Consider the following 230,686-nt stretch of genomic DNA (forward strand, 5'->3'; position numbering starts at 1 on the left):
GCATCAGCGGCAGTTTCCAGCGCCCGCTGGCTGACAAACTGTGGCTGCTGAGCAGCATTTACGGCCAGTGGTCGCCCGATCGGCTGTACGGCAGCGAACGCCTGACGCTGGGTGGCGAAAGCTCGGTTCGCGGTTTTAAGGAGCAGTATCTCTCCGGTGATGCCGGTGGCTATCTGCGCAACGAGCTGAGCTACAGCCTGTTCACGCTGCCGGTTCTGGGCGACGTCAGCGCGCTGGCCGCCATCGACGGCGGCTGGTTAAAGCGCGACGCACAGAACCACGAGTCCACCGGCACCTTGTGGGGCAGCGCGCTGGGTCTCAGCACGCGCGGGCGCCACTTTTACACCCAATACACCGTCGGCATTCCCCTCAGTTATCCCGGCCACCTTCAGCCGGATCACCTCAGCATTTACGCCCGCGTCGGGCTGGTTTTCTAAGAGGCAAAGATTATGGACGATCGTCAACCCGTTTCCCTCGCCCGTCGCGCGCTGAGTTACCTGATTTGCTATCTGGTGGCGGTACAGCCGATGCTGCCTGCTGTCGCCGCGCAAATCACGCCGGTAACGCCGGACACGAAAATGGATGCCGCCGGTAACGGCGTGCCGGTGGTGAATATCGCCACGCCCAACGGCGCCGGGATTTCGCATAACCAGTACCAGCAGTACAACGTTGGTCAGGAAGGGCTAATCCTCAATAACGCCACGGGGCAGCTTACCCAGACGCAGCTTGGCGGCCTGATCCAGAACAACCCCAACCTGAAAGCCGGACACGAAGCGCAGGCGATCATCAACGAAGTGGTTGGCGCCAATCGCTCACAATTGCAGGGCTACACCGAAGTGGCGGGTAAAGCCGCTAACGTGATGGTCTCCAACCCGTACGGCATTACCTGTAACGGCTGCGGCTTTATCAACACGCCAAACGTCACGCTGACCACCGGTAAGCCGCAACTGGATGCCAACGGTAATCTGGCTGCGCTGGAGGTGACGAAGGGATCGGTGATCGTCGAAGGTCAGGGACTGGACGGCAGCAGCGCCGATGCGGTATCGATCGTCGCGCGCGCAACGGAGATCAACGCCGGAATCCATGCGAAAGATTTGTCGGTGACGGTCGGGGCAAACCGCGTGGGTGCGAATGGTTCCGTCACGCCGATTGCCGGTGAAGGTGCGGCGCCGTCGGTGGCGGTGGATACCGGCGCGCTTGGCGGCATGTATGCCAATCGCATTCATCTGGTGTCGAGCGAAAAGGGCGTTGGGGTTAACCTCGGTAACCTGGTGGCGAAGCAGGGTGATATTCAGCTGGATGCCAGCGGTAAACTGACGCTGAATAACAGCCTGAGCAGCGGGGCGCTGACGGCGAATGCTGAATCAGTGACGCTCGGTGGGGAAAACAAAGCGTCCGGACAGGTCGCGTTCAGTGCACAGCAGGATGCAACGCTCAATAAAGGTACTCTGGTCAGCGACGCCGGAGTCAGCGTTACGGCGAAAGGAAATCTCACCACCAATGGCACCAGCATTACGGCAGGACGTGATATTCAGCTGAGTGGCACAACCGTTGTCACGGACAGCAATGCCGTCGCGAAAGCCGGTAACGATATAAGACTGCAGGCGCAGGATCGGCTCAGCAACAGCGGCCAGCTGACGGCCGGAAAAAGCCTCAACATCACGGCCAAACAACTTGATAATCACGGCATGCTGGTCGGTAACACCACCGGCATCACCACAAGTAGCCTGCAGAATGGTAAGGGCGCGGCCATCTCCGGCGCAGAGAGTCTAAGCCTCAGCAGCGACAGCTTGCTCAATCAGGGCGTATTGTCCGCGCCGGTGCTCTCACTTAGCAGCGTGCAAACCGACAACAGCGGGCTGATTCAGGGCAGCAAAGCGCTGACCTACAGCGGCAACCGCCTGAGCAATCTGGCGGGCGGCACCCTGAGTTCGGACAACAGCTTTGTACTCAATCTGCCGCAGCTGAGTAACAGCGGGCTCATCACCAGCAAGGCAGGGCTGACGCTGAGTGGCGACGCGCTGACCAACAGCGGCGAAATCAACGGCGCCAGTCTGTTTTCCTCAAACGCGCAGCTGAACAATCAGCAGGGCGGCCTGCTGCTCGCGGATAACAGCCTCAGTCTTCAAAACGCCGCGCTGACCAATGACGGTCAAATCGCCGCAGCGACAATTCATGTTGATGCCAGTACGCTGAACAACAGCGGCACGTTGCAGGGCAAACAATCTCTGCAGGCCAGCGGCAAGACGATAACCAGCAGCGGCACGTTACTGAGTGACGGCAAATTAACCATTGCAGCAGACACGCTCACTAACCGGGGCCAGCTGCAGGGACAGCAGCTGGCGGTAACGGCTGGCAACTGGCATAACAGCGGCAACGCGTTGAGTGCGGGTGATGGCGTACTTAACGCTGCAACGCTTGATAACAGCGGCAAAATCCTCGGTCAGCAGAGCTTACAGCTCATAGCAGATTCGGTTGATAACAGCGGCTGGCTGCTGGCGCAGGCGCTCACGCTTCAGGGAGACTTAGTTAGCAGCGGGCTGATTCAGGGCAGTGATGCACTGACCGTGACGGGCGATAAGCTCAGTAATAAAACCGGCGGCCAGTTACTGAGTGCCGGCACGCTGACTGCTCAGGCTGGAAGCCTGGATAATCACGGCAGCATTCAGGCCGACACGCTCGATATGCGGCTGCAAAGCTGGCAGAACGCCGGCAGCGCCCAGGCGACCACACAGTTTCTTGGCACCCTGAGCGGCGCGCTGGATAACAGCGGCACGCTGCTGAGCCAGAACGATTTTGTCCTCATCAGCAATGACATCACCAACAGCGGTACGCTGGCTGCCAACCGACTCAGCATCACAGCCCCTCAGCTGACCAACGCCGGACTGCTGCAGGGTAACCGCTCGCTCTTACTGAACAGCGCGGATATCTCCAACGCCGCCAGCGGTCAGCTTATCAGCGGCGGTTCGCTTACGCTTTCACCTGAGCAACTGACCAATGCGGGCCTGTTACAGGTGGCGGATGACTTCAGCATCAACGGTCGTGACCTCACCAACAGCGGACGCATCACCGCTACTAACCTAAAAGCAGACCTGAGCGGCACGCTGAACAACAGCGGGCAGGGCGTTCTGCTTGCGCAGCGCCAGGCAGATATTCAGGCGAGCACGTTGAACAACAGTGGTTCGATTGCGGCACAGCAGTTGAACGCTTCAGGTGATGTGCTGAAGAATCAAAGCCTGCTACAGGGTGACAGCGGACTCAGCGCGGATTTCAGGCAGTTCAGCAACCTGAGCGCGGGGCAGTTACTGAGCAACGGTCTTCTTGCAGTTAAGGGCGCAATCGCTGACAACGCCGGTGTGATGCAGGGCAACAACATTGACTATCAGTTTGGCTCGCTGACCAACAGTGGCACCGTCTACGGAATTGACTCACTGAAAGGTCAGTCTGACGGGCTGCTGGATAATCGTGGCAGCCTGACTGCGGGCGGCAACGCCAGCCTGACGGCGGGCAACCTGCAAAACAGCGGTAAAGTGCTGTCCGATAATCTGATGCTGCGCGGAAATAGCCTCAGCAACAGTGGCTTATGGCAGGGAACATCCTCGCTGGATGCGCAGTCGAGCGGCGCTTTAATTCAGCTCGCTGGAGGAAAAACGCTGACCGGCGGTGGCCTGCAGCTGAACGCAACTGAGCTCAACACGGCGGGCACAATCCAGGGTGACAACGCGCAAATCATCGCAGGCCGCTGGCAGAATCAGGGCTCGCTGCTGGGCACCGCAGGCGTGTCAGCTGACGTTGCGGGTGAGCTGCGCAACAGCGGCGAAATACTGTCGCAGGGCACGGCACAGGTCAGCGCGCAGAACCTGAACAACAGCGGCTCGCTGCTGGCGAATAAAGCGATGACGCTGAGTGGCGGCACGCTGAATAACAGCGGCAGCGTGCAGGGCGAAACGCTCGCAATTACCCCGGCCAGCGTGACTAATCAGGGCAGTCTGATTGGCCTGCAATCGCTGACTATCGGTCCGACGCAGGCCCGTGGTTTCCGCATGCTGGCGGTACAGTCGCAGCCCGCACGTGAAGTAAACAACAATGCTGGCGGTCAGCTGCTGACGCAGGGCATGCTGAACATTGCCGGTGATGTCATCACCAATAACGGCAGCTGGCAGGGACAACAAATCCTGCTGAACGCCACCCGCCTTGCCAACAACGGCGCTATTCAGAGCGCGGGCGATCTGACGCTCAACCTCAGCGATGCGCTTACGTCCGCCACGGGCAGCAAAATCACCGCCAACGGCAACGCCGCGCTCAACGCCCTCAGCCTCACTAATCAGGGACAATGGATTGCCGGAAACCTGACGCTGAAAGGCACGACGCTAAGCAACGGCGGAGAAATCTCCGGCGTTAACGGACTGACGGCAGTGCTCGGCGGCACGCTGACGCAGCAGCAAAATGGCGCGCTGTTATCAGGTGGCAAACTGGATGTTCAGGCGGCGACGGCTAGCAATGATGGCCGCATTCAGGGTGGTGATCTGACGATCACCACTGGAACACTGACTAACAACGGGCGGTTGCAGGGTGATAAGAGCCTGTTGCTGACCACCCGTGGCCGCATCACCAACAACAATAGCGGGACGCTGATAAGCCAGAGCGGTCTGACGCTGACCACGCCTGAGTTGTATAACTACGGCCTGATTCAGGGGACAACTAACCGCATCACCGCCAGCAGCAGCGCGATCAACAGTGGCAAAATGCTGTCTGCGGGTGAGCTCACGTTCACCACGCCTCAACTAATCAATAGCGGCTGGTTGCAGGCAGCGCTACTGACGCTGAATGCTGCCAACGCCAGCAACAGCGGCACATTGCTGGCCGATCAGCAGGGAACCTTAACCGGCTCGCAACTGCTGAATCAGGGAACTGCGCAGGGTGGCTCACTTGCGGTTAATTATGGCCAGCTCAATAACAGCGGCACGCTGCTGGGCGCTAATCAGCTTAACGTGAAGGCCAGCCAGGTCACGCAGCAGGCAGCAGGAAAGCTGTTCAGCGGTGGCAATCTGCTGCTGGAGAGCACCGGTTTTGATCAGCTGGGACAGGTGGTGGCGCTTGGCGACGCCACGCTGAAACTGATTAACGGCTTTACTGCACGCAACACGCTGGCCGCAGGCAATCGCCTGACTATCAGCAGTAACGGTGCGATTGAGAACCAGGGCACGTTACAGGGGCAGGCGCTGACGTTGAGCGCAGGCGGCGATCTGACGAACAACGGCCAGCTCACCACCGGAACCGGCGACAGCAGCCTGAGCGGTCAGCGCATCAATATGAACAGCGCAGGCTCGCTGCAGGGTGGCGGCAACATTACGCTGGCCAGCCGCAGCGACGTAGCACTCAATGGCTTCACCGGCACGCGCGGCAGCCTCACCATTTCCTCGCCAGGCAGCATTGTGAACACGGCACTGCTTTACGCCGGCCAGAATCTCTACCTGTACGCTAACAGCATTAAAAACCAGCGTGGCGATATGCTGGCAGGCAACAGCCTGTGGATGCAACGCGACGCGGCGGGGAATGCCAATGGCGAGGTGATCAATACTTCGGGAACCATTGAGTCGCAGAATGGCGATATTACGATTAAAACCGGGCATCTGCTGAATCAGAGAGACGGGTACAGTGCTGTTGAGGAAGATCATCAGTATTACAACGGCAATGCCGCCTCTATCGATCTGCCGTTTTCGTATTTTAATGAATCCCAATATACCTACTTGATCGACAAAATCTGCGCAGGTGAAAATGACAACTGCTATCCAACATATGAATTGACGCTTAATAAAGATCAATGGCAGCAGAAAGTGCTGGTTGGTGAAAAGGTTATTAGTGCAATTGCTAATGGCAGCGCCGCAAGAATTTCTGCAAGTCAAGATATAAACTTATTAGCCGGCACCCTAGAAAATAATGCCAGCAACATTCTTGCTGGGCGTGATGCACATCTATCTGGCAGTACGCTCAACAATAACTCTGCAACTTCAGGCAGCTTCCAGACCTGGCAAACATATGATTGTTCAGCCCAGAGTCGGTTGGGATGTTACCAAGACGTTAAATATGGCAAGCTATCTAATGTCAAACCCTTTAAATTTGAAATTACAGGGCAACCTGAGTATGTCCAGGTAACCGATGGTATCGCCTATCGCGCCATCATCCAAGCCAGCGGCAATATCAACGCTAACTTCAGCCAAAATATCAGCAACACCAACCTGGCGCCTTTTGCAGGCTGGTCCGGCACAACCATTGCCGCGCCGTTGCTGAATAACCTTGCTGCTGTCAGTCAGGTCAATGCTCAGCAGCGTCAGCAACTCGCTGCTACAGACAAAGTCGCAGTGAACTCTCCTGCATGGCAAGATCAGCTGCAAAATGCACTTCAGCAGGTGAACGGCGGTACCGCACTTGACTCCTCAGCGCCAGTTAGCGCTTCACTCGCTGACCAGTCCGGAACGCAAAAAGGTCAGGCTAACCTGGGCAACGCTGGCAGCCTTGCAACGGGCGCTACAGTGGTCCCTGCAACACTCAAAAACTATGCATCTTCAAATGTCGATACCAGCGCATACCCGCTACCAACCAGCGGCACTGGCTTCTTCGTGGCCAGTGATAACAACAGCCCGTATCTCATCACCATCAACCCGAAATTAAACGGTCTGGGACAGCTGGACGCCAGCCTGTTTGGTGACCTCAATCAGTTGCTGGGTAAACAGCCTGGCAGCGCGCCACAGGAAAGCCGTCAGCAATATACCGATGTTAACACTTTCCTCGGCTCCTCCTATCTGCTGGACAGGCTGAACCTCAAGCCTGACAACGATTACCGCTTCCTCGGCGATGCGGCATTTGATACGCGTTACGTCAGCAACACCGTTCTTAACCAGACCGGCAGCCGCTATCTGAATGGCGTGGGTTCCGATCTGGACCAGATGCGTTATCTGATGGATAACGCCGCCGCGTCACAGCAGTCTTTAGGCCTGCAGTTTGGCGTGTCGCTTACCGCGGATCAGGTTGCTTCACTGGATAAGAGCATCATCTGGTGGGAAGCCGCCTCGGTAAATGGCCAGACGGTGATGGTGCCGAAAGTGTACCTCTCCGAAAAAGATGCGGCGATGAACAACGGCAGCGTGATTGCAGGGAACAACGTGACGCTCTCAGGCGGTAACATCACCAACAGCGCCAGCACTATCGTGGCGCAGAACGCTGTCAGCGCCAACAGCCAGAATACTATCGACAACCTCAACGCCGGGCTGATTAAAGCCGGCGGCGAGCTGAATCTCAGGGCGCTGAATAACATTAACAACGTCAGCTCGACAATCAGCGGTAAAAAGGTGGCGCTGGAGAGCGTTAACGGTGACATCAACAACACTACCGCAAGTTCGCAGTGGACGATCGGCGGCAGCGGGCCTGTGCAGGCAAGCAAGACGCTGCTTGGCCAGACGGCGGCGATTACGTCTCTGGATGCGCTCAGCCTGAAGTCGGGCAACGATATCAATATCACCGGCGCCTCACTGAACGCAGGTGGCGATCTGCTGCTCAACGCCTGGCACGACCTCAGTCTCAACAGCATCGAAACCAGCGAAAGCCGTAAAACAGGTAACAAGGAAACGCATAGTTCAGGTGCCGAGCGCACAACACTTTCCAGCGGCAGCAATCTGACATTAAAAGCCGGGCAGGATATTACTAGCCAGGCGGCAGCGCTGGCAGCCGAAGGCGATGTTGGCCTGCAGGCGGGGCGTGATATCAATCTGAATGCAGTTGAAAGCCGCTCCGGAGACAGTGAACGGGGCAGTAAAAAAACGGTTATCAACGAAGCAGTGCGTCAGCAGGGCACTGAAATTGTCAGTGGCGGCAGCACGACGATGCTTGCCGGAAATGACATCACCACTCAGGCCGCAAGCATCACCGCAAACAAAGATATTGGATTACAGGCCGGCCACGACGTAAATATCACCACGGCGACGGAAAGTGATTATGCCTACAAGGAAGAAACTAAAACCAAAAAAGGCCTGTTCAGCAAGAAAACGACTCACACCATCAGCGAAGACAGCTCAACCACTGGAAAAGCTTCTCAGCTAAATGGCGACCAGATTTCAATCGTCGCGGGTAATGACCTGACTCTAAAAGGCTCCACCGTTGTCGGTGAAAACAATGTTGGTCTTAAAGCTGGCAACGATCTCACTATTACGGCAGCAACCGATACACAGAGCAGCTATCGGCTGAGTGAAACTAAGAAGAGCGGCATGTTTAGCGGTGGCGGGATTGGGGTCACTTTTGGCAGCGCATCCTCCAAACAGCAGCTTAAGCAGGACGGTACGACAGAAAGTCAGAGTGCCAGTACCGTTGGCAGCACGGGTGGCAACGTAACGCTGGTTGCGGGTCATGACGCGCACGTAGCGGGATCGGATGTGATTGCCAAGCAGGACATCAGCCTGGTCGGCGGCTCGGTCACTATCGATCCGGGCAACGACACGTTAACGCGCCATCAGAGCTTTGAGCAGAAGCAGAGTGGCCTGACGCTGCAGCTGACCAGCCCCATCACCGACGCGCTGCTGAGTCTGGGTTCCCAGGCAAAGGCCGCCAGTGAGGCAGGTGATGATCGTTTGAAGGCTCTAGGCGCTGTGAAGGCGCTGGAGAGTGGCTGGGCGATGTCACAAGGCGCTACGCAATCCGCTACAGCACTGGCAAAGGGCGATATGAATAACGCGGGCATTAAAATTTCGCTCAGCGTGGGGGCCAGCAAAAGCAAATCTTCATCCGAATACATCAGTAACACTGTTAGCGGTAGTTCACTTAGCGGCGGCGGCAATGTCGCCGTGGTGGCGACGGGCAACAAAGGCACCAGCGGCGACGTGATACTGGCAGGCAGCGGCATCACCGGTAACAACGTGACGCTTGCCGCCGCACATGACCTGAATCTGGTTGCCGCCAGCAATAACACGGAGCAAAAGAGCAGCAACAAATCTTCAGGCTGGAGCGCTGGTGTTCACATTGCCATAGGTCAGGAAACCGGCATCGGCGTACAGGCCAGCGGCTACATGGCCAGCGGCTTGGAGAACGGCAGCAGCACCGAATACGTTAACAGCCGCGTCAATGCTAAAGACAACCTGACGCTCAGCAGCGGCAACGACACGCTGCTGTCCGGCGCCCAGGCGCTGGGTAACAGCATCAGCGTGAACGCGGGCAACAACCTGACGCTGACCAGCTTGCAAGATACCGACAGTTATCATAGCCAGCAGCAGAGCGCCAGCGGGGGCTTTAGCTTCACCTTTGGCTCGATGACGGGCTCGATCGGTCTAAGCCTGAGTAAAAGCAAGGTCAACAGCGAATACGCCAGCGTCGGCGACCAGAGCGGTCTGTTTGCGGGCAACGGCGGCTATGACATCTTTGTGGGTAACCACACACAGCTTAATGGCGCAGTGATTGCCTCAACGGCGGATGCCGCGAACAACAAGCTGTCAACTGGCACACTGGGCTGGGACAGCATCGATAATCATGCCAGTTACCACGCCAGCAGTTCTGCAATCGGCTTCAACGGCAGTTACAGCAAGACGCCAATGCCTTCCGGAGAGCACTATGCTGCCGGCGCGCTGCCGTCAGTGGTCAACATGAGCGACAGCGCCTCCGGTACCACGCGTTCAGCAGTGGCGGATGGTACGATTACGGTGCGCAACGCGCAGAACCAGACGCAGGATGTGGCAACGCTGAGCCGCGATACAGAAAACGCGAACGGCAGTATCGTCAAAATCTTCGACAAAGAAAAAGTCGCGAACCAGATGGCGTTTGCACAGGGCGTACAGGAACTGGCGGGCCGTGTTGTCGGTGATGTTAAAGAGTACAAAATGGGCGCCGCATCTGCCGAAGCTCAAGCGCGACTGCTAAAAGAGCATCCCGACTATGCAAATCTGACGCCAGAGCAGCTGAATGTGAAAATTCAGCAGGATCCGGGTTATCAGTCAGTCGCGGCACAGTGGGGCACCGGTGGCACCTATTCGATGGTGGCAACGGCGGTTGCGGGTGCGCTGGGCGGACTGAGTGCCAGCAATCTCGGCGCGGCTGCAAGCGGGGTGATGGCTCCGTATATTGCCAACGCTATCAAGCAAGCTACGACAACCTACAACGCTGACGGTACTGAGAACGTCAATCTGCTGGCAAATACCATGGCCCATGCCGTAGCCGGCGCTGTGCTGGCACAGATATCCGGCAGCTCTGCGTCAGCGGGTGCGGCTGGCGCAGCAGGTGGTGAGCTGGCTGCGCGGACGATTGTAAAAGTGATGTATCCGGACACAGACATCAGCAGCCTGACAGAAAATCAGAAGCAGATCGTCAGCAGCCTGAGCCAGATTGCAGCAGGCATGGCAGGCGGGATTGCGTCTAATTCGTCGATGGGGGTTGGGGCAGGAGCCGGGGCCGGGAAGAATGCGGTGGAGAATAATGCGCTCAGTGATATTGCGCAGGCACAATCGGAAGGCAAGACGCTGGAGCAAAAGGCCGCGGAGTACGTTGAGGCGGAGAACGAGCGTTATAAAAAAGAAAACTGCGGCGGGCTAAGTGCAGAAACCTGCTCAGCCAAAATGTACGATGAACGCAGGGAAGCGCTGGAAGATACGACATCGTTCGGTGCTGATTTTGTGCCGGTGGTCGGTGATATCAAAGGTTTTGCGGAAGCTGATTCAGCTATAGGCTATCTGGCGGCGGTCGTTGGTCTGCTTCCGGGCGTGGGAGATGCAGCAGTTAAAATCCTTAAGGCAGCAGAGAAAGCGCTGGCGAAAGGTGATCTTGAATCTGCGTCTAAGCTGATTAACAAGGCCAGTGATGAGATAAAAGTTAAATGGGTTGATGAAAATGCCAGTATGAGTCAGCGAGCCAAAGATTATAATGATTCCGCTCCTGGTGCTCGTTCCAACATTGAAACACAAAAAGGACAAGCCCCGAGTATTGATCGAATTGATGCTGACGGTAAAAGCAAACCTGTTCGTTTTGATGGTGTTGATGGGAATGTAATGGTAGACAGAAAAATATCTGTTGTTACAACTCAGAAAGCTAAAGATCAAGCCTTGCGACAATCAGATGCTTTGAAAAATAACGGAATGACGGGGCGTTGGGAAGTTACAAACCAAGTACAAGCAAACCGTGCTCAGAAGATGTTTGATGAGCTAGGAATTAAGAATATAGAGGTGAAAGTTGTCAATGAATAGCAACATTAAACTAATAAAAATCATAGCTGATCTCGCTATATTCCTCGAGTTTACAAGCGAAGAACGGCTGGATGCAGATACTGCTGTAGAGATGATGGAGCAAATCGCAGCAGAATTACAGCTACTAGACACGGAGGACAGGCAAGATATTGCCAAGGACTTCTTAGCCATATCAGCAGAATATACCGGAGATAAAAGTGAGTTCGTGAAGGATTTACCTGAGTCATTAGGACTAATTTAGTAGACGAGAATCCCAACCCTTGCGGTTGGGAGAACAACTCGTTATTAATGTGTTTATTTCTTATTATTTTGTTTTCTTAACTCACGCACTTGCATGGCGAAATTTCGGTCAATGATAAAAACCTAAAGTTTCATATGAGTATGTCGATAAAAAGGGTGTTTTTTTATTGTAGGGATACTTGATGCGTAATATTATCTGCTCTTTTGATTTGACTTTGGGTATGACAAGTATAACAACATCTGCTCAAGCCAACACATTGACGCAAACTCTAACGCGCCGTGACGCGTCGTGTTTCAGTGAAATTTATCATCAGCTTACATCAATTAGTCGTGTGGCCCCTTTAATGTTCGATCAGCAACATCATGCCTGGTTCAAAGCACCGCAAGCCATTATTTAATTTGTAATCAAATAAGCATTAATTAAACCGCTCCCGCCGTACCTTCAAAAAACGTCACCAGCAATTGCCACAAATGCTGCGCTGCGGGCGTGAAGCGGTGATCGGCGCTGCGCAATAAGTGGCATTGGCTTTCGCGGGCGATGCGATGCTGAATCGGCACGGCGACTAAGTTCTTGGCGATGAGGTCGTCTTCAACCACTTTGGCGGTCATAAACGCGATGCCCATGCCGGCCTGGCTTAAGGCGATGGCGCTGGAAAACAGATTACAGCTATAAGCCGGGCTGAATATAAATCCTTCCTGACTGAACATGGCATTCATATAACTTTGAATGCCAAAATTTTTGTCCATACCAATCAGCGAATAATTGACCAGTTCGGCCACTTCAATTTGTGGGAAATCCGCGATGGGGTGGTGGCTGTGCACCACCGCGCAGATGGGTCCGCGGTGAAAACTCAAACACTTCAGGCCGGGAGGACCAATCGGGCCAAAACCTACCGCCATATCAACGTCGCCTTTGGCAATCAGCGACACGGTGGTTTGCATATCGCCCGACAGGATATCGATAAACACGTCGGGATAAGTTTGCGAAAACGGCTGTAACACATGCCTGACGACTTCATCCACCATGCCCTGACCGACGCGTAATTTGATCGAGCCACCGCGTTTGTGGCGCAGATCTTTTAATTGACGATCCAACTGGCTGCGCCGCTGATGGGTGTGCGCGTAATCTTCAGCCAATAACTTGCCGGCTTCGGTCAGCACCACATTACGGCCACGTCGCTCTAACAGCGGCAACTGCATCTCACGCGCCAGTTGCGATAACTGACGGCTGATGGCGGCGGGATCAACATCCAGGGCTTCCGCCGCGCGACGAATACCGCCGTAATTGCCCACTTCATACAGATACCTTATGGATTTTTCTGGATAGAGCAGCATCGCCATAGGTTTTTCCTATCTGTTGATCTGAGGTCAACAATAATAGCCTTTTATCTCCATTTTTTAAGCGCATTTTTATCTCCATACTCGGAGATTCACTATGCGAGGGCAGTACAAATGAAAACTATAAAAAATTACCTGCAACAACATGCCGATGAAATTCTTATGGATATCAGGGAATTGGTCGCAGCGGAATCACCATCAATGAATAAAGCCGCCGTGGATCGTTGTGGCGAAGTCTTACAAGCGCTGTTTGCCAAACGTTTGGGCGTAGCAGCAGAGATTGATGAGCAGCCGCACTACGGTAATCACCTGAAATTCACGCTGGGAAGCGGTGACGAGCAAACCGTGTTGCTCGGGCATTTCGATACCGTCTGGGATGAAGGCGAGTTGGTGATGCGTGAAGAAGACGGCAAGCTTTACGGTCCTGGCGTGCTGGATATGAAGGCCGGTCTGGTGCAGGCTATCTGGGCGGTACGCGCGTTGCAACAGCACGATTTACTGGCGGGCAAACGCATTGTGTTTCTCTGCGGCAGCGATGAAGAAGTCGGTAGCCCAAGCTCCAGCGCCTGGTTATCGCAGCACGCCCTGGGATCGGCGCAAGTGCTGGTGGTTGAGCCTGCGGTGGCGGGATCGGGCGCACTGAAAACAGCACGCAAAGGTACCGGACAATATGAAATCACCATCAACGGATTAGCGGCGCACGCCGGGAACAATCCCGAAGAGGGCATCAGCGCGGTACAAGAAATGGCGCTTCAGATCATGTTCTTGCACAACTTAAACGCGCCGGAGCGCGGCACCACCGTCAATGTGGGAATTGCGCGTGGCGGCAACCGCATCAATGTGGTGGCGGATAAAGCGGTGTTGGGCATTGATACGCGCGTTACCAGCGAAGCAGAAGCCGAGCGCATTCACGCCGAAATCAGCCAGATCACACCCCATTTATCCGGCATCACGTTGCATATTAGCGGCGCACAATCGCGCCCGCCGATGCGCCAAACGCCGGAATCGTTGGTGCTGATGGAGCGTGCGCAGCAGGTTGCCTTACAGCTTGGTTTCGAGGTGGAAGGCAAAGCGGTTGGTGGCGGCAGCGATAGCAATTTCACTGCCGCGTTGGGCATTCCAACGTTAGATGGTTTAGGCGCAACCGGCGCAGGTATTCATGCACGTCATGAACATATCATTATTGCCGATATTGCTCCGCGCGCGGCGCTGGTGGCAGGCTTAATCCTCGGAGGTGATGCGCATGTCTCAGGTTAATGTGGAGAAAAATACGCTGCGCCAACCGCCAGCAGCGAAAACCGAGCAAAGTCCTTATCTGCTGCTGTTTATTATTCTGGTGCTGGCGGCAGTGGCGACCTGGATTATTCCGGCGGGCAAGTTTGATCATGAAACCCGCAATGGCATTACTTTCGCCATCAAGGGAAGTTTGCATGAAGTCGCGCGTTCGGGCGTTTATCCCGGCGAAATCTTTATGGCGATTGTGCAAGGGGTGATCAAAGCCGCGCCGATCATTTTCCTGATTCTGTTTACCGGCGGGTTATTAGCGGTGATCGAATCGACGGGTGCTATTGCTACGGCGCTTAATTCACTGTCGCGCAGTACCAAAATTAGCGATACGCGTATTATCATTATTTTTGGTGTGATATTCGCCATTCTCGGCACCACCGGCGTGGTGCAAAACTCGGTGGTGGCGTTTGTGCCGATTGGTTTACTGGTGGCGCGTTCGTTGGGTTTATCGCCAATGATTGGTATGGCGCTGGTGTATTTAACCTGCGCGGCGGGTTTTAACGTTGCGGTATTAGGTCCAGCCACCACCGGCTTAACCCAACATCTGGCACAGTTACCGCTGTTCTCCGGCATGTTATTGCGCGGTATTACCTGTTTATTGTTCGTGTTAACGGTGATGACCTATTTGATTATCTCGGTTAAGCGCGCGCGGAATAATGGTGAAGTGCGAATAGAACAAATTGCGCAGAATGATGAATCACTGGCGATTACTGGTCGGCATAAACTGATTCTGATCACCTGCGCCGCTACGCTGATTGTATTTATGATTGGCACGGTGCAATTGCATTGGGCCACCAATGAAATGTCGGCGATGTTTATTATTCTGTCGATTATGGTCGGCATGATGGGTCGCATGTCGGGTTCTGCCATTGCCAACACCTTCCTTACGGGTTGCTCGCAATTGGTAAAAGGCGGCTTCATTGTGGGTATGGCTGGCGCGATTTCCGTGGTGTTGCAACAGGGCAATATTCTTGATCCGATTGTTGGCTTCCTGTCTGATTTACTGGCACCGGTTCATCCCGCCATTGCGGCGGTGGGCATGTTCATTAGCGCGGCGTTGATGCATTTCGGTATTTCATCCGGTTCTGGTGAATCCGCTTTGTTAATCCCGATTTTCTCGCCGTTAGGCGATAACCTCGGTTTAACCCGTCAGGTGACGGTGCAAACGGTGTTGCTGGGTGAAGGTATCGTCAACTCCATCAGCCCAACTTCTGGCGTGTTAATGGCAGCCTTGGCCACCGCCAATATCTCTTTCGGCAAATGGATTAAATTCGTTGCGCCGGTAGTAGCTATTTGGTTTGCCATTTGTGTTGTCACCTTATTAATTGGTGTGGCAATCAATTGGGGTCCATTCTAGTAAATCGTAAGAAGCCACTTAATCGTGGCTTCTTATTTTTATATTGTTGTTAACACGATCAACATCCTCTCCGCTATTTCAGTCCCACGAATAATTGTATTCAATCCCCGGCCTTTTCTTAAAGTTATCTAATCATCGCTATTTGGCTTAAGTCGCACTGGAACTGTCTCGCGTAAAGTGCTGTTATTGCCGCGTCGCAGAATTTCTTTACGTTCAATTACACAAATTAATATTAGCCTAACCCATTGCTGGCGATGTCTTTACGCATCGCGGCAGCGTTGCACGCTTCTCTGGAGTGAACGATGATGTTTCGATTGCATCCGCTGTTTATTAGCCTTGTTGCCGCTTACGGTGTATTTAATCCGGCTTCGCCAGTTTGGGCGGCGACGCTTCAGCCCTTTACACCGGAATTAAATGACAACCGCGCTGGAGTGTTTTGTATTTGTAATGGCTCTACTCAAACATTAAGCGGTAATCAGCGGTTTGCGCCCGGTCAGGACGGCGGTGGCACCATATCCATCGGAGAGTTGCTCAGCAGCGGCAGAATTATTTCGTATTCCTGGCAAGATTCAGGTCGCGTCGATCTGGGCGCGCAGAATTATGTGATTAACGTGCCGGACGCTAATGGCAGCGGCAATAATAGCGTGCAGGTATATAATTCCGCCGCGATTAGCGCCATTGAAACCAATACCTTGCCGAATTTTTATAACGTTAATAATGGGCAATATATCAACGCGCGCGTAGCGCAGGTCAGCAATGGCACCATCAATGTTGATATCGGGCAGAAGGGTGCAGCAACCACCGCCAGCACCAACGGCTGGTCGATGGCAGCGAAACAGAGCGAATTATTTACCGCCAGCGGCAGCGGCACCATGAACTGGAACTCCGCCAATCGCATCTCCTTTTTTGGTTCCTACACGCCTTACACCTATCAACTGGGGCAATGGTTCGACAATGTGGTCTCGTGGCGCGGCGCGTTTAGCGTTACCACCCTGGACAACGCCACCACTTCATTCAACGTCTCCAACGTCAGCAGTTTGCAGAGCTACAACAATTGGCTGATTGAGCAATTGCAAAACGGCAATCTGGCCGCCGATAGCTACAGCAGCGAGTTTAATAAAGCGCTCTCCTTGCGCAGCGATGTCATCGCCTATGTGATCGATGCCGATGAATACTACGACGAAGTGACGCAGCCGATTGGCGAACGCATTGTGTTAAGTGCTGATGGCCCCAATGCCAGGGCAACCATTGGTAGCAGCGGCGTACTGGAAGTAATAAATGCCAGCAGCGCGGCGATGCGCGCCAGCAACGGCGGGACGGCGGTGATTGACGGCAAACTGGCCAGCGTTGGCAGCAACGCACTGGAACTGTGGAACGGTAGCACCGGCATTAACAACGGCGTCATAAACAGCGGCTTTTTCAATAATGCCGATGGCAACGGCGTCGATGCCTCGACCGTTGGTGCGGGTGGCACCGGCGTGTATGCCAACGGTGGCAGCCGCTTCACCAATAATGGCGTGATCAATACCGCGATTAACAGCACCGGCATCCGTCTCGAGGATGCCAGCGGTGCGAATAACGGCACCATCAATGTGAAGGGCAAGGGCTCGACGGGCGTTGCCGTTTCGGGCAGCCAGGCCAATTTTGCCCAGAACGGCAGAATCAATTTGTACGGCGAAAATACGGTTGGTGTTGATGTGCGCGATGACGCCAGATTAACCATCAGCGATGCCAGTTCGCTGCATTTCTACGCGCCGAATCAAACCGGTTATCAAGCCACCAACTATGCGCACATCGATAGCAACGGCGGCAGTTATGATGTCTCCACGCCAGGTTCGGCGCTGTATCGCCTGAGTGACGGCGTGATCTTCAATCCGGTGGTGGCTGCCGATGTGACGTTGAGCGGCGCCAACACACGCGGCATTGTCGCTTCAGGTGCCGGTTCACGACTTTACGGCACTACCTTGTACGGCACCGACAGCTATCACGTTAATGGCGAAGGGGCGATTGCGGTTCAGAGCTCGGAGGGTGCAGACGTGACCATCACCAACCCGATTGAGCTGAACGGCAACAATACCATTGCGGGCACCGGGCAAGGCGGATTCTTCGCCAATGTCGCGCCGATCACCGGCAACGGAACCAACGCCACTGCCTTTGATATCCGCGACGGTGTGATCTATCAGTCCACGCCGCGTGGCACCATAAATCTTAGCGGGCCAAACAGCATCGGTGTGCGTATTCGCGGCGGTGGAAATATCTTTGATGGATCCAGCACCAACATAGCCTCGGGCGTCGCGCTGGATACCGCCGAAGGCAATACCGTTTATTGGACCGATCACAGCGGATTGAGTGCGGGTGGTATCGCTGCGGTGCGCGTTGGCAATAACGGCGGGCTAACGATTAATGGTGATACCGCCGGGCCGAATTTTTACTACAGCACCATCAACGCCAATGCGGGCGCAGACACCATCTTACTGGATAAAGGCGCAGCATCGTTAACCGCCAGCAACATCGGACTCTACAATTCTGGCGGCGGCACTGTGCTCAACAACCGCGCGGAAACCAGCAATATTTCGCTGCAAGATGTCGGGATGAACACCGATGGCGGCACGTTAATTCGCTCCGCGACCTCATTCGATCCTAATGGTTACATGCTCGGTACGGTCAGCGGTGCAGGCGCGACAGGTTATGTGTTTAGCAAAGAAGATGGTTCTACCACCAGCAACGATTTGATCATCCCACAAGGTTACAGCTTCTTTGTCTATGGTCCGGCAACCGGCGTGCGCGCCAACACCACCGGGCGGGTGATCGCCAACGGTAACATCATCGTTAACAGTTCCGATGGCGGCTCGGCGATTGTCACCAGCACCGCCAGCGAGGTGATCAACCGCGGCACCATCGTTTCGCTCAGCCTGGTTTCGCCAATTATCGATTTGCGTGGCGGCAACTCCGTATTTATCAATGAAGGCAACGTCACCGCGCCTTACCCGGAAACCGTTGTGGTTGCTGGTGGGGCGACCAATGACCAGATTGCGCTGGTCGATGGCAACGTGGTGGGCGATGTGAACACCGGCAATGGCACCGACGTGGTCGAACTCACCGGCGGAACCATAGACGGCAGCGTGACGATGGGAACCGGTGCTAACAATGTGGCTACGATCGCTAACGTCAGTCTGGCAAACACGCGTCACATCACTACCGCAGGCGGCAGCGGCAGCACGCTGAACTTTAGTGAGATTAACGCGCGCGGGGGTTCGTTCAGTAACGATGATCTGGCGCGCGGCGTCAACCTCGGCGCGGGCTGGAGCACCATCAACTTCTACAACACGCATTTTACCCTTACCGATAATCTCAAGCTGGCACACAGCACCATCAACGTGGATAGCGGCTCAACGCTGTTGGTCGGCGATCAGGTCAATCCGGTGTTGTCGGGCGAAACCGATGATTCGCTGGTGGTGAATAATGCCGGTACGTTGGACCTCACCAACGGCGCGGCGGGCAACACGTTGACCATCAACGGTGATTTGGCGTCGGCGGGCGGCAAGCTGGCGTTGCGTACGCAGGGCGCGCAAAGCGACACGTTACGCGTTAACGGCAACGTGACCGGCACTACCTTTATCAATGATGCGCTGAGTGCTGCCACGCTGGCGGATAGCAATCGAGATGGCGTGATCTCCGCCAATGAAGGCGTTTCTCTGGTGCAGGTTACTGGTAGCGCCAGCGCCAATAGCTTTGCGCTGCAACGGGGGTATGTCGCCGCAGGGCCGTGGCAATACGGGCTTTACAGCTTTGCTCCCGAGAATGGCAATACAACCTGGGATTATCGTCTGGCCAATAACTACGTTTGTGAAGAGGGTTCCGCTTGCCAGCCGCAGACAGCAGGCAGCGGCGTGGTGCGCCCGGCGGTAATTCCACAGCTTCCTTCCTACATTTCGGCGCCGGTCGGATTGGCTTACTACACCCTGGCAACCATTGGTGATTTGCATCAACGCTTGGGCGAATTGTGGCAAAATCCAGACGGATCAGCGGAGATGTTCATCCGTTATTCCGGCTCCAACCAGAAGTACAAAACTAACCTTGATACCGCGCATTACGGTTACGACTTTGACCTCGATTACAGCGCGGTGCAGTTTGGCGGCAACCTACTGCGGTTGGACGGCGAGCAAGATAGTCTGAGCGGCGGCCTGGCTTATACGCGCGGCAATGCACGCATCCGACCGAATGCCGCTGATGGTTACAGCTCAACCGATTTCGACAGCGACAGCCTGGCGATTTACGGCACCTGGCAGCGCGAAAGTGGCTTCTATCTGGATGGCGCGCTTTCACTCGATTGGCATCGTGGCGACACCGATATCGCCCGACAGAAAGAGGTGGCGAAGCTGAAAGGCAAAGGCTGGACCGCATCGCTGGAGAGTGGTTATCCGTTCCAGCTGGCGAACGGCATTCGTCTTGAACCGCAAGCGCAACTGCTGCATCTACATTTGAAGATGGATGACTTCACCGACGGCGATCAAACCCAAGTCTCTTACGACGATTATGACCAAACCATTGGCCGCGTCGGCGCGCGTCTGGCGCGGACCTGGAACGATAATGGCAGCGGGCAATATACGCCGTATCTACGCACTAACTACTATCGCGGTTGGGGCGGCACGGCGAAAGTCAAAGTTGGGACCAGCGACAGCGATTTGAGCGAAAGCTTCAACAGCGGCAAGTTCGGCCAGATGTGGGATGCCGGCATCGGCGGCAATGCGGCTTTCACCAACAATGTCTCGCTGTATGCCGAAGCCAATTACCGCAAAGAGATCGACGGCAACGGCGTGCACGGCTGGAATTACAACGCGGGCATACGCTGGGTGTTTTGATAAAACGGTTACCCGCACAAGCCCGCCGGTTTAGTTGACGGCGGGCTTTTTTACCTGTTGTGAACGCGGTAAAATTGACAACCTACCAATGGTAAGTTACTACTAGTAGCTTACTCATCACGGAGGTTGTCGCTATGCATGCTCTGATCGTTACTGCTCATCCGGACCCACATTCACACACGCACCACATCGTCTCGCAGGTGGCACAAGGAATTGCTGCTGGTGGCCACAGCTATGAAATTGCCGATCTGGCGGCGGAGCAGTTCGATCCGCGCTTCAATCAGGCCGATTTCGATCAGTTCAAAAGTGTCGCACCGTCGCCCGCCGACGTCGTAGCCGAGCAGCAGCGGCTGGATCGTGCCGATGCGCTGGTGCTGGTTTACCCGATTTACTGGTGGTCGTTCCCGGCGCAGCTGAAGGGTTGGATCGATCGCGTTTTCACCCAAGGTTGGGCGTACGATGATGACGGCCAAACCGTGGTGAAAAAGCTCGGCCATTTGCAGGTGCATTTGCTGGCGCTGGGCGCGGCGAGTCAGCGCACCTATGTGCGTCGTGGCTATTTCAGCAGCATGCGCACGCAGATCGATGAGGGGATTTTTGGCTATTGCGGCGCGCCGGTGGTGACCAGCGAATTGCTGCTGCCAACCGATGAACATTATCCCGACGCGCATTACACGCTGGCAAACCAACTCGGACAGCGACTTTTTGACGTGAAGGAAATGGCATGAATCAACCCACTCGCCAGCGCATGTCACATCAGGCTCGTCGTCAGCAACTGATTGGCGTGGCATGGAATCTGGTGCGCACGCAGGGCAGCGATGCGCTGACGTTAGGACGCGTGGCGGAAGAGGCGGGCGTCAGTAAACCGGTGGTCTACGATCATTTTGGTACGCGCCACGGTCTGCTTGCGGCGCTGTATGAAGATTTTGATCTGCGCCAGAACACGATTATCGAGGCGGCGATGCATGCCGCAGGCTCCAGCTTGATTGAGCGCGCTGATGTGGTGGCGTCGAGTTACGTCGATTGCGTGTTAACGCAGGGACGTGAAATTCCCGATGTGCTGTCGGCGCTTGATAGCACGCCGGAACTGGCGGAAGTGAAACGCAAATATCAGCTCGATTTCATTGAAAAATTCCGCAGCTGGTTTGCGGAGGCAACGTTGCCGCAAGCCAGCATGTGGGGAATGTTAGGCGCCGCCGATGCGATTTCCAATGCGGTGGTGTGCGGTGACATCAGCCAGCAGCAAGGATTAGCCGAACTTCAGGCGCTGATTCTGGCGCTGGTGGAACGTCACCAGTAACCTTTCATCCAGCCAACAGGAACAACAGATGTCATTACGCGAGATTGATAGTGATTGCTGGCAACAACTGGAAACCGGCGCAAGCGATCCCGATGCCGGTTTTCACTTCCTAACGCTCGCGTCGGTTGATCAACAAGGCAAGCCGCAGGCAAGGACGCTGGTGCTGCGCGCGGTTGATAGCGTCAAACGCACGCTGGAGTTGCACACCGATATGCGCAGCCCGAAATGGCAGGCGCTGGCGGGTAATCCAGAGGTTACGGTTTTGGGTTACAGCGCGAAAACCCAGCTGCGGCTGCAGGGAACGGTTGAGCTGCACGCCGCGCACAGCGCAGTAGCTAAAGCGGCGTGGCAACGATTATCGCGCCGGACGCAGCAAACCTATACTGGCCCTGCGCCGGGAAGTGACATTGACCACCAATCCAACGATGTCGGTCACGCGGAGGATAATTTCGGCGTCTTGCTAATCCGAATTACCCAACTGGATTGGTGCCTGCTGGCACGGGACAACAATCAAAGAGCGTTGCTGAATTACACCACCGACGGCGTGCTTGCCAGCGGCAAAAGGGTGCATCCGTAGCTAAGGCGTGCATTGTTGCTGCGCCTTGCGACGGACGTTAAACAGCAGATAACTCGCCAGCGCCAATCCCCACACGCCTGCTGCGCCATACAACAGCACGCCGGAAAAACCGTCGGTCAGCACCTGCGCGGCAATATCGTGGGTCAGTGAAACCTCGCCGCCGCCGGCGATGCGCTCGGCCAGCGCATGCACATCACTTTGTCCCGGCATAATGCGTTGCAGACTCGCCGCGATGCCCGCCACCAGCAAACTGCCCATCAGCGCGATATTGATGGCAAGCGTAATCAGGCGCGCGCTGATATCAATGCCCGACGCCATGCCAACGCGATTCCCCGGCACCGATCCGGTTGTGGTGTTGGTCACTGGCGTGTTGGTCAATCCGAGCGCCATTCCAGCGAGCAGCGCGCCCGGCAGTAAACTCATCTGCTGCGCCACGGCGAACTTCATCAACATGAAGCCCGCGCCAATGGTGCATAATCCCAGCGGAATCATGCGCGCCGCGCCAAAGCGCACCACCAGTTTCTCGCCCAGCGGCGGCATCAGTAAGGTTGGTAAAGTGTAAGCCAGCAGCGCCAAACCGGTTGCCATGCTGCTGTAGCCAAGGCCGCTTTGATAATAGACCGGCAAATAAATCATCAGCGGCCAGAAGCTGAAGTTCATGCCAATCGAGCCCATTAATGCCCCGGAAAAGGCGCGGATACGGAACACGGAGAAATCAAACATCGGATGTGGATGGCGCTTCTCATTCCATACAAACAGCAGCGCGCTCAGTAGCGTAGCCAGCAAAATCAGCTGTGCCGCGACGCTGTTCCAGCCGAGGCTGCTGCCCTGCGTAATGAGATAGGTGGCGCCGACCACGCTGAGCGATAAGGTAATCAGGCCGCTGAGATCGAGCTTTTGGGCTTCAGCATCGCGCGATTCGACCACATTTTTCAGCGCGAGGATCAGCGTCAGCAACGCGATAAATCCGTGTACCAGAAACACCCATTGCCAGCTAAACCAGGCAACTAGCATGCCGCCGATGATGGGTCCGAATCCCAGCCCAAAGCCAAAGGTAATGCCCCACGCGGCGAACGCACGGCTACGCGCTTTTCCCTGCGGAAACTGGAACGACAGAATGGCAATCAGGCAGGTTAACATCGCGCCACCGCTTAATCCTTGCAGTAAACGTCCGACAATCAGCCACAGCGCATTGCCCGCCATTCCGCACATCACCGATGTCACGCCGAAGGCAATAATGCTGATGATGAAGATGCGCTTGCGTCCATAGGTGTCGGCCAGCGTGCCGGTGGCCATTAGCACTGCGGTGCAAGCCAGCGTATAGGCGTTCATGATCCACTGCAATTCGCGGAAGCTGGCGTGCATCTCCCTTTCCAGCACCGGCAAAATCACCGGTACGCTGGATATCTCCAGTCCCGACATCAATGCGGCCAGACAAACCGCCATCAGCGCCAACATGTTCTTCATACTCAATCCCTGCGATACGTTAAGAGCGTGCCAGCATGAAAGATTGGCGTGCGAGTGGAAATCTGCCTGCATGCCATATATCGTCAAGATCATGCCAATTTCTCCGGTGACCTTTAATGCAAATGATTGCTCCGCTTCATGCCCGTTCGCCTGCACCGTTCAACCGCCGACTGGTTTTACTGGCGTATGAATGTCTGTGTACCTTTGAATTCGGCATCGCCGTTGAGGCTTTCGGACGCGCCGACGAGGAGTTCGGCCGGCCTTTGTATGATTTAAGCGTGGCGTCGGTGGAAGAGGGCGTATTCGGTGCGCAAGGCGGCGTGCGGCTGGTGGTCGACGGCGGACTTGAGCTGCTCGAAGAGGCGGGCACCATCGTGATTCCCGGCTGGCGCAGCGTACATGAACCGGCGTCGGATCAGCTTATCGCTGCGTTACAAAAAGCCCATCGCAACGGCACGCGTATTGTTTCGATCTGCGCAGGCAGTTTCGTGTTGGGCGCTGCCGGATTGCTGGATGGCAAGCGCGCGACCGCACACTGGAACAGCACCGAGATTCTGGCGCAACGCTTCCCGCAGGTGCAGGTTGAGCACGGTATGATTTATGTTGATGAGGGCAGCATCATCACGTCAGCGGGTGGCGCAGCGGGCGTGGATTTGTGCCTGCATCTGATCCGCCGTGATTATGGTATTGAAGTGGCAAACCGCACCGCGCGTCGCATGGTGACGCCGCCGCTGCGCGAAGGCAATCAGGCGCAGTTGGTTCAGCAGCCGGTGCCGCAGCGTGCGGCAAAAAATCTTTCGCCGTTACTTGATGATTTGCGTAATCACCTCAATACGCCATTGGTTATTGATCAACTCGCCAGGCAAGCTGGCATGAGCCGCCGCACCTTTTTACGCCGTTTCCATGACGCTACCGGCACCACGCCGGGAGAATGGATGTTGAGCGTGCGGCTGGAAAAAGCTTGCGCACTGCTGGAGAGCGGCAAGCTGAGCATTGATCAGGTTGCTGAACAGGCGGGATTTGGATCGCCAGAAACCTTACGCCATCATTTCAGGCAGCGGCTGAATACCACGCCGACCAACTGGCGCAAAGCATTTAGTGAAAGAGGGATAACGCAATAGTTTCGGCCTGGTGCGTATGAATGCGCACCCTACGAAAACCTGTAGGGTCGCTATTCATGGCGACCGATTCAGGATTAACCAATAAGCCTGTGGATTATTACCTTAAATGACCAAATACAGACGCGCCGCGCCAGTAAATTTGTCCACGCAATGTTCCAGCATGTTCTGCGTTTCCTCGGTCACTTTGGCGTAGCTATTAGCCTGCCACTGTTCAAGTGTATATTCCTTCACCGTTGGGTCATCTCCACAGTCAATGTCTTGTGAAACATAAGAACCCCCTTCACCCTTGCCAACGCGGCGAATAGTGGTACTTAAATGCAACTGATAATTATCGTCGCCGCCGGCCAGATTTTTATATACCAACATCCAGGTTACAGGCGTAATCGTCACCGGGTCCCGGTATTGTTTTGTCGGATGTTTATCAATTTCGGTTTTAAGTATTTCAGCAATTCGCGGCATCAAATAAGACAGAGAAGGATTCATTAAACCCACTACTTGAGTGCCTCGCAGTTCATCCTTGGTGAAACTGGGTATCGTGCCACCGCCGGTAAACATCATGGCTACAGACTGCAGCGTTTTAAGCGCCACGACCTTAGTGGTGTCGCCTTGCGTGATATAACGCAACTGGAGATCCGACGGTCGACTGAAATCAGTTTCGAGTTTCTCTTCGGCCTCGAGCGTTATCTGCGAATGATTAGCGGAAATAACCGTCTGCGACTGCACGATTTTTGAACTGGGTGGTAGAGGCTTGTTAGCGCAGCCGGTGATTAATAAAGCCATTGCTAGCAAAGCGAGGGAAAACTTCTGTGGCATTTTCATTCCATAAAGTAGTCAGTCCTTGGTTAATTGCAGCATCGGCACCGAGGCTTAAAACTTTACGGATAATTGAATTTCAAAGGTGAAATAATGCGCAACAACGTGCGCATTATTGGGTTATATGATTAGTTACCGCGATAAGTCGAATAACCAAACGGACTCAACAGCAGCGGAATATGGTAGTGCTCGCCGTTGCTTTCCATATTGAACTCGACCGGAATTTCCGGGAAGAAGGTTTTCTGGTTGTTCATTTTGTAATAGTCACCGGTTTTAAACACCACGCGATAGCTGCCTGCGCTGGCGGTTTTATCTTCCGGGAACAGCGCGCTAATTCTGCCGTTGCTGTCGGTTTTGCCGCTGGCTAATTTCACCCAGTTATTATTCTGTTTCTGATCGAGTTCAACCTCAATACCCGCTGTCGGCGAGCCTGTCTGCAGGTTCAAAACATGTACGCTGAGCGGATTTTTTGGTGCTGCCGGTTGTGCTGCTCCCGCTGACAGGCTGGTCGCAATCAGGATGGCGCTGGCTGAGGTAAAGAGAGTTTTCATCAAAATATCCTTTTTAAGCAGGTGAATGTGCTGCAATCCTGGATGCTTCGACAACAAAATCATAATTGATAAGACTAAATGTGAAATTTCTGAGATCTGACGAGCAATCGACCACGTGCTGACATCTTAGCGGGCATTGATGCAAACCTGGTTGCCATGAAGGGCGAGCATACGGAATGCAGGTGATTGTTGTTGTCACTCCCTCAGTACGAATGGCGGTTAATTTAATTATCAGTGAGCGGCAGCTACGCTAATCCACCTCCGATTATTCTGAGTCATCTGTCAGGATTTTTCTCTAAAAGTTGTACCAGTTTAAATAGCCTGTACAAATATAATTTTGAGCCAGGGATTTACTATTAGCTTGCAAATGTAATTTTGCGGTTAATAAGCGAAGGGTAAAGCCAGAATAAGCGAAGCGGTAAATAAATTGAAGTTGATCAAGAAATAATCAATTATTTGGGTTTTTAGCTGGAAATAACCCTCCTGACATGGATAAATCTGTATTTAAGCGAAGCGTAAATACAGTATCAGGAGAGTGTTGTGCAGAAGTAAAATGATGTTAGATGATTATTCTTTTGGGAAGAATGTTATTTGCGTCGGCTGATTTTCCCTCCTTTTCTTCCTGCTTCAATGGCGCGCTCCGGGTCGTTTTTGAAGTTACCGCTGCTAGCCTGACCGCCTTTGCGCCCGGCTTCAGCCGCGCGTTCCTTGTTCTCTGCGAAGTTGCCTGCACCACCACGACGTTGCGGCTTTTTTTCTTCCTCATCGGGTAGCTTCTTAGCGTCCGTCATTGGTTCTCCTCTTTTATAAATACCAACATGATGCAAAATAAATGTAGTGCCATTTTTTCCAGTTTCAAGCCTGGGTTTCTCGTAAGTCTTAATTCTAAGAGGCTTGCTTATGTTACTTCCAGTTAAATTTTCACTTCTCTCTAAATGTAACTACCATTAGTTAGTTGCTTAAGATTTTTAACATTAAAAAGAAAACTTCTCTAGCCAGATAATAAGCGAAGCGGTAAGCACATTTACTTATAACCTCAATCGCAATTCTTGCGCACATTACTTGCAGCTTGACGCTTGCTTGCTACGTTTAATTAATCTTCTTGTTTAGCCTAAATTAACGCTTCGCTTATTTTGCTCAATTAGCCTAAATGAGCTGATGTCATACCCATCAGGCAGCTAACTGTCGATGTTCTTCTCACTACCGGAGCAAATTGATGACCAAGGAATTTGTATATCTGGATTGGCTGCGCGATGCGCATGCGATGGAAAAACATGCAGAGCCTTTGCTGCAGGCAGCTACGCTGCGGCTGGAGGAGTTCCCGCTGTTGCAGGCACGTATGAAGCAATATGCACAACAAACCGCTGAACAGCAGCAGTGGGTGAAAGACGTTTTGAAACGCTACGACAGTAACTGGTCAGCGCTTAAAGACGCGTTAGGACGATTGTCGATCGTTGGGCAAGCTGCGAGCGATATGTTGCGCAATGAAGAGGGCGTGCGCATTGCGGTGAGTAGCTACGTGTTCTGTAACTATAAAGTGGCAACCTACACCGCATTACTGGCCGCAGCGCAACAGGCGGCGGACAGCAAAGGCATTAAGACTTTCCAGCTGATCCTGCAACATGAAATCCAGATGGCAGATTGGCTTCTTCATCAGCTGCCGGACGTGGCGAACGAAGCCATTTTGCATAGCGCGGTAGCCGCAGTCTGACGGATAACTATAAGTGGTCGGCAGCCTTGCTCTGCTGACCGCTCAATTTGGCTTGCAGGTTAAACGCTACAGAGAAACTAACTGTTTTCTCTTAGTCAAATTGCTGCAACTAATAAAATCAGGATCATTCTTTGCTATTTGTTAGTTTGGCGAGAACCTTTATTCTAAATTAAGTAAAAAAACCAGGCTTAGAATTTTATGTTATTCCCTATCAGTAAATGGAACTGATCAATGAAATCGATTTCAGCAAAATAACACTCCGCGTCTGATATTTGAAATGTGACCCTATCAATCATCGCCTCTAATGTTAATGAAATTGCTGACGATAACAGCAGAGATGCTGCCGATTAACGCCCGTAGCCTCTTCTGTTTTTTAAAACAACATTATTGTCTTCACTACTTTTCAATCAAAATCATTGAGGTTTCTAAATGGACGTAGTTCAAAGATTTTCACGTAATGTAAAGTTGCGAACCAAACTTACAATATCCTCTATGCTCAATATCGCGATGCTACTTTTAGTGGCGTTACTCGGATTAAATTCGCTGTTCTTAGCTGAAACCGGCGTTAACGGCATGATGAAAGACGATTATCCCACTATTGCATTGGGCAACCGATTAATTGATGAGATCAACGTAACGGTGCAGCAGCAGGCGCTACTGCTGAGCCCGATTGATGCGCAACGCCGGACAACGATTCAGAGCAATCTTCAGGATGCCTCGAAGAAAATTACCGAAACCTATAAGCAGTTAAATAAGCTGGCTACCGATGATGAATCAATCGCATTTCTCAAGCGTGTGGAAGTGAAGCGATCTGAATTCCTTAAAGAGCGAAATGTATTCTTCGATTTAGTGAATAGTGATGTAACGAAAGCAGTGAATTTCTATTTTTCTACGCTTGCATTAGCGCAAAGAAATTATATCGATGAAGTTGAGGGGTTTATTACCCTGCAAGAGCAGCAAATGGATGGCTCCTATAATAATTTTATGGCGTCATACGGCAAAACTAAAATTTCCATGCTGATTATTTTTGTAGTGGCTATTTTACTTTCAGCATTTATTGGCTGGATTATTATTCGCTCGATTACAGTGCCATTGAAAAAAGTGATCGCCTTTCTTGGTCGAGTGGCGGATGGCGATCTCAGTTCTGATTTTCATGAACAGCGAAAGGATGAAATGGGGCAGTTAATTAACGCCATCCAGCAGATGCAGGAAAAGATGTCGGATATTGTCAGCCATATTCGCATTAGCGCAGAACAGATTTCCGGCGGCGCCAGCGAAATCATGTCGGGCACCAACGATCTCGCGGCGCGTACGGAAGAGCAGGCCAGCTCGGTAGAGCAAACGGCGGCCTCGGTGGAGGAGTTCAGTGCCACCATTAGCAACACGCGTAATAATACCCACGTTGCCGCCGATCTCTCCGCTAAGGCGGAAACCACGGTAGGACGTAATGCCAGTATGATGGACAACGTCGCCAGCAAAATGGCCGAAATCAATGATTCTGCCAGCCGCATGGCAGAGATCATCAACCTGATCGATTCCATTGCTTTCCAGACCAACATTCTGGCGCTCAATGCTGCGGTAGAAGCCGCACGCGCGGGTGAACATGGTCGCGGTTTTGCCGTGGTGGCGCAGGAAGTCCGCGCGCTAGCGCAGAAAACCGCCACCTCATCGCATGAAATCCGTAATTTGATTGAGGAGTCGTCCACGCGTATTGCCGATGGGCGCGATATGGTGACGGATGCCAATAAATTGATGAACGGCATGATGTCGAACGTGGCTGAGATGAAAGAGTTGTTGGTGCAGATCAATCAGGCCAGCAGTGAGCAGGCAGACGGCATCAGCCAAATCAACACCGCGATTAGCCAGATTGATATCACCACGCAGCAGAATGCGTCGCTGGTGGAACAATCGCTGGCGGCGTCGGCGATGCTGAGCGAGCAGGCGGCGAATATGGTGAATAGCGTAAGCGTGTTTACGCTGCGTCAAACCGCTTAATGCGAGGGTGATCCAGAACGGGATATGCGTTCTGGATCTTTTTTTAAATTGCCAGATATTCGCCGGTACCTTCTGGCCAAGGCGTCAACAAATCAAAGCCGGTTTCGGTCACGGCGATGGTGTGTTCCCACTGCGCTGACAGCGAGCGGTCTTTGGTGACCACCGTCCAGCCATCGGACAGTACGCTGGTGCCGGCTTTACCCGCGTTGATCATCGGTTCGATAGTGAAAATCATGCCCGCCTGTAACGCCAATCCCGTGCCTGGCGTGCCGTAATGCAGAATCTGCGGATCGCCGTGATACACCTCGCCAACGCCGTGACCGCAATATTCGCGCACCACCGAGAAACCGGCTTTTTCCGCTACCTGCTGAATGGCCGCCCCGATATCGCCTAAGGTCGCGCCCGGTTTTACCACTTTGATACCTGCCACCATCGATTCGTAGGTGATATCCACCAAACGTTTGGCGCGCACCGACGGCTGGCCAACGTAATACATGCGGCTGGTGTCGCCGTACCAGCTATCTTTAATGATGCCGACGTCTATGTTGACGATGTCGCCATCCTTGAGCTTTTTCTCGCCCGGAATGCCGTGGCACACCACGTGATTCACTGACGTACAGGTCGTTTTGCTGTAACCGTGATAGCCAATATTTGCTGGCACCACTTTTAGCTCGTTTACCACGTAATCATGACAAATCGCGTCCAGTTCATCGGTGGTGACGCCCGGTTTAACGTACGGAGTGATGATCTCCAGCACTTTAGCGGCGGCGTGTCCAGCGGCACGCGCCAGTTCGATCTCTTCAGCGGTGTGCAGTTTGATGCTCATTACGCGATTCCCTGCGAGGTGAATAAAGGATGGTCGAGCAGTTGCGCTAAATCCGCGCCGCTGTCGCGTTCAACGCGCATCAGCAAGCGCGTCAATTCCTGATGATTGAGTGACGGATAAATCTCGGCCAGCATGCCGATCTTCATCCAGTGTTCCGCCTGCGCGTTGATGGAACGGCTCATCGCCGTGCTGGCGATGCGCAGATTCTCATGCATTAAGTCAGAGATTTTTACGATGCCCATGGTGCAACCTATATATGAATCGTATGTGATATGTATATAGGTTACCGTTTTAGGCTGGGATATGCAAAAAGGGGGTGAAGCCAATCCATGGCGGACAAAATCCTAAGGCGCCTTACTCAGACTTCGTTGGAGGACGACGACTTATTTTGCCTCCTTTCCGTCCCGCTTCAACGGCGCGTTCAGGATCGTTTCTGAAGTTGCCTCCACTGGCTTTGCCTCCCGCCTTGCCAGCTTCTTTCGCACGTTCTGGATCGTTAGCAAAATTCCCTGCGCCGCCTCTGTAGCTCTGTTTGTTCATAGGAAGACCTCTTATCAATGTTCCGTTAGATTTGAGGACTAGCTAGTCACGCTGCAATTTTAGTTCGCCGTTGCGTTAAAGCCAGGCCGTAAACGCCTATCATTGAAAATGATCATTAAGCGCGATGAAATTTGTCGAATTAATAGTGACCTTCGTCACATTTTACAATTCCTGACTATACTTCTGCCTTTTGGGTTTCAACCTTTGCGCTACAAGGCGCGTTCAATATGCAGGGAACAGGAATGGACACATCGCAGCAAAACAGCGACGACGATTCAGCGCTAAGTAATCTCACCGTTAAACAGCGCATCTTCTTTGTGGTACTCGTAGCGACAATGGGTGCGCTGGCTTTTGGTTATGACACCGGGATTATCTCGGGTGCCTTGCCGTTTATGACCTTGCCGCCTGATCAGGGCGGTCTTGACCTCACACCATTCACCGAAGGTTTAGTCACTTCATCCCTGATCTTCGGTGCCGCGCTGGGTGCTTTCCTCAGTGGTTATTTCTCCGATCGCTTTGGCCGACGCATTACGCTGCGTTCTCTGGCGCTAATTTTTGTGCTGGGCGCGATTGGTACCGCCTTAGCGCCAAACCTGCACGTAATGGTGGCGATGCGTTTTCTGCTGGGGATTGCGGTGGGTGGCGGTTCCTCAACCGTACCGGTGTTTATTGCCGAAATTGCCGGGCCAAAACGGCGTGCGCCGCTGGTGAGCCGCAACGAGCTGATGATTGTTTCCGGTCAGCTGCTGGCTTATGTGGTCAGCGCGGTGATGAGTTTCACGCTCAACGATCCGCATCTGTGGCGTTATATGCTGGCGATGGCGATGATTCCTGGCGCGTTGCTGTTTATCGGCACCTTCTTTGTGCCAGCGTCGCCACACTGGATGGTGGCAGAAGGGCGCATCAAAGAAGCGAGCCGTATCCTGCACAAACTGCGTGAAACGCCGCGCGAAGTGAAAAAGGAGATGTCGGAAATGCGCCAGCACGCGAAGGCGGCGCGTCAGGGGCCGTCAGCGCGTGAGCTGCTGCAAGAGAAATGGATTCTTCGCCTGCTGCTGGTGGGCGCGGGGCTCGGCATTGTTATCCAGTTCACCGGCGTGAATGCCTTTATGTACTACACGCCCGTGATTCTGAAAACCACCGGCATGGGCACCAACGCCTCGATTGCGGCGACCATCGGTAACGGGATTGTTTCGGTGCTGGCGACCATGGTGGGCATCAAAGCAGTGGGACGTTTTGGTCGTCGTACCATGCTGATGACCGGTTTGTCGGTAGTGATCGCCATGCAGCTGGCACTGGGCTGCGTGCTGCTGTTGATGCCACAGGACATGACGCAAAGCATCTTCGCGCTGGCAGCGATCCTGGTGTTCCTGTTCTTTATGCAGATGTGCATTTCGCCGGTTTACTGGCTGCTGATGTCGGAGCTGTTCCCGATGAAAGTGCGCGGCGTGCTGACCGGCGCTGCGGTTTCGTTCCAGTGGATCTGTAACGCGGCGGTGGCGTTTGCCTTCCCGCCGCTGCTCTCCGCCACCGGCAATGGCGCGTTCTTTATCTTTGCAGCCATCAACGTCGGCTCGCTGATCTTCGTAATCACTATGCTGCCGGAGACCAAAGGCAAATCGCTCGAGCATATCGAAAATGAGATGCGCGAGCGGTTCAGCGAGCAGGAGCAGGATCAACAGACCGCCTAACGGTGCTTGAGAATTCCTGGTCACGGGAGGAAGATACGCATCTTTCACCGGGCCAGGATTTCCCATGCTAATCACCGCCGAGAACACGCGCACCTTCAATACCGACATTCGTCTGGCCTGCACGCTGGCCGCCGTTGCGGGCGCACTTAACACCGCAGCGTTTGAAACGGTCGGCTTCTTCTCGGCGAACATGACCGGCAATGTCTCCTCACTCTCCGACCATCTGGCGAAAGCCAATCTGCACGTCGGCCTGTTTTTTCTGCTCATCGTGTTGCTGTTTATCGCCGGTTCGTCGGTCTCAACGCTGATAATTAACTCTGGCAGACGGCGCCAGATTCGTGGCATCTACGCCATCAATATCCTGATTGAAGGTATCGCTTTGCTGCTGCTCGGCGTGATTGAGAGTTGGTTCCGCTTTAGCGGCTCTGGCGTGCTGCTGGTGCTCAGCCTGAGTTTTTTGATGGGATTGCAAAACGCCGTTGTGACGCGCATCTCCAACGCCCGCGTGCGCACCACGCACGTTTCTGGCACCGCGACCGATATCGGCATTGAGCTGGCGATGCTGTTTGATGTGCTGCGCCGCAAAGAATCCCCCAAAGATGCGCCGCTCTACATTGAGCGGCTTAAGCTGCATTTTTACACCGTGCTGGCGTTTTTGGGCGGCGGTGTGTTGGGGATTTGGCTGCTGCAGTGGATGAGTTATCTGCTGCTGATGGTGATCGGTGCGCTGCTCAGCGTATTGGCTTTAGCGGCACTCAAAAGGCTCTAATCGGTGACCGGCTTCACACTTCTCCACGTCGTTCGCTAAAACTGCTTGCCACTTTTTCCGCGCTGTTAGCATGATAGCGCCCGTTGAGGATTGTTACTGTTCGGCAGGCAAAACCTGAGACGCGCCCTTTTTCAGTTGAAGAGGGCGCGTCTCAGGTTTTTTTTTGCGCGAAATATGGGACATGAGTTTAGGGCATTGTTCAGGAGAAAGAGTGATGCAATATCAGGAACTGGCGGATGACATCGTTGCCGGTGTTGGCGGCAAAGAGAACATCATTAGCGTGATGCACTGCGCTACGCGCTTACGCTTCAAATTGAAAAACAGTCAAAAAGCGCAAACGGCGGCGTTAAAGGACAATCCTGGCGTGATCATGGTGGTGGAGAGCGGCGGTCAATATCAGGTGGTGATTGGCAATCAGGTGGCGGAAGTGTATCGCGAACTCACGGCACGTCACGCGCTGGATAATCAGAACGAGTCCGCAGATAACGCTGCACCGCAAGGCTTGTTTGCACGCTTTATCGATCTGGTTTCCGGCATCTTTACCCCGTTCATCGGCGTGATGATCGCCACCGGCATCATCAAGGGGTTGCTGGCGTTGGCGTTGGTGCTCGGCGTGATGAGTGCCGACAGCGGCAGCTACAAAGTGCTGTTTGTCGCCAGCGACGGTTTGTTCTACTTCCTGCCGATTTTGCTCGGCTACAGCGCCGGTAAAAAATTCGGCGGCAATCCGTTTGTCAGCATGGCGATTGCCGCTGCGCTGGTGCATCCAATGATTCTCGAAGTGCTGCAACAGCAGCAGCAGGGCAATGCGCTGACCTTCATCGGCATCCCGCTCGAAGTGCTGAACTACAGCTCGTCGGTGATTCCGATTATTTTCGCGGCCTGGGTTTCCAGCCTGATTGAACGCTGGGTGCATCCGCGTTCGCCCAGCGCGGTGCGTAACTTCACTACGCCGTTGTGCTGCCTGCTGATCACCGTGCCGCTGACGTTTCTGGCGATTGGTCCGGCGGCGACCTGGCTGAGCCGCATGTTGGCCGAAGGTTATCTGTGGATTTACAGCCTGAGCCCAATGATTGCGGGTGCGGTGATGGGCGCGATTTGGCAAGTGTGCGTGATTTTCGGTCTGCACTGGGGTTTAGTGCCGATCATGCTGAACAACCTCGCCAACTTTGGTCACGACACGCTGCTGCCATTGCTGATGCCTGCGGTGCTGGGCCAGGCGGGCGCCACGCTTGGTATTTTCCTGCGCACCCGCGAAGCGAAACTGAAAGCGATGGCGGGATCAGCCTTTACCGCCAGCATCTTCGGCATCACCGAGCCGGCGGTATATGGCGTGACGCTACCGCGCCGTCGTCCGTTTATCTTCGGCTGCATCGGTGGCGCCTTGGGCGCGGCGATTCTTGGCTTCTGGCACACCACCATTTACTCCTTTGGTTTCCCGAGTGTCTTCACCTTTATTCAGGTGGTGCCGAACAGCGGCATTGATGCCAGCGTGCTGGCGGCATTTGCCGGTGCGGCGGTGGCGCTGATCTTCGCTTGCGTCAGCACCTATCTGTTCGGTCTTACCGAGCCCGCAACCGAAGCGGTTGCGCCGCCGGCAGCGGTTGCTCCGCCCACCAGCCTGACGCGCCGCGAAAGCGTGGTCAGTCCGATGGCGGGCGATGTCATTCCGCTCGATCAGGTTAAAGATGAAACTTTTGCCAGCGGATTGCTCGGTAAAGGCGCGGCGATTATCCCGCAGCGGGGCCGCGTGGTATCGCCGATCGATGGCGTGGTGTCGTCAATGTTTCGCACCGGCCATGCGATTGGCCTGACATCGGCGCAGGGTGCAGAAGTGTTGATCCACGTTGGCCTCGATACCGTGAAGCTCGATGGACACTATTTCTCTCCGAAAGTAGTGAACGATCAGCCGGTCAAGGTGGGCGATTTGCTGCTGGAGTTCGATCTCGATGCGATTAAAGCCGCAGGCTTTGACCTTACTACGCCAGTGCTGGTGAGTAATAGCGATGACTTTGTGGATGTGTTAACCCTGAGCCGCACGGCCGTGAGCGAAGGCGCTCCGTTGTTGGCCGTGCTGAAATAATAGAGGAGCAAACAGATGACTAAACGTTTCCCGGACGGATTTTTATGGGGCGGCGCCGTTGCCGCAAACCAGGTTGAAGGCGCGTATCAGGAAGGTGGCAAAGGTTTATCAACCTCCGACCTGCAACCCAAGGGCATATTTGGTGCACGCGTCGAGCGCAGCGATAACGATTTTGGCATCAAGGATACCGCCATCGATTTCTATAACCGCTTCCCGGAGGACATCAAACTGTTCGCCGAAATGGGCTTTACCGTGCTGCGTACCTCGATTGCCTGGACGCGCATCTTCCCGCAGGGCGATGAAGCGGAACCTAATGAAGCGGGATTAGCCTATTACGATCGCCTGTTCGATGAGATGGCTAAATACAATATCACGCCGCTGGTGACACTGTCACATTACGAAATGCCGTACGGCTTGATCAAAAAGTACGGTGGCTGGGGCAATCGCATCACCATTGATTGCTTTGAACGCTATGCGCGCGCGGTGTTCACCCGCTTCCAGCACAAGGTGAAGCTGTGGCTGACCTTTAATGAGATCAACATGTCGCTGCACGCGCCGTTCACCGGCGTAGGTCTGGCGGAAGAGAGCGATCAGCAGGCAATCTATCAGGCGATTCATCATCAGCTGGTGGCGAGCGGGCGCGCGGTGAAAGCCTGCCATGAAATCGTTAAGGACGGCAAAATCGGTAACATGCTGCTGGGCGCGCTGCTCTATCCGCTGAGCTGCCGTCCGGCGGACGTGCTGGAAACCTTGCAACAGAACCGCGAATGGCTGTTCTTTGGCGATGTACAGGTGCGCGGCGCGTATCCGGCCTATATGAAGCGCTTCTTCGCCGATCGTAACATCAGCATCGAGATCACCGATGCCGATAAGCGCGACCTGCAAAACACCGTCGATTACATCTCCTTCAGCTACTACATGACCGGCTGCGTCACCACTAACGAAGAGGAGAACCAGAAAGCGCGCGGCAACATTCTCTCGATGGTGCCGAACCCGCACCTGCCGAGTTCCGATTGGGGTTGGCAGATCGACCCTGAAGGGTTGCGCATTCTGCTTAACATCCTCTATGACCGCTATCAAAAGCCACTGTTCATCGTGGAAAACGGGCTTGGTGCCAAAGATGTGGTGGAAGCGGACGGGCAAATTAACGACGATTACCGTATCCGATATCTCAACGATCATCTGGTGCAAGTACGTGAAGCGATTGAAGATGGCGTCGAGGTGTTGGGGTATACCTGCTGGGGACCGATTGATTTGGTCAGCGCGTCAAAAGCCGAGTTCTCCAAGCGTTATGGCTTTATCTACGTTGATCGCGATGACGCGGGTAACGGCACGCTGGCGCGTTCACGTAAGAAGAGTTTCTTCTGGTATCAGGACGTGATTCGTAGCCATGGTGCAGCGTTGAAATAGCCAGTGAATAATTAAGCGCCGCACATATCGTAGCGGCGCAATTTATTGCGCAATGTCGGGATGGGCACGGTGCCGCCATTGAAATGCGCGATAAATCGCGCTGCTACGCAACGTGCGCGATACAAATTTGGTTATGCCTCATTCGCATCATCCTGCAACGCCAGCGTCTCTTTGCGTACCCGCTCAATGTGAATAGTGAGGAACATGCGTTCCTCGCTGGAGAGCTGATACAGGTATTTCTGCTGAATATGCTGGTCAATCTTCACTGCACATTGATAGGCGAGCGGATATTTGTCGCGCACCACATCATGCAGCGATTCATCCTCGCTCCACACGCCGCGTTTGCCTAACATGCGCTGTGCAAAGAACTTCAGATGGTTGACGAAACGGTTGTAGCTCAGGCTCTCTGTGCGGTAATCCAGCTGCAGGCGATACTTCACGATATGCAGGATTTCCTGCATAAATTGCGTGATGTGCGAAACATCGGCGAAATCACTGCCGAGCTGCGCATTCACCAGATGCAGGGCGATAAATCCGGCTTCATCTTCAGGTAACTCCACGCCAAGCCGTTTGTGAATCAGCGCCAGCGCTTCGATACCGAGGGAAAACTCTTTCGGATAAAGCGTTTTGATCTCCCACTTCAACACGTTGCGAATCGGGATACCTTGCTGGTGGCGCTCAATCGCAAAATGGCAGTGATCGCACAGTGCGATAGAGAGGCTTTCATGCAGCGGCTGGCCCAGCTGCTGACGCGCATTGGCAATGATCAGTTCGCTGGTGGTGATCACCTCGAGCGGGATATCCGACAGCAGTTCGCTCAGCCGGCCGGTTAAGGTATCACTTTGCAGCGCAAACACTTTTTCGATCTGCTGCGCATCCAGTTCGTCGCCAACGCGCTTCTGAAACGCCAAACCGCGTCCCATCACCACCTGTTCTTTGCCGTTGTCGCCCAGCACCACCGCGACATTATTGTTGAGGATTTTCGCGATTTTCATTTTTATCTGCCCTGAAAATAAAAAACCTGACCCACCGGGAGGACGGCGTGTCAGGTTTTGCCTGCGCTGAACGCAGTAACAATCTCGCAAGATCATAATCGGCTGTGCCTTCCCGACAAGCAGAGCGACAGTTAAATGTGAAACGCATCATATTTCCAGCGCATTTAATCAGACGCGTCAAAGGCGCAATTTAATGAATGTAAGGATAGCGTAAGGAAATGATCAGATTTCTATAAAGTTTGCGTTAAGGCTGCCGATAGTACCGTAACGTTAAATTAACAGGAGTTGCGTACATGACTGGGATTTCAACATTAGGAGTCGGTTCAGGACTGGGTTTAAGCACCATTCTCGACAAACTGACCGCGGCAGAAAAACAATCGCTGGCACCGATTTCCAAACAACAATCCGCTGCGACCGCGAAGTTGTCCGCCTACGGCACCCTTAAAACCGCGATTCAGACCTTCCAGACGGCAAACAATAAATTAAACGATGCCGCGCTTTATACTTCGACGACCACAGCATCCAGTTCCAGTGCGTTTAGCGCCGATTCCAACGGCAATGCGCTGGCGGGAAAATACACCATCAGCGTGCAGAAGCTGGCGCAATCCCAGACGCTAACCAGCGAGACGAAAACCGATATCAAAGCGGCGATAGGTAGCGATGCCGCGTCCAGAACCCTAAAGTTTGTTAACGCCGAAGGTAAAGAGAAGAGCATCACGCTGACCAAAGATCAGACTTCGCTTTCGGCGATACGTGACACCATCAACAAATCTGACGTTGGCGTCACCGCCAGCTTGATCAAGGTGTCGGCCACTGAATACCGTTTGTCATTGACGTCATCGGCATCCGGCACCGCCAATGCGGTGAAATCGCTGAGCGTGACCGGCGATGATACCTTGCACGATTTTATCGGTTTTGATGCGTCAGATGCGGCCAGCAGCGGTATGGCGCAAAGCGTCGAGGCGCAGAATGCCAAGCTGACCGTGAACAATGTGGCGATTGAGAGCAGCAGCAACGTGATCGCTGACGCGGTAGAAGGCATCACGCTGAAGCTCAACGATGAAACCAGCGGCAACCAAACGCTGACGGTGAGCAGCGATACCAACAAGGCGAAAACCGCCATTACCGATTGGGTGAATGCCTATAACTCGCTGCAGGATACGATGGCGAGTTTGACTAAATACACGCCAGTGGATGCGGGTAAAGATCCGGACGGGAAGAATGGAGCGCTACTCGGTGATGGCACACTGCGTAATATTCAGGTGCAACTGAAAAGTATTCTGGCCAACAGCTCGGGTTCAGGTGTTTATAAAACGCTATCTCAGGCGGGCATTACTACCGATCCCACTAACGGCCAACTTAAGCTGGATGCCACCAAACTGACCACCAGCTTGCAAGTGAAACCAGAAGCGATTCGGGACATGTTTGTCGGTGATGGCAAAAAAACCGGTGTTTCGACGGTGCTGAACACCACTTTCACCGCATTTCTCAGCAGTAAAGGTGTGTTGCAGGGCGCGACGGATTCCATCAGTAAAAAACTGAATACGCTAACCGATCAGTACAATACCGCCAGCAAACGTATTGATGACACGATTGCGCGGTATAAAAAGCAGTTCACCAATCTGGATAAGATGGTCAGCGTACTGAATAACACCAGTAACTATCTCACCGAGCAGTTCAGCAATAGTACAAAGACCAATAAGTAAGCGTAACGCGGTCGCCATAAATGGCGATCGCTATTTCTGAAACTAGCCTTACTTTTTCTTATTCAGCATGGCCTTCAAATCGGCAAAAGGGTTATAGGTGGCTTCACCAACATCCTTCTGCGCATCTTCACCCGCCACAACTCGCGTGCCGTACTGATCCGCTTCGGTGTATTTCGAGTGCTCGTGATCGTGACAATAGAGGCACAACAACTCCCAGTTACTGCCATCTTCCGGGTTATTGGTATGGTCGTGATCGATATGGTGAACGGTTAATTCGCGCAGGTTGGAATAAACAAATTCACGCGAGCAGCGGCCGCATACCCACGGATAGATTTTCAATGCTTTCTCACGATAGCCGCTTTCCAGCCGCGAGTAGTTTTTAGGGATCAGAGCCATTGCCGACGTTGCCTGTTTGAAAGAGATAAAGCGACATGTTATCTGCACATCCCGCAGCTGCCAATGATGTTTATCATTCCTGAGCATCCGTTATACAAAAACCGCCTACACTAGTTTGTAACTACGCGGAAATAAAAGGCCGCCCGACCCCGTTCGATGGAAATTCACTCATAAAATGATGCCCGTTAATGATTCTCCGTCGGTAAGCCGGATGCAGCGTATCGCTTTGACGATGATGGTGGCATTGCTGGCCACCATCCCTCTATGGACCAACAAAATTTATTATCGGGATGATCTTTACCGGATATTAGATGGGGATAGATCAACATGGCTAAGTAACGGGAGGCCGGGCACTTGGTTATTACAATCCCTGATCTCTTTTGGTGATACGGTCAGCGATATTTCTCCGCTTAATTTACTGCTCGGATTGCTGGCGCTAAGTATTGCTGCGGTATTTTTCACGGAAAGGTTGAGAATTCCGCTTGCGGGTTTCTGGTCATTTCTCCCGCCGCTATTTGTCATTCTTAATCCCTTTCTGACGCAGGGAATGCTCTATACCTATGACAGTCTCACCATACTTCTGTCATTTGCAGGCGCCATGCTGGCAAGCATGGTTAATCGCGCAAAGCCTTTTCAGGAGATCGTTTACACGGCGCTGATATTATTGCTGATTCAGACACTCTATCAGCCAGGGCTCAATGTCTATATTGCCTGCGTAGCCTTGCTGGTCGTCTCTCGACTGGTAAATGATCAATCCAGCTGGAAGTGGCTGTGCGGGAAAATAGTGGCGCTGGGCATTGCCATCCTGACTTATAAACTCGCGATGAATTATTTATTGCCGGTGAAGATCGACTGGTACAGCATGAAACACAGCAAGCTGTTATCACTGAATTCCGATTCTCTGCAAGTACTTATCAACACTATTAAGGCGTTCAGTGACCTTTTTCTCAGCGCCTATCCGCGCGGCATGATGGTATTTATAGGGCTGCCTATGCTGATAATGTTTTCAGGCCTTGTTTTGATGGTTCGAAACTTAAAACAGCAGCAGAAGTTGACGCTAAGTGCGGTCTTAATGCTGTTCAGTGCGGGATTGATCGTCATCATCGCTATCCCCGGGCTTTCATTGGCCTTAGCCACGCCGTTACTTGCACCGCGTATGCTCGGCGCATGCAGCATTACTTTCCTGTTCTGTTTCTATGTAGCCGTTTATTCATTACCTGCAATAAGAAGCTGGCTGGCGGGATTGAGTGCGATATTGCTGTTTTATCATATGGTGGTGATGCTGGTCACTTTTAACACTGTAGTTAACGATCAACGTTATCAAATGGAGGTGATGAATCAGATCAAAATCACGCTTTCTGCTCCCGCTGCCCAATCGATTGATTCACTCGCCTTTATTGGGCAGTTGAATGATGCTCCAGAAGTACAAACCAATATTCGTAACTTCCCCATCATCGATCATATCCGCATGAAAATGTTGGGTGAGTCTGAACCGTGGATATGGCTGGCGCTGATCAAACATGTAGGTTTGAGATTGAAAGCGGTGAAAGCAACGGATGAAATGAGAGTAATTAAACCGCGTCAGGTTCTGGCGCAGGGACCCGATTATGACGCCTTTCAGGATGGGCAAACGATGGTGATTGATTTTAGAAAATCGGGTGGGCAGATTAATAAACTTTAATTCAACGGCTCAGTCCGGTTGCGGGTGGGTAATAATCCCGGACTGAGCTTTTATCTGGTGTTATTTATTCAACAGTTCTTTGCGAACAATTTCTGCACCTGCACTCAATGCATCTAGCTTGCCTCTTGCCACACCGCGTGGCAGAGGAATCATGCCGCAGTTGGTGCAAGGGTAGAGTTTATCAGCATCAACAAACTGCAGGGCTTTACGCAGCGTTGCTGCAACTTCTTCTGGCGTTTCAATGGTATTGCTTGCCACGTCAATGGCACCAACCATCACTTTTTTGCCGCGAATCAGTTCCATCAACTCCATCGGCACATGCGAGTTTTGACACTCCAGTGAGATGATATCGATATTCGACTTTTGCAGTTTAGGGAATATCTCTTCATATTGACGCCATTCTGTGCCCAGCGTCTTTTTCCAATCGGTATTCGCTTTGATGCCATAGCCGTAGCAAATATGCACTGCGGTTTCGCATTTCAGCCCTTCAATGGCTCTTTCTAAGGTTGCGATACCCCAATCATTCACTTCGTCGAAGAAGACGTTAAATGCCGGCTCATCAAACTGAATAATATCGACGCCCACCGCTTCTAACTCTTTCGCTTCTTCATTGAGAATTTTAGCGAATTCCCATGCCAGTTTTTCGCGGCTTTTATAGTGGTTGTCATAAAGCGTGTCGATCATGGTCATTGGACCCGGCAGCGCCCATTTAATAGGACGATCCGTTTGCTGACGTAAAAACTTTGCATCTTCAACAAACACTGATTTTTGACGACTCACCGGACCCACAACGGTCGGCACACTGGCATCATAACGATCGCGGATTTTAACGATCTCGCGCTTCTCAAAATCTACGCCGTTGAGATGTTCAATAAAGGTGGTGACGAAGTGCTGGCGGGTTTGCTCGCCGTCACTGACGATATCAATTCCTGCCTGCTGTTGATCGTCCAGGCACAAACGCAGCGCATCTTGTTTGCCGTCGGTTAATTCCTGATCTTGCAATTTCCACGGTGACCACAACGTTTCCGGCTGAGCCAGCCACGATGGTTTCGGTAAACTACCAGCAGTGGAAGTCGGTAATAATTTTTTCATAGCAGGTGACCTTATATTTTTATCGGTAATCAAAGAACGGGAGTAAACCATTGCTCAAGAAGAGTTTGATATGGCTTGATGAAGCGCTCTTCCGTGAACTTTCCTTGTTCAATAGCCAGATGGCTACGTTCTTCTCGATCATAAACAATTCGCGTTAAAGAATAATCCTGATGGCTCAGGCTTGGCTGATAGTGTCTACCAGCTGCAGAATTCGCATTGTAAATCTCAGGGCGGTAGATCTTCTGGAACGTCTCCATGGTGCTGATGGTGCTAATCAGCTCAAGATTGGTGTAATCACTGAGTAAATCGCCATGGAAATAGAAGGCCAGAGGCGCAGCACTGTTTGCCGGCATGAAATAGCGTGCCCGCAGGCCCATTTTGCCGAAGTATTCGTCAGTCAGAGAAAGTTCATCCTGCTGATATTCAATGCCCAATACCGGATGTTCATTACCGGTGCGGTAATAGGTATTTTTACTGGATACGCTCAGGCAAATAACCGGGGCTTTATTGAAATTCGCTTTGTAAGCTTCTGAGTTAACGAAGTGCTTGAAAATGTTGCCATGCAGATCGCCAAAATTATCTGGCGTGCGGAATTCAGTATGGTTCTTGTTGTGCTCAGACAATAAAACGCTGAAATCATAATCACGCACGTAAGAAGAGAAGTTATTTCCAACAATCCCTTCAATGCGTTCGTTGGTTTTTTTATCAACGATATTGGTCTTCAATATTTCGATCACCGGGAAGGTGCTGTTGTTGCCCTCAGCACCCAGATTCAGCTCAGCAGAAATAATCTCTAGCTCAACCGCGTAACGATCGCTTTTAGGGTTGTCCCAATGCGCCAGTGAATTGAAACGGTTATCAATCATCACTAAGGCATTGCGCAGGTTCTCCTGACGCTTCTCACCACGCGCCAAATTGGCAAAGTTGGTAGTGATGCGTGTATTGCCAGAAGGATTGTAATTTTCGTCGAAACGAAGGCTCTTAACAGTAAAAGTAAAGGCGTTGTTCATTTTAGTCTGCTATCCCGGTTACCAATAAAAAGCCTTGCTGTCGCTGGATTTCAGGATTTCCCAATGCTTTTGCAGGGTACTTTCATTCAGCAGGCTTGATATTATTTTAAGTTATTAACAATGGTACTTTTATGCCTGAGTCACTGGTTGAAAAAAAGTGATTTAATTTCATCGAACATGAAGGAATTTCATGATGTGGTGGGGAGGATGAACGGCGCTCACTGTAGCCAGCCTGTTCAACCTGGCAGAGGCTCTACAATTAAAGGTATACTCTTCCACAAATTTTTAACCGGTTAAGACACGACAATGGCAAAACTCACCTTACAAGAGCAGCTGCTGAAAGCAGGTTTAGTCAGCAGCAAAAAAATGGACAAGGTCCAGAGAACCGCTAAGAAATCACGCGTTCAGGCTCGTGAGGCCAGAGAAGCGGTGGAAGAGAACAAAAGGGCTCAGCTTGAGCGTGATAAGCAGTTGAGCGAACAGCAAAAGCAAGCGGCGTTATCGAAAGAGTACAAAGCGCAGGTTAAGCAGCTGATCGAAATGAACAAAATCGATATCTCTAAAGGCAATATTGGTTTTAATTTCACCGACAATAATCTGATTAAAAAAATCGACGTTGATAAGCAAACGCAGACACAACTGATTAATGGCCGATTGGCGATTGCGCGCCTGGCCGTCGATAGCAAAGGCGAGAGCCAATACGCGATTATTCCTGCCAGCGTCGCCGATAAAATTGCGCAGCGTGATGCGAACAGCATCGTGTTGAATAGTGCATTGAGTCAGGAAGCGCAGGATGAAGACGATCCGTACGCTGATTTCAAAGTGCCTGATGATTTAATGTGGTAAGCACAACGCCGGTTGCGCTGTCAGAACGGGCAGGCACACCGGGCGTTTAGGCACTCGCCGCTGACCGGATGAACAAACTTCAACTCGCTGGCATGTAACATCAGACGCGGGGTGTGTTCGGTCCCCGCCAGCATAAGACCGCCATACAGGTCGCAACCCAAAATCGGATGGCCCAACAGCTGGCAATGGATACGCAGCTGGTGGGTGCGTCCAGTCTCTGGCGTAAGTTCCACCCGCGTTAATGGCATGAACGTCTTATTTTCCAATAGGTGATGAGTGCGCTCAATCACCCGATAGCGTGAGCGAGCTGGCTTACCATTGATTGGGCAAATTGACATCAATGGAAATAGCGTCGGATCTTTGGCAATCGGCGCGTCAATCACACCTTCGTCGTCATGCAAATGCCCGCACAACAGTGCGCGGTAAATCTTGGTCACGCTGCGCTGGCTGAACTGCTGGCAAAGTGCGGCATTGATCGCCTTATTGCGGGCAATCACCATTAACCCTGATGTGCCGAAATCCAGACGATGCACCAGCGTGCAGCCGGGGAAAAGCTTCACTAACCGATGATGCACAGAATCGAGATTGCGCGGATTCTTCCCCGACAGGCTGAGCAGACCAGCTGGTTTATTGATCAGCAGCAGATGATCGTCCTGGTAGAGAATCTCAATCTCTTCAAGACATTGCGGGGCAATAAAGGTATCGATAATCGTAGACATCAGGCTGCCCGGCTGGCGAAGGGATGCGGATAATAGCGAATTTTGCGGCAACTGGCGAATCCGGGCATGTGTCTATTCGCTCAGGCGAAATTTATCGTCCAGACTTAAAGCAAAGACGTGGTCTGCGCAGGCAATGTGCTTTACACTGCGCGCTGAAAAAACTGAGTAGATAACGATTAGGTAGGCGGCAATGGCGATGAACGGAACGATCACAACCTGGTTTCAGGATAAAGGTTTTGGATTTATCAAAGATGAAAATGGCGATAACCGCTATTTCCATGTGATTAAGGTCGCTAACCCTGAGCTGATCAAGAAAGACGCGGCGGTGACCTTTGAACCCACCACCAATAACAAAGGTTTGTCCGCGTATGCGGTGAAGGTCTCACCTGAGAGCAAATACATCTATATTGCCGGCGAGCGCCTGAAGCTCACCTCGATCAAATCTTATGTGGTTTACAGCGAAGACGTGCCGGTTGAAACGCGCATTGATAAAGAGAACACTGTGCTATCGGTAGGTATTCTGATGAATAGCATCAAGCCGAAAACAGACGTTAAGCCGGATGAAACGCGCTCACTGAAAAAACTGGCGGTAACCACCTTTCAGGGAACGACTTTGATTTTCACGGCGGATGAAATTGATATTGATGCCACGGTGAAAATGCTTAAGGTGTGAAGATATTGTGATTAATTCTCAGCGGAAATCCTCACGCAGGATTTCCGCATTGATTATGCCGTTGGCCTTTCGTTCCATGCGTCGGTGAATTGAATATTTCCATCAACATATTTCCACGTGATCTTCGCATAACGCAGCGCAACGCTTTCCATATGTCCGGTTCCTGGACAATTACGCGTGTCATGCATGATCGGCGATATCGATATGACCTTTACGTCTTCCATTAATATGTTGAAGTACTCTTCTTCCTGACCGGCGTCACTGATGCGGTACCATTTGATTTCAGCTTCTTTTAACGTCTGGCCTGTTGCCACAGCTTTGTATAAATAAGGTGACGCAGAATCAATTTCTTTCTCAAATATAAATGGAGCATGTTGCCGTGTGCCTGTTAGCTTGCCGGTATTGTTGTCGGTGGGAATAGAGAGAAGATGTTGTACACCCCGTAATTCAATGCTGCCTTCACGGTGCATCACGTCTGAACCGCCTCTGATTACTGCGCCGCCATCATCTTTAATAAACATATGAACGGGTATAGCCATGTGAATCTCCTTAGTTAGTCATACAACCAGCGTCCAGCTTTAGCCGACTCCACAAACATACGCACAGTTAGTGGTTTAACGTCTTGTTGAATTGGATCCTTAGAAAAGTATTTTCGGAAAACTGTTTCTGTTTTCCACGGATAATAAGCATCGAAATTTATAACTGTTGTATCGACATGATATTTTTTACCAAAATCCTGAATGGCATAGGGCAACTCATCCCATCCGGCGTAGCCTTGTAATGGAGTATCAAATTCGATTGGAATGGGTTTTAAACTCCATGTAGTCATGAGAGATAACTCGCCACGAAAAAAATCTAATATTTGATGTTCGTCTACCATACTCGATCTTCTTCTCTCACGATCATGTTGTAGGTTGAAACAGTCTTATAGACTATTTGAGAAAGATCATTTGCCAGTAAGACCCATCCTACAACCGGCACAGTTCGGCCAACAAAAGCCCCAAGATTGTTTGTCCACATCGGCTTGAGTAACTTAATGCTGGTATTAGTGAACGTTGGCAAAGGTCTGGGCAATTTCACATTCAGAATTTGACGCGAATATTTAGAGGCGATCGAAGTACCAGGTGTAGCATTGCCGGGCTTACCTCTTGTACCCAGAATAGGAAGACCAAGAATGATGCTGCTCACCGCAACAATGTTATTGATGCCACCTACATGCTCATCAATTTTGTCCAAAAGTATCCAAAAAAATAATTCACCAGCTGAAACATTGCTGACTCCTTTGTAAAAGTACGTCCCATTAAGCTGCTCAACCGTATCCATTATCATCCTCCCTGAATTACAGGTGGCCAGATTACAACGTGGTGAACGCTATTTTTTGTTCAAAAGAGAGGAGTGGAACCACTAATAGCGGGTTAACTATTGGAGAGTTTAGCGAGATTATGGCAGCGTTTGCCTGGCAAAGGCCGCGTGGTCGCCATGATTGGCGACCACGCGTTTTCGTAGGGTGCACATTTTTGCGCACCGGCTAAATCAGCTTAAAAACTCTGCCAATCCGCATCATTCACCACCGCAACGCGCGAGGGTTTAACGAATGAAGCCGTACGCACCACAGCCTGCTTTTGCTGAACTTCGCCAGCCGCCGCGACATGGAATTTACCCACCAGCTGATTCAAATTCCCGGCCTGTTCCTGCAGCGATTGCGAAGCGGCAGAGGCTTCTTGCACCAGCGCGGCGTTCTGCTGCGTAACGTCGTCCATCTGATTCACCGCTTGCTGAACCTGCACGATGCCCTGACTCTGCTCGACAGCGGCAGCGGCAATCTCTTCCACCAGTTGGCTTACCTGATGAATGGCATCGTTCATCACGCTCATATTACGGCCTACGTCGCTGGCCTGCGCAGCACCGGCTTCGGTCAGACGATGTGACTCTTCGATTAGCGTTTTGATTTCGCGCGCGGCGGTGGTTGAACGTTGCGACAAGTTGCGCACTTCACCGGCGACTACGGCGAAGCCTTTGCCGTGTTCACCGGCACGCGCGGCTTCAACGGCGGCGTTCAGCGCCAGAATGTTAGTCTGGAAGGCGATGCCTTCAATGATCGAGACGATTTCCGTCACTTTGCGCGAGCTACCACGAATGTTATCCATGGTTGAAAGCATGGTGGTCAGTGATGTGCTGCTCTTCTCCGACAATCCGCTGGCGTTAGCGGCAAGCTGACTGGCCTGGCGCGTGTTATCGGCGGTTTGACGCACGGTTTCACTCAGCTCGGTCATGCTGGCCGCGGTTTGCTCCAGCGATGCCGCCTGTTGCTCGGTGCGTGATGAGAGATCTTCATTGCCCGCGGAAATCTGTACCGATGCGCTGCTCACTGATTGTGACGCCTGACGCACCGAGGAGAGCGCGCCTGATACGCGATCCATCAGGACGTTAAACGAGTGCGCCATGTTGCCCACTTCATCACGACGGCTCTCATCTGCTTTCAGCGTTAAATCGAGGTTCTCGCTGGCAGTCATCATTACTTTGCCCGCAGCAGACAAGCTGCGACGAATGCGCAATACGGTGAACAGCGACAGCACGCCAAAAATCAGCACGGTGGCGATAACGCCGGTGATGGTGGTCCATAACACCGAGTGGAACGTGCTGCGGTTGGTGGCGCGCAGTTCATCGCCAATGGCGATATTCAGCTGCAGCTGTTTTTGATAATCGCTAATCAGCTGGCGAATAGCGGCTCCTATACCGGTTTGTCCATCAATCAGATTGAGGCTGATATCATTTTGATGCGCACGCGAGGCGGTGATAAATGGCGCCAGTGCGGCGGTGACGTGCTGAATATTGGCATAAGCGACTTCGGTTAAGCGCTTATCTTCATCGCTGGAGATATCGTGCGCCATGTAGTAATCGGTCTGCGCCTTCAAATCCGCCAGCTGTTTCTGGATCTCGTCCTCAATAGCCGGCATTTTGCTGTCGTCGGTCTGGCTTTTGTGTTTGTAGAGCGTTAACGCCAACTGGTTACTGCCATCAATCAGTTTCCCCAGATCTTTGATCGAGGGAATCGCATTGGCCTGTACATATTCAAAGCGATCCTGAAAACCAGAGAGTAAGGAAATGGCGAGTATCGCTTGTAGGATGATGGCGCCAAACAGTATGGAAAAGGTGGCAAACAGACGTTGGGAGATGTTCATTTTATTATCCTTAATCTTATAGCGTCCCGGCAAAAGCCGCGTAGGGAAGGGGGCAGATTAATAACCATCGGCAGATTGAGGAAATTAGTTAATTTTTTTATTCAAGGTTTAAGTCTTCAACTGGTTATCACGCCAATTTTTAACATTTTTACCTGATACCAGCGCTGTCTTACGTCTGATAAGTAAAGGACTACAAAACTCCGCGCTCCCTCCGATATTGCCTTACAGACCCGCTCTCTATCATTTCGGAAATCGTGAAAGTTTCTGAACTTAGAGAGAGTAAAATCCCATGAATAAAATTTTCCGTGTGATTTGGAATGCTGCAACGCAACGTTTTGTCGTGGCTTCTGAGCTGGCTAAAGGCAAGGTTAAATCTCATTCCTCTTCGGCGTTGACGCCGTCCGCAAGCAACGCCATGGCGTTAACCGGTGTGGCGCTGGCGATTACGGTGGCTCTGCATGCCACAGGGGCAATCGCTGCAACCACCATCATTGCTAATGGCAATCCAGTTATCGTGAACAATCAGGATATTGTGGGTGCGGGAACTGGCGAATATATCCGCGGTGTCAGTGCCACAAATAATGGTACGGTTGATTTCACCACTGGCACCATCACCACGTCCAATGCCTATGGGCACGGTGCTTACGCAGATACTGGCGCTGAGGTGACCTTAAAAGATATCGATATCAAAACCTCTGCAGCCACGTCGCATGGACTCTATGCGCGCGGTGCCGGCTCTATCACTGGTGACGGTATCAATATCATTACATCTGGCAGAGGTTCATACGGTGTCCAAACCAGCGATGGTGATATCACGCTGACTAACGGCACCATTAAAACCAGCGGAGCCAATTCCTTCGGTGCGTTTGCGGCAGCGGGTGCTGGGCATCTTTCCATCAGTGATAGCAGCATCAGTACCACGGGCGATGGTGCTCATGCGGTCAACGCCACCGGCGGCGAGATTACGGTTAACAATAGCACCATCAGTGCCGGAGGCCATTTAACCAATGCCGTCAGAGCGACGGGTGCGGCGGGTATCGTCAACATCAGTGGCAGTACATTAAACACCACCGGCACGTCATCCGAGGCGGCTTATGCTTTAAATGGCGGCACGGTGAATCTCACCAACACCAATATTAATACCGACAAAATCAACTCCTATGCGCTGCGTGCCAACGGCAATGGCTCATTGGTCAACTTCGATGGCGGAACCATTACCACGTCCGGCGCGACAGATTCTGTTCAGACTTTATATGCAGGAAGTGAAATAAACGTACGTAATGCAACCATCAACACCAGTGTAAAAGCGCTTTCTGCTACCTATGGCAATGTGACGGCTGAAAATACCATCATCAATAATGATGGTGCCAATGCGCCCGATACCATGGTCGTCAGCGATTTGACAACCTTAGGCGCCAGTGTCGCATCGCGTTACGCCGGTGGATTAATCAGCCTGAAAGACGTTCAGATCAACAGCACGCGTGGCAATTTAATCGGCGCACGCGTTAGTGAAGGCGCCAGCATTCAATTAGATAATGTTGAATTTAACCATACAGCTAATGGCGCAGGTTTAGTTGTATTTAAAAACGGTACGCTGACGGGCGACCGTGTCAACGTTAACATCGCGGGTCAGGATGGCGCAGCCATGTCTTCGGGTATCTGGATGGGGATGCGTGATGGCGACAACAGCGTCGATTTAACCAATTCACAAATCACGCTCACCGGCGCGAACAGTGCGGGTATGCTGTTCGAGTCTGACGCGGTCAGCAATAACAACGTGTCGCTGAGCAACAGCGCCGTCACCGCCAGCGAAGGTAGCGCAATGGTGGTTTCTGGCACCGCAGACACAAAAGTCACTACCTCCGGCAGCCTGTTAAACGGCGCGACGCTGTTATCCGCTGGTGTTGGCAACAGCGGTACGGTTAGCAATGTGACATTGACCGGCGATAACGGCTCAGTATTTAACGGCGACGTGGTCATCGACCGCGCCAACACTGCGACCAACATCATCAACCTCGATAACAACTCCGTCTGGAGCGGTGCGACCAGCTCACTGGAGAATCTGAACCTGGCGAATGGTAGCCAGTGGAATGTTACGTCGAGCTCTGCGGTGGATAATCTGACGCTGAATAACGCCACGCTGAATATGACCGCGCCCGGCACCGGCTTTAGCCAGGTGACCTTGTCCAGCCTGAACAGCAACAACGGTACCATCGACTTCAAAACCCATCTGATGGATGACCATTCAGAGACCGATCACCTGCACATCACCGGTGATTACACCGGTAACAGCAACGTGGTGGTGCAGAATGCAGGCGGCACCGGCGCGCAAACCATTGATGGTATCGAACTGATTCGCGTCGATGGCAATGTGAATGGTACGTTCACCCAGCAGGGCCGAATTGTGGCGGGTGCGTATGATTATCATCTGGTGCAGGATGCCAATAAATGGGTGCTGGAGAGCAACAGCAATAATGTTACGCCGGGCAATCCTGGCAGCAATCCGGTTAATCCCGGCGATCCTGGCAACGGATCCGGTACGCCAGGCGATGGCACGGGCACGCCGGGCAGTGGTTCAGGCAATGCTGGCGATGTAGGTAAGCCGGTAAAAGGTTTCCCAATTACGCGTCCTGAAGCGGCAAGCTATGCGGCTAACCTTGCGGCGGCGAATACCTTATTCACCACCTCATTAGACGACCGCCTCGGCGAAACGCACTACATTGACGCCGATGGCAACGAGCAGGTCACCAGCCTGTGGCTGCGTAATGCGGGTGGACACACGCGCTTCCGCGATAGCACCAGCCAGCTGAAAACCACCGGCAACCGTTATGTGATGCAGTTGGGCGGCGATATTGCGCAGTGGAGCAGCAACGGCAGCGACCGTTTCAATCTTGGCGTGATGGGCGGTTATGCTAACGCGCAGAGCAACACCCAATCCAGCGTGACCGGTTACGCCTCTAAAGGTCAGGTTCACGGTTACAGCACCGGTATCTACGCCACCTGGATGCAGGATAACGCCGAGAAAACCGGTGCGTATGTGGATAGCTGGGCGCTGTATAACTGGTTCGATAACAGCGTGAAAGGCGATGGCATTAGCGAAGAGAGCTACAAATCAAAAGGCATCACCGCGTCAGTGGAAGCCGGTTACAGCTTCAAGGTAGCGGAGATGAGCGAGCGTTCCAGCTTCTATCTGCAACCGAAAGCGCAGGCGACCTGGATGGGCGTGAAAGCGAAGGATCATCAAGAGCACAACGGCACGCGCGTGGCGGGTGAAGGCGATAATAATGTGCAAACGCGTCTGGGTGTTCGCGCTTACATCAAAGGCCACAATGCCATTGATGATGGTAAAAACCGCACCTTCGAGCCGTTTATCGAAGCCAACTGGGTGCACAACACCGAAACCTTTGGCAGCAGCATGAATGGCATCAGCGTGCAGCAAGCCGGTGCGCGTAACCTCGGTGAAGTGAAAGTGGGTGTCGATGCGAAGCTGAATAAAACCGTTAATCTGTGGGGCAATATGGGTCAGCAGATGGGGGATAAAGGTTACAGCGATACCAGTGCGATGGTGGGCGTGAAGGTTAATTTCTGATTTGTTGGTTAGCAGGTCGCCATGAATGGCGACCCTACGAAAAGTTTCACCCGATGCGCTTTATACGCATCGGGTGATGTCATAACCGTGTTTTCGTAGGGTGCGCATTAATGCGCACCTGGTCATTACGGCCTGCGGAACAGCGCCATACTGCGGCCTTCCAGCTCGAAATCCTTCTCTTTAGTAATCACTAACCCTTTCTCAACGCTGTCAGACGTCGAAAGCTCCAGTACCCAGCCGCCTTCACCAAACTGTGGAATACTGAACGGTACATTGCCTTCATATGGATTAAACAGCATCAACACGTCATGCCAGATGCCTTCCTCCGGCACTAAATCCGGGCGACCGAGATACACCCCGAGCGTGGTGCCATCATCCCATTGATCATCCTGCTGGAAGCCGCCACCGGCGTTAAACCATTTGATTTCCATACCATCGCGCCAGCTTTCACGCCGCAGCAGCGGCTGCTTGGCGCGTAACGCCAAAAGATGCCGGGTAAAGTCGCGCAGCGCATCGGCGGAAGGGGGCAGGTTTTCCCAATGCAGCCAGGAAATCTCGCTGTCCTGGCAATAGCCGTTATTGTTGCCAAGCTGGCTGCGACCAAACTCATCGCCCGCCAGCAGCATCGGCGTGCCGTGCGAGAACAGCAGCGTGGCGAGGAAGTTGCGTTTCTGCCGCTCACGTACCGCGTTGATGCCTTCATCGTCCGTTGGGCCTTCCGCACCGTAATTGTACGAACGGTTCTCGTTATGGCCGTCATTATTATCTTCACCGTTGGCTTCGTTGTGTTTCTCGTTGTACGAAACCAAATCGTTGAGCGTGAAGCCATCATGCGCGGTAAGGAAGTTAATGCTGGACCAGGGACGGCGACCGCGCTGATCGTAAAGATCGCCAGAACCGAGCAGGCGCGCGGCGAAGTCATTAGTGACCATGTCACCTTTCCAGTACTCACGCACCGTATCGCGATACTTATCGTTCCACTCCGCCCAGCCCGGCGGGAAGCCGCCAACCTGATAACCGCCCGGCCCGATATCCCACGGCTCACCGATCAGTTTCAGTTTGGACAACACTGGATCCTGCATGATGGCATCGAAGAAGCCACTACGCTGGTCAAAGCCTTCCGGTTCACGGCCCAGCACGGTGCCGAGATCGAAACGGAAGCCATCAACGTGCATGGATTCGGCCCAATAACGCAGCGAATCCAAAATCATCTGCAGCACGCGCGGATGCGACGTATTCACGGTGTTACCGGTACCGGTGTCATTGATGTAGTAGCGATGCTGATCTGGCAGCGTGCGGTAATAAGAGTAGTTATCGATGCCCTTAAACGACAACGTGGGGCCGAGTTCATTGCCTTCGGCGGTGTGGTTGTAAACCACGTCGAGGATCACTTCGAGGCCAGCATCGTGGAAGGCGCGCACCATATCGCGGAAGCCCTGAATCCCGCGCGGACCAAAGTAGCGCGTGGCCGGGGCGAAGAACGCCAGCGTGTTGTAACCCCAGAAGTTTTTCAGACCGCGATCCAGCAGATGCTGATCGTCCGGGAAACCGTGCACCGGCAGCAGCTCCACGGTGGTTACGCCCAGGCTTTTGATGTAATCGATCGAAGCCTGATTGCTTAAACCGTCGTAAGTGCCGCGCATCTCTTCGGGTACCGCCGGATTAAGCTGACTAAAACCTTTAACGTGGGCCTCATAAATGACCGTTTTCGACCACGGAATATTCGGTCGATTAGCATCCTGCCAGTCAAATTCATTGGGATCGATGACCACACATTTGGGCGTAAATGGTGCGCTGTCGCGGGTATCGAAACTCAAATCCTTATCTTCATGCAGCAGGTCATACGCGAAGTGCGACTCGTCCCACTGCAATTCGCCCGCCAGTTCGCGTGCGTAAGGGTCGAGCAGCAGTTTGTTAGGGTTAAAGCGATGGCCATTTTCCGGCTCGTACGGGCCGTGTACGCGATAGCCATAGAGCGCGCCGGGCTGCAAGCCGGGAATGTAGCCGTGCCACACTTCATGGGTGTATTCCGGCAAATCGAAGCGGGCGATTTCGTTTTCGCCGCTCTCATCGTACAAACACAGCTCGACTCGCTCAGCGCAGGCCGAAAACAGCGCAAAGTTCACGCCCTGGCCATCATAGTTAGCGCCAAGCACTTGTCCCGAACCTGCTGTAATTTCTAGAGGCTTACTTGTCATCCATTATTCTCCACACAGATTAATCGGGTAATGCATCAGCTGCTTAGCAGCACTAACGGCGCACTTGAGGCCGCCTCATCCAGCGCGATGTAATCGCCAATCGTCACGGTTTCGCCACTCCATAAGTTGCGATAGTGGCGATGGGCGAGTGACTCGGGTAGTACCACTTCGGTTTGCGTCCACTGCGCGTTGTCAAAACTCAGGCGCGGCAGAATGACCAGCAGCGCGTGGTTACTGTCCTGACGCGCAAAGGCGATAACTTTCTCCTGATGTTCACCGCTGACGTCCAGCGGCTGATAATCGCCCACGCGGAACAGCTGCGGATAATCGCGGCGCAGATGCAGAAGGCGTGCAATCACCTGTTGTTTCAGTTTGCCGCTCAGCCAGTTTTGCGCGTCGTTGAAGTCGGGCGAAGAAGACTCTTCCAGCTGCTGCTCCAGCAGCGCGAAGTCCGGCGTGCGGCGGTTGTCGGGATCGACCAAGCTGAAATCCAGCGCTTCGCTACCCTGATAGATATCCGGCACGCCCGGCGCGGTGAGTTTAATTACCGTTTGCGTCAGGCTATTGATTAATCCGGCCTGAATAAACGGTTGCAACGCGTGGCTGAAATCGCTGAGGAACAACTGATTGGCCGGTGAAAGCAGATGACGCGCGTAATCCAGCACCGCTTTTTCGTAGGCTTCGTTGCTCTCTGCCCAGTCGGTGCGCAATTTGGCTTCGCGTAACGCTTTCTCAACAAAAGGAATAAAGCGCTCTTCGAGTTGGCTGGCATCCTGCGGTTGCAAGGTGGTCGGCCACACGCCGGCTAACGCCTGATATAGCATCCATTCCACTGCCGGTTCCGGCGCGGCGCCATCGTCCAGTTCCACCACCTGCGCCTGATTAATCTGCCGCCAGCGCGCTACGTGTTCCGCCCACAGCGCGGGGGCTTCGCTTAGCGTATACAGCCGCGCACGCGCATCTTCACCACGCTTGGTGTCGTGGGTTGAGGTGGAAGAGATGCCATCGGGCTGCTGTTGCAGCCGCGTTTGCATCTCGCTGTGGAAATGCGCCAGCGAGAAGGCGTGCGGCAGCGGTTCTGCTCCCACTTCATTGATCGCTAATGCGACGTGATTGCGGAAGAACAGCGTGTCTTCCACCGATTTCGCCATCAGCGGTCCGGTCAGCTGCTGGAAGCGCATGCGGAATTCGTGCGCGTCTTTTTCGCTCTCTTCAGAAACCGCGCCCAGCAGCATCGCCTGCAGTAAACTCAACACCGTTGGCGACGCGCTGTTTTTCACCGTTTCCAGCACCTGTTGCAGCAGCTCTTCGCCTTCAAGCGGCATGCCGTCCTGCTGGCCGTAGGTGCGATACACCGGGAAGGCGATGAGGATTTCGCGCAGTGCGACGTGCAGTTCCGCTTCGCCAAGGTTGCGATGTTCAGAACCGGCAATCTGCGTCGCCAGCTTGAGCAGACGCGCAAACTCACCGGCAAAATTGCGGTCAACCATCAATTCACGCGCCACGCGCAGTCCGCCTTCAACGTCGTTACGTTGTCCGGTGGTGGCTTCATAGGCCAGATGCAGCGTATCGATCTGCGAATCATCCACCAGCGCGTGCGACAGCGCGGCAATAAATTCGTAGCCGGTGGTGCCGGAAATGGGCCAATCGTCAGGGATCTTTTCTCCTTCGGCGAGGATCTTTTCCACCGTGATATAGCAATCCGGGCCGGTGGCCTGGCGCAGCTGGCGCAAATAGCCTTGTGGATCGGCAAGGCCATCAACGTGATCGACGCGCAGGCCGCTGACCGCGCCCGAGCGCACCAGTTCAAGAATCAGCCGGTGGGAATCGGCAAACACCGCTTCATCTTCAACGCGTACGCCGACCAGCCCGGTGATCTCAAAGAAGCGGCGATAAGAGAGCTCGCTGCGTGCATCGCGCCAGCTGATCAAACGCCACGGCTGCTGCTCATGCAGTTCAGCAATCGCTTTGGCTTCAGTCATCGCCAGCACCTCGTCGGCGCGATCCTGCCAGCTGGCGGGCGTCAGCGGGTAAAAGCTGTCGTAATACGCCAACGCGGGATGGCCAGTTTGCGGATGCGCTTTAATGCTCAGCTCACCGTTTTCCAGCACGTTCTCGAAGCTGTCGCCGAGAAACGGCAGCGTCAGGCGGCGCGTCCAGTCGATATCAAAATGATTGGCATAGCGGCTGCTCTCGCCATACTCGATCACATCACGCCACCAGGCATTTTCCAGCGAGGCCGCCATATGGTTTGGCACGATGTCGAGAATCAAGCCGATCTCCGCGTCCTGCAACGCCTCAACCAGACGATTAAAGCCGTCGCGGCCGCCAATCGCCGGTTCGATCTCATTGGCATCGATGACGTCGTAACCGTGGGTGGATTCGGCGGTGGCGCTAAATATCGGCGACGCGTAAAGATGGCTGATGCCAAGGCGTTGCAGATAGGGCACCAGCGCCGCGGCGCGATCAAACGTCATGCCGTTGCGAAACTGAATGCGATACGTCGCGGTTGGAATACTCATTTTGTTGCTCCCTGATCCAAACGCACCACGATGGCGTGTTGTGGTAATGCTTCAGTTTCTTGCGGCCAGGCGAAAATCGTGCGGCCTGGCATGGCGGGTAAAGGTTGCGTCTGCTTGCCGATATTCAGCGCCAGCGACAGCTCGCCCTGCGGGAAATGCCAGCTGACGGCGACGAAGCCTTCAGCGGTGGCGAGCACCTTGCCGCTGTTGCCGCCCGCATCGGCCAGCAGCGGCACGATATATTGCTGACGCAGCGCCAGCAGCTCGCGCGTTAACGCCAGCCAGCTCTGGCCTTCCGGCGTTTGTAACTTATTCCAATCAAGCTTCGAGCGGGTAAAAGTCTGCTCGGCGTTGGGATCCGGCACCTCTTCGTCATGCCCGGCGTGACCGGTGAACTCCTTCGCGCGACCTTCACGCACCGCTTTAGCTAAATCGCCGTGGAAATCGGTGAAGAACAAGAACGGATTGGTTTCGCCATACTCTTCGCCCATAAACAGCAGCGGAATATGCGGCGACAGCAGCAGCGTTGCCAGCAGCACTTTGGTGCGATCGCTGCCCGCCAGGCTGATCAAACGATCGCCCTGCGCGCGGTTACCCACCTGATCATGGTTCTGGATGAAATCAACAAACGCCACCGGCGGCTGGCTGGCACTTGGCACGCCGCGCCGCTGCCCACTCTGCGGTGAAAGTTCGCCCTGATAAGCAAAGCCTTCAGTCAGCACGCGCGCCACAAGCTTCTCCGGCACGTCGGCGAAATCTTCGTAATAGGCGTGAGTTTCACCGGTTGCAAACACGTGCACCGCGTTGTGGAAATCATCGTTCCACTCACCGGTAAACAGCGGCGCGTTGCCCTGTTTGTCACGCGGATGCAGGAAGATAACGTTGCGGCAATCTTCGGTGGTGAGATGAATAGGGCGCTCGGGTATTTCCTGACGGATGCGTTCGGCAATCTCAATCAGCGCATGCTTACTGGAGCTGTCTTCAATCTGGTCGATGGCATCAAAACGCAGGCCATCAAGATTAAATTCCTGCAGCCAGTAGAGCGGTGCTTCGACAATGTAGCGCCGCACAGCATCGACATCATATGCAATGCCCGCGCCCCACGGCGTCATGCGTTCCTGGTGGAAAAACGCTGGTGCCAGCAGCGGCAGGTAGTTGCCTTCCGGACCAAAGTGGTTGAGCACGATATCCAGCACCACCGACAAACCGTGCGCGTGCGCGGCATCGATAAAGGCTTTGAAATCATCCGGCGATCCGTAAGCCGCATGCGGAGCGTAGAGCAGCACGCCGTCGTAGCCCCAACCGCGATTGCCACCAAACTGCGACACCGGCAGCACTTCCAGCTGCGTGATGCCTAATTCGGCCAGCCACGGCAATTTAGCTATCGCCGCCTGGAAAGTGCCTTCGGGCGTGAAGGTACCGATGTGCATTTCATACACCACCGTTTCATGCCACGGACGACCTTGCCATTCGGTGTGCTGCCAGCGATAGCTTTGCGGATCGACCACCAGTGAAGGGCCGTTAACATCAGCCTTTTGCGCACGCGCGGCGGGATCCGGCACCACCGTGCCATCGTCCAGCACAAAGTTATACTCTGCACCGGGCGCCACGCCGCTGACTTGCAGCTCAAACCAACCGTCGCCTGCGTCGAGCATGGCGGTGTCGTTATCGGCAAGTCTTAAGGTGATGTGCTGCTGCCCTGGTGCCCAAACACGAAAACGGACGCTGTCATCAGCAAGAATCTCAGCGCCCCAGGATTTTTCAAATGATCTGAATTCCATTCAATTGCCTCGTTTAGCCCACGCAGGGGCAATGGACGACATCAAGCGATTCGCTACTGGCTGAAAACGATAAATAATTTGGGATGAAAGTTAGGTCGGACAACAAATCATAGTCGATATTTTGGCGTTTTCTGGCGCGCGCGAGAGGATTTCAGGCGGGTTTAAGAAATTATCGAATAAGCGGGGGATTTTTACGCTTCGGTTAGATGAGGTCGCCATAAATGGCGACCTTACAAATTCATCAATAGAGGTCGCCATTTATGGCGACCTCTATTGATGCGGCCTGCGGTCTATGCCGGTTTATGCTTAACCTTGCGTTTGCGCAATTTATCGATCAAACGATGCGCTTCGGCTTCTGTCGCTACCGCAGGCGATGAACCTTTCAGCGGTTTACGCGCCGTTTCACTCAAGGTTAATACCGTCAGCAAACCGATAATCCCGGCACCGATCATGTAATACGCCGGCATCAGATTATTGTGCGTGGTATCCACCAGCCATGCGGTGATCAGCGGCGTGGTGCCACCAAACAGCGAAACTGATAAATTAAAACCAATTGCCAGCGCGCTATAGCGAATATCGGTGACAAACAGCGCCGGTAACGTTGCCGGCATGGTGCCGCTGAAACAAGTATGCAATAAGCCCAGAATCGCCAGTCCGGCAAACACCAGCAGCATATTGCCGGAACCAATCAACATGTAGCTCGGAATCGCCAGCACGATTAAGCCCAACGCGCCTAAACCAATCACCGGACGGCGACCAATGCGGTCGGTGAGATATCCCCACATTAACGTCAGCGGCATCATGATAAACATAATCACCATCACCAACATCAGGCCGGATAATTCACTCATTCCCAGCACGCCGGTTAAATAGCTCGGCATATAGGCGGTCAGCATATAATTGGAGACGTTGAACAACAGCACCAGACCAATACATTTCAGCAGAGGTTTACGCTGATCGCGCAGCATCTGCCACACGCTCAGGCGCGGCTTGTTGTGCTCCATCTCTTCGCGCTTATCCATGTGATCTTTAAACGCGGGCGTCTCTTCCAGCTTTAAGCGGATATACAAACCGAACAGACCCAACGGCGCGGCGAGGAAGAACGGCACACGCCAGCCCCAATCCATCATGGTTTGATGCGGTAAGAAAGCGATCATTGCTGTCACCAGGCTGGCGCCCAGCAGATAGCCACCCAGCGTACCAAACTCAAGGAAGCTACCCATAAAGCCGCGACGTTTGTCGGTGGAGTATTCCGCGATAAAGGTCGCGGCACCGCCATATTCACCGCCGGTGGAGAACCCTTGCAGCAAGCGCGCCAGCAGCAGCAGAATCGGCGCAGCGATACCAATGCTGGCATAGCTCGGAATCAGACCGATACAGAACGTACCGATCGACATCATGATCATGGTTAACGCCAATACCTTCTGACGTCCAATGCGGTCGCCGAGTGGGCCAAACACCATGCCGCCAATCGGACGCACTAAAAACGCCGCGGCGAAAGTACCGAACGAAGCGATAAGCTGCGCGGCAGCGCTGGCATCGGCGAAGAAGACCTGGCCAATGATCACGGCGAGATAGCTGTAAACGCCGAAGTCAAACCACTCCATCGCATTACCCAATGCGGCGGCACCGACCGCGCGTTTCAGCAATTTGTTGTCGATAACGGTGATGTCATCAACGGTCAAGCCACTGGCTGTGGCTGATTGTGTTGTATCCGTTCCTGTGCTCATAAATTCCCCAGTTGAGAAAATGGCGCGATCTTATAGCTTTCGCAGCCGTAATTTCATAAATGGAAAAGAAAGCTATAAGAGGCAGAAGAAGCGCAAACCCTAGTAAAGATTTTAACATCTCGCAAGTTGGCAGGATAAAACACGGGTAGTTAGGACGTTTGAGGGAGGTCGCCATGGATGGCGACCGTGAATGTAGATGATCAGCCCGGCCCCTCACTACCGGCCGCCAGCAGCGGCACAATCACATCGCTGATTGGCGTGGGAATACCGCGCGCCCGACCATAACGCTGCACGACGCCGTTGCGGATATCCCACTCCAGCGGACGGTCGGCCTGGCGGTCGGCAAGGATCGAGGTGCCTAAATCAGTCGGTGCGCGGTGAAAGCGTTCTACAATCTCCTGCGGCACCTCATCTTTTAACGCGGCACCTTCAGCGCGCGCTACCGTCAGGCACTCCTGCAAATAGGCCAGCGCCAGCGCGCTGATGTCGTCGCGCTGGAACATACCCGCACGACGATTCGACAGCACCATTAAACCGGCAACCGCGTTTTGCAGCAGTTTGCGCCAGGCGATGGTCAGGAAATCGGCGGAGAGATCGACCGCGCAGCGCGTGTCGCGCAGTGCCGCAACCACCAACTCAGCGTGCGGCGTTTCTGGCAGCGTCAGGCGCGGCTTTTCCCGCAGCCACACCGAGGCATCCGGTTCGCGTTGGGCCGGGAACCACACCACCGACGGCAGCACAGTCGCGCCATTGACATAGGGCGCGAGTTGGCTTTTCTGCTCCACGCCATTCTGCAGCGCGCACACCACGGTATTTTCATTACACAGCGCCGCCAGCCATGGCGCGGTATCCTCAACCTGGGTGGTTTTCACCGCCACAAACACCAGATCGAACGGTTGCGCGATCTCGGCGGGATTGGTGAGCACCGGGCCGGGAACAATAATTTTGCCGCTGTCGTGACGCAACTCCAGCTGCGGATGTGCGGTACGCCCGCAAATCGTGGGCGTGCGTCCAGCTTCATGCATCGCCGCCGCGATGGTGGTGCCAATCGCGCCCGGTCCAATAAGGGCGATGGTAGGATTCTCAGACATCTCATTAAGCTCCTGATTATCAAAATGCTTGCAGGGATCGTAGCGGCGCGATTCATTGCGCGATAAATCGCGCCGCTACGGGATAGGCTTTGATTGGAAAGCGTACGATGACCTTAATTGTTTAGCAGCGAAGAATAGCCGTTTACAGCACAGTTATGTGCTTTTTCCGCAGCAGTTGGCACATTTCGTCATCGGGTTGAGCATCAACGATCAAGGTGCTGGCCAGTGATAATTCGCCGATGGCAAACGCCGAAGCGGAATTCAGCTTCTCATTCGACACCATCACCACCGTTTCCGCCGCGCGTGCGGAAAGCGCACGTTTCACCCCGGCCTCTTCGTAGTTGCCGGTGGTTAATCCCGCCGTTTTGTGCACGCCGGTCACGCCCATGAAGAACAGATCGGCATTAATCCGCGCAATGCCTTCCAGCACCGCCGCACCCACCGCCACCACCGAATGGCGATAGAGCAGGCCGCCAATCATGATCACGTCAACCTGCGGATAATCCACCAGCGCCACGGCGATGCTTGGGCTGTGCGTCACCACGGTAAATGCCAGATCCGGCGGCAGCAATTTCACCATCTCGGCGGTGGTAGTGCCGCCATCGATAATCACTACCTGACCGGGCTGGATTAGCTGGACCGCTTTCTGCGCGATAAGGCGTTTAGAGCTAATCTGCACGCTTTTGCGTGTTTCAAACGGTGCGATAGCGGCAGAAACCGGCAGCGCACCGCCGTGTACACGTTGCAGTAATCCTTCGGCGGCTAGCTCACGCAGATCGCGGCGAATTGAGTCTTCCGACACCGCAAAGCGCTGGCTAAGCTCGCTCGACATCACCTGTTTTTCTTCGCTCAGAATGGCGAGAATTTGCTGTTTACGTTGGCTGGAAAGCATTATTTTCTCATTCATGTTTTTGCTTGTGTCTGCACGATTATGCATGTTAGCGTAGATTTTGTCACCTATCGCCGGGCAAATCGTGCAAAAAAACGCTTGCCCACACCATCGAATTTTTGGAGAAACGCAATGTTGATTCTTATAGCAGGGCCCGTACGCAGCGGCACCAACGGCAATCAAGTGTTAATTCATGAAAACATTAAGAAATTAGACCAGATTGCCCTGCAGGTCTACCAGCGCGGACATACGCCGGTGATTGGTGAGTGGCTGGCGTTGCCGCTGGCGAGCGCCGCCGGTTCGCAGACAATTGGCGATGAAATCAGTGAATCTTTTCTCTATCAGGTGGCGCATCGTTTGATTCACTGTTGCGATGCTATTTTACGCATTCCGGGCGCGTCGCAGGGGGCTGATAACGATGTGCGGATTGGCAAGGCGCGGGGGATGGCGATCTTTACCCAACTGGATGAGATTCCGGTGATTGAGCGTTAGATTAAGCGTGGTCGCCATGAATGGCGACCCGATAAAAATATCATTTATTACTCGTGATAAATCTGGCTGCGTCCGCCATCAACCAGGATATCGGTGGCATTGATGAAGCGCGCTTCGTCCGAGGCGAGAAACAGCGCGGTATATGCCACTTCATGCGGTTCACCAATACGTTTGCACGGTAGCAAAGCGGCCTGCCGTTCACGCTCGGCTTGCGGATCGGGACAGCTTGCCAGCCAGGCTTCAGCGGCGGGCGTCATGATCAAACCCGGAGAAATGCTATTTATGCGAATGCCTTGGCTGGCGTACTCCACGCCCAGCGAACGCGTCAGGCCAATCAAACCGTGCTTGGCGACCGGATAGGGAAACGCGCCGGGAATGATTTTGTGCCCGTGTACCGACGCGACGTTAACGATATTGCCGTACTGGCGCGCCAGCATGCCGGGCAGCACGCTGCGGATCAGGTTGTAGGGTCCTTTCAGATTGACCTCCATACAGCGCTGCCAGTCGTCATCTTCCAGCGCCAGCGGATCGCGAAACACATTCACGCCCGCGCAGTTGATCAGAATATCAATCGGGCCCAGCGCTTGCTGCGCTTCGCTCACCCCCCGCTGCACCTCCTCGGGTTGCGTGACATCTGCGCTATAGGCAAAACAGTGTTGGCCACTTTGCTGCTGCAACTCTGCCGCCAGCGCTTCGGTGGTTTCACCGTCAAGATCGAACAGCGCCACGCGAGCACCTTGTTTCGCAAACAGTGTAGCGATCGCGCTGCCTATGCCGCTGCCAGCACCGGTGATAATCGCGGTTTTATTCGCTAATCGTGATGACATAATCGCCTCCTTATGAAGATGCCGGTAATGCCAGCCAGTCTGGGAAGTACAACGTGCGCTCGCCGCGCTGCACGGTAATCATTGGCCATTCGCCACTGCGCGTTAAGGCTTCGCAGCCCTCAGCGGTAAGCAAAAAGGTATCTTCGCTTTTCACGCCGCTGAGCGTGGGATTCCACGCCACGGCAATATCAGAATGAATATCGCCGCGCGTTTCGGGCGTTAGGATCACGTCGCGGCAACCATAACCCGCCGGGCCACCCTGATGATGATCGCGCCACGCATCGCCATGTCCGTGGCGCTGATAGGCATCTTTAATTGCCTGAAATAGCGTTGACCAGCTTTGGCCCGGCTGCGTTGCACAGAGAATATCGGCGTGGATCTGGCACAACGTGTTGAGGTGCTGGCGTATCGCGAGACCAGGTTCGCCGATATGCACTAACCGCGTCAGGCTCACGTGCAGCCCGTGGCGCTCGGCGCCGAGCGTGAGCAGCATTTGTTGTTGCAGCTTTTTCTGCGTAGGCACCGGGTGTTTGAACGCGCTAATACGCTCATCTGCCGCCACTAAGGTGCACATCGGACGAATACCGCGTGCCAGACAGGCTGCGACAATCTCGGCCTCCACTTGCCATTCCGTCACGCCCGCTTGTAACTGACGCGCCACGCCTTCGACAATCTGCGCGGCTTCGCGCCCCAACGCTTTAAATCGCTGCTGCTCGTTGCTGTTCAGGCCCTGTCGCAGCGCCACCATCGCTTGTTGAATATCAGACATGCCGTTTTGCGGCGTATCGCTGCCGAATTTGCCCTCAGGCAACAGGGTATTTAACGATTGAAACCACGGATAGCTCAGCGTTTCACAGGCAAACGGCAGCGATTCTTCGGCGAGGATACGCGGCATCTCATTTTCAGGCGCGAGTAGTAGAACCTTGTCCTGCGTGATGAGCAAGCTGGCCACGCCGACTTCGGCGCGTTCCACCACGTAAAAACTGGCACCTTCGGTCAGCCAGGCGATGTTATCGCGCCGGGTAAGCAGCACACCATCGAGTTGCCAGGAGGCGAGTGCACGCTGCAGGCGGGATAATTTTTCACTCATAAGCGTGCTCCTTTTTCTCGCTCTGCTGCCTCTGCAATAGCAATTCAGCAGCACGATGGGCCACCGCCATCACAATGGCATTGGTGTTGCCGCTGATAATGTTGGGCATCATTGAGGCATCGACCACGCGCAGGCGGTTAACGCCGCGCACGCGCAGGTCGCCGTGTAACACCGCCAGCGGATCGTTATCGTGGCCCATGCGGCAAGTGCCGACCGGGTGATAGCCGGTTTTCACCATGCGTTTGCAGTGTTCGGCGATAGTTTCATCTGAAGTAATCTCTGCACCGGGGAAGATCTCTTGCTGCACCATCGCGCCGATGGGCGTCGCGGTGATGACCTTACGCGCAAAACGGAAACCGGCGATGGTGCGCGCCAAATCGTCGGGATGACCAAAGATTTGCGTATCGATAATCGGCAAGCTGCTGGCGCTGCTATCGCGCAGCGTGACCTCGCCGGTCGCTTTGGGGCGCAGCAGCAGCGAATTGACGGTAACGCCATGGCCGGGATCGGCGCCCATAACGTCGCGATCGAGATACACCGTGGGCACGCAGAACATCTGAATGGTGGGCGTGGCGCCGAAATCGATCGGGTCAAAGAAGGCGCAGGTTTCCACGCCGGTGGTGGTGACCGGACCGGTTTTGAACAACATATATTGCAAGCCGGCTTTGACCATCGGCCAGCCACGATCCTGACCATAATAGCCAAACGCACCGTTGGTGCTGGCTACCACCGGCACTTCATAGTGATCCTGCAAATTCTTGCCGACACCCGGCAAATGCTGACGCAGCGTGATGCCATGCTGTTTTAGCTGGGCTTTTGGACCGATGCCGGAGAGCATCAGCAGCTTCGGCGTTTGATAGGCACCGGCAGCCAGAATCACCTCTTTACGCGCGCTGGCACGTTGCGGATGGCCATCCTGTGTGTAGCGTACGCCGCTGGCATTTGCGCCCTCGAAAAGAATCTCCTCTACCTGCGCGCCGGTGACAATGGTCAAGCGCGCGTCATGGCGCAGCGGCGTAATAAAGGCATCCACCACGCTGCAGCGCTGGCGCGTCTGACCGTTAATGGTGTGCTGCATAAAGCCTACGCCAAACGGATTGCCTGTATTGAAATCCGGCGTGTAAGGAATGCCCAATCCCTGCAGAGTTTTCACATAAGCGCGGCTCAGAGGGCTGAAGTGGCCGAGATGCGACACTTTCATTGGCCCGCCGACGCCGTGATGGGGCGCACCGAGATGATCGTTATCCTCGATGGCGGTAAAGTGCGGCAGCAGCGCATCCCACGACCAGTCGATGCCCTGATTGCCGAGCGCGCTGTTCCAGTCGGCGTAATCCTGGCGATGGCCGCGCATATACACCATCGCATTGACCGTCGAACCGCCGCCTAATACTTTCGCCTGCGGCACAATCACGCCGCGTCCGTTGAGCTGTGGCTGCGGCTCGGTCTGGTGCATGGTGAGGAATTTGTCGCTGGCGAGAAACTTCATGTAACCTGCGGGCATCTTTAGCACCGGGTGATACTCATCGCGCCCGGCTTCCAGCAGCAGCACGCGCGCGTTGCCTTCCGTGACTAACCTGGCGGCGACGATACAACCGGCGCTGCCGCCGCCCACCACAATGTAATCAAACTCTTTCATGGTTCTCTCTTTACTCTGAAGCGACAGAATCTAAACGGCGCAGGCGCTGCGCCTCGGGATTATGCTGCTCGCCGGGATCCAGCGGGCTGAGCAGGAAGCACCAGGAAACCAGAGCGCTGATCAAGTACAAAGCGGCGTAACCCCACACCACGCCCGAGGTGCCAAACAGTGCGTTGAAGGCGCCATAGAGCGCGGGGCCAAAGAAAGTGGAAAGCCCGGCAGCAAAGCAGTAAATCGCCATCGCGTTACCTTTATCTTTTGGCTGACACAGGGAAGAGAACAGCGCGGCAGCGGGAACATAGCCGCACAAAGTGATGCCATATAAACACGCGCAGATGACGCTGAGGACAAAGCTGCCGTGGCTCCATTGCGGCACAAAATACATCAGCAACATTGAGATGCCGGAGCCGAGTCCACCAAATACCGTCAGCACTTTGCGCCAGCCGATGCGATCGCTGAGCTTGCCGACAATGGGATTAAAACTCATGCCGACTAAACCCATGATGGTGATCAGGCTGAGGTATTCGGTTTGCGTAAATCCGATCTGCTCGGTGAAAAAGCCTGGCAGGAAAATAAAGAAGCCGAAGTAAGGCGTGGTGTTGATGATGCGAACCACGGCAGCCGCGGCGATGCGCGGTTCACGCCACAAAATATCGATGCCGCCCATCAGCGTGCGCGCAACGCTCTGCTGACGGTGTTGCTTATCGAGCAACGACTGATAGCCGCTGCGTTCTTTCAGCGCGATCACCATGACCAGCAACCCCAACGCGACCAGCCCAAGCGACAGCCAGAAAGTCGCGTATTCACCAATCAACTGTATTGAGAAGATCGCCACCAGCGATCCCAGCGTGGGCAAGCCGCCGGTAAACGCCAGCCAGAACCAACCGGTTGCTGAACCGCGCATATCGGCGGGTGCGGCGGCCTGAATCCACACCAGAAACGCATAGGCAAACATGGGGTAGGCAACGCCGCGCAAACCGTACGTTAACGCCAGCAAGGCCACGCTATGGGAAGGCAAGGCGATGGCGAGGAACAGCACTTCAAACACAATCCAGATCACACCGCCTGCCAGCATCACTTTGCGCGGGCCAATGAGTGTGGAGAGTGAACCGGCCAGCCACGAACCGAGCGTAACGGTGACGCCGTAGAAGGCGATCACCGCCGCCGCGATATTGAGTGAGAAACCATTTTCATGCAGGTAAGGCGCGAGATAGTTCGACTCCACGCCATCGCCAATCATAAACAGCAATACAGCGACGTAGCCCCAGGCCAGCGCGGGTGGAATGCCGAGGCGGATCAGCCACGGATGGTTTGCAGGTGATGTTGTCATGTTCAATGTCTCTTAAAAGGTGAGGTAATTTTTTGTTATTGGAATGAGCACGAACTTTAAGGCAACGGTAGTGAAGAGGATGGCGAGACCATCACAAAAGACAGTAAACTCTGTTTAGTAAACGGGGCGAATTGGGTGTGATGGAGACAAAATGAAGCCGGTGGGTTTGAACAATTTGCAGGTGCGAAAACATAATAAGGCGCTGTTTATGTCGCTGATGTGGCGGCATAAGCAACTCAGTAAATCTCAATTAGCACACCTCAGCGGCTTAACCATTCCAGCCACCAGCAAAATTTTGCAGGCGCTGCTGGATGAAGGAAAACTGCAACACTCTGAGGCGCTGATGAGCGCACGCGGTAACAGCAATGGCAGTTTTGAACTGCCATCCAACGGTGCATGGACGCTGTGTTTATGCGTCAAACCGAGCAGCATTGAACGGCAACTGGCCGATGCGCAGCTGGTAGCGCAGGGAGAATTTGAGCAAGTCGCCATCAAAGCGGAAACGCCGGAAGCATTGCTCAGTGAGATTGAGGCGGTATGGCGGAAGACCTGCAAACAGTGGCCGAAGCGACGCATTAATCTGGCGCTGGCAGTGCATGGTCAGGTCGATCCGGTCACCGGTGTGTCACAGCATATGCCGCAGGCCGCATGGAAAACGCCGTTGCAGTTAAAATTTCTGCTGGAGGAGAAGCTCGGCGTGGAAGTACGTGTGGATAATGACTGCGTGATGCTGGCGCTGGCTGAGAAGTGGTTAAATCGCAATGCGCTCAGCGAATTCTGCGTCATCAATGTGGATTACGGCATCGGCTCATCATTTGTAATCAACGGTGAGATTTTTCGCGGCAATTTGTACGGCAGCGGCCAAATCGGCCACACCATCATTGAGCCGAACGGTCAGCGCTGCAGTTGCGGCCGTCAGGGTTGTCTGGAAACGATGGCCTCACTCAGCAGCTTAAAACAGGCGGCTCATCAGCGCGATCCCGAAGCGCCGCAGCCCAGCAGCACGCAGTTATTGCAAGCGTGGCAAGCGGGCGAACCCTGGATTGTAGCGTGGGCACAGCGCGCCGCCGAAGCGATTGGTATGAGCTTATATAATTTTCTCAACACGCTGAATATTAATCAGATTTGGTTATATGGTCGCAGCTGTACCTTTGGTGACAGTTGGTTGCAAACCATTGTGCGGCAGATCGATTTGAATCCGTTCGATCCGCGTGATGCGTTGAAAAGCAAAGGCACCAATGTGCATTTTGGTCAGTTGGATCGGGCGCGGCAGGTGCTGGGGATTGGTTATTTGTATGTGGAGGCGGATCCTGGTGCGGGCTGAGAGAGTGGTCGCCATAAATGGCGACCCTACGAAAGAGCTTTTAGACTTGCGCCATACCGCCATCGACAAACAATTCAGCTGCATTGATAAAGCTGGACGCATCGGACGCTAAAAACGCCACCACTTTACCAATCTCACCCGGTTCGCCAAGACGACCTAACGGCACCTGCGCTGCCAGCGCATCAAACAATCCTTGCTGCTGATCTTCCGGCACCAAACCACCCAAACCTGGCGTGCGCACCGGGCCGGGACTCACAACATTAACGCGAATACCGCGATCTTTCACATCCAGCGCCCACGAGCGGGCAAAGTTACGCACCGCGGCTTTACTGGCGCTGTATACGCTGAATCCTGCAGTACCCTGAACCGATGTGGTGGACGAGGTGAGAATCACCGAGGCATTGTCACTCAGTAGCGGCAACGCCTTCTGCACGGTAAACAGCACGCCGCGCACGTTGGTGCCAAAGATGCGGTCAAAATGCTCTTCGGTGATGGCGCCAAGCGGCAGCATGTCGCCGCCACCGGCGTTGGCGAACAGGATATCGAGGCGGCCCGCTTGTTTGGCGATTTCTGCGTAAACGTTGTCGAGGTCGCTTAGCACCGCAGCATCAGCGCGAATACCGCTGGCGCTGGCACCGATGCTGGCGACTGCCGCATCAAGCTCCGCCTGACGACGACCGGTGATAAACACGCGTGCGCCTTGTGTCGCCAACTCCTGCGCGGATGCCAGACCAATGCCAGTTGTGCCGCCGGTTACCAATGCGATTTTGCCGTTGAGTGCGTTCATGTTTGCTTCTCCAATGGGTGATGAGGTTTTGATGACTGCGTTGCAGTGCATGAGAAGCAATCTATCTTCACGGCGTTTGCTGATAAATGGTGTAAAATCGAAATGACTATTTCTGTGTGTGGATAATTAAGGGCGGCGGAAAACAGCATGGATCAGTTATTGGCGATAAAGGCCTTTGCGCGCGTCGTCGAAGCGGGCAACTTTACGCGTGCGGCGGATTCGCTCGATATGCCGAATGCCACGCTGAGCAAACTGGTGCAGGAACTGGAAGCGCATCTCGGCATTCGCTTGCTGCAACGCACCACGCGGCGCGTCACGGTGACGCCAGAAGGGCGCGATTACTATGAAAAAGCGCTGCGCATCGTGCGCGATTTGGAAGATATCGATCACTCGTTTAATGCGGAAAGCGCCAAACCTGGCGGCTATCTGCGTATTGATATTGGCGGCTCAACCGCGCGCGATGTGTTGATTCCGGCGCTGCCCGATTTCGTTGCCCGCTATCCGGACATTCGTATCGATCTTGGCGTTGCGGATCGCGCGGTGGATTTGATCAGCGGTAACGTCGATTGCGTGATTCGCGGCGGTCCGCTTAGCGATTCGTCGCTGGTGGCGCGTCATTTGGGGGATGCGGAGATGATTACCTGCGCCGCGCCGGGCTATCTGAAAACCTATGGCGTACCGGCTTATCCGCAGGAGCTGAAAAATGGGCATCGCATGGTGTGCTATTTGTCACCGCAGAGCGGCAGGGCGTTTCCGTTTCGTTTTACCCAGGGCGAAGAGCAGCTTGAGATTAAGAGTGAGCATCGGATTGGCGTCAATGAAAGTAACGCGCATTTGGCGGCAGCGGTTGCGGGTTTAGGGATTATTCAGACCTTCCGCTATGCAGCGGCGGCAGATTTACAGGCAGGGAAATTGGTTGAGATTCTGGCGGCGTGGCGTCCGGGGAATTATCCGTTTCATGTGGTTTATCCGCAGAATCGTCATCTTACGCAGCGATTGCGGGTATTTATCGGATGGCTGAGGGACGTATTTCCTGGGCGATTGAACGGGTAGAGCGGGATCGCCACGAATGGCGACCCCAAAGATGATTACAGCGTGCCGGTGCCGCCATCAGAGCACCACACCTGGCCGGAGGTGAAGCTGTTTTTCACATCGGCAAACGTGACGTACAGCGGGGCGATTTCAGCCGGTTGTCCCGGACGGCCCAGCGGTGCGGATTCACCGAACTTCTCCACTTTCTCCTGCGGTTGTCCGCCGCTCACCTGCAGCGCGGTCCAGTATGGGCCGGGCGCAACCGCGTTGACGCGAATCTGCTTTTCACCCAGCTGTTTCGCAAGCGCTTTGGTAAACGCGACAATCGACGCTTTGGTCTGCGCATAATCCAGCAGGATCGCGCTTGGCTGATACGCCTGCACCGACGAGGTATTGATGATGGACGATCCAGCTGGCAGATATTTCAGCGCCGCTTTGGTGATCCAGAACATCGCATAGACGTTGGTCTTAAAGGTGGCGTCAAAGTCTTCAGTAGAGAGTGTCAGTATGGATTCATTAAACTGCTGACGTCCGGCGTTATTCACCAGAATATCCAATCCGCCTAGCTGCTCAGCAGCCTGATCCACCAGCTTCTGACAGAACTCTTCCGAACGAATATCACCCGGAATCGCCACCGCTTTGCGGCCTTCGGCTTCAATCAGTTTTACCACTTCTGCCGCATCAGCCTCTTCTTCCGGCAGGAAGTTGATGGCGACATCAGCACCTTCGCGGGCATAAGCAATTGCCACGGCGCGGCCAATACCGGAATCACCACCGGTGATGAGCGCTTTACGACCGGTCAATTTACCGGTACCACGATAGCTGGTTTCACCATGATCGGGACGGGGATCCATTTTGCTCGCCAAACCCGGCATCGGTTGCGTCTGCTTTTTAAATGGCGGAACCGGATACGTTTCAGTAATAAGGGTTTTATTTGTGGTTTGCGATGTCATATATATCTCCTTGTCGCATGAGGTGAATAAACTAAGCCTGGCATAAATGTGATGTTTGTCACGTTAGAAAGTGAGCAATCAGATTTATTAAGACGAAACGGTAAACGAAAGGGGGTTAAAAAGTGCAGCAGTAACGTGAGGTAATTAACAATATTTATCGAGGTGCGACTGCAGAAGGGGATAATGCTTAGGGCGTCCGTGCCCTGGCGGATTTCCAAGGTGCTATATGCTATTTAAAACATGGTTGGCTACTTCTTGCCGCCTTTCTTACCTGCTTCTGATGCTTTAGCGGGGTCATCTTTGAAACTACCACCGCTTTTTTCTCCGCCTTTTTTACCGGCTTCTGATGCTTTCTTTTTATCGTCAGCAAAATTACCGGAACCGCCTCTATGCTCAGCCATAAAACATCCTCTCGTGAGTTGTTGTTGCATGGCGGAAATAAGGGCTTCAACGCCATGCCCGTGCTGCAATTTAAGATTAGCGAGGTTCGGATTAATCACAAGCGGAGCGGAAGTGATTATTTATTGCTCGCTGGCGGGATGTTAATAAAATAAGTGCCGCTGTAAGGAATCGGTAAGAAATCACGAAAAATCTGCTGCAGGGTCTTTTCGGGTTCCAGGTCCGCAAACAGCTGTGGATAGAGTGTTTTAGCCATAAATTCTGTCGCCGCAATGTGCCACGGACTGAGGTAGAAATTCATCCAGATCACCGCCGAGTGACCATTTTTCAATGCTGATAATTCGCGTAAACCGTTTTGCTGCGCGGTGAGCTGTCTGAAACTGCTGAGCACGGTTTCGGGTGCCACGTCTGGCCCTAATTTCAGTAAGCCCTGCGAGGCGTTATCGCCAAAGCCGGTAGCAAAATAGTACTGCGGCTGAGCGGCAATCACGCTCTCTTCACTCAGGCGACCAAACACGCCGTGCTGCGTTTTGTTGGCGATATTGTCGCCGCCCGCTGCGTTGAGTAATTCGCCGAGGCTGCCGTTGATCGCTGTCACGCAACATTCGTTACGGCGTCCAAGATGCAGTTGCAGCAGCACCGACGGTTTCGCGCCCTGATAGCTGGCTAAGCGATCATAAATCACCTGCATATGCTGCTGGTAGAAACGATTAAACGCTTCTGCCCGCGCCTGCTGATTCAGCACTTCGCCAAATATCTCCACGCTACGGCGGGTGTTTTTCAGCAGATGCACGCGCAGATCGATCTTCACCACCGGAATGTGCGCCGCTTTCAGCATGGTGACCAGGCGCAGGTCGGCATCATCGTAGCGTGCCAGACTCGGCAAAATCACCACGTCCGGTTTCAGCGCCAGAATCTGCTCGGGATTGATGGCGTTCGGCCCGCCAGCACCCAGCGACGGGATTTTCAGCATCTGTGGAAAGTGACGGGCAAAACTGTTCCAGGTTTGGCTGTCGTACTTCTTCAGATCCTGCGGCCACGCCACAATGTGCTGAAACGGATCGCCAGGCTCCAGTAACGCCAGCGTATACAGCATGCGGCTTTCACCCAGCACGATACGCTGCGGACGATCGGGGATCTCAACGCGATTGCCGTCGATATCGGTGATGGTTTTTGCTGAGGCCACGCTGCTGAGCACCAGCAGAAAACAGGCCAGCACCACCAACATCGGGCCGGACAAGCCTGGCGCACGTCGTACAAATATCGAATCAGAATTCAACGCTGGCCTCGAGCATCAGGTTGCGGGTTTCTCCTTCACGCACGCGCAGATTGCCGCCGCTGGAGGTGTAATAGTGTTTGTTGAACAGGTTATTCAGATTGAGCTTCAGCTGGGTTTTCTCGCCAAACAGCTGATTGTTCCAGGCGACAAAGCTGTCCGCCACCACATAATCGGGCAGGGTAAAGCTGTTTTCCGGATCGCCGGCGCGCGTTCCCACATAGCGCGCACCGCCGCCTACGCGGAAATCGCCCGGAATGCCGGAGATCGCCAGATTATGGCTCAGATAGAGCGCGCCTGCGTGGCGCGGCGCATTCTGCAGGCGATTGCCGTTATTAGCCGCGTTAACACCGTCATCCACGATCTCGGCTTTGTCGTAGCTGTAGTTGGCGCTGAGATCCCAGCCCGGCAGCACTTCGCCATTTAACTCAAATTCCGCGCCGCTGGAGCGCGCTATATTGATGGCGCGCGTGGTGCCGTTAATGCTTAGCGACATATCGCGCTCGTTGATGCGATACAGCGCGACGCTGGCAAACAGCTTCGGTGAAATCTGCCACTTGCTGCCGACTTCCCATGTGGTGCCCTGTTCCGGTTTACCGACGTTGCCATCATCATCAACATCGGTCGATGGTGTGAAGGATTTACTCACGCTGGTGTAGAGCGAAACGTCCGGCGTCACTTTGTAGATCAAACCGGCCTGCGGCAGGAATTTGTTGCCTTCGCTGTCCAGCGTTTGCACCACCGGATCAAAACCTTTCGAGGCGCGTTGCTCGTAATGCTGATAGCGTCCGCCCAGCACTGCAATCCAGTTTTCCGTCAGGCTGATGCTGTCTTTGGCATAGATTGAACGGCTGTGCGTGCGGTTGAGGTTATTGGCATTGGCGCTGTTTTCGGTGCTGCTGTTGGTAACAGGCGACAGAATATCGTACTGCGGATCGGTGAAGTTGAAACCGGTGTTGGCTTTGCCCTGATACTGATGCGCGCGATAGGTTTGGATCATCTCGTAATCGGTGCCCAGCACCAGATCGTGCGTCATCCCAAACACTTGCTGTGAGCCGATCACGTCCCACGAAACGTATTTGGTTTTATGGTTAAAACCGCGATTGGCATCGGCACGACGCGTCACCACGCCGCTGGTGGGATTAATCGCCGTGACGCGCACTTCATTGTTATCGTATTGACGCTGGTTCCAGCCGAGCGTGACGCGCGTGCTCCAGTCATCATTAAACTGCCAGTCATAATGGGCGTTGAGGGTTTTGTTGTGGCCCCATGCATGGTTGGCTTTGTCATCCAGACGATCTTTGTAGCCCATATCCAGCGGCTTACCGTTGATGAATGCGGTGCCGCGATCGTAAGGAATGTCGTACTGATAATCTGAATAGCTAATCAGGAAGCTGGCTTGCTCACCAAACCACTGCAGCGAGGGCGCGATCAGCGTGTGCTTTTCGCTGCCGAAATTGCGCCAGTAATCCTGATTCTGTTTTTCCGCAATCAGGCGGAAGGCGAAGCCGTTGCCAAGCGGTCCGGTGACATCCACCGTGCCCGCGCCACCGCCTTCACTGGAGGTTCGGCCGCTGACTTTGCTGTGCCACTCATACTGCGGCTTTTTGCTTATCACATTGATTACGCCACCCGGATTCTGGATGCCGTACAGCAGCGATGCGGAGCCTTTCAACACTTCAACGCGCTCGGTGGTGGCATCAAAGTTCAAACCCTGGCTGCTGCGCACGCCATCGCGATAGATCGAACCATCCGAATTGCTGCCAAAGCCGCGACGCACGAAGCCATCTTCGGTGCCTGCCAGCGTATTGCCTTCCGTAACGCCGCTGACAAAACGCATCGCATCGGCAAGGCTCGACGCCTGATAATCCTCCAGCTGCTGCTGCGTAACCACGCTGACCGACTGCGCCTGGTTAATGCGCGGCGTAGAGGTTTTACTGCCGATCGCGCTATTAGTGACGTTGTAACCTTGTGCGTTATCTTCCTGCGCCGAAACGGTGAGCGTGTTGCTCTCCTCGGCGGCAAAACTGCTGGTGGAACCCCAAATGCTGACGCCGTAAATCGCAGCCAGAATGGCGGGATGGCGTTGAGATTTAAAAGCCGACGGCTTGTTGTTATTCATTCTTTATTAACCTGGTGCAATGCAATTGAGAATCATTCAACCATGTTGTAATGTAGTAGTAAATGGAAATGATTACAAAGCCGTTACATTTTTATTATAACAAATTCATTGTCTTACATTTTAGGTCTAAGTAGTAAGTGGGTAATTCATTACAAACCTTCAGTAAAACTCTCACTCTTTAAAGAGCAATCAGCAGATGAGTCGAAATAGCATTAAAAGTCGTGTGGATGTGCTGGGTGAACGCTATCGGTTGCGCGCACCGACATTATCATCCGGTCTGCAAGCGGTGGCGCGTTACATCCACGACCATCGCGAGGTGGTGTTGGATGCCACGGCGCTGGAAATTGCCAGGGCCACTAACACCTCGGATGCGACGGTGGTGCGCGCGGTGCAGGCATTAGGTTTTGCCGGTTTGCGCGATTTAAAAACCACGTTAAACGCCTGGTTTGGACCGGCGATGAACTCTGAAGAGAAGATGAGCGCCACCGTCAGCGAACTGTCGTGCGATATCAATTCCGGCATCGATTTTGTGTTGAGCGGCCATAAACATGCCTGCGATGCGCTGTCTGAACCGCACAATCGTGAAGCCGTCGCCAAAGCGGTAACGCACTTGATTGACGCGCGTCAGGTGGCGCTATTTGGCATTAATGCCTCCGGGATTTTGGCGGATTACAGTGCGCGTCTGTTCACGCGCATTGGTATTCCGGCGGTAACGCTCAATCGCTCTGGGATTGCGCTGGCGGAACAGTTGATTGGGCTGCAACGCGGCGATGTGCTGATTATGATGGCGCAGAAGTCGGCGCATCGTGAAGGCATGACCGCGCTGAAAGAGGCGAAGCGTCTCGGCATGCCGGTGATTTTGCTCACTAATGCGCTTGATTCGGCTTTCGCTAAACAGGCGGATGTCATTATTAACGTGCCGCGCGGCGGCGAGAATGGTCGCATGCCGCTGCACGGAACGGTGTTGGTGTGTCTGGAGATGTTGATATTGTCGGTGGCTTCCGCGACCTCATCGCGTACGGTAAAAACCATGAAGCGTATTCAGGATCTCAATCGATCGCTGAAGCCATCCGGCAAAAAGTAACGCTATTTGCTGGCGCTGCTGTTTACAGCGGCGCGTTTGCCTAAGCCGTTGCTGGTTACCAGCCACACCGCGCAGACAATCAGCAGCGAACCGCCGATAAAACCCTGATTGATCTGCTCGCCCAACACTAACCAGCCCCACAAAATCCCGAACGGCGGAATCATAAAAGTGACGGTCAGCGTGCGCAGCGGGCCAATATCGGCCAGCAGACGGAAATAAATAATGTAGGCCAGCGCGGTACAGATAAACCCAATCGCCAAAATAGAAGCCCACACTTCCGGGATTTGCCAGCTGCTGGCGGGCGTTTGCGGAGCACTAAAGGCAAAGACCGGCAGTAAAAACAGCGATGCACCCAATTGGCTGCCAAAAGCCACTTTGGTGGCATCCAGTCCGCCGCGTGCACCAATCCAGCGCTTGGTCAGGAAACCGGCAAATCCATAACAGGCGGTGGCGACCAGGCAAGCCAGAATCCCTCCAATTAAGGTAGTGCTCAGATGCGCTTCGCCGGTGGTGCTGATGACAATGATGCCGCTGAATCCGGCTATCATGCCGAGAACTTTGGTGATCGTCAGTTTTTCATCGAAAAACGCCGCACCAATGATTACGCCCATCAACGGTGTGGTGGCGTTAAGAATTGCGGAATAGCCCGCCGGTAGCACGCGCGCCGCCAGACAATACATCAGGAACGGAATCGCTGAGTTGATAACGCCCAGCAGCATCGCCCAACCTAATTTGCCCTCAAAGCGGCGTGGAATGCGCATCATCGCCATGATGATCAGTAAACCCAACATGCCGCAAAACACGCGTAAAAACGCGGTGTTCACCGCGCCCAGCGCCGGTACCGCAATGCGCATAAACAGAAAACTGGCACCCCAAATCCCCGCTAAAAGCAGCAGCCGCAACAAATCCGATGTTCGCATAAGTTTCACAATTGTTAAGAAAGAGTCGCGCACAGAATAGCAAATAACCCGCTCCGTCGGGCCGCTATTAACGGCGACTGATTACCGCTTTGCAGAAATATTCCCAGGCAGCGCAATCATCAGGTAGTATTTAGGAATTGATCATTTCCTAAATGAGCGGAGAGCGAAAATGTCAGCATCAGTTATCAAACACGCACAGGGCTGGACGCAACCATTCAACGCGTTAGACGGATTTTCCCATCATTACGCCACGGTAGACGGCGTGCGTTTGCACTACGTCAGCGGCGGCAATGCAAATGGAGAAACGTTGCTGCTGCTGGCGGGATTTCCGCAAAGCTGGTTCGCCTGGCGCCAGGTGGTGGCGCTGCTGGGCGATCGCTATTTTATTATCGCGCCAGATATACCCGGCCAGGGCGATTCAGACAAACCGCTCAGCGGCTACGACACCACATCGCTGGCACAGAAAGTACAGGGCTTGATGCAGCAGTTAGGTCATGAAAGCTATTATCTCGCCGCGCACGACGTCGGCGCGTGGGTTGCCTGGCCGTATGCCACGCTGTTTAGCGATCAGGTGAAAAAGCTGGCGCTGCTCGATGCCGGTATTCCTGGCGTCACTTTGCCGGAATCGCTGCCCGCGACGCCGGATAAAGCCTGGAAAACCTGGCATTTCGCGTTTCATCTCTTGCCGGATTTGCCAGAGGCGCTGATAGAAGGGCGCGAAGCGATCTATCTCGAATGGTTCCTGAAACGCAAAGCGGCCAGCCCAATGGTGTTTGGCGATGAGGATATGGCGGAATATACCCGTTTGCTACAGCAGAAGGGCGCGATACGCGCGGGAATGGCGACTTATCGTGAAGTGACGGTTTCGGCGGCTCAAAACCGTGCGTTGCTGAAAGAGCGCGGCAAATTAGCCTTGCCGTTACTGGCGATCAGCGCCGATCAGGGTTCGATTCCGGATATGGCATTGCCGTTGCGCGAGTTCGCAGCGGATGTGACGGGAATTAAAATCGCGCACTGCGGTCACTTCATTCCGGATGAGCAACCGCAGGCGCTGGCAGAGGCGTTGGGTGAGTTTTTTAATTAAGCATTGGATTGGTGCGCATAAATGCGCACCCTACGAAAATCACGCCAATAATCGCCTAATCAAAACGACATCGTCACCCCAGCATAATAGGCGCGGCCCGGTTCGTTATAGGTTGAAGCACCCGAATTCTCGCGATAGATGCGTTTATCAAACAGGTTATTAATCCCGGCATTGGCGCGCAGGTTTTTAGTGATGTCGTAATTGACGTTCAAACCAAACACCGAATACGGGCTGATTTCCTGCGTCGTCATGCTCGAGGTATCGATATTGGTCTCAACATTTTGACGCGGTTTCTGGCGGCCATACTGCGTCCAGTTGATGTTGGCGCTGAGATCCTGCGTCGCCTGCCACTCCAGCTGCGAGTTGATGGTGAATTCCGGGATCACCGACAGCGGATTGCCGGTTTTCTTGCTCTCGGAGCGGAACATGTAGGTGGCGTTGGAGCGCCATTCCAGCGTATCGGCGATCAAAGGAATAGTCAGATTTCCTTCCAGTCCTTCCACAATCGCTTTGCCGCCGTTTTCCCAGCGCAGCACGTTGTAAACCGGGCGAGTGCTGGAATAAACCGGCTCGGTGCCCGACACAATCTTGTTCTTGTAGTCATTGCGGAACCAGGTGATGCCCGCGACGTAGCCCTGGTTGCTGAACTCCAGTCCAATCTCTTTGTTGACGCTGGTTTCTGCATCAAGATCGTTGTTCCCCAGCAGATAACATTGGCTGAGCCCAATCGGGCAGCCGTTGCCACGCGTGGAGAGCAGATACCCCGGCGTTGACTGATACAGGTTTGGCGCTTTAAACACCCGTGCAACACCGGCCTTCAGGGTGAAATAGTCGCCCAGACCTTGTGAGAGGTTCAGGCTTGGGCTCCAGTTGGCGCCAAACTGATCGTGATAATCAAAGCGCAGGCCAGGAATCACTTCGGTGCTATCGGTGGCGGCAATGTTGTCTTCGAAGAACAGTGAACTGATGGTGGCGCTGTTCTTACTGCTGCGCTGCGATGGATCGCCAGAACTGCCAGGCAAATTCACGCCACTCGCGCTGGCCGCAAGCATTGATGCTGGATCGTTCAGCTCGTCGCGGTTCCACTCCGCGCCCAGCGTCACGGTTTGATCGACCAGTAGCTGCAGCGGGAAGTTGATCTCTCCGCCCGCGCGATAGCTTTCCAGGCGGCTGGTGGCGTACGTATCGCTGTTGATCATTCCTTCAGTACGCCCGGCAGTGCCTTCCTGCAGGCGAGTGTTATTGGTTTTCTCGTAGTTGAAATTGAGCTTCGAGGTTCCCCAATCCCAGATACCGTTGTGCGCGATGCCGTAGCTTTGGCGATACATGCGGTTAGTTTCATCACCGTACAGCGACTCTACTAAACCGTCGGTGCTGGCGTTGCTGTTACTGTTCTGCGTGTCACCGGCATAAATATTGCCCTGACGGCTGTAGCCCCAGGAGAAGTCGATGATTTGCAGCGGCGTGATTTTCCACGACAGCACGGTATTGATGTCTTTGTTGCGCACGCCTTCACGGCCCGCCGCGTATGAACCGTTTTCTGCGGTGTTGATATCGAACGCATCGGCATCGGTGCGGTTGATGTTGCCGTACAGGCGCATGGTCAACGCATCACCGGCCAGCGGGCCGCTGAGATTGAAGTTAGCGCGTCGGGTATCGCCTTCTTTGCTATTTTCCGGCTGGCTGGTATAGAGCGACAGCGAGCCGTGCCAGTCGTTGGTGGGACGCTTGGTAATGATGTTCACCACGCCGCCCGCCGCGCCAGAACCGTATCGAGCAGCGGCCGGGCCTCGAATCACTTCAATGCGCTCAACCATTTCAGCTGGCACCCAGTTGGTATCGCCGCGTGAATCACGCTCGCCGCGCCAGCTGTAGCGCACCGAGTTACGAGAGGAAACCGGCACGCCATCGATCATCACCAGGGTGTTTTCCGGGCCCATGCCACGGATATCGATTTGCCGGTTATTGCCGCGGCTGCCGCTGGCGCCGTTACCGGTAAGGTTTACGCCGGGCATTTTGCGAATGATGTCGGAGAGATCGTTAACAGGGGGATTTTTTTTGATGTCTTCAGCGGTGATGGTGGACACGCCCGGTTGCTGTTTCAGCTCCTGCTCGGCGGTGACGATCATTGATTCATCGTCAGCCAGCTTTTCAGTGGTTTCAGTTGCAAAAGCAGGCGACGTTAGCATTCCCGCTAAAAAAAGCGCAATTGGACGCTTTTTGCCACGCATGGTTACATTCACTTAAGATTTCTCCCTGTTACGTTAACAATTGTAAGTAAATGCGCATGATAATGATAACGCTTCTCATTGTCTATTCTGCCAGCTGGCAACAAGCCTGATAATACAAACCTTTACAAAGGTTGTTCGGTTGCGGGATATGAGTTGCGGGGAGAGGAATTTCTCATTTGCTTAGAAGAAACTGTTATGAGTAAGAAGAAATGTGTCGATGAATATTGGATAAGCAGACTATTGATTCACTTGCAAATTCTGAATTCTGTGGATAATTCCACGCCAAATCTGGTGCGGAAATCCCGTGTTGCAACCGTGCTTGCGGCTATTGCCATATTTCGGCAATAGATATGTTTTTTTCGCATTTGTGATTGTTATCTATCTTCCAGAGAATGTTCAGCGGGACGTTTTGAGGATGACAATTCCTTCCGCCACGCGCCGTTCGCGCGAGGTGAGTCAGGAGAAAAAACCATCGCTACCTCAACGCCTTTTCCCTGAGGGGAAACTTTTTTATAAATCAGGAGAAAGGTTCCAGTGAAATTTGCCAAAGGCATGACTCTTCTCGCGCTCGCGCTGAGTGCACACACCGCGTTCGCCGCCGATGAAAACGTCCCAACTGACAGCTCAATCCACGTGAAGGCCGATCCTGCACTGAAAAGTCTGCTGCCTGCGGATGTGGTTAAACGGGGCTACATTGTTGCCGGAACCAACCCCAACACGCCGCCAACCACTTTCTATAAAGAAGACAACAAAACGCTGGCCGGTCGTGAAATCGATATCATGAATGCCGTGGGCGAGCGTCTGGGAATCCAGGTTCAGTGGCGCGACACCGGCGGTTTCGACAACATCATTCCAGGTCTGAAAACCGGTCGTTACGATGTGGCGCTCTCCAATATCAACGCCACGCCAGCGCGTGCCAAAATCATCGACTTCGTCGGTTATTACGATGCCAGCCGCCTCGGCATTATCTCGCGTAAAGATGCCAACATCGCGCCATTCAAAGAGCTGGCCGATGTCTGTGGTAAAGAAGTGGGCGCCGGTTCCGGTACCACCCAAGTTACGCGCCTTGAAGACGCCAGCAAAGCTTGTGAAGCGGCCGGTAAAAAGCCAATCAAAGTCTCCGTCTTCCCGGATCGTCCCGCCGGCGTACAGGCGGTGGTAAGCGGTCGCGTGCCAATGTTCCTCGGCCCATATGAAGGTTTGCTGTGGCAGGTGAAAGTGATTAAACCGCTGACCATGAGCGGCGAAATCACCGTACACGATGCGCCAGTCTCCGTCGCTTTCCCGAAAGATTCCGCGCTGGAGCCCGCCGTACAGGCCGCGCTTAACTCGCTGATCAAAGATGGCAGCTACACCAAGATCCTCGACAACTGGGGCATCGGCTTTGGTGCTGTTAAACAAGCCAAACGCAATCAGGAAATCTTTCAATGAGTGACATTCACGACCACACCGGCGACTTGAAAATCGTCGGCAAACGTTACTACGGACGCTGGCTGAGTGCGCTGGTCGTGTTGTTGTGCGTGGTGGCGATGGCGAACTCGATGATTAACAATCCACGCTTCGAATGGAGCGTGATTGCGGAGAACTTTACCGGCGAATCGATCCTGCAAGGCGTATTAATGACGCTGCAGCTTACCGCGATCTCTGTGGTGCTGGGTTTTGCCTTCGGTACGGTGCTGGCGCTGATGCGCCTCTCCTCCAATCCGGTGCTGGTGGGCGTGAGCTGGTTCTACACCTGGTTCTTCCGTGGTGTACCGATGTTGGTGCAACTGTTCCTGTGGTACAACATCGCGGCGCTTTATCCCACCATCGCTCTGTCGATTCCGGGCCTCGGCGAAGTCTGGAGCACGCAATCTAACGCGCTGGTGAGCCCATTCAGTGCGGCAGTGATCGCGCTGGTGATGCACCAATCTGCCTATGCCGCCGAAATTGTGCGTGCGGGTATCCAAAGCGTCGGCAACGGCCAGCTGGAAGCCGCGCGTGCGCTCGGCTATCGCCCTTCGCAGATTTTCCGTCACACCGTGCTGCCGCAGGCGATGCGCGCCATCATGCCGCCCGCCGGCAACGAAATCATTGGTCAGCTGAAAACCACGGCGGTGGTCTCAGTGATCTCGCTGCAGGACGTGCTGTTCTCGGCGCAGATTATTTACCAACGCACCTATGAAGTGATTCCGCTGCTGCTGGTGGCTACCTTGTGGTATCTGCTGATGACTTCGGTGCTGTCGGTGGGTCAGTTCTATGTGGAACGCTATTTTGGCCGTGGCGTTTCGCGCCGGGAAAAACGCAGCCTGTTGAAATCGCTGCCGGGGTTCTCAGCGCCAAAAGCAGAAAGGAGCGTCAGCAATGGGTGAAGCGATCGCCTTACGTAAAGTCACTAAGCGCTTCTCTGGCGTCACCATTCTGGATGAAGTGAATCTGGATATTCCGGCCGGTTCAGTCACGGTGATCCTTGGGCCGTCGGGCTCGGGAAAATCCACGCTGCTGCGCTGCATTAACCATCTGGAAAAACTGGATGGCGGCACCATTCGCATCGGCGGCGAGATCATCGGCTACAAGCAGAAAGGCCAGGCGCTGCACGAGTTAAGCAGCGGTGAAGTTGCGCGTCAGCGTGCCGAAATCGGCATGGTGTTTCAGCAATTCAACCTGTTCCCGCACCGCACCGTGTTGCAAAACATCGTCGATGCGCCGATGCGCGTCAAGAAGCAGAGTCGTCAGCAGGCGACAAGTAAAGCGCTGTCGCTGCTGAAGCAAGTGGGTTTATCTGGCCGCGAAGATGAGTGGCCGCAGAATCTCTCCGGTGGACAGCAGCAGCGTGTGGCGATTGCCCGCGCGCTGGCGATGGATCCCGGCGTAATGCTGTTTGATGAACCGACTTCAGCGCTCGATCCCGAACTGGTTGGCGAAGTGCTGCAGGTGATCAAACAGCTGGCGCACTCCGGCATCACCATGGTGGTGGTGACGCATGAGATTGGATTTGCGCGTGAGGTTGCCGACAACATTGTGTTTATGGAAAGCGGCAAAATCGTGGCGGCGGGGCCAACCCAGCAAGTGCTCGACGACCCGGAAAACGGGCGCGTAAGAAACTTTATTGCAACGGTGCTTTAGGCACCGTTTTTCTTTTTTGATGCCAGGAACAGTGATGACGCAAAAACCGGTAATGCACAGCGCCCATTGGGGCGCTTTTCATGCCCAGCAACAGGGCGATCGGCTCACCATCGAACCGTTCAAGGGCGATCCCGATCCCAGCCCGCTGCTGCAAAATTTCCACACTGCGTTAAACCATCCGGCGCGCGTATCCCGTCCGATGGTGCGCCGTGGCTGGCTGGAGAACGGCCCGGGCGCGGACGATCGTCGTGGCAACGATGAGTACGTCGCGGTGAGCTGGGATGAAGCTTACGCGCTGGTCACGCGCGAACTGCAACGCGTCGGCGATAAGTACGGCCCGGAAGGCATCTTCGGCGGCTCTTACGGCTGGTCAAGCGCGGGGCGCTTCCACCACGCGCAAAGTCAGGTGCATCGCTTCCTCAACACCACGCTCGGCGGCTACGTGCGTTCAGTCAACAGCTACAGTTCCGGCTCCGCGTCGGTGTTGCTGCCGCATATCGTCGGCGACATGAATGAAATTGCCCGTCGCGGCGTCAGTTGGGAAGAGATCGCCCAGCACAGCGAAATCGTGGTGGCATTTGGCGGTTTGGCGCTGAAAAACTCGCAGGTCGCCAGCGGCGGTTTGAGCGAACACACCGAGCGCGGCTTTATGCAGCAGGCGGCTGAGCGCGGCACTCGCTTTATCTCGGTCAGCCCGCTGCAAAGCGATCTCCCTGAAGAAGCGCAGGGCGAATGGCTGGCGCTGCGTCCGGGCACTGACGCGGCCTTCATCCTCGGCGTGTTATCGGTATTGATCGCAGAACAGCTGACCGACGAGGCTTTCCTCGCGCGCTACACCGTGGGCTGGCCAGAAATGGCGGCCTACATTCGTGGCGAAGAAGATGGCACGCCGCGCGATGCAACGTGGGCAGCAGAAATTTGCGGCGTAAGTGCTGCGTTCATCAGCGATTTTGCGCGCCAGCTGCACGGCAAACGCGTGCTGGTGACGGTGGCGCATGCCTTGCAGCGTGCCGAAAACGGCGAACAGCCGGTGTGGCTGGGATTGGTGCTGGCGGCCGCGCTCGGTCAGCCGGGCTTGCCGGGCGGCGGTTACACCTATGCGCTAGGCGCGCTGGGCCATTACGGCAAGCATCACAATCTGGTGAGTTTCCCGGCGCTGCCGCAGGGCAAAAACGGCATCGATCGCCTGATTCCGGTGGCGCGCATTTCCGATATGCTGCTCAATCCCGGCAAGCCGTTTGATTACAATGGCCGCCGTTTAACCTATCCGCACATCCGTCTGGCATATTGGGCGGGCGGTAATCCGTTCCATCATCATCAGGATCTCGCGCGCTTGCGTCAGGCCTTCTGCCAGCTGGATACGCTGATCGTGCATGAGATCGCCTGGACCGCCAGCGCGCGCCATGCCGATATCGTTTTGCCCGCCACCATGACGCTGGAGCGCGAAGACATTGGCGGCGCACCCACCGATCGCCACTTGTTTGCCATGCAGCCGGTGGCGCAACCGTTCGGCGAAGCCAAAGATGATTACGCGATTTTCACCGAGCTGGCGCGCCGTTTAGGCCGCGAACAGGCCTTCACCGAAGGGCGCGATACGCGCGGCTGGTTGCAGCATCATTACGCCCAGCTGCAGCAAAAGCTGGCGGCGCATCAGGTTAAGATCCCCGACTTCGAGAAGTTTTGGCAACAAGGCGTGCTGGAGTTGCCGCAGCTGAAAGACGGCGGCCGTATGATCAACGCGTTTCGCGCCGACCCGGAAGCGTCGCCGCTGCCGACGCCGAGCGGGAAAATTGAAATTTTCTCTGCCACCATCGCCAGCTTTAACTACGAAAACTGTCCGGGACATCCGGTGTGGCGTGAACCGCAGCAAAAACCGAATTCCGATCATCCGTTTTGGTTGATCGCCAATCAGCCGGCGACGCGTTTGCACAGCCAGCTCGATTTTGGTGATTACAGCCTGAGCGGCAAACGCCATGGCCGCGAAGTGTGCAGTTTGCATCCGGCGGATGCGGCGGCGTCAGACATTAATGATGGCGATATTATCGAGCTCTACAACGCGCGCGGCCACGTGCTCGCCAGTGCGCGTCTCACCGAAACCATCATGCGCGGCGTGGTGCAGTTGCCGACCGGCGCCTGGTACGATCCGGTCGATCCTACCGCGCTGCGTCCGCTGTGCCGTCACGGTAATCCCAATGTGTTGACGCTGGATATCGGCACGTCTTCATTGGCACAAGGTTGCAGCGGACAAATCACCGTCGTGCAGGTGCGTAAATATCGCGGCGAAGTGACGCCGGTACAGGCGTTTATTCCGCCTGCCTAAAAGCAGACGCATCTCAATAAATTAAAGTGTGACTTTGTCTCACCGAGTGATAGACTCAGTGTGACAAAGTTACACTTTGGAGGATGTATGGCTTTAACCAAACTGCGTCAGCAAGGCGGAGCCGTTGTGCTAACGATTCCCAGTGACATCGCGACCAAAGCGGGTTGGCATGTGGGGATTGAGCTAGATGTCACTGCAACTGACGAGTCAATCAACATCAAACCTGTTAACCGGCTCGCACGCGGCAGGAAAACGATGGACCAACTGTTAGCTGGCATTGATCAGGAAGAGATTCGCCAGTTTAATGAAGCCGTCAGCGACGATTTGCAGGATAAACCGCAGGGCAAGGAGGCTATCTGATGATATCGCGCAGAGTTCCGCAGTTAGGTGAAATCTGGCACGTCAACGGTGATCCCGTTGAAGGCAGGGAGTTTAAAGGGCCGCATTATTATCTGGTGATTTCACGGCGGGAACTCGTCGCTGCTCTAGGGACAGCGGTTTGCATTCCGGTAACCAGCGGTGGCGGCGCATCACGCTCGAGTGCTGTTGCGGTGTATCTGGATGGCAGCAGCACGGATACCGGCAGCGTAACTGGCGTAGCGTTGTGCTACCAACTTCGTTCTCTTGACCTGACCGCGCGGAAGGCAAGTTTCGCCGCGAAAGTTGAATCGCACGTCATGGATGAAATCCTGTCGATGGTAGTGGATTTGATTGATCCGCGTTAAAAAGCTGAATGCGCACCCTACGAAAATTACGATGACAATCGTAGGGACGCCATTCATGAATGCCGCCCCGTTCACCCTAACTGACTAGCTTTTTCATCTCACGCCGTGGTTTTCCGGTTATGGGTCAAATCTTTCACCGTTTCCGCTGCACGTTTACCGGCGAGGAACGCGTGGTCCGAGTTGTAATATTCCCACTCGCTGTAGCGACCGGAAAGATGGATGCCTTGCGTCGCCAGCCAACTGCGAATCAGCGTGACGTTGGCGGTGCGTTGATGGTCGTACACCACATAGGCGTACGGCATATCCACTTCGCTGGCGGTCACGATTTCATCATCGGCATTGATGATGCCGACCCGAATACAATCCGCAATGCAGCGTTCAATCAACGCATCGCCTTCACAGGGCAGCGGCTGATCGTCGCGATAAGTCATTTCGCAGGTCAGGCCAAAACCGCCTTCTGGATTGCAGTGCGGGCTGGCGTTGCCCTGTAAAAAGATGCGGTGGAACAGCGTGTTGCCGGGATAGTAAATCCAGTGTTTGTCGCTGATATTGGCGCGGCCAATGCCCAGATTGACGCAGCGCACCGAGATATGACGCAGCTGCTTCGCCGCTTTCTGCACCGCTTCTGGTGCAAAGCTGCCCATCAATCGCACCAGTTCTGGCAGCGGCAAGGTGCTGATCATCTGGTCATAATGAAACTGTCGGCCATCACTTAACAGCACGCGCCGTTGCAACGGCTGAATTTCGCTGACGCCCGCTTCCATCTCCAGCGTGCAGTCCAGTTGTGGCAGAAATCCCTCCATCAGCGCCTGAAAACCGCCGCGCAGCGGATAGCCAAAGCGCGCATTGGGGCCGACCGGCTTATCCAGCGGCGCCAGCGCGCCGGAGATGATCTGCTCCAAATCGGGCAGCGGCACGCGTCCGCCGAGCCATGAGGTTTCCATATTCACCAGCGGGGTTTTCCACAGTTTCTGGTTATACGGCAGGGCGAAATGGCGGGCGATGCCTTTGCCCCAGGTACGGAAAATAAAGCTTTCGAAATCTTCGCTCTCCGGCTGACAAACCAGGCTTTCACCATCCGGGATGGCGCCATCGGCGCAGCAATCACGCCGCGCCTCGGTGGCCACCGCCTGTAAAGCGGGAGGCGACGCATAGCGCGCTTCAATCGCGCCTAACACACACTCGCCAATCACTTCGGCAGGCAAACCATGCAGCGCCGACTGGAACGGATAGCGAGTGTAAACATCATGGCTGTAAACCCAGGCTTCACGCGTTTGCCAGTGCTGATTGTCGCCCAGCAGGATATCGTACAGGCGCAACACGTAAGGATCGTTGGAGAACATAATGTGGCCGGCGTGATCGAAGGTGAATCCCTGATCCTCGACCGAACGGCACCAGCCGCCCACGGTGGCATTTTTCTCCAGCACTACTGCGCCCGCGCCATAGTGATACCCGGCGCTCAATCCAGTAGGCCCGGCCCCCAAAATCAAGCACGCAACGGTGTTGTGCGCCAGCGCGGGCGGAGGGGCGGCGGCTACTTCAGTATGGGAAATCTGACGTTGGGTCAGCGCCACGATATGCGCCTGCATCTCATCGGCAGTGCGATCCCACGAGGTTTCCGCTACGCGTGCCGCCATGTTTTTCGCCAATTGATAGCGGGTTTCCACCGGCATGCTGAGCGCCGCTTCACAGGCCTGAACAAAGCTCTGATGCGAGTCGGCAATGCTCACCACATCGGCATAGTGTCGCGCCACATCGGCAATCGCGGTGCTGACAATCGGCAGCTGCGCTGCCATGTACTCCAGCACTTTGGTAGGACTGATAAAGCGCGTCGAAGCATTGAGCGCGAACGGCATCAGGCATAGATCCCAGCCGGCGAGAAAGTGCGGCAAGGCGCCGTACGGTTGCTGGCCGAACCAGTGCAGATTGCTGCGCTGGGGCAGGCTGGCGGCATCAATTTTCACCACCGGACCGACCATCACGATCTGCCAGTCGGGATGCGCATCCGCCAGCGCAGCAATCAGCGTCAAATCGAGGCGCTCATCTATCACGCCGTAGTAGCCGAGGCGTGGCTTTGGCAGGTTTTCCTGCAGCGGATGGTTGTTAGTGCGGTCCAGCGCCTGTTCGAAATGTCCCGCATCGACGCTGCTTGGGCAGCAGAAAACCTGCGGATGGCGATGTTTCTTCGCTTCATACAGGCTGGTGCCGCCGGTGAACACCAAATCGGCGCGGCTCAACAGCGCCGATTCACGCTGCTGAAGCTGACGCGGCGCCTGATTAAAGGCGGAGAGCTCATCCATGCAGTCATAGATAATCGCGCTCGGTGTAAAACAGGCCAGCAGCGGCAGCGCCATCGGCGTATAAAACCACACCAGCGGCGTTTCATCGTCAGCAAGCAGTTCAGCCAGCAGCGGTTGCAGCACGGCGATTTGGCTATCGTGAAAGCCAGGCGCGGCCACATCGGTATGCGGTTCGATCACCGTCACGTTTGGGGCGGGCTGATATTGGCGTAACGCGGCTTCACCGGGCTGATAAATCGGCTCTTCAATAAACACAATGCGGTGGAACTGGGCGAGGCGCGATAACAGATGCTGTGGACGTTGAAAGACAAATCCCCAACGTAAATGACTGAATACCACTAATACGGATTGTTTCATGACGCTTTCCTCTGGCCTGCTGGCCGCGGTGATAAGACCCTGAAAACGGGCTAATAATCGTTGTGATTGCTGTAATGACGCGGCATAAACCGGGTTCAGCAGACGCTTTTTGTGAGGATCGACATCCCACAATCCGCTGCGTGGCCAGTGTTCGAGATCTTCCCAAAGTGGGCGATCGATAATCGGATAAAGACAGATGCCGCGGATATCACAGCCATTAAGCTGTGCCTGCGCGACATCGGCGGCCACCTGGGCGATCCAGGCGGCGCGTCCGCTGCCGACGTGGCTGGTTTCCGCCAGCAAAATGGGGCGCTGGTAACGCTCAGTTAACTGGGCCAGCAGCGGATGCAGCGGCACGCGGCGCGCATCGCCCAGATGCCATTCCAGTCGGCAGCCGGACCCGGTGAGCCACTGATTGCCGTGGTAATAATTGGCGCCAACCACATCGAGATAGTGCGGTTTGCCGCCGAGTTCCGGCTCGCGCAAACCGACGATCATGTCCCACGCCTGATATTGCGAAGCGTTGATCTCGCGGGTGCGCTGCCGACACGCATCGCTCTCTTCATCCGGCACCACGTGAATAATCGGGTCGCAGTGCAGGAAACGCGCACGCGGATCTGCAAGGCGAATGGCGGCGCAACCCGCCAGCGTGGCGCGAATCAATTGACGTTTAATCTCATCGGGATCGGTATGGGCATTATTACCAAACAGGCCGACAGAAATTCCCCACGCCAAAAACGAGATTTCATTCATCGGCGAATAAATGGGTGCGTCTTCATAATATTCCGCGAGGAAGCCCGCCATGCGCTGACAAAAAGCGGCGAAGCGCGGCACAAATTCGCTGGAAAATAAGGTTAAGTCATCCGGCCAGCCGTAATGGCAAAAGGTCCAGTTAATTTGCACGCCAAAGGAGCGCGCCGAATTCATGCGTTTTTTTAAACTTTCGAGCGTGGTTTGCGGTTCCATTTCCGCCAGTCGCCAGCCAATACTTTCGCGGGCGGAGGTAATGCCAAACTGCTGCAGCGCGGCGTAATCGTTATGGTATTGCGATAAATGGTCGGTCAACGCATTCATTGAAAGCCGTTCGCCGAAGGGATTGATATGATCCGCTCCCTCATAACCGGCTTGCCAAAAGCTGGAAAATGGCGACATGATGTTCCCCCGGAATAACATTCAGGAAATAGCAATAAATAAAAGAAGTTAATCGTGTTATAGGGGCGCCATTTAAGGCAACCAGGGAAATCGACTGTTGAACCTAATTCAAATTATAACCACGCTTTGGCTTAGCGCAAATGGCTGAGCTGAAAAGAAAATAAGCCCAGCGTGAGTTTTGCTTATTTAAGTGAAGCGGCATGAAGAAATAAAAATATTATTGTTGCGCTATTTCTTACGCTTAACTCACATAATGAAAAGAAGGGCGATGTTTAATTTATTTCATTACTACACTTTAATTAACCCAATTCGGGTTTACGGAGGTACGTATGTCAGAACGTCCAGATGATGATGATGTAATTCCACTGCCAGGTGATGATGAAACATTACCCGACGAAGATGATGATTTACCCCGCGATACTGAATTCCCTGAAGATCAGCAACCTAAAATCTGAAAATCGGTCGAGCCGCCGCTGGCGGCTCACTATTTAGAGTGCACTCTGCTGTAATTCCCCCATAATACCTCTCCAGGATTCATTTATTTTTTTAACACTTAAGGGAGAGATACGATGGTCAACGACTATTTCACACAGCCACCGATTGGCGTCACGGTTGAGCAGCATAAACGCACCGTTGCGGTTGCGGCGGCATTAGCGGTGGCAAAAGAGTCAGTTAGCGCCTCAACCTCTGCCAGCGGATCAAAGGCATCGTGGGATTTGCAGGCGGTTGCCAATGAGATCGCAAATCTGGCCGATGCCATTCAGGATGCGCTGGAGCCGGTCGAAACGCTTTAAGCGAGCAACTGGGTTAACTGCGCCAGATGCGCGCTGTTAGCCAACTCGCTGCTGTTCAGCAGTTGTTGCTGACGTAGCGAGGATTCCTGCTGCAGTGCCGCGCGCAGCTTGCCTGCGACATCCACCGCATCGGCCAGCGATTGCTGACGTGTGCGGTGATGCTGCAACTGCAAGCCATCGCGTAGCGTAATCGTCACCAGATGAAAACGCAGCGCCGGGTTAATCGCATCCGGTGGCGCACCTTCATCTGGCATACGACGCACCTTTGCTGCCAGCGGCATCACCTCTTGATTCAACTCGCCTTCGGCAAAATCCTGCAAACGCAAATCGCCATACATCAGCATCGCGGCGATCACATATTCCAGACTGAAACGCGCTTCGATGCCGTTGGTTGGCACGCGCACCGATGCCGCAATATCACCGCCCGGCGGAAACGCCACGCTAATCTCGCTAATGTTTTCCAGCAAACTTTCCAGTGATTTACCGCTCGCCAGCCATTGATTGCGCAAAATGCGCGTGGCTTCGGCGGCGCTGTGCGTACCGGCGCAGGTGGGGAAGGGTTTGAATTCCAGCCCAGGCGCGACGATGCGCCACGGCTGCGCCCAGTGCTCAATCAGTGTTTCCGGCTGCGCCTGGCCATTGCTGGTGGCGGAGATGAAAGCGTCAATCACGCCATCCTGCTTGCCATCAAAGCCTGCCAGCGTCAGCTGTGCGGCGCTCACCGCGCGTTCAGCTGCAAACCCGGCGTGCAGCGGCTTTACCGCCGAACCAAACTGCGCGCGTAAGCCGCTGGCCTGCGTGGTGGCGATGCCGAGCAGCGTCGCGGTGGCAGCCACATCTAACGCCAGCAAACGCGCCAGCGCGGCGGCAGCGGCAACTGTGCCAAGCGTCGCGGTATTGTGATGACCTAAAGCGTAATGCTGCTGGCTGACGGCGAGGCCTAAACGTCCGGCAACCTCCACGCCGACCGCATAGGCATCAAGAAACTGATCCAGCTCAGAGGGCTGCAACTGCTGCCAGGCAAAGAGCGCAGGCAGAATCACAACGCTGGGATGCCCGCGAAAATCCGCATGGAAATCATCGTAATCCAGCGCGTGGCTGGCATATCCGAGCAGCAGCGCGTTGGCTCGCGCGCTGCCGTCGCCATATACGCTGCGCAGCGCCGGTAATCCGCTGTCTGGCACCTGACCTTGCAGCACCGGCCAGCTGACGGCGAGGAAATCGCGCACCCCTTCGCGCGCCGCATCACGTGCGGCGGCGTCAGGTTGGCTGTGAACAATGCGCTCAGCCAGCGCGGCAGTCAGGCTCATCAGCTCACGCTCTTCAGCGCTGCGACCGCCAGATTGGCGAGATAGCGCGACGTCGGCAGCAGCACATCATCATTGATGCGAAACGCCGGGTGGTGCAGCGCATAAGGCTCGCCGGTGCCAATCATCATAAACGCGCCCGGCAGCTGTTGCTGATAGAACGCGAAGTCTTCGCCGATTGGGCTGGCTTCCACCACGCGCGCCTCAAAGCCGCTGGCGCTGGCCTGCTGCAGGGCAAAATCCGCCCAATGCGCATCATTGACTACGGATGGCGGACCCGCGTGCCAGTTGAATTTCACCTCGGCGGCGAAAGCGGCGCCAATACCTTGCACGATTTCACGGAAGCGCTGCTCCAGACGCTCGCGCGTTTCCTGCGAGAAGGAGCGCACCGTGCCTTCCAGCCAGGCGCTATCAGGAATCACGTTCCAGGTGCTGCCGCTGTGAATCTGGGTGATCGAGACCACCGCGTTATCGCCGGATGGCGCATTGCGGCTGATCAGCGTTTGTGCGGCCGAGACAATTTGCGCGGCAATCACAATCGGATCGTTACCCTGATGCGGTTTGGCGGCGTGGCTACCCATGCCGGTGATGCTGATATCAAAGCGATCGACCGCGGCGGTGAGCGGACCGGCTTTGCTGCCAATCACGCCTGGCGGCAGCGACGGATCGTTGTGGATGCCGAAGATTGCCACCGCGTCATCCAGCGCGCCGGTCGCGATCACATCGGGCGCGCCCTGGCCGGTCTCTTCAGCGGCCTGGAACAGAATATGCACGCGACCTGGCAGCGTATCTTCCTGCTGTTTGAGCAGAATCGCTGCCCCCAGCGCCGCCGAACTGTGAAAGTCGTGGCCGCAGGCGTGCATCACGCCAGGACGTTCAGATCGGAAGCTCACATCTGATTGCTCTTCAATCGGCAGTGCGTCAATATCGGAGCGTAACACCATCAATGGGCCACTTTCCGCCCCAATTTCCGCCACTAAACCGGTTTTGAGCGGGAGATCCAGCACGCGAATCTGGTGTTGCTCTAATTGCTGACGAATTCGTGCGGTGGTTTCAAACTCTTGATTGGAGAGCTCGGGAAAACGGTGCAGTTCATGGCGGAAAGCGATCAGCTGTTCGCCTAAGGTGTCGAGAGATTGGCTCATGCTTTTACTCCTTGTTGTGCCGCCTGGCGTGTTAACCACGCATCGTGGGCGCTTTCATCCAGTACTTTCTTCATATATTGCGTGATATGCCCTTTGCCGAGATCGGTGGTGTGCATCAGCTGGAAACCGCGCTTTTTGTACATCTCGATCAGCCACGGATGGCTGGTGGCGGTGCCGAGCGACACCGCAGGCGCGCGTAACTGGCCCAGCAAGATCTCCTGCTCGAGACGATCCTGCACCTGACGACCAAATTGCTGGCCGGGATAATCGGGATGCGCGCCAAACCAGCCGATATGCGGCAGGCCAAAAGGGCCGGGCAGCGGTCCCCACGGATAGCGTACGGTAACGGATGAGACCATCACATCATCGGCATACAGGGCATAAACACCGTGGCTCTGCAGATGACGCAGTGTCTTGGCAAGGTCGGCGGTGGCGGCATCAAATTTAATGCCGAGCGCCAGCGTGGGTGCATACGCGGCATGCATCAGCGCCTGATAGGTTTCCACCTCGTCTTCTCTGACCTGACGAAATTCAAGTGACATAGACATCCCCGGGAAAATATGCGCTTTTGTAGGGTCGCCATTAATGGCGACCTAACAGGCGTTCATACAAAAGAGATCAGATTACCAGCAAAGCCATTCCCCGCTATATGTGAAAAATAACTAAGCTAATGCGAATTTGTGAAAATGAAATCGCCCCTTTTGCATTGCTTAAATCGTTATTTACCGTAGTATGCAGAAAATACATAGCGCTATAACTATTCTGTATTAACCCTCTGAATTATATTAATTTAATCCGTTATAGCCTTATTCTTAATCAGGGTGACGCCGTGTTAGCGATCAAATCTCCGCGTGCATATGCACATGAATCCGGTTTGCGTGCGCGCGCCGGTGAATTTATCAAACCTTACGCTTCCCATATTCGCATCTTTACTTCTCCCCGCGCCTGGCAGGCCGTTAATCCGGAATTAACCCAGAGCCTTGAAGCCAATAATATTCTCTGGGAAATAGAGTATCTGACCGGTGAATGCACCGATGAAGCGATTGAAACCCTGAAGCACAATGTCGAGCAGCAGGGCGCTGAACTGCTGTTTGCGATTGGCGGCGGGCGCGTGCTGGATGCGGCAAAAGCGGTGGGTAGCCAGCTGCCCAATCTCAAGGTGATCAACTTCGCCACGGTTGCCGCGACCTGCGCTGCCTGGTCGCCGGTGGCGATTGTTTACAATCAGCAAGGCGGCCATGTGCGCAGCCAGCCGCTGGGCAAAATGCCGGATTTGGTGCTGGTCGATAGCGAGATTATCGCGCGCAGCGACGTGCGTTACCTGAAGGCCGGCATCGTTGATGCGCTGGCAAAATATTATGAGTTCTATCCGTATCAGCGTAACAATCCCAACGATTTGGCGCTGGATCTCAAAGTGATGACCGCCAAACGCGCGCTGGAGCTCTATCGCGAGCTGGGCCCGGCGGCGGTAGCCGCTAACCAGCAACAGCAGGTCACGCCGGAGCTGGTGAAAATCATCGATGCCAATATCGTGTTGGCCGGCTTAGCCAACAGCGTGCGCGATGTGCTGCCGACGCCAGGTTTTGCTCACGCCATTCACAATCGTCTGACGCATCAGCCGGAACTGCATCAATGGCTTCACGGCGAGAAAGTGGGTTACAGCCTGCTGGTGCAATCGCTGATGGAGCATCACGGCGTGCCGGATGCCGATCTGCTGACGCTGCTGCGTGCGTACGACATGCCGCTGACCTTAGCGCCGTTAACCGGTGACCGCGCGGCGACAATTCGCACCATCGCAGAACAGATTAAATTCCCGGCGGCCAGCGCCGAACGTCTGCCATTCCGCATCTCTGCCGATGCGCTGGAACAGGCGCTGCTGGCGACCGAGAGCAGGTTTTAAATCGCACCACTTTTTATTGACCAGGACAAATTAATGGCTAACTCAAAACAACAACGCCGCATCCGTTTAGGCCTTTTCGTGCAGCCGGTAGGACAACACGTCAGCGGCTGGCGTCTAACGGAAAAGCTCGGCGATCCAACTGACATCGACTGGCTGATCACCATCGCCAAAAAAGCCGAAGCCGGTAAATTCGATCTGTTCTTCGTAGGCGATGCGCTGGCCACCAGCATGTATCGTCTGCCCTCGACCATGGCGCGCCTTGAGCCGCTGACCATGCTGTCGGCGCTGGCGGTGAATACCAAACGCATCGGTCTGGCGGCAACGGCGTCTACCACCTTCAGCGATCCATTCACCATGGCGCGCAGCTTCTCCTCGCTGGATCACATCAGCCGTGGTCGCGCGGCATGGAACGTGGTGACTTCGTTCTCTACCGATGTAGCGCGCAACTTTAGCCGCAACGATATGCCAAACCATGCCGAGCGTTATGCGCGTGCGCGCGAATTCCTCGAAGTGGCCGACAAACTGTGGGCCGGGTGGGAAGAGGGCGCGGTACAGCCGAACAAAGAGACCGGTGCGTACTTTGTTGATGAAAAAATCCAGCCGATTAACCATGAAGGCGAGCACTTCCAGGTGCAGGGTCCGCTAAATATCACCCGTTCGCCGCAGGGTCGTCCGGTGATCATCGAAGCCGGTTCCTCCGCCGATGGTCAGAAACTGGCGGCGGAAACCGCGGAAGTGATCTTCACCGCGGCTGCCAGCCTCGAAGAAGCGCAAACCTTCTACCGTTCGCAGAAAGATCAGGTCATTGCCGCTGGTCGTAATCCGGATCATGTGGTGATTATGCCGGGCGTGATGCCGATTGTGGGCCGCACGCGTGAAGAGGCCAAAGCACTGTGGAAAGAGCTCAACACGCTGGTGGACATCGAAAACGGTCTGCGTCAGCTGTCGCTGCGTTTCAGCATGGATCTCAGCCAGTTCCCGCTGGATGGTCCGGTGCCAGAAGTGCCGCTGGGCGAGGGCAACCAGAGCCGCGTTAAACTGATGACCGATATGGCGAAGCGCGAAAATCTGACGCTGCGCGAGCTGGCGGCGGTGGCTGCTGGTTCACGCGGACATCGCGTGATTGTCGGTACCGCCGAAGATATCGCTGACGATTTCGAGCTGTGGATGAACGAGGGCGGCGCGGATGGTTTCAATATTATGCCGGCGATCATGTCCGAGCAGCTGGATCTGTTTGTTGAGCTGGTGATCCCTGAACTGCGCCGTCGCGGCCTGTTCCGTGACGATTACGAGTTCGCCACGCTGCGTGAAAACCTCGGCTTGCCGGTGGTCTAACCCCTTCAGGAGCTCAACATGGTCACCTTATCAAAGCGTGTGCAGTCCGTGTCGCTCTCTGCCAATGCGGCGGCGCGTCAACTGACGCGCCAGCTGAAAGAGCAGGGCGTGGATATTCTCGATCTCACCACCGGTGAGCCGGATTTTGATACGCCCGCACATATTCGTCAGGCGGCGGTGGCGGCAATGGAAGCCGGTGAGACGCGCTACACGCCGACCAATGGCACCACGCCGCTGCGCAAAGCGGTGCTGGCTAAGCTGAAAAATGAAAATCAGCTCGATTATGAGCTGGCGCAGATTTGCATCGCCAACGGTGCCAAGCAGATTATCTTCAACGCCTTTGCCGCCACGCTGAATGAGGGCGATGAGGTGATTGTGCCGGTGCCTTACTGGCCGACGTTCCCGGATAGCGTGCGTTTCAACGGCGGCGAAGCGGTGCTGCTGGCGTGTCCGCTGGAGCAGGAGTACAAGTTGCAGCCGCAGCAGCTGGCGCAGGCGATCACCGCCAAAACCCGCTGGCTGGTGCTGAACAATCCCGGCAATCCTTCTGGCATGGTGTACAGCGCAGATGAGCTGACCGCGCTGGCGACGGTGCTGCGCGATCATCCTGATGTGCTGATCATGCTGGATGAACTCTACGAACATATTCTGTTTGATGGACGTGAACATATTAGCCTGCTGCACGTTGCGCCGGATTTAGCCGACCGTATTCTGCTGGTGGGCGGCGTGTCGAAAACCTACGCCATGACCGGCTGGCGCATCGGTTTCGGTGCCGGGCCTAAAGCGTTGATCGACGCGATGGTGGTGGTGCAGTCGCAAAACAGCTCCGGTGCCAGCGCGATCAGCCAGGCTGCGGCGGTGGCGGCGTATAACGGTGGACTCGACTTCCTGCCGCCGCAACGCAAGGCTTATCAGGATCGCCGCGATGAGATTATGGCGCTGTTAAAGCCGGTGCAGGAAATTGACGTGCTTAATCCTGATGGCGCGTTCTTTATTTTCTGTCGCTGCGCCGGTTTATTAGGTAAAACGCGTCCCGATGGTCATAAGATCGAAAGCGAGCAGGATGTGATGAATTATCTGCTGGAAAGCGGTGTCTCTGGCGTGGCGGGCAGCGCGTACGGTTTATCGCCTTATTTCCGCTTGTCGATTGCCACCGATATTGCAACGGTGCGTGAAGCGGGCCGCAGAATTGCGCAAGCCTGCACGGTTCTAAAATAAGCTTGCTATTAAAAGACGTCAGATATTTCCTGGGAATTATCTGACGTCTTATCGCCATAACTTCATCAATGAATTAACAACTTTCCAACACGCCATTCATCCCGCATAATGCCTTTTTTCATTATTTCCGGTTATTATTTCATGTCTAAATTATCTTTGAATCTGAATACCGCTTTGATCAGCGGTCTGGCTATTTTCGCGCCGCTGCACGCCATGGCGAATACAGAAACTTCCCAAGCGCCGATCATTATTCAGGGCGCGATGCCGGTTGAAGCGGAGCATTTTGCCGCCAAACTGGAAAATTCTAAAGAGCGCCAGATTGGCGAATGGCGTTTCTGGCAGGGCACGGTTGACGGTTATCCGGTGATTGTTTCTGAAACATTGAAAGGCATGTCGAATGTTGCGGCGGCCACCTCAGTTGCGGCGGTAGAATTCAAACCCAAAGCCATCATTAATCAGGGCACTGCGGGCGGTCACGATCCGGCATTACATGTCTATGACATCGTGGTGGGCAAATATTCGGTAAACCTCGGCGCGTTTAAAACCCCGCATAAGTTACAAGGTGCAGGCAGTAATTCCGTTGAGTGGAAACCGATGGATTTGCTGGCCTCGAAAGGCAGCGCAGGTGAAGATAAAAATGCTCACAGCATCCGCCAGTTTGCTGCCGATCCACTCTTGATGAAAGCGGCCGAGCAGGCGATGCCGGCCTACACCAAAGGCAAAGTGGTGGAAGGCGTGATCGGATCGGCGGATGTGTGGAATAGCGAGTTGGATCGTATTCGCTTCTTCCATGAGAACTTCAACACCTCCGTCGAGGAGATGGAAACCGCGTCGGCTGCACAGATTTCATCGCTGTTTAATATCCCGTTTATCGGTATTCGCGTGTTATCTAACAACATCACCAATGACGGTAAGTATGATGCGCAAACCGGTATCGCTTGCCAGGATTATGTTTACGACGTTTTAAAAGCGTATATCAAACAGATTAACGCGCAGAAGTAATAATGATAAAACGCAGCACCTGTGCTGCGTTTTTACTGTTCACGTGCTGTACAGCGTGTTGCCGATTAAATCAGGAAATCATCCATTGAACCGCCAGCTTCCATTGCGGCTTTAATCGGTGACGGCGTACGGCCCTGGCCGGTCCACAATTTTTCGTTACCCTGTTCGTCGATGAACTTATACTTCGCAGGACGCGGAGCGCGTTTCGACTTAGGTTTGCTTTCCTGGGTGTTTAATTGCGCCAGGTCACTAATATCAATGCCGTCTTTCAACAACATCTCTTTATACAGTGCCAGCTTTTCTTCTTTTTCGCGCTGAGCTGCAGTTTCTGCTTCCGCTTCTTCACGGCGCTCTGCGACGACCACGGCGAATTTTTCCAGCATCTCTTCTAATGCTGCGACTTCAATATTACGCGCCTCGGCACGCAGCGTACGAAGATTGTTCAATGCTTTGAGTGCATCGCTCATGAATAAATCCTTATTATAAATTTGAAAGTTTGAAGCCGCGTATTCTACGAGATTTTTTGCCAAATTAAAATAATCAGACGTGGGCAGAATTGTCTGTAAAATATCCGCTTGATCAGAAGTTTCCTTATATTTCGTGACGTTTTCTTAAGCTGTTTAGGTTATTCACGTAACGCGGGAGAGTAATGAGAATAATAGTGGGTGATTTATTCTGCGTTTTAATGCGGCATGTATGAAGGTCGCCATAAATGGCCACTCTACAGGTTTTCGTAGGGTGCGCATTCATGCGCACCTGAAAATCATATGCGTGCTGGAATCTGTACAATTTCACATAGTTGCCAAAAATCCCTTCATAAACCTTCCTGAAAATAACGCTTATCAACTATTACTCGTTGAAGAATAGGGTTTTTCATCAAGTGTAAAAGTGTCAGTAAACCAGTAACAATTTCTTGCATTGAAAACCTTAATGCGTATATTTCTCATTTGCTTTCTTAACGGCTTCCTTACTGTCGTTCCTCTTTCAGACGTCAGCAGCGGTGCCGCAAAAAAATAACGAAAAGTTGATTGAGGAATTGTATGTCTTTCAGTGATTTGCGCGTCAGGAAACCCGGTAATTCGCCTCAGCGTGCGTTGCGTCTCTCTTTACTGGCTATGATGGTTGCGTCGGGTATCGCGCAGGCAGCAGAGACCACCAACACCGAACAGACGCTGAACGTTGATGCCAGCGCTAGCGCGGATCAGCAAGAGCAGGCGGCACAGGATTACAGCGTACCGGTGACGCGTGCCGGTACCAAAATGGCGCTCACCGCGCGCGATATTCCGCAATCAGTTTCGATCGTCAGCAAGCAGCGTATGGAAGACCAGCAGCTGCAATCGTTGAACGATGTGCTGAAGAACACCACCGGCATCCACGGCGTCTCTTCCGATATGGATCGCACCAACTACTATTCGCGCGGTTTCCTGATCGACAACTATATGGTCGACGGTATTCCCACCGCCTTCGCCTCACGCTGGAACCTTGGCGATGCGCAGAGCGACATGGCGCTGTATGAGCGCGTCGAAGTGGTGCGCGGTGCCACCGGCTTGCTGACTGGCCCGGGCAATCCCTCCGCCTCCATCAACATGGTGCGCAAGCACGCCGATAGCAAAGAGTTCACCGGCGATGTTTCCGCCAGCTACGGCAGCTGGAACAAGCAGCGTTACGTTGCCGATCTCTCTGCACCGCTGTCGCCTGAAGGGAACGTGCGTGGTCGCCTGGTCGCGGGCTATGAAGACAAAAACAGCTTTATCGAACGCTACGGCGCAGACAAAAAGTTCGTCTACGGCGTGGTTGACGCTGATCTGACCGATTCCACCAAATTGTCGGTTGGTTACGAATTCACGCAGGTCAACACCGACTCGCCAATGTGGAGCGGTTCCCCGCGCTGGTATACCGACGGTTCTCAGATCAAAGCGCGTCGTGGTTACAACACCGCGCCAGACTGGGCTTACAACAACAAAGAAAACAAAAAGGTCTTTGTTAACCTGCAGCAAAACTTCGATAACGGCTGGAACATCACGCTTAACGGCACGCATAACGAAATGTTCCTCGACAGCAAACAGCTGTATATCGATGGCTTCTTTGATAAAACCACCGGCGCGGGCTCTTCCTCTTACGCCGGCTATCCGGTTATCGGCGGCACCGGCTATAACACCGGCAAACGTAAAGTGGATGCGGTGGATGCCTTCGCCAGCGGCCCATACGAATTGTTGGGACGTCAGCATGAGCTGATGATTGGCGTTAACTACAGTCGTCAGGACAATAAGTACTACAGCTCGTGGGAGAACATCTCATCCGCAGAACTGGGTAACTTCAATAATTACAACGGCGATTTCCCGGAATCTAACTGGGATCCGCGCGAACCGGCTTCAGATACACAGCTGGTGCGTCAGAAATCTGCTTATCTGGCAACCCGCATCTCGCTGGCCGATCCGCTGCATGTGATTCTCGGCGCGCGTTATACCAACTGGAATCGTCAGACGCTGAGCGAGGAGATGGAGAAGAACAACATCACGCCGTACGGTGGTGTGATTTGGGACTTCTACGACAACTGGTCGGCGTATGCCAGCTACACCTCGGTATTCCAGCCGCAGGATTATCAGGATGCCTCAGGTGCGTTCCTGGCGCCGGTGATTGGCAAAAACTACGAAGCGGGCGTGAAATCAGACTGGTTTAACAGCCGCCTGACTACCTCGATCTCCGTATTCCGCACCGAACTGGATAACGTTGGCGAAGCGACCGGACAAACCAACCCGGAAACGGGTAATGCCATCTATGTGGGTAAAAGTGGCGTAGTGAGCCGTGGCGTAGAGTTTGAAGTCAACGGTGCGGTAACCGATAACTGGCAGATGACCTTCGGCGGTACCAGCTATGTGGCGGAAGATCGCGAAGGCGAGAATTACAATTCTCAGCTGCCGCGCACCTCATTCAACCTCTTCACCAGCTATCGCTTGCCGATGCTGGATCAGTTGACCCTGGGTGGTGGCGTGACCTGGCAGTCGAAAACCTACGGCGACATTGGCGGTCCAGACGGCGAAGGCACCTGGCGCGCACGTCAGGGCAGCTACTCGGTGGTGGATTTGTTCGCACGCTACGACGTCACCAAAAACGTCTCGCTGCAGGCGAACATCAACAACCTGTTCGACAAAGAGTACGACACCAATGTCAGCAACGGCGGCATCGTGTACGGCGATCCACGTAATTTCTCTGTTTCGGCGACGTATCGTTTTTAATCAAAATTTAGGGTGCGTGTCATGCGCACCCAATAATAACCCCGTCAAATCACCTTAAGCTGGCCTTTTATGGCAGCCCGCATTTCTTCAGATTACCCTTCAGACCAATAAATTCCAGCGTCATGATGTACTCCTCTCAGCAGAAAGGGCGGATTTGCCCACTGAAGTGAAAATGGCGTCGTCCTGCGGCGTATGAATCCGGCCGCACAGCACGTTACGCAGGTGACGTTGTAACGGGTGCTGGCGCATCAGCGCGTGATTGCCGATGCTTTCCACCATCAGCTGCACACTGCGAATGGCGTTTTCGGTCACCACCTGTTTGATTTGCGCGGCATGTCCGCTGGCGACGTGGCCGTGCGCAGCGCTGCTCAGCAGGGTTTGATTAGTAAACAGCAGCGTATCGATGCGGCCAACCAGCTCCTGGAAGCGTGGCAATGATGCCAGCGGTGCGCCAAGATTGGCCGGCACGCGCTGCTGCAAAAAGGCGATAAACCAGTCGCGTGCGCTATGCGCAATGGCGTCGTACAACGAACCGAGCAGCACCGCCATCCACAGCGATTCCTCTTCGTTGAGGCCGGGTCGCTGCGTGCTCCACGGCGCGACGTTGACCGCGTGATCGAGCGGGATCAGCACCTCGTCCAGCACCACACGATGGCTACAGGTGCCGCGCATGCCGAGGTGATCCCACTCATCAATAATGTGGATGCCGGGCGCGTTGGCCGGCACCAGATAGCCGCCGACCAGCGGATCGGCATCGTCGCTGCTGGCCCACACCAGAAACCAGCTCAGTCCATAGCTGCCGGTGGAGTAAATCTTCTCGCCGCTGATGCGCCAGCCTTCAGCGGTGCGGCGTGCGCGGGTAGCGGGCAATCCGCCGCGCGCGGGCGTGCCTAATTCGGGTTCGACGCGCAGCGCGTTAATCAGCGCACCGTCGCGAATCACGCTCTCCGCCACCTTGCGGCGCACCGCGTCTGGCCAGTTTGAGCTGTCGTCGAGGCGACGCGTGTTGAGATACTGCATGATGAGAATCAGCGCTGCAGAAGGTTCGCCGCGCGCCACGGCCTGGATAATCGCCTGGCTTGCCAGCAGATCGCCGCCGCTGCCGCCCGACGCCGTCGGCAATACAAAGTGCAGCAAGCCATGCTGCCGCAACACGCTAAAAGCGGTTTTGGGAAATTCGCCGCTGCGATCAACTTCTTCAGCGTCTTTTTCTAAGGCCTGAATAATCACCGGCAATATTTCAGCCAGAAAGGGCAGGTTATTTGCCATGCGTTATTAATCCCCTTATTAAATCAGGCTTAATTGTTTCCTGTTCTGCCACCGCTGTAAAAGCAATAAACCGGCTATATACATGCGGAATCGGCATAATTCTGCCGCCGGTGGAAGTGTTAATTTGCAATGGCTGTTTCTGCGCGAGCCATTAATTATGGTCAACACCTTCACCTGCATTTATTTTTGGGAGTCATTTAATGCCAAATAATTATTTAGTTTCCCGTCGGCATTTTCTGGGATATTCCGCCGCCGCGGCGATGGCGGCAACGTTACCGGGCCGCGTGTTTGCCGACGATCATATGGCGGGCATGCAGATGCCCGGCGATTTACTGCAAGATGGCCCCGGAAAATGGGCGCTGGCGAAGCCGACGCACGTGCGTCTGGCGGTGAATCTCAACGCCATCTGCCTCGCGCCGGTAGTGGTGGCCGATCAGCATAACTTCTTTAAAGCGCACAACCTGGAAGTGGAGTTCGTTAACTTCGGCAACTCCACCGAACTGCTGCTGGAATCCATCGCCACCGGCAAAGCCGAAGCCGCCATTGGTATGGCGCTGCGCTGGCTGAAAGCGCTGGAGCAGGGCTTTGATGTGAAACTCACCGCCGGCACGCACGGCGGCTGTATGCGCCTGCTGGCGCGCGATGGCGGGCCGACCACGCTGGAGCAGCTAAAAGGCAAAACCATTGGTGTCACCGACATGGCGGGCGCGGATAAAAACTTCTTCTCGCTGATGCTGAAAAAGCACGGCGTCGATCCCAATACCGATGTCGACTGGCGCGTGTTCCCGCAGGATTTGCTGCCGATGGTGCTGGAGAAGGGCGAGATTCAGGCCGCCAGCGGTTCCGATCCGGTGATGTGGCGCTTAACCCAGAAGCCAGGCTACCGCGAGATTGGCACCAACTTAATGGACGAGTACGCCAGACTGAGCTGCTGTGTGGTGGGCACGCGCGGCAGTTTGATTCGCGAACAGCCGGAAGTGGCGGCAGCGATCACCCACGCGATTTTGCAGGCGCATGCTTATGCGGCCAAACACCCGGAAGCGATTGGCAGCGAATTTAACGGCCAGGCGCTCAACACCACGCCGCAGGAGATCGCCAGCGTGCTGAAAACCCATACGCACGGACACTATTCGGTGGGGAACGCGTTTGTGAATGAGATCGACGTGTATGCGCGTGATTTAAAGGCAATCAACGTGTTACGACCGGAAACCGATCCGCTATTGTTTGCTAAGGGGATTACCAGCAACGTGCTGGTTTAAATTGAAATCGCGCCGCTACGAATACATGCAGGATTCTGTAGCGGTGCGATTTATCGCGCATTATTTTCAGGCGATTTTCCTGGAGGTTTGCACGGCGCTCGCCAGCTTCAGCGATTCGGCTGGTACCTGATGCGCGAACAGCTGGGTGGTTAAATAACTGTTGCCGCCATCAGCCAGCAACACCACAATGCGCTTGCCACGGTTCTCCGGTCGCGCTGCAACCTGTTGGGCCGCCCACAACACTGCCCCGGACGAATCCCCTACCAGCACACCTTCGCTCAGCGCCAGCTGCCGCGCCGCTTTATACGCCTGCCAGGTTTCCACCGCGATCACTTCATCGTAAACGCGGTGATCGAGATTGGCAGGAATACGCTCAGGCGTCTGGTTGCTGAACGCATGCACGCCGGTAATTTCCAGTGGATCCGGACGCAGTTCGCTCGGCTGTGAACCCACGCCCGGCTCCACGGCGATCACCTTTAATCCCGGATGCTGCTGTTTGAGATAGCGTCCGGTGCCGGAGAGCGTGCCGCCGGTGCCGACGGCGGCGATAAAGATATCCAGCTCGCCGCCGCTGTCGCGCCAGATCTCCGGCCCGGTGGTGCGCTCATGCACCGCCGGATTGGCCGGATTATCCAGCTGCAGCAGGAAGTGCACTTCCGGTTCCGCTGCGGTGACCTGCTCGGCCAGCCATTTGGTGGCGGCGACGAAATCGCCGTTGCTGGCATCGTAAAACGCTTTGAACCCTTCAATGGTGCTGAACGGCACCACTTCGGCACCGTACGCCTGAATAATCTGGCTGCGTTCGATGCTAACGAAATCATTGATATAGACGCGGAACTTATAGCCTTTCGCCGCCGCAATCGCCGCTAACCCAATGCCGGTGTTGCCGCTGGTGGTTTCAACCAGCGTATCGCCGGGTTGAATAATGCCGTTGCGTTCGGCGGCTTCAATCATGCTGAGGGCGATGCGATCTTTCACGCTGTGATTGGGATTAAACAGTTCGAGTTTGGCGACCAAATCGGCCTGAATATCGTGTTGCTGTGCGTAGCGAGACAGGCGCAGCAGCGGCGTGTTACCAATCAGTTCAGTGATAGAAGCAGAGATTTTTGCAGCCATAATCGACCTCATCTGTGGGGGCGGTCGCCATGAATGGCGACCCTACGAATGACCATTTCACCGCGCCGCTACGGATGGGTGCACATACCGGATCGGCGCAATTCATTACGCAATGTATGTCGTTACCATTTCACCGCGCTGCGCTGCCATGACAACAGGCGATCGCGCACCAGGAACAGCAGGGAGATCAGCGAAGAGAACAGCAGCGCCATCACAATCAGCGCGGCGTACATATTGGCGTAAGCCGCCCAGCCTTGCGCCCACTGCAGATACCAGCCGAGCCCGGACTTCACGCCCATCATCTCCGCCGCCACCAGCACCGAGAACGACGCGCCCAAACCCATAAACAGGCCGACAAACAAGTGCGGCAGCGCTGCCGGCACCGCCACGCGCAACACGAGGAACAGCGAATTGGCACCGAGCGTGCGCGCCACATCGTAATAACGCGTATCAACGCTGGAAACGCCCGACCAGGTTAGCACCGTCACCGGGAACCAGGTCGCCAGCGCAATCAGAAATACCGCCGCAGAGAAGCTTGACGGGAAGAAGTAGAGCGACAGCGGCAGCAGCGCGGTAGAAGGCACCGGGCCAAGGAAGCGCAGAATCGGATGCACCCAATAACCCAAGCCGCGCGACCAGCCAATCGCTACGCCGGTAATAAAGCCGACCACGCTGCCGTAGATAAAGCCGAAGGCCAGCAGACGCAGCGAATTGAGCACGCTATCCAGCAGGCGCGGCCAATCGGTGGCGTAGGCTTCGACCAGCGCACGCGGCGGGGCGAAAAACGGCGCAGGCAGCAGCGTCAGTTTGCCAGTAACGGTTTCCCACAGGCCAATCAGCAGCGCCAGTACCATCAGCCACGGACCGCTGCGTTTGAGCGGCGCAAGTAAGGTCAGTCGCGGGAACAGACCCGAGGCAATCGCCAGCCCGGTGAGAAGCAGCGCGATGGCGGCAAACAGCTCGTGCGTTTCATTGACAAAGCGCGGGGCGGCAAAACCCTGCGGCTTATCTGGAACCGCCACCATCAGCGCGACCAGCGCCCACCACAGCAGGAGCGCACCCCAAATAGCCGGTTGAAGGCGGCGCGGCACATCACGGTTGCGGGCAATCGTCAGGGTTTCACTGGCCATTCTCGTTTCCTTAACTCGACATGTTGCTCATGTGCGCCATGTTACTGGCATGCTGATGGGCGGATTCCGCCGGCAACAGCTCCGGCACATAGTGTTCGGCGAAGCGCTGCGCATCGGTATCCGGGCGGATCACGTTGATTTTTTTTAGCTCATCGATATAAACCGCCACCTCTTTGCGCAGCTGCACGCCGGTGGAGTGATGACTATGAGTGTGCTCTTTCAGCATCGCGGCGATATCCTCCACCGCGACGGAGCCGGGCACAAACGGCTGGAAGATTTTCGCCGTCTCGTCCGGATGTTCGGCGGTCCACTGCTGCGCATCGACAATCGCCTGAGTGATAGCACGCGCGGTGGCGGGATCGTCACGTACCAGCGAGCCGCGCAGGCCCAGCACGCAGCAGGTGAGGTTGGCGTATTCGCCTTTCAGGTTGTTATCGACTTCCACCAGGTTGTGCTGCTTCTTCAGCAGCCAGCCCTGTGGATCGTCGGTAGCCAGCGCCTGCACTTCGCCTTTGCGCAGCGCTTCGCCAAACAGGTCGGGCGGATATTGCAGCCAGTTGACCTGCTTATCGGGATCGATGCCCTGTTTCGCCAGCTGAATGGCGAAGAAGTTGCGAATCGGGCTGGCTTGATCGCTGACCGCCACCGATTTGCCCACCAAATCTTTCACATCGCGGATGCCGCTATTTTGCGGCGCGAGTAAACGCATGCAGCCGCCGTGCGTGCCGACCGTGAGATCCACATCAAAACCCTGCTCCAGCGGTTTCAGCCAGCGCAGCGCCATGCCGATGCCGCCATCGGCCTGGCCGGTGGCAATCGCCTGTAACAGCGCATCGGTGGGGCCGCTGAAGTTCACCGGCTCAACATTCAAGCCGTACTTTTTAAAGAAGCCTTGCTTCAGCGCCACCGAAATCGGTGACTGACATACTGCGGTTTGCCCCCAGGCCAGCTTGATGGTTTTGAGGGATTTTTCGTCGGCAAACACGTTGCTGCTCAGCAACGGATTCACCGCCATGCCGGCACTAAAGAGACACAGCCCGCGTAATAACGCGCGGCGGCTCAGAGAGAATTGTTGCAATGCCATCCTGTCTTCCTTGTAGATAAAGTTCACAGGCACTATGGCAAAGGCAATTAGCGCGACCAAATAACAATCCCGCATGACATCATGCAGTTTTTCATTATGAATATTTGCGGATAGGTTTGCCGAAATGGCTATTTCGATGTGGGAAAGGCGAGGCTTATGCTTTATTTCTTAGCAAATCAAGCAGGAGCGAAAATATGGCTACCACTTCGGCGGGCGTTAATATTGCGATTGAGAAGGTGAATCATCACTTCACCTTAGAAGGCGAAGATTTACCGGTGCTGGAGAATATTAATTTGCAGGTAGAGGCCGGTGAATTTGTCGCGCTGCTGGGGCCGTCCGGCTGCGGCAAATCGACGCTGCTGCGTTTGCTGGCCGGGCTCGAACCGCCAGCCAGCGGGTTACTGGCGGAGGAGGGTAAAGCGATTACCGCGCCCGATCCGTCGCGCGTGGTGGTGTTTCAGGATCCCACGCTCTATCCGTGGCGCACCGTCTATGACAACGTCGGCCTCGGTTTGCAGATTCGTGGGGAAAGTCGCCCCATTCGCGAACAGCGTATTAACGCGATGCTGGATCGCGTCGGCCTCAGGCAGTTTGCTCGCGCGTGGCCACATCAGCTTTCGGGCGGTATGGCGCAGCGTGCAGCGCTGGCTCGCGCGCTGGTTAACGTGCCGCGTTTGCTGATCCTCGATGAACCGCTCGGCAAGCTCGATTCCCTGACGCGGTTGCGGATGCAGCAGGAGATTGTCGACCTGTGGCAGGAGCAGCAGTTCACCACGCTGATGGTGACGCACGACGTGGAGGAAGCGCTGGTAATGGCGAATCGCGTGGTGGTATTCAGCCCAAGACCGGCGAAAGTGGTGGATGTGATCGAAGTGGATCTGCCGTGGCCGCGCCGTCGCGATGATCCGCAGCTGGTGGCGCTGCGCAGCAGGATATTGGATTTGTTGGGGGCGGATCGGGTGGCAGCGTGATGTTGGTCGCCATGAATGGCGACCTTCTGGCATTTACCCCTGCACGATCCGGCAACCGGCCAAAATATCATCCGCAGGTTGATACTCGCTGGTCTGAATCCCCGTCAATCCCAGCAGGGTGGAGAACAGATTATCCTGCGAATAACCCTGATGCGCCGCTTGTTTATCGACACAGCGTTTACTGACGCCATAACGCTGCTGGTAATCTGGTGACAGCCAAATCAGCATCGGCACATGTTTCTGCACATCCGGTGCAATCGCATACGGCATACCGTGCAAATAAGCGCCATTCTCCCCCAACGACTCACCGTGATCCGATAAATACACCAGGCTGGTGGTGTATTGATCCTGATGCGCCTTCAATACATTGATCGCCTTATCGACAATGTAATCGATATACAGAATGGTGTTGTCGTAGGTATTCACCAGCTGCTGTTGCGAACAATCCTGAATTTGATTGGTATTGCAGGTCGGCGTGAATTTTTTAAACTGCGGCGGATAACGGTTGTAATAGGTTGGGCCGTGACTGCCAATGGTATGCAGTACGATCAGGCCGTTGCCTTTAAGGTTTTTAATATAGTCCTCGATACCGTGAAATAATACCTCGTCATAACACTCCCCATCGTGACACATATTCGGCAGATTCAGGCTGGTCATATCCTGATGGGGTACGCGGTCGCAGGCACCTTTACAGCCGCCGTCATTGTCATTCCATAAAACCTGCACGCCGGCGCGTTGGATAATATCGAGCATGCCTTCCTGATGTTCAGCAAGCTGGTCGTCATAATGCGCGCGCGGCATATTCGAGAACATGCATGGCAACGAGACCGCAGTAGCGGTACCGCAGGATTGCGTATTGGGGAAATAAGAGACGTTATCTTTCGCCAGCAACGGCGTGGTTTCGCGGGCATAACCATTGAGCTGGAAATTCACCGCGCGCGTAGTTTCGCCCACCACCAAAATCGTCAGATTGCGCTTTGCGCCCGCCAGCATCTGCGGTTTTTGTTTGGCATCTAAGCCAATTTTCACCAGCGGTAAATTGGCGGTGCGGCTGTGGTTATACCAGGAAAGTGTCGCCACAATCGAATTCGACGGGCTGAGCGATTTAATCAGTTCTTTTTGATTACGAAACAGTGAGGCGTAATCCTTATAAAAAAACGTCGCCACTAAGGCGATACAGATTACCGACACCGCAATCGACACGGCGCGTTTGGCGATGTTTTTCCACAGCGGTTCGTTGTGTTTAACCCGAATCCAGAACACCAAAAGGGCAGCAAGCAGGCCGCTGCCACCCAACGTAATAATTAACTTCGGCGACAATAAAGCAAAGGATTCATACGGCGTAGTATCCAGAATATTCACGATCATCGATCGATCAATAACAATGCCGAAGGTCCAGATGAAATATTGCGCAGCAGCCGCCACCAATACGAACAGCGCAAGAATAAGCCGGTCGAGCCAGACAAAAGAGGCGATCGTAGCAATAATGTTGATCACGCTAAAAGCCACCAGCGGCATCGAGACGAAGACGAATATCGTGCGCAGCGTATCGAGCGGCATCGCTGCAATTACCTGTCGATAAAAGGCAATATTCAGGAACACCGCAATATAAATGGAAAATAGCGAAATAAGGGTCAGCCGACTTAGCGTCGGTCTTTTGCGCAGCGAAAACGTCATTGGTCCATCCGTAATAGTGAAGATGGCGCCAGCTTAAGCAATGAAGGTTAAGTGAACCTTAGTTTAGAACCAGACGATGATAAAACTCACTACGGTAAACACACTTACCGCAATAGCCAGATATTCACTGAATGGTCGGGATGGCATCGATTGCATTAAAAATCTCCTGTTTTGTTGAGGACATTTTCATTGCTGAAGATTAAGTGAACCTTAGCGCGAGAGGAATTCATCACAGCTCGCGGTTTATTTGTGCAGCAACCTTTTTTACCTTTCACGATTCAATTCTGCGGCCTTATACTTTCGCCGGTATTTTTCAGGAAACCACATTATGACCTCCGATTTTCCCTTGCTGGATGTGCAGGGCGTAACCTTTTCACTGCAGGGGCGCACGCTGCTGGCGCCCGTTTCGTTGCAACTCAATGCCGGTGAAAGGCTGTTGCTGACCGGTCCTTCGGGCAGCGGTAAAAGCACTTTGCTGAAGATTCTCGCCTCGCTTCTTGAGCCGAGCGGCGGGCAGATTCTGTTTGAGAACCAGAATATCGCCAACTTGAAAACCGAACATTATCGGCAGCAGGTTTCCTATTGTTTCCAGACGCCGCAACTGTTCGGCGACACGGTGTACGACAACCTGGCGCTGCCGTGGCACATCCGCCAGCATAAGCCGTCGCGCGACAAGCTGGTCGCGTCACTTGCCGATGTGCATTTGCCTGCTGACATGCTCGATAAAAAAATTGAGCAGCTGTCAGGCGGCGAAAAGCAACGCGTAGGCTTGCTGCGCAACCTGCAATTCCTGCCGCAGGTGCTGCTGCTGGATGAAGTCACCAGCGCATTGGATGAAGAGAATAAAGTGATTATCAACGCATTGATTGATTCGCTGGTGCGCGAGAAGCATCTCGCCGTAATCGGCATCAGCCACGATGGGCAAGAGATTCGCGAGGCAAAACAGGTGCTGAAACTTGAGGCACCAGAGCAGGGAAGCGCCGATGAGCCAGCATAATATTACTGACAGCTCGCTCTTACTCTCGCTGCTGCTGGTGGTGATTGCGCTGCTGATCAGCCAGAAAGAGAAGCTCTGTATGAGCAAAGACATTATCTGGAGCGTGTGCCGCGCCATTATTCAGTTAGTGATTGTTGGCTATGTGCTCAAGTCGATCTTTGACTTGAATAATGACTGGCTCACCGTGCTGATGGTGCTGTTTATCTGCGTCAATGCGGCGCTCAATGCGCGCAAGCGCAGCCTCAATGTCAGCAATGGTTTCGTTATCTCGTTTGTGGCGATTACCACCGGCACCACGCTGACGTTGACCATTCTGCTGCTTAGCGGTGCTATCGAGTTTATCCCAATGCAGGTGATCCCGATCTCCGGGATGATCGCCGGCAACGCGATGGTGGCGGTGGGACTCTGTTTCAGCAATCTCAACCAACGCTTTAGCGATAACTGGCAAAAAATTCAGGAGATGCTGAGCCTGGGCGCACCGGTGAAAGTGGCGTCGGCGCGCTTTATTCGCGACAGTATTCGCGCGGCGATGATTCCCACCGTTGATGGCGCCAAAACCGTGGGTCTGGTGAGCTTGCCGGGCATGATGTCAGGGCTGATTTTTGCCGGTATCGATCCGGTCAAAGCGATTAAATACCAGATTATGGTGACCTTTATGCTGATTGGCACGGCGAGTTTATCGACTATCATCGCCGCCTATTTGGCCTATCGTCGTCTGTATACCGCGCGAGCGCAGCTGAAGTTCTGACCTAAATTGCCGTGGCGAATAGCAAGTCGCGCAACCAGCGATGTCCGGCATCGCGGTGCGTTCTTTCGTGCCACGCCACGGTTTTAGTGAAGCCCTGAATCTCCAGCGGCGGAGCGAAGACTTTCAATCCTGCGTGGTGCAGCGCCAGACGACGCGGCACCACGCTGATCAAATCGCTAACGCGCAAAATCTCCGGCAGCACCAGAAAACTGCATACCGAAAGCGTGACGCGGCGCGAGCGTCCCATCGCATTGAGTGCGGCATCGGTGACGCCGTGAAAATTCCCGCCGAGATAAGACACCAGCGCGTGATCCTGCGCACAGAAGTCGTCTAACGAGAGGGTTTCACGATTGGCCAGCGGATGATCGTCGCGCATCAGGCAAACATACTCTTCAGCGTACAACGCGCGGGCATGCAGTTCGGGCGGCGCGGTATCGGGCGTGATTAAGGCGATATCCACCGATCCGCGTTCGAACTGTAATGCCAACTGCTCATTGTTCACCGGCAACACCGCCACGCGAATCCCCGGCGCCTGCTGACGCAACGCCGCCATAAACGGCACGATCACCGCCCGCAGCGCGTAATCGGTAGCGGCAATGTTGATGGTCATCTCGGCGGTGGCCGGATCAAATTGCTTCGGCTGCAGCAGCGTACTCACTTCCGTCAGAATGTTTTTTACCGGCAGCGCCAGTTCCAGCGCGCGCAGCGTCGGCACAATGCCGCGTTGCGTGCGGGTGAACAGCGGATCGTCAAAGCATTCACGTAACCGCGTCAACATGCCGCTAACCGCGGGCTGTGTCAGCGATAAACGCTCCGCTGCGCGCGTCACGCTGCGCTCATCAAGTAGCGCATCGAGCGCTTTGAGTAAGTTGAGATCTAAGGTGCGGAGATCGGTTTTCATGGTTTTCATCTTCAGCGAGGATGCAGTAAGCATAACGTGATGCAGATATCACAGTAAGTGATATCACAAATAAAAAATGGCGATTGGCCTTATGTCTCTGCCCGCCGGATACTGCGACTGTCCTTTAGCAACCCACTTTTAACCCTGAGATTGACTCGATGAGAATGAACGCGATTAACTGGCCCGAAGGTTTTGTGCCGGGTTTTACTGATAATTTTTGCTCGAATGAAGTGATTGTCGCTGGCCTTACAACCGCCGATATCTGGCCGCTGCTCAACACGCCAGCATTGTGGCCGAGCTACTACCAGAACTCCGCCAACGCGCGCTTTTATGACAATAAAGGCCCCGAGCTGGAGCAGGGCGTGCGTTTCTACTTTGAAACCTTTGGCTTCCCGGTTGAAGCGCAGATCACTGAGTATGTGGCGCCTGTCGCGGGCGAACCGGCGCGCGTTTCATGGCACGGCTGGGCGGGCGAGCCGGGCAGCGACGATCGTCTGGACGTGCTGCATGCGTGGCTGATTGAAGATCTTTCCGATAATCGCGTGCGCATCCTGACTCAGGAAACGCAAAACGGCAAACCAGCCGTCGAGCTGGCAAAAGCGCAGCCAAACCCGATGATTAACGGCCATCAGGATTGGCTGAATGGTTTGGTGGCTGCCGCCCGTCCGTAGGGTCGCCATTTATGGCGACCGCCTCAGATGTTACTGCCGCACGCACAGGGTGCGAAGTGCTGCCTGAGTGATTTAATGCACAATACCGAAGCGATACATCGGCGCGGAACAGGCCGCGCGTCTGGCGGATAAACTGCTGGCGATCAATTACCTGTGCAGCTGCTGGCGATGCAACATCGCAACTTCAGCGGCAAGCAGATCATTTTGCTTTAATCAGATTCAGAGGTGGTTATGTCAGGCCTATTTACGCCCTTTACCTTAAAAGATGTCACGCTGCGTAACCGCATCGCCGTGCCACCGATGTGCCAATACAGCGCCGTGGATGGCATGAGTAATGAGTGGCATCGCGTGCATTACAACAGCCTGGCGCGCGGCGGCGCAGGATTGGTGATTGTCGAAGCCACCGCAGTATCGCCGGAAGGGCGCATCACACCTGCTTGCCTTGGCATCTGGAACGACGAGCAGGCCGAAAAGCTGGCGCAGATTGCGCGTGAAATCAAAGCGTCAGGCGCGGTGCCGGGCATTCAGATTGGTCATGCGGGACGCAAAGCCAGCGCCAATAAGCCGTGGGAAGGCGACGACCATATCGCGGCCGATGACGCTGCCGGTTGGGAAACCATTGCGCCATCAGCGGTGGCGTTTGGTCAAAACCTGCCGCGCGTGCCACAAGCCATGACGCATGCGGATATTCAGCGCGTGCGTGACGACTTTGTGCGTGCCGCCCAACGCGCGCGTGACGCCGGTTTCGAATGGCTGGAGCTGCACTTCGCGCACGGCAATCTGGCGCAGAGCTTCTTCTCGGTGCACGCCAATCAGCGCACGGATGAATACGGCGGCGATTTGACTGGTCGCAGCCGCTTCCTGCATGAAACCTTCGATGCGGTGCGCGCGGTATGGCCAGAAAATCTGCCGCTGACGGCGCGTTTTGGCGTGCTGGAGTTTGATGGGCGCGACGAAGAGACGCTGCAGGAATCCATCACGCTGACCAAACAGTGGCGTGAAAAGGGTCTTGATTTGCTGAGCGTCAGCGTGGGCTTCTCCACGCCGGATGCCAATATTCCGTGGGGGCCCGCGTTCCTGGCGTCGATCGCTGAGCGCGTGCGCCGTGAAGCGAATATCCCTGTGGCTTCGGCGTGGGGCATTGATGCACCGGCGATTGCTAATCAAACCATCGAGAAAAGTCAGCTGGATCTGGTGATGGTGGGGCGTGCGCACCTGAAAAATCCAAATTGGGCATATCAGGCCGCGCTGGCGCTGGATAAGAACGAACCATCATGGGTGCTGCCCGCGCCTTACGCGCACTGGCTGGAGCGTTATCGAGTGAGTGAGGCTTAAGTTAAGTCTATGTATGAAGGTGCGCATGAATGCGCACCCTACAAGGGTTTCGTAGGGTCGCCATTCATGGCGACCGATCCTCAGGAATCAGCTTATTTGTACGTCACTTCAATAAACTTAAGATTATTAACCGATTTCACGCGCACGGTCCCCAGTTGATAAGGCAGCGCTTGTTGTGACTGATTGAGTGTAATAGTACGCACTTTATCAACACCTTCGCGCGTGCAGGTAACGGACGTTCCTTGCAGCTGAGTAGCCGTGGTGCAGGACGGTTCAACAATCGCACCGCTGAAGCTAATCGTGCCATCAGCGGCCATCGCTGTTTGCAGCATCATCAAGCCGGACAATAAAACCAAGACTTTACACATACGCAATCCTCCAGAATGTCTAAAAGGATTTTCGTCCTCTTATGCTTAAACTTTAGAGGATGAGAGGCGGCTTGCGAAAAATCCTGGTTTTTAGGATGCAGGCAGGGTTATGAAGATGGCTGAACGATCTGCATTTGTTGTTTGTTCATCCTGCCACCGTGAACTTTTAAGGCAGACAGCTCCGTATTCATTTCGCTTAATTCTGTTGGCGTAAATCGAATGTTTAATGCGCCCAGATTTTCATGCAGGTGATTACTGTTTCTGGTGCCTGGAATCGGCACAATCCAGGGTTTCTGTGCCAGTAACCATGCCAGGGCAATCTGAGAGGGCGTGGCATTTTTTTCTGCACCCATTTTTCTTAGCAGATGCAAAAACGGCTGATTGGCTGCCAGATTTTCAGGTGAGAAGCGGTCAAAGCCAGCCCGCAGATCTTTGTCTGCATCAAAATGGGATTGCGCGTTCAGTGTCCCGGTTAAATAACCCATTCCAACGGGCCCCCAGGGAACAAATCCAATACCCAACGCTTCACAGGTTTGCAGAACGCTGTTGTGCTCCGGATCGCGGTTCATTGCCGAGTACTCCGTCTGGACGGCCGTTACGGCCTGCACAGCATGGGCGCGGCGAATGGTTTCAGGGCTGGCTTCGGAAAGGCCAAAATGCAGGATTTTTCCTTCACTAATCAGATCTTTGATGGTGCCAGCGACGTCTTCTATTGGCACATTGGGATCAACCCGATGCTGATAATAGAGATCAATACGATCGGTTTTCAGTCGGCGAAGCGATTCTTCAACAACCTGACGAATATGCTGAGGCTGACTGTTTAGTCCACCGTTTTTGATATCGAAGCCAAATTTACTGGCAATGATGACCTGATCACGAATTGGCGCTAAGGCTTCTCCAACCAACTCTTCATTGGTGTAGGGACCATACACTTCCGCCGTATCGAAGAACGTAACGCCCTTATCATGTGCTTCCCGAAGCGTACGGATACCCTGATGACGGTCGGCCGCCGGACCGTAGTTGGCACTGATGCTCATACAGCCTGCGCCCAGTGCTGAGACGGTAAGATTACCAAGTTTGCGCGTTGACATAATCTCTCCTGCTGGCGATGAATTGGTATTTTTCTGTGCCCCGGAAGCGGCGGATGTGGAGGCGCCCCACGACAGCGAGCTAAAGGCCATACCTGCGCTGATCATTGCTGTCCGGGATATAAAACTGCGCCGACTGATTGTTCCTGGCGACGTCGGGAATGCCTCAGCCGAAGCATCGAATTTTTTTATTTTCATGGTGATCTCCAGAGGATGAATGACGTTAAGCGGCAGCGCTGCGAGAAGCTGCCTGTCCGCAAAAACGTTGGGGAATTATTGCGCCCAATTCTTCAGCCAATACGCATAAGGCACTGGCAATAACGACTCGGGTGAGCTGATATTCAGTTCGCGTGCTGCCTGGAAAACCCAGTGCGGATTGGCCAAAAGCGTGCGGGCAAAAAACACCAGGTCTAGTTTTGCATCCTGGATAAAGTCGTTAGCATCGCTGGCTCTGGTGATCATCCAACTCGTTGCTACGGGAATGCCGGTTTCTCTACGCACCCGTTCCGCGTAGGGAACCATGAAATTTGGCCCCCAAGGTACCTGCTCATCGGGAGTTGAGAGCGCCAAACCCACATCAACAAAGTCGATACCGGCTTTTTTCAGCCAGCGAATGACTTCCAGAGATTCAGCAAAGCTGTGTTCAGGACAGGCATCAAATTCGATGACACCGAGTCGAGCGGTGAGTGGCAGGTGTGCAGGCCAGACGGACTTTACGGACTCAACAACATCAAGCATAAAACGTGCACGATTCGCTAAAGAGCCGCCATAGTGATCTTCACGAAAGTTGGTTTTTGTTGAAAGGAATGTTTGAGCCTGAAAGCCGTGTGCAAAATGAAGTTCAAGCCACTCAAATCCAGCTTCCGCAGCGCGACGCGCAGCCTGTTTGAAAGCATTAATGGTGTGCTGGATTTCCTCTAAAGACATCTCATGAGGAACGTAATTACTATCTTGCACGTAGGGCACTGCGCTGGCAGAAACCGGAATCCATGCGTTTGGATCCTGCTGATCTAAAGGCGCGCCACCCATCCACGGAGGAGTGCATCCCGCTTTTCTACCCGCATGGCCAAGCTGAATTCCCGCTACCGCCCCGGTTTGTTTGATCGCTGAGGCAACCGATGCGAATCCTTCAGTATGAGCATCGCTCCACAGGCCAAGGTCACCCGGAGTGATACGTCCTTCAGGCAAAACGGCGGTTGCCTCAACGATGAGTAAACCCACGCCTCCCTTTGCCAGCATTGAATAATGTGACTTGTGCCAGTCGTTAATGAGTCCACCGTTAGCCTGATATTGGCACATCGGTGACGCAACGATTCTATTGCGAAGGGTAATGTCTTTAAGCGTGTAGGAATCAAATAAACCAGGCATTTTTCGTCTCGGCTCTTCAGATTAAGTGTTGACCTATTATGGGGCGGCTTTTGCCTGCCAGGCTTGTCGGATCTGCCGAGAGAATTGCCTAAAACGATGCATGTGCCTCGAAGGGTACATATTGAATTTTACTGATGGTAAAATCGCCGGATTGAATCTGGGGCAGGTGGTAGGCTTAAATGGTCGATAATGATTTGAATTCTGGCGTTGAAAAATTGGCTGCGCTGATTAGCAGGATTGCCCAAAACGAGGGGGACCACTTAACCGCTATAGCTTCACTTTCTGTTCATCGCCGCAACATGGCAACGTTGCCAGTACACTGTATTTATCAGATGGGTTTGGGTGTGGTGGTGCAGGGAGCAAAAGAGATCATGCTGGCGGGTAAACCGACGCATTACAGCGCGGGCGAGTCTCTGCTCACAACCATCGATTTGCCAGTGGTATCGCATGTGACTCGGGCCAGTCAGCGTGAGCCTTTTTTAGGCTTAATGTTAACGCTTGATCCTCGCGTGGTAGTGCAGATTGCCGCGCTGATGCCACCCGCCAGGCCCAGCAAGGAAATACCGCTCAATCCACTGTCAGTCGAACCTCTGGATGAGGGGTTGATTGATGCGTTAAGCCGCTTAATTAAGTTACTTGATGAACCGGATTTAATTACTCATCTTGAACCGCTTATCCAGCAAGAGATTGTGATGCGCTTATTAGCCAGCAACCATGGTCCGCAGTTGAGACATATCGCTACCGCCGGTTCGCCCAGTCAAAATATTTCCAGGATCGTTGGCTGGTTGAAACAAAACTTCACGCGCCCTGTCAGCATGGAGGAACTGGCAGCGAATGCTTTTATGAGTCCATCGACGTTTCGTCAGCATTTTCGCGCTATGACAGGTGTCAGCCCTTTGCAATACCAGAAAAAGTTACGACTACAGGAAGCCAGACAGCAAATGTTGAGTAAAAATCTCGATGCCAACAGCGCAGCGTTGATGGTTGGTTATGAGAGTGCATCGCAGTTCAGCCGCGAATACAGACGCGAGTTTGGCGAATCTCCGCAAAGAGATATCAAACGCATGCGTTTAGTTGGAGAGGGATAAGTGGTATTCGCTGCGCTATTGCCAGCGGTGATTGGATAATATTACTAACGTAATTTCATCGTTTCCTCCTGCGTCAATCCGTTTTAATCCCCTATCTCCTTGAATAGAAGAAATTCGCCACGAGGTCTAAAGTCACCGGCATTGCTGCCGATACAACCCTGTGAATTTTTTTTATCAATCAGCCTCAACCATTAATCATTGTTTCCTCCGCACGACAGAGGATTTTTCAATCAAGGATTTGATGTGAATTTACCCTTTTCTAAAAAAGCTGCATCCGTGCTGATCGCCGCTTCTCTGACTTCCAGTTGTGCCTCAATGAATGACTTTGCTCGTGATTACGGTACCGCTGCCGGTTGTATCGGCGGTGCCGCACTGGGTGGCGGTATCACTTATCTGGTGACTCACGACGCAAAGAAAGCTTTGGTGGGTGGAGTGGCAGGCGGCGTAGCGGGATGCGTGGTCGGGAACGTTTGGCAGAATCGTGAACAGGCGCTGGCTAAAGTCGCCCAGGAAGAAAAAATTCGCATTAGCACTCAGGCGCTTAAGGCGCAGGAGAACAGCAAGCAGGAGCCGGTTGGGATTGTTGCACAAGTTGAGGACGGTACCATGTTCGCCATCGACAGTGCAGAACTGACCAGCAGCGGCATGCGTCAGGTGCAAAAAATTGCCACAGCGATGAAAGGCGGCCAGCAATCCTCCAGTGATGTTTTGCTGGTGGTGGGACATACGGACGCCACTGGCAACGCCGAACACAATCAGCAACTTTCTGAAGCGCGTGCCCGCAACGTTGGGCTGGTACTGGAGCAAAGCGGCATTAAAGCCAGCCAACTCTATTTCCAGGGCGTGGGTTCCTCACGTCCACTGGCGGATAACGATTCCCTTTCGGGTCGGGCACAAAACCGCCGGGTTGAAATCGTGGCGTTGGCGAATGAAACACTGTTACGCCAGCGTCTGGCGCTGGAAAGCAATAACCCACTGTATTTGCGGCACAGCTCTGCTGCTGAAAATACGCTGGCGCGTACTTCAACCGCCAGGGCGGCACCACGTAAAGCGAGCAAGAAGGCTGCGGCAAAAAGCGCTGAAGTAAAAGCGCCGGAAGTGGTGACCCAACCCACTCAAGCTATTGCTGAGAGCAATCCCGTTAACTTTGTCGATTTTGGTGGCAAGCCCACTAGCGCACAGGTTACGGGACTCGCCAGCAACTTAAAGCCGCGGTCACAAGGCTTCAGCCTGATTAGTCAGGCGCAGGCCAGTAGTGTCAGCGGTAGCTGTCTCACCGATCTTCCTCGCGTCAGTGGACTGGCCAAGAATTTAGCCAGCGGTAAGGCGATCGATCAGCATGATACGCGGGAATATCTGCCCAATATGAACGGGCGCGCGTGGGCAGGATTGGTGAATGGCAACCTGGTGACATTGACGCCAGTGTTTGTTCTCAAAGAGGGGGCGGTGGTGACGCAAAACCCACAAGTGCTCATCACGCCAAACTATGCGCAGGGCAACCGCAAGGCGCTGCAAGGCATGGCAAGTGTGGCCAACAGTTGGGAAGGGGAAGACAGCATTCTTTACCGCGTCTACATCGCCGATGCCCAGCAACAACCGATCTCGTGCGTCGATCTCTTGCTGCCGAAATCAGGCAAGCCTGCGCAACAAGGACAACTCTTTTATAGCAACCATCGTCAGCCGTGGCTGGCCAATTACGCACCTCAGCGTGGATAAACGGATAACTCTCTTATGGAAATTTTAGATACCTTAATGCAGGCGATCGCCACCTATCGCTACATCTTTTGGCCGCTTTTCGGGCTGTTGGCGCTAACACTTGGCGTGATCAAATGGTGGGATCAAGTTCGTTACTTCTTCCTCAACCTGTTTTGTTCCCTACCGCTGTTTGGACACATCACCCGTTTGTCGCGTAGCCATGAATCTCGCCGTGCGGGCACCGGCGGACGCATCTGGCATCCGGCAGAAGAAGCTTTGTGTGGCAAGTTCTATCAGTTTCATAGCATCTCCAACCGCGATGCCGATTTTTATCTGCGCTGCGTTAACTATCTGAACAAAGTGGATGAGCGGGGCCGCAAACCGACCAGCGTGGTGTTGTGGTTATGCAGTATCGCCCTCGTCATTCTGGAAGCCTTTATCTTTGCGCTGGTACTTTCGCCATTCATTGCCAACAACATCTCTGCGAACCAGGCGGAGCTGTCGGCGATTGTGGTTTCGGTGCTGATTGGTGTGATTTTGGTGCCCGCTACGCACTTAATGGGCACGCAGTTACACAAAAATACGCTGCTGAGCAAAATCCGCTACTGGCATAAAGAAGCGCGTCTGGAAGGCCATGCGCAGGCGTTGGTTAAAGACAACCGCGTGTCGCTGGAAAACAGCCGCATTGATGATGACGCACCCAGCTATTTGCAAATGCTCAACCGTGTGAACCACGGTATTGGTGCAAAACCGCAATATGTACAAACGGTTGTGACGCTGTTGCTGATCGTCACCTTTGCGGTAGGTGCCTATTTCATTCGTGCGGCAACCATCAATGCCGCCGAAACCCAGGCCATTAATGGTACGCCGTTTAGCCAAACCAGCGTGGCGAGCAACGCTTCACCTTTTGAGTTGCCACAGCAAGCGGTGGAAGATAATCAGCAGGCTGATAAGCAAGCGGCGAAAGAGGTCAGTGACAACCGCGTGTTCGCCTCCAAATTGACCTTCATTATTCTGTCGGTGATTTTCATTGGCGTGCAAATTATCGGTATTTTGATTGGTTATTACCGTTCTCTGGTGGGTATCGAATCTCGCCTGGCGGCGAAATATATTGGTAATTTCAGTAGCTCTGAAGAGTTTGCCGCGTGGTACGCCATGCGCCGTGAGCGCGTAGAGCGTGATGCGCAGGATAAACTGGCAAGCTTGCAGAATCGTATGGCGATGCAACGCGCCAGTAGCGCCAGCATTGCACAAACTGATGTTCGGACCTTCGACGATTACGTGCGCGGTAAGCAGCGCGATAAAGCACTGGCCGATGATCAGCATCAGCAATTTAACGCCACACGTGCAACCGTTGCTCCAGAGCGCCCGGTACATCAGCCAGAACCGGCTTTGGTATTTGAACCCAAAACGCCAACGCCTGCACCGGTGGCACTGGAAACGGCACCTGCTGCTAACGCCGATGAAAAGGCGCGCATTGCGGAGTTAGGCGATTTGACAGCCTTAGATGATGAAGAACTGCGTTTGGTGGCTGAGGATTTGGGTCTGTCAATTGAAGCGCTGCTCAGTCGTCGTAAAGTGCAGCGCGTGCTCAATAAGGCCAGAGGATAATCAGGTGAAGATCAGCAAATGGTGTTTGCTGCTGTTAGCCGGGGTGAATGCCCTGGCGCAGGCTGCGGATCGCAACGATATTCCGAGCTGTTATGACTATGCCAAACTCAGTCAATATCGCCCGGCCAACAGCGGTCGTGAGCTGGTGGTGATTATTGATCAAACGGTTAAAGTGCCGCTGCAGATCAAAAATGCCAGTTGGCAGCAGATCATGCGTTTTAGTCAGCCCGGCGATCATGTGGTGCTTTATCAGTTCTCGGCGTTGTTGCAGAACAATTTCATGCAGCGCTTATTTGATGGTCGTCTGGAACCGTTACTCACGGACAAGAAAATCCGCGACAATCAAGGCATGGAAAGTTTGAAGAACCTCGACAAATGCCTGAGTGAGCAGAAGCAATATTTCGCGAGCGCATTGGGTGGGCTGATGGCAAAAAGTTTCGCTGAGAAGGGCGATAACATCGCTAAAAGCGAGATCCTCGATAGCCTTAAACGCATTAGTCATGATCTTCAGCGGGATGAAAACGCGTCACGTACTCTGTTTCTGATCTCCGATATGCTGGAAAACAGCGCTTTCGATAGCTTCTACCGCAATAACGCGCTGCGTTTGCTCTCGCCAGAGAAAGAGTTGCAGCAGGTTAAACAGCAGAATTTGTTAGCGGATTTTGCTGGCGCAAAGGTGTTTGTCGCAGGTGCAGGATTGATTGATACCGATGCGAAAAACAATTATCGCTCAGGGAAAATCATTCAGCAGCTTGAGATATTCTGGCGCGACTATTTTACTGCGTCGAATGCGGAGTTAGTCAGTTTTGGTGCACCGGCGTTGAATGTAGATTTGCAATAAGTTGATCAGAAATGATGTATTCACTGCCTCAGCGTCAGGCTAGGGCAGTGAATATGAGTCGCGACTTCGTCACCATAATGGTTTTAGGGTTGATTACCCATGTTCACCTGCTCACCGTTGATCTGGGCAAAGCGCTTTAACATCTCCCGCATCTGGCATTGAAAGAATGTGTGCGTATGGCAAGGTCCGCTATGAGCGAATAGTGGAATTTCGAAAATGTGATCTGATCTTTGTTGATTAATGTCCCCCAATGTAAGTAGTTTATTCATCTACAATTCTATGATATTCCCATTAAGGCGAGTTTTCGAACGAATAGAGCAGAGGCCAGAGGTTAACTGCTGGGTAATGACTCGCATGTATGGATTTAATCAATCAAGGAAAATAATCGTTATGAGTGATCAGTTTGTTAGTAAAATTGTTAAGGGAAGAATCAAAACACCAATACGTGCTGATTTTAGTCTTGAAAAATGGAATGAGGAGTGGACTAAGGTTGAAGCAAACTCTTCAGCGAGAGATAAAAAAATCCATACAATGGGTATAATCATGGATAGTGTGCTCAGTGATATTAGAGAAAAACTAGCGGATTTATATCGACAAGCACCGAAAACAAGTCATGAAAAACTGATGATCTCGTATATTGCAAGTTCCAATAGGACATCAGCTGTTGCTCTTAAACTTGCAAAAAGAACACCAACGACAAATGCTAATGACATAATGCTCAAAGCAAATAGTCGAGGAAACAAACAAAGCTTAGGAGAGATCGTTCATGGAGCTGTTGATGGTTTTCAGCTTGCCATAAGACAATGCATGAAAGGCATAGAGAATAATAGTCAAATAACTAGTTCTGAAGATCCAATAGATGAAATGATTTTCATCCAACAAGAAAGCTGGTTATCTCAGTTATATCATACTTACATCCATCTTTGGCAATGCGTTTTATGGAGTGATTATAATTTAGTAGACGTTGATGTTGAAAATAAAATATTCAGAATTGAACAGCCAAACACACCATTTGAAATTGCATTTAATAACAGTTGCCTGCGAAAAGAAAGCCTTTCAGCCCAAATGACACTTATCGCTACCCGACCTAATATAGCCCAATTCTTTGATGGTGATAAATATATTTATATTACTCGAGGTAATAAAAAAAGAGTAGCAAAAGTTGCATCTATTAGTAATGCGACTGGAGAATTAAAAACAATAAACGCGCAGTGGAGAATGGGAGAGCATGATCTTGAAGACCACTTTCCTAAAGAATGGTTAAACAACGATTTCGGTAAAGGGTTTTGCTTATCAGAAGTATTGAATGTAATGAGAGTATTGATGCTCATCGCTAACACTGAGACTGAAAAATACCCAGAAGATGATAGTGCATTTAATGTTAATAAATTAAGAGAGTTTTGTCCAACCGTTCAAGCAAGCTCATTAGAACGTGCCTTGTTTGAAGCTACAGAAATTAACGTACTTAAAGTTAGTAAGATTCTTGATTTTCTGACATTTAATTCTTCTCCATCCGGAGATATTTGGTGTCAACCATTGGTAAAATTAAAGAAAAATAAGTATGCATTATTGACTAGCGCATTAAACGCACCAGTGATATTTAGGCTTTTCGAACGTTGGGCATATCTTTTTGATATTGACCTCAGTAAAAAAGGAACCACTTACGAAAAAAAAGTTATAGACGAAATAAATAGTGCTCTCAGGAGTAATGTGTTTATAACTGACTATGACAATGCAGTATCTAAAAGAATTAAGGTAATATCTGGTGAGGAAGAGATTGACTTATTGGCAAGAGTCGATGACTTGATATTAATTGGTGAAGCAAAGTCTATAGTTACTACTGATTCAGAAATATCTAAGTATCGTACGTCTGAAATACTTCAACATGCGGGAGAACAGATTTTAAGGAAGACGGAATTTTTAAAAGCCAATTTAGAGGCTGTTTTTGAACGATTGAATTGGAGTTATGATGCGAATAAAGATTATAAGGTTTCAGGGTTTATAATTAACAGTAGTCGTATATTTGTTGGGCATGCCTTTAATTCAATACCAGTCGTTGATGAAAAAATACTTCGGGCATACTTCTCCTCAAATGAAATAAACCTGCTGACCGTGATTTCACAAAACAAGTCGAAACCTATCGCTTGGTACAGACTTTATAACAACATCAATGAATTGAAAGATAATTTCAGTAAGTATATCTCAACCCCACCACAATTGAATGCTAACACTAAAGATTATGAGTATAATGAAATAGGGTTCCCTTATATAAATAATGACTCTTATAAGATATCAAAAAAATATCTTGTATTTAAATCAGGTGGCCTGTTAGCCCCAATGGAACAAGAGCATAGTTTCCCGGTGATCAAATCAGCAGATTACGATTTAGAGGTCGAGACTATTAACGTGAGCCTTTGATTTTTTTTGATATATTGAGTGTTATTGTAATGGCGATGTAATCAACAGAGTGCATCATCGCCGTTTTTCCTTAGAAAAACAATGTCCGCTTCTGGCACAAAGCGGACATCTCTATGTTTGTTCGGTTTGAATATGGCTAAGTCGTTAATTAAACCAGATCCCGAACTAAGTGGATAACACCTGTACTACAACCCATATTCCCCACACAACAACCCAAACAGCCAATCGTTATGCCACGCATTCCTCAGCCAGTAATTTTCCCGCAGCTCACCTTCTAATACGAAGCCGACTTTTTCCAGCAACCGACGTGAGGGCGTATTGCCTGCGGTGACGGTGGCGCTCAGGCGACGGATACCGCCATCGCTAAATGCATAGTCACAAATCGCCCGAAGCGACTCGTGCGCATAGCCTATTCCTTGCGCTTCTGGCTTGAACAGAAAGCCAACTTCGGCGCAGTCATTTTCGCGATGGATATAACCACTGACGCCGATGCGATTACCTGACTGTTTCTCCCGCACCACCAGACACAGCCAATGCGTGCTGCGTGGCGACCAGAGCGGCAATCTTGCTGTGAAATCGGCGAGAATTTTTTCTTCAGATTTTGCATCGGCGACGTAATGCATGACGTGAGGCGAGAGCTGGAGCTGATGGAAGAAGTCCCAGTCGTCTTTCGCGATCTGCGAGCAGGTGAGCCTGGCGGTTTCGAGATGCAGTTTAGCGGTCACATTTCACCTTCGCTTATCGATGACGAAAGTGAATTAAGTTAAACCAGGTCGCCATAAATGGCGACCCTACAAATGCGCGACGGAAATCACAACTGGAACCGCAACGCCACACCAAATGCCTGCTCGGCACCAACAATAATTGCCGCCGCTTCCTCGCGGAACGGCACATCACCGAGCAGCAGGCTGGCTTTCACTTTGCGCAGATCCGAGGTGCGCAAACTCAATCCTGCCATGCGCGCGCTGCCGTCGTAATCAATCGGCAATCCGGCGAAGCGCTGCGTAACGTATTCCGCGGCGGCAAAGCGTACCGTTGCCACGCCCGCTTTGAGCACAAACGCGCCTTCCTGACAGGCGGTGAGTTTATCGGCACCGAATAAACGGCTGTAGGGCTGAGCAGCGGCGGCGGGATCCTGCGCCACCACCACGAACTCGACGATATCGCTCACGCCATTCGGATGGACGCGCCACGCGTCCTGCCACACCGAATCCGGCGTATCGTGCTGACAAAAGAAGCTGCGGCCGTTCGCAACCAGCGACGGGCGCAATCGCACGGTGCGGAAGCGTGCTTCCTGCTCGGTGCCGTCCGGCAAAGTAACGGGACGGAAAAAGCTCGCCGGCAGATCGCCGTCGATGTCCTGGCTCTCCAGATAGCGCCACACCGCATCGGCATCCTCGGTTTTCCACACTAATCCGCTGAGGCCAATCGGCGACTGCCACAAATCCTGGCGCAGATTGCCGCGCCCAGGCTCAAACCCCAACAGCTCCAGATAGTTATCTCCAAAAATCGCCAGATGATTACTGGAGCCGAGGGAATGATGGCCGCGCTCGGTCAGCTGAAATCCCAGGCGACGAAACAGCGCGCTGGCGTCATCCAACTGGCTGGCAACGTTGATCACCACATGGTCGAGACGTGGAACAGGTACAGAAATCGCCATCGCTTTTCTCCTTGCTCTCATGGTCACGATGCCAGCGACTGTTGTTGGCGCAGCGTCAGCAGCGCGCGCTGGGCCAGCTCGGTAAAGTAATGCACCGCCGGTTCCAGCATCGCTTCATCCGGATCGAATCCGGCGTGATGCAGGCCAAATTCACTGGCGCTGCCGATGCTGACGAACGCGCCCGGCAGCTGCTGCAGGTAGAAGGCGAAGTCTTCGCCACCCATCTGCGGCGTGCCGACCTGTGTTTGATAGCCTTGCTCTGCGGCCAGATCCAGCGCGAAATCGGCCCATTGCGGGGTGTTGACCAGCGAAGGCGGACCTTCCTGCCACACCAGCTCCGCCTGTGCGCCAAATCCGGCGGCGATCCCGTTTATCAGCGCTCTCATTTTCTGCGGGATCTGCGCGCGAATCGCCGCATTGTGGGTGCGCACCGTGCCTTCCAGTTCCACCGTTTGAGGCAGCACGTTCCAGCTGTTGCCTGCGGTAAAGCGCGTCACGCTGACCACCAGCGACTCCAGCGAACTGAACACGCGGCTCGGCAGCGTTTGCAGCGCGGTGACGATGTGGCTGCCAATCACGATGCTATCAATGCCTTCATGCGGACGCGCGGCGTGCGCACCTTTGCCGTTGATAGTGATCTGGAAACGATCAACGTTGGCATAATAGGCGCCGCCGCGCGTACGCAGCGTGCCGGTTGGCAGATCTGGCGCGTTATGCAGGCCGAAAATCGCCTGCACATCTTTCAGCGCGCCCGCCGCCAGCAGCTGTTTCGCGCCGGTAAAAATCTCTTCGGCAGGCTGGAACAGAATACGCACGCGGCCAGGCAGCTGGGATTCGATGCGTTTCAACTGCTGTGCGACGCCCAGCATTACGCTGCTGTGCAGATCGTGGCCGCAGGCGTGCATCACGCCCGGCTGCTGGGAGCGCCATGCTTGATCGCTTTGCTCATCGATTGGCAGGGCGTCGATGTCGGCACGCAGCGCAATCAGCGGTTCGCCGTGACCGATTTCTGCTACAACGCCGGTTTTCAGCTCCAACGGCAGCAGCTTGACGTTGAGTTCCTGCAGCCAGCGGGTAAGGCGCTCGGTGGTGGCAAATTCCTGATCCGACAGCTCGGGATGCTGATGTAGCTCGCGTCGCCAGCGCACCAGCTGTTGATGGGAAAGATCCTTCATGGTCATCCTTGTGTGTGTTCAGGTAAGAAAGGTTCGCCGAGCGTCAGCATCAGGCGGTTCGCCCAGGCGAAGAAGGCGGCGGATTGAATCAGGTCCAGCAGCTCCAGCGTGCTGAATCCCTGATCGCGCAGCGCCTGCAGCTGTTTTAGGCTGGTGGCGGCAGGCGTGATCGATAAGGTGGCAACCAGATCGATCTGCGCCGCCCAGCGCGCCGATTGTCCGTGCGACAGCTCAGCGCCCGGCGCGACATTCAGCAGCTTCTGCACCGCCGGTTCATCTTTCGACAGCTGGCTGGCTTTGCGCGCATGCACCGAGGCGCAGTAAATGCAGCCGTTGACCTTGCTCACCACCGTGGCGGCGAGTTCACGCTCGGCGCGTGAAAGTCCGCCAGCGGTGTAGAAGATGCCTTTATCAGTCAGCGTGCGCTGCTCGAGCAGCGGCTGATTGCGGCCCAGCAGGCGGAAGTAATCAGAGTCGCTATGGCCGAATTTCGCCAGCGTTGCCTGCTCTTCAGCGCTAAATTCATGCAGCGGTTTCGCCGCCAGCCACGGTTCCCAGCCGAGTTCCTGTTGGGTAAAGGCGGTGAGGGCGGTTTTACCGCTGACGGTGAGCGGCGCATCGTGCCATTTACCGGCCACCGCATGCGGCTGCGACGCCGTCTCTTCGCCGTTGAGCAACCGCAAACCCGCGAGCAAACGGCTCTGGAAGCTGACAAAGGCAATCAGCTGCGCCAGCGTGACGATGCCGCGCGGCGACCAGCCGGCAGCTTGCAGCGTCTCGATGTGCTGCGGCGTAGCATCAACCGGATGCAGGCTCAGCAGTTCCGCAAACGCCAGACCCGCAGCGAAGCGTGCGTTGTTAGGTTGATCCGGCTGGCGGTAATGCGCTTCGAGACTCGACGCGCCATGCCAGGCCGCGACCTGCGCGGCCAGCGCAAAGCGTTCTGCTAATGGCAAATCCTCATCATCTTGCGAAAACAGCACGTCGTAGCTGCCTTGCGTATGCTGGGTGGCAGCATGACGTTCGGCGCGAGCTTGCGCCAGTTCAGACGCGGGATCGATATCCGCCAGCGCGGCCAGTAAATCAAACGGTTGAGACATGAAATTCTCCTGTTAAGCGTGGCTTAGCGCACGCAGCGCGGGCGCAATATGCTCGGCAATCAATTCGATAGAACGCAGAATGTCGGCGTGTGGCGGATCGATGGAGTGCACCTGGAAGCTGATATCGGTGACGCGTTGCAGCGACGTATCGGCCAGCAGCGATTGCCGCACCGTGTCGGCATCGCCGAAGTGCGCATCCAGCTGACGCGCCTGTTCGTCCAGCGTGTTGCCAATCACGTGTCCCGATTCACGGAAATGCTGCGCCTGGCGCTGTAAGCCCGGCTCGGCAAGACGGCGTGCGTAGTCGTTGGAATCGGCCACAAAAGCGGTGCGCGATGCCAGAATGCGCGGCGCAATGCCTGCTGGTAAAGCCGCCAGATAGGCATCAATCATCGGGTTTTGTATCTGGTGGAGCGGCAAATCAGGCTGGCCCGCCGGACGCGGCTGGGTGCGCGACAGCATCAAACCGTGCCCGGCTTGTCCCGCGCGCGCCGCGCCTTCCACCGAGAAGGTGGCGATCCACACGCGCTGCGCCAGCGTCGGCGCAGCGGGATAAAGATGATTCTCCGGATGGCCCAACGTATCGCCGCGCCAGGCGCTCAGCAGTTGATGCAGATGATCGGCAAACACGCTGGCGCGCTGGTCGATGGTGATACCGAACGGCAGAAACGAGGTCGCGGTGCCGCCCGATCCTAATCCGACTTCGAGGCGACCGTTGCTCAGCAAATCCAGCACCGCTGCATCTTCGGCGACGCGCAGCGCGTTCTCCATCGCCAGCGTGATGATGCCGGTGCCAAGCCGAATAGTGCGGGTGTGCGCCGCAACGTGGGCCAGAAACAGCAGCGGTGACGGCAAGCCGCCTTCTTTCTCGTGAAAGTGGTGCTGAGCAATCCACGCGCTGTCAAAACCGGTGCGCTCGGCGTGCTGAATCTGTTCCGTTGCCAGGCGATAGCGCTGCTGTGCGGAAGTGTCATCCAGCAGGCGAGTGAAAAAACCAATGCGTTTGCGCGTCATGCAGACTCCTTAATCAGCGTACGGAAAGCGGGAATCGCGTCAATCAGCGATCGGGTATACGGATGCTGTGGCGCATTAAATATCGTGACAGTGTCACCTTGCTCCACCACTTCACCGGCGCGCAGCACGGTGACGCTGTGCGCAATGCGGCGCACGGTGGCGAGGTCGTGGGTGATAAACAGATAAGTGAGGCCGAGCTCGCGTTGCAGCTGTTGCAGCAGTTGCAGAATCTGCGCCTGCACCGTGACATCCAGCGCCGAGGTCGCTTCGTCCAGCACAAGAATCGCCGGTTGCAGAATCAGGGCGCGCGCAATCGCCACGCGCTGACGCTGGCCGCCGGACAACTCGCGAGGTTTACGCGTCAGCAGATCCAGCGGTAACGCCACGCGCTGCGCCACGGCTGCGACGCGTTCACGGCGCTGCTCGCTGCTGAGTTTCTCAAAGTTACGCAGTGGCTCTTCAATGATGGCGAACAGCGTCTGGCGCGGATCCAGCGAGGCAAACGGGTTCTGATACACAAACTGAATCTTGCGGCGCAGCTGACGTTGCGCTTCGCCGCGCAGCGCGGTGGCATCGATGCCATCGATCACCACGCGGCCGCTATCGGCCTGCTCAAAGCCTAAAAGAATGCGCGCCAGCGTGGTTTTCCCCGAGCCGGATTCGCCGACCAGCGCGTGCGTGGTGCCGCGCGCCACCGTGACGCACACCTCTTTCGCCACCTGCAGCTGCTGCTGGCGACCGAGGGAAAACTGTTTATTGATGCCGGAGAGCTGAATCGAAGGCGACGAGAAGTTGGCATGTGTCGGCACGGACAGCGCGCTGTCGCCCGGATCGGCGTCCTGCAACAGCTGCCGCGTGTAAGCATGCTTAGGCGCGTTGATCACCTGCGCCGCCGGGCCTTGTTCCTGAACTTCGCCATGACGAAATACCAGCAGGCGATCGGCGCGTTCTGCCGCCAGCGCCAAATCGTGCGTGACAAACAGCACCGCCGTACCGGATTCGCGGCGCAGCACATCCAGCAGATCGAGAATGCGTTTTTGCACCGTGACATCCAGCGCGCTGGTGGGTTCATCGGCAATGATAATCTGCGGACGCAGGGCGAGGGCGATAGCAATCAGCACGCGCTGTTTCATGCCGCCGGAGAGCTGATGCGGATACTGCGTCAGGCGCTGTTCCGGATGGCTCAACCCCACTTTTTGCAGCAATTCCAGCACGCGCTGCTGGCGTTCGGGTTTGCTGATTTTCAGGTGCAGCTGCAGCATTTCACCGACCTGATCGCCAATGGTTTTCACCGGATTGAGCGAGTTGCCCGGATCCTGCGGCACTAAGCTGATGCTGACGCCGCGCAGGCTATCAAGACGTTTAGAAGACCAACCGGCGATATCGGTGCCGTTCAGCACAATTTTGCCGCTGTCACGACGGCCGTTGTCCGCCATCAAACCAATAATGGCCTGCGCGGTGGTGGTTTTGCCGGAGCCGGACTCACCGACCAGCGCCACCATTTCACCAGGCTGCAACTCAAAGCTGACGTTGTGAACCACCGCACGCCACTCGCCGCGCTGGCGATAGCTGAGGGTTAAATTTTCAATGGCTAATAACGCGCTCATGCGTCACCTCCGGCCAGTTGACGGCTGATGCGGTTTGCGGCCAGCACCACGGCGACCACCACAATGCCGGGGAAGGTGGTGAGCCACCACGCGGTCGCCAGATAGTTACGTCCTTCGGCGATCAATAAACCCCATTCGGGCGTCGGCGGCGGCGTGCCGTAGCCGAGGAAGCTGAGCGTGGATAACGCCAGAATCGCCTGGCCAAACTGCAAGGCGGCGAAGGCGATCACCGCCGTCAGCGAGTTGGGTAAAATATGACGCCACAACACGCGCCAGAAACTGCCGCCGCTGCCGTAAGCCGCTTCGACGAACTCGCTGCGGCGTACGCGGACCACTTCGCCACGCGCCAGGCGGGCAAAGCTGGCAATCGAGGCGATGCCCACCGCCAGCGCGGCGTGCACGGTGCCAAAACCCAGCAGAATCAGAATGCTGAGCGACAGCAGCAGCGAAGGAATCGACAGCAGCACATCCACTAAGCGCATCAGCCAGTTCTCAGTGCGACCGCCCATCGCGCCCGCCAGCACGCCGAGCGTGGTGCCGCCAATCAGCCCCATCGCCACCGCTGCGACCGCCGCCGACAGCGACTGTGACGCACCATAAATAATGCGCGCGTAGAGATCGCGGCCCAGCTGATCGGTGCCGAGCCAGTAAGCGGCTTGCGGCGGCAGACGTTGTGCGCCAGGCACGCCTTCCGTTGGGCTGAAATGGGTAAACAGACCAGGCGCAAATGCCGCCAGCAGCGCCAACAGCATCACGCCCCACGCCAGCCACAAACCCGGCTGAATGTTGAGCACGCGGGACGCGCGCGCGTTGCCGTTGCTTTGACGTGCAGTTGAGTAATCGACCAGGCTCATCGGTTGCCTCCGGCAACGGATTGCAGACGCGGATCGAACAGCGGCATCAGCGCATCGACCAGCAGGTTAATCAGCACAAACGCCAGCGCCGAGATCATCACCACCGCCTGTAACACCGCGACGTCCTGATTATTCACCGCCTGCTGCGTCAGCTGACCGACGCCGCTTAGGCCAAACACGGTTTCGGTAATCAGCGCACCGGCGATCAGTTCCCCGAGCAGCAAACCGGCAACGTTCAGCACCGGCAGCAGCGCATTGCGCATCACGTGATGCCACAGCACATGGCTTTCGCTGGCGCCTTTAGCGCGCGCGACCGCCACGAACGGCTGGGTAGAAACCTGATCGATGCTGCGTAATAGAATCTGCGCCAGCGGCGCGGAGATCGGGATCGCCACGGTAATCACCGGCAGAATCAACCCCTGCAGCGCCGAGGGATTGATCACCGGGATCCAGCGCAGCTGGAAGGAGAACAGCTGAATCAGCGCGATGCCGAGCCAGAAGGTCGGCAGCGAGATAAACAGCGCCGGTACCGATTGCAGCACCGAACGCAGGAAGCGCAGCGCTGGCAAGCGCGATAACGCCGCCAGCGCGAACGCGATAAGGGTTGCCAGCACAAAACCGAGCAGCGCCAGTTGCAGCGTGGCGGGCAGGTTGCTGATCAGCTGTTCGCTGACCGGCACGCCCGCCTGCACCGAGTAACCAAAATCGCCGCGCACCATCGCCAGCAGCGTGTGCACGTACTGCTGCCAGAGCGGATTATCCGCGCCGTAAGCCAGTCGCATTTCGGCGATTTGATCCGGGCTAAGGCCCAGATCCGGGTTCTGAAACTTGATCAGCACCGCATCGCCGGGCAGCACCTGCAGCAGAAAGAACGACAGGGTAAACGCGGCCCACAGCACCAAAACGCTTTGACCCACTCTTCGCAGCAGTGAACGTTGCATCATCAACCTGCCTTAGTGTTTTTCCAGCCACGCGCCGTAGAACGACGGACGACCGACGGCTTCAAAATTTACGCCTTTCAGCCACGGCGCACCGGCAAACACCTGCGGTTCTTCAAAAATCGGAATCACATAGGCTTGATCGAGCAGATAGCGCTGCGCCTCGCCAGTCACCGCCAGGCGTTTCGCCGGATCGACTTCCGAGGAGATCCCCAGCAACAGCGTGTTCAGCTTGTCGTCGCGGAAGTTCTGCACCTTGTCGCTGGAGCCGCCTTTTTGCAGCAGCGCATCACGGTTAGTCGGATAGAACTGGCTCTTCACCACGTCAGGATCGGCGCGTCCCACTTCGGACACCACCAGCGGGGTTTTCAGCGGATCGAGGTTATCCAGCACGCGGCTGCCTGCATCACCGGCTTTCACCGCCAGCGCGACGCCAACCTGACGCCACTGCTGTGCCACCAGCTGTAGCACCTCTTTGTTCTGCGGCTGCGGCAGCGATTCATAAATGGTCAGCGCCAGTTTCTTGCCATCCTTTTCGCGGATGCCGTCGCTGCCCGGTTTCCAGCCCGCTTCATCCAGCAGCTTTTTCGATAACGTCGGATCGAATTTCAGCTTGTCGGCCAGATTGACGTAACCGGCCGCCGAGGTGGCGATCACCGAGGTGGCCTGCGGATAGTTTGGTGAGAACAGGGTTTGCACCACTTGCTGAGCGTTGGTGGCGTGCAGCAGCGCCTGACGCACTTTCACATCGCTGACCAGCGGGTTATCCGGGCGGAAGCTAATGCTGTCGTTGACGCCACGCGTGGGTGCAGCGTAAATCGGGAAGTTTTGCTGCTGCGCCTGCTTCTCGTCGTAGGCTTGCACCTGACGAATGAGGTCGGCCTGGCCGGCCAGCAGCGCGCCAATACGCACGCTGTCTTCCGGCGTGACGATGAATTTAATGCCGTCGAGATTGGCGGGACCTTGCTGGGCGAGGTTTTTCGGGCCCCATTGATAATCTTTGCGCGCGGTTAAATCGACCTCGCGGCCGAGTTTCTCATCGCTGACCACAAACGGACCGGAACCAATAATATGACGCGCATCGCCGAGTTGGTCGAAGCTACGCTGCAGCGTGCTGAGGGAAACCAGGCCCGAACCGATGGTAGCGGTGCCCTGTAAAAAACCGGGTGACGGTTTTTTGAAATAGAATTTCACCGTCTGAGGATCAATGACTTCACTGCGATCGTAATTATTAATTACTTCGGAAACTGGCAGGCGCTGGGCTTTATTTCCCAGACCGTAAGTATCAAAGTTTTTGGCTACCGCATTGGCATCTAAGGGCGTGCCATCGGAGAAAGTGACGCCGGGACGAATTTTAAAGGTATATTCGGTTTTATCGGCGTTACTGCTCCAGCTTTCGGCAATCCACGGTTCCACTTTCAAGGTTTCAGGATTCTGCCACGTCAGCTTATCGGTAATTTGATTCAGAATACCGCCATTGGGATAAAAGCCACCGGCGGGTGGATAAAGGTTGGTATGTGCCTGTTGTTCGAGGTAAACCAGCGTGCCGCCTTTGACGGGCGTGTCTGCCGCGTGGGCGCTAAAAATCCCTAATAGCAGGGCCAAACTCAACGCCTGCAAGTGAAAATGCTTAGTCATGGTGTTTCCCTTTTTAATCAATAGCCCGACGGGCGGTTTTCATCATTGAATGCCGCACACGGGAGTTGAACCAAGGAATTGCACTAAGCTTTGCTAAAAAAAATAAATAGGCGTTCTGTTCATACGATGGGGCGCCATAAATGGTGTAATGCTTATTAGCTAAGCCATTGGTGATGGCGCTGACCGGTGCCACTTTTGATCCGGCGGTCCTCGCGCCGCTTACGCGGCACCTTCACTTCGCTCGTCTGCCTGACGGACCGGCGGAGACGGGACGTCCTGTCCCGGCTCCGCCTTTCGCCCGCGTCCTGCGGGCTCTCCTGGCTTCCTCGCTTCGTTCAGCGCTGCGGATTGCCGGCCCAAAAGCGGCCCCGGCCTGCTCCAAACCTTCAGTGCGAGTTGTTGAAAAGGGCACATTTGCCAGAGGCGCTGACGCGTCTGCTGCGGCAAAAGGGCTATCCGCAGCGCTGAGGCTTTTACGTTGGGCCAGGAGCCTCACGCAGGGATGCGTGAGGCAGTTCGGGGCCGGCCAGGACGGCCGATCCCCGAATGATCCGTCGGCACGACGTGAAAGCCGAAGGTACCGCGCTAGCGGTGCGAGGACGGCCCGTGACGCAGTAGATGTGTCAGAGCCCGCAGCAGATTTAAAGCACAATGATTTGACCGGTTGTTACATCACGCCCATTAAACGCGGTAGCCATAGCGATAACGCTGGAATATAGGTAATCAACATCAGCACAATAAACAACACGCCATAGAAAGGCAGCATGGCGGTGACCACTTGCTCAATCTTTTGCTTACTCACGGCGCTGGCGACAAATAATACCGTGCCGACCGGTGGCGTAATTAATCCGATGCCTAAGTTGGTTAGCATTATCATGCCGAAATGCACCGGATCGACGCCGAGTGCGGTGGCTACCGGTAATAGTACCGGCGTCAGAATCAGGATCAGCGGTGCCATATCCATTAGCGTCCCCACCACCAGTAGCAGCAGATTAATGCACATCAAAATCACATACTTGTTGCTGGAAAATTGGGTAAAGGCTTCGGTAATGATGGTGGGTAATTGCATAAAGGTCATTACCGCACCGAAACCGGCGGCGAAGGCGATCAACACCATCACAATGGTTACCGTTTTGATGGTCCGAAACACCAGAATATGCAATTGCGTCCATTTGAAATCACGATAAATAAACATGGTGACAAAGAACGCCCAGATGCAGGCAATGGCTGCCGATTCCGAGGCGGTGAAAACGCCGGACAGAATTCCGCCGAGAATGATGAAAATGGTGAACAATCCCCAAAACGCATCGAAGAAGATTTTCAACGCCTGCTTGTAAGGGATGCGCTCACCTTTGGGATAGCCGCGTTTACGCGCAAATCCCAGGCACATTACCATTAAGCAAAAACCCAGTAACAGGCCAGGAATGATGCCGGCGACAAACAGCGATGAGATGGTGACAACACCGCCGGTGGCGAGCGAATAAATCACCGAGTTGTGGCTGGGCGGGGTTAACACCGCTTGTACCGAGCCGCTGGCCGTTACCGCCGCTGCGAAATCACGCGGATAGCCTTTCTCCTCCATCTGCGGAATCATCACGGAACCAATCGAGGCGGTATCCGCCACCGAAGATCCCGAAATCGCGCCAAAGAAGGTTGAGGCGACAATATTTACCAGCGACAAACCGCCGCGAATAAAGCCAACGAAAATATAGGCGAAGTTGACCAGCCGACGGGCAATGCCGCCTTCCGCCATGATCGCGCCAGCCAAAATAAAGAAGGGAATGGTCAGCAGCGAAAACTTATTGATGCCGTTGGTAATCTGTATCACCACCGCTTCAAGCGGTAAATCGATCCACCATGCGCCAATAAACGCGCTCAATCCAACGGCGAATGCCACCGGGAAACCCACCAGCAGCAACACCACCAAACTGCCTATCAAAATCAGTGCGTCCATTTTCTTCTCCGCTTAGTGGGTGCCGCCAAGAGTCACGATGGCGCGTTGGCTTTGATCGCCATTAACCAATCGCTCAATCACAAACAACAGCGTAAAGATCGCGCCGATCGGGATCGGCAAATACATTTCGCCGTAGGTCACCACCGGTAATGAAGCCAGCGTTTGCACCCACATCGCTTCACACAGGTTGTAACTGGCGCGGAAAATCACCAGACAGGTGATGATCATCAGCGCGTCAGACAACTTCAGCAGCCAGCGCTGATTCGCCGGCGAGAGCCGGTCGGTCATCATCGAGACGCAAATATGCGTACCGGCGCGGAACCCGACTGGCGCACCAATAAAGGTAAAGATGATCATGCAAATGATGGCGACCGGTTCTGGCCAGGATAATGCGTCGTTCAGCACATAGCGTGAGAAAATCCCGATGGGAATCACCGTCACCATAATCAACAAGGCAACGGCGGCGATCGCCATGCACAGCAAATAAAGCCCATCCATCAGACGAGAATATGCAGTCATAATGTTTACCTGATTAAAACGCCACGCAGGCACGTGGCGTGGGGAGGATTACTTCACATCAGCAATTTGTTTCATCAAATCCTGATATTTGCCGCCAAACTGATCGCGCACCGGTTGCGTGGCTTTCATGAAGGTTTCACGATCGGTTTCCTGGAAGGTCACGCCACCGGCTTTCATCTTCTCGATGGATTGTTGGGTGTAAGTTGCCCAGAGCTGACGCTCTTCCTCCTGTGCCTCTTTGCCTAATTTCTTCAGCAACGCCTGGTCGTCAGCCGAGAGGCGATTCCACAACGGTTTAGAGTAGAGAATCATTTCAGGCTGAATGAAGTGACCGGTGAGGGTGTAGTACTTAGCGACGGGCATATAGTTGTGGGCAACAAAGGTTGGCGGGTTGTTTTCAGTGCCATCCACCACGCCGGTTTGCATGGCGCTAAACACTTCGCTCACGCCCATTGCCACCGGATTTGCGCCCATGGCTTTTAAGGTCGCCAACGAAATCGCACTGTTTTGCACGCGGATTTTCATTCCCTTAAGATCGTCGGGTTTGGCGATTGGCTTTTTAGTGATCATGTTGCGCACACCGGCGTCGGTCCAGCCGAGGAATATCATACGGGCGTTAGGATCGTTATCGAATTTCTCGACGATATTTTTTCCGATATCACCATCAAGCACCTTGTGCATATGATTCTCATCGCGAAAAACATACGGCAAGGTTAATACGCTGGTTTCTGGCGCGATGGTGGTGACCGGTGCCAGCGAAACACGGATCATGTCAATGGCGCCCAGTTGCACCTGCTGCAGCGTCTGGTCTTCATCGCCGAGTACGCCACCGGCGTAAACCTTCATTTCCAATCGGCCATCAGTGGCTTTTTTTAGCTTCTCGCCCATGTGTTCAAGCGCCACCACGGTGGGATAACCCGCCGGTTGAACTTCGGCCACTTTAATGACCTTGGCGGAAGCCACTGCCGGGCAAAACGCTGCTGCAGAGGATAACGAAACGACCAGAAGTAATTTTTTAAACGTCATGCTTTTTCTCCAGCTAAGGGGAGGCAGGAAGGGGCGGCGCATTAATTTGTCGAAGGATGCCGCGTGGTGTCAGCATAGAGAAAATAGTGGCTGGAAAAATAAGGGAATGGCGATTGGATGAATTACGTCACATTTTGAAACGATGTTTTAATAATTTTATATTGAGTGTCACATTTTCAAAACATCACCACAACAATCCATATCCTGCGGGGATAATTATGTGTTTTCAAAGGATTTTAAACCACATGGTTCAATCTATCTCCCTGATATGCATAAATTAAATATAGATACGACAATATCATGTTTTACGAATCTGCCTTCTCCGCCACAAACTACTCGCCATATTCATGACGAAAAGGATAAGGCGCATGTCATACCGACTGAGTTTGCTGGATAAATCGCCGATTGCCGACGGAGAGACAGCCAGCCACGCGCTACACCGCACGTTACAGCTGGCGCAGCAGGCGGAAGCCTGGGGCTATCACCGTTTCTGGTTAGCGGAACACCACAATACCGATCGTCTGGCGAGTCCGTCGCCGGAACTGCTAATCGCCTGGATCATTGGCCAGACGCAACATATTCGCGTCGGCTCCGGCGGCGTAATGCTGCAACACTACAGCCCGTACAAAGTGGCGGAAAACTTCAACCTGCTGGCGTCATTAGCGCCGGGCCGTATCGATGTCGGTGTCGGCAAAGCGCCGGGCGGCTTGCCGCTCTCAACGCGTGCGTTGCAGCTCGGTGTGCATCTGCAGGAGAAAGGCAGCTTCGCCGAGCAATTGACGCTGCTGGATAGCTGGTTGCAAGTGCCGCCAGTGGGTGATGAAGAGATTCTGCGCGCCACGCCGCAGCCGCCGCGTCCGGCCAATCGCTTCCTGCTGGGTGCCAGCGAAGAGAGCGCCAAACTGGCGGCAGAACTCGGCTGGCAGCTGGTGTTTGCCGCGCATCATAACGGCGATCCGCAACTGATGGAAAAAGTCCTCAACAGCTATCGCCAGCACAGCAACGGCCAGCGCGCGCTGGTGGCGGTGCAAGTGGTGGTGGCGGATTCGCCGGCGGAAGCCGATTTGCTGGTGGATAACCTGCGCGTTTATCACGTCAACGTGAAAGATGGACCCAGCGTCAACGTCGGCAGCGTCGAGCAGGCCGAACGCTATGTGCGTCAGGGCGGTTATACCGATTACGTAATTGAACCGCGCACGCCATCGCTGCTGAAAGGCACCGCCGCGCAGGTGCATGCCAAGCTGGATGCGCTGCATCAGAATTTTGGCATTGAAGAGTTCGTGATTGATACGCCGGTGGCTGAAGAGCAGGCGCGCGTGAAATCACTCGAACTGTTGGCCACTCACCGTTTAGTCACCGCATGATTCGCTGCTTCCGGAGGCAGGTATGACGCAATTTAGCGAACATCAGCTGATTGACTGGCGACGTGAGCTGCACAGCTGGCCGGAGTTATCCGGCCGCGAAGTCGAAACCACCGCGCGCCTGCGCCGCTGGTTACAGGACGCCGGTTTGCGTCTGCTGGATTATCCGCTGGAAACCGGCGTAATCGTCGAAGTGGGGCACGGCGACACGCTGATTGCGCTGCGCGCCGATATCGATGCGCTACCGATTCACGAAGCCACCGGACTCACTTACCGCTCGCGCAACAGCGGCGTGATGCACGCCTGCGGCCACGATGTTCACAGCGCGGTGATGCTGGGCGCGGCCTTGCAGCTGAAAGCAGTGGAAGATCAATTGCCGGGCCGCATCCGTATTCTGTTCCAACCGGCGGAAGAGAACGCCACCGGCGCACGCCAGTTGATCAATGCGGGCGTGCTGGACGGGGTGCAGGCGATTTTCGGCATGCACAATGAACCCGGTTTGCCGACCGGCACCTTCGCCACACGCGGCGGCGCGTTTTACGCCAATGCGGATAAATTTATCGTGCGGGTTTCCGGCAAAGGCGCGCACGCCGCGCATCCGGAAGAGGGCGTGGACAGCATTGTGGTCGCCAGCCAGATTATTCAGGCGCTGCAATCGCTCACCAGCCGCAGCTTCAACACGCTGGACAGCTTAGTGCTCAGCGTCACGCGCATCGAAGCCGGCAAAACCTGGAACGTGCTGCCCGGCGAGGCCGAATTTGGCGGCACGGTGCGCACCCATGACAAACAGGTGCGCGCGGAGCTGGAGCAGCGCGCCCGCACGCTGGTGGAGAATATCGCCGCCGCCAACGGAGCCAGCGCCTCCTTTAGCTGGCATCCCGGTCCGCCGGTGCTGGAGAATGATGCGCGCTGGGCGCAGTTTGCCAGCAACGTGGCGCAGCAGGCGGGCTACCGCGTACAGACCGCTGAGTTACATCTCGGCGGCGAAGATTTCGCCTACTACTTACAGCAGATCCCCGGCGCGTTTGTCAGCATTGGCAGCGCGAGCGAATTTGGTCTGCATCATGGCGGCTTCAATCCTGATGAAGCGCTGATTGCCCCCGCTGCACACTACTTTACGCAACTGGCTCAGCAAGCGTTGCAGCACCTCAACGCGCGATGTCGTGACGCCATTCTGAACTAACGCGATTCACCTATTTAATTCCGGTTCTGCACGGCGACAGGCATGTCGCCGTCAGGCTGCGCCTTGGCAAAAGAGAGAACATTATGACTGCAAGACAACTGCGATTGGGCACCATTCTGCATGGTGCGTCCGGCAATATGTCCGCGTGGCGTCATCCGGCGGCGCTGGCGAATGCCAGCATCAATTTTGATTACGCTAAACACATTGCGCGCAAGGCGGAAGCGGGCAAGCTGGATTTCCTGTTTGTTGCCGATGGCCTGTTTATTAACGAAAAATCGATTCCCCACTTCCTCAATCGCTTCGAGCCGCTGACCTTGCTGTCGGCACTGGCGGGCGTGACCGAGCATCTCGGTTTGGTCGGCACTGTTTCCACCTCGTACAGCGAGCCGTTCACCGTGGCGCGGCAGTTTGCCAGCCTCGATCATCTGAGCGGCGGTCGTGCGGGCTGGAACGTGGTGACCTCGCCGCTGGAAGGTTCGGCGAAGAACTTCTCGCGCCAGCAGCATCCGGAACACGCGCTGCGCTACCGCATCGCTGATGAGTATCTGCAAGTGGTGAAAGGGCTGTGGGATTCGTGGGAAGGCGATGCTTTCGTACGTAATAAAGAGAGCGGCCAGTTCTTTGATCCAGAGAAACTGCACACGCTTAATCACCACGGCGATTTCTTCCAGGTGCAAGGGCCGCTGAATATCGAACGCACGCCGCAAGGACGTCCGGTGGTGTTTCAGGCGGGCGCTTCGGAAGATGGCCGCAAGCTGGCCGCTAAACATGCTGATGCCATCTTTACCCATCAGCCGACGCGCGAAGAGGCGCAGGAATTCTATCGCGATGTGAAAAAACAGCTGGTGGCGAACGGCCGCCAGCCGGGCGATCTGCACATTTTCCAGGGCGTCGGTGTGATTGTTGGCGACAGTGCGCAAGATGTGGAGCAGCAGTATCAAACCACCGCCGCGCTGGTTTCCATCAAAGATGCGCTCAACTATCTCGGCCGCTTCTTCGATCATCACGACTTCTCACAATATCCGCTGGATGAGCCGTTCCCGGAACTCGGCGATATCGGACAAAACAGCTTCCGCAGCACCACCGACGAAATCAAACGCAAGGCGCGCGAGCATGGCCACACGCTGCGCCAGGCGGCGCTGGAAGCCGCGACGCCGCGTCCGCTGTTCCACGGCACGCCAGAACAGGTGGCCGACGGTTTGCAGCTGTGGTTTGAGAGCGAAGCGACCGATGGCTTCATCATTCAGGGCGGCACGCCAGATACCTTCGAACGCTTTGTCGATCGCGTGGTACCGATTCTGCAAGCGCGCGGTTTAACCCGCAGCGAATACCCCGGAACCACGCTGCGCGCCAGCTTTGGTCTGAAAGATCCGGTTAATCAATACACACAAAAATAAAACTCGAGAATAAACGCTATGCAGAAAAAATCCCTTATTGCGCTGTTGTTGCTGGGCATGAGCAGCGCCGTATTCGCCGAAGATGTGGCGGTTAACGGTCAGAACATCAGTGTTGAAGCCAACAAAACGCCGATCAATACCGCGAAAAATGACGCCGCAGTGGCGCAGATCCCGGCTGGACATCGCTTTGCCGTGCCGGGTTCGTTCACCGTAGCGGTGGCCGCGCTGAATTCGCCGCCATTAACTGTATTCAGTGATGACAACAAAACCCTGCTCGGCAGCGAAGTGGATATCGCCCGCTTAGTCGCCGACAGCCTGGGTTTGAAACTCAACGTGGTGCCAACTTCTTGGGAAGACTGGCCGCTGGGCGTGGCATCGGGCAAATACGATGCGGCGATCAGTAACGTGACCGTCACCAAAGAGCGCAAAGAGCGCTTCGATTTCGCCACCTATCGCAAAGACTCACTCGGTTTTTACGTCAAATCCAGCAGCCCGATTAAGTCGCTGACCAAAGCCGAAGATATCGCCGGACTGCGCATTATCGTCGGCTCTGGCACCAATCAGGAATCGATCCTGCTGGCCTGGGATAAAGAGAATCAGGCCAAGGGATTGAAACCGTTTACGCCGGTGTATACCAAAGACGATGCGGCCCAAACGCTGGCGCTGCAGTCGGGTCGCGCCGATGCCTACTTTGGTCCGAACGTGATTGGCGCCTGGAAAGCCGCGCTGACTAAGCAGACGCGTTTGGTTGGCAGCGTCGATGGCGGCTGGCCGAAAGCGGCGCACATCGCGGTGACAGTGAAGAAAGATGGCGGTTTAGTGCAGCCGATCAACACCGCGCTGAATGGCGTGATCAAGAACGGCGATTACGACAAGGTGCTGAAGCGCTGGGGTGAAGGCGTTGAGCGTATCGACAGTTCAGAGATCAATCCGGCCGGATTGGGCGATTAAGGAGGCCGCATGAGCGAACAACTGTTCCGCGAAGTATCACCGGAAGCGCCTGAGCTGCAACCGATTTTGACCGGACTGTTTGGTGAATACACCGCGCGCTACGGCGCGTTCTTCACCAGCCAAAAAGAGGTGGAGCTGACCGAATGGTATTTGCCGCCGCGCGGGCTGTTTATCGTGCTGGAGCGTGACGGCGAGATCATCGCGATGGGCGCGTACAAACCCTACGACGAAGTGACCGCCGAGTTTAAACGCATCTGGACGCGCAGCGATCTGCGTCGTCAGGGATTGGCGCTACTGATCCTGCAGGAACTGGAGCGACGCGCGCTGCGTGCGGGCTATCAGCGCGTGTTTCTCACCACCGGTTTCCGCCAGCCGGAAGCGGTGAAGTTGTATATCGGCCACGGTTATCAGCCGCAGTTTGAGCTACTGGAGGATATGGAAGTCTACAGCCAGCCGCCACACGATGGACGCTTGCGCTTCCTGAAAGTGATTGATGTACATAGCGTGGCGCAGGCCAGCTAAGGAGTTGTAATGAGTAATGAACCACAACGTTTAACCGTGGTGCCGGCGCGATATCCGGCACGTACCGTCGGCGCGATTGTCGCGCTGTTTATTCTGGCCAGCGTGATTGATTCGGTTGCGTTCAATCCGCGCTGGGAATGGGGGGTGTTCGCCAAATGGTTTTTTGATCCGGTGATCCTCAGCGGTTTGGGGCAAACGCTGCTGCTGACGCTGTTTGGTACCATACTCAGCCTGATTTTTGGCGGTTTGCTGGCGCTGGCGCGCCTCTCGTCATCCTGGCTGCTGAGTACGCTGGCGTTTGGCTATATCTGGCTGTTCCGCTCGCTGCCGCTAATCGTTGTGCTGATCATCCTCTACAACTTCTCCTATCTGTACGACACGCTGTCGCTCGGCATTCCGTTTACCGCGCTGTCGTGGGGCCATTTCCAGACCATCAACGTGCTCGGCCAGTTCCCGGCGGCGGTGATTGGTTTGACGCTGGTGCAGAGCGCCTATAGTGCTGAGATCATTCGCGGCGGCTTTTTGGGTGTCGATCACGGCCAGTTTGAAGCGGCTTCAGCGCTGGGATTATCCTCCACGCGCCGTACCTTCCGCATCATTCTGCCCCAGGCGCTGCGCGCGATTATTCCCACCACATTTAATGAAATCATCAGCCTCGCCAAAGGCACCTCAATGGTTTACGTGCTGGCGATGCCGGAACTGTTTTACACCATCCAGATGATCTACAACCGCACGCAGCAGGTGATTCCGCTGCTGATGGTCGGCGCGGCCTGGTATCTGATTATCACCACCGTTCTGTCACTGCTGCAGCACAGCGTTGAGCGCTGGCTGGCGCGCAGTGTCACCCGTGAACCGCAGCCGTCGCGCTGGCGTCAATGGCGTAACCGCAGCGCCAAACCTGCAACCGAGGAGCTTTCCCATGTCCGAAGCCATTGATTACCGCAATCTGCATACCGCTGGCGCCATTAGCATTACCGGCGTGAGCAAGTCGTTCGGCAAACTGAAAGCGCTGGATGATGTGTCGCTGGAGCTGGAACCGGGATCGGTGACGGTGATTCTTGGGCCATCCGGCTCGGGTAAATCGACGCTGCTGCGCACCATTAACCATCTGGAGCGCGTCGATGAAGGCTATATCCAGATCGATGGCGATTACATCGGGTATCAGCGTCGCGGCGACAAGCTTTATGAGCTGAAAGAGAAGGCGATTCTGCGTCAGCGCATCAACGTTGGCTATGTGTTCCAGAACTTCAATCTGTTCCCGCATCTGACGGTGCTGGAGAACCTGATTGAAGCGCCGATTGCGCATCGTCAGCTGTCACGCCGTGAAGCGATTGATCGCGCCGGTGAGCTGCTGGATGTGGTGGGTTTGCGTCACAAAGCCGATGCCTGGCCGCGCCATTTGTCGGGCGGCCAACAGCAGCGTATCGCGATTGCGCGTGCCTTAATGCTCAATCCGCGCGTGATGCTGTTTGATGAACCGACGTCAGCGCTTGATCCCGAGCTGGTGGGTGAAGTGCTGGATGTAATCAAAAAGCTGGCGCGTTCCGGCACCACTTTGGTGATTGTCACGCACGAGGTCGGCTTTGCGCGAGAAGTGGCAGATAACGTGGTGTTTATGGTCGATGGACGCATTGTCGAGCAGGGCAGCAGCAATCAGGTATTGAATCAGCCGCGCCACGAGCGCACCAAACGTTTTCTGGCGCGGGTACTTTAATGGAACGAGTAATTATTACGGCGTTGCTGGCAGTGATGTTAAGCGCGCCAGCCATCGCAGCAGAAACGCTGGATGCCAAAAACAACGAAACGCCGATCAATATAGCCGCGAATCCACAGGCTATCGCGAAGATTCCAGCGGGTTTTCACTTTGTGAATCCGGGTTATTTGACCGTCGCCACTACGGCGATGAACTCGCCGCCGATCGGTTTGTGGGCGTCGGATAATAAAACGCTGATTGGCAGCGATCCGGATATTGCGCGTCTGCTGGCGGACAGTTTGGGCTTAAAACTGAAACTGGTGCCAGCCGCGTGGGAAGATTGGCCGCTGGGCATCACCGCCGGACGTTATGACGTGGCGATGTTCAATATTGCCGTTACCGAAGAGCGCAAGAAGAAGTTCGATTTCGCTACTTATCGCGCGGATAACCATGCGTTTGCGGTGAAAACCAATAGCGCGATAACCGCGATTAAGGGCCGCGAAGATGTGGCGGGTAAGCGCATCATTGTTGGTTCGGGCACCAATCAGGAGCGGATTTTACTCAGCTGGGATGAGAAGAACCGCGCCCAAGGCTTAGCGCCCGTGCAGCCAATCTATCTCAACGATGATGCGGCAGCCACGCTGGCGCTGCTTTCCGGGCGTGCGGATGCATCGTTTGGCCCTCAATCATTGGCTGCATGGAAAGTCGCTTCGCGCGGGCAGACCAAAATCGTCGGCCACGGCCCGTTTCGTGCCTGGGTGGCGGTGACTACTAAGAAAGGCAATGGATTAGATGTGGCGCTGCAGCAGGCGATTAATGGTGCGATTGCCAGCGGCGAGTACAAACAAGTGTTGGCACGCTGGGGCGAACAGGAAGAGGCGGTGGAAACATCGCAGGTAAATCCTCCGGGGATTGTTTACCAGTAATTTTCCGTCCTGCTTTATTCTGCGAGAAAGCTCACGATGTGAAAGTTGTGGGCTTTTTTTATTTCATTGGGTTTTAGGTTGGCTCACATTAAATTGTCGGCAGAATATTTGTTGCTCAGTTAATTGATTATCTTCTTTGTTTTTTTGACAGTTATTTTTATTTTCTTATTCAAACCACTAATGTTTATGAAAAATCCCGGTGCTAAGATGTTCAGGGTTTTGGGCGAGTGTGGTGTTTAAGGTTTACCATTGCAAAAGGGAGTTTGACTAAATGGCCTACCGTCAACCTGCATTACCCAATCAAAAATGGAAACGATTGGGGTGAAATAATGTTAGCTGAACCGTTAAATAAAAGTGTTATCAATTATGCGTGCCGTCAACGTAAATGCAATTAAGGCGGACAACCACCGAGCGGAGGTAAAGGAATGCAAGAGCGTGTTAAAAGGCTGGAAGATCAGGTTACTTCGCTGGTCTCTGATGTGGCTGTAATCAAGTCAAATTATGCGACTAAAGAGGATGTGGCTGCGGTGAAAGCGGATGTAGCGGTGATCATGTCTAATCACGCTACTAAGGAGGATGTTGCGGCGATAAAGGTCGATTTGTATAAAGCAATGATTACACAAACCAAATGGATGGTGACTAGCCAATTTGTAACCTTAGGAGCGGGTCTTTCACTTGCGAAACTGCTGTTTTAAATTGTATATGCTGGAACGGTCGCCATAAATGGCGGCCCTACGAATGTATAACGCGGTTTTCGTAGGGTACGCATTTATGCGCATCTGGTCGCCATAAATGGCGACGGTACGATTATATAGCGCGGTTTTCGTAGGGTGCGCATTAATGCGCACCTGGTTGAAATAAATGGCGACCGTACGATTATATGACGTGGTTTTCGTAGGGTTCGCATTAATGCGCACCTGGTCACCATAAATGGCGACCCTACAAAACAGGGGGTTATATTTTGGCCTTTTTGATCCATACCTGCGCATCTGCGGGCGGCAGCGGGCGGGCGAAATGGTAGCCCTGAAACAGATGGCAGCCTTTATCGCGCAGGTAGGTGAAATACTCCTCACTCTCGATGCCTTCAGCCAGCACATTCAGACCCATTTCACGCGATAACTCGATGGTTTTCTGCACCACAATCGCCGATGACTCATTTTTAAAAATCTGCATGATTAACGATTTATCGATCTTAATATCATCAATAGCAAAATCACTAATCGATTTCAGCGAGGAATAGCCGACGCCAAAGTCATCAATCGCCCATTTAACACCTAATTGGCTAAAATGGTTGATTACGTCGCCAATACGCTTCTGGTCGTAGATAAAGGTGGTTTCAGTAATTTCAAACTTGAGGCGTTCGGGGCGGATTTTATAATGTGACAGCGATAACAAGGTATCCTGGGTGAAATCGCGGTGTATTAACTGCAGCGGACTGATGTTAACAGAAAACACCAAATCACTAAGGTGCTGACCGCGATCCCATTCGGCGATTTGCTGTAAGGTGTGTTCCATCACCCACTTGCCAATGTCGATAATCAAGCCACTTTTTTCGGCCACTGGAATAAACACTTCGGGTGAAATAAAGCCTTTAACAGGATGCTTCCAGCGCAGCAGGGCTTCAAATCCAATCAGCTTTTTATTGCTGTCGACTTGTGGCTGGTAATAGAGCTCCAGCTGATTCTTTTCGATGGCTTGTGAAAGTTCACGTTTAATCAAATCGGTTTCGGAGTAGTTGCCGCGCAGCGTGAATGCCGTCAACAACAGCGCGATCATTGGCACTGCACAGTTGACGATATAAAAGCCGGACTCATGCGGAATATTGAGCTGAAACGCGCTATGTTGCCAGGTTAATCCGGTCGAGATAAAAAACAGATAAACCACCAGGCAGATTAACGGGAATATTTTACTTAAGTAAGGTGTTTGCTGGCGTAATACCAATGCTGAGCCGACGGTTAACGCCACCAGATAATTGTACTCTGAGTGTTTTTCTACTCTGTGGTCATTATCCAGCAGAAACAACAGCATTATGATCAGTAACAAAGCATGCACGATGATGTAGAGATGTTTGTTCAGCTTGTCACGGAATGCCGCAATGACAATATAAAATCCCATCGCGGTGCTCAGGCAATATAAGGCGGAAACACCATTTTCTCCCTTAATGAAATTCGTCGCTACCATATAAAAACCCGCCAGGATGCTGGAAAATCCAGCAATGAGCAGAGTTAAGCGCAATTTTTTTTCTGGGTTATCACCCTGCAAAATGAAGGGTAAATCTTTTAGCATGGAATATCTGGAGCTAAAATAAGAAATCATCTGAGGTTCTCATTTTTACTGTCATATTTATTAAATTGAATCGCATAATTATTCTAGATTCTTGCATCGATAAAGTCATAATTTTGTTTTCTCCTATCAGAGATTGTTCCTACCCAGTGCCCGGTAGGCGCGCTAGAATCAACGAACAACGGAAAGGCTTTTACAGAGCTTAAACTCACCTTCAACATACTGATTGCAATGAAAATACGATTCCTGTCTGCCAATGAACTAAAGCTGGCCGAGGTGCGTACCATCCTTGAGCCGGTCGGTGTCGAAGTGCTGCCCATCGCACGCCGTATTGAAGAGATTCAGACTGAAAATGAGGTTGAACTGGTGCGCGACAAGCTCACCAAAGCGTTCTCTATTATTGGTCGTCCGCTGTTTGTCGAACACACCGGACTCTATCTGGATGGCCTGAACGGCTTACCGGCCGGATTGACGCGCATCTTCTGGAGCCGCCTGAATGCCGAGCGCTTCACCAAACTGGTGAACGGTTTAGATAGCGCCTGCGTCACGGCAAAAACCGTGCTTGGCTATTGCGATGGGCAAAAAATGTATCAGTTCGAAGGCGAACTGCGCGGCACCATCGCCACCGAGCCTGCTGGTCCACGCGAATTTCAATGGGACTGCGTGTTTATCCCGGAAGGGCACACGCAAACTTTCGCCGAAATGGGCGAGCTGAAAAATGAGATTTCGATGCGTCGCCTGGCGCTGGATCGCTTCGCAACCTTTTTGAAAACATCGCGGGGATTGGCATGAAACCCGAGCTAAAACGCGCCTATGACGCCGGTAAACTGATCCTGTTCGCCGGTGCAGGCATTTCACGTAATCTTGGCCTGCCGGAATGGCATGAACTGATTGCGCATCTGGCTAAAGAGCTGGGCTACGACCCAAAAATCTTCAATACCTACGGCACGCATCTGTCGCTGGCGGAGTATTACAAGCAGCGTAAAGGCTCGCTGGGACCGCTGCGCAGCTGGATGGATCGCGAATGGCATCGTCCGGATATTGACGTGCGCAGTTCTGAAATCCATACCATGATCACCCAAGGCAATTTCTCACGCATCTACACCACCAATTACGATCGCTGGCTTGAAATGGCGCATGAGGCGCACAACGTGCCTTACAGTAAAGTCGCGAACGCGGCAGATTTGGTGTCGTTGACTGAAGATAAGCGCCACATCATCAAACTGCATGGTGATTTCGACGACGATACGTCAATTGTGCTGGATGAAAGCAGCTACTTTGAACGCCTCTATTTTGATTCGCCGCTGGGTATCAAACTCACGCACGACGTCATGGGCAACTCGGTATTGTTTGTGGGCTACAGCATCAGCGATTTCAATATTCGTCTGTTATTCTACCGCCTGACAAAAATGTGGGGCCGAACCGGCTTGGCCACCGCGCGTCCTAAATCGTACCTGTTCACCAACCGCAATAACCCGGTGGCAAAAGAGGTATTAGGGCAGTGGGGCATTGAGATGATCGTCTCGGAAGAGGACGATCCGCGCAAAGCGTTGGCGCTATTCCTGGAAGAATTACTGGCTTAACAGCAGAAAGTCATTGCCTGGAAAAGTTTGATCAGAATATACTGTATATAAATACAGTTAATCGAGGTGCATCATGGCAGTCGAAACCAAATATGTTGTAGTCAGAAAGGGTGAAGAAAAGATGACGTTTGCCAATAAAAAAGACGCGGATGCCTGGGACAAAATGCTCGATATGGCAGACGCCTTTACCGATTGGCTACAGCAACATCAGCCAGATTTGGGTGAAGCGCAGGCCGAAGCATTGGGTCTGCTGTTGGCTGAACAGAAAGACGCGGTGCAGCATATCCTGCGCACCAGCAAGCTGCCGGATATTGTAAAGGCAGAAGAGGTTGCGCAAACGCCTGAAGCCGCTGCGGAAACCGAGAGCGAAGCGGAAGCGGTAGCGCCGGAAAAGAAAGTCCGCGCGGTTAAAGCGGCGTAAGCCGTTTTGTCAGGTGCGCATTGATGCGCACCTGGTTACCCATCAATGCTTAATCTGGTAGCGCGTGCTGCGCCCGCCGCCGGGTAATTTCTCCAGACAACCTTTCGCCAGCAGTTCTGTCAGATGTCGCGTCGCCGTGGCTTTACTCACTTTCGCCACCTTCTGATACTGGCCGGCGCTTATGCCTGCGTTAAATCCCTGTTCACCGCCATCCAGTAAGCGATTCAGCACGCGGGTTTGCTCCGCACTCAGCTCAGCAGCATTGTGCATTAACCAGAAGCGCGCTTTGTTTTGCGTGCGCGTGACGGTTTCCAGCGCACGCTCAAGGCTGTCATTCAGCACATCACAAAACCACAGCAGCCAATCTGTGACGTCCAGCGCACCGCGCTGCGTCTGCTGCAGGATGCGGTAATAATCGGCACGTCGCGCCAGAATCGATGCGGACATGGCATACAAGCGGATGCTCTGGCTATCCGCCTGCGCCAGCGCCAAATCGGTCAGGGCGCGGGTGATACGTCCATTACCGTCATCAAACGGGTGCAGCGTAACGAACCACAGATGGCAGAGCGCGGCGCGCAACAGCGGATCGAGCAGCGGATTCGCGCGGCTGTGATTAAACCAGGCAATAAATTCCTCTAGCTGTGCTTCCAGCCCTGCACGCGGCGGCGCTTCGAAATGCACCGTTGGTCGATCGATGCGTCCTGAAACTACCTGCATCGGTTCATCGCCGCGTAACGTGCCGACATTCAGTCGCTTGATGGTCCATTCGCTTGCGGGAAACAGCCAGCGATGCCACTGACATAAACGCGCCGACGTTAGTTCCTGATCGCGTTGCGTAATGGCATCCATCATCATGGTTGCCAAACCTTCGGAACGTTCGGAAACCGGGTAAGGCTGATCGAGCGAAACCCCTAAACGGCGGGCAAGGGACGATCGTACCGACTGCGCGTTGACGCGCTCATCTTCAATCGCTGAGGAAGAGAGGATATTGCTGAGCAGCGTATCCAGCGTTTGTTGATCGCTGTTATCTTGCACGCTAGCGCGGCCCAGCAAGACGCCGCGCTGCTGCTGCAGCTGGCGCAGGCGCGGCAGTAATTTCTCTTCCTGCCAGCGAAACTGCGGCCAATCGGGCTGCTGCCAAATCCACATCATAGAGTCACTCCTGAATCGCATGAGCTGAATAGAACGGCTATTCGGCTCATATGGTGAGCTGAATAATAGCTTGTAATCGGCTCATTGACCAGCAGATAGAGGGCGCTGATTTGATGACGGTCGCCATGAATGGCGACCCTACAAAAACCTCGCCAAACTCCGTTGGGTCGCCATCAAGTTCCACCGCTGCGCGCCGATAGAGTGTTCAAAGGGATGTTCGCGCACAGGGAGTGGTTCTGAATACCGAAAAGTGTCAACTCCAGGAGCGCCATAATGGCCAAACACGCATCACTTAAGAAAAAAATGAGCACCCGCACGCAGATGCTGCTGACGGGCGCCTTAACCATCACGCTCGGCTTTGCCGTGACCATCGGCGTGCTTAGCTGGCAATCCAGTAACGAACAAAAGTCGCTGGCTGAAAGCTATCTGCAGCAGATTGCGCAAAGCCAGGCGCTGCAAATTCAGCATGAACTTAGCTACGCGCGCGATGTGGCGCACAACCTCGGCCATAGCTTGATCGCACTGCCAGCGGCGGGCATTCAGGACCGTAAAGTTGCCGATAAGCTGATGGAATCGGCGCTGCGCGATAATCCCGATTATCTGTCGATCTCGGTGATCTTCGAAGAGAATGCCTTTGACGGACGTGACGCGGAGTTCGCCACCCAAGCCAATGCGGCACCGAAAGGACGCTACGCCTTCTTCGTCGATCGCGATCAAACCGGCAATTTTAACCTGCATCCGCTGACCTCGATCTTCACGCCAGGTCAGGGCGATTACTATCTGCTGCCGCAGAAAAGTCAGAAAGATATGCTGATTGAGCCATACAGCTACGCCTACAACGGCGTGCCGACGCTGCTGACTTCGGTAGCGGCGCCGATTGTGAGTCAGGGCAAACTGTGGGGCGTGGTGACGTCCGATATTTCGCTGGCGTCGCTGCAGGAAAAGGTCAACAAAATCAAACCGTGGGATGGCAGCGGCTATGCGATGTTGCTCTCCAGCGCGGGTAATGTGGTTTCCTATCCGGATAAAAGCCAGACCAGCAAGCCGTGGAAAGGTGATACCCATAACTTCAGCAGCAGCGTGATGGAACATCATGATGCGTTGCTGGGTGAAGATGCGCTGGTAACCTGGCAGCCGGTGGTGATTGGTAACAGCGATCAGAAATGGTATCTCGGCGTGGTTGCGCCGGTCAGCCAGGTGATGGCGGCGGCGCATCGTCAACTGATTAACGCGGTGATCCTGATGATCATCAGCATTCTGGTGGTGTGTACGCTGCTTGGCATGCTGTTCAGCCGCAAAGTGCTGAAGCCGATTGGTGGCGAACCGCTGGAAGCCGCGACCATCGCGCTGGCCGTCGCCGATGGCAAACTCGATAACGTCATCACGTTGAAAGGTCGCGATAACAGCAGCTTGTTCTATGCGCTGCATACCATGCAAAATCAGCTGCGCGATATCGTGGGACAGATTCAGGATGCCAGTTCGTCGGTGCGTCAGGGCGCGGGTGAAATCGCCAGCGGCAACCTCAATCTCGCCTCGCGTACCGAGCAGCAAGCTGCCGCGCTAGAGCAAACCGCCGCCAGCATGGAGCAGATTACTGCCACGGTGAAACACAATGCCACCAACGCGCATCAGGCGACAACGCTCACCGACAACGCCACGCACATTGCCAGTCGTGGTGAAACGCTGGTGGGCGAAGTGGTGCAAACCATGGCGCAAATTGACGACAGCGCGAAGAAAATTGGCGACATCACCGCCATCATCAATAGCATCGCCTTCCAGACCAATATTCTGGCGCTGAACGCCGCAGTAGAAGCGGCGCGTGCCGGAGAACAAGGACGCGGCTTTGCCGTGGTGGCGTCGGAAGTCCGTAATCTGGCCCAACGCAGCGCCAATGCGGTGAAAGATATCGGCGCGCTGATTCAGGAGTCAACGCAGCGCGTCGGCAGCGGCGTGCAGCTGGTGCAGGATGCGGGCAAGACCATGCAGGAGATGACGCAGGCGGTGAATTCGGTGCGCACCATTATCGGTGAAATCGTGATTGCTTCCGATGAGCAGGCGCGCGGCATCAGCCAGGTGACCATCGCGGTGAACGAGATGGACAGCACCACGCAGCAGAACGCCGCGCTGGTGCAGGAGATGTCTGCCGCCGCCAGTTCGCTGGAAGATCAGGCCTCGCAGCTGGCGAACACCGTTGGGCGTTTCCAGCTGAGTTAATCGAGCCACAGCTAAGAACGCGCTGAGCGTGGCACGCCGTTTTTCTCTGAATAACGGCTGCCTAGCCACCAGGTGATCAGCGCCGCAAGGGCGATCGCGCCTAGCACGGCAAACGCACTGCGATAGGAATAGGCTGCGGCAATGTTTCCCGCCAACGCGGGACTCATTGCCGCGCCGACGCCCTGCATGAGCATGATAAAACCCTGACCCGCATTAGTATGTCCGCTGCCCTCAAGCACCTTCACGATATAACCCGGCACCGCCACGCCCAGCAGACCCGCCGCTACGCCATCCAGAATCTGTACCGGAATCATGAAATAAGCGCCGTCAAAAGCGGAGGCAATCAACGCACGTAATGGCAGCACCAGCAGCGCCGCCGTGATCAGCACGGGATAGCCAAAACGCGGTGCGTGACGTGCAGCATACAGCGCCATGGGAATCATCACACATTGTGAAATAACCACCGTGGCGGCAGCATAAAGTCCGGGGCTGATGGCTGCATTGTGCGCTGCCGCCACCCGCAGGCTCAGCATAGGTAACAGCGCGGCATTGCCAAGATGGAAGAGTAACAGCGTGACTCCCGTGATAATGACGGCAGGATTACGGGCAATCTGATAAAGACGTGGGACGTTGCTGGCCGATTCGCTGCCAGAAAGCCCGCGCGCGGCAAGGTTATCGATGTCGTTATGACGAATAGCCAGCACGGCTGCACCTGCGCACAGCGCCATCGTCGTCATGAGAACAAACACCGCACCCGTTCCCCACAACCACACTGAAGCACCCGCAATAATGGCGGCCGTCATATTTCCGCCGTGATTGAAGGCTTCATTTCTCCCCATTTGATGGCTGAATCCTTGCGGACCGGCCAGGCCAAGGGTAATACCCGTCAACATCGGCGCGATGAGCGCGGCGGAAAGGCCAGTCACAATCTGCGATAAAACCACGATCCATCCCTGATGGAAATACCACAGCAGCAAGGTGGATAGGGTGATCAGGAGTGAACCGATGAGCAGCAACGATCGTTTATGGCGAGTAGCGTCTGTGGCTAAACCCGCCGGCAGGGTGGCAACCAGCCCTGCAAGGCCACCGGCGGTCATCACCCAGCCAATATCTCCTGCATTCCAGTGGCGTTCTGTCAGAAATATGCCGAGAAAAGGCCCAAGACCATCTCGTACGTCAGCCATAAAAAAGTTAACCAGACACAGAGCCTGAAGCGAACGCAGTGGCATAGAAATCCTTAGCAAGTAATCGGAACGGGACGAACGTAATCATGGCAGGAAAACGGCGATTTTCCTGCTGTGATGGGCGTTAATTATGTTGCCGGGTACCAAACCGCTGCCGATACTGGCCGGGCGTGACGCCAGTGAGTTTGCGGAAAATTTTGCGGAAAGCGGAAGGGTCGCTGTAGCCAATCTCCCAGGCGATCTGATCGACCGAACGATTACTCAGCTCCAGCGCGTCGCGCGCTTTCATAATGCGTACCTGCTGCAAATAATCCGTTGGCCGCAGGCCGGTCGCTTTCTGGAAATGGCGCAGAAAAGTACGTGGCGTCATGCTTGCCAGCGCCGACATGCTCTCAATGCTGTGCTGCTCAGCAACATGGGCATGAAGATGATGCTGCGCGCGCAGAATTTGGCTATCACCGTGATCGAAATTGGGGATAAATGCCGAATAGGTGCTTTGCTCGCGTCGCGGCGGGTCGATCAGTAAAAAGCGTGAGGTCGCCAGCATGGTGCCGGTGCCGAGCACTTTTTCGATTAGCGTCAAACCCAAATCGGTCCACGCCAAAATCCCACCGGCGGTAATAATATCGCCATCGTCAATCACCATATTTTCCACCGCGACGTCCACCGCAGGAAAACGCTCTGACAGCGTCTGCGCAAAGGCCCAGTGCGTGGTGGCGCGACGGTGATCGATCAGTCCGGTTTCGGCCAGCACAAAGGCACCGGCGCACACCGAACAGAGCGTTACGCCTTCATCATAAAGCCCGCTCATCCAGTTGGCAGGCACCTTCATGGGCACCATTTTCGCTGGCGCCACCAGACTTGGCGGCGCAATCACGTGGCTCAATCGATGTGGCGTATCGGGATGGCTATCCCAGACGCAAACCATGTGATCGCTGTGCGCATCGATCTGCCAATGTGAGACACGAATCGTCCGCTTGCGCTCCTCACCCGATATATTTTCCGCCCATTCCGCGGCAATCCTGAACATATCGGTTAAGCCATAAATCGCCGCGAGCTGGCAATCGGGATAAAGTACCAGACCAATCTCCGCCACAACGCTGTTTTCTGCAGTTTTCATCATTTGTCAGTTACGGCCCCTAATGTGTCATATTTGACAATATTAGCCGCTGCCGCTTTCCGTGACAATAAGCCCATCGAACGCAGACAATCACTTACAGAGGACTTACTCATGAGCAACGGCATCATCACCACTCAAGACGGTACCAAAATCTTTTACAAAGACTGGGGCCCAAAAAACGCGCAACCGGTAGTGTTTCACCACGGCTGGCCTTTAAGCGCCGATGACTGGGACAACCAAATGTTGTTCTTCCTGGCACAGGGTTATCGCGTTATCGCCCACGACCGTCGCGGCCACGGGCGTTCTGACCAAACCGATAGCGGCAACGATATGACCACATACGCCGCCGACGTGGCAGAACTGGCCAAAGCGCTGGATCTGCGCAACGCCATCCATATCGGTCACTCAACCGGTGGCGGTGAAGTGGCGCGTTATGTGGCGCATGCCGAGAAAGGCCGCGTAGCGAAAGCGGTGTTGATGGGCGCCGTGCCGCCAATCATGTTGCAAACCGCCGCCAATCCTGAAGGCTTGCCGAAAGAGGTGTTTGACGGTTTCCGCTCAGCGCTGGCCGCTAACCGCGCGCAGTTCTTTATCGATGTGCCAGCGGGGCCGTTCTACGGCTTTAACCGTCCGGGTGCGAAAGTGAGCCAGGGTTTGATCGATAACTGGTGGCGTCAGGGCATGGCGGGCGGCGCTAAGGCGCAGTACGACTGTATCACTGCCTTCTCGGAAACCGATTTTACCGAAGATTTAAAAGCGATCACCGTGCCGGTTTTGGTGCTGCACGGGGAAGACGATCAGGTGGTGCCGATTAATGATTCGGCGCATAAGGCGATTAAGTTGCTGAAACAGGGCACGCTGAAAACCTATCCAGGTTTGTCGCACGGTATGTTCGCGACGCATCCTGAGCAGATTAATCCTGACTTGCTGGCGTTTGCGAAATCGTAGGATGCGCGTTGACGTGTACCTGGTCGCCATAAATGGCGACCCTACGAGAAACGCTGCATTTTGCGATATGCGGCGGGTGTGATGCCGGTGACGCGGCTGAATACTCGCCGCATCACGTCAGCGCCGGAAAATCCGCACTGTAATGCCAGCGTTTTTGCGGGCAGCGATTTTTGCTCCAGCAGCTGTTTCGCTTTCGCTACGCGCTCGCGTTCCAGCCATTGTCCCGGCGTCATCCCCAACTCATTGCGGAACAATCGCGTCAAATGCCTTTCACTGATCGCCATATGTTCGGCCATCATCGCCACGGTTTTAACTTCCGCCAGATGCGAAATCACCCAACGCTGTAACTCCTGCAACGCCGAGCGGCCGCGCAACGATGCGCTGTTGCTGCGCATAAAATGCGCCTGATTGACCGGACGCCGGAAAAACATCACCAGATGCGCGGCGATCTCAATCGCAACTTCTCGCCCAAGATCCTCTTCCACCAGACGCAGCGCCAGATCCAGCCCAGACGTAACGCCCGCGGCGGTACGCACTCGCCCATCTGCAACGCACAACGCATCGGCATCTACGGTGATCTCGGGAAAACGTGAAGCCAGTAAAGCGGCGCTTTCCCAGTGCGTGGTGACGTGCTTTCCGGCCAGCAATCCGGTCCGCGCCAGCAGCAATGCGCCGCTGCACACCGAACCGAAACGCTGGCTGCGCTGGCATAAACCGCTCAGCGCATGCAGCAGGTTGTTATCGGCAGCAAAATTTTCTATGCCCGGCGCACCCGCAATCAGAAAGGTATGCGGCGCATAGTTCAGTGTTTCAGCCAGCTGCAAATCTGCGCTCAGCCGCACGCCGGATGATGCGTGAATTTCTCCGCCCTCAATCGCGATAATGCGTGGCGTGTAAATCTGCCGCTGCAGCAGACGGTTGGCTTCGGCAAACACATCCAGCGGGCCGCAAACGTCGAGTAACTGCACGCCCGGCACCGCCAAAATCGCTATTTCATGACGCATTCAATTCCTCATGTCGCAAAACATCACAATGTCTTTAATCGTCTGCATTGGGCACTTTAAGACTTTTAGCCTGCGCTCTATGGTTGAAAAAGACAACCAACAGGAGAGAAAAAATGAGCGTGAACATTACCGGCATCCGCATCCCGGACAGCAAAATGGCCCGTGAAGCGACAGAGTTTGTGCGCGATACCGAATCAGAGTTGCTGTTTAACCACTCCAGCCGCGTCTTTTACTGGGGCGCGCTAGCGGGGCAGCAGCGTGGAGTTAACGTCGATCGCGAGCTGCTGTATATCGGCTGCATGTTCCATGACATCGGCCTGACGCACGAACACTGCAGCTGCGATAAGCGTTTTGAGGTAGATAGCGCCAATGCCGCGCGGGCATTTTTGCAGGGCTACGGCATCGCCAGCAGCGATATCGATAAGGTGTGGACCGCGATTGCGCTGCACACAACGCCGGGAATCCCGGAGTTTATGGCACCAGAAATAGCGCTGGTTACCGCTGGCGTGGAGATGGACGTGCTGGGCATCGGTTATGAGAAGTTTGCGGAAGAGGAGATTGGCGCCGTGACGGCGAACTATCCGCGCCCGGCGGCATTCAAGGAGGCGATCATTCAGGCCTTTTATGATGGCATCCGGCTTAAACCGGACACCACCTTTGGCAATGTAAAAGCCGATGTGATTAAGGATAAAGAGCCGGATTTTTCACCGCTCAATTTCTGTCGCGTTATCCGTCAGTCTCGCTGGCCGGGCTGAGTGACGTTTTCGCCCGGCAGTTCTCAGCCGGGAAACCCTGCTTAGCACGCAGCGCAATTCCCAACGCGACCAACAGCAATAGCAGAATCGCCCACGGAAAAGATTGGGAGCCGACATGTTCCAGCAACATTCCGCCGGTCAAACCGCCGAGGGCGATAGCGCTGTTCCAGGTGACGACATTCATGGAGAGCGCGACATCGGCATATTCGCCGGCGGCATCTGCCAGAGCCGTTTGCAGCAGCGTCGCGGCACCACCGAAGGTGAGTCCCCAAACGGCTATGCCCGCATAGATCACGGCGGGTGTTGGCGTACTCAGACCAAAAATCAGCGACACCGCAGCAAAGATGGAGAGTGACATCAGCACCGCTTTACGCAGATGGGTATCAATGATCTTGCCGGTAATGAATATTCCACCCAAAGCCGCGATGCCAAAGATCAGCAGCACCACATCCACGCGATGCGCCAGACCGGCTGAAGTAATAAACGGCGCGATGTAGGTATAGAGAATGTTATGCGCAAGCATCCAGGTCAGCACCACAGCAAGCACGGCACATACGCCGGGGATACGTAATACTGCACCAAGCGGCATTTTTTGCGTGGCCGATTGGCCGGGATAGTTCGGCACGGCCAGCAGAATCCAGCCAATCAGAATAATCGAGAGTCCCGACATGGCGGCAAAAGTCAGACGCCATCCCAGCAACGATCCCATCCATGTGCCTGCCGGGACGCCGATTGAAAGGGCGATTGGCGTGCCCACCATGGCGAGCGCCAATGCGCGTCCCTGAAGCGATGGAGCCACCATTCTTCGCGCATAGCCCGCAATCAAACTCCACGCCAAACCGGCTGAGGCACCAGCAAAAAATCGCGCTATTAAGATGATGACGATGTCTGAAGAGACGGCGGTGAGAGTGTTAAACAGCAGAAATCCACACACGGTGCTCAGCAGCACAACCCGGCGCGACCAACTTCGGGTCAGCAATGTGAGCGGAATCGCGGCCAGTAGCGAACCGGCTGCATAGGCGGTAACCCATTGACCGGCCAGCGAGGGGGAAATATTGAGCCCCTGACTGATTTGTGGCAGCAATCCCGCGGGTATGGTTTCAGTCAGAATGCAGATAAAACCTGCCATTGCGAGCGCCAAAAGCGCCAATATCGGCAGCCGTTGGGCTTCTTCGTGCTTAAACGTTGAATTCATTATTTAGCCTGCTCTTGATTTGCAACAGCGCCGCGAAGCGCCATGAATATATGTATCGATCGGTATTTATATTGCTGAGACGAGCTGTGCGTTGTCAATGAATTCTGTATCGATTAGTATAAATTGCGGAGGATGTGATGATGAGAACAGGCAGACCAAGACAATTTGATCGGGATGAAGCGGTGATCAAAGCGATGCACCTTTTCTGGGAAAACGGCTATGAATCAACCTCGCTGGCGCAGCTCAAAGCCTCAATAGGCAAAGGCATCACCGCGCCAAGCTTCTACGCCGCGTTTGGATCGAAAGAGGCACTCTTTGCTGAAGCCGTGAACTGTTATTTGCAAACCCATGCTCAGGTCACGGAAGCTTTGTGGGATACCCGCGTGCCCGCTCGGCAGGCGCTGGAAACCGCGCTGCTCAACTCCGCCCGAATGCAGTACGATCCTGCGCATCCGCGTGGATGCATGGTGGCGCTAAGCGTGATGTCTTCATGTTCTGAGGAAAATCGCCACGTGCTTAAACCGCTTGAAGCATCGCGCATGCGCACCCGTGAAGGGATCAAGCATTGCGTTGAAAGAGGGATCGGCAGCGGTGAGTTACGGGATGAGGAGGCGACGCTTTCCCTGGCGGTCAGCTTCAACAGTTTTATGCTGGGAATCTCAACGCTGGCGCGCGATGACGTTCCTCTAGACGAGATTGAGCGCGGAATCGCGCAGATGATGAGATTGTGGGATGCCTCGCGGGCAATCCCACAACCTTGACGCGCGTTACGGTTTGCGCTGCAGCGTAATGCGGGTCAACTCCGATGGTCGGCCCAAACGCACCGCCATGCCAGGCCACAGTGCGGTGCCGTTGTTGACGTAGAGTTGCATGCCGTCGACCTGATACAAACCCGACACGAAACCCGCGTTGGGTTTGGCAAACAGGCGATCGAAGCCAACAATCAGGCCGCCGTGCGTGTGGCCAGACAGCTGTAGATCGATGTTTTTCAATGCGTTTTTCCGGGCGTTGCGCGGTTGGTGGTCGAGCAAGATCACCGGAGCGTTTTCCGGCGCACCGGCCAGCGCCAGTTCCAAATCGGGGCCAACTGCGCCACGTCGTGCTGCTGACGTATCCGGCATGCCGGCGATCACCAGCTCGGCGTTATCGCGTTTAATCACCGTATGGCGATTGAGTAACGGCTCCAGACCTAGCGACGCCAGATGTGCGGTCCAACGCTCCTGCTCAAAGAAATATTCGTGATTGCCGGTGATGGCGAAAACGCCATCGCGCGCGTGTAATCCGCGCAGCGGTTCGACGTCCGCACGACGATTCTGCAGCGTGCCGTCAATCACATCGCCGGTGACCAGAATCAAGTCAACGTCCAGCGTCATGGCTTTTTGCACCAGGGCGCGCGTCCATTTCTCATTAAAAAGTTTGGTGATGTGCATATCGGTTAACTGCAACAGTTGATAGCCTTCGAATTCGCGCGGAAGGTTGTCGATTTCGATGGTCACATCTTTGATGGGCGGAACGCGGATGGCCTGATAAACGCCAACCGTGGCCAGAATCAAGGCAAACGCCGCCGCCACATAACGCACCGCGGGCACGATTTCGAACGGATGGCGGAACAACAGCGAAACCAGCGCCACTGCATCAATCAAAAATTGCGTCAGCGCGAGGAATAAAACGGCGCTGAAACCCCAGTTGAACAGGATGACGATGGCGCGCGGCATTTCCGGCGAGAACATGCTGCCAGAGGTAAAACGGCTCACCAGCAGATATTGCGAAACCAGCAACACCAGCAAAGACAGGATGATTTTTAACAGCAAGGGCATGGCTAACGGGAACAAAAATCGGGCGATCACATACCAGCTCGGTATGCTGAAAATCAGATGGAACATCACTCACTTCCCTGGTCTAAGAGCGCTGATTTAGCGCAAAAATTTATCCGCAAAGAACATTACTGACCGCGCTGTTGATATAAAACCGCATCATCGGGTGATGCCTTCAGCCAGCGTGGCCATCAGCAATGCCCGGCGAGATTCGAGTTCACTAATTTGGCGTTCAATATCCGCCAGTCGCTTATATTGCACAGCCTGAGTTTCCGGGCAGAATGCTGCCCCTTCGATCATGCGCATACAATCCGGAAAAGAGCAGATTTCGGCGATGCTGAAACCGGTATTGATCAGCCGTTGAATCTGGCGCACCTGGGTTATCGCCTGTGGCGGGAAAAAACGGTATCCATTGCAGGCACGTGTTGAAGTTAGCAGATGATGGCGATCGTAATGACGAATGGCGCGCACGCTCACGCCTGTCTCTCTTGCCAGCTCTCCAATTGATAACTGCATAAGTGACTCCCCATAAAGCGGCTTGACTCTGACATCAGTGTCAGGGTTCAGGATAGCCGGGAATCATTCATTTAAGGAGACTTTTTATGCTGTTACTTATTAAACGCACACTGTTTGTCGTCGTTCTCATGCTCTTTTCTGCCACGCTGTTTGCCGCTGAGAAGCAGTACACCATTACCGCGCCAGATGGCGTAAGGCTTGCAGTACAGGAATCAGGTAATCCTAATGGTTTACCTATTGTGTTTATTCACGGTTTGCTTGGCAGCCACTTAAACTGGGAAAAACAGATCAGTGATGCGCAGTTACAGCAACGCTATCGGCTGATTACTTTCGATATGCGTGGGCACGGTTTATCCGACAAGCCTGAACAAGAATCAGCTTACCGCGATGGAAAACGCTGGGCCGACGATCTCCGCGCAGTGATTAATCAAAGCCATGCAAATAAGCCGCTATTGGTCGGATGGTCATTAGGCGGAGCGGTGATCACCAACTATCTGGCGGCCTACGGTGACGGTAATATCAGTGGCGCTATCTACGTCGACGGTGTGGTAGAACTTAATCCCACTTTGATTCCGGCGCATGAAGTGTATGGTGCAATGACGGCAAGTGATTTGAAAACGCATCTGGATGGCGAGCGGGCCTTTCTACACCTTTGCTTCTATCAGCAACCTGACCGCACAACCTTTGAACGTCTGCTGGCTAACGCCGCGCTGGCTGCATGGCCCATGCAACGAGCGGTGCCAACCATGACCATTGCCTTGGAAAAAGGAGTAAAAAATTCGCGTGTGCCGCTGCTGTTTATCTACGGTGAGCATGATGCATTGGTGAATCCTGCTGCATCTCTCGCCAGAGTAAAGAGTATCAATCCGCGTATTCAGACACAGATGTTTGCCAATTCTGGCCATGCGCCATTTATCGAAGAATCTGCACGTTTTAATCGAACACTGGCAACTTTTGCTTCAGCTTTATAAAGTCTGAGGGGCCGCCATCTTCGGCGGCCTTTATCCCGCATTCACCACGGAGGATGCATGCAACGCCAGCAGCTGTTCGACTACATCAATCAGCACTATCAGGTAGAACCCGATTATCCGTGGAAAAAGCACAGTGAATATGCGGTGCTGCGTCATCCGCGGCACCGCAAATGGTTTGCGCTGGTGTTCCCGCTGGAGAGTCACAAACTCGGTTTGCCGGATGGGCCGTTCATTGACGTGATGAACATCAAAGCGCGGCCTGAACTGATTGGATCGCTGCGCCAGTTGCCCGGCGTTTATCCGGCTTACCACATGAACAAAGAGCATTGGCTGAGCATCACGCTTGAGAACGGTTTGCCGGAAAGCGAGATTCTGGCGCTGCTGGATGACAGCTTCAGTCTGACGTTTTAGCGCGCGAGCGACGCGACGGCATCATGCGCACTAACGTATTGTCTTTGAACAGATAATGGTGCGCCAGCGCGGCCACGGCGTGGATACCGATCAGCCAGTAACCATAAGGCGCTAGGGTCTCATGCCAGCCCGCAATCGTATCGGCGAAATCCGGATCCGGATCGCCACTCACCGGCATCGGAATGCCGAAAATCCACCAGGTGCGGCCCATATAGAAGCGCGACAAAATCCCCAGCGTCGGCAAGACGATGAAAAACACGTAGATCGCCAGATGCATCAGATGCGCCAGGCCGGTTTGCCAATGCGGCGGTTTTGGCACAATTGCCGGGCTGCGATGGCGAAAACGCAGCATGATGCGTGACAGCATAATCACCAGCACACAACTTCCTGCGCTGAAGTGACCAATAATCATCGCAAAGCCTTGCCACGAACCGCGCGTCGCCAAGCCACGAAATTCCATGGTGCAATACGCAGTGACGACCAACAGGAAGGTCAACCAATGAAGAAAAATCTGCGATGGGGCGTATTTATTGCTCATCTCTAATCCGTAAAAAGGCCTGGCGGGACGGTTACTTTAATAGAAAATGCGCTGAATTAATTCATTATTTGACACATCAGCAACAGCGTTTTTACCTTTCCGCTTCTGTTGCCACCAACAATTGACTCAGCAAGGTTTTCAGCTGCGCTTGCTGCGCTGCATCCAGCGTTTCCAGCAGGCTATTTTGCGTTTGCGTGTGTACCAGCAGGGCTTGCTCGATCTTCGCTAATCCTTCTTCAGTCAGCGCCACCAGCATGCTGCGTTTATCGTCGGGATCGGCAACGCGCACAATCGAACCCACTTCTTCCAGCCGATTGAGCCGATTGGTCATCGCGCCCGATGTTATCAGCAATGATTTATACAGCTGGGTCGGCGATAAGCGATAGGGCGCGCCCGCGCGCCGCAGCGTCGCCAGCACATCAAATTCGCCATCGCGAAATCCAAACGGCGCCAGCGCTTCAGCACGGGTTTTCGCCAAATGTTTCATGATGCGCAGCATGCGGCCAAAAACCGCCATCGACGATGCATCCAGCTCCGGCATCGCGCTGGCCCATTGTTCCACCACAAAATCGACATGATCGGTCAACGGCTAACTCCTCAGTTTATCTTGAGAAGGTGCGCATGAATGCGCACCCTACGAAAAACGCGCCATTTATGGCGACCACATTACATCCCCATTTGTTGCTTTGTGCGCATGGGCTTTTGCTGCTGCGAAAAGTATCTTAACGTTAAGATACTTTTAATGAGCATGGAGATGCATAGTGAATCGTACTTTACCCGCGGTTGGGATGTTTGCCTTACTGGTTTTTGTTATCGCACTGAATTTGCGGCCGATTATGGCAGCGATGGGGCCGTTGTTTCCGCTACTGCAGCGCGACGCGCAACTCAGCGCTACGCAGCTTAGCCTGCTCACCACATTGCCGGTAATCATGATGGGATTGGCTGCGCTGGCCGGGCCGCTGCTGTTGCGCCGGCTTGGCGAAGTGCGCGGTATCGCTGCCGGATTGCTGTTGCTAGCGCTGGCGAGCGTGGCGCGTGGATTCGACCAATCTGCCACCGCATTGATTATCAGCGCGTTGGTGGCGGGTTGCGGTATCGGATTAATTCAGGCCTTGATGCCAGCGCAGATCAAACGTCACTTTGGTGCGAAAGCAGGCACGCTGATGGCGCTGTTCACCACCGGGATTATGGCGGGCGCAGCGATTGCCGCCGCCAGCGCCGCGCCACTGGCGAATGCGCAAGGATTAACGTTAACGCTGGCAATTCCTGTTGTCCCCGCAGTCATCGCGCTGTTGCTGTGGTTGACGTTTTCACGCGGCGTAACGCCAATGCAAAGTAGCCAGGCTCCACGCACTGCTCGCTCACCGCGTGCCTGGCTGTTGATGATCTTCTTTGGCATTGGCACCGGCGCGTACACCTTGGTGCTGGCGTGGCTGCCGCCGTTTTACATGCAGCACGGCTGGCAACCTGAACAAAGCGGCTACGTGCTGGGCGCGCTCACGCTGACGGAAGTTGCCGCGGGTTTTGTGCTATCGGCGTTGATTCATCGCTTCCGCGATCGTCGCCGTCCGTTGCTGGTGGTGTTAACTTCGATTCTGCTGGGCTTGATCAGTCTGCTGTGGCTTGGCGGGGCGCAGGCGTGGCTGCCTACATTGCTGCTTGGGTTAGGCATTGGCGCGCTGTTCCCGCTCTCGCTGATCGTCACGCTCGATCACGCGCGCACGCCGGAAGAAGCGGGCGCATTGCTATCCTTCGTGCAGGGCGGCGGTTATTTGCTGGCGGCGTTGATGCCGCTGATCGCTGGCATCGTGCGTGACCGCGCCGCCTCGCTGGATAGTGCGTGGATAATCATGAGCGTAGGCATTGTGTTACTAATGCTAATGGCGCTGCGGTTTAAACCTCAGCGGTAAACGCGCGGCACAGAATGTGATAAAACGTGGGGCAATTTTTTCACGTAGGGTCGTCATTTATGACGACCTGGCAAAACAAGGAGCAACGATGTCACCACAAGTGGGAATCGGCGTTTTAATTTTCCGCGACGGCAAATTGTTATTGGGACAACGCAAAGGCAGCCACGGCGCGGGCGACTGGTCTGCGCCGGGCGGTCATCTGGAGTTTGGCGAATCGCCGGAAGCCTGTGCGCGTCGCGAAGTGCTGGAAGAAACAGGCTTACAGCTGGGTGAACTGCAAAACGGCGCGTTCGTTAGCGATGTGTTTCCCGAGGTCAACAAGCACTACATCACGCTGCTGATGGTGGCGCAGGAAGCAATCGGTGAACCGCAGCTGATGGAGCCCGAAAAGTGCCACGGTTGGCAATGGTTCGCACCAGAGAATCTGCCACAACCGCTGTTTGCGCCGCTGCGCACATGGATGGCACGCGATGGATTGGCGGCGCTGCAGGCGTTGGCAAAATCGACTTAGAGCACCAACTTCATCACCGTAACATCTTCATCAGCAATCTCGCGCTGTTCCACATCCTGCCAGCCGAAGCGGCGATAGAGCGCTTGTTGATCCGGCGTATACAGCCACAATGCGGTAATCCCACGCTGACGCGCTTCGGTAATTAAACGCGTCACCAAGCCACTCGCCAATCCTTTACCACGATGTGCTGCGGCAGTAATGACTTCGCCGAGCCAAAACTCGCGCTCGGCGATATCGTGCAGTTCGTAATGGACAATGCTGGCGGTGGCCATCAATTCGCCATCGCTTGTGGTGGCCACCAGCGTCAGCGTTTTGGCCTCGGCGGCATTGCGCGCCTTTAAACGCTGCTCAATCACTGCCGCATCGCGCCAGTTGGGGAAATCCGACCATTCGCGATGCAGCATTTGTGTCACCGCATCCAAAAACTGTGGTTGTTGTGCCAGCAGGCTGATGTGCATTCCGATTCCTCAAAGGTGACAGGCGAGAGTGACAACATAGCGATTAGTGATTGATATTGCCAAGTAAACTGCGTTCGATAATAGCGCCGGGCATCATCTGCTGAATACCTTGCTCCAGCATATCGCCCGCATGTTGCAATGCTCCGAGTGGCATCGCCGGTAATCGCTCCAGCACAAACCACATCTGCGTTTGCTCAATACTGAGACGCGTGCGCACACCTTGTCGCCAGTTCCAACGACGACAGGTTACGCCTGCGTCATCCCGCCACACCACTTCGCCAGGTTCGGGAAATTCATGGCTCAAGACGCCTTCTTTATAGACATCAAAGGGTTCGCTGCCATCGGCGCGCGTCAGCCGCGGGTTGCCCACGTAAGCGGCCACATTCTCACCACCAACCGGAATGGCGAAACGAATGCTCACCGCATTGTAGAGATCCACGATAGGATCGATGGCTGCCATTGATCCGTCGCGCTGCACGCGCTTGCGCAATGCATCTGCCGAACAGGGCGTGCGTTTCGGTTTGGCACCAATATGTTTGAACATTTCCGCCCATTGCGTCAGATGTGCTTCTACCCAGGGAAAATCATCCTGCATCATATCGCGACAAGCTTGCGCTAAGGCTTCCCCACCAACTTGCGGACGCAACACTGGTGCAGCCTGAACTAAAATGCTGAGCGCGGTAAAGTCAGGCGCTAAAGCAGTAACGGAAGGATCGATTGACGGGCGAAAGGCGAACATAACATAATCCTTTAATGACTAATTTATTCCATGATAGTGACCGATGAAGATGAAAGTCAATAAAATGACCGAAACGGGTTCTGATATCGACTATGTCAGCGCCGCCGTTTCAATCAGCGTCAAAAGCTACCGCCAACAGCAAAAACTGTCGCTGGATGAGCTTTCACGCCGTGCGGGCGTCAGTAAAGGCATGTTAGTTGAGATTGAAAAAGGCAGCGCGAATCCCAGCATCGCCATTTTGTGCAAAGTGGCGGCAGCGCTGGGAATATCGGTGGCCGATATTGTGAATGTCACCGCCAATCCGCTGGCGCATCTGGTGGCTGAAGAGGACATTCCGGTGCTGTGGCAAGGCGACAAGGGCGGCACGGCGTGTTTGCTGGCCGGCACGCAAGGGCCGGATATGATTGAGCTGTGGCGATGGAAGATGTTTCCCGGCGAACAGTTTGCCTCGCCGGGCCATCCGCAGCGCACTTACGAACTGCTGCATGTTGAGCAGGGTGAGCTCACGCTGAAGGTTGACGAACAGCATTTGCAGGTGCCGCGCGGCAGTTCAGCAGTGGCGAAAACCGCTGCACCGCACAGTTATGCGAACCTCGGCGAACTACCGCTGGTTTTCACCATGGCAGTCGCCGAAATTCACAGTTAATCCACTTCGTTCGCCAGCGCCACCGCATCTTCGCCAGCTGGAATGCGCATCGGAGCATGCGGATCGGTCGCCGCACGCCACACCGCTTCCGCCACATCCAGCGCCTTGGTGGTCGGTTGAGGCTGCTGCATCGCGCTGAACACGCCATCTAACAGCGGCTGATACGGCTCAAGCTGCGTGTTCTCCATGCGCGGCGAATCGCGCCTGACCACGCTTGTGTAGTTGGTGATGGATGAGTGCCGCGCACAGCGTCCGGCGCGTCATGTGGTACTGGAACGCTTGCTAGAGCTGCTGTTAATCGAAGCGCTGCGGTCAATGCCGATCTGCAATGCGTGTCCGGGCGTGATGAGCGGGTTAGCTGACGAACGGCTGGCGGCGGCAATCCGCGCCATCCATGCCAATCCTGCGCACAGCTGGACGTTGGCCGAACTGGCGAAAGCCGCCGCGCTGTCACGTTCCTCTTTCTTTGTGCGTTTCCGCGAAGCGGTTGGCGTGGCGCCGATGGTCTACTTGCTTACGTGGCGCATGGCGCTGGCGAAAAATTTGCTGCGCGGCAAAAGCATGGCGGTGGCTGAAGTGGCAGAGCGCGTCGGCTATCGCTCCGCCAGCGACTTCAGCGTGGCGTTCAGTCGCTACGTCGGCCAGCCGCCTGCGTGGTTCGCCGCCGAAGAGGATGTTTAGCGATACAGCTTCAAATTGCCGGTTAAACGGGTAATTTTCTTCTTTGGACCGATCAAACCGATCGCCACCAACTCGATCTGATCGCTGTGCGCGGCAGCAATACGTTCGCCATATTCTTCGTACGTTTTACAGGATTGCGCCAGCGCGCTGAACGGCATCGCAAAAATCTCACTATCCGCGCCGCTTATTTGCTGCAACTCGCGCAGATAATTGCCGTCCGCCAATAACACCGGCAGCGGCGCGTAGATGACGCCGGGATAATTAACGCCATCCAGGCTTTGCTGCTCCGGCCCCACCAAATTTCCTATCAATTTTCCAAAACTAATGCCGATAACGCTGACAGCGTTCATCGCCAATCCGGCGGGCAGTTGCTGATCAATCACGATGGTGCAGCGATGGGTGTTTGCGTCGAAATTCATGATTCAGGCTTCACTTTGAGTGGGTTATAGGTACGCGGTTCTGCGAATAACGCTGGTATTTCCGGTGCGCATTAATGCGCACCCTACGCCGTAGGGTCGCCATTCATGGCGACCTGGCTACATCCGCGCAATGATTCTGACGGCAATCATCAGACAAAAAGTATGCCGCAGCCCTAAAGGAAAGTGCTTTCTGAATACGTTGCAAAAGGAATGGATTAGGGATAAAAAATCCCTTAATCGCTAAACAAAGGAAAGGATTTTCCATTTATGAGCTTAAGCAAGACAGATATCAAAATCCTCCAGCAGTTGCAGCAGGACGCGCGCATCACCAACCAACATCTCGCCGACGAAATTGGCCTCTCAGCATCCCCAACCTGGCGCAAAGTACGCAAGCTGGAAGAGGACGAAGTGATTCAGGGTTATCGCGCGGTACTTAATCGAAAAAAGATTGGCCTTAATGTGATGGTGTTTGTACGCGTCACCATTGATAGCCACAGCGAAGCCGAAGCGCGTAAATTCGAACAAGAAGTGATGGCGCTGGATAATGTGGTTTCCTGCTACAGCATCGGCGGCGATGCGGATTTTTTATTACAGGTGGTGGCGGCGGATATGGATGCTTACGCGGAATTCGCCATGTCGGTTATACGAAGATTGCCGGGGATAAAGGAGATGCAGAGTATGTTTGTGCTGAAGGAGATAAAGGGATTGGCGGCCTGGCCCTTAGGTTAATAATCGGCTCGATAATAAGGGGCATATCCCCCTATTTAAATAGGGTGCTGCATTAAATTAGATCCATCGTGTTATTTTATTCTTTTAGTTAAACTCCTAAATCCTCTCTCCCATCTCACAATTCCTTAACTCAAATTGGACGTTTTCCAGACAAAGCGTAGATACTCATTTCACCCGATTTCAAAAATCAAAAAGCTGAAACAAAATAATTCACTTACTTAAACAAACCTAAAGCGCAACGGTAATAAGCCGTGCGCGTTTTGTCTTTTCTCTGCATGAGGAAAACAACGTGTTTAAATTAAATCCGGTGTTACTGAGCCTTGTGGCGGCGCAAGGCGTGATGTTCCCTGTGTTGCCGACAACAGCAGCGATATTAAAGCCTTATACGCCTGAAATTAATGACAATAAGGTTGGTGCTTACTGTTTATGTAATGGCAGTACGCAAACGCTGAGCGGATTGCTGCGCTTTACGCCCGGCGAAAGTGGCGTAGGCAATGTGACGATTGGTGAATTGCGATCAATAGGCCGTATCATCAATGATAACGTCATTGGTGCGGAACGATTACAAATTGGACCGCAGAATTACACCATTGGCGTACTTGACCCAAATTATCATACCTATATCAATTATCAGGTGTTTAATAGCGCAGAACTGGTTGATTTATCTTCGGTTAATCTCGACACAGTGGTGCCAGATTATTTTGATGTTAATGACAAACAATATATCGATGCGCGTGTGGCGTCTGTTAGTAACGGAACCTTGAATGTCGATATTGGCAAGCACAATGCCGCAATCAATTCCTCCAGTAATAGTTGGTCGATGGCAGCGAAGCAAAGCCAGTTATTTACCGCCACTAAGAAAGGGAATTTGAACTGGAATTCAAACAACCGCATCACTTTTACCGCAGGCACCACGCCTTATGGTGGCGATCGTTTAGCTTACGATGTCGGCAACGTAGTGGAATATGCTGGTGAATTTAGCGTTGGCACTTACGATGGTGGGGTTACCCAATTCAACGTCACTAACCTCAGTGAGTTGCGCCAATACAATGACTGGCTGATCGAGCAACTTGCCAACGGCAATATCATTACTGATAACTACAACACCGAATTTAACAAAGCCTTCAAACTGCGCGATGGCCGCGTGGTGTACCGCATGAGCACGAATAACTTCGATGATGAAGTGGCGTTGCCAATATTCGATCAAGTGGTACTCAGCGCTGATCGGCCAAAAGCGACAGTCAAAATCAATCGTGGCAAAACGCTCGAAGTGGTAAACAGCGATAGCGCGGTGATGCGCTCCAGCAACGGCGCGAAAGCGATTATCAACGGCAAACTTTCCAGCACCGGTTCGGGTTTGGAATTACTAAAGGGCGCTCGTGGATTCAATAACGGCGTCATCAACAGCGGCTTCCTAAATAACGCTGATGGCAACGGCGTGGATCTCAGCACTATCGGCAACGGTGGAACCGCAGTGAGCGCCGCGTATGGCAGCAAATTTATAAATCGTGGCGTGATCAATCTGCAACCCGGCGCGGGATACAGCGCGGGCATCACCACCTACAACAGTAAGGTAGTCAATCACGGTAATATTAATGTCGGCGTCAGCGACGTTTCCAACGGTGGCTCAGCGTCTGGCGTGATGCCGAGTAGTGATGGGCAAGGCAGCTTTGTGAACGCCAAAGACGGCACGATTTACATCGGACGTTCACCGCAAAATCGCAAAAGTGATGCCACGCAAGATGTCGCGGTCAACATGAGCGGTGGCGTTAACGGCATCTTGCAACTGCTTGATTCCAGCGCCATCAATAATGGCAATATTGTTATCGGATCCAAAGTGCAAAATGCCACAGGCATGCGCGTGGAACTGGCTCCGCACGCGACCACCATCAACAACGGCGTGATTGATATCAACGGCCAGGCGCAGCCCAATCCGGCAGAAAACGTTGGCATGTTGGTGCTCGATTCCGGCAGTCTCAGTAACAAAGTGATCAATGCCGGAGCCATCAATGTGAATGGCTTCAACAGCACCGGTCTCAAAGTCATCGCGCGTGATGGCAATGATTCAGAAGCATATTCCAGCGGTGCGATTAACGTTCTCGGCGATGGCGATCGCTACGGAACGTCGTATAACACGGCGGTTTGGGTGAAGGGTGATCCCGGCGGCACCGCGTACGCCAATCTTACCGGGCCGATTCGCCTCGGCGGCACCAACGGCATTGGTATTCGCGCGGAAGGCAGTGCCGCCATTGATGTCAGCGCCAATTCAATTCCCGTTTCCGTTCCCAGCTCAAGTCTGTTCACCGGGCGACAAATCAGTTTTTACGCCATTGGTCCCAACGCCAGAATCAATTTACCCGCCAACGGCAGCTATCTCTCATCGGTTTACGGCGGCACGATTTTCCGCGTTGAGGATGGTGCAGACTTCGACGGCACAGGCCGCACGCTCTCAATGACCAACAGCTTCGCCACCGGCGTGTACGGTAGCGGCCAGTACACTGACGTGAATACGAATGGCGGCACGTTTAATATTGCGGGCATGTATGCGCGTGGCATTGAAATTACCGATGGTGCGCAAGCCACCATTGATGCTAACGCGCGCATCAAATTGATTGGCGTCGGCGCGACGGCCGCCATTGCCGACGGCAATAAGTACAGCTTACAAGGCGAAGCCATCAATCCGGCAACCCAGTTCAATCCCGATACATTGTTGGTCAACCATGCGCCACTGAGCGGTGATGCTAACGATCAGGAAGCGCTGATCGTCAAAAATCAGGCGCAATTGATTAACACCGGCGACATCACTTTAGGTGGTAGAAACACCACCGGGATTCGTGCGGAATCTGGCGCGTTCGCCTTTAACCGTGGCGTAATTACCGTAACAGGCAACAGTACCGGCCTGTATGCCAATGGCGATCCGCAATACGGTGATGGGCAAACCTTGACGCAGATATTCAACAACGGTTTGTTAAACGTGTATAGCGTTGATGGCATGAACTTATTTACCAGCAAAGGGGTGGTGGCCTTTAATGAGCTGGCGCGGATCTACCAAAGCGGCACTATCAATCTTTACGGCACAAACGCGATGGCAGGATCGGTGTTTGCTGGCGGCTTGTTGGAGTTGGGAGATGGCAATAGCGTGGAGTTTCACGACCCCAACCAATTCGGTTTTCGTGCTGCCGATCCCGGAACGCGCTTGATCACCCACGGCGGCAGCATCTCTGTCGACAGCGACAACTCGCGCCTGTACGAGATCGTTAACGGTGCGTGGCTGGATGCCGCAACGCCGGGCAGCGTCGCGCTATATGGAAACAGCACCACCGGCATCGATGTCAGCGGTCCGGGCGCGTTGGTGTCCAGCACCGATAGTTACTTCACCACGGGCAAAAATGTCACCGTGCTGCGTGCCAGCGACAATGCAAAAGCGTTCGTCACCAGTAACATTGCGATGTACGGTGAAAACAGCAGGGCGGCAATCGCCAGCGGCGGCGGAACGCAAGTATCCGTCTCCGCACCCATCATAGGCAGCGCCGACAATCTTACCGCGTTTGACGTCAGTTCAGGCGCGCACCTGGTCAATCAGCAGCAAGGCTCGGTGAATTTCACCGGTTACAATAGCACCGGCGCGCGCATCTACAACGGCGGTCATTTGACCAACCGTGGCAGTATCTACGTTGCTTCCGGCATCGGCGTCGATGTCGGCAGCGGCTATAACCAATACGAGCCGATAAAAGGCCGGTTGCAGGTCGATGAAGGTATCGCAGCGGTGCGCGTTGGTAACGCTGGCTGGCTAAATATTGTCGGCGATGGGCTGGACGCAAGCACCATTCAGGCGCGAGGCGGTGCGGATGGCGTGCGGCTGGAGCCGGGTGCACGCGGCTTTGAAGCCAAAGACATAACTATCCTGACTTACGGTGCCAGCGCGATCAACAATATTGCCGAAAGCACCAATATCTCCCTGAAAAACGTGGTGTTGGATGTTTATGCTGGCAACGGTGTGCGTTCCGCGACATCGTTGGATCCTAACGGCAGTGTGCGCATCAACGTGACCAGCGGCACTGGCTACCTTTTTGAAAATGTCGATGGTGTCAGCACCACCAACAATCTGGTGCTGGGTAAAGATTACTCAATCATGGTGTCGGGCGACGGTACCGGTATTCGCGCTAACACCGACGGAAGAGTGATTTCTCGCGGCGTGATCGACATTCTCGATGCGGATGGCGGCTCGGCGATTGTCACCCGCAATGCCAGCCAGGTGATCAATCAGGGAACGATCAGTTCACAAAGTCGCGTGTCGCCGCTGATTGATCTGCGCGGCGGGCAAACGCTGTTCATCAATCAGGGAACCATCAACGCACCATTCCCGGATCAAGTGGTGGTGGCGGGCGGCGCGGGCAGTAATGTTATCGCGTTGCTCGATGGTTCGGTGGTCGGCGATGTGAACACCGGTAGCGGCAGCGATGAACTGGTGGTGACCGGCGGCACGCTGAACGGCAGCCTGACGATGGGCAATGGTGCGGCGAATCAGGCAACGGTGCAGAGAGTCAGCCTGGCCGATACCCGTCACATCACCACCGAAAACGGCGCTGGCAGCACGCTCAATCTCAGCGAACTGACGGCGCGCGGCGGCTCGTTTAGCCGCGATGATGCCAGCAAAGGCACTAACCTCGGCGCGGGCTGGAGCACGCTAAACTTCTTCGCCACCCAATGGACGTTAACCGACAACATCAAACTCGCGCACAGCACCATTAATATCGACGCCGGCAGTACGCTGTTTGCCGGTGATAACGTCAATCCGCTGCTGCAAGGCGTGACCGATGATTCGCTGGTGGTAAATAACGCCGGTACGCTGGACCTCACCAACGGCGGCAACGCGGCGGCGAATGTTTTAACCATTGATGGCGAACTGGCATCGGCGGGCGGCAGCCTGAAACTCAACTCTACCGCCACGCAGAGCGACAACCTGCGCGTGAACGGCAATGTGTCGGGCACCACCTTGATCGACGATACGCTGATCGGCGGCCCGCAGCTGGACAGCAATCGCGATGGCGTGATTGCCGCCAGCGAAGGTGTGTCGCTGGCGCAGGTAACCGGCAGCGCCAGCGCAACCAGTTTTGCGCTCAAGAGCGGCTATGTGGCGTCCGGCCCGTGGCAATACGTTTTAGCCAGCTTCGCGCCGGGCAGTTCAACATCCGGTGCATGGGATTATCGGCTCGCTAATACCTTTGTCTGTGAAGACGGTTCGCTGTGCCAGCCACAAGGGGGTAGCAATCAGCGTGCCGCGCGGCTGGCCGTGACGCCGCAGGTGCCGTCCTACATCTCCGCGCCGGTTGGTTTGGCGTATTACTCGCTGTCGGTGACCGACGATCTGCATAAACGTCTCGGCGAACTGCGTCAGCAGCAAACCGCGTCCGATGCCGTGGGCGGCGAGATGTTTATCCGCTATCTCGGCTCCAATCTGAAATATCAAAGCAATCGCCGCTTGGCCGATTATGGCTACGACTTCGATCTGGATTACAGCGCGGTGCAGCTGGGCGGCAACGTACTGCGCGCCGATGGCCCACAAGACAGCCTGCGCGGTGGCGTGGCCTATACGCGTGGTAACACGCGCATTCGTCCTCACGCAGCCGACGGTTACAGCTCCACCAGCTTCGACAGCGACAGCATTTCGCTGTACGGCACCTGGCTGCGCGACAGCGGATTCTACCTCGATGGCTCGCTGAGTTGGGGTTGGTATCGCGGTGAAACCGACATCGCCCGGCAGAAAGAGGTGGCATCACCCAAAGGCAATGGCTGGACGGCGTCGGTGGAATCGGGCTATCCGTTCACCTTCGCCAACGGCGTGCGCCTCGAACCGCAGGCGCAAATCACCTGGCTGCAGATGAAGATGGATAGCTTCACCGATCAAGATCGCACGCGCGTGTCGTACAACGATTACGATCAAACCATCGGCAGACTCGGCGCGCGTCTCGATCGCACCTGGCTGGACGCCAGCCAGAATGCCTACACGCCTTACGTTCGCGCAAATTACTACAAAGGCTGGGGCGGCACCGCGAAAACCAAAATCGGTGCGGCGGATACTGAAGGCAGTCAAATCTTCGAAAGTGGCAAGTTTGGTCAGATGTGGGACGTTGGTTTAGGCGGCAGCGCCACGCTGAATAAGGACGTTGCGCTGTATGCCGAAGCCGATTACCGCAAAGAGATCGACGGCAACGGCGCCAAAGGCTGGCGCTATAACGCGGGCGTGAGGTGGTCGTTTTAAAATTTAGCGCATCAATGTGTTTTCTTCATATCGCCCATGCTGAACGCTTCAGCATGGGCGATATGCCCTATGCAGCAGCAATTATTGATTATTTCATTGTGAAATAAACATTTATCGCTATCTATATGCTGATTATGAATTTCATCCTTTTAACCCGATCTTGTATGGTACTTGAAAGGGTTTCAACCCCTTGCATTATAAGAATTAATTATTACTACTTCCTATTTTTCACCTGGGGTAAATCATGCTTAATATTAAATCTCTCTTATCGGGAGCTATTCTATCGTCTGCATTATTAACGGCATCCGTTTATGCGCAGGAAGAGGCGGGCGTTGCGGCTAAATTTAATTTTCAGGTGAAACCTGATGCAAAATTACAGTCTTTATTACCGCAAGAGATCATTCAGAAAGGTTATGTGATTGCCGGAACCAATCCTAATACACCGCCCACCACGTTTTTCCTGGAAGATAATAAAACCTTATCCGGTCGTGACGTCGATATCATGAATGCGATTGGTCAGCGTCTGGGTTTGAAAGTCATCTGGAAAGATACCGGCGGCTTCGACAACATTATTCCAGGTTTAAAGACTGGTCGCTTTGATGCGGTGCTGTCTAATATTCGACCGAGCCAAAAACGTTTTGCACAAATCGACTTCGTCAGTTATTTCGACAGTTCACGTCAGGCGGTGATTTCGCGGAAAGATCAAAACGTGCCGCCGTTTACCCGCTTAACCGCACTCTGTGGCGAAACCGTCGGCGCGGGCGTGGGCACGGCGCAGATTGAGTTTCTTAATGAAGCCAGCAAAACCTGCGTCAGTGAAAATAAACCGGCGATCAACGTTGCAGTATTCCCGAGCCGTCCTGATGGCGTGGTTGCGGTATTAAGCGGTAGAACGTCGTTTTATTACGGTCCGTGGGAAGGGTTAGCGTATCAGGCCGCGCAGCTGAAAAATCTGGCAATTACCGGTGAAATCAGCGTGCAGGAACCACCGATGTCAATCGGATTACCGAAGGGATCGCCAATAGAGAAGGCGGTTCAGGCGGCGTTGAACTCGTTAATTCAGGATGGCACTTACCAAAAAATCCTCGATCACTGGTTCATCGGTTACGGTGCGGTGAAAGAAGCCAAACTCAATGAAGACGTGTTCGCTAAACAGTCATAGGAAAAGGTATGAGCGGATTCCGTATCGTTAGCAGAACGCGTAAAGCCAGTGCGCAGCAGATTGCGGCTTATCAGGATTTGCCGGTGGCGAATATCAGCGATGCCATGCAGCGCTTAACCGCGGGCGGGGCCAATCTACGGCCTTATCACGCCGGTGGATCTATGGCGGGTGCCGCGCTCACGGTTAAGTGTCGGCCCGGCGATAATTTGCTGGTGCATTACGCGTTAAATATCGCTGAACCCGGCGATGTGATTGTGGTGGACGCCGGTGGTGATGTGACCAACGCGATTGTTGGCGAGCTAATGCTGGCCTTCGCGGCGAAGAAGCGCATCGCTGGCGTGGTGATTAACGGCGCGGTGCGCGACAGCCTGAGTATCCGCAACAACGCTTTGCCGGTGTATGCGGCGGGCGTTACCCATCGCGGGCCCTATAAAGACGGCCCCGGCGAAGTGAATGTGCCGATTTCGTTGAACGGTATGGTGATTGAAGCGGGTGATCTTATCGTCGGTGATGATGATGGCGTGCTGTGCGTGCCTTTTGATCACATCAATGAGATTCACGCGCTGGCCAGCGCGCGCCACAGCGGTGAAATCGCCAAACTGCAGGCCATCGCCGAAGGGCGCAATAAGCGCGATTGGGTCGAGAAGAAATTGCGCGAACTAGGCTGCATCTTTTCTTCGTAGGGTCGCCATTTATGGCGACCATCTCATCAGCCATGCACTTGCTGCGTGCGCCGATCCCTTACCGTGACATACAAAAACGCCAGCACGAACAGCGCTGCGTAGATCACCACAATGGTTGGGCCCGGCGCGCTATCGAGGAAGAACGAGGCGTATACGCCGCTGAAACCTGTCACAACCGCAATGCCAATCGCTAGCAACATCACCTGCACGAAACGACGCGCCAGCAGCAAAGCGATAGCGCCAGGCGCGATCAGCATCGAAATCGACAGAATCACGCCCACCGATTTCAGCGCGGCGACGATGGTCAGCGAGATCAAACACAGCAAACCGTAATGCATCAGTTTGCCGTTAATGCCGCAGGCGCGCGCCTGATTAGGATCGAACGCGTGCAGCAGCAAATCTCGCCACTTGATGCCAATCAGTAGGCTAACAATCACCGCGATAGCCGATGTCTGGATGATATCCGCCAGGCTGATGCCCAACATATCGCCGAACAAAATGTGGTCGAGATGCACTTCGGGCTGCAATTTCAGATAAAGCACCAAACCGGCGCCAAACATGCCGGAGAAGACGATGCCCATTACCGTGTCGGGTTTGATGCGGCTATTCTCGCTGATGTAGCCGGTTGCGACGGCGCACACCATGCCAGCAACAAACGCGCCGATGGCGTACGGCAAACCAATCAGCCAGGCGATCACCACGCCAGGAAATACCGCGTGGCTCATCGCATCACCGAGCAATGACCAACCTTTCAGCACCAGAAACGCCGACAGCATCGCGCACGGCAGCGACAGCACCAAGGTGGTGATCAGCGCCATGTTCATAAATTCGAACTGGAACGGACTCAACAATAATTCAGCCATTTACGCCGTCCTCCATGGTCTGACGCGCACGGCGGCGAGAAGCCAGCACGCCATGTTTTGGCGCGAAGACAAAGGCCACTAAAAACACCAGCGTTTGCGCCACCACAATCACGCCGCCGGTCGCGCCATCAAGGAAGTAGCTGCTCCATGCGCCGAGGAAACTGGTGACGCTGCCGATGGTCACGGCGATCAGCAACAGACGTGGGAAACGGTCGGTCAGCAGATAGGCGGTCGCGCCTGGCGTCACCACCAGACAAATCACCATAAACGCACCAACGGTTTGCAGCGCGGCAACGGTGGACGCCGAGAGCAGGGTAAAGAACAGGATCTTCAGCCGCAGCGTATTCAAACCGAGTGAACGCGCGTGGCTCTCGTCGAAGAAGGTCACCATCAGATCTTTCCACTTCAGCAGCAGAATGGTCAGGGTGATAAAGCCAATCGCGCCGAGCTGCCAGATATCGGCGGGCGCGACCGACAAAATATTGCCCAGCACGATGGTTTGAATATTCACCGAAGTGGGATTGAGCGACACCAGAAACAGGCCGATGCCGAAAAACGACGAGAAGATCAGGCCGATAATGGCATCTTCTTTTAAGCGCGTGCGCTGATTGAGAAACAGCATGCTGCCCGCCGCCAGCCCGCCGGAGAGAAACGCGCCGAGCGAAAAGGGCAGTCCGAGCATATACGCGCCCGCCACGCCGGGCACAATCGAGTGCGACAGCGCATCACCGATCAGTGACCAGCCTTTCAGCATCAGGAAGCAGGAGAGAAAGGCGCAAATCGCGCCGACCAGCGCTGCGATCCACATTGCATTTAGCATGTATTGATAGCCAAACGGTTCAATAATCCACGACATGGTTCGCTCCCCGGTCAGGATTTTTGTCTTTCATCAGCTGCATTAACACCGCGTTACGCTCATGCAGCGCGCCATCAAAAGTCTGCGCCAGATTATCGGCGGTGAAGGTGTCATGCAGCAGGCCGCTCGCCAGCACGGTATTTTTTACCAGCACGCAGCGATCGCAGAAATCGGGGATGGCGTTGAGATCGTGAGTGGAAACCAGCATGGTGCGGCCTTCATCGCGCAGCTCTTTTAGCAGGGCGATAATCGCGGCTTCGGTTTTAACGTCCACGCCGGTAAACGGCTCATCCAGTAGGATAATCTGACCACTTTGCGCCAGCGCGCGCGCCAGAAAAACGCGTTTCTTCTGCCCGCCCGACAGCTCGCCAATCTGCCGGTGGCGATAGGCGCTCATTCCCACGCGTTCCAGCGACTGATCAACGCTCTGTTTGTCGGCGGCACGCGGAATACGCAACATGCCCATATAGCCGTAACGGCCCATCATCACCACATCTTCCACCAGCACTGGGAAGCTCCAGTCCACTTCCTCCGACTGCGGAACATAGGACACGATGTTGTGTTTCAGTGCCTTATTGGCCGGCAAACCGGCCAGCGTTACCGCGCCCGAAGAGAGCGGCACAAATCCCATGATCGCTTTGAACAGCGTAGATTTGCCGGAGCCGTTGACGCCAATCAGCGCGGTGATGCTGCCTGCGGGCACGCTAAAAGAGGCTTTACGCAGCGCCGTGTGGCCGTTGCGGTAGGTAACACCCACATTCTCGACGATTAATCCTGCGGCTGGGTTCATTTCTGGCTTCCTTCTGTGATGCCTTTCACCACGGTTTCGGTGGTGACGCGCAGCAGATCCAGATAGGTCGGCACTGGGCCATCGCTGTTGCTCAGCGAATCGACGTATAACACGCCGCCGTAATGAATGCCGGCTTCACGCGCCACTTGCTGAGCGGGTTTGGCAGAGATGGTGCTTTCACTAAAGATGGCAGGAATTTGATGATCGCGCACCGCATCGATCACCTTACGCACCTGCTGCGGCGTGCCTTGCTGATCGGCGTTAATCGGCCATAAATAGAGCTCTTTCAGACCGAAATCGCGCGCCAGATAGGAGAAGGCACCCTCACTGGTTACCAGCCAGCGTTTATCGGCGGGAAGCTTGTCGATAGCGGTACGCATCGGCGCGATGGTTTGTTGAATCTGCGCTTTGTAACGCTCAGCGTTGGCCTGATAAATTGCGGCATTGGCGGGATCGTATTTCTGCAGCGCGTTGCGGATGTTATCGACGTAGATCAGCGCGTTATCCGGCGACATCCACGCATGCGGATTGGGTTTGCCGTTGTACGGACCTTCAGTAATGCCCATCGGCTCAATGCCTTGCGTTACGGTGACCTGCGGCACATCGTTAAGACGCTGGTAAAACCGGCTGAACCACAGTTCCAGATTAAAGCCGTTTACCAAAATCAGATTGGCACCCTGCGCGCGACGAATATCGCCTGGCGTGGGTTGGTATTCATGGATTTCTGCGCCGGTTTTGGTAATCGACGTCACGTCCGCCGCATCGCCCGCGACGTTTTTCGCCATATCGGCGATCACTGTGAAGGTGGTGACCACTTTGAGTTTTTCAGCCGCTGACGCGGTAAATGCGCTGAGTGACAACAGAACGGCAATCGCAGGCAAAAGGCGTTGAGTGAACATGATCATCTCCAGAGTAATATAGCCAATGCTATAATATATAGCTGATGCTATCTATATGAGTCATTTTTGTTCACAACGCCAGTGTAAAGACAAAAATTTACGAAAGGGGCAAGTGTCATAAAGACGGAATTAAACGGCATTTCCCCTAAAACACTAAATATGGTTACATCAACAAAAAGCGGACAGGATTTAAGATGATGCGCATCAAAATCAATGCAGTAGCAGACAGTGAACGCTTTCCCGAATCCGTTGATGTGATTGTGATTGGCGGCGGCATTATTGGTACGTCAGTGAGTTACGAACTGGCAAAGCAGGGCGTTTCCGTGGCGCTGTTTGAAAAGGGCGTGATCGGCGGCGAGCAATCCGGCCGCAACTGGGGCTGGGTTCGCCAGCAAAACCGCGACCTGTACGAACTGCCGATGGCGATGCGCAGTTTGCAGCGCTGGGACGAGTTGAGCAGTGAAATTGGTCTCGATCTCGGCTTCTCGCGGCAGGGCATTACTTACGGCACGCAGAGCGAAAGCGATCTGGCGCGCTGGGAAGCGTGGGGCAAGCAGGCGCAGCAACTGGGTTTCGTCAGCCATTTGATGACCGCACAAGAGACGCGCGAGCGCATCGGCAACAATGCGCCGTGGATTGGCGGCGTGTGGTCGCCCAGCGATGGTCGCGCAGAGCCGTCGCTGGCAGCACCGGCGATGGCGACTGGCGCGAAAAATCTCGGCGCATCAATCCAGCAAAACTGCGCGGTGCGCGGCCTCGATGTATCTGGCGGACGCGTCACCGGCGTCTGGACCGAGCGCGGCCTGGTGAAAGCTAACCGTGTAATCTGCTGCGGCGGCGCGTGGAGTTCGCGCTTCTGCAAGCAATATGGCATTGAACTGCCGAGCGCCAATATCCTGGGCACCGCGTTCAAAACCACGGCGGCGCCTGAAGTGATCAAAGGCTGTCTCAGCACCGGCGGGTTGTGTATTCGCCGTCGTCAGGATGGCAGCTACACCGTGGCGCTCGCCGGACGCGGGCAGATTGATCTCGCGCCGCAAAATATCCGTTACGCCACCAGGTTCTATGCGATGTATCGCAGTAACATCGCCAAGAAGCTCAAGGTGCGCATCAACGGCTCGTTCTTTAACGGCCCGGAAGCTGCCGGTTCGTGGTCCAATCAAGGTGTGTCGCCGTTCGAGAAGATCCGCACCCTCGATCCGGCACCGGATAATGGCATTGTGCAGGAAGCGATGCAGGCGCTGGTGCAGCTCTATCCGGAGTTGAACGGCATTAAGTTGGATTACGCGTGGGGCGGCTGGATTGATACCACGCCGGATTTAGTGCCGGTGATTGATGAGATGACGAGCATACCGGGCTTGTTTATCGCCTCCGGCTTCAGTGGCCACGGTTTTGGTATTGGGCCAGGCGCAGGCTTGCTGTGCGCGCAGATGGTCAATAACAAACCGGTGTTCACTGATGTGAAGCCGTACAGCCTGGCGCGGTTCGCCAAAGGTCAGGCGATCCGTGAACCGCAGATGATGTGATGGCAACCGCACGACCGTTCCGATGAACGTACCGATACGTTTGCCAGGTCGCCATTAATGGCGACCCTACAAAACCGCGCGTTTATTCCGGTGTATTTCCCGATGGCGAAAACCGTGCGATCATTCCGATGCATGGCCCGATCGTAGGGTCGTCATTTATGACGACCTTGCCGCTAACCGCACCGCTACGTTTTCCAGGTCGCCATAAATGGCGACCCTACAAAATCAAACATCTAACCGATGAATCACGTTCACAAACTCATGTACGCCGCTGTTAATTTCTCGCAGGCTGCGTGACAACACGCTGATTTTATCCTGCTCGGTCACCACAAACTGCTTGACCTCATTAAGCTGCTGCTCCATTTGCGCAATCAGGCTGGCGTTGTGTTCCACCACTTGCGTGATCTGCTTCGTCGCGCTGGAGGTGGACGCCGCCAAACGTCGTACTTCGCCCGCTACCACGCTGAATCCGCGTCCCGCTTCACCGGCGCGCGCAGACTCAATTGCCGCATTCAGCGCCAGAATATTGGTTTGTGAGGCAATCAGGTTGATGGTCTCGACCACTTCGCTAATGCTTTTCGCCGAGGCGTTGAGCTCGCCCCCGATCGCCGTTGCTGCATTAACCTGCAGCGCCACCAACCCTGAATTGCGGATGGTTTCGTCCAGCACCTCGTTGGCGTTGTCGGTAATTTGTGACGTTTCTTCTGAGGTCGTCAGCGCGATGTCGGCCACGCGCTTGGCGGCTTCCACGCGCGCGGTGATATCTGAGGCGATTTTGATCACCTTGTACACCTTGCCATCGGCGTCATAAACCGGGTTGTAGCTGGCCTCAAGCCAGATGCGTTCACCGCCGGCGGTTTTGCGTTCGAAGCGGCCGACAAAGTGCTGGCCTTTAGCCATCTTGCGCCAGAAGTCGGGATTTTCACTATAGAAGTTATCGAAGCAGAACATGCGATGATGCTGCCCTACAACCGCAGCCAGCTCATATCCCATGTGCTTGAGGAAGTTATTGTTGGCCGTGAGGATTTGTCCGTCCGGCGTGAACTCAATCACCGCCATGGAGAGATCCAGCGCGGTGATCACCGCTTCTTTATGCTCCAGCTCCTGATGACGTTCTGTGATATCCGATGCCACCTTGATCACTTTGTAAACCTGGCCTTTGTCATCGCTCACCGGGAAGTAGGTGGCGCTGAGATAGAAGCGCTGGCCTTGCTTATTGAAGCGCTCAAAAATGCCGGTCACCGATTCGCCAGACGCCAGCGTTTGCCAGAAGGCAAGATAGCGCGAGGATTGGCTGTGTTGCGGGCTGCAGAAGAGACGGTGATGCTTCCCCTGAATCTCATTTAACTGGTAGCCGGTGGTGGCAAGGAAGAGGTGATTGGCGGTGAGAATCTCGCCGTTAGGCGTAAATTCAATCCATGCCACATGCTGTTTGATCGCATTGATATCTTTAGCCACATCGCCACTTTTATAAAACGGCAAAGAAAGACTCGACTTTTTCACACCAAACATGGGAAGCCTCAGGTGATTATTGTGCTGTTGAACGTAATGCGTGCAGTGCAAAATTGGTCACGCTCAACATGCGTCACCTGAGCTGCCCGCAGATTCCCCTTCGCCGTACACTTAAGTGTCTCTGTGCGCCGCAGCGCCGCACGGGGTATGTAATTAACCTACCTGATGTTTTCAAAATGTACCGCTCAGAGCGTACTCGCACTCCGCAACACTAGTTATCGGCGGCCTTATTTAAAGGTTTAATTTAAATGCATGTAAAAGGGCTGTTAATAAACTTGAGTTTATTTGCCGCTGCAAACTGGCATAACGCCCCCTTCCTGACTAAACAGTTAAACGTCCTTGATATTTTCTTAACGCATTCCTGATGCGATGTTGCGGGTTCGCTTGATGCGCGGACCTTACCTTTTGCCGGTCAGACGCTGCATCTCTGGCCCATCACGGAGTTGATGATGAACAACCACAAATCTGCGCTTTCTGCCGTCGCCATCGCCACACTCACTGCGTTGTTGACGCCCGCACCTGCGCTGGCATGGGACAGTCTGACCGTGTTTGGCGATAGCTTGAGTGATAGCGGCAATGTGGGCCGCTTTACCTTCGACGGTGCACAACATCCTTTATACGATGAGATTCTTGCCGCGCATTTGGGGGAGGATTTACAGCGCTCAACGTTAGGCGGCAGCAATTATGCGCAGGGTGGCGCAGTTTCGGTACCCAAGCTCGATCCTGTTTTAAACACCCAGGACCAACTGGCGGGTTATCTCGCTTCAACCGGCGGTCGCGCGGATAGCAACGGTTTGTATATTCATTGGGTCGGTGCCAATGACATCGCCGTTGCCGTCACCAATCCCTTAACCGCCAGTGAAACCATCAGCAACAGCGCCAATCAATCGGTTGCGCAAATTAAAACCCTGCTGGATGCCGGCGCGGGCGCGGTGATTGTGCCCACCGTGCCGCAGCTCGGCTCAACGCCCTATATGATTCAAACCGTGCTGCGCGTGCTGGGAAGTGAAGCCACACCAGCGATGGTGGCGGCGTTTCAGTCACTGGATGGCGTGACCACGCCAGATAAAGCCGCGCGCCAGCAAGCGGTGCAGGATGCCTTCACGCAAGCGGCAGGCGAAGTTTCGTCGGTTCCAGCGGTGCGTGACGCGCTGGCGCAACAGCTTTATAACGCATGGCAGGAGCTGAGCGAGCAGGTCACGGCGCTCTCCGACGGTTATAACCAGCAGGAAGAAGCGGGGCTGGCGACCTTGAATGGCAATATTGTGCGCGTGGATATCGCCGGGCTGTTCGATGAAGTGATCGCCAATCCGACCCAATATGGCTTAACCAACACCATTGGCATCGCTTGTCCGATTGGCACCTCAGCGGATGAGTGTCAATCCAGCACGCCGGGCTTCTCCACGGCGCAGGATTATCTGTTTGCCGATCGTCTGCACCCGAGCCCAGCGGTGCATGCGATGATCGCCGATTACATCCAGTCGATTCTGGATGCGCCAGCGCAGGTGGCGGCATTGTCACAATCGCCTCTGATGATGGCGCGCGATACACAAAACACGCTCGATGGGCATTTGCAGCAACAGCGTCAGCAGCCTGCTAGCGCCGGACAGTTCACGGTATTTGGCGGCTATGCCGGACAACATGTCGATTATCAGGGCGACAGCTGGAGCGACGGCGATGCCAACACCACCAACTTAACGCTGGGTATCGGCTATCAGATCACCGATAACTGGCAAACCGGCGTGCTGTTCTCCAACACCAATCAGCGCCAGGAACCTTCTTCCAACTACGATTACAAACTGCGCGGCAATCTGGTGGCGCTGTATAGCCAGCTGACGGTGCTTGATCAGGGTTGGATCAACGCCGATCTGCACTATGCCGATCTCGATTTCGACAGCATTGAGCGTGACATCCACATCGGCCCGGCCACACGCACCGAGCAGGGTAGCACCAGCGGTAAATTGCTCGGCATGCGCGTGCAAACCGGCTGGACGCTGCCAATTACTGAAAATCTCAGCACCGGGCCAGTTGCCAGTTACGCGCTGGATTACGGTCGCGTTGGCGGCTACAGCGAGAACAGTAACAGCAGCACCGCGATGCGCTACTCCGATCAAACCACCCATTCACAGATTGGCTCAGTCGGCTGGCGCATCGACAGCAAACAGTGGGTGGTTAATCCGTGGGCGCAGGTGAGTTACAACCATCAGTTTGGCGATACCGATTCCACTGTACGTGCAGGTTTGAAATCGACGCGCACCTCGTTTGAACGCAGCGTCGAAGCGCGCGATAAAAACTGGCTGGATCTCTCGGTAGGTGCCAACGTGCCGCTAGGCGAAACGGTGAATGCCTTTGCTGGCGTTTCAACCGTCGGCGGTAACAGCGATTACCATCAGGTGACCTGGAATGTCGGTGTGAACGCCACTTTCTAAATGAACAGGCCAGTAACTGTCAGTTACTGGCCAATTGATTATTAACAACCGCAAATGATTTATCTGCTTAGCGATCAACTCTCTCATTCAGCATTCTTCCACGTTTTCCGTGCCATGAAAATAAAGAAGGTGCCTGCGATTAATCTGTAAATCATCACGCTGCCGCTACGCTTCTGTTCATTAATCATATTGTTGCCTGGCTATGCTCAAACCGCATAAGTAAATCACCCCATTAAGACTGGTACGCATCAACACATTAATTATCAGTTACTTATAATCGATAGTGCAGTTACTTTCTCTTAATAGTTAAGGGGTACACCATGGCGAATGCGTCCAGCAGTTCGAATACCGCAACACAAAATGCCGTCGCGGCGGCTGCGCCAGTTATTCAGATTAGTGATGTCGCACAACTTAAAGCTACGGAACCGACGACCGGTGGTGAACTCGCCACGGTGCTGGAATATACCCGCGGAACCAAAGCCGGCGGCGGCGTGTTTGTTTACGATGCAACTGACTCAACCAGCCCAGATGATGGTGGATTAATTATTGTGACGGCGGGGAAAAAACGCTGGAAGCGCGTAGTACTCGATTACAACTCGGTCACGGTATTGGATTTTGGCGCAGTGCCGGACGGGAAAACCGACTGCATTGAAGCGGTAAAACGCATGTATACCTGGTCGCAACGCGTGTTGCCATCGGCGGGGATTCGCTTTACCGCGGGCGTGTTTAGTATGTCGACGTTCGACATCTCGGATAAAGAGATCAATCGTTTCAAGGTTACTGGCGCATCGGTCAACTTCGGCTATTTCCCTACCACAACGCTGGTTTTCAACTGGGAAACCAAACCGCGTGGTCAGCTGTTCTTTAAAGTGCAGGCGCGCTATGCGGAGATCTCGGGGATTGTTGTAAAAGGAATGAGTTCCAACAGCGGCGATGATGGTGGTACGGCGTTTAACACCGTAGGCTTTTACGCCAACACCATTATTGGCGGCCAGTTCTTACGTGTGAGCAGTATGGAATTCCGCTTTCTCGGCGGACGCGCACTGGATCTCATCGATACGCTGGATTGCAAAATTGATCAATTCTATTCCCGTGGCTGTCAGGACAGTATTGTCTACGCGCGCTGGTCCGGCCGGGTAGAAGGCGCATGGGATCACTCAACCGCTATTGAACTTTCTAACTTTAATTTACAAGGCGGCACCAAAAAACCGGTGCTTGATTTACCACGCTGTACGCAATCCTTTATTCGCAACGGTTGGATCGAACATTCGGAATTTGCCGGTGATCTCACCAACGGCCAATGGGTGATTGAAGGTTTAGCCATTGAATCCACCACCAATCCGCTCAAGCTCGGTTATTGCCGCGCCACTATTATTCAGAAAAGTATTCACAACCAAAGCGCCGGTTTTGATTACAGTACCGAAGGAATTGAACCCTGGACGCTGATTGGTGAAGGCGATCGCGGCGTATTGGAGTTCTCGGATTGGGGAATTATTGCGCAGGGTTCGCTGAGCTATGATTATATTTCCTCGCAGCACCATATGGATAACCGCACCGCCAACAATAAATGGTTTTACGTTGGCGAATTCAATTTCTCCGATGCCACGTCACAAATTCACGTACGTATTGTAGGAACCGCGCAATATAATTCGCAAAGTGAAACCCAAGTCGACTACAGCAATCGCACGCCAGAAGGCGCAACCAATATCTATTTACAGGCGCGTGATGGTGGGAACACGATTGGCAGCTGGTACGGCGAAGGTTCCAGCCCCGTAGTGAAAGTCCATATTTCAGGTAACGGTGCCAGAACTAAGCTCTATGTGAAAATCGCTGCCTATACCGGATTCTCAACCGCGTTGGTGACGACCAATGGCAAAGACCGTTATCAGGCCGGATTGTGTTTCATCTTCCGTAAGAGTTTTACCGCCTGTACCACAGAAGAGAGCGCAACGCTGGATGCAGCACCGGTTGTGGCATTTGAGCAACACTGGATCGGTAACAAAGACGTTGGCTTCGGCTACAACAACAATAAAGAGTTGTTATTGCGTGGAACGGTGATTAAAGGGGAAGTCGAAGAGTATGAACCAGGGAAATATCGCACGCGCCGCTATTTAAAAGTAAGAGTTAACGGCGAAGCGTGGAGTATTCCATTAAACGACGCGGAAAAACCTTATATCTAACTAATCGCCAGCAACATCGGTTGCTGGCTTAATATATGATCAATTCACGCCCGGAATTTGCACCTCCGGCAACGTATCCCGCACTTCCCAGCCGCGCAATTTGCCCGGATTTAATAAGTTATGCGGATCGCAGGCACGTTTCATCGCAACCACATCGGCACGCACCATGCCTTGTTTGCCATCTTCAATATGAATTACGTGCGGATTATTTATTTTCACGCCGTTCGCGCGGTAAATATCCATAATCGCGTTAAGCCGTTCTTCGTCGCGATAACGCACCAACGGCAAGCCGCTACAGGTAATAGTGCCGTTCATATCGCGCAGAAATTCAATGTGCGACATCACCTCATCGGATAATTGCGCTTCCAGCGCTAACGCCTGCTGCTGATAGTTATCCGCCGCGTAAGCGGTTTGCAGATACGTCAGCGTCTTTTCGATTTTCAGCGCCTGCAGCGTAGTGTGATTCCAGCAATATTCGATCAGTGAATGGCCGCTGTTTTCCCCCTCGGCAAAATGCAGCGCATTTCGACCCGCATGTTGGGTCAGCAGCGCAGGTAACAGCCCATCGCTTTCGCTGCCCACCACTGAAATCACGCCATGTTTGCCTGCCACATCGGCATCGGCCAAATCGCTGAAGTAATCAAGCACCGGCGCGGCGAACACTGCGATTTGGCGCTTCACCATGCCCGGCGAACGCGCCAGCGCATCGGCAAAGGCCATCGCCGCTGGGAAATCGTTGAAGATATCCAGACGTTCGATCCAGTCGTGGCGCGGTGCCAGCGCCAGTTCAATCTCCAGCACGATGCCGTTGCTGCCGTAGGCGTGATGCAGCAACAGCGCATCTGGCGCTTGCAGGGTGATAATGCGCGGCGTCTCTTCCATGGTCATCAGACGTGCCGACAACACGTTGCCCGGTGCGGCCAGCGGCCCGTAATTAATTGAACCTACGCCGCCAAATCCGCCGCCAAACAGGCCGCCGAGCGTCGCCAGTTTCCAGGTGGAGGGCATGCAGCGCAGCTCCCAGCCGAGTGGGCGGGTATGCGCTTCGAGGTCGCCAAGGCGAATACCCGCCTGCGCACGCACCGTGCCGTTGCCGACAGCCGTGACGGCGTTGAGGCGCGTCATATCAACCATCACGCCACCGTGCAGCGGAATCAACTGACCGTAATTACCGGTGCCGCCGCCGCGCAAATTGAGTGGCACGCGCTGTTTGGCGCAGGCTGCCACGATGAGCGCCAGCTCATGCTCATCACGCGGACGCACCGCCAGCTCGGCGAACTTCTCTTCAAGCTGCGGTTTCAGTACCGGGCTGAACCAGTGGAAATCGCGCGACATACGTTTGACCTTTGGCGCTTCTTTGATCCAGTCAAGTTCAGGCAACGCCGCAACCAGCGCCGCCAGTGCAGACTGGCGATCGGAATCAGACATGTTTATTTCCTGTGTGAAAAGGGGTATTGCGCCGCTACGGCGCATGCGTGTTTCTTAACTGGGGCTCAATTCACTCTCATGCCATGCCGCCAGCACGCGGCGCGTTAGCCACGACATCAGCGCGAACAGCAGGAAGCCTGCCAGTGAAATCAGCAGCAGCGCGGCAAACATCAGCGGGATATTGAGCTGATAACCAGCCTGCAAAATCTGGTACGCCAATCCGGTATCGGTGCCGCCGGTGCCGGCAACAAACTCTGCCACCACCGCGCCAATCAGCGACAAGCCGCTGGAGATGCGCAGCGCGCCGAAGAAGTACGGCAGCGCCGAAGGAATACGCAGGCGCAGCAGAATCTGCAAGCGTGACGCATGATTGAGGCGGAAATAGCTCAGCAATCCCGGTGACACGCTACGCAGACCTTGCGTGGTATTGGAAATTATTGGAAACACCGCCATTAAGGTGGCGCACACCACCAGCGATAGCGTGGTGTCTTTCACCCAGATGATGATCAGCGGCGCGATAGCGACAATCGGCGTCACCTGCAAGAACACGATGTAGGGAAAAAGGGCGGTCTCAATAAAACGATTTTGCACCAGCAGAAACGCCACAATCGAACCAATCACAATCGCCACCGCAAAGGAGATAACGGTGATTTTCAGGGTGTAGAGCAATGACATAAACAGCGTCGGGAAGTTCTGCACCAGACTTTGCGCCACCACTAGCGGCGACGGCACCAGAAACACCGGCACTTTGAAGGTGGTGACCAGAAACTGCCACAACAGCAGCATGGCGACCGCGACGATGGCGGGGAACAGCCACTGCTGAAATTGCCGATGGCTTGCTAACGGTTTCATCATTGACTCTCCTTGCTCGCCGCCAGCAGGCCGCGTTGCAGCTGTTGCGCATAATGCGTGAAATCCTGACTGACGCGAAACTCATCGTCGCGCGGTAACGTGGTTTCAATGCGGATGTCATCTACCACGCGCCCGGGGCGCGCCGCCATCATAATCACCCGCTGCGACAGAAACACCGCTTCCTGAATTGAGTGGGTGACAAACACCACCGTCAGCTTCTGCTCTTGCCACAAATCAAGCAGATCGCTGTCCAGCTTGTTGCGGGTGATTTCGTCCAGCGCGCCAAACGGCTCATCCATCAGCAGCACCTTCGGGCGCGTGACCAGGCCGCGCGCTATCGACACGCGCATCTGCATGCCGCCGGAGAGCTCGCGCGGCAGCACGTGACCAAACTGGCCGAGGCCGACCAGTTCGAGGATTTCGCTCACGCGGGTGTCCGCTTCGGCACGCGGCACGCCTGCCAAATCGAGCGGCAGACGCACGTTTTTGTGCACGTTGCTCCACGGCATCAGCGTCGCTTCCTGAAACACAAACGACAGCGGCAGATCGCGCTGATTTTCGCGCCGATCGCGACGAAACAGCATTAACTTGCCATCGGTGGGCTCAATCAACCCGGCGATCATCTTCAGCAAGGTGCTTTTGCCGCAGCCGGACGGGCCGAGCAGCGAGACAAATTCGCCCTGACGAATGGTGAGATCGACCGGCAGCAGTGCGCGCGTACCGTTGGGATAAATTTTCTCCGCTGACAGCACCTCAATCGCCGGTGGCGCCGCAGAACGCGGCACCGCTTGCGCATCGGGATGCAGCAGCGTCAAATGGCTGGCGCTATTCATGGCAGAACCTTGACGTCTTGGATGAATTTCAGCGTGTAGCTGCCGTCAAACGGTACTTTGGCCGCATCGATCAGCTTGGTATCGACCAGTAGCTGCCAGGTTTGCTTGAGGCGCGCTTCGGTCATGATGCCGATGCCGCCGGTTTGCGCATCGCCGCCGGTCAGCATCTGGTATTTCTTCATCTGCGCAATGCCGAAATCGATCTGTTCATCGCTCATCTGCGGGTTCTCTTTCTTGATCAGCACGTTACCGGCGCTTGGATCTTGCAGATAGTTTTTCCAGCCCTGCATCGACGCCTTCACAAACGCCGCCACCGCAGCCGGCCGTTTCTCGATGGTCGACTTCATGCACACGATGCTGTTGCCGTACGGCGGATAACCCCAATCGCTGATCGGATAAACATTGGCCTGCGCATTGGCTTTCTGCACCGCAAACGGTTCGGAGGTGATATAGCCTTGCTGCACCAGATTTTTATCGGCGAGGAACGGCTGAATGCTGAAGGTGTAAGGACGCACGCGGGCATTTTTCAGCTTCAGCGCGCTCTGCGCCCACGGCCAATATGAGGTATAGGCTTCCGCCGCCAGCAGGAAGGTTTTGCCCTGCAAATCGGCCTGGTTTTTCACATCCGGATGGGTGAGGAAGGCAATCGCCGAGTGCTGGAAGGTGGTGGCAACCGGCATCGCCTGTACGCCTTGCTGCCAGATTTCCAGCGCCTGCATGTTATCGCTGATAATGCAGTCGGCCTGACCGGCGGCCATCAGCTGCATGGTATGCACCTGCGGACCGCCCATTTTGATGGTGACATCAAGGCCGGCATCGCGATAGAGATTCTGCGCCTGCGCCTGATAGAAGCCGCCGTGTTCGGCCTGCGCATACCAGTTGGTCATAAAGGTGAATTTCTCTGCCGCCATGCTCGGGGCCGAGAGTGCCAGCGCAAGCGCGGCAACAGTGCTCAATGTCTTTTTCATCGTTATTCCCTAGCGAGGTGTTAAAAAGGCGGCTGCGTCGTGGTGATCCAATACTTTGCCTTGCCACTGGCCGGTGCCCCACGCCGGTTCGGCGCGGGTTACCCATGTCATCTGGTGCACTTCGGTAATCACCTGCGCCCAGCTTTCTGCCAGCGAATCGAGGATGGCCGCGCCTTGCTCCGGCGTGGAGGGCAAAGGATCGCCAATCACGCCGCTCGGGCCGAAATCGTAGGAGGCCCACGCCGCCATCGGTTTGTTGGTCGAAAGCGTCGGGCAGGGGAATGCCGGCGGATAATTAGCCACTGCTTTATCCATCTGCACGGTATCGGGCGCCAGCGCCAGCATCAGCGCGGTTTCGGCATGTCCCGCATGCATCGCCATCTGCCGCTCTTTGTCGTCCATAAAGCTTTCCGCACAGTTCGGCACTTTAAAGGTGTCTTGCATGATGATGATCATGTCGCCGTGGCGCAGACGCAGTTCGCGCGCCGCCATCTGCAACGGCTGCGGCTGGCCGCCGTGACCGTTGACCATCAGGAATTTGCGGAAACCGGCGCGATAAAGTGATTCGCCAATCTCCAGAATGGTGTGCAGCAGGGTTTCGCCGGTCAGCGTTAGCGTGCCGGGAAAATGCAGATGCTCATCCGATTTGCCGTAGGTGATCGGCGGAATGGCGTAAGCCGGAATTTCCGCCGGTAAGCGCGCCAGCGCATGGCCAACCACGCCGGAGGCGATCACGCTATCCACCGCGCACGGCAAATGCGGGCCGTGCTGCTCAATCGCGCCGGTCGGCAACACGATTACGGTGTTGGCTTTATTTTCCAGCGTGGCGATGTCGGTCCAGCTCAGGTACGGCAAAAAGCGGTTTGCCGGAATATAACCATGCAACATTTCAACTCCTCGTGTTATTGCGGCAACCACGCCGTGGCTTCAACTTCAATCAAGACGTCCGGACTCGGTAGCATCTCGCTCACCTGCACCACGGTAGAAACCGGCGGCGCATCAGGGAAAAATTGCTTACGCACCCGGCTGTAGTGGGGAAAATGGTCGAGATTGCGGAAGTACTGCACCAGTTTGAAGACATCACTCATCTGGCCGCCAGCGCTTTCGATGGTGGTGCGGATGCTCTCCAGCACGTACCAGCTCTGCGCCAGAATCGGCCCCTCTTTAATGTCGGTTGAGAATTCGCCGGTGCGGCCAAGCAGCTGTTGCGCCGCTGCGGGAATATCGTCGTAGCCGCGCACAATGGTGGCGGTTTGCGGATTCACCGGAATAATGCCGGAGAGGAAAATGAAGTCGCCCGCGCGTCGCCACGCGGCATATTTCGCCAGCGGTTTTCCCGCTCCTTCATCAAGCGCCATCTGTTGTTTCTCCATATCGCACACCCATTTTCAGCCGATAACGCTGACGTTGACGCAACGGCCAGCTCGCCACTTCGGCATGCGGAAAAATCACTAAATCATTGGCCAGCAGCGCGCGGCGTTGGCAGATCAGCGCGGAGGCTTCATCAAACGCCGCGCCCAGTTGCAGGCTCAGCAAACCGCTGAACAGCGTATCGAGCGGGTCGTAACTGCCAAACGGACAGAACGCGTCCTGCACGTTGTCTGCGCCGAGCAGCAGCGGCATGTCCAGCGCCTGCGCCTCTTTCACCAGCGTTAAACCGCGCAGACGCGGCGTGCGGCCGGGCACCGCGTCCTGCAGCAGCAGGTTGGTGAGCGGCAGCGCAATCAATGTCACATTGTGTTGCGCCAGCACGGCAAGAATCTGTTGCGCATCGTCCTGCTGCGACAGCGCGCAGCTGTGGCTGCAGGTGATCGCGCCGCTGAATGGATGCTGTTGCAAATAGTGCGCCAGCCAGCGCAATCCCTGAGCTTCGACGTTAAGTTCTTCATCAATATGCAGATCGATATCCAGCTGCCACAGTTCGGCGGCCTGCATCAGATGCTGAAACGCCTGCGCATCCCAGTTGCTGCTGTGAATAAAGCCACCTAACAGCGCGCCGGGCCCGCTGGTCGCAACCTGCGCGGCAATATGCTGCGCATCGCTGGCGTCGGCAAAGAAGGTGAGTGGCGCGAGGGCTACGCGCTCAATGCTGCACAGCGGATGGTGCAGATCGCCAATCACTTGCCACGCTAATGGTGCATCAACTGAGAACCAGTCGATGTGGGTGCGCAGCAAACCGACGCCAGCTTCTACCGCCCAGCGCAGCGCCTGCGTAGCGCGCTGCTGCAGATCTGCTGAGTTCCAGTGCACGCGGTCCTGATGCATGGCAGCAATCGCGGCCAGCAAACCGGGCTGTTGCGCCGGGCTGCGTTGAATAGTGAAGGTTTTATCCAGATGCGCGTGCGGTTCGATAAACGCGGGCAGCACCAGCGCGCCGTGAAGCGGCAGATACTCAGCGGGTGCTGCTGCATGGTCGGGTTCGAATTGCAGGCCCGCGGCGTGGAAATGTAAGGTCGCCAGCTGCGGTTGATTGTTGGCTTCAGGCCAGTTTTCTGGCAGCAGCCAGCGGGGTAAACGTGCGCTGGTCGCACCCGGATAGCCGCTCATAGATCCAGTACCAATAAAGGTGAACGCGCACGTGAACAGCACAGCACGATGCAATCGTTGGCCGCACGCTCTTGCTGGCTCAGCACATCATCACGGTGATCCGGCTCGCCCGCCAACACGCCGGTGATGCAGGCGCCGCACATGCCTTGTTCGCAGGAGAGTTCAATCTCAATCCCTGCTTCTTCAAGCACTTCAGCGATGGTTTGTCGCTCGCCCACGGCAAAGCGTGCGCCGGAGGAGGCGAGCTGCACTTCGAAGGCAGCGCCAGCCATCAGCGAAGATGTGGATTGGAAGCGCTCGCTGTGCAGCTGTGCTTCGTCCCAGCCATGTTGCAACGCCAGCTGCTGCAGATGATGCATAAAACCCGCCGGGCCGCAGAACACCAGCGCAGCGTTGTCTGGCTGGGTGAGTTCTTCGGGAACGCGCTGGCGCAGGCTGTCGCCTTCGCTGCTGTAGTGAATGACCACGCGCGCGCCGAGATTGCTCAAACGTTGGCTGAAAGCCAGCTCGTCGGCGCGTTTCAGGTAAAGGTGCAGGGTGAAATTCGCCTGACGCGCCGCCAGTGCTTCGGCCATCACCAACAGCGGCGTCAGGCCGATGCCAGCGGCAAACAGCAGCGTGCGCGGCGCGTGCGGCAGCGGAAAGTGGTTACGTGGCGCGGATATCTCTAGCGCATCGCCGACATTCAACTGCTGATGCAGCCAGCGCGATCCGCCGGTTGAACACTCATCCAGACGTACGCAGATTTCATAATGATCGGCTGGCGCAGAGCAGAGTGAATACTGGCGTTTACCGCAGTTGGGAATAATGACATCGATGTGCGCGCCGGGCATGAAAGCAGGCAGCGGCTGCCCGCTGCGATTCGCCAGCGTCAGTAACACATTGCCTGCACCATTAAACTGCTTTGCGATGACGGTGACGGCGAGAGGAGTGGATTTCATCATCTATCTGCCTGAGCAGGGATGTCGTCGGCTGGGAGGCCGCGCAAGCCCTTGTTTTAATCATGGCAGCGATTATTATTTTGCCCATGTGTAAGCGTCCATCTGTTTAATTCGCATGATGCGTTGCAAAAAAGAGAGCACCCCTTATGTTTGCCTTCTCCCGATTTCTGCTCTATTTCACTGAAGTGGCCCGCCAGGGTTCGCTGCGCAAGGCTTCTGAGGTGCTGCACGTCTCGGCATCATCAATCGACCGGCAGATCCTGCGCGTTGAAGAACAGCTGGATATGCCGCTATTTGAGCGCCATCCATCAGGATTACGTATGACCGCAGCGGGTGAGATCCTGCTGAATGCGGCGAAAAACTGGCAGCGGGATTTTGGCCGCGTCTGCACGCAGCTGGATGATTTGCGCGGATTACGTCACGGCCATGTGCATATCGCCACCATTGATGCGATTAATCGCGGCTTCTTTTCATCGATTTTGCAGCGCATTCGCAGCGACTATCCTGGCATCTCCTTCACGCTGACCACCATGAGCAACATCCATATCGCCAATGCGTTGACTTCGGGCGATGCGGATTTCGGCATCATGCTTAATCCGCAGAGTTCTCGCGAACTGCTGGTGAAGTCATTCGCCGATTTACGTCTGGGTATTGTGGTGAGCAGCCAACATCCGCTGGCAAATCTGGAGTCGATCCGCTTTAGCCACTGCGAATCCTGGCCATTTATCGTGCCCGCCGCACCGCTCATGCTGGCCGATCCGCTGGAAGCGCTGATCAACAGTTCGGGCATTAAGATCAACGAAGTGGCGCGCACCAATAATATTCATATGCTGCGTTCGCTGGTGCGCGATGATGTGGGGATTAGCCTGATGTGCTGGCTGGATATCGTTGATGAGTATCGACGCGGCGAACTGAAGTTTATCCCGCTGATCGATACGGTGCTGAAGCCTTTTACCTTGTCGCTTTGTGTTGCGCCGCAGCGCCAGCTTTCGATTGCCGCTTCGATGATGCTGCGCGAGCTGGAGTCGTTTTTTGCACTGATGCAGAGTGAGGAGTTGCTGGCTTAGGCTGGTGCGGTTTAAAACCAGGTGCGCATAAATGCACACCCTACGGCGTATGTAGGGTCGCCATTTATGGCGACCGGCCCCAACGCCCGCGCAAATAATTCACCGCATCCTGAGTTTGTGGCTGATTCAGGTAATTCTCGCGGAACAAAATGGTGCCGTTAATTTGCGGTAGCGACTCGTTAAGATCCAACTGCTTTTTCAGCTCCGGCACGCCGCCATTCACCGTCCAGTCAGGCTCGCTTTTCGACACTTCGCCGATTTTATATAGCGCCACACCGATATAGAGCCGCGTATGCGTTGGCTTCACCACGTCCGCCCACCAATTGGCTAATACGTCGTAACGGGCGGCCTGACGCGCAAACGGCCAGTAAAGCTGCGGCGCGATGTAATCCAGCAGTCCCATTTGCACCCAGCGACGCGTATCGGCATAGGCTTCGTCGTAGGCGGCCGCACCGCGCGTGTCGGAGCCCGCCGCATCATGCGACAGATTGCGCCACACGCCTGCCGGGCTGACGCCAAATTCTACGTTCGGGTTCAGTTGCTTGATGGTGCGCGACACCTGCTCAATTAACAGCAGCGTGTTGTTGCGCCGCCAGTCAGCTTTCGATGCAAAACCTTGACCATATTGGCGGAATGTGGCGTTGTCGTTGAGAGTTGAACCAGGCGTTTCAGTATAGAAATAGTCATCGAACTGCACGCCGTCGATCGGATAGTGCGACACCACTTCCGCAACGATGCTGGTTATCCAGTCGCGCGCGGCGGGGATGCCGGGATCGAGCACGAAGCGGTCGCTGGCGGTGCGGATCCAGTCGCGATGCAGCACAAATACGCTGGCCGGTTGCAGCGCAAGCGTATTATTCAGCGCGTTAACCGTGGAAGGTTTGACGTTGGTCGAGACGCGATATGGGTTGAACCACGCGTGCACCTTCATGCCGCGTTTGTGCGCCTCATCCAGCATAAATTTCAGCGGATCGTAGCCGGGATCTTCACCAATCCTGCCCGTGAGCATATCTGACCACGGCAAGATGCTGGAGCGCCACAGCGCGGTGCCATCCGGCTTTACCTGGAAAAATACCGTATTGATGCCGAGGCTTTTCAGTTTATCTAGCTTGTCGGTCAACGCCTGTTGCTGCTGGTGGATGCGGTTGGCCGGGCTGGCATTCACTGAATTGATCGGCGGCCAGTCGAGGCGTGAAACGGTGGTTAGCCATACGCCGCGCACCGGTTCTTTGTTCAGCGCAGGTTTAGTGGGCATTGGCGGTTTGGTGACCGTCGGCAACGGCGTGACCAGTGATTTCGGTGGTGGCGAGGAGCAACTGGCCAGTGAGAGGGCGACAGCAATGGCGACCAGCGCAGCGGATTTTTTATAGGTGTTAACCCAGGGAAAACGATGTGAACAGGCTATGATAAACTCCCTTTTTGCAACTTTCTGTTCGAAGAGCCTCATTCTCTTATCATGCGGACTAAAGTCAATATAATCGCGCGGTCGCTCAGCATTTGTAGGTCGCCATAAATGGCGACCCTACGAAGACATCGCGTTCACGTATGGCGACCGCCACCCAACACCATTGAGGAACCCAAAACCTATGCAATACGAAGACCTTTATCGCCGTATCGGCCAGATCATCTTTAGCTGTGGCCCGCAAGGTGCGCGGGAATTGATCGTTCAGGCTGAACTGTTTGCGGACGATGATGGCGGGCAGTTTCAGTTCGATTACATCGATGAAAACGGCGAACCGGATTGGTTTGAACCCGATGCGCGCGCGATAGGCGATCTCTCGGAGGCGCTGAAAGATTTTCAGCAGTACTTCGTGGATAACAATATGACCAACGGTCTGCCAGTGTGGCGTAAATGCGCGATAAACCTCAACGTGCAGGAAGAAGCCATCAGCATCGACGTGCAGTACGACTAAGTTCCGCGGCATCCTTGCCTGGAAGTCATGCGTTACGAACGTAACGCCACCATCTCCTCGTTTTTCCGCGCCACGCGTTTGCGATGCACAATACGGCTGGCGGCGACGACACCCAGCGTCAACAGGCCGGTGGCGATAATCTCTGGACGGTGTTGTTGGTTGAAAAGCATGGCAACCAACACGCCAACGATGAACACCATCGTCGCCCACGTCAGGCCAGGGAACAGCCACATGCGATAGCTGAGGATTTCACCGCGCGCTTCGCGCTTTTTACGCAGCAACAGATGAGACGCGGCGATCACCAGATACACCAGCAACGCGATGGCGCCGGAACTGGCGAGCAGGAACTCAAATACTGCGCTCGGCGCCAGATAGTTAGCGATCACCGCGAGGAAGGCCGCCGCCGTGGAGAGCAACACCGCTACCCACGGCGTGCCGCTGCGTGTAGTGCGCGACGCGACGGCAGGCGCATCTTCACGACGTGAAAGCGAATAGATCATGCGCGATGCGGTATACAGCGCAGAGTTGAGACAGCTACACACCGCAATCAACACCACCACATCAACGATCTGCTTAGCGTAAGGCACGTTCATCATCTGCATCGCTGTCTGGTAAGAACCGGCTTTCATCAGCGACGGCGTATTCCACGGCACCAGCGCTACCACGATGAAGATCGACAGCAGATAGAACAGCGCGATGCGCCAGATCACCGAGTTGGTGGCCTGGGTGATTTGTTTCTTCGGCTCGCGCGATTCGGCGGCGGCAATAGTGACAATCTCGGTGCCCATAAAAGAGAACATGGTCGTGAGGATCGCCGCCAGCACCGCGCCGATGCCGTTAGGCATAAAGCCTTGCGTGTCATACAGATGTGAGATCCCCTGCGTGCTGCTGCCCGGCATCAAACCAAACACCGCTAAGCTACCCGCGCAGAGAAATGCGACAATCGCCACCACTTTCAGCAGGGCGAACCAGAATTCAAACTCGCCATAGTTCTTCACACTGAAGAGGTTGCTGATGGTCAGGAATGTGGTGATCGCCAGCGTGTATTCCCACACCGGAACCTGCGGAAACCACGAATGCAGAATGGTGCCAGCGGCATTGGCTTCCAGCGGGATCACTAACACCCAGAACCACCAGTAAAGCCAACCGATGGTGAAGCCGGCCCAGCGGCCCAAAGATTTGTCGGCGTAGGTGGAGAATGAGCCGGAATCCGGTGACGCCACCGCCATTTCTGCCAGCATGCGCATAATCAGCACCACCAACGCGCCCGCGGCGATGTAGGCCAGCAGTACCGCCGGACCGGCTTCGGCGATCGCATGGCCAGAACCAACAAACAATCCGGCACCAATCACGCCGCCAATCGATAACATCCGTACATGGCGCGGCTTCAGGCCTTGCGCCAGTACATCGGCATTCTGTGAACTCATCAATATTTCTCCAAAGCGTCTCTCAGGCCGCGCCAAGCGCTGCCGGGTTACAACAGGTGAGAAGCCCAGCCCGCCGCGCGAGCTGGGTAGATTGTTACGAATCGGCGTGTTGACTCAGCACGCTGCTGAGGATCTCCAGCGCCTGGCCGAACTGCGCATCAGGAATGGTGAGCGGATAGAGGAAGCGGATGACATTACCCTGCGGGCCGCAGGTGAGCAGCAGCAGCCCACGCGCCATCGCGTGTTGCTGGATGGTTTGCGCGGTTTGCGCGCTGGCGAACTCCACCGCAATCATCGAGCCAAGGCCGCGAATGTCGGTAATGGACGAACACTGGCTGCACGCGCTGTGCAGGAAGTCGGTTAACTGCGCGCCGAGTTGTTGAGAGCGTTCGCACAGCTTCTCGTCGGCGATCACGTCCAGCACCGCATGCGCCGCGGCAATCGCCAGCGGATTGCCAGCGTAGGTGCCGCCCAAGCCGCCCGGACCCGGCGCATCCATAATCTCGGCGCGGCCGCTCACCGCCGATAACGGCATGCCGCCCGCGAGACTTTTCGCCATGGTGATGAGATCCGGTTTCACCGCATAGTGATCCATCGCAAACAGTTTGCCGGTGCGGGCAAAGCCGGTTTGTACTTCATCGGCAATCAGCAAAATGCCGTGCTCATCTGCCAGCGCCCGCAAACGGTTGAAGAATTCAGGCGGCGCGACGTGGAAGCCACCTTCTCCCTGAATTGGCTCCAGCACGATGGCGGCAACATCCTGTGGCGCGATGTCCTGAGTGAAGATGTCCTGCAAGCTGGAGAGCGCATCATCAACGCTGATGCCGGTCACGCTGTTGGGATAGCGCGCGTGCCATATCGATGCGGGCATCGGGCCGAAGTCGCGTTTGTAGGGGGCCACTTTGCCGGTCATCGCCATGGTCATAAAAGTACGACCGTGGAACGAGTTGCCGAAGGTGATGATGCCGTGACGACGCGTTGCCGCTCGCGCCACTTTCACCGCATTTTCTACCGCTTCTGCGCCGGTGGAGAAGAAGGCGGTTTTAGCTTTACCGGCGATTGGCACCACGCGATTAAGGCGTTCCGCCAGCGCCACGTAGCTCTCATACGGCGTCACCTGGAATGCGGTATGGGTAAATTTCTCTAACTGATCGGCAATCGCCTGCACGATGCGCGGATGGCGATGACCGGTGTTCAGCACCGCGATGCCGCCAGCGAAATCGATCCAGCTGTTGCCTTCACCATCGCGCAGCGTGGCGTTCTCCGCGTGCTCTACGTACCACTGACAAAGATTGCCGGTGCCGCGTGGCAGGGCATCATCTTTACGTTGCTGCAACTGGCTGTTTTTACCTTCCATAACCTTTCCTTAGCGATAAGCGTCTTTACAAATCACGACAAACACGCTTATTTATGCCTGCGCTGAGCTATCTTGCCAGAGCCACTTTCAGTGAAAAGAGGGGAGCCAATTGCGAAGTTTGTACGCCGATCATGTATTAGAGCGCATGCAGTTTATGCCGGAAGGAACGTTGCAGCAGCGTTTGCTGAGCTGCATGCAAGCCGCTATCGCAGAAGGCATTTTTCCTCGTGCCACGCGCTTGCCCGCCACGCGCGATTTGGCGCGCGAGCTATCGGTATCGCGCAACACGGTGTTGAACGTGTATGAGAATTTGATGGCGCAAGGCTACGTCACAGCGCGAACCGGCAGCGGTACATGGATTGTAGAAAATTTGCCGGAGGGATCGCTAAACACGCCGCGCAATGTGGCGACTAACGAACCCTTAACTGCGAAACCGGCGGCGATTTCCAAACGCGGCGCGTCGCTGCTCGGCCATGCCAATGCGTCGCCTTATCAGTGGGGCGCTTTTGTGCCTGGCGCGCCGGATGTTACAAAGTTCCCGCATAAACTCTTCAGCCAAATTCAGGCGCGTTTGAACCGTGAACCGGATATCGAACGGCTGATTTACAGCAGCAACGGCGGCTGTGCACAGCTGCGAGCCGCGCTGGCAGAGTACCTGAGCGTGGCGCGTTCAGTACGCGCTGATGCCGACCAAATCATCATCACCGAAGGGATTCATCAGGCGGTGGATTTGGTTTCGCGCGTGCTGTGCGATCCCGGCGATCAGGTGTGGATCGAAGAACCTGGTTATTGGGGGACGCGCAATCTGCTACGCATCAACGGACTGAAAATCAATGCGATTGCGGTGGACGAGCAGGGATTGATCCCCGATTTACCACCGCGCAGTCGCGCACCAAAGATGATTTTCGTGACACCGTCACACCAATATCCGCTGGGCGTGCATCTCAGCCTGGAACGGCGTAAGCAGCTGCTCGATCTGGCGCGCAAACACAAAACCTGGCTGGTGGAAGATGATTACGACAGCGAGTTTCGTTTCTCCGGCCAGCCGTTCCCGTCGTTGCAAGGCTTTGAGCCGGATGCGCCGGTGATTTATATGGGCACTTTTAGCAAGACGCTCTATCCGGCGCTGCGTCTCGGTTATCTGGTGGTGCCAAAAGCGCTGGCGCAGCCGCTGCGTGTGGCGGCGGCGGAACTCTATCGCGGCGGGCATTTGCTGGTGCAGCGCGCGCTGGCAGAGTTCATCCAAAAAGGGCATTACATGTCGCACATTCGCCGCATGCGCAAGCTCTACAGCCAGCGGCGGCGCTTTATGGTGAGCCTGATTGAGCGTTATCTGGGCGCCGATTTTCTGCCGGTAGTGAATCATGAGGCGGGATTGCACCTGGTAATGAATCTGCCAACCGGCTGCGACGATGTGGCGGTCGCCGCGCTGGCGCTACGGCGCGGCGTTAAGGTGCGGCCGTTGTCGCAATATTATATGCATCCGCAGGAGCGGCGCGGCCTGCTGTTGGGTTTTGCCTGCGTCGATGAGCGGCAGTGTCAGGATGCGTTTGGTACGCTGAAAGGATGTTTGGCGGAGATGGGGATTATTTGAGGCGGAGGTCGCCATAAATGGCGACCCTACAACGGCCGCATCGTCTTCGTAGGGTCATCATTTATGGCGACCTGGTCAACCTATGGCTGAGCAATGCTATCTAAACGCTGCAGAATTTCTGGCGTAAGTGTCACTTCGCTACTCGCCAGGTTCTGCTTCAGGTGCTCCGGCGATGACGTGCCCGGAATCAGCAGAATATTAGGCGAACGCTGCAGCAGCCACGCCAGCGCCACCTGCAGCGGCGTAGCATTGAGCTCATTCGCTACCTCGCTCAGCTGATCCGATTGCAGTGGTGAAAATCCGCCGAGTGGGAAAAACGGCACATAAGGAATGCCTTGCGCTGCCAGCTGATCAAGCAGCGCCTCATCCTGACGATTGGCCAGATTATAGAGATTTTGCACGCAGGCGATCGGCGTCATCGCTTGGGCATCGGCCACCTGTTTAGCAGTCACGTTGCTCAGACCAATGTGTCGAACCAGCCCGCGCTCTTTTAGCTTGATCATCGCTTCAACCTGCGGCTCCAGCGAACCTTCTTTCGGTCCGTGCACGTCCAGCATCGAACGCAGATTCACCACTTCCATCACATCAAGCCCTAGATTGCGCAGGTTATCTTCCACCGCTTGCGTTAGCGCTTCTGGCGTGAATGCCGGTAACCAGCCGCCTTTATCGTTGCGGCGCGCGCCCACTTTGGTGACGATAACCAGATCGTCGGCGTAAGGATGTAACGCTTTTTTAATCAGCTGATTGGTAATGTGCGGACCGTAGAAGTCGCTGGTATCAATGTGATTTACGCCTGCTGCGACCGCATCGCGCAGCACCTGCAAAGCACGCGCTTCATCTTTCGGCGGACCAAACACGCCGGGACCGGCTAACTGCATGGCACCGTAACCGAGTCGTGCAACCTGGCGGTCGCCAAGGGTGTAAGTCAATGCTGGATGAGACATGGAAAGCTCCTTCGTCAGTGTGTGGTTAGATTGTAATCGCCAAAACGCTGTGCAACTATCCGTACAAATTGGGACACAGTGTACGAGGTAGCGAACAATGGCATTGGATATCGCCTTGTTGCACGCGGTGGTGGCGGTGGCCAAAGCGGGCGGGTTTCGCGAGGCGGCGCGCATGACCGGCAGTAATCCGTCGCGCTTGAGCGATGCGGTGCGGCGTGCCGAAGAGCAACTTGGCGTGCGGTTGTTTAATCGCACCACGCGCACCGTGGCGTTAACAGAAGCCGGCAGGGTGCTGATGTCGCGCCTGCTTCCGGCGATGAACGAAGTGGATGCGGCGCTGGATGCGTTGAACACGTTCCGCGATACGCCGGGCGGCACCTTGCGCTTAAATGTGCCGGTGAGCGCCGCACGCATTGTGTTACCGGCGATTGTGCCGGGATTTCTAAAGCGCTATCCCGATATCCAGCTGGAAGTGGTGGCGGAAAGTAATGTGCAGGATGTGTTCCGCGATAGCTGTGATGCCGGCATTCGTTACGACGATCATCTGGAGCAGGATATGGTGGCGCTGCCGATCGGTCCGCGCACCCAGCGTTTTGCGTTAGCGGCGTCACCCGCGTATCTGGCGCAGTTCGGTACGCCGCAGCATCCGCGTGACTTAGTGCAGCATCGCTGTTTACACGGACGCTATGCGACCGGCGTGATTGCCGAATGGGAATTCACCTACGGCGAGGAAACCGTGCGTTTGCAGCCGAAAGGGCCGCTGATTTGCAGTATCGGCGCGGCGATGGACTTGACGGTGGAAGCGGCGATCGCCGGCTGCGGCGTGGTTTATCTGTTTGAGGATTGGATCAAACCGGCGCTGAGTAATGGCAGCCTGCAGCCGATTCTGCCGGATTGGTGGCAAAGCTTCTCCGGCCTTTGGCTCTATTACAACGATCGTCGGTTGATCCCGGCGCCGCTGCAGGCGTTTCTGGATTATGTGCGCGAACTTAATGCGCAGACGATAGCGGGTTAACCAACAACCCAGACATCAGCAAACGGAAAGCGTCCACAGCGCGTGGCAAAGCTGCGATCGGCTCGTCAGATGCCGCTATCCACAGCGCAGCATTCAGCGCTGCACCATTGATCAGTTGCGCGGCGGCTTCAGTATCCACCGGTTTCACCGTACCTTCTTCAATGAGTATTGCCAGCATATCTGCAGTCGTACGCAGGCATGCTGTTTGATTTGGCCACTGCGAGGGATCGCCTAACACCGCTGGGCCATCCAGCAGCATGATGCGCTGTACTTCTGGCTCGAGAGACATCTCAATATAGGTTATGGCTTCGGCGAGAAAAGCATGCCATTTAGAGGTGAATTGCTGTCCTGCAGCATGCATTTGGTCGAGTAACTCTGCATCAATTTGCTCAATAACGGCCCGCAATAACCCTTTTTTATCGCCAAAATTATGATAAAGCGCACCCCGTGTAAGACCTACTGCTGCGGTTAAATCATCCATTGATGCTGCGTTATAACCTTTCTCCGCAAAAGCACGTCGTGCCGCTTCGATCAGTTTGCCTCGTGTCTCTTCCACCTGTTCTGCTCGCCGTCTGGCTGCCATATCTTCCTCACAAATTGGTATTGACATACGTTACGTATGTTATCCATATTAATACATACGCAGCGTATGTTAAAGCGCTTCCGATCTAGCTAACCGGGTTACACCTTATTTCCCATCAGGAGAGAAATTATGAGCAAACGCGACGCTGTATTTCCAGCAGGAAGACAATCTTTGTATGAGATAAACAGCTATTCGGCAGCGATACGTTCTGGTGATTTACTATTTGTTTCCGGGCAGGTCGGCAGCCGGGAGGACGGTTCTGCAGAGCCGGATTTTGTGCTCCAGGTTAATCTTGCGTTCGAGAATCTACAAGCGGTGCTGGAAGCGGCGGGATGTACGTTAGATGACGTGGTGGATGTCACCTCGTTTCATACCGATCCGGAAAATCAGTTTTCCACAGTGAATGAGGTGCGATTGCGCTATTTTGGCGAGCCACCGTATCCAAACTGGACGGCAGTAGGCGTGAACTGGCTGGCAGGATTTGATTTTGAAATCAAAGTCATTGCGCGCATCCCACAATAATTACGGATCAAGCCTTTGTAGGGTCGTCATTCATGACGACCACCCGCAAAAGCCAATAAAAAAGCCGATAACCGTTGCCAGTTATCGGCTTTATCACATCACAGGTAATTATGCGTTCAGCAGCTGATTCGCCGTTTTCTCAACCAGCGCCAGCAGGACTTTAACATCTTCCAGCGTGACGGTTGGGTTCAGCAAGGTCAGCTTCAGGCAGGTTACGCCCTGATTCTCGGTCACACCCACGTTGGCGCGGCCAGAATCCAGCAGCGCATCGCCGATACGCTGGTTGAACAGGGCAATCTGAGCGGTATCGGTCAGTTGCTCTGGACGATAGCGGAACAGCACGCTAGCCAGCTGAGGCTGCATAACCAGCTCGAGGCGTGGTTCAGAGGTGACATATTTCGCCACTTCCTGCGCCAGCGTGACACCGTGATCGATGATCGCCGCGTACTGTTTCTGACCCAGCGCTTCCAGGCCCATCCACAGTTTTAACGCATCGAAACGACGCGTGGTCTGCAGGGATTTGGATACCAGATTCGGCACGCCGGCCTCTTCATCAAACTCAGAGTTCAGGTAAGCCGCCTGATAGCGCATCAGCTCGTAATGACGCTCATCTTTCAGCAGAAACGCACCGCAGCTGATGGTCTGGAAGTACTGTTTGTGGAAGTCCAAAGTGACAGAATCCACCAGCTCCAGGCCATCGAGGTAGTCGCGATACTTCTCGGACAGCAGCAGTGCGCCGCCCCAGGCTGCATCAACGTGTACCCAGATGTTGCGCTCGGCAGCAATGCCGGCAATTTCACGCAGCGGATCGATAGCACCGGCATCGGTGGTACCGGCGGTCGCCACGATCGCCAGGATCTGTTCGCCGTTAGCGTCGGCCTGCGCCAGTTTGGCTTTAAGGTCTGACACGTCCATTCGGGCGAACTCATCAGACTTCACCTGCACCACAGACTGATAGCCGTGTCCAAGCAGCGCCATGTTCTTCTGTACGGAGAAGTGCGCGTTTTCAGAACACAGCACTTTGATCTTACGCAGATCACCAGTGATCCCGTGCTGCTGCACCGAGTGACCCTGACGCTGATAGAAGGCGTCGCGTGCCAGCATCAGACCCATCAGGTTGCTCTGGGTGCCGCCGCTGGTGAACACACCGGCGTCGCCAGCCGGATAACCCACTTGCGCACGCAGCCATTCGATCAGTTTGATCTCAATGATGGTGGCAGAAGGGCTCTGATCCCACGAATCCATACTCTGATTGGTGGCGTTGATCAGGACTTCTGCCGCCTGACTTACCACCAGACTCGGGCAGTGCAGATGCGCTACACATTGTGGGTGATGCACTGAAAGACTGTCTTTCAGGAAATATTCAATCGCGCGTTCAATCGCGGCCTGGTTACCCAGGCCGTTTGGATTGAAGTCGAGCGTGATACGCTCGCGCAGTTCGGCAACGCTTTTGCCTTGATACATCTCAGGCTGTTGCAGCCACTGCACAACCGCGGCGCTGCTCTGGGCAATCGCCTGCTGATACGCCTCAATGCTCTGTGCAGAGGCGGCCAGAATCGGGTTTACTTCAGACATTTACTCTTCCAATCAAACAGGTTTGACGCCAGCGCCAATCAGCGCCTGCTCAAATTTATCCAGGAAAATCGCCAGCTCATCGTTGGTGATCAGCAGTGAAGGCAGCAGACGCAGAACCGCGCCATGGCGGCCACCGCGCTCCAGAATCAGACCTGCTTCGAAGCACTTCTTCTGCAGCAGCGCAGAGAGTTCGCCGTCAGCCGGGAAGCTGCCCATGTGATCGGCCGCTTCGTTCGGTTTAACGATCTCAATACCGATCATCATGCCGAGACCACGAACGTGACCAATTACCGGGAAGCGTTTCTGCATCGCGGCCAGCTGCTGTTTCAGCCATTCACCCTGCGCGGCCACTTTGCCTGCAATATCCTGCTCTTTGAGGATTTTCAGCGTGGTCAGGCCGGTAGCCATCGCCAGCTGGTTGCCACGGAAGGTGCCGGTGTGATGACCCGGTGACCAAACGTCGAACTGCTTTTTGATGCCCAGCACAGCCAGTGGCAGACCGCCACCCACAGCTTTAGACATCACGATGATGTCTGGCTCGATGCCGGCGTGTTCGAAGGCGAAGAATTTGCCGGTACGGGCAAAGCCAGCCTGAACTTCGTCGAGGATCAACAGAATGCCGTGTTCCTGCGTCACTTTACGGATGCGCTGCAGCCACTCAGCGGGTGCTGGGTTCACGCCGCCTTCGCCCTGAACGGCTTCGAGGATTACTGCAGCAGGCTTACGCACGCCGCTTTCCACGTCGTTGATCAGGTTGTCGAAGTAATAGGTCAGCGCTTTCACGCCAGCTTCACCACCGATACCCAGCGGGCAACGATACTGATGCGGATAAGGCATGAACTGCACTTCTGGCATCATGCCATCAACCGCTTCTTTCGGTGCCAGGTTACCGGTGACGGACAGCGCGCCGTGCGTCATACCGTGATAACCGCCAGAGAAGCTGATCACGCCGCTACGGCCAGTGGCTTTCTTCGCCAGTTTCAGCGCGGCTTCAACCGCATCGGCACCCGAAGGGCCGGTGAACTGCAGGCAATAATCTTTACCCTGGCCTGGCAGCAGCGAGAGCAGAGACTCAGAGAACTGATCTTTCAGTGGAGTAGTCAGATCAAGAGTATGTAACGGCAAGCCGCTGGTAATGACATTTTGAATGCTCTGGAGAACATCAGGATGGTTGTGACCCAGTGCCAGCGTCCCTGCGCCAGCCAGACAGTCAAGATATTGTTTATTCTCAACATCTGTGATCCACACGCCATGGGCTTTAGCGATAGCTAAAGGCAATTTGCGCGGGTAACTCCTGACGTTAGATTCAAACTCAGCCTGACGGGCTAAGAATGCGTCGTTATTTCCGTTGAATGCATTGGCACCAAAACTATCAATACGGACTTTATCCGTCATCATATCTCTCCTTCAACCGGGGCACGTAAGGCTCGCCAATTGACTAATTGAACAAAAAAGTAACAGCTGTGAAAAAACGCGGCCAATATAGAGCCTTTTGACCTACATCACAATGATTAATTTTGTTTAGATTTGTTTACTCTTTCCATATATGAATCAGGGCGTTGGCCAGAAATTGGCCACTTAATTTCGCACCGCAGTTGGGGTGGTTAAAAAATAATAGAATGAATAAAGAGACTTATAGCCGCTAAGGCGATCCACGGACCAAAGGCGATGGCGTGATTGAGCTCGCGCTGCCCGCTAACTCTGGAAATCAAAACACATAAAATAGCGCCGCCCGAAGCCAACAAAAGCACCCAGGGTAAAAGCTTCCAGCCCAACCATGCGCCTATTGCCGCCAGCAGTTTTGCATCGCCCATCCCTAATGCCTCAATGCCTCTAATCCATTGATATAAAATCGATAGCGCCCACAAAACGCCATATCCCGCGATTGCTCCCCATACCGCTTCATATAATGAGCCGGGTAGCCATCCCATCGTTTTAAACAGCAGTGCAGTCCAAAGCAATGGCAGCGTAATCACATCCGGTAAGAGCAGATGTTCGAGGTCGATGAAGGCTAATGCCGTTAACGCCCAGAACAATATGAGCGCGCCCAGCAACTGCATACTGACTGGCATCAGCCAGATAAGCAGCAGCGTCAGAAGCGCGGTAATTATCTCCACCTGTGGATAACGCTCGCTGATTTTACAATGGCAATAACGGCATTTACCGCGTAACAGTAACCAACTTATGAGCGGAATGTTGTCGCGCCAGCGCAGCGCGGTGATGCATTGGGGGCAGTGAGAGGGCGGATAACACACATTTAGCGCAGTGTTCGGGTGCACTATTTGCAATGGCAACCGCGAGATCACCACGTTAAGAAAGCTGCCTACGGCCAATCCTAATAGGCCACTAATTAAGCCATATACGTATTCCATTACTCATACCTCGCGCCATCCCGGCTTGTCGTTGCCAGGACATTACGCCAAAGCGAGGAGAGGTGCGAGAGGTAAAAGGGCGTTACAGCGGTTTACATCGGGATTGCAGAGCGGGCTCCAGAAATGGAGTGGAGAAGATTAAGCCTGCTGCTTAAACAGTTGAATCGCTTCTTGCACGTTGCTGGTATTAAGTGACATCACGCGGTCATTATTCAGGAACACATCGTAGTGACCGGCGTTATAGCGGAAAACATACAGATCGCCGCGATAGCGCAATCCTTTGGTTTTCACCCCAATATGGTGGCGGCGCAGCGCTGCCTGAGAAAGTCTGTCAGTAGCCGTACTCATCGCATTATCCTCCAGACGTTATAAGACATATCCTGACTTAGTATAGGGTCAAAACCTTAATTTAACCTTAAGAAGTGTGCTGGTTCATGATGATAAACCGGCAAATTTGTCCCTTCCTCTACCAATCCTCAACGTGTCAGAAAAAGCCGACTTAGTACCCTCCTCATTTAATGTTGCGTTAAGTTAACCCGCGTATTTTGGAATAAATGGCCGTTAAATAGTGCTTAATTCCAAGGTAACATTATGAATTTTTTACCATTCTCACGTCCCTCGTTGGGCGAGGAAGAGTTAGCCGCCGTTAAATCGGTGTTTGAGTCGGGTTGGATCACCACCGGCCCGAAAAATGCCGAACTGGAAGAGGCTTTTTGCCAGCTCACCGGCAATCAGCATGCGATTGCCGTCAGCTCTGCCACGGCGGGCATGCACGTCACGCTGCTGGCGCTGGGCATCCAGCCCGGCGATGAAGTGATCACGCCATCACTGACCTGGGTTTCCACCATCAACATCATCACGCTGCTCGGTGCGACGCCGGTGATGATCGATATCGATCGCGACACCTTGATGGTAACGCCGGAGCTGATTGAAGCGGCGATCACGCCGCGTACGCGCGCCATCATTCCGGTGCATTACGCTGGCGCGCCCGCCGATATAGATGCCATTCGCGCTATTGGTGAGCGTCATGGCATTCCGGTGATTGAAGATGCGGCGCACGCCGCAGGCTGTTATTACAAAGAAAAGCACGTTGGCCAGCAGGGCGCGGCGATCTTCTCCTTCCACGCCATCAAAAACATGACCTGCGCCGAAGGTGGCTTGATTGTCACCGATGATGCGGCGTTGGCCGACCGCATGCGCAGTCTGAAATTCCACGGACTTGGCGTCGATGCGTACGATCGCCACACGCACGGCCGCAAGCCGCAGGCCGAAGTGATCATGCCGGGTTTCAAATACAACCTGCCAGATATCAGCGCCGCAATTGCTTTGGTGCAGCTGAAAAAGTTGCCCGCCATCAATCAGCGCCGCGCGGCGATTGCGCAGCGCTATCTCACGGAACTGGCGAATACGCCGTTTCTGCCGCTGGCGCAGCCAAAATGGGCGCATCAGCACGCGTGGCATCTGTTCATTATTCGCGTTGATGAGGCGCAATGCGGCATCAGCCGTGATGCGCTGATGGAAACCTTGAAAGCGCAGGATATCGGCACCGGGCTGCATTTCCGTGCCGCGCACACCCACAAATATTACCGCGAACGCTATCCGCAGCTCTCACTGCCGCACACCGAATGGAATAGCGATCGCATCTGCTCAATCCCGTTGTTCCCTGATATGCGCGATGAAGATGTCACGCGCGTGATTAGCGCATTACGTCATATCGCTGGAGTTTGACATGCTGGAAGAAAAAGCCATTCGCAAAGTCTCCGTGGTGATCCCGGTCTACAACGAAGAGGAGAGCCTGCCGGAACTGGTGCGTCGTACTGATGCGGCCTGTGCGGGATTAAATCTGGCGTACGAGATTCTGCTGGTCGATGACGGCAGCAGCGATCGCTCAGGCGAGATGATTGCCGATGCCGCCGATATGCCGGGCAGCCATGTGGTTGGCGTGTTGCTGAACCGTAATTACGGCCAGCACTCGGCGATCATGGCTGGCTTCAGCCACGTCAGCGGCGATTTAATCATCACGCTGGATGCCGACCTGCAAAACCCGCCGGAAGAGATCCCCAATCTGGTCAAAGCCGCGCAGCAGGGTTACGACGTGGTGGGCACCGTACGTCAAAACCGTCAGGACAGCTGGTTCCGCCGCCGCGCCTCACGCACCATCAATCACCTGATTCAGCGCGTCACCGGCAAAGCAATGGGCGATTACGGCTGCATGCTGCGCGCTTATCGCCGCCATATCGTCGATGCGATGCTGAACTGCCACGAACGCAGCACTTTTATTCCGATCCTCGCTAACACCTTTGCGCGCCGCACCATTGAGCTGCCGGTGGCGCACGCCGAGCGCGAATTTGGCGATTCGAAGTACAGCTTTATGCGGCTGATTAACCTGATGTATGACCTGGTCACTTGCCTGACCACCACGCCGCTGCGCTTGCTGAGCATCGTCGGCAGCCTGATTGCGCTGGCCGGTTTTGCCTTCTCGCTGATTCTGATTGTGCTGCGTCTGTTCCTCGGCGCGGCATGGGCCGGTGATGGCGTGTTCCTGCTGTTCGCGGTGCTGTTTATTTTTGTCGGCGCGCAGTTCATCGGTATGGGATTACTCGGCGAATACATCGGCCGCATTTACAACGACGTACGCGCCCGTCCGCGCTACTTCATCCAACGTGTGATTCACCCACAGCAAAACGCCTCATCTGTACAGGAAATTGAGCAATGAAAACTGTCGTCTTCGCCTACGCCGAAATGGGCTGTGCGGGTATTTCTGCACTTCTGAACGCTGGCTATGAAATCAGCGCTATTTTCACCCACTCAGACACAGGAACTGAGAGCCACTTTTTCGACTCCGTTGCGCGTTTAGCCGCTGAGCAGGGCATTCCGGTCTATGCGCCGGAGGATGTCAATCATCCGCTGTGGGTCGATCGCATTAAAACCTTGGCGCCAGATTACATCTTCTCCTTCTATTACCGCGCTTTGTTGAACGACAGCATTCTCGGCAGTGCGCGTCTCGGGGCCTTTAACCTGCACGGTTCCCTGCTGCCCAAATATCGTGGCCGCGCGCCGCTGAATTGGGTGCTGGTCAATGGCGAAACCGAAACCGGCGTTACGCTGCACCGCATGGTGAAACGCGCCGATGCCGGTGACATCGTGGCGCAACAGCGCGTGGCGATTGACGAGCAGGACAACGCGTTAACGCTGCATCGCAAGCTGGTTGCCTGTGCAACGCAGGTGCTGGAAGGCGCATTACCGGCGGTGAAACGCGGCGATATCGCTACCACGCCACAAAATGAGCGCGAAGCCACGGTTGTGGGTCGTCGCACGCCGGAAGATGGCCGCATTAAATGGGAACAACCGGCGCAGACGGTCAACAATCTGGTGCGCGCGGTGACCTATCCGTGGCCCGGCGCGTTCGCCTATGCCGGAACGGTGAAATTCGTGGTGTGGAAAAGTCGCGTATACAGCACTAAACATCAGGCCAAACCGGGTACCGTGCTTTCTGTTGAGCCATTCCTGATCGCCTGCGCTGAAGGCGCGCTGGAAGTGGTGACCGGTCAAAGCGATAACGGCGTGTTTATGAACGGCAGCCAGCTGGCGCAAAACCTCGGCATGGTGAAAGGCGCTTTGCTCTATTCACAGCCGGTGGCGGCGGTGAAACGTCGTACGCGCGTGCTGATCCTCGGCGTGAACGGTTTTATCGGTAACCACCTCACCGAACGTCTGCTGCAGGATGATAACTTCGAAGTGTACGGTTTAGACATCGGTTCTGACGCCATCAGCCGTTTTCTCGATCAGCCGCGCTTCCACTTTGTCGAAGGCGACATCAGCATTCACTCAGAATGGATCGAGTATCACATTAAGAAGTGCGATGTGGTGCTGCCGCTGGTCGCTATCGCTACACCGATTGAGTACACCCGCAATCCGCTGCGCGTGTTTGAACTCGATTTTGAAGAGAATCTCAAAATCATTCGTGACTGCGTGAAGTACAAAAAGCGCATCATTTTCCCATCGACTTCCGAAGTGTACGGCATGTGTACCGATCAGCATTTCGATGAGGATCACTCCAATCTGGTAGTGGGGCCGATCAATAAACAGCGCTGGATCTATTCGGTTTCTAAACAGCTGCTGGACCGCGTAATTTGGGCTTACGGTGAGAAAGAAGGGCTGCGCTTTACCTTGTTCCGTCCGTTTAACTGGATGGGACCGCGCCTTGATAACCTCAATGCCGCGCGTATCGGCAGCTCTCGTGCTATCACGCAACTGATCCTCAATCTGGTGGAAGGTTCACCGATTAAGCTGATTGATGGCGGCGCCCAGAAGCGCTGCTTCACCGATATTCGCGACGGCATTGAAGCACTGTTCCGCATCATCGAGAACAAGCAGAACAACTGCGATGGCCAGATCGTCAACATTGGTAATCCGGAAAACGAAGCCAGCATCAAAGAGTTGGCCGAGCGTCTGCTGGCGAGTTTTGAACGTCACCCGCTGCGCAGCAACTTCCCGCCGTTTGCCGGTTTCCGTGAAGTGGAGAGCAGCAGCTATTACGGTAAAGGTTATCAGGACGTGGAACACCGCAAGCCGTCGATCAAAAACGCACGTCGTCTGCTGGACTGGACGCCAACCGTAGAGATGGATACCACCATCGATAACACGCTGGACTTCTTCCTGCGCACCGTCGAGCTACAGGATAAACCATGAAGAAAGTCGGTTTGCGTGTCGATGTCGATACCTGGCGCGGCACCCAACTTGGCGTGCCGGCGTTACTGGAGCAATTCAGTTTGCATCAGCTGCAGGCCAGTTTTTTCTTCAGCGTTGGTCCGGACAATATGGGGCGCCACTTGTGGCGCCTGTTAAAACCGCGTTTCCTGTGGAAAATGCTGCGGTCGCGCGCCGCAACACTCTACGGCTGGGATATTTTGCTGGCCGGCACCGCCTGGCCGGGACGTCAGATTGGTCGCGGTCTGGAGGAGATCATCAGCGCCACCGCCGATCATCATGAAGTCGGTTTGCATGCGTGGGATCACTTTGCCTGGCAAACCTGGGCGGGCGTGTGGCCGCAAGAGAAACTGGTTGAGCAAATTGCGCGCGGTAAACAGGTGCTGGAAGCGATAATCGGTGACAATGTCACCTGTTCAGCGGTGGCGGGCTGGCGCGCCGATGGCCGCGTGGTGGCTGCCAAGCAGCAGTTTGGTTTCAGCTACAACAGCGATTGTCGCGGCAGCGGTCCATTTATACCGATTCTAAGTGATGGCAGTCCCGGCACGGTACAAATCCCGGTGACCTTGCCGACCTGGGATGAAGTGGTTGGGCAATCGGTGAGCGCGGAAGGTTTTAATGACTTCATCCTCAAGCAGATCCATGCCGCAAGCGGTTCGCCGGTTTACACCATTCATGCCGAAGTGGAAGGGATTGTCGGGCTTGAGGCGTTCGCCGATCTGCTGAGGCGTGCGGAGCAGCAAGACATTCAGTTCTGTCCGCTCAGCGCCTTGTTACCCGACGATCTCACTACGCTGCCACAGGGCAATATCGTACGCGGGCATATTCCCGGACGTGAAGGCTGGCTAGGCTGCCAGCGTTAATTTTACAGGAACCACGGATGCGTACAGGCACTAAAACCGCGTTACTTATCGCGCTCTTCGCGCTGTTTTACCTGATGCCAATTGAGTTCCGCGCCTTATGGCAGCCGGACGAAACCCGCTATGCCGAAATCAGCCGGGAAATGCTGTTTAGCGGCAATTGGGTGGTGCCGCATTTCTTCGATCTGCGCTACTTCGAGAAACCGATTGCCGGTTATTGGGTCAATAACCTCGGCCAGTTGCTGTTTGGTCACACCAACTTTGGCGTGCGCGCCGGTTCGATATTCAGCACCACGTTGAGCGCGGTATTGCTTTATTGGCTCGGCATGCAGATGTTCGCCAGCCGTAAAATCGCACTGAGCGGCAGCATCATTTTTCTCACCTCGTTGCTGGTGTACGGCGTCGGCACGTACGCGGTGCTCGATCCGATCCTGATGCTGTGGCTGGTCGCGGCGATGTGCAGTTACTGGCTGGCGTCGCAGGCCAGCAGCACGCGGCAACGATTGATCGGATATGTGTTGCTGGGTGCGGCCTGCGCGATGGGCTTTATGACCAAAGGCTTTCTCGCGCTGGCGGTACCGGTGCTGGCGATTCTACCTTGGGCCATCTGGCAACGTCGCTTTGGCGAATTGCTGCGTTGGGGACCGCTGACGATGGTGGTCGCCGCCTTGCTTAGTTCGCCGTGGGCGCTGGCGATTCATCAGCAGGAAGGCGATTTCTGGCACTATTTCTTCTGGGTCGAGCATATACAGCGTTTCGCCGAGTCGGACGCGCAGCACAAAGCGCCATTCTGGTATTACATTCCGGTGCTGTTGGCAGGCTGTTTGCCGTGGCTGGCGCTGCTGCCGGGATCGCTGGTTGGCGCGTGGCGTCAGCGCAGCCAGCAAGCCGGGCCGATCTATTTATTGAGCTGGGTGTTGCTACCGCTGCTGTTTTTCACCATCGCTAAAGGCAAATTGCCGACCTACATTTTGCCGTGTTTCGCACCGCTGGCGCTGCTGATGGCGCATTACGCACACAGCGGTTCGGCGCAGGTGATTAAAGCGCTGAAGGTAAATGGCTGGATCAACCTGCTGTTCGGTTTGATCACCACCATAGTGGTTTTAGTGGTGCTGGCACCGTGGGGCGTTGCGCATCGTCCGGTTTATAGCGCTGACGAATGGATGGGCGTGATCTGCGCGGCGCTCTCCTTAATCGGATGGGGCGTGATGGGCTGGCTGAGCCGCAAGCCGGAGAACGGTCGCTGGCAGTTAGCCGCGCTTTGTCCGCTGGCGCTGGCGTTGTTGGTCGGCTTTGCCATTCCTGACAAGGTGCGCGATTCCAAGCAGCCACAAAGTTTTGTTAGCGCGGTACACGATCAGCTGGCGGATAGCCGTTATCTGCTGGCCAACAATCCTGGCGTGGCATCGGCGGTTGCCTGGGAACTGCAGCGCAGCGACATCAATTTCTACGATGCCAAAGGTGAGTTGCAGTATGGCCTGAGCTACCCGGATGCACAGTCACACTATATTGATGCGGATAACTTTGCCGACTGGCTGCGCGTGCATCGTCGTCTGGGCAAGGTTTCACTGGTGTTGATGATGAATTCCAGCGATAGCACGCCGGATAAAAACCTGCCGGAACCGGATGATGTCTATCGTCAGGGCCGCCTGGTTTACTACGGCTATGATGCTAAACCATGAATCTGCTGCTGATTTTACTGGTGAGCGTGCTGAGCTGTGCCGCCCAGCTGTGTCAAAAGCAGGCGGCCCATCTCGGTATCAAAAAGGGGATTTCCTGGCTGGCGCTCAGCATCCTGCTGCTCGGTATCGGCATGCTGCTGTGGCTGGCGGTGCTGCGCGTGGTGCCGGTAAGCGTGGCCTATCCGATGTTGAGTCTCAACTTTGTGTTGGTGGCCATCGCCGCGCGGCTGATCTGGCGTGAAACTTACAGCGTGCAGCAGTGGATCGGCACGCTGGCGATTGTTGCTGGCGTGGCGCTGATGGGAAGTCATCTATGAAAGGCGTGATGCTGGCGCTGTGCAGCGTGTTGCTGGTATCGCTGGCGCAGCTGGTGCTGCGGTTGGCGATGCTGGATTTCCCGCCATTAAGCGAATTGCTGAGTGTGCAGCACTGGAAAGCGCTGCTGCTGTTGGCGATGGGCCTCGGGGCGTATGCGCTGTCGATGTTGTGCTGGTTGCTGGCGCTGCGCCAGCTGCCGCTTAACCGGCTCTATCCGCTGCTCAGTTTAAGCTATGTGCTGGTGTGGCTGGCCGCGATTTCCTTGCCGATTTTGGGCGAAACCTTCCGCTGGAGTAGCTTTGCTGGCGTGGTGCTGATTGTGTTTGGCTTGCTGCTGGTTTCGCTGCCGCGCCGCAGGTGAATATTCGTCACGGCATGGCCTGTCTGTGAGGTCGCCATTAATGGCGACCCTACGGAAAACGAATAGGTTAATTGACCAACCGCAAATGCCTTTCCCCTAAATCCGCCAGCGACGCCGCACCTAACATGCCTAAATCGCGGCTCACCTCGCTGGTAATCAAATCAATGGCTAAATTGACACCCGCCAAACCGCCCACCGCACAAGCATAATTAAAAGGCCGCCCGACAAAACAGGCTTGCGCGCCCAGCGCGATGGCTTTAATGGCGTCGGTGCCGCGGCGAATCCCGCTATCAAACATCACCGTCATTTCACCGGCCGCTTCGACGATTTCCGGCAGCACATACAACGGTGGGATCACCGTATCCAGCTGTCGCCCGCCGTGATTGGAGACCACAATGCCGTCGATGCCGATGGCTTTACAGCGCAGCGCATCTTTGCGGCTGAGAATGCCTTTAATCACCATCGCGCCGGGCCAGCGCGCGCGGATATGCTCGATATGCTGCCAGGTTAAGTGGCTGCGGCCGCTGAAATCCCGCACCGCGTTTTTCGAAAACAGCGGCGCGCCACGTTGCGCATTATTGTTCTCAAAATAGGGCATGCCGCTTTTCAGCAGTGTTTTAAATAAAGTTCCAGTTAACCAGCGCGGATGCGTAATGCCTTGCCACGCCAGACGCAGGCTGGGACGGAACGGCGTGGCAAATCCGGCGCGCACGTTGTTTTCCCGATTGGCTTTAACCGGCGTATCCACGGTGATCACCAGCACCGGGATGGCGGCACGCTTGACGCGATCGATCAGCGCATCAATCTCTTCCAGCGTTTTCGGCAGATACGCCTGGAACCACATATCAGGATTCACCTGCACCACATCCTCCAGCCGCGTCAGCGAGGAGCCGCTCATGATAAACGGCACCTTCTTCTCCTTCGCCGCGCGGGCCAGCGTGCAATCTCCGTCAAAACCGGTCAACGCCGAGATGCCCATCGGCGCGATGCCAACCGGCGCCGCGTAGCGCTGCCCAAACAGCTCAACCCCAATGCTGCGCTGCGACACATCCACCATGTTTTCCGGGATCAGACTGTAGCGCGCGTAGGACGCCAGCGTGTTGCGCAGCGCGATATTGTCCTCGACGCCGCCAGAGACATAGGCGAACAGCGGATGCGGCAGATAACGTTGGGCGTACTTCTCGAAGTCGTTCAGGGATAGGCAACGCGACTGCATATTGCGCATGAAGGTGATGATCCAGTTGGCGAGTCGGCAGTGGAAAAGCAAAGAAATCAATGCTATTGCACGCGCGGGGTTTTACAAATCTATAATTCGGCAATGTTAATGCGATATTTGCATATAGACGGTCGCCATAAATGGCGACCCTACGGATTTAATATCACCTTACACCTAGGGTCGCCATTCATGGCGACCTTTCTAATTACCTTGATGAATCCTGCCTAAATAAAAAATCTCCCTGATGCAATTCCATCAAAATAAAAATCCCAAAATGCTTGAACTCACACTTCGGAAAACAAATTCCAAATAAAAATTAACATGAAATAAAAACACCGTTAGCGTGAACGCTCTGTTTTGTTCTGCCGTATTTCCTTAATTGTTTTTCACCAGGAGGTATTATGGAAAGAGAACTTTATATATCCACCAACACCGCTTCCGGCCCCAATAGCACCACGCGCACCGAGCCATTTGTTAAAATTATTGCGCTGGTCGCCACGCTGGGTGGATTGCTGTTCGGCTACGATACCGGCGTGGTATCGGGCGCTTTACTCTTTATGCGTGACGATCTGCAACTCACGCCTTTTACCACCGGATTAGTCACCAGTTCACTGCTGTTTGGCGCTGCTTTTGGCGCGCTGCTCGCTGGTCATTTCGCGGACGCGCTGGGACGCCGCAAGATCATCATTTCTCTGGCCTTTATTTTTGCCCTTGGCGCCATCGGTTCGGCCTTCGCGCCGGATGTCATCTCAATGATCGCTTCACGTCTGTTCCTCGGTATCGCCGTCGGTGGCGCAGCGGCCACGGTGCCGGTATATATCGCGGAAATCGCTCCTGCGAACAAGCGCGGTCAACTGGTCACATTGCAGGAGCTGATGATTGTTTCAGGTCAGCTCCTGGCGTACGTTTCCAACGCCACTTTCAACGAAATCTGGGGCGGAGAGCACACCTGGCGCTGGATGATCGCCATCTCAACTGTACCCGCGGTTTTACTTTGGTTTGGCATGATCTTTATGCCCGAAAGCCCGCGCTGGCACGTGATGCGCGGTAATAACAACGAAGCGCGCAAAGTGCTGGAGAAAACCCGCGCGGCGGATGACGTCGATTGGGAGCTGGAAGAGATCGAAGAAACCATCGAAGAGAACCGGCAACAGGGCAAAGGCCGCTTGCGCGATCTGCGAACGCCGTGGCTACGCAAAGTGTTCTTGCTCGGCATCGGCATTGCAGCAATTCAGCAGTTGACCGGCGTCAACACCATTATGTATTACGCGCCGACCATGCTGACGGCAACAGGCTTGAGTAACGATGCCGCGCTGTTCGCCACTATCGCTAACGGCGTAATTTCGGTGCTGATGACGCTGGTCGGTATCTGGATGATCGGCAAAATCGGCCGTCGTCCGCTGGTGTTGGTTGGACAGATGGGCTGTACTGCGTGCCTGTTCTTTATCGCGGCGGTGTGCTTCTTCATGCCGGAATATCACTCGGCAGGCGACGTCAATCTGCTGCGCGCCTATCTGGTGCTGGCGGGTATGTTGATGTTTCTGTGTTTCCAGCAAGGCGCGCTGTCGCCGGTTACCTGGCTATTACTTTCTGAGATATTCCCGGCGCGTATGCGCGGCATTTGCATGGGCGGCGCGGTGTTTGCGCTGTGGATAGCGAACTTCGCCATTTCGATGGCGTTTCCGCTGCTGCTGGCGGCGTTTGGCCTGGCCGGAGCCTTCTTAACTTTTGCGGTGATTGGTATTGGTGGATCGATGTTCGTGTTGCGCACCATCCCGGAAACCAAAGGGCGCAGCCTGGAGCAGGTCGAGCACTATTTCCATGAGTTGTATAAATGATGTTGCGTTGATGTAAATCAATCAAAGTTCTGGCAGAGCAGCAAAACAACATCGCTTACTATCGCAAGATATCGACGCGACATGACAAAACAGAAGCTAATAAATATTACTCTTTCAGGATAGAACACACCATGACCTACAAAATAAGCCATGACCGACTCTGCGTTAATCGTAAAATCGCGCCTAATCTTAGTCTCGAGCGTTTTTTCTCGCTGGTTGAAAAGCTGGGGTTAAATAAAGTCGAAATCCGCAATGATATGAAAAGTGGTAGCGTGACCGATAATTTAACAGGCGAAGAAGTTCGCCATCTCGCGACTCAGCATGCTTTTACCATTGAAACTATTAATGCGGTTTATCCGTTTAACCAATTAAGCGATGACGTGCTGGAGAAAACGCGCGCTTTATTAAAAGACGCGCGTGCCACCGGTGCGAAAGCGTTAGTCCTTTGCCCACTGAATGACGGCACCGTTATTTCCCAGCAGCAAACCGTCGATGCGTTAAAAACGCTGGCGCCACTGTTTGCCGAATATGGCATTGCCGGTCTGGTGGAGCCGCTCGGTTTCCCGCAAAGCTCGCTGCGTTCAGCGGCTCTGGCACAGCAGCTGATCAAACAAGCCGGCGCGCCGTTCAAAATCGTACTGGATACCTTTCACCATCATTTGTACGAAGGCGCTGAACAAGACTTTGCCGGCGGCGTCGACGTCAACAACATCGGGCTGGTGCATCTGTCCGGCGTGACTGACGCACGTCCAACGCATCAGTTAACCGACGAAGAGCGCATCATGCTGAGCGCCGACGATCTGCTGAAATCGAAACAGCAAGTGCAGCGTCTGGAAGAGATGGGCTATCGCGGCATCTACGCTTTCGAACCGTTTTCATCGGTGATGGATAACTGGAGCGAAGAACAAATTGCTCATGAAATCCAATCCAGCATTGCTTATCTGAATAACTAAGGAACACTTCCATGACGCTCAATATCGGTGTAATTGGCACTGGCGCGATCGGTCGCGAACACATTCGTCGTTGTAGCCAGGTGCTGCAACATTCGCGCGTAGTGGCGCTGAATGACATCAACCGCAGCAACTGCGAGCAGATCATCCGCGATCTCGGCATTCAGGCGGAGATTTACGACAACGCACATGATCTGATTAACGCGCCAGAGGTGCAGGCGATTCTGGTTACCTCGTGGGGCCCAACCCATGAAGAGTTTGTGCTGGCAGCGATCAAAGCCGGCAAGGCGGTTTTCTGCGAAAAGCCGCTGGCGGTCACCGCGCAGGGTTGTATGAACATCGTGGAAGCGGAAATCGCCGCTGGTAAGCAGCTGGTGCAGGTGGGCTTTATGCGTCCTTACGACGCGGGCTACCGCGCGCTGAAGGCGGTGATTGATAACGGTGACATCGGCGAACCGCTGATGCTGCACTGCGCGCATCGCAATCCCGAAGTCGGCGATTCCTACACTACTGATATGGCGATCACCGATACGTTGATTCATGAGCTTGATGTGCTGCGCTGGTTGCTGAAAGATGATTACGTCAGTGCGCAGGTGATCTACCCGCGCTCAACCAGTAAAGCCGCTTCGCATCTGAAAGATCCGCAAATCGTGCTGCTGGAAACCGCCAAAGGCGTGCGCATCGACGTCGAAATCTTCGTTAACTGCGCTTACGGCTACGATATTCAGTGTGAAGTGGTCGGCGAAAGCGGCATTGCCCGTCTGCCTGAACCGATGTCGGTACAGACGCGCAGCGCGGCCAAACTCTCCACCAGCATTCTTACCGACTGGAAAAAGCGTTTCATCGATGCCTATGACGTGGAGTTGCAGGACTTCATCAATAACGTGTTATCGGGTGAAATGACCGGCCCGTCTGCGTGGGATGGCTTCGCTGCGGCGGTTGCTGCCGATGCCTGTGTTGCGGCGCAAAAATCCGGAGACATCGTACCGGTCACTATGCCAGTGAAACCGGCGTTTTATAACTAAGTTGTTTTTCCTTCCTTAAACGCGCGTCAGGTTGAACTGGCGCGCGTATTATCGCGTATCACACTCTCTTCTCAGCGTTTTCCCGTGTATCATCGCCGCCTTTAAGATGTTTTGTAGGGAATAAGTGATGACGGAGATGACATTGTCCCGCCGCCAGCCTTCGGTATGGTGGGGCGCGATGATTATTTGCGGCACCGTGGTGGGCGCAGGGATGTTTACGCTGCCGGTGGTGATGGCGGGCGCGTGGTTTGGCTGGGCGATAATGTTACTGCTGATCAGCTGGGGCGGCATGTTGCTGTCCGGCTTGTTGTTTATGCGCGTCAGCCTCACGTATCCGCCGGGCGCAGGTTACGACACTTTAACCAAAGATTTGCTTGGACGCGGCTGGGCGGCGCTGAACGGCCTCAGCATCTTATTCGTCCTTGGCATCCTGACATACGCCTACATTTCAGCCAGCGGTCCGGTCTATCAGCACTCAGTCAGTCAGTTGGGATTACCCATCTCAACCGCAGAAGCCAAGGTGTTGCTGACGCTATGCGTCGCCGTCGTCGTTTGGCTCGGTACGACGGGCGTCAGCCGTTTGATGACCTTCTGCGTGCTGGCGAAAATTCTGCTGTTGATCGTGCTGTTTGGTGGCCTTCTGACGCAGGTGAACGTGCCGTCGTTACTGAGCGGACCCGCAGCCGGTGAACGTTACTGGCCTTATGCACTCGGCGTGCTGCCGTTTTGTCTCGCTTCGTTTGGTTACCACGGCAACATCACCGGTCTGGTGAGTTATTACGGCGGTAATAAGCAAAACACCACGCGCGCTTTGGTGTTGGGAACGCTGCTGTCGCTGGCGTTGTATCTGTTTTGGCTGACCAGCACCATGGGAAATCTACCGCGTGCCGCGTTTCCTGAGATTGTGAAGCAGGGCGGCGACATCGCTGCGCTGATGGCGGCGCTGCGTGCGCATCTGCACGTCAATGCGCTGGCGCTGATGATGTCGATCTTCTCGCATTTCGCCGTGATTGCCTCATTCCTTGGCGTCACCGCCGGTCTGTTTGATTTCATCGCCGATCGTCTGGGATTCGGGAATTCATCCGTCGCACGCCTGAAAACCGCCAGCCTGACTTTCCTGCCGCCGTTACTTGCCTCGATTTGGTGGCCGAATGGCTTTGTCGCCGCGATTGGTTTTGCCGGACTGTTTGCCACCTTGTGGGCGGTGATCATCCCCGCGCTGCTGGCATGGAAATCTCAGCAACGCTGTTCGCTGGCCGTGGCTTTTCTGTTGGTGTTTGGCGCGATGAATATACTGGCCTGGCTGCTGAGCTGGTTTGGGGTGTTGCCGGAATTTGGTGGCCGATAAGAGAGAAAAGGACAACGTCGTGCAGACGTTGTCTTCGATTTAATGCGTAGAACCGGCTAACACGTTAAGAGCATGCGAGAAGAAGTCGCGCCGACCAAAATTCCCCGATTTAAGCGCTAGCGCCAGCGGCCGCTCGCCCTGAGCAAACAGGGCGGGCACGCCAGGATCGATTTCACTTCCAACCTGCAGCGAATCTAAATTCAACGCGCTGACTACCGCGCCCGAGGTTTCTCCGCCGCCAACCACTAAACGCTGAATACCCGCTTCAAGCACCAGCTTGCGTGCCGTATCGCCAAATAGCCGATCAAGGCGCTGCGAGATGTTGTGTTGGCCAAACTGCTGCTGTGCTTGCTTCACCGTTGCCGGATCGCCTGAGGAATAGATCAGCGGGCAACGGTCCTGATGGGTGAGGATGAAGTCCACGAGATCGTCAGCATCAATACGTTCCGCCATCACATCCTCAATCTCAATGGCCAGCACCGCATGCTGTTTTTGGTGTTCCTCTATTTGTCCGCGCGTCGCACCTGAACAACTGCCAACTAAAATGGCGCTGGAACCTTTAATGGCAGGAAACTTACTGTTATTACCTTGTGCTTTACCGGCGCTGATAAAGTTGTGCGGCAGGGCAAGCGCGATGCCCGATCCACCACTGATCAGCTTCTCATCCGCAGCGGCGATGCCAATCAGCGTTAAATCGTGATCGCTGAGGGCATCCACCACCACCAATTGCGGTTCCTCGTCTGCGCGGGCTTGCAGAATCTCGCGCAATGCATCACTACCTTGCACCACTTGCTGCCAGCCAATGTGGCTGACGCGCGTTTTCGCCTGGCGCGCCAGCAAACGGCGGATATCCGCATCCTTCATTGGCGTCACAGGATGATGCTCCATGCCAGATTCATTCAGCGGACGGTCGTGCACAAACAAATTGCCCTGATAAAGCGTACGGCCCATCTCGGGAAACGCCGGGCAGACAATCACATTGCGCGCCGCTAATCGCTGAGCCAGCGCGTCGAGTACCGGACCAATATTGCCGGCATCAGTCGAGTCGAAGGTCGAGCAATATTTAAACACGATCTGCGCACAGCCTTGCTGCAACAGCCATTCACAGGCAGCCAGCGATTGTTGAACGGCTTCCTGCGCTGGCAGAGAGCGTGATTTCAAAGCAACAACGCCAGCTTCCACCTTTTCCTCGGCAGGCTGTTGCGGTACGCCAAGATACTGTGTCGTGTGCAATCCGCCTTCGCCCAGCAATCCTTTCGACAGCGTAACGGCGATATCGCTGGCACCGGTAAAATCATCGGCGATGACCCCAATCAGCATGATGAGCCTCCAATCGCTAACTGCATTTTTTTCACCGCGGCATGCGGTGCCGTTAACACCGGAATCGAGACTTTCTCACGCACGGCATCGGCGGCGCGCGAGGTGGAGAAGTGCGCCAGCATAATTACATCGCAGTGACTCAACTGCGGCGCGAACTCTGCGACCAGACGATTGTGGCTGGCGACATCGCCTTTACGCAGCAGGTCAATGGCATCCGGAACCAGCACGCTTTCCAGCGTCGCGGATGAGCCAATCTGTTCGGCATAGTGATAAAACTCATCGCACATCGTCACTAATGACGGGCCAAAGGTCGCCAGCATGCCGATACGTTCGCCTTGCTGCAGTGCAGCCTCGAACATCGCTTCATTCGGTTTCAGCACCGGCACCGGCAAAGCCGCAGAGAGTTCATCAATCGCCGGGCCAAAAGCTGAGCAGGTCACCAGAATACCTTGCGCATTCATCGCATAACCGTAGCGGCCAAAAGCAACAAAGCGATCAATCAACTGGCGCGAAAGCTGTTCCTCTTTAGCGCGATCCAGCGTCAAACCATCATCCAGCAAATTCACCACTTCAGCCTCTGGCCAAAGATCGTTAAAGGCTTCCTGAATAGGGGGCATCGCCACCGGCGTGGCATGCAGTAAAACTATGCGTTGGCTCATCATTTTCTCCGACACCAGCGATACACAAGTGAATTACAGCACACCATACCTGAGGCAAAATGAAAATGTAAGGGCTTACATTTGTCTTCATAAGGTGATGCTCGTCACACAAAAAAACTGCGTATCTGTCAGGATAGAAATGAATGCATTCGTCTGAATGCCTATTTTGAAATCGCTTACTTTTAGCTAACCCTGAGAACGCACTAT

General features: G+C 54.6%; 197 protein-coding genes (1 of these 197 cut by a window edge). 97 read left to right on the forward strand and 100 right to left on the reverse strand.

What is annotated here, in order from left to right:
- The 4 genes from K5Y32_RS08765 to K5Y32_RS08780 form a co-directional block, all read left to right on the forward strand.
- Positions 1-437, forward strand: a 437-nt coding sequence (locus tag K5Y32_RS08765) for a ShlB/FhaC/HecB family hemolysin secretion/activation protein (RefSeq protein WP_222182995.1), incomplete at its 5' end; no start/stop codon positions are given.
- Positions 438-449: 12 nt separating this feature from the next.
- On the forward strand, positions 450-11,216 hold the full coding sequence (locus K5Y32_RS08770; RefSeq protein ID WP_222182997.1) for a hemagglutinin repeat-containing protein: 10,767 nt from the start codon (positions 450-452) through the stop codon (positions 11,214-11,216).
- Positions 11,209-11,457: a hypothetical protein gene (locus tag K5Y32_RS08775; RefSeq protein WP_222182998.1), complete on the forward strand. Its 249-nt coding sequence runs from the start codon at positions 11,209-11,211 to the stop codon at positions 11,455-11,457. The genes K5Y32_RS08770 and K5Y32_RS08775 overlap by 8 nt, the downstream gene beginning before the upstream one ends.
- Positions 11,458-11,638: 181 nt before the next feature.
- Positions 11,639-11,854 carry a hypothetical protein gene (locus K5Y32_RS08780; RefSeq protein ID WP_222183000.1) on the forward strand — a complete coding sequence of 72 codons (216 nt, stop codon included), beginning with the start codon at positions 11,639-11,641 and terminating at the stop codon, positions 11,852-11,854.
- A 22-nt stretch (positions 11,855-11,876) separates the two neighbouring features.
- Here the strand turns inward: K5Y32_RS08780 and K5Y32_RS08785 are convergent, their stop codons facing one another.
- Complete coding sequence (locus tag K5Y32_RS08785; RefSeq protein ID WP_222183002.1) at positions 11,877-12,797, reverse strand: LysR family transcriptional regulator; 921 nt, start codon at positions 12,795-12,797, stop codon at positions 11,877-11,879.
- 111 nt (positions 12,798-12,908) lie between these two features.
- Here K5Y32_RS08785 and K5Y32_RS08790 point away from each other — a divergent pair, with 111 nt between their 5' ends.
- The 6 genes from K5Y32_RS08790 to K5Y32_RS08815 all read left to right on the forward strand — a co-directional run bounded on the left by K5Y32_RS08790 (position 12,909) and on the right by K5Y32_RS08815 (position 22,177).
- Positions 12,909-14,051 carry a M20 family metallopeptidase gene (locus K5Y32_RS08790; RefSeq protein ID WP_222183004.1) on the forward strand — a complete coding sequence of 381 codons (1,143 nt, stop codon included), beginning with the start codon at positions 12,909-12,911 and terminating at the stop codon, positions 14,049-14,051.
- Positions 14,038-15,438: a YfcC family protein gene (locus K5Y32_RS08795; RefSeq protein ID WP_222183005.1), complete on the forward strand. Its 1,401-nt coding sequence runs from the start codon at positions 14,038-14,040 to the stop codon at positions 15,436-15,438. Before K5Y32_RS08790 ends, K5Y32_RS08795 begins: the two co-directional genes overlap by 14 nt.
- A gap of 302 nt (positions 15,439-15,740) precedes the next feature.
- A complete protein-coding gene (locus K5Y32_RS08800) occupies positions 15,741-20,300 on the forward strand; it encodes an autotransporter outer membrane beta-barrel domain-containing protein (protein ID WP_255602521.1) in 4,560 nt (1,519 codons plus the stop codon).
- A gap of 134 nt (positions 20,301-20,434) precedes the next feature.
- Positions 20,435-21,028 (forward strand): NAD(P)H-dependent oxidoreductase, encoded by a 594-nt coding sequence (locus tag K5Y32_RS08805; RefSeq protein WP_222183007.1) that lies wholly within the window; start codon positions 20,435-20,437, stop codon positions 21,026-21,028.
- Positions 21,025-21,600 carry a TetR/AcrR family transcriptional regulator gene (locus K5Y32_RS08810; protein ID WP_222183009.1) on the forward strand — a complete coding sequence of 192 codons (576 nt, stop codon included), beginning with the start codon at positions 21,025-21,027 and terminating at the stop codon, positions 21,598-21,600. The genes K5Y32_RS08805 and K5Y32_RS08810 overlap by 4 nt, the downstream gene beginning before the upstream one ends.
- A 28-nt stretch (positions 21,601-21,628) precedes the next feature.
- Complete coding sequence (locus K5Y32_RS08815; RefSeq protein WP_222183011.1) at positions 21,629-22,177, forward strand: pyridoxamine 5'-phosphate oxidase family protein; 549 nt, start codon at positions 21,629-21,631, stop codon at positions 22,175-22,177.
- Here the strand turns inward: K5Y32_RS08815 and K5Y32_RS08820 are convergent, their stop codons facing one another.
- The gene (locus tag K5Y32_RS08820) at positions 22,178-23,644 is read right to left on the reverse strand and encodes an MFS transporter (protein ID WP_222184252.1); all 1,467 of its coding nucleotides are present in this window, start codon (positions 23,642-23,644) and stop codon (positions 22,178-22,180) included.
- A gap of 116 nt (positions 23,645-23,760) precedes the next feature.
- Between K5Y32_RS08820 and ftrA the strand changes: the two genes are divergently transcribed.
- Positions 23,761-24,765 carry a transcriptional regulator FtrA gene (gene ftrA / locus K5Y32_RS08825; protein ID WP_222183013.1) on the forward strand — a complete coding sequence of 335 codons (1,005 nt, stop codon included), beginning with the start codon at positions 23,761-23,763 and terminating at the stop codon, positions 24,763-24,765.
- 102 nt (positions 24,766-24,867) lie between these two features.
- Here ftrA and K5Y32_RS08830 read toward each other — a convergent pair whose 3' ends face one another.
- From K5Y32_RS08830 to K5Y32_RS08840, 3 genes are all read right to left on the reverse strand, one after another.
- Positions 24,868-25,578 (reverse strand): hypothetical protein, encoded by a 711-nt coding sequence (locus K5Y32_RS08830; protein ID WP_222183015.1) that lies wholly within the window; start codon positions 25,576-25,578, stop codon positions 24,868-24,870.
- A 128-nt stretch (positions 25,579-25,706) separates the two neighbouring features.
- Positions 25,707-26,129, reverse strand: a complete 423-nt coding sequence (gene uraH / locus K5Y32_RS08835) for a hydroxyisourate hydrolase (protein ID WP_110867159.1) — start codon at positions 26,127-26,129, stop codon at positions 25,707-25,709.
- A gap of 587 nt (positions 26,130-26,716) precedes the next feature.
- Positions 26,717-26,920 carry a general stress protein gene (locus tag K5Y32_RS08840; protein ID WP_064740224.1) on the reverse strand — a complete coding sequence of 68 codons (204 nt, stop codon included), beginning with the start codon at positions 26,918-26,920 and terminating at the stop codon, positions 26,717-26,719.
- A gap of 425 nt (positions 26,921-27,345) precedes the next feature.
- On the opposite strand from K5Y32_RS08840, the gene K5Y32_RS08845 reads away from it, so the two are divergent.
- Positions 27,346-27,840, forward strand: a complete 495-nt coding sequence (locus K5Y32_RS08845) for a DUF892 family protein (RefSeq protein ID WP_222183016.1) — start codon at positions 27,346-27,348, stop codon at positions 27,838-27,840.
- A gap of 429 nt (positions 27,841-28,269) precedes the next feature.
- Positions 28,270-29,835, forward strand: a complete 1,566-nt coding sequence (locus K5Y32_RS08850; protein ID WP_222183018.1) for a methyl-accepting chemotaxis protein — start codon at positions 28,270-28,272, stop codon at positions 29,833-29,835.
- 43 nt (positions 29,836-29,878) lie between these two features.
- On the opposite strand, the gene map is transcribed toward K5Y32_RS08850, so the two are convergent.
- The 3 genes from map to K5Y32_RS08865 all read right to left on the reverse strand — a co-directional run bounded on the left by map (position 29,879) and on the right by K5Y32_RS08865 (position 31,201).
- Positions 29,879-30,661, reverse strand: coding sequence for a type I methionyl aminopeptidase (map, locus tag K5Y32_RS08855; RefSeq protein WP_222183020.1), 783 nt, complete (start codon positions 30,659-30,661; stop codon positions 29,879-29,881).
- Positions 30,661-30,903 (reverse strand): ParD-like family protein, encoded by a 243-nt coding sequence (locus K5Y32_RS08860; protein WP_008106304.1) that lies wholly within the window; start codon positions 30,901-30,903, stop codon positions 30,661-30,663. Before K5Y32_RS08860 ends, map begins: the two co-directional genes overlap by 1 nt.
- A gap of 112 nt (positions 30,904-31,015) precedes the next feature.
- A complete protein-coding gene (locus tag K5Y32_RS08865; protein WP_101761305.1) occupies positions 31,016-31,201 on the reverse strand; it encodes a general stress protein in 186 nt (61 codons plus the stop codon).
- 242 nt (positions 31,202-31,443) lie between these two features.
- Here K5Y32_RS08865 and K5Y32_RS08870 point away from each other — a divergent pair, with 242 nt between their 5' ends.
- From K5Y32_RS08870 to K5Y32_RS08885, 4 genes are all read left to right on the forward strand, one after another.
- Positions 31,444-32,892: a sugar porter family MFS transporter gene (locus K5Y32_RS08870; RefSeq protein ID WP_222183022.1), complete on the forward strand. Its 1,449-nt coding sequence runs from the start codon at positions 31,444-31,446 to the stop codon at positions 32,890-32,892.
- 64 nt (positions 32,893-32,956) lie between these two features.
- Complete coding sequence (locus K5Y32_RS08875) at positions 32,957-33,661, forward strand: YoaK family protein (RefSeq protein ID WP_222183024.1); 705 nt, start codon at positions 32,957-32,959, stop codon at positions 33,659-33,661.
- Positions 33,662-33,875: 214 nt separating this feature from the next.
- Entirely contained in the window at positions 33,876-35,744 is a 1,869-nt protein-coding gene (gene bglF, locus K5Y32_RS08880; RefSeq protein ID WP_222183025.1) for a PTS beta-glucoside transporter subunit IIABC, read from the forward strand.
- A 15-nt stretch (positions 35,745-35,759) separates the two neighbouring features.
- Positions 35,760-37,154, forward strand: a complete 1,395-nt coding sequence (locus K5Y32_RS08885; protein WP_222183027.1) for a glycoside hydrolase family 1 protein — start codon at positions 35,760-35,762, stop codon at positions 37,152-37,154.
- Between the two features lie 131 nt (positions 37,155-37,285).
- Here K5Y32_RS08885 and licT read toward each other — a convergent pair whose 3' ends face one another.
- Positions 37,286-38,149, reverse strand: coding sequence for a BglG family transcription antiterminator LicT (gene licT, locus K5Y32_RS08890; protein ID WP_222183029.1), 864 nt, complete (start codon positions 38,147-38,149; stop codon positions 37,286-37,288).
- Positions 38,150-38,442: 293 nt separating this feature from the next.
- Between licT and fliD the strand changes: the two genes are divergently transcribed.
- A complete protein-coding gene (gene fliD, locus K5Y32_RS08895) occupies positions 38,443-39,855 on the forward strand; it encodes a flagellar filament capping protein FliD (RefSeq protein WP_222183031.1) in 1,413 nt (470 codons plus the stop codon).
- A gap of 48 nt (positions 39,856-39,903) precedes the next feature.
- Here the strand turns inward: fliD and yajD are convergent, their stop codons facing one another.
- On the reverse strand, positions 39,904-40,251 hold the full coding sequence (yajD, locus tag K5Y32_RS08900; RefSeq protein WP_101761311.1) for an HNH nuclease YajD: 348 nt from the start codon (positions 40,249-40,251) through the stop codon (positions 39,904-39,906).
- A gap of 211 nt (positions 40,252-40,462) precedes the next feature.
- Here yajD and K5Y32_RS08905 point away from each other — a divergent pair, with 211 nt between their 5' ends.
- Positions 40,463-41,932, forward strand: coding sequence for a glucosyltransferase domain-containing protein (locus tag K5Y32_RS08905; RefSeq protein WP_222183033.1), 1,470 nt, complete (start codon positions 40,463-40,465; stop codon positions 41,930-41,932).
- A 60-nt stretch (positions 41,933-41,992) separates the two neighbouring features.
- Here the strand turns inward: K5Y32_RS08905 and K5Y32_RS08910 are convergent, their stop codons facing one another.
- The gene (locus tag K5Y32_RS08910) at positions 41,993-43,024 is read right to left on the reverse strand and encodes a methionine synthase (protein ID WP_101761313.1); all 1,032 of its coding nucleotides are present in this window, start codon (positions 43,022-43,024) and stop codon (positions 41,993-41,995) included.
- Positions 43,025-43,053: 29 nt separating this feature from the next.
- Positions 43,054-44,034 carry a DUF1852 domain-containing protein gene (locus tag K5Y32_RS08915; protein ID WP_110867169.1) on the reverse strand — a complete coding sequence of 327 codons (981 nt, stop codon included), beginning with the start codon at positions 44,032-44,034 and terminating at the stop codon, positions 43,054-43,056.
- 306 nt (positions 44,035-44,340) lie between these two features.
- On the opposite strand from K5Y32_RS08915, the gene K5Y32_RS08920 reads away from it, so the two are divergent.
- Positions 44,341-44,880: a DUF2058 domain-containing protein gene (locus tag K5Y32_RS08920; RefSeq protein WP_110867170.1), complete on the forward strand. Its 540-nt coding sequence runs from the start codon at positions 44,341-44,343 to the stop codon at positions 44,878-44,880.
- A 20-nt stretch (positions 44,881-44,900) separates the two neighbouring features.
- Here the strand turns inward: K5Y32_RS08920 and K5Y32_RS08925 are convergent, their stop codons facing one another.
- The gene (locus K5Y32_RS08925; RefSeq protein WP_222183035.1) at positions 44,901-45,599 is read right to left on the reverse strand and encodes an RluA family pseudouridine synthase; all 699 of its coding nucleotides are present in this window, start codon (positions 45,597-45,599) and stop codon (positions 44,901-44,903) included.
- 190 nt (positions 45,600-45,789) lie between these two features.
- On the opposite strand from K5Y32_RS08925, the gene K5Y32_RS08930 reads away from it, so the two are divergent.
- Positions 45,790-46,272, forward strand: a complete 483-nt coding sequence (locus K5Y32_RS08930; protein WP_101761317.1) for a cold-shock protein — start codon at positions 45,790-45,792, stop codon at positions 46,270-46,272.
- Positions 46,273-46,325: 53 nt separating this feature from the next.
- On the opposite strand, the gene K5Y32_RS08935 is transcribed toward K5Y32_RS08930, so the two are convergent.
- The 4 genes from K5Y32_RS08935 to K5Y32_RS08950 all read right to left on the reverse strand — a co-directional run bounded on the left by K5Y32_RS08935 (position 46,326) and on the right by K5Y32_RS08950 (position 49,454).
- Positions 46,326-46,811 carry a type VI secretion system tube protein TssD gene (locus tag K5Y32_RS08935; protein WP_222183037.1) on the reverse strand — a complete coding sequence of 162 codons (486 nt, stop codon included), beginning with the start codon at positions 46,809-46,811 and terminating at the stop codon, positions 46,326-46,328.
- Between the two features lie 14 nt (positions 46,812-46,825).
- Positions 46,826-47,152: a DUF1493 family protein gene (locus K5Y32_RS08940; RefSeq protein ID WP_101761319.1), complete on the reverse strand. Its 327-nt coding sequence runs from the start codon at positions 47,150-47,152 to the stop codon at positions 46,826-46,828.
- A complete protein-coding gene (locus tag K5Y32_RS08945) occupies positions 47,146-47,595 on the reverse strand; it encodes an STM2901 family protein (protein WP_101761320.1) in 450 nt (149 codons plus the stop codon). The genes K5Y32_RS08940 and K5Y32_RS08945 overlap by 7 nt, the downstream gene beginning before the upstream one ends.
- 215 nt (positions 47,596-47,810) lie before the next feature.
- A complete protein-coding gene (locus tag K5Y32_RS08950) occupies positions 47,811-49,454 on the reverse strand; it encodes a methyl-accepting chemotaxis protein (RefSeq protein WP_110867172.1) in 1,644 nt (547 codons plus the stop codon).
- A 289-nt stretch (positions 49,455-49,743) separates the two neighbouring features.
- Between K5Y32_RS08950 and K5Y32_RS08955 the strand changes: the two genes are divergently transcribed.
- A complete protein-coding gene (locus tag K5Y32_RS08955; protein WP_222183039.1) occupies positions 49,744-53,043 on the forward strand; it encodes an autotransporter outer membrane beta-barrel domain-containing protein in 3,300 nt (1,099 codons plus the stop codon).
- 125 nt (positions 53,044-53,168) lie between these two features.
- Here K5Y32_RS08955 and glgX read toward each other — a convergent pair whose 3' ends face one another.
- The 6 genes from glgX to K5Y32_RS08985 all read right to left on the reverse strand — a co-directional run bounded on the left by glgX (position 53,169) and on the right by K5Y32_RS08985 (position 63,257).
- Positions 53,169-55,241 (reverse strand): glycogen debranching protein GlgX, encoded by a 2,073-nt coding sequence (glgX, locus tag K5Y32_RS08960; protein WP_222183041.1) that lies wholly within the window; start codon positions 55,239-55,241, stop codon positions 53,169-53,171.
- A 35-nt stretch (positions 55,242-55,276) separates the two neighbouring features.
- On the reverse strand, positions 55,277-57,763 hold the full coding sequence (gene treY / locus K5Y32_RS08965; RefSeq protein ID WP_101761323.1) for a malto-oligosyltrehalose synthase: 2,487 nt from the start codon (positions 57,761-57,763) through the stop codon (positions 55,277-55,279).
- Positions 57,760-59,544, reverse strand: a complete 1,785-nt coding sequence (gene treZ / locus K5Y32_RS08970; RefSeq protein ID WP_222183042.1) for a malto-oligosyltrehalose trehalohydrolase — start codon at positions 59,542-59,544, stop codon at positions 57,760-57,762. The genes treY and treZ overlap by 4 nt, the downstream gene beginning before the upstream one ends.
- 290 nt (positions 59,545-59,834) lie before the next feature.
- Positions 59,835-61,274: a glycine betaine/L-proline transporter ProP gene (gene proP, locus K5Y32_RS08975; RefSeq protein WP_217547986.1), complete on the reverse strand. Its 1,440-nt coding sequence runs from the start codon at positions 61,272-61,274 to the stop codon at positions 59,835-59,837.
- Positions 61,275-61,474: 200 nt separating this feature from the next.
- Complete coding sequence (locus K5Y32_RS08980; protein ID WP_222183043.1) at positions 61,475-62,365, reverse strand: oxidoreductase; 891 nt, start codon at positions 62,363-62,365, stop codon at positions 61,475-61,477.
- Positions 62,366-62,507: 142 nt separating this feature from the next.
- Positions 62,508-63,257 (reverse strand): DeoR/GlpR family DNA-binding transcription regulator, encoded by a 750-nt coding sequence (locus K5Y32_RS08985; RefSeq protein WP_110867175.1) that lies wholly within the window; start codon positions 63,255-63,257, stop codon positions 62,508-62,510.
- A gap of 129 nt (positions 63,258-63,386) precedes the next feature.
- On the opposite strand from K5Y32_RS08985, the gene K5Y32_RS08990 reads away from it, so the two are divergent.
- Positions 63,387-63,746 (forward strand): NUDIX hydrolase, encoded by a 360-nt coding sequence (locus K5Y32_RS08990; RefSeq protein ID WP_222183044.1) that lies wholly within the window; start codon positions 63,387-63,389, stop codon positions 63,744-63,746.
- Positions 63,747-63,793: 47 nt separating this feature from the next.
- Here the strand turns inward: K5Y32_RS08990 and K5Y32_RS08995 are convergent, their stop codons facing one another.
- Genes K5Y32_RS08995 through K5Y32_RS09010 form a run of 4 tightly spaced genes read right to left on the reverse strand, consistent with a single transcriptional unit; the run spans position 63,794 to position 68,629 of the window.
- Positions 63,794-64,573: an SDR family oxidoreductase gene (locus tag K5Y32_RS08995; RefSeq protein ID WP_222183045.1), complete on the reverse strand. Its 780-nt coding sequence runs from the start codon at positions 64,571-64,573 to the stop codon at positions 63,794-63,796.
- 10 nt (positions 64,574-64,583) lie between these two features.
- Positions 64,584-65,663, reverse strand: coding sequence for a Xaa-Pro peptidase family protein (locus tag K5Y32_RS09000; protein WP_222183046.1), 1,080 nt, complete (start codon positions 65,661-65,663; stop codon positions 64,584-64,586).
- The gene (locus tag K5Y32_RS09005; protein WP_222183048.1) at positions 65,656-67,299 is read right to left on the reverse strand and encodes a GMC family oxidoreductase; all 1,644 of its coding nucleotides are present in this window, start codon (positions 67,297-67,299) and stop codon (positions 65,656-65,658) included. The genes K5Y32_RS09000 and K5Y32_RS09005 overlap by 8 nt, the downstream gene beginning before the upstream one ends.
- A 10-nt stretch (positions 67,300-67,309) precedes the next feature.
- The gene (locus K5Y32_RS09010) at positions 67,310-68,629 is read right to left on the reverse strand and encodes an MFS transporter (RefSeq protein WP_110867180.1); all 1,320 of its coding nucleotides are present in this window, start codon (positions 68,627-68,629) and stop codon (positions 67,310-67,312) included.
- A 151-nt stretch (positions 68,630-68,780) separates the two neighbouring features.
- Between K5Y32_RS09010 and K5Y32_RS09015 the strand changes: the two genes are divergently transcribed.
- Complete coding sequence (locus tag K5Y32_RS09015) at positions 68,781-69,953, forward strand: ROK family protein (protein ID WP_222183050.1); 1,173 nt, start codon at positions 68,781-68,783, stop codon at positions 69,951-69,953.
- Positions 69,954-69,993: 40 nt separating this feature from the next.
- On the opposite strand, the gene K5Y32_RS09020 is transcribed toward K5Y32_RS09015, so the two are convergent.
- Positions 69,994-70,740 (reverse strand): SDR family NAD(P)-dependent oxidoreductase, encoded by a 747-nt coding sequence (locus K5Y32_RS09020; RefSeq protein WP_217548000.1) that lies wholly within the window; start codon positions 70,738-70,740, stop codon positions 69,994-69,996.
- A 147-nt stretch (positions 70,741-70,887) separates the two neighbouring features.
- Here K5Y32_RS09020 and K5Y32_RS09025 point away from each other — a divergent pair, with 147 nt between their 5' ends.
- Complete coding sequence (locus tag K5Y32_RS09025) at positions 70,888-71,793, forward strand: LysR family transcriptional regulator (protein WP_222183052.1); 906 nt, start codon at positions 70,888-70,890, stop codon at positions 71,791-71,793.
- Between the two features lie 35 nt (positions 71,794-71,828).
- Here K5Y32_RS09025 and K5Y32_RS09030 read toward each other — a convergent pair whose 3' ends face one another.
- The 4 genes from K5Y32_RS09030 to K5Y32_RS09045 form a co-directional block, all read right to left on the reverse strand.
- Positions 71,829-72,725: an SDR family oxidoreductase gene (locus K5Y32_RS09030; RefSeq protein WP_101761337.1), complete on the reverse strand. Its 897-nt coding sequence runs from the start codon at positions 72,723-72,725 to the stop codon at positions 71,829-71,831.
- 248 nt (positions 72,726-72,973) lie between these two features.
- Positions 72,974-73,126: a general stress protein gene (locus K5Y32_RS09035; RefSeq protein ID WP_101761338.1), complete on the reverse strand. Its 153-nt coding sequence runs from the start codon at positions 73,124-73,126 to the stop codon at positions 72,974-72,976.
- A 116-nt stretch (positions 73,127-73,242) separates the two neighbouring features.
- Positions 73,243-74,352: an ABC transporter substrate-binding protein gene (locus K5Y32_RS09040; protein WP_222184254.1), complete on the reverse strand. Its 1,110-nt coding sequence runs from the start codon at positions 74,350-74,352 to the stop codon at positions 73,243-73,245.
- Positions 74,353-74,392: 40 nt separating this feature from the next.
- Positions 74,393-76,522 (reverse strand): TonB-dependent siderophore receptor, encoded by a 2,130-nt coding sequence (locus K5Y32_RS09045; protein WP_222183054.1) that lies wholly within the window; start codon positions 76,520-76,522, stop codon positions 74,393-74,395.
- A 196-nt stretch (positions 76,523-76,718) separates the two neighbouring features.
- On the opposite strand from K5Y32_RS09045, the gene K5Y32_RS09050 reads away from it, so the two are divergent.
- Positions 76,719-77,606, forward strand: coding sequence for a MurR/RpiR family transcriptional regulator (locus K5Y32_RS09050; RefSeq protein ID WP_110867186.1), 888 nt, complete (start codon positions 76,719-76,721; stop codon positions 77,604-77,606).
- Positions 77,607-77,608: 2 nt separating this feature from the next.
- Here the strand turns inward: K5Y32_RS09050 and K5Y32_RS09055 are convergent, their stop codons facing one another.
- Complete coding sequence (locus K5Y32_RS09055; RefSeq protein WP_222183056.1) at positions 77,609-78,526, reverse strand: DMT family transporter; 918 nt, start codon at positions 78,524-78,526, stop codon at positions 77,609-77,611.
- Between the two features lie 169 nt (positions 78,527-78,695).
- Between K5Y32_RS09055 and K5Y32_RS09060 the strand changes: the two genes are divergently transcribed.
- Positions 78,696-79,610, forward strand: a complete 915-nt coding sequence (locus tag K5Y32_RS09060; RefSeq protein WP_222183058.1) for an alpha/beta fold hydrolase — start codon at positions 78,696-78,698, stop codon at positions 79,608-79,610.
- Positions 79,611-79,669: 59 nt separating this feature from the next.
- Here K5Y32_RS09060 and K5Y32_RS09065 read toward each other — a convergent pair whose 3' ends face one another.
- Entirely contained in the window at positions 79,670-81,841 is a 2,172-nt protein-coding gene (locus K5Y32_RS09065; protein ID WP_222184256.1) for a TonB-dependent siderophore receptor, read from the reverse strand.
- 534 nt (positions 81,842-82,375) lie between these two features.
- On the opposite strand from K5Y32_RS09065, the gene K5Y32_RS09070 reads away from it, so the two are divergent.
- The 6 genes from K5Y32_RS09070 to K5Y32_RS09095 all read left to right on the forward strand — a co-directional run bounded on the left by K5Y32_RS09070 (position 82,376) and on the right by K5Y32_RS09095 (position 87,991).
- Positions 82,376-83,272, forward strand: coding sequence for an ABC transporter substrate-binding protein (locus K5Y32_RS09070; RefSeq protein WP_222183060.1), 897 nt, complete (start codon positions 82,376-82,378; stop codon positions 83,270-83,272).
- Positions 83,269-84,192, forward strand: coding sequence for an amino acid ABC transporter permease (locus K5Y32_RS09075; protein ID WP_101761346.1), 924 nt, complete (start codon positions 83,269-83,271; stop codon positions 84,190-84,192). Before K5Y32_RS09070 ends, K5Y32_RS09075 begins: the two co-directional genes overlap by 4 nt.
- Positions 84,185-84,946 (forward strand): amino acid ABC transporter ATP-binding protein, encoded by a 762-nt coding sequence (locus K5Y32_RS09080; protein WP_137387006.1) that lies wholly within the window; start codon positions 84,185-84,187, stop codon positions 84,944-84,946. The genes K5Y32_RS09075 and K5Y32_RS09080 overlap by 8 nt, the downstream gene beginning before the upstream one ends.
- A 34-nt stretch (positions 84,947-84,980) precedes the next feature.
- Positions 84,981-87,266, forward strand: coding sequence for a molybdopterin-dependent oxidoreductase (locus K5Y32_RS09085; protein ID WP_222183062.1), 2,286 nt, complete (start codon positions 84,981-84,983; stop codon positions 87,264-87,266).
- 87 nt (positions 87,267-87,353) lie between these two features.
- Positions 87,354-87,626 carry an antitoxin gene (locus tag K5Y32_RS09090; RefSeq protein WP_110867195.1) on the forward strand — a complete coding sequence of 91 codons (273 nt, stop codon included), beginning with the start codon at positions 87,354-87,356 and terminating at the stop codon, positions 87,624-87,626.
- Entirely contained in the window at positions 87,626-87,991 is a 366-nt protein-coding gene (locus K5Y32_RS09095) for a type II toxin-antitoxin system PemK/MazF family toxin (protein WP_217548016.1), read from the forward strand. Before K5Y32_RS09090 ends, K5Y32_RS09095 begins: the two co-directional genes overlap by 1 nt.
- Before the next feature lie 98 nt (positions 87,992-88,089).
- Here the strand turns inward: K5Y32_RS09095 and K5Y32_RS09100 are convergent, their stop codons facing one another.
- Positions 88,090-91,800, reverse strand: coding sequence for an FAD-dependent oxidoreductase (locus K5Y32_RS09100; RefSeq protein WP_222183064.1), 3,711 nt, complete (start codon positions 91,798-91,800; stop codon positions 88,090-88,092).
- 329 nt (positions 91,801-92,129) lie between these two features.
- Here K5Y32_RS09100 and K5Y32_RS24880 point away from each other — a divergent pair, with 329 nt between their 5' ends.
- Together K5Y32_RS24880 and K5Y32_RS09105 are read left to right on the forward strand one after the other, a co-directional pair.
- Positions 92,130-92,255, forward strand: a complete 126-nt coding sequence (locus K5Y32_RS24880; protein WP_008103156.1) for a hypothetical protein — start codon at positions 92,130-92,132, stop codon at positions 92,253-92,255.
- A 114-nt stretch (positions 92,256-92,369) separates the two neighbouring features.
- Positions 92,370-92,594, forward strand: a complete 225-nt coding sequence (locus K5Y32_RS09105) for a hypothetical protein (protein ID WP_007890034.1) — start codon at positions 92,370-92,372, stop codon at positions 92,592-92,594.
- Here the strand turns inward: K5Y32_RS09105 and K5Y32_RS09110 are convergent.
- The 3 genes from K5Y32_RS09110 to K5Y32_RS09120 are packed head-to-tail and all read right to left on the reverse strand — an operon-like array spanning position 92,591 to position 95,588.
- Positions 92,591-93,904 carry an MmgE/PrpD family protein gene (locus tag K5Y32_RS09110; RefSeq protein WP_222183066.1) on the reverse strand — a complete coding sequence of 438 codons (1,314 nt, stop codon included), beginning with the start codon at positions 93,902-93,904 and terminating at the stop codon, positions 92,591-92,593. The two genes, K5Y32_RS09105 and K5Y32_RS09110, sit on opposite strands and share 4 nt — an antisense overlap.
- Positions 93,904-95,046 carry an amidohydrolase gene (locus tag K5Y32_RS09115; protein ID WP_222183068.1) on the reverse strand — a complete coding sequence of 381 codons (1,143 nt, stop codon included), beginning with the start codon at positions 95,044-95,046 and terminating at the stop codon, positions 93,904-93,906. Before K5Y32_RS09115 ends, K5Y32_RS09110 begins: the two co-directional genes overlap by 1 nt.
- Complete coding sequence (locus tag K5Y32_RS09120) at positions 95,043-95,588, reverse strand: GNAT family N-acetyltransferase (RefSeq protein WP_101761773.1); 546 nt, start codon at positions 95,586-95,588, stop codon at positions 95,043-95,045. Before K5Y32_RS09120 ends, K5Y32_RS09115 begins: the two co-directional genes overlap by 4 nt.
- A 287-nt stretch (positions 95,589-95,875) precedes the next feature.
- Between K5Y32_RS09120 and K5Y32_RS09125 the strand changes: the two genes are divergently transcribed.
- The 4 genes from K5Y32_RS09125 (at position 95,876) to K5Y32_RS09140 (ending at position 100,501) form a co-directional block, all read left to right on the forward strand.
- Positions 95,876-96,946, forward strand: coding sequence for an iron-containing alcohol dehydrogenase family protein (locus K5Y32_RS09125; protein WP_222183070.1), 1,071 nt, complete (start codon positions 95,876-95,878; stop codon positions 96,944-96,946).
- Positions 96,947-96,979: 33 nt separating this feature from the next.
- Positions 96,980-98,281 (forward strand): LLM class flavin-dependent oxidoreductase, encoded by a 1,302-nt coding sequence (locus K5Y32_RS09130; RefSeq protein WP_101761353.1) that lies wholly within the window; start codon positions 96,980-96,982, stop codon positions 98,279-98,281.
- 18 nt (positions 98,282-98,299) lie between these two features.
- Complete coding sequence (locus tag K5Y32_RS09135) at positions 98,300-99,499, forward strand: aminotransferase class I/II-fold pyridoxal phosphate-dependent enzyme (protein ID WP_222183072.1); 1,200 nt, start codon at positions 98,300-98,302, stop codon at positions 99,497-99,499.
- Between the two features lie 141 nt (positions 99,500-99,640).
- Positions 99,641-100,501, forward strand: coding sequence for a 5'-methylthioadenosine/S-adenosylhomocysteine nucleosidase (locus K5Y32_RS09140; protein WP_222183073.1), 861 nt, complete (start codon positions 99,641-99,643; stop codon positions 100,499-100,501).
- Between the two features lie 65 nt (positions 100,502-100,566).
- On the opposite strand, the gene K5Y32_RS09145 is transcribed toward K5Y32_RS09140, so the two are convergent.
- On the reverse strand, positions 100,567-100,968 hold the full coding sequence (locus tag K5Y32_RS09145; RefSeq protein WP_222184258.1) for an H-NS family nucleoid-associated regulatory protein: 402 nt from the start codon (positions 100,966-100,968) through the stop codon (positions 100,567-100,569).
- A 573-nt stretch (positions 100,969-101,541) separates the two neighbouring features.
- On the opposite strand from K5Y32_RS09145, the gene fhuE reads away from it, so the two are divergent.
- Entirely contained in the window at positions 101,542-103,737 is a 2,196-nt protein-coding gene (fhuE, locus tag K5Y32_RS09150; protein WP_222183075.1) for a ferric-rhodotorulic acid/ferric-coprogen receptor FhuE, read from the forward strand.
- 120 nt (positions 103,738-103,857) lie between these two features.
- Here the strand turns inward: fhuE and K5Y32_RS09155 are convergent, their stop codons facing one another.
- Positions 103,858-105,006: an acyl-CoA dehydrogenase family protein gene (locus tag K5Y32_RS09155; RefSeq protein WP_222183077.1), complete on the reverse strand. Its 1,149-nt coding sequence runs from the start codon at positions 105,004-105,006 to the stop codon at positions 103,858-103,860.
- A gap of 200 nt (positions 105,007-105,206) precedes the next feature.
- On the opposite strand from K5Y32_RS09155, the gene K5Y32_RS09160 reads away from it, so the two are divergent.
- Positions 105,207-106,265 (forward strand): ABC transporter substrate-binding protein, encoded by a 1,059-nt coding sequence (locus tag K5Y32_RS09160; RefSeq protein WP_210080245.1) that lies wholly within the window; start codon positions 105,207-105,209, stop codon positions 106,263-106,265.
- Between the two features lie 66 nt (positions 106,266-106,331).
- Here the strand turns inward: K5Y32_RS09160 and K5Y32_RS09165 are convergent, their stop codons facing one another.
- The 3 genes from K5Y32_RS09165 to K5Y32_RS09175 form a co-directional block, all read right to left on the reverse strand.
- Positions 106,332-107,381: a PLP-dependent cysteine synthase family protein gene (locus tag K5Y32_RS09165; protein WP_222183079.1), complete on the reverse strand. Its 1,050-nt coding sequence runs from the start codon at positions 107,379-107,381 to the stop codon at positions 106,332-106,334.
- A 122-nt stretch (positions 107,382-107,503) separates the two neighbouring features.
- The gene (locus tag K5Y32_RS09170; protein WP_222183081.1) at positions 107,504-108,511 is read right to left on the reverse strand and encodes an ABC transporter permease; all 1,008 of its coding nucleotides are present in this window, start codon (positions 108,509-108,511) and stop codon (positions 107,504-107,506) included.
- 10 nt (positions 108,512-108,521) lie between these two features.
- Positions 108,522-109,595 (reverse strand): ABC transporter substrate-binding protein, encoded by a 1,074-nt coding sequence (locus K5Y32_RS09175; protein ID WP_222183083.1) that lies wholly within the window; start codon positions 109,593-109,595, stop codon positions 108,522-108,524.
- Positions 109,596-109,789: 194 nt separating this feature from the next.
- Between K5Y32_RS09175 and K5Y32_RS09180 the strand changes: the two genes are divergently transcribed.
- Entirely contained in the window at positions 109,790-110,566 is a 777-nt protein-coding gene (locus tag K5Y32_RS09180) for an ABC transporter ATP-binding protein (RefSeq protein WP_222183084.1), read from the forward strand.
- A gap of 33 nt (positions 110,567-110,599) precedes the next feature.
- On the opposite strand, the gene eptA is transcribed toward K5Y32_RS09180, so the two are convergent.
- On the reverse strand, positions 110,600-112,243 hold the full coding sequence (gene eptA / locus K5Y32_RS09185; protein ID WP_222183086.1) for a phosphoethanolamine transferase EptA: 1,644 nt from the start codon (positions 112,241-112,243) through the stop codon (positions 110,600-110,602).
- A gap of 328 nt (positions 112,244-112,571) precedes the next feature.
- On the opposite strand from eptA, the gene fetA reads away from it, so the two are divergent.
- Together fetA and fetB are read left to right on the forward strand one after the other, a co-directional pair.
- Positions 112,572-113,240, forward strand: coding sequence for an iron ABC transporter ATP-binding protein FetA (gene fetA / locus K5Y32_RS09190; protein ID WP_222183088.1), 669 nt, complete (start codon positions 112,572-112,574; stop codon positions 113,238-113,240).
- A complete protein-coding gene (fetB, locus tag K5Y32_RS09195) occupies positions 113,227-113,988 on the forward strand; it encodes an iron export ABC transporter permease subunit FetB (RefSeq protein ID WP_222183090.1) in 762 nt (253 codons plus the stop codon). Before fetA ends, fetB begins: the two co-directional genes overlap by 14 nt.
- Before the next feature lies 1 nt (position 113,989).
- Here the strand turns inward: fetB and K5Y32_RS09200 are convergent, their stop codons facing one another.
- A complete protein-coding gene (locus tag K5Y32_RS09200) occupies positions 113,990-114,889 on the reverse strand; it encodes a LysR family transcriptional regulator (protein ID WP_222183092.1) in 900 nt (299 codons plus the stop codon).
- Positions 114,890-115,053: 164 nt separating this feature from the next.
- Here K5Y32_RS09200 and K5Y32_RS09205 point away from each other — a divergent pair, with 164 nt between their 5' ends.
- Together K5Y32_RS09205 and K5Y32_RS09210 are read left to right on the forward strand one after the other, a co-directional pair.
- Positions 115,054-115,560 (forward strand): SRPBCC domain-containing protein, encoded by a 507-nt coding sequence (locus tag K5Y32_RS09205; RefSeq protein ID WP_222184260.1) that lies wholly within the window; start codon positions 115,054-115,056, stop codon positions 115,558-115,560.
- A gap of 231 nt (positions 115,561-115,791) precedes the next feature.
- Complete coding sequence (locus K5Y32_RS09210) at positions 115,792-116,895, forward strand: NADH:flavin oxidoreductase/NADH oxidase (RefSeq protein ID WP_222183094.1); 1,104 nt, start codon at positions 115,792-115,794, stop codon at positions 116,893-116,895.
- Between the two features lie 92 nt (positions 116,896-116,987).
- Here K5Y32_RS09210 and K5Y32_RS09215 read toward each other — a convergent pair whose 3' ends face one another.
- The 3 genes from K5Y32_RS09215 to K5Y32_RS09225 all read right to left on the reverse strand — a co-directional run bounded on the left by K5Y32_RS09215 (position 116,988) and on the right by K5Y32_RS09225 (position 119,719).
- Positions 116,988-117,263 (reverse strand): hypothetical protein, encoded by a 276-nt coding sequence (locus K5Y32_RS09215; protein ID WP_222183096.1) that lies wholly within the window; start codon positions 117,261-117,263, stop codon positions 116,988-116,990.
- A gap of 107 nt (positions 117,264-117,370) precedes the next feature.
- Positions 117,371-118,354: an aldo/keto reductase gene (locus tag K5Y32_RS09220; protein WP_222184262.1), complete on the reverse strand. Its 984-nt coding sequence runs from the start codon at positions 118,352-118,354 to the stop codon at positions 117,371-117,373.
- A 270-nt stretch (positions 118,355-118,624) separates the two neighbouring features.
- Complete coding sequence (locus K5Y32_RS09225; protein ID WP_222183098.1) at positions 118,625-119,719, reverse strand: NADH:flavin oxidoreductase/NADH oxidase; 1,095 nt, start codon at positions 119,717-119,719, stop codon at positions 118,625-118,627.
- Positions 119,720-119,898: 179 nt separating this feature from the next.
- Here K5Y32_RS09225 and K5Y32_RS09230 point away from each other — a divergent pair, with 179 nt between their 5' ends.
- The 5 genes from K5Y32_RS09230 (at position 119,899) to K5Y32_RS09250 (ending at position 127,372) form a co-directional block, all read left to right on the forward strand.
- Positions 119,899-120,807, forward strand: a complete 909-nt coding sequence (locus tag K5Y32_RS09230) for an AraC family transcriptional regulator (protein WP_222183100.1) — start codon at positions 119,899-119,901, stop codon at positions 120,805-120,807.
- Positions 120,808-121,050: 243 nt separating this feature from the next.
- Positions 121,051-122,523 (forward strand): OmpA family protein, encoded by a 1,473-nt coding sequence (locus tag K5Y32_RS09235; protein WP_222183102.1) that lies wholly within the window; start codon positions 121,051-121,053, stop codon positions 122,521-122,523.
- 15 nt (positions 122,524-122,538) lie between these two features.
- Complete coding sequence (locus K5Y32_RS09240; RefSeq protein ID WP_222183104.1) at positions 122,539-124,113, forward strand: hypothetical protein; 1,575 nt, start codon at positions 122,539-122,541, stop codon at positions 124,111-124,113.
- 4 nt (positions 124,114-124,117) lie between these two features.
- On the forward strand, positions 124,118-124,954 hold the full coding sequence (locus K5Y32_RS09245) for a hypothetical protein (protein WP_222183106.1): 837 nt from the start codon (positions 124,118-124,120) through the stop codon (positions 124,952-124,954).
- Positions 124,955-125,344: 390 nt separating this feature from the next.
- Complete coding sequence (locus K5Y32_RS09250) at positions 125,345-127,372, forward strand: hypothetical protein (protein ID WP_222183108.1); 2,028 nt, start codon at positions 125,345-125,347, stop codon at positions 127,370-127,372.
- Positions 127,373-127,557: 185 nt separating this feature from the next.
- On the opposite strand, the gene K5Y32_RS09255 is transcribed toward K5Y32_RS09250, so the two are convergent.
- The 13 genes from K5Y32_RS09255 to K5Y32_RS09315 form a co-directional block, all read right to left on the reverse strand.
- Positions 127,558-128,097 carry a GNAT family N-acetyltransferase gene (locus K5Y32_RS09255; RefSeq protein ID WP_222183110.1) on the reverse strand — a complete coding sequence of 180 codons (540 nt, stop codon included), beginning with the start codon at positions 128,095-128,097 and terminating at the stop codon, positions 127,558-127,560.
- 86 nt (positions 128,098-128,183) lie between these two features.
- On the reverse strand, positions 128,184-129,032 hold the full coding sequence (locus tag K5Y32_RS09260) for a VOC family protein (RefSeq protein WP_222183112.1): 849 nt from the start codon (positions 129,030-129,032) through the stop codon (positions 128,184-128,186).
- A gap of 23 nt (positions 129,033-129,055) precedes the next feature.
- Complete coding sequence (locus K5Y32_RS09265; protein ID WP_222183114.1) at positions 129,056-130,207, reverse strand: amidohydrolase; 1,152 nt, start codon at positions 130,205-130,207, stop codon at positions 129,056-129,058.
- A gap of 2 nt (positions 130,208-130,209) precedes the next feature.
- The gene (locus tag K5Y32_RS09270) at positions 130,210-131,307 is read right to left on the reverse strand and encodes an alkylhydroperoxidase domain protein (RefSeq protein WP_222183116.1); all 1,098 of its coding nucleotides are present in this window, start codon (positions 131,305-131,307) and stop codon (positions 130,210-130,212) included.
- Between the two features lie 12 nt (positions 131,308-131,319).
- A complete protein-coding gene (locus K5Y32_RS09275; RefSeq protein ID WP_222183117.1) occupies positions 131,320-132,321 on the reverse strand; it encodes a putative FMN-dependent luciferase-like monooxygenase in 1,002 nt (333 codons plus the stop codon).
- Complete coding sequence (locus K5Y32_RS09280) at positions 132,318-133,928, reverse strand: ABC transporter ATP-binding protein (RefSeq protein ID WP_222183119.1); 1,611 nt, start codon at positions 133,926-133,928, stop codon at positions 132,318-132,320. Before K5Y32_RS09280 ends, K5Y32_RS09275 begins: the two co-directional genes overlap by 4 nt.
- On the reverse strand, positions 133,925-134,782 hold the full coding sequence (locus K5Y32_RS09285) for an ABC transporter permease (RefSeq protein WP_101761392.1): 858 nt from the start codon (positions 134,780-134,782) through the stop codon (positions 133,925-133,927). Before K5Y32_RS09285 ends, K5Y32_RS09280 begins: the two co-directional genes overlap by 4 nt.
- Positions 134,779-135,723 (reverse strand): ABC transporter permease, encoded by a 945-nt coding sequence (locus K5Y32_RS09290; protein WP_222184264.1) that lies wholly within the window; start codon positions 135,721-135,723, stop codon positions 134,779-134,781. Before K5Y32_RS09290 ends, K5Y32_RS09285 begins: the two co-directional genes overlap by 4 nt.
- Before the next feature lie 12 nt (positions 135,724-135,735).
- On the reverse strand, positions 135,736-137,358 hold the full coding sequence (locus K5Y32_RS09295) for a TIGR04028 family ABC transporter substrate-binding protein (protein ID WP_222183121.1): 1,623 nt from the start codon (positions 137,356-137,358) through the stop codon (positions 135,736-135,738).
- 13 nt (positions 137,359-137,371) lie between these two features.
- Positions 137,372-137,551, reverse strand: coding sequence for a hypothetical protein (locus K5Y32_RS09300; protein WP_222183123.1), 180 nt, complete (start codon positions 137,549-137,551; stop codon positions 137,372-137,374).
- Positions 137,552-138,025: 474 nt separating this feature from the next.
- Complete coding sequence (locus K5Y32_RS09305; protein WP_101761395.1) at positions 138,026-139,312, reverse strand: TRAP transporter large permease; 1,287 nt, start codon at positions 139,310-139,312, stop codon at positions 138,026-138,028.
- Between the two features lie 12 nt (positions 139,313-139,324).
- On the reverse strand, positions 139,325-139,831 hold the full coding sequence (locus K5Y32_RS09310) for a TRAP transporter small permease (protein ID WP_222183125.1): 507 nt from the start codon (positions 139,829-139,831) through the stop codon (positions 139,325-139,327).
- Between the two features lie 48 nt (positions 139,832-139,879).
- Complete coding sequence (locus tag K5Y32_RS09315; RefSeq protein ID WP_222183127.1) at positions 139,880-140,857, reverse strand: TRAP transporter substrate-binding protein; 978 nt, start codon at positions 140,855-140,857, stop codon at positions 139,880-139,882.
- Positions 140,858-141,225: 368 nt separating this feature from the next.
- Here K5Y32_RS09315 and K5Y32_RS09320 point away from each other — a divergent pair, with 368 nt between their 5' ends.
- The 9 genes from K5Y32_RS09320 (at position 141,226) to K5Y32_RS09360 (ending at position 149,585) form a co-directional block, all read left to right on the forward strand.
- On the forward strand, positions 141,226-142,221 hold the full coding sequence (locus K5Y32_RS09320) for an MsnO8 family LLM class oxidoreductase (RefSeq protein ID WP_101761398.1): 996 nt from the start codon (positions 141,226-141,228) through the stop codon (positions 142,219-142,221).
- Between the two features lie 22 nt (positions 142,222-142,243).
- Positions 142,244-143,401, forward strand: coding sequence for an amidohydrolase (locus K5Y32_RS09325; RefSeq protein ID WP_222183129.1), 1,158 nt, complete (start codon positions 142,244-142,246; stop codon positions 143,399-143,401).
- 83 nt (positions 143,402-143,484) lie between these two features.
- Entirely contained in the window at positions 143,485-144,798 is a 1,314-nt protein-coding gene (locus tag K5Y32_RS09330) for an LLM class flavin-dependent oxidoreductase (RefSeq protein ID WP_222183131.1), read from the forward strand.
- Between the two features lie 18 nt (positions 144,799-144,816).
- Positions 144,817-145,749 carry an ABC transporter substrate-binding protein gene (locus K5Y32_RS09335; RefSeq protein WP_101761401.1) on the forward strand — a complete coding sequence of 311 codons (933 nt, stop codon included), beginning with the start codon at positions 144,817-144,819 and terminating at the stop codon, positions 145,747-145,749.
- A gap of 9 nt (positions 145,750-145,758) precedes the next feature.
- Positions 145,759-146,271 carry a GNAT family N-acetyltransferase gene (locus K5Y32_RS09340; protein ID WP_101761402.1) on the forward strand — a complete coding sequence of 171 codons (513 nt, stop codon included), beginning with the start codon at positions 145,759-145,761 and terminating at the stop codon, positions 146,269-146,271.
- Positions 146,272-146,280: 9 nt separating this feature from the next.
- Positions 146,281-147,207 (forward strand): amino acid ABC transporter permease, encoded by a 927-nt coding sequence (locus K5Y32_RS09345; protein ID WP_008108808.1) that lies wholly within the window; start codon positions 146,281-146,283, stop codon positions 147,205-147,207.
- Positions 147,191-147,985, forward strand: a complete 795-nt coding sequence (locus K5Y32_RS09350; protein ID WP_176972119.1) for an amino acid ABC transporter ATP-binding protein — start codon at positions 147,191-147,193, stop codon at positions 147,983-147,985. The genes K5Y32_RS09345 and K5Y32_RS09350 overlap by 17 nt, the downstream gene beginning before the upstream one ends.
- On the forward strand, positions 147,985-148,890 hold the full coding sequence (locus tag K5Y32_RS09355) for an ABC transporter substrate-binding protein (RefSeq protein ID WP_222183133.1): 906 nt from the start codon (positions 147,985-147,987) through the stop codon (positions 148,888-148,890). Before K5Y32_RS09350 ends, K5Y32_RS09355 begins: the two co-directional genes overlap by 1 nt.
- Before the next feature lie 425 nt (positions 148,891-149,315).
- On the forward strand, positions 149,316-149,585 hold the full coding sequence (locus tag K5Y32_RS09360; RefSeq protein ID WP_222183134.1) for a hypothetical protein: 270 nt from the start codon (positions 149,316-149,318) through the stop codon (positions 149,583-149,585).
- A gap of 259 nt (positions 149,586-149,844) precedes the next feature.
- Here K5Y32_RS09360 and K5Y32_RS09365 read toward each other — a convergent pair whose 3' ends face one another.
- A complete protein-coding gene (locus K5Y32_RS09365) occupies positions 149,845-151,005 on the reverse strand; it encodes a bifunctional diguanylate cyclase/phosphodiesterase (RefSeq protein WP_255602527.1) in 1,161 nt (386 codons plus the stop codon).
- 399 nt (positions 151,006-151,404) lie between these two features.
- On the opposite strand from K5Y32_RS09365, the gene K5Y32_RS09370 reads away from it, so the two are divergent.
- The 3 genes from K5Y32_RS09370 to K5Y32_RS09380 all read left to right on the forward strand — a co-directional run bounded on the left by K5Y32_RS09370 (position 151,405) and on the right by K5Y32_RS09380 (position 153,177).
- On the forward strand, positions 151,405-151,965 hold the full coding sequence (locus K5Y32_RS09370) for a non-canonical purine NTP pyrophosphatase (protein ID WP_101761408.1): 561 nt from the start codon (positions 151,405-151,407) through the stop codon (positions 151,963-151,965).
- The gene (locus tag K5Y32_RS09375; RefSeq protein WP_222183138.1) at positions 151,962-152,756 is read left to right on the forward strand and encodes an SIR2 family protein; all 795 of its coding nucleotides are present in this window, start codon (positions 151,962-151,964) and stop codon (positions 152,754-152,756) included. The genes K5Y32_RS09370 and K5Y32_RS09375 overlap by 4 nt, the downstream gene beginning before the upstream one ends.
- A gap of 73 nt (positions 152,757-152,829) precedes the next feature.
- Positions 152,830-153,177, forward strand: coding sequence for a YebG family protein (locus K5Y32_RS09380; protein ID WP_222183140.1), 348 nt, complete (start codon positions 152,830-152,832; stop codon positions 153,175-153,177).
- A 42-nt stretch (positions 153,178-153,219) separates the two neighbouring features.
- On the opposite strand, the gene K5Y32_RS09385 is transcribed toward K5Y32_RS09380, so the two are convergent.
- Positions 153,220-154,329, reverse strand: a complete 1,110-nt coding sequence (locus K5Y32_RS09385) for a Fic family protein (protein ID WP_222183142.1) — start codon at positions 154,327-154,329, stop codon at positions 153,220-153,222.
- A 273-nt stretch (positions 154,330-154,602) separates the two neighbouring features.
- Here K5Y32_RS09385 and K5Y32_RS09390 point away from each other — a divergent pair, with 273 nt between their 5' ends.
- Positions 154,603-156,543, forward strand: coding sequence for a methyl-accepting chemotaxis protein (locus K5Y32_RS09390; protein ID WP_222183144.1), 1,941 nt, complete (start codon positions 154,603-154,605; stop codon positions 156,541-156,543).
- A gap of 11 nt (positions 156,544-156,554) precedes the next feature.
- Here K5Y32_RS09390 and K5Y32_RS09395 read toward each other — a convergent pair whose 3' ends face one another.
- Together K5Y32_RS09395 and K5Y32_RS09400 are read right to left on the reverse strand one after the other, a co-directional pair.
- Positions 156,555-157,772: an MFS transporter gene (locus K5Y32_RS09395; protein ID WP_222183146.1), complete on the reverse strand. Its 1,218-nt coding sequence runs from the start codon at positions 157,770-157,772 to the stop codon at positions 156,555-156,557.
- Between the two features lie 79 nt (positions 157,773-157,851).
- On the reverse strand, positions 157,852-158,850 hold the full coding sequence (locus K5Y32_RS09400; RefSeq protein WP_255602528.1) for a GlxA family transcriptional regulator: 999 nt from the start codon (positions 158,848-158,850) through the stop codon (positions 157,852-157,854).
- Between the two features lie 108 nt (positions 158,851-158,958).
- On the opposite strand from K5Y32_RS09400, the gene K5Y32_RS09405 reads away from it, so the two are divergent.
- Positions 158,959-159,795, forward strand: coding sequence for an alpha/beta fold hydrolase (locus K5Y32_RS09405; protein ID WP_222183148.1), 837 nt, complete (start codon positions 158,959-158,961; stop codon positions 159,793-159,795).
- A 41-nt stretch (positions 159,796-159,836) separates the two neighbouring features.
- On the opposite strand, the gene K5Y32_RS09410 is transcribed toward K5Y32_RS09405, so the two are convergent.
- Positions 159,837-160,799 carry a GlxA family transcriptional regulator gene (locus tag K5Y32_RS09410; RefSeq protein WP_222183150.1) on the reverse strand — a complete coding sequence of 321 codons (963 nt, stop codon included), beginning with the start codon at positions 160,797-160,799 and terminating at the stop codon, positions 159,837-159,839.
- 113 nt (positions 160,800-160,912) lie between these two features.
- On the opposite strand from K5Y32_RS09410, the gene K5Y32_RS09415 reads away from it, so the two are divergent.
- Positions 160,913-161,554, forward strand: coding sequence for an HD domain-containing protein (locus K5Y32_RS09415; RefSeq protein ID WP_222183151.1), 642 nt, complete (start codon positions 160,913-160,915; stop codon positions 161,552-161,554).
- Here K5Y32_RS09415 and K5Y32_RS09420 read toward each other — a convergent pair.
- The gene (locus K5Y32_RS09420; RefSeq protein ID WP_222183153.1) at positions 161,526-162,749 is read right to left on the reverse strand and encodes an MFS transporter; all 1,224 of its coding nucleotides are present in this window, start codon (positions 162,747-162,749) and stop codon (positions 161,526-161,528) included. The genes K5Y32_RS09415 and K5Y32_RS09420 overlap by 29 nt on opposite strands.
- 137 nt (positions 162,750-162,886) lie before the next feature.
- Here K5Y32_RS09420 and K5Y32_RS09425 point away from each other — a divergent pair, with 137 nt between their 5' ends.
- On the forward strand, positions 162,887-163,510 hold the full coding sequence (locus tag K5Y32_RS09425) for a TetR/AcrR family transcriptional regulator (RefSeq protein WP_222183155.1): 624 nt from the start codon (positions 162,887-162,889) through the stop codon (positions 163,508-163,510).
- A gap of 6 nt (positions 163,511-163,516) precedes the next feature.
- Here the strand turns inward: K5Y32_RS09425 and K5Y32_RS09430 are convergent, their stop codons facing one another.
- Both K5Y32_RS09430 and K5Y32_RS09435 read right to left on the reverse strand, forming a co-directional pair.
- On the reverse strand, positions 163,517-164,632 hold the full coding sequence (locus tag K5Y32_RS09430) for a metallophosphoesterase (protein WP_222183157.1): 1,116 nt from the start codon (positions 164,630-164,632) through the stop codon (positions 163,517-163,519).
- Positions 164,633-164,722: 90 nt separating this feature from the next.
- Positions 164,723-165,079, reverse strand: coding sequence for a MerR family transcriptional regulator (locus K5Y32_RS09435; RefSeq protein ID WP_110866970.1), 357 nt, complete (start codon positions 165,077-165,079; stop codon positions 164,723-164,725).
- Positions 165,080-165,165: 86 nt separating this feature from the next.
- Between K5Y32_RS09435 and K5Y32_RS09440 the strand changes: the two genes are divergently transcribed.
- Positions 165,166-166,050 carry an alpha/beta fold hydrolase gene (locus K5Y32_RS09440; protein WP_222183159.1) on the forward strand — a complete coding sequence of 295 codons (885 nt, stop codon included), beginning with the start codon at positions 165,166-165,168 and terminating at the stop codon, positions 166,048-166,050.
- A gap of 57 nt (positions 166,051-166,107) precedes the next feature.
- A complete protein-coding gene (locus K5Y32_RS09445) occupies positions 166,108-166,461 on the forward strand; it encodes an MmcQ/YjbR family DNA-binding protein (protein WP_222183161.1) in 354 nt (117 codons plus the stop codon).
- Here K5Y32_RS09445 and cybB read toward each other — a convergent pair.
- Together cybB and K5Y32_RS09455 are read right to left on the reverse strand one after the other, a co-directional pair.
- Entirely contained in the window at positions 166,445-166,999 is a 555-nt protein-coding gene (gene cybB, locus K5Y32_RS09450; protein WP_222183163.1) for a cytochrome b561, read from the reverse strand. The genes K5Y32_RS09445 and cybB overlap by 17 nt on opposite strands.
- 91 nt (positions 167,000-167,090) lie before the next feature.
- Complete coding sequence (locus K5Y32_RS09455) at positions 167,091-167,585, reverse strand: MarR family winged helix-turn-helix transcriptional regulator (RefSeq protein WP_222183165.1); 495 nt, start codon at positions 167,583-167,585, stop codon at positions 167,091-167,093.
- Positions 167,586-167,760: 175 nt separating this feature from the next.
- Here K5Y32_RS09455 and K5Y32_RS09460 point away from each other — a divergent pair, with 175 nt between their 5' ends.
- Both K5Y32_RS09460 and K5Y32_RS09465 read left to right on the forward strand, forming a co-directional pair.
- Complete coding sequence (locus tag K5Y32_RS09460; RefSeq protein WP_370635096.1) at positions 167,761-168,909, forward strand: MFS transporter; 1,149 nt, start codon at positions 167,761-167,763, stop codon at positions 168,907-168,909.
- Between the two features lie 88 nt (positions 168,910-168,997).
- Complete coding sequence (locus tag K5Y32_RS09465) at positions 168,998-169,420, forward strand: NUDIX hydrolase (protein ID WP_061719529.1); 423 nt, start codon at positions 168,998-169,000, stop codon at positions 169,418-169,420.
- Here K5Y32_RS09465 and K5Y32_RS09470 read toward each other — a convergent pair.
- Positions 169,417-169,878 carry a GNAT family N-acetyltransferase gene (locus K5Y32_RS09470; protein WP_222183167.1) on the reverse strand — a complete coding sequence of 154 codons (462 nt, stop codon included), beginning with the start codon at positions 169,876-169,878 and terminating at the stop codon, positions 169,417-169,419. The two genes, K5Y32_RS09465 and K5Y32_RS09470, sit on opposite strands and share 4 nt — an antisense overlap.
- Before the next feature lie 43 nt (positions 169,879-169,921).
- A complete protein-coding gene (locus tag K5Y32_RS09475) occupies positions 169,922-170,617 on the reverse strand; it encodes a B3/4 domain-containing protein (protein WP_222183169.1) in 696 nt (231 codons plus the stop codon).
- 43 nt (positions 170,618-170,660) lie between these two features.
- Here K5Y32_RS09475 and K5Y32_RS09480 point away from each other — a divergent pair, with 43 nt between their 5' ends.
- Positions 170,661-171,263, forward strand: a complete 603-nt coding sequence (locus K5Y32_RS09480) for a helix-turn-helix domain-containing protein (protein ID WP_222183171.1) — start codon at positions 170,661-170,663, stop codon at positions 171,261-171,263.
- Here the strand turns inward: K5Y32_RS09480 and K5Y32_RS25035 are convergent.
- Complete coding sequence (locus tag K5Y32_RS25035) at positions 171,260-171,451, reverse strand: hypothetical protein (protein ID WP_370634217.1); 192 nt, start codon at positions 171,449-171,451, stop codon at positions 171,260-171,262. The genes K5Y32_RS09480 and K5Y32_RS25035 overlap by 4 nt on opposite strands.
- A 40-nt stretch (positions 171,452-171,491) precedes the next feature.
- Between K5Y32_RS25035 and K5Y32_RS09490 the strand changes: the two genes are divergently transcribed.
- Positions 171,492-171,944: a helix-turn-helix transcriptional regulator gene (locus K5Y32_RS09490; RefSeq protein ID WP_255602529.1), complete on the forward strand. Its 453-nt coding sequence runs from the start codon at positions 171,492-171,494 to the stop codon at positions 171,942-171,944.
- Here the strand turns inward: K5Y32_RS09490 and K5Y32_RS09495 are convergent.
- Entirely contained in the window at positions 171,941-172,363 is a 423-nt protein-coding gene (locus tag K5Y32_RS09495; RefSeq protein WP_222183173.1) for a DUF2000 domain-containing protein, read from the reverse strand. The two genes, K5Y32_RS09490 and K5Y32_RS09495, sit on opposite strands and share 4 nt — an antisense overlap.
- A gap of 267 nt (positions 172,364-172,630) precedes the next feature.
- On the opposite strand from K5Y32_RS09495, the gene K5Y32_RS09500 reads away from it, so the two are divergent.
- The 4 genes from K5Y32_RS09500 (at position 172,631) to K5Y32_RS09515 (ending at position 181,199) form a co-directional block, all read left to right on the forward strand.
- A complete protein-coding gene (locus tag K5Y32_RS09500) occupies positions 172,631-173,092 on the forward strand; it encodes an Lrp/AsnC family transcriptional regulator (RefSeq protein WP_222183175.1) in 462 nt (153 codons plus the stop codon).
- Positions 173,093-173,381: 289 nt separating this feature from the next.
- Positions 173,382-179,354: an autotransporter outer membrane beta-barrel domain-containing protein gene (locus K5Y32_RS09505; protein ID WP_222183177.1), complete on the forward strand. Its 5,973-nt coding sequence runs from the start codon at positions 173,382-173,384 to the stop codon at positions 179,352-179,354.
- Positions 179,355-179,598: 244 nt separating this feature from the next.
- Positions 179,599-180,516: an ABC transporter substrate-binding protein gene (locus tag K5Y32_RS09510; protein WP_222183179.1), complete on the forward strand. Its 918-nt coding sequence runs from the start codon at positions 179,599-179,601 to the stop codon at positions 180,514-180,516.
- Positions 180,517-180,524: 8 nt separating this feature from the next.
- Entirely contained in the window at positions 180,525-181,199 is a 675-nt protein-coding gene (locus tag K5Y32_RS09515) for an RraA family protein (RefSeq protein ID WP_222183181.1), read from the forward strand.
- Positions 181,200-181,225: 26 nt separating this feature from the next.
- Here K5Y32_RS09515 and K5Y32_RS09520 read toward each other — a convergent pair whose 3' ends face one another.
- From K5Y32_RS09520 to K5Y32_RS09535, 4 genes are read right to left on the reverse strand one after another with little or no spacing between them, the layout of a single operon-like run.
- The gene (locus K5Y32_RS09520; RefSeq protein ID WP_222183182.1) at positions 181,226-182,062 is read right to left on the reverse strand and encodes a metal ABC transporter permease; all 837 of its coding nucleotides are present in this window, start codon (positions 182,060-182,062) and stop codon (positions 181,226-181,228) included.
- Positions 182,055-182,918, reverse strand: a complete 864-nt coding sequence (sitC, locus tag K5Y32_RS09525; protein WP_176972149.1) for an iron/manganese ABC transporter permease subunit SitC — start codon at positions 182,916-182,918, stop codon at positions 182,055-182,057. The genes K5Y32_RS09520 and sitC overlap by 8 nt, the downstream gene beginning before the upstream one ends.
- On the reverse strand, positions 182,902-183,708 hold the full coding sequence (locus K5Y32_RS09530) for a manganese/iron ABC transporter ATP-binding protein (protein ID WP_222183184.1): 807 nt from the start codon (positions 183,706-183,708) through the stop codon (positions 182,902-182,904). The genes sitC and K5Y32_RS09530 overlap by 17 nt, the downstream gene beginning before the upstream one ends.
- Positions 183,705-184,607, reverse strand: coding sequence for a metal ABC transporter substrate-binding protein (locus K5Y32_RS09535; protein ID WP_222183186.1), 903 nt, complete (start codon positions 184,605-184,607; stop codon positions 183,705-183,707). Before K5Y32_RS09535 ends, K5Y32_RS09530 begins: the two co-directional genes overlap by 4 nt.
- Before the next feature lie 197 nt (positions 184,608-184,804).
- Here K5Y32_RS09535 and K5Y32_RS09540 point away from each other — a divergent pair, with 197 nt between their 5' ends.
- Positions 184,805-186,133, forward strand: a complete 1,329-nt coding sequence (locus tag K5Y32_RS09540; RefSeq protein ID WP_222184269.1) for an FAD-binding oxidoreductase — start codon at positions 184,805-184,807, stop codon at positions 186,131-186,133.
- A 225-nt stretch (positions 186,134-186,358) separates the two neighbouring features.
- Here K5Y32_RS09540 and K5Y32_RS09545 read toward each other — a convergent pair whose 3' ends face one another.
- On the reverse strand, positions 186,359-187,645 hold the full coding sequence (locus K5Y32_RS09545; RefSeq protein WP_222183188.1) for a PAS domain-containing methyl-accepting chemotaxis protein: 1,287 nt from the start codon (positions 187,643-187,645) through the stop codon (positions 186,359-186,361).
- A gap of 449 nt (positions 187,646-188,094) precedes the next feature.
- Here K5Y32_RS09545 and K5Y32_RS09550 point away from each other — a divergent pair, with 449 nt between their 5' ends.
- The gene (locus tag K5Y32_RS09550) at positions 188,095-190,074 is read left to right on the forward strand and encodes an autotransporter outer membrane beta-barrel domain-containing protein (RefSeq protein ID WP_222184271.1); all 1,980 of its coding nucleotides are present in this window, start codon (positions 188,095-188,097) and stop codon (positions 190,072-190,074) included.
- A 320-nt stretch (positions 190,075-190,394) separates the two neighbouring features.
- Positions 190,395-192,254 carry a hypothetical protein gene (locus K5Y32_RS09555; RefSeq protein WP_222183190.1) on the forward strand — a complete coding sequence of 620 codons (1,860 nt, stop codon included), beginning with the start codon at positions 190,395-190,397 and terminating at the stop codon, positions 192,252-192,254.
- 39 nt (positions 192,255-192,293) lie between these two features.
- Here K5Y32_RS09555 and K5Y32_RS09560 read toward each other — a convergent pair whose 3' ends face one another.
- The 8 genes from K5Y32_RS09560 to K5Y32_RS09595 are packed head-to-tail and all read right to left on the reverse strand — an operon-like array spanning position 192,294 to position 199,826.
- On the reverse strand, positions 192,294-193,682 hold the full coding sequence (locus tag K5Y32_RS09560; protein WP_222183191.1) for an FAD-binding oxidoreductase: 1,389 nt from the start codon (positions 193,680-193,682) through the stop codon (positions 192,294-192,296).
- 54 nt (positions 193,683-193,736) lie between these two features.
- Complete coding sequence (locus K5Y32_RS09565) at positions 193,737-194,537, reverse strand: ABC transporter permease (RefSeq protein WP_222183192.1); 801 nt, start codon at positions 194,535-194,537, stop codon at positions 193,737-193,739.
- Entirely contained in the window at positions 194,534-195,367 is an 834-nt protein-coding gene (locus K5Y32_RS09570; RefSeq protein WP_222183193.1) for an ABC transporter ATP-binding protein, read from the reverse strand. Before K5Y32_RS09570 ends, K5Y32_RS09565 begins: the two co-directional genes overlap by 4 nt.
- On the reverse strand, positions 195,364-196,335 hold the full coding sequence (locus tag K5Y32_RS09575) for an ABC transporter substrate-binding protein (protein WP_222183194.1): 972 nt from the start codon (positions 196,333-196,335) through the stop codon (positions 195,364-195,366). Before K5Y32_RS09575 ends, K5Y32_RS09570 begins: the two co-directional genes overlap by 4 nt.
- A 9-nt stretch (positions 196,336-196,344) precedes the next feature.
- On the reverse strand, positions 196,345-197,223 hold the full coding sequence (locus K5Y32_RS09580; protein ID WP_222183195.1) for a creatininase family protein: 879 nt from the start codon (positions 197,221-197,223) through the stop codon (positions 196,345-196,347).
- A gap of 14 nt (positions 197,224-197,237) precedes the next feature.
- On the reverse strand, positions 197,238-197,693 hold the full coding sequence (locus tag K5Y32_RS09585; protein ID WP_222184273.1) for a RidA family protein: 456 nt from the start codon (positions 197,691-197,693) through the stop codon (positions 197,238-197,240).
- Complete coding sequence (locus K5Y32_RS09590; RefSeq protein ID WP_222183197.1) at positions 197,683-198,882, reverse strand: amidohydrolase family protein; 1,200 nt, start codon at positions 198,880-198,882, stop codon at positions 197,683-197,685. The genes K5Y32_RS09585 and K5Y32_RS09590 overlap by 11 nt, the downstream gene beginning before the upstream one ends.
- The gene (locus tag K5Y32_RS09595) at positions 198,879-199,826 is read right to left on the reverse strand and encodes a PDR/VanB family oxidoreductase (protein WP_222183199.1); all 948 of its coding nucleotides are present in this window, start codon (positions 199,824-199,826) and stop codon (positions 198,879-198,881) included. The genes K5Y32_RS09590 and K5Y32_RS09595 overlap by 4 nt, the downstream gene beginning before the upstream one ends.
- 143 nt (positions 199,827-199,969) lie before the next feature.
- Between K5Y32_RS09595 and K5Y32_RS09600 the strand changes: the two genes are divergently transcribed.
- Positions 199,970-200,890 carry a LysR family transcriptional regulator gene (locus K5Y32_RS09600; protein WP_101761445.1) on the forward strand — a complete coding sequence of 307 codons (921 nt, stop codon included), beginning with the start codon at positions 199,970-199,972 and terminating at the stop codon, positions 200,888-200,890.
- 64 nt (positions 200,891-200,954) lie between these two features.
- Here K5Y32_RS09600 and K5Y32_RS09605 read toward each other — a convergent pair whose 3' ends face one another.
- The gene (locus tag K5Y32_RS09605) at positions 200,955-202,337 is read right to left on the reverse strand and encodes a glycoside hydrolase family 10 protein (RefSeq protein WP_222183201.1); all 1,383 of its coding nucleotides are present in this window, start codon (positions 202,335-202,337) and stop codon (positions 200,955-200,957) included.
- Between the two features lie 139 nt (positions 202,338-202,476).
- On the opposite strand from K5Y32_RS09605, the gene K5Y32_RS09610 reads away from it, so the two are divergent.
- Positions 202,477-202,803 carry a hypothetical protein gene (locus K5Y32_RS09610; RefSeq protein ID WP_101761446.1) on the forward strand — a complete coding sequence of 109 codons (327 nt, stop codon included), beginning with the start codon at positions 202,477-202,479 and terminating at the stop codon, positions 202,801-202,803.
- Between the two features lie 32 nt (positions 202,804-202,835).
- Here K5Y32_RS09610 and gabP read toward each other — a convergent pair whose 3' ends face one another.
- Together gabP and gabT are read right to left on the reverse strand one after the other, a co-directional pair.
- On the reverse strand, positions 202,836-204,230 hold the full coding sequence (gabP, locus tag K5Y32_RS09615) for a GABA permease (RefSeq protein WP_222183203.1): 1,395 nt from the start codon (positions 204,228-204,230) through the stop codon (positions 202,836-202,838).
- A 94-nt stretch (positions 204,231-204,324) separates the two neighbouring features.
- Complete coding sequence (gene gabT / locus K5Y32_RS09620; protein ID WP_222183205.1) at positions 204,325-205,587, reverse strand: 4-aminobutyrate--2-oxoglutarate transaminase; 1,263 nt, start codon at positions 205,585-205,587, stop codon at positions 204,325-204,327.
- A gap of 109 nt (positions 205,588-205,696) precedes the next feature.
- Here gabT and K5Y32_RS09625 point away from each other — a divergent pair, with 109 nt between their 5' ends.
- Positions 205,697-207,181 carry a PLP-dependent aminotransferase family protein gene (locus K5Y32_RS09625; RefSeq protein WP_222183207.1) on the forward strand — a complete coding sequence of 495 codons (1,485 nt, stop codon included), beginning with the start codon at positions 205,697-205,699 and terminating at the stop codon, positions 207,179-207,181.
- Positions 207,182-207,261: 80 nt separating this feature from the next.
- Here the strand turns inward: K5Y32_RS09625 and K5Y32_RS09630 are convergent, their stop codons facing one another.
- Positions 207,262-208,125 carry an aldo/keto reductase family oxidoreductase gene (locus tag K5Y32_RS09630; protein ID WP_222183209.1) on the reverse strand — a complete coding sequence of 288 codons (864 nt, stop codon included), beginning with the start codon at positions 208,123-208,125 and terminating at the stop codon, positions 207,262-207,264.
- A 97-nt stretch (positions 208,126-208,222) separates the two neighbouring features.
- Here K5Y32_RS09630 and K5Y32_RS09635 point away from each other — a divergent pair, with 97 nt between their 5' ends.
- Positions 208,223-209,140, forward strand: coding sequence for a LysR family transcriptional regulator (locus tag K5Y32_RS09635; RefSeq protein ID WP_222183211.1), 918 nt, complete (start codon positions 208,223-208,225; stop codon positions 209,138-209,140).
- Here the strand turns inward: K5Y32_RS09635 and K5Y32_RS09640 are convergent.
- A complete protein-coding gene (locus K5Y32_RS09640; RefSeq protein WP_222183213.1) occupies positions 209,115-209,723 on the reverse strand; it encodes a TetR/AcrR family transcriptional regulator in 609 nt (202 codons plus the stop codon). The two genes, K5Y32_RS09635 and K5Y32_RS09640, sit on opposite strands and share 26 nt — an antisense overlap.
- Positions 209,724-209,852: 129 nt before the next feature.
- On the opposite strand from K5Y32_RS09640, the gene K5Y32_RS09645 reads away from it, so the two are divergent.
- Entirely contained in the window at positions 209,853-210,245 is a 393-nt protein-coding gene (locus K5Y32_RS09645) for a RidA family protein (RefSeq protein ID WP_222183214.1), read from the forward strand.
- A 108-nt stretch (positions 210,246-210,353) separates the two neighbouring features.
- Here K5Y32_RS09645 and K5Y32_RS09650 read toward each other — a convergent pair whose 3' ends face one another.
- The 4 genes from K5Y32_RS09650 to K5Y32_RS09665 form a co-directional block, all read right to left on the reverse strand.
- Entirely contained in the window at positions 210,354-211,820 is a 1,467-nt protein-coding gene (locus K5Y32_RS09650; protein ID WP_222183216.1) for an aspartate aminotransferase family protein, read from the reverse strand.
- Between the two features lie 12 nt (positions 211,821-211,832).
- Positions 211,833-213,218 (reverse strand): diaminobutyrate--2-oxoglutarate transaminase, encoded by a 1,386-nt coding sequence (locus K5Y32_RS09655; RefSeq protein ID WP_110866938.1) that lies wholly within the window; start codon positions 213,216-213,218, stop codon positions 211,833-211,835.
- Positions 213,219-213,424: 206 nt separating this feature from the next.
- A complete protein-coding gene (locus tag K5Y32_RS09660) occupies positions 213,425-214,192 on the reverse strand; it encodes an A24 family peptidase (protein ID WP_222183218.1) in 768 nt (255 codons plus the stop codon).
- Positions 214,193-214,330: 138 nt separating this feature from the next.
- Positions 214,331-214,540, reverse strand: a complete 210-nt coding sequence (locus K5Y32_RS09665; RefSeq protein ID WP_101761453.1) for a hypothetical protein — start codon at positions 214,538-214,540, stop codon at positions 214,331-214,333.
- A gap of 243 nt (positions 214,541-214,783) precedes the next feature.
- On the opposite strand from K5Y32_RS09665, the gene arnB reads away from it, so the two are divergent.
- From arnB to arnF, 7 genes are read left to right on the forward strand one after another with little or no spacing between them, the layout of a single operon-like run.
- Positions 214,784-215,920, forward strand: a complete 1,137-nt coding sequence (arnB, locus tag K5Y32_RS09670; RefSeq protein WP_222183220.1) for a UDP-4-amino-4-deoxy-L-arabinose aminotransferase — start codon at positions 214,784-214,786, stop codon at positions 215,918-215,920.
- Between the two features lies 1 nt (position 215,921).
- Positions 215,922-216,908 (forward strand): undecaprenyl-phosphate 4-deoxy-4-formamido-L-arabinose transferase, encoded by a 987-nt coding sequence (arnC, locus tag K5Y32_RS09675; protein WP_176971959.1) that lies wholly within the window; start codon positions 215,922-215,924, stop codon positions 216,906-216,908.
- Entirely contained in the window at positions 216,905-218,884 is a 1,980-nt protein-coding gene (gene arnA, locus K5Y32_RS09680) for a bifunctional UDP-4-amino-4-deoxy-L-arabinose formyltransferase/UDP-glucuronic acid oxidase ArnA (protein WP_222183222.1), read from the forward strand. Before arnC ends, arnA begins: the two co-directional genes overlap by 4 nt.
- Complete coding sequence (gene arnD, locus K5Y32_RS09685; protein WP_222183224.1) at positions 218,881-219,765, forward strand: 4-deoxy-4-formamido-L-arabinose-phosphoundecaprenol deformylase; 885 nt, start codon at positions 218,881-218,883, stop codon at positions 219,763-219,765. Before arnA ends, arnD begins: the two co-directional genes overlap by 4 nt.
- 17 nt (positions 219,766-219,782) lie before the next feature.
- Complete coding sequence (arnT, locus tag K5Y32_RS09690) at positions 219,783-221,444, forward strand: lipid IV(A) 4-amino-4-deoxy-L-arabinosyltransferase (protein ID WP_222183226.1); 1,662 nt, start codon at positions 219,783-219,785, stop codon at positions 221,442-221,444.
- The gene (arnE, locus tag K5Y32_RS09695) at positions 221,441-221,761 is read left to right on the forward strand and encodes a 4-amino-4-deoxy-L-arabinose-phosphoundecaprenol flippase subunit ArnE (RefSeq protein ID WP_101761459.1); all 321 of its coding nucleotides are present in this window, start codon (positions 221,441-221,443) and stop codon (positions 221,759-221,761) included. Before arnT ends, arnE begins: the two co-directional genes overlap by 4 nt.
- Complete coding sequence (arnF, locus tag K5Y32_RS09700; protein ID WP_222183228.1) at positions 221,758-222,123, forward strand: 4-amino-4-deoxy-L-arabinose-phosphoundecaprenol flippase subunit ArnF; 366 nt, start codon at positions 221,758-221,760, stop codon at positions 222,121-222,123. Before arnE ends, arnF begins: the two co-directional genes overlap by 4 nt.
- 67 nt (positions 222,124-222,190) lie before the next feature.
- On the opposite strand, the gene K5Y32_RS09705 is transcribed toward arnF, so the two are convergent.
- Positions 222,191-223,348 carry an alpha-hydroxy acid oxidase gene (locus K5Y32_RS09705; protein ID WP_222183238.1) on the reverse strand — a complete coding sequence of 386 codons (1,158 nt, stop codon included), beginning with the start codon at positions 223,346-223,348 and terminating at the stop codon, positions 222,191-222,193.
- A 392-nt stretch (positions 223,349-223,740) separates the two neighbouring features.
- On the opposite strand from K5Y32_RS09705, the gene K5Y32_RS09710 reads away from it, so the two are divergent.
- The 4 genes from K5Y32_RS09710 (at position 223,741) to K5Y32_RS09725 (ending at position 228,500) form a co-directional block, all read left to right on the forward strand.
- The gene (locus K5Y32_RS09710) at positions 223,741-225,177 is read left to right on the forward strand and encodes a sugar porter family MFS transporter (RefSeq protein ID WP_222183240.1); all 1,437 of its coding nucleotides are present in this window, start codon (positions 223,741-223,743) and stop codon (positions 225,175-225,177) included.
- A gap of 131 nt (positions 225,178-225,308) precedes the next feature.
- A complete protein-coding gene (locus tag K5Y32_RS09715; RefSeq protein ID WP_222183241.1) occupies positions 225,309-226,130 on the forward strand; it encodes a TIM barrel protein in 822 nt (273 codons plus the stop codon).
- An 11-nt stretch (positions 226,131-226,141) separates the two neighbouring features.
- Complete coding sequence (locus K5Y32_RS09720; RefSeq protein ID WP_222183243.1) at positions 226,142-227,152, forward strand: Gfo/Idh/MocA family protein; 1,011 nt, start codon at positions 226,142-226,144, stop codon at positions 227,150-227,152.
- 127 nt (positions 227,153-227,279) lie between these two features.
- Positions 227,280-228,500, forward strand: a complete 1,221-nt coding sequence (locus K5Y32_RS09725; protein ID WP_222183245.1) for an aromatic amino acid transporter — start codon at positions 227,280-227,282, stop codon at positions 228,498-228,500.
- Positions 228,501-228,539: 39 nt separating this feature from the next.
- Here K5Y32_RS09725 and otnK read toward each other — a convergent pair whose 3' ends face one another.
- Positions 228,540-229,820, reverse strand: a complete 1,281-nt coding sequence (gene otnK, locus K5Y32_RS09730) for a 3-oxo-tetronate kinase (RefSeq protein WP_222183247.1) — start codon at positions 229,818-229,820, stop codon at positions 228,540-228,542.
- A complete protein-coding gene (locus tag K5Y32_RS09735; RefSeq protein ID WP_110866925.1) occupies positions 229,814-230,479 on the reverse strand; it encodes an aspartate/glutamate racemase family protein in 666 nt (221 codons plus the stop codon). Before K5Y32_RS09735 ends, otnK begins: the two co-directional genes overlap by 7 nt.
- A 205-nt stretch (positions 230,480-230,684) precedes the next feature.
- On the opposite strand from K5Y32_RS09735, the gene K5Y32_RS09740 reads away from it, so the two are divergent.
- A protein-coding gene (locus tag K5Y32_RS09740) for an alpha-hydroxy acid oxidase (protein WP_008106273.1) crosses the window boundary here: on the forward strand, positions 230,685-230,686 show a 2-nt sliver of it. The gene runs 1,246 nt beyond the window's last position; just 2 of its 1,248 coding nucleotides fall inside the window; the start codon is cut by the window's right edge — 2 of its three bases fall inside, at positions 230,685-230,686; its stop codon lies beyond the right edge, outside the window.

The organism is Pantoea sp. DY-15, assembly GCF_019795935.1.
GTDB classification, from domain to species: Bacteria; Pseudomonadota; Gammaproteobacteria; order Enterobacterales; family Enterobacteriaceae; genus Pantoea; species Pantoea leporis.

Bases quoted from the DNA above. Each gene is read 5' to 3' on its own strand.
- K5Y32_RS08770 (WP_222182997.1), top strand. From the start codon at position 450: ATGGACGATCGTCAACCCGTTTCCCTCGCCCGTCGCGCGCTGAGTTAC.
- K5Y32_RS08775 (WP_222182998.1), top strand. From the start codon at position 11,209: ATGAATAGCAACATTAAACTAATAAAAATCATAGCTGATCTCGCTATA.
- K5Y32_RS08780 (WP_222183000.1), top strand. From the start codon at position 11,639: ATGCGTAATATTATCTGCTCTTTTGATTTGACTTTGGGTATGACAAGT.
- K5Y32_RS08785 (WP_222183002.1), bottom strand. From the start codon at position 12,797: ATGGCGATGCTGCTCTATCCAGAAAAATCCATAAGGTATCTGTATGAA.
- K5Y32_RS08790 (WP_222183004.1), top strand. From the start codon at position 12,909: ATGAAAACTATAAAAAATTACCTGCAACAACATGCCGATGAAATTCTT.
- K5Y32_RS08795 (WP_222183005.1), top strand. From the start codon at position 14,038: ATGTCTCAGGTTAATGTGGAGAAAAATACGCTGCGCCAACCGCCAGCA.
- K5Y32_RS08800 (WP_255602521.1), top strand. From the start codon at position 15,741: ATGATGTTTCGATTGCATCCGCTGTTTATTAGCCTTGTTGCCGCTTAC.
- K5Y32_RS08805 (WP_222183007.1), top strand. From the start codon at position 20,435: ATGCATGCTCTGATCGTTACTGCTCATCCGGACCCACATTCACACACG.
- K5Y32_RS08810 (WP_222183009.1), top strand. From the start codon at position 21,025: ATGAATCAACCCACTCGCCAGCGCATGTCACATCAGGCTCGTCGTCAG.
- K5Y32_RS08815 (WP_222183011.1), top strand. From the start codon at position 21,629: ATGTCATTACGCGAGATTGATAGTGATTGCTGGCAACAACTGGAAACC.
- K5Y32_RS08820 (WP_222184252.1), bottom strand. From the start codon at position 23,644: ATGAAGAACATGTTGGCGCTGATGGCGGTTTGTCTGGCCGCATTGATG.
- ftrA (WP_222183013.1), top strand. From the start codon at position 23,761: ATGCAAATGATTGCTCCGCTTCATGCCCGTTCGCCTGCACCGTTCAAC.
- K5Y32_RS08830 (WP_222183015.1), bottom strand. From the start codon at position 25,578: ATGCCACAGAAGTTTTCCCTCGCTTTGCTAGCAATGGCTTTATTAATC.
- uraH (WP_110867159.1), bottom strand. From the start codon at position 26,129: ATGAAAACTCTCTTTACCTCAGCCAGCGCCATCCTGATTGCGACCAGC.
- K5Y32_RS08840 (WP_064740224.1), bottom strand. From the start codon at position 26,920: ATGACGGACGCTAAGAAGCTACCCGATGAGGAAGAAAAAAAGCCGCAA.
- K5Y32_RS08845 (WP_222183016.1), top strand. From the start codon at position 27,346: ATGACCAAGGAATTTGTATATCTGGATTGGCTGCGCGATGCGCATGCG.
- K5Y32_RS08850 (WP_222183018.1), top strand. From the start codon at position 28,270: ATGGACGTAGTTCAAAGATTTTCACGTAATGTAAAGTTGCGAACCAAA.
- map (WP_222183020.1), bottom strand. From the start codon at position 30,661: ATGAGCATCAAACTGCACACCGCTGAAGAGATCGAACTGGCGCGTGCC.
- K5Y32_RS08860 (WP_008106304.1), bottom strand. From the start codon at position 30,903: ATGGGCATCGTAAAAATCTCTGACTTAATGCATGAGAATCTGCGCATC.
- K5Y32_RS08865 (WP_101761305.1), bottom strand. From the start codon at position 31,201: ATGAACAAACAGAGCTACAGAGGCGGCGCAGGGAATTTTGCTAACGAT.
- K5Y32_RS08870 (WP_222183022.1), top strand. From the start codon at position 31,444: ATGGACACATCGCAGCAAAACAGCGACGACGATTCAGCGCTAAGTAAT.
- K5Y32_RS08875 (WP_222183024.1), top strand. From the start codon at position 32,957: ATGCTAATCACCGCCGAGAACACGCGCACCTTCAATACCGACATTCGT.
- bglF (WP_222183025.1), top strand. From the start codon at position 33,876: ATGCAATATCAGGAACTGGCGGATGACATCGTTGCCGGTGTTGGCGGC.
- K5Y32_RS08885 (WP_222183027.1), top strand. From the start codon at position 35,760: ATGACTAAACGTTTCCCGGACGGATTTTTATGGGGCGGCGCCGTTGCC.
- licT (WP_222183029.1), bottom strand. From the start codon at position 38,149: ATGAAAATCGCGAAAATCCTCAACAATAATGTCGCGGTGGTGCTGGGC.
- fliD (WP_222183031.1), top strand. From the start codon at position 38,443: ATGACTGGGATTTCAACATTAGGAGTCGGTTCAGGACTGGGTTTAAGC.
- yajD (WP_101761311.1), bottom strand. From the start codon at position 40,251: ATGGCTCTGATCCCTAAAAACTACTCGCGGCTGGAAAGCGGCTATCGT.
- K5Y32_RS08905 (WP_222183033.1), top strand. From the start codon at position 40,463: ATGCAGCGTATCGCTTTGACGATGATGGTGGCATTGCTGGCCACCATC.
- K5Y32_RS08910 (WP_101761313.1), bottom strand. From the start codon at position 43,024: ATGAAAAAATTATTACCGACTTCCACTGCTGGTAGTTTACCGAAACCA.
- K5Y32_RS08915 (WP_110867169.1), bottom strand. From the start codon at position 44,034: ATGAACAACGCCTTTACTTTTACTGTTAAGAGCCTTCGTTTCGACGAA.
- K5Y32_RS08920 (WP_110867170.1), top strand. From the start codon at position 44,341: ATGGCAAAACTCACCTTACAAGAGCAGCTGCTGAAAGCAGGTTTAGTC.
- K5Y32_RS08925 (WP_222183035.1), bottom strand. From the start codon at position 45,599: ATGTCTACGATTATCGATACCTTTATTGCCCCGCAATGTCTTGAAGAG.
- K5Y32_RS08930 (WP_101761317.1), top strand. From the start codon at position 45,790: ATGGCGATGAACGGAACGATCACAACCTGGTTTCAGGATAAAGGTTTT.
- K5Y32_RS08935 (WP_222183037.1), bottom strand. From the start codon at position 46,811: ATGGCTATACCCGTTCATATGTTTATTAAAGATGATGGCGGCGCAGTA.
- K5Y32_RS08940 (WP_101761319.1), bottom strand. From the start codon at position 47,152: ATGGTAGACGAACATCAAATATTAGATTTTTTTCGTGGCGAGTTATCT.
- K5Y32_RS08945 (WP_101761320.1), bottom strand. From the start codon at position 47,595: ATGGATACGGTTGAGCAGCTTAATGGGACGTACTTTTACAAAGGAGTC.
- K5Y32_RS08950 (WP_110867172.1), bottom strand. From the start codon at position 49,454: ATGAACATCTCCCAACGTCTGTTTGCCACCTTTTCCATACTGTTTGGC.
- K5Y32_RS08955 (WP_222183039.1), top strand. From the start codon at position 49,744: ATGAATAAAATTTTCCGTGTGATTTGGAATGCTGCAACGCAACGTTTT.
- glgX (WP_222183041.1), bottom strand. From the start codon at position 55,241: ATGACAAGTAAGCCTCTAGAAATTACAGCAGGTTCGGGACAAGTGCTT.
- treY (WP_101761323.1), bottom strand. From the start codon at position 57,763: ATGAGTATTCCAACCGCGACGTATCGCATTCAGTTTCGCAACGGCATG.
- treZ (WP_222183042.1), bottom strand. From the start codon at position 59,544: ATGGAATTCAGATCATTTGAAAAATCCTGGGGCGCTGAGATTCTTGCT.
- proP (WP_217547986.1), bottom strand. From the start codon at position 61,274: ATGAGCACAGGAACGGATACAACACAATCAGCCACAGCCAGTGGCTTG.
- K5Y32_RS08980 (WP_222183043.1), bottom strand. From the start codon at position 62,365: ATGTCTGAGAATCCTACCATCGCCCTTATTGGACCGGGCGCGATTGGC.
- K5Y32_RS08985 (WP_110867175.1), bottom strand. From the start codon at position 63,257: ATGCTTTCCAGCCAACGTAAACAGCAAATTCTCGCCATTCTGAGCGAA.
- K5Y32_RS08990 (WP_222183044.1), top strand. From the start codon at position 63,387: ATGTTGATTCTTATAGCAGGGCCCGTACGCAGCGGCACCAACGGCAAT.
- K5Y32_RS08995 (WP_222183045.1), bottom strand. From the start codon at position 64,573: ATGTCATCACGATTAGCGAATAAAACCGCGATTATCACCGGTGCTGGC.
- K5Y32_RS09000 (WP_222183046.1), bottom strand. From the start codon at position 65,663: ATGAGTGAAAAATTATCCCGCCTGCAGCGTGCACTCGCCTCCTGGCAA.
- K5Y32_RS09005 (WP_222183048.1), bottom strand. From the start codon at position 67,299: ATGAAAGAGTTTGATTACATTGTGGTGGGCGGCGGCAGCGCCGGTTGT.
- K5Y32_RS09010 (WP_110867180.1), bottom strand. From the start codon at position 68,629: ATGACAACATCACCTGCAAACCATCCGTGGCTGATCCGCCTCGGCATT.
- K5Y32_RS09015 (WP_222183050.1), top strand. From the start codon at position 68,781: ATGAAGCCGGTGGGTTTGAACAATTTGCAGGTGCGAAAACATAATAAG.
- K5Y32_RS09020 (WP_217548000.1), bottom strand. From the start codon at position 70,740: ATGAACGCACTCAACGGCAAAATCGCATTGGTAACCGGCGGCACAACT.
- K5Y32_RS09025 (WP_222183052.1), top strand. From the start codon at position 70,888: ATGGATCAGTTATTGGCGATAAAGGCCTTTGCGCGCGTCGTCGAAGCG.
- K5Y32_RS09030 (WP_101761337.1), bottom strand. From the start codon at position 72,725: ATGACATCGCAAACCACAAATAAAACCCTTATTACTGAAACGTATCCG.
- K5Y32_RS09035 (WP_101761338.1), bottom strand. From the start codon at position 73,126: ATGGCTGAGCATAGAGGCGGTTCCGGTAATTTTGCTGACGATAAAAAG.
- K5Y32_RS09040 (WP_222184254.1), bottom strand. From the start codon at position 74,352: ATGTTGGTGGTGCTGGCCTGTTTTCTGCTGGTGCTCAGCAGCGTGGCC.
- K5Y32_RS09045 (WP_222183054.1), bottom strand. From the start codon at position 76,522: ATGAATAACAACAAGCCGTCGGCTTTTAAATCTCAACGCCATCCCGCC.
- K5Y32_RS09050 (WP_110867186.1), top strand. From the start codon at position 76,719: ATGAGTCGAAATAGCATTAAAAGTCGTGTGGATGTGCTGGGTGAACGC.
- K5Y32_RS09055 (WP_222183056.1), bottom strand. From the start codon at position 78,526: ATGCGAACATCGGATTTGTTGCGGCTGCTGCTTTTAGCGGGGATTTGG.
- K5Y32_RS09060 (WP_222183058.1), top strand. From the start codon at position 78,696: ATGTCAGCATCAGTTATCAAACACGCACAGGGCTGGACGCAACCATTC.
- K5Y32_RS09065 (WP_222184256.1), bottom strand. From the start codon at position 81,841: ATGCGTGGCAAAAAGCGTCCAATTGCGCTTTTTTTAGCGGGAATGCTA.
- K5Y32_RS09075 (WP_101761346.1), top strand. From the start codon at position 83,269: ATGAGTGACATTCACGACCACACCGGCGACTTGAAAATCGTCGGCAAA.
- K5Y32_RS09080 (WP_137387006.1), top strand. From the start codon at position 84,185: ATGGGTGAAGCGATCGCCTTACGTAAAGTCACTAAGCGCTTCTCTGGC.
- K5Y32_RS09085 (WP_222183062.1), top strand. From the start codon at position 84,981: ATGACGCAAAAACCGGTAATGCACAGCGCCCATTGGGGCGCTTTTCAT.
- K5Y32_RS09090 (WP_110867195.1), top strand. From the start codon at position 87,354: ATGGCTTTAACCAAACTGCGTCAGCAAGGCGGAGCCGTTGTGCTAACG.
- K5Y32_RS09095 (WP_217548016.1), top strand. From the start codon at position 87,626: ATGATATCGCGCAGAGTTCCGCAGTTAGGTGAAATCTGGCACGTCAAC.
- K5Y32_RS09100 (WP_222183064.1), bottom strand. From the start codon at position 91,800: ATGTCGCCATTTTCCAGCTTTTGGCAAGCCGGTTATGAGGGAGCGGAT.
- K5Y32_RS24880 (WP_008103156.1), top strand. From the start codon at position 92,130: ATGTCAGAACGTCCAGATGATGATGATGTAATTCCACTGCCAGGTGAT.
- K5Y32_RS09105 (WP_007890034.1), top strand. From the start codon at position 92,370: ATGGTCAACGACTATTTCACACAGCCACCGATTGGCGTCACGGTTGAG.
- K5Y32_RS09110 (WP_222183066.1), bottom strand. From the start codon at position 93,904: ATGAGCCTGACTGCCGCGCTGGCTGAGCGCATTGTTCACAGCCAACCT.
- K5Y32_RS09115 (WP_222183068.1), bottom strand. From the start codon at position 95,046: ATGAGCCAATCTCTCGACACCTTAGGCGAACAGCTGATCGCTTTCCGC.
- K5Y32_RS09120 (WP_101761773.1), bottom strand. From the start codon at position 95,588: ATGTCACTTGAATTTCGTCAGGTCAGAGAAGACGAGGTGGAAACCTAT.
- K5Y32_RS09130 (WP_101761353.1), top strand. From the start codon at position 96,980: ATGGCTAACTCAAAACAACAACGCCGCATCCGTTTAGGCCTTTTCGTG.
- K5Y32_RS09135 (WP_222183072.1), top strand. From the start codon at position 98,300: ATGGTCACCTTATCAAAGCGTGTGCAGTCCGTGTCGCTCTCTGCCAAT.
- K5Y32_RS09140 (WP_222183073.1), top strand. From the start codon at position 99,641: ATGTCTAAATTATCTTTGAATCTGAATACCGCTTTGATCAGCGGTCTG.
- K5Y32_RS09145 (WP_222184258.1), bottom strand. From the start codon at position 100,968: ATGAGCGATGCACTCAAAGCATTGAACAATCTTCGTACGCTGCGTGCC.
- fhuE (WP_222183075.1), top strand. From the start codon at position 101,542: ATGTCTTTCAGTGATTTGCGCGTCAGGAAACCCGGTAATTCGCCTCAG.
- K5Y32_RS09155 (WP_222183077.1), bottom strand. From the start codon at position 105,006: ATGGCAAATAACCTGCCCTTTCTGGCTGAAATATTGCCGGTGATTATT.
- K5Y32_RS09160 (WP_210080245.1), top strand. From the start codon at position 105,207: ATGCCAAATAATTATTTAGTTTCCCGTCGGCATTTTCTGGGATATTCC.
- K5Y32_RS09165 (WP_222183079.1), bottom strand. From the start codon at position 107,381: ATGGCTGCAAAAATCTCTGCTTCTATCACTGAACTGATTGGTAACACG.
- K5Y32_RS09170 (WP_222183081.1), bottom strand. From the start codon at position 108,511: ATGGCCAGTGAAACCCTGACGATTGCCCGCAACCGTGATGTGCCGCGC.
- K5Y32_RS09175 (WP_222183083.1), bottom strand. From the start codon at position 109,595: ATGGCATTGCAACAATTCTCTCTGAGCCGCCGCGCGTTATTACGCGGG.
- K5Y32_RS09180 (WP_222183084.1), top strand. From the start codon at position 109,790: ATGGCTACCACTTCGGCGGGCGTTAATATTGCGATTGAGAAGGTGAAT.
- eptA (WP_222183086.1), bottom strand. From the start codon at position 112,243: ATGACGTTTTCGCTGCGCAAAAGACCGACGCTAAGTCGGCTGACCCTT.
- fetA (WP_222183088.1), top strand. From the start codon at position 112,572: ATGACCTCCGATTTTCCCTTGCTGGATGTGCAGGGCGTAACCTTTTCA.
- fetB (WP_222183090.1), top strand. From the start codon at position 113,227: ATGAGCCAGCATAATATTACTGACAGCTCGCTCTTACTCTCGCTGCTG.
- K5Y32_RS09200 (WP_222183092.1), bottom strand. From the start codon at position 114,889: ATGAAAACCGATCTCCGCACCTTAGATCTCAACTTACTCAAAGCGCTC.
- K5Y32_RS09205 (WP_222184260.1), top strand. From the start codon at position 115,054: ATGAACGCGATTAACTGGCCCGAAGGTTTTGTGCCGGGTTTTACTGAT.
- K5Y32_RS09210 (WP_222183094.1), top strand. From the start codon at position 115,792: ATGTCAGGCCTATTTACGCCCTTTACCTTAAAAGATGTCACGCTGCGT.
- K5Y32_RS09215 (WP_222183096.1), bottom strand. From the start codon at position 117,263: ATGTGTAAAGTCTTGGTTTTATTGTCCGGCTTGATGATGCTGCAAACA.
- K5Y32_RS09220 (WP_222184262.1), bottom strand. From the start codon at position 118,354: ATGTCAACGCGCAAACTTGGTAATCTTACCGTCTCAGCACTGGGCGCA.
- K5Y32_RS09225 (WP_222183098.1), bottom strand. From the start codon at position 119,719: ATGCCTGGTTTATTTGATTCCTACACGCTTAAAGACATTACCCTTCGC.
- K5Y32_RS09230 (WP_222183100.1), top strand. From the start codon at position 119,899: ATGGTCGATAATGATTTGAATTCTGGCGTTGAAAAATTGGCTGCGCTG.
- K5Y32_RS09240 (WP_222183104.1), top strand. From the start codon at position 122,539: ATGGAAATTTTAGATACCTTAATGCAGGCGATCGCCACCTATCGCTAC.
- K5Y32_RS09250 (WP_222183108.1), top strand. From the start codon at position 125,345: ATGAGTGATCAGTTTGTTAGTAAAATTGTTAAGGGAAGAATCAAAACA.
- K5Y32_RS09260 (WP_222183112.1), bottom strand. From the start codon at position 129,032: ATGGCGATTTCTGTACCTGTTCCACGTCTCGACCATGTGGTGATCAAC.
- K5Y32_RS09265 (WP_222183114.1), bottom strand. From the start codon at position 130,207: ATGAAGGATCTTTCCCATCAACAGCTGGTGCGCTGGCGACGCGAGCTA.
- K5Y32_RS09270 (WP_222183116.1), bottom strand. From the start codon at position 131,307: ATGTCTCAACCGTTTGATTTACTGGCCGCGCTGGCGGATATCGATCCC.
- K5Y32_RS09275 (WP_222183117.1), bottom strand. From the start codon at position 132,321: ATGACGCGCAAACGCATTGGTTTTTTCACTCGCCTGCTGGATGACACT.
- K5Y32_RS09280 (WP_222183119.1), bottom strand. From the start codon at position 133,928: ATGAGCGCGTTATTAGCCATTGAAAATTTAACCCTCAGCTATCGCCAG.
- K5Y32_RS09285 (WP_101761392.1), bottom strand. From the start codon at position 134,782: ATGAGCCTGGTCGATTACTCAACTGCACGTCAAAGCAACGGCAACGCG.
- K5Y32_RS09290 (WP_222184264.1), bottom strand. From the start codon at position 135,723: ATGCAACGTTCACTGCTGCGAAGAGTGGGTCAAAGCGTTTTGGTGCTG.
- K5Y32_RS09295 (WP_222183121.1), bottom strand. From the start codon at position 137,358: ATGACTAAGCATTTTCACTTGCAGGCGTTGAGTTTGGCCCTGCTATTA.
- K5Y32_RS09305 (WP_101761395.1), bottom strand. From the start codon at position 139,312: ATGGACGCACTGATTTTGATAGGCAGTTTGGTGGTGTTGCTGCTGGTG.
- K5Y32_RS09310 (WP_222183125.1), bottom strand. From the start codon at position 139,831: ATGACTGCATATTCTCGTCTGATGGATGGGCTTTATTTGCTGTGCATG.
- K5Y32_RS09315 (WP_222183127.1), bottom strand. From the start codon at position 140,857: ATGACGTTTAAAAAATTACTTCTGGTCGTTTCGTTATCCTCTGCAGCA.
- K5Y32_RS09320 (WP_101761398.1), top strand. From the start codon at position 141,226: ATGTCATACCGACTGAGTTTGCTGGATAAATCGCCGATTGCCGACGGA.
- K5Y32_RS09325 (WP_222183129.1), top strand. From the start codon at position 142,244: ATGACGCAATTTAGCGAACATCAGCTGATTGACTGGCGACGTGAGCTG.
- K5Y32_RS09330 (WP_222183131.1), top strand. From the start codon at position 143,485: ATGACTGCAAGACAACTGCGATTGGGCACCATTCTGCATGGTGCGTCC.
- K5Y32_RS09335 (WP_101761401.1), top strand. From the start codon at position 144,817: ATGCAGAAAAAATCCCTTATTGCGCTGTTGTTGCTGGGCATGAGCAGC.
- K5Y32_RS09340 (WP_101761402.1), top strand. From the start codon at position 145,759: ATGAGCGAACAACTGTTCCGCGAAGTATCACCGGAAGCGCCTGAGCTG.
- K5Y32_RS09345 (WP_008108808.1), top strand. From the start codon at position 146,281: ATGAGTAATGAACCACAACGTTTAACCGTGGTGCCGGCGCGATATCCG.
- K5Y32_RS09350 (WP_176972119.1), top strand. From the start codon at position 147,191: ATGTCCGAAGCCATTGATTACCGCAATCTGCATACCGCTGGCGCCATT.
- K5Y32_RS09355 (WP_222183133.1), top strand. From the start codon at position 147,985: ATGGAACGAGTAATTATTACGGCGTTGCTGGCAGTGATGTTAAGCGCG.
- K5Y32_RS09360 (WP_222183134.1), top strand. From the start codon at position 149,316: ATGCAAGAGCGTGTTAAAAGGCTGGAAGATCAGGTTACTTCGCTGGTC.
- K5Y32_RS09365 (WP_255602527.1), bottom strand. From the start codon at position 151,005: ATGGGATTTTATATTGTCATTGCGGCATTCCGTGACAAGCTGAACAAA.
- K5Y32_RS09370 (WP_101761408.1), top strand. From the start codon at position 151,405: ATGAAAATACGATTCCTGTCTGCCAATGAACTAAAGCTGGCCGAGGTG.
- K5Y32_RS09375 (WP_222183138.1), top strand. From the start codon at position 151,962: ATGAAACCCGAGCTAAAACGCGCCTATGACGCCGGTAAACTGATCCTG.
- K5Y32_RS09380 (WP_222183140.1), top strand. From the start codon at position 152,830: ATGGCAGTCGAAACCAAATATGTTGTAGTCAGAAAGGGTGAAGAAAAG.
- K5Y32_RS09385 (WP_222183142.1), bottom strand. From the start codon at position 154,329: ATGATGTGGATTTGGCAGCAGCCCGATTGGCCGCAGTTTCGCTGGCAG.
- K5Y32_RS09390 (WP_222183144.1), top strand. From the start codon at position 154,603: ATGGCCAAACACGCATCACTTAAGAAAAAAATGAGCACCCGCACGCAG.
- K5Y32_RS09395 (WP_222183146.1), bottom strand. From the start codon at position 157,772: ATGCCACTGCGTTCGCTTCAGGCTCTGTGTCTGGTTAACTTTTTTATG.
- K5Y32_RS09400 (WP_255602528.1), bottom strand. From the start codon at position 158,850: ATGATGAAAACTGCAGAAAACAGCGTTGTGGCGGAGATTGGTCTGGTA.
- K5Y32_RS09405 (WP_222183148.1), top strand. From the start codon at position 158,959: ATGAGCAACGGCATCATCACCACTCAAGACGGTACCAAAATCTTTTAC.
- K5Y32_RS09410 (WP_222183150.1), bottom strand. From the start codon at position 160,799: ATGCGTCATGAAATAGCGATTTTGGCGGTGCCGGGCGTGCAGTTACTC.
- K5Y32_RS09415 (WP_222183151.1), top strand. From the start codon at position 160,913: ATGAGCGTGAACATTACCGGCATCCGCATCCCGGACAGCAAAATGGCC.
- K5Y32_RS09420 (WP_222183153.1), bottom strand. From the start codon at position 162,749: ATGAATTCAACGTTTAAGCACGAAGAAGCCCAACGGCTGCCGATATTG.
- K5Y32_RS09425 (WP_222183155.1), top strand. From the start codon at position 162,887: ATGATGAGAACAGGCAGACCAAGACAATTTGATCGGGATGAAGCGGTG.
- K5Y32_RS09430 (WP_222183157.1), bottom strand. From the start codon at position 164,632: ATGTTCCATCTGATTTTCAGCATACCGAGCTGGTATGTGATCGCCCGA.
- K5Y32_RS09435 (WP_110866970.1), bottom strand. From the start codon at position 165,079: ATGCAGTTATCAATTGGAGAGCTGGCAAGAGAGACAGGCGTGAGCGTG.
- K5Y32_RS09440 (WP_222183159.1), top strand. From the start codon at position 165,166: ATGCTGTTACTTATTAAACGCACACTGTTTGTCGTCGTTCTCATGCTC.
- K5Y32_RS09445 (WP_222183161.1), top strand. From the start codon at position 166,108: ATGCAACGCCAGCAGCTGTTCGACTACATCAATCAGCACTATCAGGTA.
- cybB (WP_222183163.1), bottom strand. From the start codon at position 166,999: ATGAGCAATAAATACGCCCCATCGCAGATTTTTCTTCATTGGTTGACC.
- K5Y32_RS09465 (WP_061719529.1), top strand. From the start codon at position 168,998: ATGTCACCACAAGTGGGAATCGGCGTTTTAATTTTCCGCGACGGCAAA.
- K5Y32_RS09470 (WP_222183167.1), bottom strand. From the start codon at position 169,878: ATGCACATCAGCCTGCTGGCACAACAACCACAGTTTTTGGATGCGGTG.
- K5Y32_RS09475 (WP_222183169.1), bottom strand. From the start codon at position 170,617: ATGTTCGCCTTTCGCCCGTCAATCGATCCTTCCGTTACTGCTTTAGCG.
- K5Y32_RS09480 (WP_222183171.1), top strand. From the start codon at position 170,661: ATGAAGATGAAAGTCAATAAAATGACCGAAACGGGTTCTGATATCGAC.
- K5Y32_RS25035 (WP_370634217.1), bottom strand. From the start codon at position 171,451: ATGGAGAACACGCAGCTTGAGCCGTATCAGCCGCTGTTAGATGGCGTG.
- K5Y32_RS09490 (WP_255602529.1), top strand. From the start codon at position 171,492: ATGGATGAGTGCCGCGCACAGCGTCCGGCGCGTCATGTGGTACTGGAA.
- K5Y32_RS09495 (WP_222183173.1), bottom strand. From the start codon at position 172,363: ATGAATTTCGACGCAAACACCCATCGCTGCACCATCGTGATTGATCAG.
- K5Y32_RS09500 (WP_222183175.1), top strand. From the start codon at position 172,631: ATGAGCTTAAGCAAGACAGATATCAAAATCCTCCAGCAGTTGCAGCAG.
- K5Y32_RS09510 (WP_222183179.1), top strand. From the start codon at position 179,599: ATGCTTAATATTAAATCTCTCTTATCGGGAGCTATTCTATCGTCTGCA.
- K5Y32_RS09515 (WP_222183181.1), top strand. From the start codon at position 180,525: ATGAGCGGATTCCGTATCGTTAGCAGAACGCGTAAAGCCAGTGCGCAG.
- K5Y32_RS09520 (WP_222183182.1), bottom strand. From the start codon at position 182,062: ATGGCTGAATTATTGTTGAGTCCGTTCCAGTTCGAATTTATGAACATG.
- sitC (WP_176972149.1), bottom strand. From the start codon at position 182,918: ATGTCGTGGATTATTGAACCGTTTGGCTATCAATACATGCTAAATGCA.
- K5Y32_RS09530 (WP_222183184.1), bottom strand. From the start codon at position 183,708: ATGAACCCAGCCGCAGGATTAATCGTCGAGAATGTGGGTGTTACCTAC.
- K5Y32_RS09535 (WP_222183186.1), bottom strand. From the start codon at position 184,607: ATGTTCACTCAACGCCTTTTGCCTGCGATTGCCGTTCTGTTGTCACTC.
- K5Y32_RS09540 (WP_222184269.1), top strand. From the start codon at position 184,805: ATGCGCATCAAAATCAATGCAGTAGCAGACAGTGAACGCTTTCCCGAA.
- K5Y32_RS09545 (WP_222183188.1), bottom strand. From the start codon at position 187,645: ATGTTTGGTGTGAAAAAGTCGAGTCTTTCTTTGCCGTTTTATAAAAGT.
- K5Y32_RS09550 (WP_222184271.1), top strand. From the start codon at position 188,095: ATGAACAACCACAAATCTGCGCTTTCTGCCGTCGCCATCGCCACACTC.
- K5Y32_RS09555 (WP_222183190.1), top strand. From the start codon at position 190,395: ATGGCGAATGCGTCCAGCAGTTCGAATACCGCAACACAAAATGCCGTC.
- K5Y32_RS09560 (WP_222183191.1), bottom strand. From the start codon at position 193,682: ATGTCTGATTCCGATCGCCAGTCTGCACTGGCGGCGCTGGTTGCGGCG.
- K5Y32_RS09565 (WP_222183192.1), bottom strand. From the start codon at position 194,537: ATGATGAAACCGTTAGCAAGCCATCGGCAATTTCAGCAGTGGCTGTTC.
- K5Y32_RS09570 (WP_222183193.1), bottom strand. From the start codon at position 195,367: ATGAATAGCGCCAGCCATTTGACGCTGCTGCATCCCGATGCGCAAGCG.
- K5Y32_RS09575 (WP_222183194.1), bottom strand. From the start codon at position 196,335: ATGAAAAAGACATTGAGCACTGTTGCCGCGCTTGCGCTGGCACTCTCG.
- K5Y32_RS09580 (WP_222183195.1), bottom strand. From the start codon at position 197,223: ATGTTGCATGGTTATATTCCGGCAAACCGCTTTTTGCCGTACCTGAGC.
- K5Y32_RS09585 (WP_222184273.1), bottom strand. From the start codon at position 197,693: ATGGCGCTTGATGAAGGAGCGGGAAAACCGCTGGCGAAATATGCCGCG.
- K5Y32_RS09590 (WP_222183197.1), bottom strand. From the start codon at position 198,882: ATGAGCGGCTATCCGGGTGCGACCAGCGCACGTTTACCCCGCTGGCTG.
- K5Y32_RS09595 (WP_222183199.1), bottom strand. From the start codon at position 199,826: ATGATGAAATCCACTCCTCTCGCCGTCACCGTCATCGCAAAGCAGTTT.
- K5Y32_RS09600 (WP_101761445.1), top strand. From the start codon at position 199,970: ATGTTTGCCTTCTCCCGATTTCTGCTCTATTTCACTGAAGTGGCCCGC.
- K5Y32_RS09605 (WP_222183201.1), bottom strand. From the start codon at position 202,337: ATGAGGCTCTTCGAACAGAAAGTTGCAAAAAGGGAGTTTATCATAGCC.
- K5Y32_RS09610 (WP_101761446.1), top strand. From the start codon at position 202,477: ATGCAATACGAAGACCTTTATCGCCGTATCGGCCAGATCATCTTTAGC.
- gabP (WP_222183203.1), bottom strand. From the start codon at position 204,230: ATGAGTTCACAGAATGCCGATGTACTGGCGCAAGGCCTGAAGCCGCGC.
- gabT (WP_222183205.1), bottom strand. From the start codon at position 205,587: ATGGAAGGTAAAAACAGCCAGTTGCAGCAACGTAAAGATGATGCCCTG.
- K5Y32_RS09630 (WP_222183209.1), bottom strand. From the start codon at position 208,125: ATGTCTCATCCAGCATTGACTTACACCCTTGGCGACCGCCAGGTTGCA.
- K5Y32_RS09635 (WP_222183211.1), top strand. From the start codon at position 208,223: ATGGCATTGGATATCGCCTTGTTGCACGCGGTGGTGGCGGTGGCCAAA.
- K5Y32_RS09640 (WP_222183213.1), bottom strand. From the start codon at position 209,723: ATGGCAGCCAGACGGCGAGCAGAACAGGTGGAAGAGACACGAGGCAAA.
- K5Y32_RS09645 (WP_222183214.1), top strand. From the start codon at position 209,853: ATGAGCAAACGCGACGCTGTATTTCCAGCAGGAAGACAATCTTTGTAT.
- K5Y32_RS09650 (WP_222183216.1), bottom strand. From the start codon at position 211,820: ATGTCTGAAGTAAACCCGATTCTGGCCGCCTCTGCACAGAGCATTGAG.
- K5Y32_RS09655 (WP_110866938.1), bottom strand. From the start codon at position 213,218: ATGATGACGGATAAAGTCCGTATTGATAGTTTTGGTGCCAATGCATTC.
- K5Y32_RS09660 (WP_222183218.1), bottom strand. From the start codon at position 214,192: ATGGAATACGTATATGGCTTAATTAGTGGCCTATTAGGATTGGCCGTA.
- K5Y32_RS09665 (WP_101761453.1), bottom strand. From the start codon at position 214,540: ATGAGTACGGCTACTGACAGACTTTCTCAGGCAGCGCTGCGCCGCCAC.
- arnB (WP_222183220.1), top strand. From the start codon at position 214,784: ATGAATTTTTTACCATTCTCACGTCCCTCGTTGGGCGAGGAAGAGTTA.
- arnC (WP_176971959.1), top strand. From the start codon at position 215,922: ATGCTGGAAGAAAAAGCCATTCGCAAAGTCTCCGTGGTGATCCCGGTC.
- arnA (WP_222183222.1), top strand. From the start codon at position 216,905: ATGAAAACTGTCGTCTTCGCCTACGCCGAAATGGGCTGTGCGGGTATT.
- arnD (WP_222183224.1), top strand. From the start codon at position 218,881: ATGAAGAAAGTCGGTTTGCGTGTCGATGTCGATACCTGGCGCGGCACC.
- arnT (WP_222183226.1), top strand. From the start codon at position 219,783: ATGCGTACAGGCACTAAAACCGCGTTACTTATCGCGCTCTTCGCGCTG.
- arnE (WP_101761459.1), top strand. From the start codon at position 221,441: ATGAATCTGCTGCTGATTTTACTGGTGAGCGTGCTGAGCTGTGCCGCC.
- arnF (WP_222183228.1), top strand. From the start codon at position 221,758: ATGAAAGGCGTGATGCTGGCGCTGTGCAGCGTGTTGCTGGTATCGCTG.
- K5Y32_RS09705 (WP_222183238.1), bottom strand. From the start codon at position 223,348: ATGCGCAATATGCAGTCGCGTTGCCTATCCCTGAACGACTTCGAGAAG.
- K5Y32_RS09710 (WP_222183240.1), top strand. From the start codon at position 223,741: ATGGAAAGAGAACTTTATATATCCACCAACACCGCTTCCGGCCCCAAT.
- K5Y32_RS09715 (WP_222183241.1), top strand. From the start codon at position 225,309: ATGACCTACAAAATAAGCCATGACCGACTCTGCGTTAATCGTAAAATC.
- K5Y32_RS09720 (WP_222183243.1), top strand. From the start codon at position 226,142: ATGACGCTCAATATCGGTGTAATTGGCACTGGCGCGATCGGTCGCGAA.
- K5Y32_RS09725 (WP_222183245.1), top strand. From the start codon at position 227,280: ATGACGGAGATGACATTGTCCCGCCGCCAGCCTTCGGTATGGTGGGGC.
- otnK (WP_222183247.1), bottom strand. From the start codon at position 229,820: ATGCTGATTGGGGTCATCGCCGATGATTTTACCGGTGCCAGCGATATC.
- K5Y32_RS09735 (WP_110866925.1), bottom strand. From the start codon at position 230,479: ATGAGCCAACGCATAGTTTTACTGCATGCCACGCCGGTGGCGATGCCC.